The sequence below is a fragment of the Xanthocytophaga agilis genome (assembly GCF_030068605.1).
Lineage (GTDB): Bacteria > Bacteroidota > Bacteroidia > Cytophagales > 172606-1 > Xanthocytophaga > Xanthocytophaga agilis.
This window is the reverse complement of record NZ_JASJOU010000004.1, coordinates 1-230,686: the sequence shown is the minus strand read 5'-3', so window position 1 is coordinate 230,686 and position 230,686 is coordinate 1. Positions and strand designations below refer to the sequence as shown.

Genomic DNA, 230,686 nt, shown 5'->3' with positions numbered 1-230,686 from the left:
AGTTGATCACTTTGCATTGCCTGTCGCCTCCTGCCGGACCTGAGAAATAATAGTGGTGAGTTCGGTGGTGGTCACACCATACCGCTTAGAAAGCAGATTTAGACCATTGGTTGAGAACTCTAGGCCGAAGGGATTTGTACGTAGTGTTTTTCGGCAGAACTCTTTGAAAAGCTGTTGTTTTTGTGTAAGTTTGTTCATCTCTAGTCCCCGTTTTCGTTTAAAAGATCTTGACTCAACCGCTGTTTGTCCCAGCGGTTTTGTCGTTTATATTGCTTTGATTTTTGACTTAGTGAGGAAACAAGATTTATGCAACTAGCTTGGCACGCTTGTATTTAAAGGAAGGAGGTTGGTTTATGTCATCATTACGTCGTAATGTATCAATCACATCAGCCCATACATAAAAAACCCGTCTGCCTAAATATTTAGGCAGTAATAAACCCTTGCGGCAATATTCTCTTTCTGTCGCTTTGGAAATCTCTAATCGTTCTCTTAGCTCCTGTGCGGTGATTACTTGTTTGTCTGTTGCAGGATTGACAATAGGAGCAGAACTTTGACGTTCTAATTTCTCATTGATCTCACTGAGCATATTAAATATCAGTGAAAAAGGATCTTGGTAGGTCGTTTCCATTTGCTTATTAGTTTTCAGCAAAGGAAATGCACAAAAGATAGTGGTTTCAAGGGGGCAAGCATGAAACCACTATAAAACTACTATCTTTTTAATAAGTATTTTTTTGTTTTTAGCTGGTGTTGTCTGACCTTGTAGTACATCTAAAATAGTTTTCTTGGAAAAGGTATTATTATCAGCTAAAAAAGAATTAACAATCCAGTCAGCAGTAGCTTCTTTTGAGGAAGTTATATGCACAGCATCTTGAAATAACTGAAAGAAAATATAAGCAAGCTGATTAGCCTTTCCTTTAAAATTGATCTTCTGTCTAGTTTTTCCTCCTTTAAGAACTGCTATCAGATCCTCACACTGTGATTTGTCTATATATGAACTAAGCGTGTCATAAATCTTCTCAATTCCTGAATCTGTAAAGTAAACAGTTCTTTCTTGTTGACCCTCTAGTTTATTTTCTGTAGTTAGCGTCTGGAGTTCTTCATGATTCGTAAGTAGTTCATTATAGATTTCCCATTGAATAAATGGATGAAACTTTTGTTTCAGTATAATTGAAAGCTTTTTCTCTGCAGAGTTAAAATTATCATTGAATAAATCTGTATTGGCAGTATATATTAGAACAGGATTTTTAGTAGGAAGGCTATTCATAAAATGTAAAAACCCAAGTGCTTCCTCTGCTGATCTATACTCAGAACGAAGATCAATTTTGCTCTCAAGGTTGATTAGCCAATCTTTCAAAACTTCACGTCTTCTAAATTGAGGATAACGACTTAAGCGTGAGCGTATGTCATCTGAGAGATAATCATACTTTTGCTCATAAGAAGTATTTACAATTTCCGTTAACTCAGCTTTTGTAAATACTTTTAAGTTTACTGGCTTGTCCAGTATCGTTTCTATCCCACTACTATTAAAGTTAATTGACACTTTCGTTTCGCCTTTTTCTTCGCTCTTAATAATATATTCTTTTGAGTGATATAATAAAGCCCTCCACTGAAAGTCATTTAGTTCTTCTTCTAAGAAACATTCATAGAGGATTTGATCTACAGTTGCTTTATTGCCTTTCTTCTCAATAAATCGGAGCATTTTTTTCTTAAGAGCACTATAATTAAGAGCCATTTTCTAAGATACTTTTTTAAGGTTTATTTCTTTTCTATCAGATGCCATTTCCAACGCTTCACTTAATGCATCATCTCCAGTTCTCTCATACTTCATCAGGGTTTGTAAATTAGAATGTCCACTTAGCTTCATTACTGTAGTTGCAGGCACTCCTCTTTGTAACAATAAGGTAACCCCTGTTCTTCTTGCCATATGGCTTGAGATGAACTCATGCTTAGGCTTTTCAATTTCTACCAGTTTCTTTCCCGAATATCTTTTTAGAATCACCGGATCATTTATCTCTAATTGTTTACCTAACTCTTTCAGGTGTTCATTAAACCTCTGTTGTGAAATAATAGGTAATACATAATCATACTTTTTTAACACATCCAGTGCAGGTGCACAAAAGCCAGTAAACGGGACCCGAATGCGCTTTTTAGTTTTTACAGAGGTAAATTCCCAATAAACATTTCCTTTCATGTCCTTTTGGATATCCCGTTTATCAAAAGCTTCCAGGTCACTCCATCTCTGGAGGGTACAGATAGCAAACACAAACAGATCACGGGTTCTGTCTAAGGCCAGGCGACTTGATAAATCAGCCTTCTTTAACAGCTCTACCTCATATTCGGTTAAAACTACAATCTCATGTTTGGCAGCCTGACTGGATTTGAATTTTTCGTAATCAGTAGTATTGTGATAACCACGTTCATGAGCCCAACGCATAAAGGCTTTTATATTACGTATCCGCTTATGAATAGAATCATTAAGTAATCCTTTGGAAGCCTTGGCGTTTGCATTGTCATTCTCACGAGTCTGAAGATACTTTACATATTCATCCAAGAAAGTGAGATTGATCTTCTTAAAGGTTAATGTAATGGCTTTCTTTTCAGCATAAGCCGTTAGATCATTGAGTACTTGTCTGTATACCTTCACAGAAGCAGGAGCCGTGTAAAGAGATTTAGCCTCAATATATTCCTCATACCGTACTATGAATTCAGACTGGGTTTGTCCTACTGTCATATTTAGCGTTCGTTGCAGGTGCCGCTTTATTGTCTCAGGAGCTGGTATTACTCCCTCTCTGGACTGGTCCTGATAGAAATCCTCAATAATATTCTTTACCCGTTTTAAACGCTGGTAATTATCATTATGTACATAGCTTGGATTGAGTTGCTTTTTCTTCCATATCTTTTTAAATTCAGCAGGCACAACACTAATCCCGGAAGAACAACGTAGCCTGTAACTCTCATAGGAGTAATCAAGCATAACAATAGACTCAGAAGCAGAAGGGTACTTAAGACGAAAAATAACTGTAGGCATTCGTTGCTTTTTCTATAAATAAACACTTAAATTCGTCACCTAATGGGTGACAGTATAGGTGACGAATTTAACGATTTTATCCGAACTTACCTAAAACTTATTGAACCAAAAAAGCCATTTTCACATGTTTTGAGGCATTTTTAGTCAGATCTAATTTCAGTAAAGGAATGTCTGTCGAGAACCTTACATTCCACTACATTTTTCGTATTATTAACTTTTCAACCATCCAATCTTACATAGGGAGGAAGTAATATTGTCTTTTCTTTTTTACCTGTCTGAATTTTGTCAAGCCTTACAAACTATTTTGCTACTATTATCAATAAGTAAGTGGCATTAAGAGATCTTTCCACTCATATATTTCATAATATTCCATTCTCTTGTATTGATTCTTGGTCACCAGCAAAGCATCTGTTTCAGATCCAAGCTTGTGACGGCTATACCAGAATGGAAGAGTATCGCCAAACATAACAGTAAGAGAATCGCCAATGGCCAGCTTTTCTGCGTTTATAAGCATCTAGGGACGTTCGATAATATATAACATAAGTACCTTATACGAACATGATATCAACGAAAAACCATAGAAGAAACAGCAGGACAAATAAACGACGATTGACAGGCATAAATAAAAAATTAGTTATGCTAGAGAAATTTAGCAAAATTATACTTCCATAGCAGGTAATTCCATCCAGCGTATCACTATACTAGAGATCCATAGTTATCAAACGTTTTGTAACAACTAACCTGGATAAATTTGAAACACATAAAAATGAAGTATTCCTGTATGAACTATCAGTGTGCAGGTACAGTATTGCCCTCTTGCTGAGCAATAAACTGCTTAATTTCTACCAGTTCTTTTTTAGATACTACATATGTCTCAGCCCAGCGATCATGCCACCCATAACTATTTGTGCCTGAACAGGAAAGAGTCTCAAACGGAACTAGTCGAATAAAAGATCTTAACAAGATTTGTCTTATAGTAGGCCGATTGCCATATTCGTCAATCACAATGGCCTGTGTTAAAAACTTTCCGGGAGTCTGCTGCCAGTAGTACTCAAAAAAAGTATAATAAGTTGGATAGAGAAGTAGTGTTATAATAAGACTAATAAAGCCAACAGTTAAATTGATAGGAATCATATCATCTGTAAGAGCCATAATTAACTCAAAAACAAAAGCCAGAAAATAACAGAGTATGTTATAGGCAATTATATCAATAATAAAATGGGTAATCCGAAGTCCTGCTGTAATTGTAGTAACTGTTCTATATCCTATATACTCCTCTGTATCCCGATATCTGTTACCATATTCGTCTTTAAAATATACAGTACGCCAACGTACTTCTTCTAATTCTGTAATTTTCTTCATTTTCTCCGTTTTAAACGCCAATAGTAAGATGCCTATATGAAAGGAAAGGTCTTGGATTGTTTTGCCAGGTATCCTGTTACTTTTCTTCTGATAAAAGCCTGGTAAAACATTTGTGTGCAATCTTACAGTATATATTGCAAAGACGTCAAAGGTAACTATTTCATTATCTTTATGAATAATAAAGAGGATACTATCTCAAAGTGAGCGTTAGTATAGGTATTATAAAGTACTAATGAATTAACAAGCTTTTATAGAGAAACTAAAAATTTAGAGTTTATTCTGTAGTTGTTCATTAACTGCACAGATTATTGCGTATTTTCTGAAGAGACAAAAAATAAAGGCAGTCGTTAAACTGCCTTCGTTTCTTCTATTTACTTTTGTTCAACTTTAAAATAATAGTACTTCTCCAGCTTTCCTTCTACCATCTGGTAGTGTGGTAGCGGACTACCCTCAACTAGTTTCCAGCCTTCATTAATCCAGAATTTTAATCTCTCAATGTATTCAGCTAAGGTTGATACATATACACGGTGTTCTTTAACTTTGTTGCTCATATTTATTCTCCTTTCTCCACGAATATATTAACGCATTTGTAACGATTTTTTCTACAGATAAGTTCAAAAAACCACTCTATTCTATTGTAACATAAGTCCTTACCTAATATTTTGTAGAAATATGTATATCTATAAAACGCGGACTAGCCTATTTTCTGTGTATCGTGAAGTTAATATCCAGTTCTTTCAACAATTGCATAACGGATCCCATAACATCCCCATCTGAATGAAAATCGATTTTAGTCTTTCCAATCATCACAGATTTTTCTTTCTTATTTAGAATAATGTTCTCTTGTTTATTAATAGGACAAAGCTTTCTGAATTCTGAACTTTTGGAATTATAAAGTTCTCTATATTTCTGATCAATCAATTCCCATAATTCCACCGCTTCTTTATTCTCAGCAATCTTTAGTAAATCCAGAAGCAGCCAGTTCATAGAGGAATAATCCTCAATCTTGCCTGAATTGGCAATCTGAATACCAAAGTCAAGTATTCGCAGAGAATGAAATACGGATTTTATAGCCAGCCATTTATTGTAGTCTCCCTGCACAATCAGTTTCTTTTTCCCCTTGACAAAGGAGTTGGAGGCTATTGTCGAAATACTGCGTCTCAAAGCCTCTTTATTCAATTCGAAATCTAAAGTAGCACTTGCCTTCAGAATGTATTTTGGATTAAGATAAAAACATTCCAATGCCTGTATATCACAATTAGAAAGCAATAATTGGAAGTTAGTAAGGGTAATGAAATGTACACAGACCAAATCTTTGTCATATAATGTGCCATATTCAGGTAATTGGTGACATATAGCAATATAATCCATATCGCTAGTTGGCTGTCGGGTACCATAGACAAACGAACCAAAGTGGTACAGGTTTAAGATATTCGGGTCTTCAACAAGTTGTTCAATGATAGTTTTCATGTAAGTTGTTTTAGCTATGCTATCGTTAGTGGCATCTACTTGAATTTACATCTGCAAAATTGAAAAAAAATGCTACTATGTATTAATTAAAACTATGATGTCCTTTGTAATTTAGAGATATATAAACTACTATATAACCCAAAATAATAGCATTACCTTCATACCAGCAATCAGAGTTATATGTTCAAACTATTGATCAAATTGTTTTGTGTGTTCTTGTTTATAATCAGTGGAATTTTGTTCTTTTTTTATCTGAAAACGTATAATCTCCCCTATAATTCAGAAGGAAGATATTTTGATCCGGAACACGATGTGGTTCATCACGAACAGGTTGTTATTCCTTATCTGGTTATTTCCATATTCCTGTTTATAGTATCTGTGGTTTTATTCATTTTTCAGGCGAAGTTGGATAAGAAATAACTCCTTTAAGAAATACATGAGTCATTCCAGATTTTGAGTAAAAAATGCCGTTAAGGAAATAATAAAGAATGCTACAAAGAGAGAAAAGACAACTTAAATAGCGAATGGCAGTGTAGGTGCGCTGGCAATCTTTTCTGCGCGAGGTTGGCCTTTGGCCTGCGGGGGGAAGGATCGGAGAAAAGTGCCCTTTTTTGCTTCGTTTTTTGGGCAAGCAAAAAATGAAGAGGTTAGTGGAAGAGTCAAGAAAGTGACAATAGACAAATGATGAGAGATTAATTCTTAAAATAAACCCAAGCCAATACTTATAAAAGGAATAGACTTGGGTTTTACTCTCATCCAAAATTCGGCATGACTCATGTATTTAAAGCATGCACATCCTTCTATTAACTGAAATCAGTGGAAAGAGTAATTTCCTTGTTGGCTTCAATGCAGTCCAAATACGTTTACATCAAACTGTGCCTGAACTTCTTTATTGGACGACTCTTCGATACCAGCAATTAAACCATATCCGGCATTATTCACTAAAAAGTCGATGGATTTGAAATGTGAAATAGCCGCGTCAACTGCCTTGCCTACACTTTCCTCATTAACCAGATCCATCTGTAAGAGCAGAAACTGGTCAGAAGAATTACCAACGGCTTGTTTGAGGGTTTCCAGATTGCGTGCAGTAGCAGCTACATTATAGCCGTTAGCAAGTAGTTGTTTTACTAATACAAGGCCTATTCCCTGAGAGGCGCCTGTGATAAACCATGTTTTTGTTTGTTGTTCCATTGTTGTCAGATTTTATGACACAAAGGAACACACAATAGCCTGGTTAGCCCTTACGCAAATCACAGGGATATTTGTGAGTTTCAAATACTCACCGTAAAACCATCATATTCTCCCGAAATTTAGAGGGCGATGCACCTTCTTCCTTGCTAAAAAAGGTGGTAAAGGCAGCCTGTTCAGAAAAGCCCAGTACATAACTGATAGTCCGGATATCCCAGTCTGTCTGGGTCAGTAATACCTTCGCTTCGTAGAGTAACCGATCCTGAATATGTTCCCGTAGTGTTTTCCCTGTCTGGTTTTTCACCAACGCATTCAGGTAATTGGGATGAACATGTAGCTGATCCGCAAACTCTGCAACTGTTTTGATTTTCACCACCGTATCAGGTCTGGTTATCTGAAAGGTGGACTCAAGCAGGTACAGAAATCCATGTATGTAACGATAGCTTTCAGGTACTTTTACATCTGCCAGATTTTTACCTACTCGCTGTGCTTCCAGCAGGATTAGTTGCAAGTGAAGAAATATAGCCTGCTTCTTATCGTCGTTATGCCCTTCATCCTCCTCAAGTATTGCTTTAAAATACTGATTGATTTTTACAAACTGAGCCTCTGTTAACTGAACAACTGCCTGAGAAGGTTTAAAATAGGGATAGTGTCTGAACAGGTGAACCAAATGGGCAGCCTGATCAAAGTAGTGTGGGTGAATCAAACAGAAATGTCCTTCTGTTTCCAGCGAAGTTGTTTGTCAGGACATGATTTCATCCGGATGCAAAAAAGCTATGTCTCCCGGACTAAGAAAATACTGATGTAGTCCTACAGTTAGTATACCTATACCAGAAGTAATATGAAAGATCTTGTAAAACTGCCTGCGATTAGGAGAAATATAATCCTGCACCGGATATTTTACAATGAAATAGTTTGCATCATAGGGATACTACTCTACATTCAGAAAAGGCACCTTAAAGTTAACCTGTTCAAAGTCTTCTATTTCTAACCGTGGAATCGTTACTTTCTCCATATACCCAATTTAGAACTTATTCATAATGTATTGTTCAGTATGCAACAACTTTACCTGTTATAAATACCAGCATTTATAACAGGTAATACCTTATTCGCCTTTCATCTGTCGCTTAAAAAACTCCCAGGCTTCTGTATGTATATCAATATCATTGGGATAGTCATGCTTCCCTCCTATTACCTTCAGCAATACAACTTCCGGTTTTCCTTTTTCTTTATACGTATATCGCTCTATTGTTCTGCCATCATTCGGATCTGTATTGGGAACATCTTCTTTTACAGGATCACCTTTATACCCTGCCAACTCAGACCAGTAATGAAACGTGCGGTCTGTAGAACGGACAAAACCCATATTAAACCCAATCTTTACTTCTCCCCCATTGTATGGGTTAATATTGTCATTGGTGCCATTGACTATCATGACAGGAAGAGGCTTTCCAACAGGTGTACAGTCAATATTGTTGGTATCTGGTAAGTTGGCAATCAAAGCAGTAATGGCTCTGAACGATTCAGGCATGGTAAGTCCCAGCTTATAAGCCATGTGTCCACCTCCTGAAGTGCCTACAGCAAATACATACCGTTTGTTGACATGGTACTTTTTAACAAAGTAGTTGATCACTGACTGAAAAAACGCCTGTTCGTTGATATTTTCCTGATTGGCAGGAACAGGAGCAGCCTTACGGCATTCGTTCCAGAACTTTTTATAACCATCCGGATATACAGCTATTGCATTTTCTGCATTGGTCTTTTGCTCCATCTTTACAGCCCCCTTCATCATATCCTTGCCATTTCCACCAGAGCCATGCATCACAAAGATAAGAGAAGGGTTTTTGAGCTTTTGTGTAGGTTTATGGAAATGAAATACCCGGTAATGCCCTTCTATCTCTACTGAATCGGAAATAATCTGTTGTGCCTGAGAGATTGTATCTCCTAATAATAAAATTACCAGAATGACAAATGACCAGAATCTTCTGGTATATAAAGACTTTAAGAGGACACGTAATCTTCTGTCAGTAGTTGAAAAGGATTGTATTTTCATTCGATGATCTTTTAAAAACTGGTTTGACGATTTGAAAGATCAAGTTAGTAATTTTTATTGCGTGTTGGCAAATCAATCTTGTGTTTCCATAAGTCAGTACATATAATAAGGTTGATAATAATCAAAAAGGGAACATCAGTTAAAATTTTCCCGAAACTCTAGTGGAGACTGATTGGTCTTACTTTTAAACAACTTACTGAACGATTGTGGATGCTCAAAGCCTAAGGCATAGGCAATCTCACTGACAGACAAACGAGTAGTGGATAGCTTCTCTTTTGCTTTTTCAATCAGTTTTTCATGGATATGTTGCTGGGTACTCAATCCGGTAAGTGCTTTTAACAATCCTCCAAGATAGGTTGGAGATAAGTTTAATGCATCGGCTACCTCCTGCACCGTTGGCAAGCCTGTTTGTATCCGGCTGTCATCAGTAAAGTATTCATCAAGCAGTTGTTCCAGCTTATCCAGAATCTGGTGATGCGCCTTCTTACGGGTGATAAACTGCCGGTTATAGAATCGCTCTGAATAGTTAAGCAGCAATTCTATTTGCGAGATAATAATGTTCTGGCTAAACCTGTCAATGTTGGCGTCATATTCACGTTCCATATCCTGAAGAATAAGCTTAACCATTTGCTCTTCTCTTTCGGAAAGGAAAAGTGCTTCACTTACAGCATAGTCAAAGAACTCATACTTTTTGATCCCTTTAGCCAGATTCGTATTCCAGAGAAAATCGGGATGGATAAATAATGTCCATCCCGTATGTTTGATTGGTTCGTCACCAACTTCCATTCCTATTACCTGACCAGGTGCGGTAAAGAACATAACACCTTCATCAAAATCGTATTGCTGTTGACCATATTTGTACTTAATGTTTAGACCTCGTTTGATAGAGATAGAATAAAAATCAAGTACAACAGTCCCTTGTGTCTGTGCTTCTGTCTTTTCAATAGTTTCCAGATTTATCACACTGATCAGCGGATGCAGTGGCTTAGGCAGACCACGAAGGGCATGAAGTTCGGATATGGTTTTTATCCGGATAGGTGTTGTCTCCTGCATACTACAAGTTTACTGGTTTTTAGCGAATGCGACTGCAAAATCCTTGGCAAAGTCTGTCAGCTTTACCTTTCCCAGCTTAGGTCTGTGTTTAAAGTAATCTTCATATAATGAACCATCCCGTCGCCCTACATTCATTTCTACATATCCTTTTGCCGTTTCCAAACTCATACCTGCTGCCAGTAAACCCTGTAACATTTGTTCATCACTAATTTCTATCCACTGAAGATCAGGCTTTCCAATGGCATTCCCTAAAATCTTTGCCAACTCATTGGGTGAAACTTCGTCGCTGGCAATATAGCGAATAGATCTTCCCTCAAATGGACTTTCCATTTCTTCAGCTATCACAGCTGCAATGTCAGCAGGTTCCACCCAAGGTTCTTTTACGCCTCCACCCCAGTTCGCGAAAATAGCTCCATCTTTCTGAATCATTGAAATGAATGGATAGATAGTATAGTAAAAGCCTACAGGACGCATACACTTAATAGAAATATCATCGGGCAACTCCCTCAGGATGTTCTCTACATTGTAATGAAAGCGAAGCAGACCTGCTCCCTTGTCTGCACCGATACTGCTTAGATGCACAATCTTTTTAACACCAGCACGTTCAATAGCCTGCTTATAATTGTAGCCAATCTGTGTAATGGCGTCAATAATGTTAAGATTTTGGTCAAAGAAGGCAACAGAGCCTGTTCCCAATGTTTCCATAAGATATACAATATCTGCTCCAGTAAAAGTCCTTGTCAAGAAATCAGCATCTTCCATTGTACCTATGGCGGCTGTTGCACCTAATTCTTCAATGGCTTTTTGCCGTTCCGGGCTACTGCTGATTACAGTTACCTGATGTCCTTTTTTAACTAATTCGGTTGTGAGTGGTTTGCCAATGTGGCCAATTGAGCCTGTTAGTACAATTTTCATCTGTTTAAATTTTAGGGTAAATCATAGTATGAAATAGTAATAGCAAACTTATAGCGAAACAAAACCACGGACGTAGCCGAATTAACTGTTGTCGTAGCCAATAATCAGGTTAGAAGCAGAAAAAGACATTTTCCAGATACACATCCTGTAATTTCTTTTCCTTCCGAAAGAATCATCCCTCTTCCTGTCTTTCTGAAAGGATCTCTTGACAAATAGAGTTGCGTTTATATTATGAGAGAAAAATACAATCAAAAGTAAGGGCCATCGGTCTTGCCACATCTGTCCCTCCATGGCGGAGAGATTCTTTCAGCAGGATAGAAAAGAAATAAAATACTCTATCTGGTAAAGTGCAGGAAAGTCCAAGCAGTTTGGCTACTATAGGCGCAATATCCTCCATACCCATATCAGACACAACTGTTCCATTAGTAAACCAACACCATAGCCAATAAAGCTTGTACTAATCTGCTAAATACAGAAGTGTTTCATATTTGGTTTGACTGGTAAAGGTAAGTTGCAATACAAGTAAATACAACGTATTATGGAAGCGGTAAAAATCTATATTGCACCAGAATTCACACATTTTTTTGTGTAAACAAACTATTAACAGTAAATTTTAAGCATTTATCCTTCTATCTACTTGTAGCAATCTTTTCAATGAACTTTTTTAAAAAATTATTTAGCTCCTCAGAACCAAGCATTAACTCTTTAAAAATAGATACAACAGAGTGGGTTGAAGAAGAAAAAACGGATAAAGAGTATAAGTGGGAAAGGAAAGATTATCCGGCGATACTGAGTATAAATTTCTTTAGCATTCCACCAGACCTCCCTTGTCATCCAGATCATATAGATAATCTTAGAAACTTATATCGTACTATAGCTCAACCGGATGGAGGTATTATAGAAGTAACGAATATCCTGATTGCGGGAATACCTAGTGTTAAAACCATCTTTAAATTTCCAATGCAACCTACAGGTATGGCCTATATAGGATCTATTACAATTCCTTTTAAGAACTACAGTTATGTAGTGAAAATTCAGTCTTGGGAACAGGGAACCACAGGAGTACGGGATGCTACTATTGCCAATAAAATGTTAAGTGAAGGAACCATCGAATTAGGCGAAAATGGGATTACAGGATGGTTCAAAGATCCATATGACTCAGAGATAAGAGAAGGCATACAAATGAATCTATCAGAAAGTGAAGAATATGATTCTATGTTTCCTCAGCACCCCTTAACGTTTGTCAGAACAGGTTTAAAGAAGATAGAGCGAAGTATCTGTATTGAAAAAGAACTACTTCAAACTGAAAGATTTCAGTAGTTACATCATTACAAAAATATAGGAAGGGTCTGGGCATTTGTTCAGATCCGTTGTAACTAAAGTGCTTACTGTTTTTGAAATACTAATTTTGTCCAGAATACATTTTCTTTGTTTTTCATAAGACTTGGCTGATTTTCCAAAATCAATACTGGTTTTAACCCCAACTGGCTGGCATGTTGAATGGTTCGTTTTGGATTGATCGGAAAGACATGTGTTCCTGCACCTGAGGGTCCGTGTCGAAGTGTAAGAGCAAAAATTCCATTGTGAATTAGTAGCTGGGCGACTCGTTGCATGGAACGGGATTGCTCCTCCTCATTTAGGTGGTGCCATACTCCTGAAGCCAGAATAAAATCAAACAAACCCAATTGATCATCAAGCAAGCTAAGCGCAGGTAAGGAATCATCCACCCATTTTATATTTTTAGAATCGAATAACTTCTCTCCTACCAGACGAAGTTCATGAGTAGGTTCAACAGCAACAACCGAATGTCCCATTTGGGCTAATACAAACGCATCCCTCCCAATACCTGCTCCTATGTCCAGTATGCGACTTGCATTTGAGGGAATATAAGGTAAAAAATCCTGATGGAGCTCTGTAAAGTCTATAGCTAGGGTTGCGTCTATAAATTTGGGGATAACGGTAGCATAACCTGTTGTTCCAAGTGTACAATTTTCCTTCATATCGAGGTTTAGAGATTGCTGATGACTATTATTGTTACAGACTATAAAGGACTTGAGTATATTATAGTATAGAAGCTATTGATATAGCTTACTCTCTAACCCAAATTAATTCAATGAAAAATCTATTTTCAGCTTTTTTACTACTGTTAATTTCTTGCAGTACTAATACACCAAAAACACCAAGCCAAGAGTTAACAATAAGCGCGAATGAGTTTTCAGGTAGTTGGAGCCTATGTAAATCAGGAAATGATACAATAGAGACCTGTTACAATGTTTGTTCCAAATTTGTCTTTACTACTAATTATACAGGTAAATTTATCCCCCCATCCAACATTCCTATCAATTTTCAATACAAAATAAAAAATAACACAATAATCTTTAATGTGAAAGATTCAGAGAATGAGAGTTTCTTTTTTAAGGAGCATGTTTTTCATTACGGAAAAACTTTAAGACATGGCATAGAGTATATGGGACTTACTCCAGTAAAACGTAACTTTACCTATTATTTAGCTAAATCAGCCGAGAAATAGACAAATCAGAAAAGCTCTTTCATAGTCTATGATAGCCGAACAGGAGTTAAATGAAGTTATAAGGTGAGAACAACATTCATGGCTCACAACAAATCCTCTCAATAGTTTCTTCTACTTTCTCTCTTAATTCACATGGAACAGGAAAAGAGACAAAATAAACCTTGTTTCCATGCAGGTACCAGCTCCAATCAAAAAAGGCAGAATATCCATACGGGAGATTCACTTTATCTATCTGTTGCATATCTTTAAAAAGCGACTTAGCGGCTTTTTCATCCTTTAAAGTTACTGTCAATGTAGGTTCGAACCAGTAAGATCTACTTTGTATCTACCTTAAGTTGGAAAAGGTCATGAACAGAGGAAACAGGTCGTTGGTGAAAACACCAACGACGGGAAACTTTTATTCTTAAAATCCTCAAGATTGGAAACAAATCTAAATCTGGCAGCCTGTCATTTACTGGAGCAATCACTCTTTATACATATTTTACTTCTTAGCTTCTGCTGTGTTCTTGTAGTCTGCTACTGCGGCTCCAAGGTCATATACAGGTACTGTAGGTAGCAGCTTTTTAAGCATACTACTTGCGGTAGCAGAACGATAGCCAGAGGCACAGTTTACCAGAATAGGTTTGTCTGTAGGAATCTCTGACATGCGTTTGTCTAGTTCCTGCAGAGGAATGTTAATACTGTTTTTGAAAACCGGTTCCTGTTTTACCTCTTTTGTTGTTCGTACATCCAGATACGTATACTTATTTTCTTCTGGTTTGAATGAGTTTCTATCAAGGGCAGCAAACTGATTTCCGTTTTTGGCATCATAGACAAAGGCACCTTTTATCTTAGATTCATATCCGATAGAAGCAGCCTTTTGTATAACACCCTTTAAGCTCTCCTCATCCGCACCAATCAAATAAAATTGTGTATCAGGAGATACCAGACTTCCTAGCCAGGTAGCGAAGCTTCCACCATTTTGAATGTTAACGGCATCAGTAATATACGAAGCTTTAAAAGCGTCTGCCGGACGGGAATCTATGATCAGAGCCTGTGCCTCTGGCTGATAATTTTTGGGTAAGCGGTTGATTTTGGCCAGGCTTGCAGCTAGTTCAGGAACTCCCTGAATGTTTAACCCTACTGAATAAGGAAAATATTTAGGGATAAATGGTTGATCCTGCAAGAGCAAGCTTACAAATTCAGCTTTTGTTCTTTTCTCAAAAGCATAATTATGCTGTCGTTCATACCCTATGGTTGAGTCGGCCGCTTTACGAATAGACTTTCCACACAAAGAACCCGCACCATGAGCAGGATATAAAATCACCTCATCACTCAGTTTGGCAAACTTCTCATGAATGGTGTCATACATCATCTCTGCTAGCTTTTGGCGCTGGGAGTCTACATTCTTAGAGAAATCCCGAAGATCCGGACGCCCAACATCACCAATGAGCAGGGAGTCGCCTGAAAATACGGCAATGTCTTTGCCTTTTTCAGCCAGCACTACAGCTATATGATCAGGTGCATGGCCAGGTGTATACAACGATCGTAAATTTACCTTATCGGAAAGCTTAATGATTGCACCCTCATCAAACGCAGTTCCCGGATAACCAGGTTTGGTCAGACTACTTGCATAGATGGGTACATTTAATTTCTTGTGCATCTCCAGGTGTGCACTGGCAAAATCAGCATGAGGATGAGTCTCAATGATGCCTATGATTTTAGCATTATGCTGTTTGGCATAGTCGTAATAGATTTGCGGATCTCTTTTAGGATCTATGACAATTATTTTTTTGTCGGCCATCATAGCATATGAAAAATGCGCCAATCCTTTATCTTCAAATTGCTCAATCGTATAATTGGCTGAAAAAACGACAGTTTTACTGAATAACAAATCTGGTTTCATCAAAGATAGTGCTCCAAAGCCGGATAGATTAGAGATAAATTTTCTTCTTTCCATCTTTTCTACAAATTACAATTGTATAAGTTTATGTTTCATGAATGCCTGTTTGTACAATCAGAGCTAGGCAATGGCCCAGTTGATCGTTATTGTTCTCACTGATATGTCTATTATCTTACCTCTTTCCAATTTATCAGTTAAAGAGTAGGAATGCAAAGATAGATAATTCTTTTACCCATTTTGATGATATATAGTATAACTGGTCTATTCAAGATGTATCCGATAATATGGAAAAGTTCGGGTAGTTGATCAAATTTATAACATACGCATCAATATGCCTGCCAGTTCTTTGGGTGTAGCAACCATATCCGGATGGTCGTGAGAAATTATAGACTTGGGCATGCTCTGAAACTGGGCTGTTTCCGGATTCTGCACCAGTACAATACCACCTTGTTGCTCAATAGCTCTGGCACCAGTGAGTCCATCGTTGCCCATACCTGACAATACAATACCAATCACACGCCGCTGAAAAGCCTGTGCAAGAGCTGTAAACCCCAGGTCAATCATGTGATTGATTTTTTGTTCGGGTAAGCGTGGTCTAAGTAAAAAAGCTTCAGCCTGAAAGTCCAACTGTTTACCAGGAGGCAATAGATAAGCACATTCAGGCTGAGGGATAACATGGTCTGTAATCCAGCTTATTTGCAGTTTTGTGTAACGTTTGAGCACCTTGTCCAGCTGACTTTCATTTTGTGCAGACAGATGTGGAATAATAATAAAGGAAGCACCTGTAGGATTCGGCAAATTCGCCAAAAACGTTTGTAGAGCCTCAATCCCTCCTGCTGAAAAACCTATTCCAACAACTGGGTAGGATGTAGTCTTATTCATACGTTTCCTCATTTAATCTCACTAGATATCCACTATAAAATCGTGCCTGTTATAGAGGAAGTTAAAGAAGAAATAAATGATCTATGACTACACTATAATCCAAATGATAGTATATCCTCTATCTTATCTCTGGCTTATATCTTTTTGATCAGAAATCTTTACTTTATTACATAAACTCTACTATATACTACTATATATATGTGTTACATTCCATAATAAATCGCAGATTTAGGTTACATTTGGTTAAAACGATTGTAATAGGTTCTATACACTACTATTAACAAACAGACATATTAAAACTGCTATGAAAAAAAACACACTTGTCTATTGGATTTTTGCACTGACACTCATTGTAACCGTTCTGGTAGGTTGCAAAAAAGAGGAAGAGGTGAAACCTTCATCCGAACAAAACTTTGCTTCTGCCCAGTCAACAATAGATATACTAGCTGAACTGGAAGTAATTAGTAACATGGCCTCAGGCTTTGGAGATTCAGACCCATCAAGTGGTAAAATCAATAAAACTACTGCTTCTGCCAGACTAAATAGAATGATGGAAGAAGAATGTGGCACTTTCACTTACACAAAGAATGAAGCGGGACAAAGGATTTATACATTCGACTACGGAACAGGTGTAGTATGTGATAGTGTGAGTTTTAAGGGAAAGATAACATTTGTGGTAACTACTATTGAGAATGGTTTTGAGGTTGCAGTTCCGGATTTTAATGGCTATACAGAAAATGGCAGAACATACACTGGAAGTTATGTACTTACCATAACCCGTATCGATTCCAGCAGACAGCAAGTGGCAAAATACAACAATGCTTCGGTGACGTATGAAGATGGTTCGCAAATAAAATGGAGCAGCACCCATACATGGTCTTATAAGCTGGATGTGAAAGAAAATTTACCCAATGGCGGAACTAGCTACTCTCCTTCTGTTACATCCACAACAGGCGAGATTTCAGGAATAAATAAAAAGGGTACAGCCTTTACTGCTACAATCGAAGATCCCATACTCACTACCAAATCATGCAATTATCATAAGGTATCTGGTAACTACCTGATAGAGACAGAGGGATACTCAAACGCTGTTTTAGATTATGGCGATGGTACCTGTGATGATAAGGCAACACTAACTATTGATGGGGTGACTAAAACGATTACTATTAAGTAACAAAGAAAAGCTATCTGATCAAGCCACTGAAATCTAATCTCAGTGGCTTTTGTTTTGCTTCTAAAAGCCTCAGATCAGCTCTCTGATAAAGACTGCTGGACTTTATCAGCTCAAATCTTACATACCGGTTTCTTAGCTGAATTAAGCAAAGTAACATCTACTAGCTCTAACGACCTAACCATATCTTTTACAGTTTCTTTGTATTTCTTAAAATGGGCAGTTTCTATGTGGGCTTTGTAGGCAGCTGTATCAACATAGATTTCAAGGATGGTTATATTTGAGGGGTTGCTTTTATCAGCCACAGCATAATAGATCAGAACTCTCGGTTTAAAACGGATAGCTGTATTCATTTGCACATTTAAAGCAGTGGCATATTTTTTCAATTGCACAGGTTCGACTTTGATCTTAGCCAGTCTAACCATTTGCTTTTTTCCTGGGCAGTAGCCACTTTGCCAAAAGTAAATACTATCACAAACAGTATACTTGATACCTTCAGCACTTTATACGGACGGAATCAAGCTTTATAATTTAAAGTAAACCCTAGTCGTAAAGCACTCATTAACAACTAAATACGCAAATGCTTACCAAACTAAAAAAGGAATAGCCCTTGCATAATGAATCTCCCCAACAACAGTCAGTGGAGCAGAATTAGAAGAGCATTCCTGAAGCCATAACAATTATCATCAACAGTACATTTCCTTGAGTACCTGTACAGAAAAGACGTCAATAAGTTTAGCCAATTGTCGGGTTATCTGTTCCAGCTTTTCCGGATCACCCTCTGTAGTAAGTATCATTTCCCAATAGTCGGGATTAGAATCATAAGAATTGGTACTCATTGACTCAATAGTATACCCCCGGCGTTCCAGTACAAGAGCGACCCGGATAAGGATACCTGGTTTTCTAGTATAAATCAGAGAAAAAGTATGTTGCGTTTCCATGCGAATAGTTTGGGTTAAAAAATGATATAGAAAATCAGCATTTGACTATGTACTTCCCTCCGGCATTCGTAAGGGACCAGTAGGTGATTCTATAATCATTTCATGAATAGACTGACCTGCAGGAATCATAGGGAATACATTATCCTCTTTGACCACTTCGGTGTGAATCAGACAAGGACCAGACTGGTAGGCAAGGGCCTCAGCCAGGGTTTGTTCCAGCTCTCCTTCTTTTGTAATGCGAAAGGCTTTTACCCCATAAGCCTGAGCTAGCATACAAAAATCAGGATTTCCTTCCAGGTCAGTGCCACTGTAGCGTCCATCAAGGAAAAATTCCTGCCATTGTCGCACCATTCCCAGGTATTTATTGTCAATCACCAGGATCTTCAGCGGAAGCTTGTGAAGGGCAGCAGTAGAAAGTTCGCAAAGGGTCATTTGAAAACCACCATCTCCCACAATGGCAATCACTCGCTGATCTGGTCTGGCTAGCTGGGCACCAATCGCTGCCGGAAATCCAAACCCCATAGTACCTGCTCCTCCTGAAGAAAGCCAGGTATCGGGTTGGTCTGTTTTAAAATACTGAGCCGCCCACATCTGATGCTGGCCTACATCCGTAGTAACAATAGCGTTTCCATTCGTCAACTGGTAAAGTACATCAATCACATGCTGTGCTCGCAAGGAAGCTGAGCCTTCCGGAACCTTGCCATGGAAAGGCCTGTACTGTAAGGGGTATATCCTTTTCAGCTCCTGCACCCGCTCCACCCATTTCTTGGTATCCAGCGGATGTACCAGTGGAAGTAGCTCTTGTAATACCTGCTTAGCATCTCCTATAGCATAGGCATCCGGAACTACGATCTTGCCAATTTCAGCAGGATCGATATCGATATGCAGCTTTTTGGCTTGCGGACAAAACTTCTTCGGATTCCCATTGATCCGGTCATCCCAGCGGCAGCCAATGGACAGAATCAGGTCACATTCCAACAAAGCTTTATTGGCATATACAGTGCCATACATTCCTAACATACCCAAAGATAAGGGATGTGTTTCAGGAAATCCTCCTTTCCCCAATAAGGTGTTGGTAACAGGAGCCTGAATCAGTTCTGCCAAGGCACGTACTTCTGTGGCAGCACCTGAAAGTAAAGCTCCATGTCCCACTAACAGAATTGGCTTATGAGATTGATTAATCAAATCAGCTAAACTCTGTATACTCTCAGGATTGGGTCGGGCCGGAAGCTGGAAAGCAGGAAGACCTAACTCATCGGTAAGTGAGCCGTTGAATGGAGCTGAAGTAACATCCTTGGGTAGGTCTATTAAGACTGGACCAGGACGCCCGGAGGTAGCAATGTGAAAGGCCTCTCTGGTAATTCGGGAGATGTCAGCCGTATTTTTTATCAGGTAATTGTGCTTTACCACAGACATAGTCATGCCAAAAATATCAGCTTCCTGAAAAGCATCCAACCCCAACAAACTGGTAATAGTCTGCCCTGTAAGTACAATCATAGGCACCGAATCCATCTGGGCAGTCATCATTCCTGTAATGGTGTTGGTAGCGCCAGGACCACTGGTAACCAATACTACTCCTGGCTTTCCGGTAACTCGGGCATAGCCATCAGCCATGTGGGTAGCTCCCTGTTCGTGCCTTGTTAGAATTAACTTGATAGAAGAATGGTACAGCGCATCAAACAAAGGCAATGCTGCTCCTCCTGAGTAGCCAAAGATATATTCTACTCCCAGTTGTTCAAGGGTGTCAATTAAAATCTGGGCACCATTTTTTGCACTCTCCATGTTGTATTAAAATTAGATAATTCCTGAATGAGATATCGCAAATATATTTTTCATGGCCCGAAAGCAAGAGACAATAAATTGTATAATTCCGGTTTTTAACAAAGCAACAATACAGTATAACAGGTATATTCTCCCACTCTATCCATTTATAGCATTCGTATAAATTCCGGTTTCCAAGCAAAAAAGAAGCTTTTAGATAATTACAGTTTCCAAGCTGTAGTAGTTGAAATAAAAAATAGATTGCAGCCTGAAAAAAGAACTTTTAAAGTTTATATAGTTACGATGTCAAAGGGAAAATCAAAAACCTTATTTGATTTAATAAAATCACTCGATAAAAATGAAAAGCGATATTTTAAACGGTTTATGCTTAGTGAGGGACAACAGGAAGATCGCAAGGTTTTATTACTATTTGATTTAATAAATGCCCAATCAGAGTTTGATGAGGACAAGCTTTTGCAGGAAGCACCTTCACTGAAGCCTTCTCAGCTTTCGAATCTAAAGGCATACCTCTACGAAAAAATTCTGCAAAGTATCCGGCAGTTTCACTTGGCCAAAATGGGTGATGTACAGATTCGTGAGCAGATTGACTTTGCTCAGCTTTTATTCAATAAACGCTTGTACCAGCAGGGCTTATCCTGTTTACGAAAAGCTAAAAAGCTGGCCATTGCCAATGGAAACCTGGAATTACGACTTGAGATCATCAAACTTGAAAAAAGGATACTTCTGTTTACCAATAGCCATGGCACTACCAGTCAGGTAGATGAAATTATCCGTGAAACCAGCCAGATAACTGAGCAGATTAACAATATCAATATTTTTTCCAATCTCGCTATCCGGCTTAATTCTCTCTACACACGTATTGGCTATATTCGGAATGAGCAAGAGTATCTGAAGGTGAAGGACTATTTTCACACTACTATTCCTCCTATTGAAGAAGAAAAGTTGTCTTCTATTGAAAAAATATACCTGTACCGTCTGTATGTAGGCTATTATTTTTTCATTCAGGCATTTGAAAATGGGTACACAGCAGCCCAAAGACTGGTGGCTTTGTATGAGAGTATGCCTCTCCTACTTCAAGGCAACATAGAGAGTTATTTGCAGGCCTTAAACAGTCTGTTGATTGCCCAAAACAAATTGTATAAATATGCCGAGTTTGTTGAAACAAATCAGAAACTTCATTCCATTGATCTGATCCCTTCCGTGCATATCAACGAAAGCATTCGGATTCGACTACTTAAGTACTATTATGTCCATGAGATCAATCAGTACTTTATGACAGGTGACTTCTCTAAAGGCATTGAACTAATTATGAATGGGCATGAAAAACAGATTCTGCAACTCATGAATGTATTGGATAAACATTCGGTGCTGATCTTTTACTACAAGATTGCCTGCCTTTACTTTGGTGCGGGCCAGTTCAGGCACGCTGTTCGGTGGATGGGTGGTATTATCAATATTCCCAATGCTGATATGCGGGAAGATCTGCAGTGTTTTGCACGAATCATAACGCTGATCGCTCATTTTGAATTGGACAACCGGGATGTAATCAAGTATTACATCCGATCTACGTACCGCTTTTTGTTGATGAAGGAAGATTTGCATTTGTTCCAGAAATATATTCTTGGCTTTCTCAAGAAGCTTCACGATGATCCGGATGAAGAGGAACTCACCCGGCGATTTGTGGAATTACGCAATCAGTTGCTGCCGTTGCTCAACAGTGCGTATGAGAAACGGGCCTTCTTGTATTTTGATATGATCTCATGGTTGGAAAGCAAAATCGAAAAACGTTCTGTACAAGTAATTATTCAGGAAAAAGCAGCTCTGCGACTAAGCTAACTCAGGAGGTAAACTGGTTGGTAAGATAGATAGTAACAAAGGAATGAAGGAAAAACGGATGGTCGCAAAACACCCTTATATTGTCGCAACTACCCTGCAAATGAGAGATCTATCTGTTTTAACTTTGTTCATACCAAAACACAAACAGACCTTACTATGAAAAAACATGTGCTCTTTATACAAGGCGGAGGAGGTGAAGAAGATTATACAGCTGATGCTAAACTTGTTGCTTCTTTGCAAGAAGTCTTAGGTGAAACGTATCTGGTGCATTACCCCTTCCTACCCGAGGAACCAGAACCAGATTTTGGTCGAAAAAAGCAAATTGACAGAGAAATCTCTTTACTCAATGGCCCAATTATTCTGGTGGGACACTCATTGGGTGCATCAATGCTATTGAAATATCTATCAGAAAGTCAGATTCGTAAAAAAATAGCTGGACTCTTTGTTATTTCTACTCCGTTTTGGAGTGGTGACGAAGATTGGAAACAGGGTCTTAAACTAAACCAAGACTTTGCGGATAAGCTACCGAAGAATCTTCCGGTCTTTCTCTACCATAGTCAGGACGACGAAGTAGTACCATTCGACAATCTGGAGTTTTATACACAAAATCTACCACAGGCGATTGTCCGTAAACTGCTTAAAGGGGGTCATCAGCTGAACAATGATTTATCGATTGTAGCAAAAGATATTCTATCCCTATAAAAGTTTAATCTTTAAAAAAATAGCATATAACAGTATATAATCATACTCCCTATACATACTTGCGAGTGTATTGACTCTTTTACTCAAAAAATATGTTTAAAATAAAGATTATAAAAATCTGGTTCTAACGCTTTTACCAGTTCAAGGTATGTCTATTCCTCCTATTATTACACAAATCTCTGCCCAACTAGCCAGTGCTCGTTGTGAGCAGGATTTGGATAATGAATTATCTACTATATCGGAAGCTGATTGGCTGCTATTTATAGATCATTTGTCTTCTCAGATAAAGGAGTTAAAGGAAACAGAACCTGAACGGGCTCAGTCACTGCATTATCTTATGCATTCCTATCTGGAGGGCTGGCAACGCAAAAAATATAGAGAGCTTTCATGTAACTAAGTCATTACCATATTAAAGTTATAAAGACGGAAAATAGTATTCTGAGGCCGAACATGAAGAAAATCTCCTTCTTTAATCTAGAAACTCATTCGGATTATTACGAATATAATTGATTCTTAAGGTTGACAAATTCTCTTCTTTTATTAATAAATAGAATATATCATCTAACTTATTCAAAGGATTATCACTATAGAATTTGTGGTATCCTTCAATAGTTTCATCCTCTTTCTCTGTTATTTCCCTTTTATTCTCTTTATAGAGGATGATTGCTTGTTTCATTAGTGCGGAAAGTTTTACGGCTCCAATACGCTCGAACCCATAAAGAGCATCTTCAGCAAATACACTTATAGAATTGTAGAAAAATTGACTGAATCCACCATTACAGACTTCACATTCTAAGTAGAAAGTAGCATATACAGCTTGCCTTCCTGTACTTAGTTTGGTAACAACATCATACTCATCGCTGAAATCAGGGCTTATTTTCGCTTGGATATTATCAATTACAGCTTGCTCCAATGTAACATCCGGAATAGATGACAGGATATCCTCAGTTAACTTTTCATAGATAGTACGATTAAGGAAAGAATGTACAAGGTTTTCAATATCATGTTCCCAAGCCTTTTTTTCTCTTTTTTTCACTTTTTTATAGATGCTAATATTTGAATAAAAGTAATAAATCCTGTCTGATGGAGCTTATACTTACTACTTTTCAATCCATACCTGCTGAGTGAAGGCTCCGTTTACGGCAGCATCCCAAACCTCTACCCTTACCCATTTTCGGTCCTTCAGATGTGTAGTAAAGGTAAACTTATGCTTACCAAAAGGCCCTGTATGAGTCAAGTCGATCCGCTCCCGAAAAACCTGCTTGCCATCGCCGGAAATAATTTCAGCAAATGTTAATGGAAACGTCCAATCCACTTCCACCACTAGGGTGGCTTTGCCATCCTCTGGCAGCCTGACAGCTTCCCCTGCGCCTTTGCCACTCACTGTAAAGGAAGGTAGGAGTACTTCCCCTGTGGAAACGAAAAACTTGCCCTGCCGCATTACATCCAATACAGGTTGCCATCCCTGATTGTAGTCAGGTAATTGGTCCAGTTGCAGATAGTTCACATTCAGATGAGCATACATTTCATTCTCCGGTTCCACAGTAAACAGGTCGGCTTCGGCAATGATGTGTTTCTTATATCCCCAGTTAGCCATATCATCCATCAAATCCAGTACCCGGCGACTCAGTCGGGGCTCTGACAAGTCGGAAGGGATATTTTTCCAGGCCGCTCCAAAGAAATGATCCGATTTATAAAAATCTTCGTCTTTGTACTTATCTGGATAGCCAGTAGAGCCTTTTGTACGTGCGTGGGCTGTCCAGGCCAGACCATTTTCAGCTTCCAGCAATTTTAGCATATCGTATTTGTCGGCAATGCGGTATACCTTCCCGAACTTGGGATCGTCGGTTACAAATGGCATATCGGGTTTACGGGACATAATCCAGTTTACAGGTTTTGGAAAAAAGCTAAGCCAGTGCCCGCCAAAAAATTCATTTGGTTCTTCACCAGGCAGCAACAGAAAATCTTTTGTTGACCAGCGTTTACACATCTCGTGCAGGGTTTTCAGTTCCAGTAAACGAAGGCTATCCGGACCTTTTGGATGAGCCGTGTAATGAAACTCAGCTAGATGCACAATGTCAACACCACTACGCTTAAAGACATTGACAAAGTTGGGTGTTTCTGGTACAGGCTTTCCGGCCAACATGACACTCATCACAAACTCATTGTGAAAGTGACTCGACATAGTTTTATACCCTGGTAGTGACTGATAGGAATCTCCATGGGTAAACTGCTTTACCTCTTCCAGTAACTGAGCTGGTTCGTTGGCACTTAACAGACAGAAAAAATTCAACCTCTGCTGTGTCTTTGGAGGTGCATTGACCCAGGGTACCCAGCGATTATCGCCCATCAAATCCTGACGGATACCGATGCCAAACTCAGGCACCAATTCCCGGTAATTACGTCCATACCAGGTAAAATTCAGGTTAAAGGCTTCATCCAGTGGATAAAAGTACTGATGAGGCGCAGGAAATACGGCCAGACTGCCCGCATTACTTTGTCCAATAATCGTGCGATACTTAACAGCCTGGACTTTGGCAGGTTGTTTTAGGTCTGCTCCTATGTATTGCATCTTGTCTTCTGTATCCGACCAGGAAAGTCTATTCCAAGTGTTCTTCTTTGTAGTGAATCCTGCATCATACAGAATCGCTGTTGAATCTACTTCTGTACTTATTACAGCAGCAACATTGAATAAGGGACTTCCCTTGTAGACCGTAATTTCGATAGTCCCATTGAAGGTAGCAGCTCTGGCATCACTCACTCGTATAATCGTCCGGGAACCTATAGTTTGAACAGCAGCTTTTCGTTTATCAAACGCAATACTGTAGGATTGATGGGGTCTTTTATTTGTTTTATCGAAAAAGATGTTCCAGCCGTTTTGCGAGATCAGATCACGTTTGCCTATCGTGAGCACAAAAGCCGGATCAAGGTCTCTTGCAATCTCTTTCAAATTTCCCTGCTCCGATACCTGAAGGCTTGTAAAAAGGGGGTGATTTTTTTCCAGATTAAGGACCATCTTTGCCCTTTCTTTAGCTAGCGTTGGCCAGTTTATTTCCAGTTTGTTTCCTGTTTGGGTCACAGATATCCCATTCTTTTTCTGATAACCCGTCCAATCTATAAGGGTTTGTCCGCATATGACCGGACAGATCATGAGCATACAGAGTATCAGCAGAGCAACTTTCTTCATAGGAGATTGATTGGTATAAGTGGCAAACGTCTTGTCTTTTGGAGGTGATCTAAATTATTTTGTAAAGGCTGTAAAAACATTTTTTAGCCTACACCTTTGCCTATTCTTCAGCGAGTAGCCGCTAGTCATGTTGCAATTGCTTTATATACAAATAACTCGTCTTGCTAAAAAATCTGACCTTTTCGCTGCCTTATAAACAATTCAGACAATCTCTTAGATCTGAGAGAAGGCTGTAGGCACTAAAAACGTACGGGTAATACCTGAAAGAATTTTTTCATCACTATATTCAGGCATGGAACTGATTTTTTTCCATTCTGGGTCAGAGCCAAATTTCTTCCAGTTCTGGTCATGCTCTTCCATGTTATCAAACACAAGCATATAAGTAAGGTTAGGCAAATGAGAACCAATCACCGCCTCACCAAAAAATACGGGAGTCAAGCCAACACGTTTAAAAATGGTAATTTCACCCGCATCGTTAAACATTTCTATCTTCTTTTTTCCTGTAATTTCACTGGGACTTTCATACCGTCGTAATTCAAACAAACGAGGCTTTTTCTCCGGTACTTCCAATGCAGGCATCTGAGCAAATGACTTAAATAATGAACTTTCAATTCGTTCGTAAGCAGGCTCTATAGCAGTAGCATTCAAATACGGAGCTGCTGCCTGCAGGTATGCAGTATCTTTTACCAGCTTTTGAGGGGCTTCTATAAAGTCTGTGAGTGATGCATACGGAATCAATACAATAAGCTTGGTAAATCCCTGCGGCAAGTATTCTGTAAAAACGCCTATGCTTTTGCTGCCTATCTTGTTCAGAGCTGGAATGGCCGCTTGCTGAAAATAGTCTTCTACCAGCTTTCTTTGTCGCCCGTTTTTTACTATATAAGTACGTAGTTCATAATACTCAAAGGTAGTGTTGGGCTGCATAGGCTTACTTACAGAGGCAACACTTGCTTGTGGTATGAGAGTAGCTACCGTACCCGTTATCAGAGAAGCTTGTATAAAATCACGTCTTTTCATAGGATTGTATTAGAATTAGGATAAGGATATATATCTTTCTAAGTATAGAAATAGAGTAGAAGTTCAAGAAGCTAATTTTACAGTCGATTGGCTATCTCCTATTTTTCGTAGATAAACTAAAGATCTGTCTGCCAGCATACCTAATTGCCTCTAGTTTTGATTGTGTCATATTTGCTAGTAAAGAATAACAGCCTTTTGAAAGAGTGAGGCAAAAAAGTCTTTCAAAAGGCTGTTAGGATAAAATCCAAAAAGGTTCTTATAGACTACAATTTAGTTTTTTCAGCACTTTTTCGTCTGGTTTGTACTGTAACTCAATAGCCTTACGAATGTCATTGCATCCTTCATCCTGTTTTTTGCTATCCAGCTTCACCCGACCTCGATTATAGTAAGCTGCAGCATATTGAGGATCTAACTGTAACACCTTATCATAATCAGCAATAGCTCCATCATAGTTTTTTGCATTAGCACGGGCGGCGGCTCTGTCAAATAAGGCATTTTCATAATCTGGAACAAGTTTTATTGCCTCATCAAAAGAGGTTATAGCTTTATCATACTGAAACTGCTTAAAATAACAAACTCCTCTGAAGTAGAAGGCAGGTGCATCCTGAGGGTTCTTTTCGATGTATTTGGTCCAGTCACTAGCTGCTTGGTCATAACGGGACAAGGCCATACGTACTAATGCTCTTTCTTTGTATACATTTACATCTTTATAGTTAGATGTAATAGCACGCGAAAAATCATAATCAGCTCCCTTATAATCTTTCAAATGGCTACGTGCTATTCCTCTGTAATAAGTAGCTTCCACATCTCCGTAGTTGTATGACAAAGAACTGGAAAAGTATTGTTCTGCGGATCTGTAATCTTCCATATTCAGAGAGGCTGTAGCTGCATCATAATATACATTGGGATTAAAAGGATTTAATTCCATTACACGTCTGTAATCATTCACAGCCTCCTTATAATTTCCCAACAGATTCTGCATAGTTGCCCGTTCATAATATGCCAGTTCAAACTCTTTTTTTAGCTGTACCGCTTTTGTGAAGTCATTTAATGCTTCCTCGTACTTTTGTTGAGCCTTCAACAAAAGCCCACGCTGATAATAGGCATCGGCATCTGCAGAATCCAACTCTATTGCTTTTGTGAAGTCTGCCTCAGCCTCTGTCACTTTCTTCTGTTTTGCCAAAATCATGCCCCTAGTAGCATAATTTTCTTTCTTTTTAGGGTTTAACTCCATGGATTTTTGCAGATATGGCATGGCTTTATCCACCTCTCCCCGCTCCAGATATAGACCTATAATATCCTGGTAGGCCTGGTCAAATTCCGGTTTAGCAGCAATGGATCTCTCCAGATCTGCAATAGCTCCTTTTGTATCACCCAATCCCTGCTTGATAGAACCACGGTAATAAAATGCCTCTGCAAACTTTGGCTCCAGTGCAATAGCTCTATCCAGGTCCCGTAATCCACCATCTGTGTCTCCCATCTCACTTTTTATCAGCCCCCGGTATGCATATCCCCGATGGTTATTCTGTTCGATACGTAACCACCTGTTTACATCATCTATGGCAGCAGGCAAGTTTCCGGATTCAAGTTGAACAATGGCTCTGCCTTCCAGACCACGTGGATTCTGGGGTTCGCGGGCAAGCACTTCATTATACTCTGTCAATGCTCCCCGATAATCCTTCTTTTTGAGTTTGCCATTGGCAGAAATGAGTAAGTCATCAATATTTTGCGCATATACAGTTGTGGTCAATAACAATCCACACACTATATAGAAAAAACGTAAGGCTAACATAAAAATACAACGTTGTTGAAGTTAGGTCTGATATCAGATTAGTTATATTTCCGCAATCTTTGTTCCAATCTTTCAATACTACCAACAAAAACCTAAAAATAAAACAACCAGTGAAGAATCCTCTTCACTGGTTGCTTGTATTAAAAATATCTTGTTCGCTTTTACAAGAATAAGCTGATATCTCAAAACTTATCTATAGGTAAAATCGCACCGTTATATATTAGTTAGCAGGAGTTGTGTTGCTTTTTACTTCGCCTTTGATAGTCAGTGTTACTGGTGCAGTTCCTACGTTGGTAGTCAAAGTAACAGTTTTTGTGAAAGGACCAACTGCAGCAGCATTGAATGTAGCTTTCACTACACCAGTTTTGCCTGGAGCGATAGGTTCTTTTGAATACTCAGGAACGGTACAACCGCAAGATCCCTGAGCAGCTGAAATGATCAAAGGAGCGCTACCAGAGTTTGTGAATTTAAATTCAGCAGTTACTGGCTTTCCTTGTGGAATAGCAGCAAAGTCGTGTGTAGTTTTTTCCCATTTGAAAGCAGGAGCTTTAGCAGAAGCAGATTTAGTTTGAGCAAATACAGCTGCAGAAACAGCAAACAGGAATGCGATGGCCAATGCGATTTTTTTCATGACAATATACGTTTAATAGATAAGAATTACTTGTTATTGTTACTCAACAGGACAAAAGTATAGCGAAAAACCGAAACCATCTCTCAACAATTCTCTAAATATTGTTAATGAAATGTTAACGTACCTTTCTATACATGTGAGCTTTTCATTTCTAAAAACAAGATCTTATATCTTTGCATTCATACAATGCTCTGAGAAAACGCGTTTTACACTAAAATATAACAAATGAACCGTCGTACCTTTCGGCTTATAATAATTCTGGCAACTCTCTCTGTCTTTGGGATTGTGGTGGTGCAGGTTTTCTGGTTCAGGCAGGCTTTTAATGTGCGGGAGGTAGAATTTGACCGGACAGCCAGAGAAGCACTAGCCAAGGTAGCCCATTCCATTCTGCGTTACAATCAGCATACTGCCTCATCCAATGTATCTATAAAAAAAGTATCATCCAATTACTATGTTGTGATGGTCAATGATGTAATTGATGAAGAATTGTTGAAAACCCTGCTGCGTAATGAACTCGAAAAACGGGATATACGCATAGACTTCCAGTACATAATTTATGATTGTGCCAATAATGAGGCAGTTTTTGGTAATTATTTCGTTTTTGGAAAGGAGGACATCCATCCTACTGCCAGTCAGATATTTCCTAAGATTGCAGGTGACAACTATTACTTCGGCATCCGGTTTGTAAATAAAGATCTGGCACTGGTAGGAGAAATGCGGTTCTGGATATTTTCGTCAGCTGTATTATTGATCGTAATCTCTTTCTTTGCGTATACGTCCTTTGTGGTATTGCGCCAACGTCGTCTATCGGAAATCCAGCAGGATTTTATCAATAACATGACCCATGAGTTTAAAACGCCTCTCTCTACCATTTCCATATCATCTGAAGTATTAAAGAATCCGAAAATTACTCAGTCTCCGGAACGTTTACTTAGCTATGCGACCATCATTGGGCAGGAGGCCAACCGGCTGAAAGGTCAGGTGGAACGAGTACTTCAGATGGCATCACTGGAGAACGAAGAAATAAAACTGAAGAAAGAAACTATTGATCTGCACCAGCTAATTACTCAGGCATCAGAGCCTTTTCAACTTTCGCTAACAGAGAAAGGAGGCACCTTGCAATTACACCTTGAGGCTACTCGCAACCAAATTTCCGGGGACAAGCTCCATATTACCAATGTATTGTACAATCTTCTGGATAATGCGATTAAATACAATCACAAAGTGCCTGAATTAACAGTCACTACCCAAAATGAAAAAGATCAGATAGGTATTACGGTTAAAGACAATGGCATTGGTATCAGTCAGGAACATGTAAAACGTATTTTTGACCGTTTTTACCGCGTTCCAACAGGCAATGTACACGATGTAAAAGGGTTTGGGCTTGGCTTAAATTATGTTCGGCTGATTGTAAAGGCTCATACTGGTACGATCAAAGTGACCAGTGAACCTGATCAGGGAAGTAGTTTTACTATCTGGTTACCAGTAACAACAGAAAAGCTTGCATAACAACGGTGTTCTTATCTAAATTTAAAGCCCTGTAGCTGAAATTAGACCGTATACCTATTTTTTATACTAAATCCTACCTACATACTTGAGCAAAGCACATATTTTATTGATAGAAGATGATCTTAACCTGGGATTTGTAATCAAAGACAACCTGGAGATGGAGGGATTTTCGGTAACACTTTGTGATGATGGCGAAAAAGGCTGGCATGTATTTACTCAACTCAACTTTGATATCTGTGTACTGGATGTAATGCTTCCCAGGAAAGATGGATTTACCTTAGCCCAGGAAATTCGCCAGAAAAACACACAGATTCCGATTATCTTTCTTACGGCCAAGTCCATGAAGGAAGATAAAATAACAGGGTTTCGCATAGGTGCTGATGATTATCTAACCAAACCTTTCAGCATCGAAGAGCTCACTTTACGGATTGAAGCTTTGTTACGACGCAGTAAACCCTCTATCAATCAGCAAAATCAGTACACTCTTGGAAAATATGTATTTGACCATCCCAACCTAACCTTACGATATGAGTCACAGGTGCAGACGCTGACTCAAAAGGAAGCTGATGTATTGCTGTTGTTGTGCAAGAATGCAGGCAAGGCAATAAAAAGGGAGGAGATTTTATTACAAGTATGGGGCAGTGATGATTATTTTCTGGGAAGAAGCCTGGATGTATTCATTTCCCGTTTGCGAAAACATCTGAACAACGATCCGGCAGTAGAAATTACAAACCTGCATGGAGTAGGGTTCAAGCTAAAAACCCCTTCCTTATAAGATCTCAGAAAATGGAGAACAGGGCTTCTCCATTTTCTGACTAAAGGAAAATTTACGCCTTCCAAACCTCTTCCCGATGTTTGCCCACAGAAAGCACAAAACGTGTTGGGCTTGGAATCAAAACCAGACGAGCTTCTTTGCCTGGAAATTTCTCTGTTTCTACCCATACACCTTCTTTGTGATCTACTTCGTAGATAGGTCTTCCATCAGGGTGTTGGCCTACTTTCTCATATTTCTGTGCCAGATAAGCTGTAGGTAGTAATACTTCCGAATCCATATCGTGTGTATCATGAACCTCTTCCAATGCATCTTCCAGAAAATCCCCATATTTATCTATGAAGTCATCTTCCATATCATGAAGTTGCTCCTCAACTTCATCGTAACGTTCATCTGAATAATTCATATTACTTAGCTGAATTTTCTTTTCAACTAAAGCAATTAAGGCTGCATCTAGCTTTTTGGTATCCATACTCAAAATAGTATATTTAGTCATTTATTGTAAAACAACACAGCAGGAAAGCATTCTTACCAAGGATTTCAATTTACTTGCAACTTGTAGCAAACTAGTCAAACAGGTAGTATCCAAGCCTGTTTCGGGCTTTTACTTTCTATCAAAGTGTTTTCAAAGGTAGTAAAAAAATGATGAAAAAAGCAAAGCCGAAATCTCACCAAAATCTATCTTTGTGCTATATCAAACCTCTATTTCTATGATAAAAATACGGGAAGCTACTTCCAATGATTTTCAAACCATTCAACAAATAGCTCATCAAACCTGGCCAGATACGTTTGGCTCTATCCTATCGAAAGAGCAAATCGCCTATATGCTGGACTGGATGTACAGCATTCCTTCTTTGGAAGAACAGATTACCCAAAAAAGTCATACGTTTCTACTGGCAGAGGAAGAGGATACAACTTTTGGCTATATATCGTATCAACTCAATTACACGAATCAGCCTAAAGTCAAGATTCATAAAATCTACATTCTGCCATCTTCCCAAGGTAAAGGTGTTGGTAAAGCACTATTTACTCAGGTAGAGGCTATTGCCAGATCTCATTCCCAACAAACCCTGTCGTTGAATGTAAACAGACAAAACCCCGCAGTTCAGTTTTATGAAAGAATAGGCTTTCATGTGACAGGCCAGGAGAATATTGACATTGGCAATGGCTTTCTGATGGAAGATTACATTATGGAAAAATCACTAGAGCCTGCTTTAGCTTAGTGCTATCCGGCTGGCAAATCAACAAAACACGTACAACCGTTTCCGAACTCCATGTCTTATAAATTATTTGTACCGTTTCTCTATACGCTGATTGGTATAGCAACTCTTTCAGCGCTAGCCGCCCAGAATCAGAAGGCCAAAATCAAAACAGCTTATTTTCCTCCCGCCCAAAGCTGGCAGCACCAAACTCCACAATCAGTGGGTTTGAATGGTACAAAACTTTCAGAAGCGATTTCCTTTGCTATTGCGAATGAAACTCAGGCTCCTCGTAGCATGGAAGCCAATCACTATCGCACCTTCGGGAAAGAACCTTTTGGAGATGGTATCGGTCCTTTTGCAGATCGTGGTGCACCTACAGGAATTATTGTATACAAAGGATACATCGTCGCTGAATGGGGTGAACCTCTACGAGTAGATATGACACACAGTGTGACTAAAAGTTTCTTATCAACGGTAGTAGGACTGGCAGTGGATCAGGGACTGATCCGGAGTGTACAGGATACGGTAGCACCCTATGTACCACCTATTGAAGTATATAATCCGCAACAATCTATTTCCCGACCTGCCGAAGACATTGGACAACCCGAATTAATCCGGCCTTTTGCAACTCCTCATAACCAAACGATTACCTGGGATAACCTTTTGCGGCAAACCAGCGACTGGGAAGGCACCTTATGGGGTAAACCTGAATGGGCTGACAGGCCCAGTACAAATGCCAGTGAATGGCAAACTCGTCCACGCAATAAACCAGGCACCGTTTATGAATACAATGATGTACGGGTAAATGCCTTGTCACTGGCAGCATTAAGTGTATGGAGAAAACCCTTGCCTCAGGTACTGAAAACCTATATTATGGACCCAATTGGAGCATCCAATACATGGCGCTGGAATGGATACCGCAATGCCTGGATTGTGCTGGATGGTCAGGCAGTGCAATCCGTAAGTGGTGGTGGTCACTGGGGAGGGGGTATGTTTATCAACGCCTATGATATGGCCCGGTTTGGTTTACTGACTCTTCATAAAGGGAACTGGAATGGGAAACAACTGATTTCAACGCAATGGGTTTCACAGGCACTTACGCCAACCACTCCAGAGCCTACCTATGGGTATATGAACTGGTTTCTGAATACAGACAAAAAGTATCTGCCCAGTGCACCTGTTAGTGCATTTGCCCATATAGGCAATGGTACCAATATGATTTATGTAGATCCAGAGCATGAACTGGTCGTAGTTGCCCGATGGATTGACAACAAGGCACTGGATGGACTAGTAAAAAGAGTATTGGAGGCGTTTCCCGAAACAAAATGATTTTCCGGAACCATCCCACATCAATATAGATTATAGTTATATCCTTAAAAAAGATTCTATGGCAACTCCCAAGATCCCTACTAAAATATTTGTCAGACAACATGAGATCACAGCCACTTTTTTGCAGGAAATAGACAAACATCTGGCAGATATTATCTCCGGTAAGGTTACCGAGATGTTTGAGATTCGTGACATTGCTGATATCATGCACATACACCCTACTCATCTGAGTAATACCATAAAACTTACTACTGGTAAGCCGCCCTGCTACTTCTTTGAAGAAAAGATTCTGGATATTGCCAAAACCAGGTTACGGGAAACCTCTGATCCTATTGCAGAAATAGCCATTGCGTTAACCTACGATCCGTCCAATTTTGTCAAGTTCTTCAAACGATTCACAGGATTAACTCCGAAACAATATCGTGAAGAAGTACAGAGGGAAAAGTTCCTTTCAAAAACTGAACTAGTCACCATTTAATCTGAAGCTGTCACCATATTTCTGAGATGGAACTACTGCAATTTTGTACCATTATTTCACCAATACAATACGAATAATGGAAACTACTAAAATTGCACTGATTACAGGAGGAAGCCGGGGTCTCGGCAAAAACACTGCATTACACCTGGCCCAAAAAGGAACAGATGTAATCCTGACCTATCGTACCCAGAAAGAGGAAGCAGATAATGTCGTTAAGGAAATACAAAACCTTGGGCAAAAAGCAGTCGCCCTTCCACTGGATGTAGCTGACAATAAGTCTTTTAATACATTCACTCAGACAGTGTCTGACCAACTCAAAACTATCTGGAATAGAGACACGTTTGATTTTCTAATCAACAATGCAGGCATTGAGTCTTACTCACTGGTAGCAGATACAAAAGAAGAAGAATTTGACAGTCTGTTACAGGTACATTTCAAAGGAGTCTACTTTCTGACACAAAAGTCTCTCCCACTGCTTGCCCATAATGGCCGCATTGTCAACTTCTCCACAGGTCTGGCCCGATTCTCTACACCCGGATATGCAGCCTATGCCTCGATGAAAGGAGCTATTGAAACGTTTACCAAATATCTGGCAAAAGAAGTAGGTTCACGGGGAATTACTGTCAATGCTGTGGCGCCAGGTCCTATCGAAACAGATTTCACCAAAGGCGCTTTCGAAGCCAATCCTCAACTGAGAGACATTTTATCCTCTCAAACAGCTCTTGGCAGAATAGGACAACCTGATGATATAGGTGGAGTAGTTGCCTTCCTGTGTAGTGAAGAAGCCCGCTGGATTACAGCTCAGCGTATTGAGGTATCCGGAGGGTTGTTTTTGTAATGAGTAGTTAAAAGATAGACTTTGCCCCAATCAATCATGAAATATCTCAAATTTTGAGAAAAGATGTCATTTCCCTTAGAGAAAGCAAACTAAATGAATTACAAAGAGAGCTATGATGCCTTTAAACGCGAAAGGTTGTAGCTGGGCGTTGGCAATCTTTCTGCCGCGAGGAAAGCCCCCGGCTTTGTGGGCAGGAGGTTCGGCAGAAAGGGCCCTTTTTGGGTTACTTTTTTGGGCAAGCAAAAAAGTGACAGGGCGATAAGAAGGGAAATGTTCTGGATTATAAACAAGTCTAGGCACAAGAAAGCAAGATTTGTCAAAAATAAACCCAAGTCTACACTCTTTTCAAAAGTATAGGTTTGGGTTTTACTCATATCCAAATTTGAGATGAATCAGATCATATATTACTTAGCCCGTACCTGTCCATTCCCTCTGACAATCCATTTGTAACTAGTTAGCTCTTCCAGAGCCATAGGGCCTCGGGCATGCAGCTTCTGAGTACTGATGCCAATTTCAGCACCTAAACCAAACTGAGCGCCATCCGTAAAAGAAGTGGCAGCATTTATATAAACAGCTGCTGCATCTACTGCCTTAGTAAATTTCTCCGCAGCGGGCATATCTTCTGTGACAATAGCTTCACTGTGTTTAGAACTATAGGTAGCAATATGATCCAGTGCTTCTTCCAGTGTACGCACTGTTCGAATCGCCATTTTCATGGATAGAAACTCTGTTCCGAAATGTTCCGGAGAGGCTCTGTGTAGTAACCCATAAGGATAATATCCCTGTAACTGATCAAATGCCTGATCATCGGCAAACAGCTCTACTCCATCTTCACCCAGTGGAGTTACCAATGCTACCAAATCTGGCAAACGGCTTTGATGAATCAGCAAACAATCCAGAGCATTACATACACTTACTCTACGGGTTTTGGAGTTATGTACTATATTAATTGCCTTAGACAGGTCTCCGTTTTCATCAAAGTACACATGCACAATCCCTGCTCCTGTCTCAATTACAGGAACCCGGGAATTGGCACGTACAAAGTCAATCAGAGACTGGCTACCACGAGGAATGATCACATCCACATATCCTACCGCTTTCAGCAACGCATCTGTAGCACTCCGATCAGGCGGTAACAGATGTACAATATTCTCGTCAATACCATAACGAGTCAAAATACGTTTAATAATGGAGATAATAGCTTCATTTGAATAAGAGGCATCACTTCCACCTTTCAGAATACAGGCATTACCCGACTTAAGACATAACGCAAACACGTCAAACGTCACATTAGGTCTTGCCTCATATACAATACCGATAACTCCTAAAGGAACCGTTATTTTTGTTAACTCCAATCCATTAGGCAGCAGTTTTGAAGTAAGAATTTTTCCTACCGGATAATTCAGCCGGGCTACATTGCGAATATCATCTGCAATAGCTTTAATGCGTTGAGGGGTAAGCTTTAGCCGGTCAAACTTAGGGTCGCTCTCATCCATCCGATCCAGGTCTTTCTGATTTTCAGCCAGCAGAAAACCTGTCTCCTGCTCTGCTTCATTGGCAACATCCAGCAGTACCTGATTAATGGTAGTTACCTCCAGCAAAGGAATTATACGACTTGCTTTTCCAACAGCTTCAAAAGCTTCCTGAAGAGATTGTGTAGTGGTTGACATATGCAAAAGAAAATAACAGTCAAATTGGAAACAGAGGTATTAAAAAAACCATTCCTGCCAGCGAATAATTTTATCAGACCAGAAAGAGATAATCATAATGCACCAGAGGCTTTTTGTTTTTCTCACCAAGATATGTCTTTGCTACCTCAGCTCCATATTGTGCCATGCCTAATCCAACCAGTTCATCATTTTCTGTAACAATCTTTATAATATCTCCCTTTTTAAAATCTCCTTCCAGTCGGGTAATACCTATTGGCAAAAGACTCACGGCTTTATCAGGCTGCAATAAACTTGTCTTTGCCCCTGCATTTATATAGACAAGCCCTTTGGCATATCCTTCTGAATTAGCTACCCATCGTTTGAGTTTGGATTTATTTTCCTGTGTTGCAAATACGGTTCCTACAGGTTCTTTTCGCAAAATAGATGTTAGAATATCCGGTGTCTTTCCATTGGCAATATGCACCTTGATACCAACCATAGCCAGCTTATGAGCAATACTACACTTGGTAATCATCCCTCCCCTGCCAAAGTTTGATTTCTCCGCAGAGACAAAACGGGAAAAGTCTGTTCGGGTTGAATCAATTACCGGAATCAGAGAGGCACCCGGCTCTTTCGGCGAACGATCATAAATACCATCTACATTGGTCAGGATAATCAAAGCATCGGCTCCTAACATCGAAGCTACCAGACCCGCCAGTTCGTCATTGTCTGTAAACATGAGTTCCGTTACAGAAATTACATCATTTTCGTTGATGATAGGGATGATGTTGTTTTGTAGCAATGTACCAAAACAACGTTTCATATTCAGGTAGTGCATTCTGTCTCTGAAGTCTTCCTTGGTCACCAGAATTTGTGCACATATCAGGTTGTGGGGTTGCAGCAACTGCGTATAGATATTCAGCAATTTTACCTGTCCGATAGAGGCCAGTAACTGGCGTCGGGCAATGGGATCTGTTTTATCTGAAACAGGCATAAGACTCCTTCCCGATGCTACTGCTCCTGAAGAAACCAATATTACTTCAACACCTTGACTTTTAGCGTGTGCGATCTGACTAATCAAATGTCCCATAACAGCTTCATCCGGAAGACCATTAGCACCTGCAATGACATTAGACCCAACCTTTACCACGATTTTTTTATAAGCAGACTCTGACATACATACTATTATTACAGAACTATGCTGCAAAAATAGAATTTGTCAGTTGGAAAGCATCCTATCGTCCTCATTTTTACTAAGTAAAAATACGGATACCAGAATAACTATCTTCTGAAAATGAATGGAAGGAAGTTCTGACCTAAATTCCGGTCAAACAATAAAAGCTAAACACCATGATTAATTACTGGGATAAACACAAGATAATCAATACTCCAATCAATTTTACTTTTGACTGGAGTTCCGGTCGTTTTTAGAAAATATTCAAATAATGGTCAATTTACTGTTTGACTGGAATTTAGTTCAAACTTTTATTTGACCGGAATTCTGGTCAGACTAAAGGAGTATCCAAATTCCGGTTGCATTGTGTATTGACCAAAATTTGACTAATTCTCAATCCAAAAAAACTACAAATAGTAAAATACAGCACTTTCCAGAGGCGTCCAGTAAGACACCTTTATACCTGCAGCAGCCAGAGCTTCTCCTGTCCATACATTACAGGTATTAAAAAGATGATAGCGTCCATTAGCTTCAAAGAAATAATCAGTGTCATAATATCCAGCCTGAGGAAGTTTAGCAAATGCGTCTTGTTCGTTAAAGAAAGAGGTATTGATAAAATCTACCAATCGTTCATATTGTTCTGGAGTCAGCATCAGTTTCTTTACCTGTTTCCCTGTTCTTGGTAATCTCCCATAAAAATCAATATGCATCAAGGTTTTGCCAGGAATAAATAAAGTACTCAGGATAGTAGTTACTGCTGGAAAATGATTGTTATACGATTCTATATAGAAATTTCTATCCCCCCAGCCAAACGACACATAGGGATAGTTAGCATACTTGGCCGATAAGTCAGGCTGTTGCAATATCCGAAAACACTTATCTCTGCGGTTTTGTACAGGAAGAATAATATCTGTATGAAAACCATTGGTAGTAACAAAAACAGGAATACCTTCTGAGGCTGTTTGGTAATCACTATTTGTTGGTATAACCATTCCTATTCCAGCCAGAATCATATATAAAACAACCAGACTAATTATAATCCCCAGAGTGCGTACCAGATAGATCTTTCCTTTTCTAACTCCCTGCTTTGTTACGTTCATGAATACAAATCCATTATATTTTCTTGTGTTTTAATACACTCCTTACATATAATGTAACCTATTTCAGGAGAGGAATAATTTTTAAAGACTTGTTCAACTATCTACAAGGTAGAATCATCTATAAAAAACACTCTTATTTTCTTTTTTTGGTAATATTTTATCAAAGAAGCCATAATAAATAGTATTACCAATTATTACATTGCCTTAAAGATTTCGATTTTAATTACATTATCTCTTTGATTGGCAGTAGCTTTACCACAGATTAGAACATGTACGAAACCATCACATTATTTTATGAAGCATTTCTATTGCTATGTTATTTGTTTATTAACATCTACCTTACTCAGTGCACAAAACTTTGATAATTACCAATCTATTAAATCTGTAAACCCCATTCCATCTGATTTTCTGACATTATCTTCTACAAAATATCAGAACTCCCTTCAACAGACTGATACAGAAACCGGAAACACCCGGAAGGAAAAAAAATACAAAAAAGATTTCTACCTGACCAGTAGTTTTATTCTGGATGAATTGTTGCTTAGTGGACGAGTTCTATTCAATGATTCGGTTACTCTCTATGTGAATCAGGTAGCAGATAAATTGTTGCAGAAACAACCTGATCTCAGAAAGAAGCTGAGATTTTATACAGTGAAATCTAAAGTAGCCAATGCCTTTGCAACGGATGCCGGAATTGTTTTTGTTAATCTTGGCTTATTGGCTCAGTTGGATAATGAAGCTCAGTTAGCCTTCATTCTGTCCCATGAGATCAGTCACTATACCAAAAAGCACAGTATTACAGGCTATCTCGAAAGTCAGAAGATTTATAGTGGTAGAGGAGATTATCGTGGGCTATCAGTAGACGACAAATTTCTGGCAAAGATGAAGTATTCCAAAGATATGGAGACAGAAGCAGACATTGAAGGGCTATCTCTTTATCTGAAATCAGATTACGCTACTCAAAACCTGACTGATGTTTTTGAAGTGTTGAAGTACTCTGATCTTCCATTTGAAGATCTGGAATGTAAACTGGCCTTTCTTGAAACCAAAGATTATCGATTTCCTCAATCATATCGTCTGACTAGTGTAAAACCTATCAGTCTTAAAAAAGAAGAAGATGATACAGAGAGCAGCCATCCCAATACTGATAAACGAAAAGAAACTATTGTTGACAAGTTGAGAACCAACACCAGAGAAGGAGGAAAAGTCTATCTTGTCTCTGAAAAAGCATTTCAGAAAGTTCGTCAGATTGCCCGCTTTGAGGTATGTGACCTGTATCTGAGAAGTCTGGATTATGTCAACGCTATCTATAGCTGTTATATTCTGTTACAGGAATATCCTAACTCTACTTATCTCCATAAAGTTATTAGCTCTTCCCTGATTCAAATGGCCAAATATGCCAACTATGGAACTAACTCTTCTAAAAATACACGATACAGCTATCGAAAATCCAGTGATGACATCCCCACATCTTATAAATATGAAGATATAGAAGGGGCATCTCAAAGACTCTATTATCTTTTCTCAAAACTGTCAAATGAAGAAATGACTATTCTGGCCGTATCCTACACCTGGAAAATCCGGAATAAGTTTCCTCAGGATAGACAAATTAAAGAATTAGGAGAAATTGCCCTTCAGGAACTTGCGTTTAGTGGAACGTCTTCATTAGGCAAATTCACAACAGATAGCAATATATATGATCCTGAAGCAGATACAGCACAAGCACCGCAGAAATCCAAGATAGAGCTAATCAAAAAACTGGAGTCTGAACGTACCTACGAAAAATATGCCTTTGCAGAGTATCTGAAAGAAAAGGAATTTACAGATTTGTTTAGCAAATATGTAGACGAGAAAAAAGAAAAAGATAAAAATGCAGACCGTCGCAGAAGAGATCTGGCTTCTTACCGGAAATATCTGAAAAAGAGAGGAGCCTCTCTGGGTATTGACAAGGTGGTTATTGTAAATACAGAGTACTATCAGATTGACGATCGTAAAAAGAAACAAAAGCTTCGTCTGTTGGAGTCTGAACAAAAGAACCAGGATTTTAATGATCGGATAAAAAACATCACGACACAGCTGGGACTACAGACACAATGGATTGAACCCAGAACACTGAATTCGTCGGATGCAGATAAGTTTAACGATTATGCTCTTATCAAAGACTGGATCAGCAAAATGTCTATCCATGATAACATTGATGTACCACTCCTCACAAAGGAACAGAAAGAAACATTCATTGCCAAATATGGCACTCCTTATGTATGCTGGACTGGTGTATTTAGTTTAAGAGACAGTCCACCCTGGCCAAAAATGTTCTGGGCATTGGGAGCACCTTATTTGTTGCCTGGCATAGCCTGGGAAGCCTTCGCTCCTCATCCGGAAGTCTTATATTTTGCGACAGTCTTTAATGTTGAAGATGAAAAGGTCTATTTGGCCGAGTACCGGATTTTAAGCAGCAAAGATGCCGGGTATGTGCTCAATGCTAACATTTACAATACATTCAATCAGGTAAAACACAAAAGAAAGAAGTAAAAGACAGTCTGAACTAATTTCTATAAGCAATCTTTCAAATGAAATATATATTTATCCTTTTAAGTTTTCTTGCCATACTCAATACATCGGCACAAACCTCCGGATATATGGGTAAACGAATAGCCATAGATGCGAATTTTCAGTCAATGGCTCCACTAATTACAGATCTGGTACTGGAGGGAAGCTCAACTGTAAAATTTCGCTACAAATGGAATCTACATACTGAATATACCCTCAATAAAACGCAGACACTCGGAATAGACTTCGATATTGTTTCATACTCCAAGGGCAGGCTTGTGACAGAGTTTAATGAGAGTCTCTATGATTATAATTCAGGAGATAAAATACAATTTAATTTACAAACACAGAGCCTGGGTATAAGTTACCGACGATATCTCAAAAATGCACTGGCCCCTATCGGCAGTTATTTACAGTTTCATTGCAATTATCTGACAGGAAATATTCAGTCTTCCTATCATTCACAGGAAGAAGGACAAACCACATACACCGTTTCAGAAAAAAATGGTCCTATTTCTGGAGTGGTAGCAGGTTTTGGTATTGGCAAAAGAATAATTATTGCCAGCAGATTTACCTTTAATTTTGGCTTTAACCTCGCATTTCCTTATCTTCTTGATAATCAACCTATACTGGACGCACACGAGGAAGCTGCCTGGGATCAGGCCAAACAACACTTGCAAAAAACGTATAAATGGAATGCCAATATTGGGTTTGGAATACTTTTGTAAATAAAAAATGAATAATAAAAAGGAAAAGTCCGGTCATCTACACCGGACTTTTCCTTTTTATTATTCATCTCTGGCTACTGTCACCTCACCCAGATTCTGAGTAGATTCTACCATATTGATAAAATCACTCCGATAACTGGATAAGTCAACACCTTTCGCACCTTTGGCCCATATAATTACCTTATTATAGGTAGCGTCGGCTTTGTAGTCAGAATTTCGCAATAGCATACCATAAGCTGCTACAGCCGCAGAGAAACGGAAGTTATCGGATGTTTCTATACGAATCTGGTCCTTTGTAACCACCTGCACAATCTCTTTACTTATGTCCCCATCAGGCTTTTTGTAGCGAAGCTTTAGTGTAACCAACTCACCTGAAGTACGAGCTACTTCATTAGGTGTCCGATTCTGATACTTTAAGGCAGGAGCACCATTTTGTTTATTGCTTACCAGCTCTACCTCATATAAAGCTGTTACAGTATGGCCTGCTCCTATTTCTCCTGCATCTTTTGTATCGTCTGTAAAATCTTTGTCCTCCAGCAATCTGTTTTCATATCCCAGCAAACGATACGATTTCACAGCTACAGGATTAAACTCAACCTGAATTTTTACATCTTTGGCAATAGTAAACAAAGTACCGCCCATTTCACTTACCAATACCTTTCTAGCTTCCATCTCCGAATCAATGTAATAGTAATTGCCATTGCCATGATCAGCAATCCCTTCCATTTTGGAGTCTTTGATATTTCCAGTTCCAAACCCTATTACAGTTAAAAACACACCTGATTTACGTTTTTCCTCCACCAGTCTGATCATCTCAGAGTCAGAGGAAACCCCTACATTGAAATCGCCATCGGTAGCCAGTATAATCCGGTTATTGCCTCCTTTGATAAAGTTGTCCTCTGCTACCTGATAGGCTAACCGAATACCTTCTCCACCAGCTGTAGAACCACCTGCCTGAAGATTTTCAATAGCACTCAGAATTTGTTCTGTATCAGTTCCCGAAGTGGCTGGTAATACCAGACCTGCTGCACCAGCATACACTACAATAGCCACCTTATCTTTAGGTCTCAGATTATCAGTCAGAAGTCCAAACGCTTTTTGGAGAAGAGGTAGCTTATCTGGTTCATTCATAGATCCTGATACATCAATCAGGAACACCAAGTTACTAGCAGGCAGATCTTCTGTTGCCAGCTTTTTCCCCTGCAAGCCTATATGTACCAGATGATGTTCGGGGTTCCAGGGGCAGATACCTACCTCTGTTGTAACAGAAAATGGCTGATTAGCCGTAGGCTGAGGATATTCGTAATCAAAATAGTTGACCAGTTCTTCGATGCGAACAGCATCTACAGGTGGTTTTTGTCCACTGGTAATAAAGCGACGCACATTGGCATAACTGGCCGCATCTACATCAACAGAGAAAGTAGACAAAGGAGTGTGGGTAGCATCCTGAAAGCCATTTTCTTTGATATAGGCATATGATTCAGTATTCATCGCCTCAGGTGCTGCTACCTCCAGTGCATCCGTAGTCATATCATATGCTTCCGTTGACTCACGACGACCTGAGTGACAAGCGGACAATAAGGTAATACACAACATAGCGGTAGCCATGCGAACTTTGAAAAAAGAACGTTTCATAGGTTATAGTAACAAAGTAGTAAGATCAGGACAAAACAATTCCAATAACTGACAAGAGTCAGCTGTAAGCATCAAAAGAATAAAGATGTATAATAACTGTTTTACTCAGGAAAAGACTCTGGGTAGATTGGTTGCAACTGTGCACTGTTACGAACTGAATCACCGGAGGAACTTGCAAATTCATTGCTTTATACAACAAAGATCAAAGGGTAACCCAACCAGGAAAATATTTTTTTGTACAATTAATCGAATTGGTTATCTTTTCGGACTATGAAACAAAGAATACATTTGTCATAGTTAAAACTTGATTAGCTCAAGAGCCGTTAAAAGAATAACAATACCCATCAATCTTTACAGCTGTGTTTCAGAAACTGTTTTCTGCCTTACAAAACAAACCCCTTTATACGACAGATGGCTACACCATAGCAGGCAAAAAGCCTGTGAACGAGGATAGCTATCTGATTGAAGTAAAAAAAGACGCCTGCCTGCTATTAGTTGCAGACGGAGTAGGTGGACATGGACATGGAGACTGGGCGAGTCAGATCTGTGTGCAGCATTTTCAGGAGGCGTTTCATAAAATAGAAAACCTCAATGACCCCAAAACGTTTCTGCATGAACATGCATTGAAGGTGGCTCAGAAAGTGCTTCGGAAACATACGGAAGATCCGGCATATAAAAACTGCGGCACCACGCTAACCGGGTTTCTGATTCAGGAAAAACATTATTATGTTATTAATATTGGTGATAGCCGAACCTATGCCTGGCATCCTTCTAAAGGGTTGCGCAGACTGACCAAAGATCACTCGATTGTTCAGCAGATGATTGATGCAGGTACATTAACAGAGTCTGAAGCGGCAAATCATCCCTACCGCACCACTATGACGTCGGCCATTGGTCAGGCAATGGACACTATTAAAATTGACATTACCGGCCCCTATACGTTGGCAGAAGGTGAAATACTTCTATCCTTCTCTGATGGAGTCCACGATTTCCTGACAGATACACAAATTTCCCAAATCATCGCTTCCAATGCTAAGTCATTAGCACAAACACTGGTAGAACAAGCCTTGGCTGCCGGAAGTACAGATAATATTACAGCCTGCTGGTTAAAGCAATAGATAAAAATGCTAGTATTGAGGTATGAAAATAGAGTCAGTCCTACATATAGGCGCATCCCATACCAATCATTGTGAAGATTACCTGTTAGTAGATGAATCCCTGAAAGATATACTTGTCTGTGCTGTCATGGATGGGTGTACCATGGGAAACGAAAGCTATTTTGCTTCAGCCCTAACAGGCAAACTTCTTCACAAGCTCCTTCGGGAAAAAGCATACAAAGACTTCTATACTCTGAAAAAGTCCACAGTATCTTTGGAAGAAGATGCAAAGTACCTGCTTCAACACCTATTTATAGAGATAAAACAAATCAGAAACCTTCTGTTGTTGGAAACACATGATTTGCTAACTACCCTCATTCTGGCTCTGGTAGATCGCAACTCACAGGAAGCTCTGATTCTGGTACTGGGTGATGGTGTTGTCACTATTAATGGTGAAATCTATATTTTCGATCAGGAAAATACACCAGATTATTTTGCCTACCACCTGAGTGAAGACTTTGAGACATGGTATGGTAAACAAACCCAGAAGATTCATGCAACCCAGCTTCAAACTCTGGCTATTGCTACAGATGGGATTGAGACATTTGTATCCAATCATCCATCCACACCAGATCTGAAAATTAATCCAATTGAATGGTTGATGACAAATCCTGTCCAGGAAAAGGAGACCTTACTTTCCCGATTTAATATGCTGGCCAATATATGGCATCTGCAACCCTTGGATGATCTGGCTATTATTCGGATTATACATACAGAACCAGATTAAAAAAAACCTGTCACTGAAAGGCAACAAGGTTTTACTAGTTTATAATGTATAGAGATCAGTTTCCTCTTAATGAAATAGAATAACCTAAAAATACTCCAATCGTTCTGTTTTGCGATTTCAGATCTTTCCTGGAAGCACTATTATCAGGATCTTTCCTAAAATTAGTAAATCCATACCCATAGCGGGCTTCCAGCGAGAAAGCACCTGGACCTACCGGTAAACTTACGCCAGCACCAACATAAGCTCCAATATCAAGCCGATTTACTTCATTCTTTGAAATATAAATATCACCACCACTATAATTTTCTGGTTCATCTTTAAATTTAATTTTAGAAGTAGAAGACATACCATTTTCTTTATCCTTCAACTTACCACCTAAAGCATATCCCAAATAAGGGCCTACATAACCAAAAAATTGCAGATTATCTTCCTCTCCAAAAGTCTCTTTTAAAAGGATGGGTACTTCTAAATGATTAATATGATAATCTATATTTCCATCATCGTATTTTTCTTTAAATCCTTTTTGAGTATATAAGATCTCCGGCTGTATAGAAAAAATGTCTCCTATACCCAGTTCAAAAGCTGCCCCAGCCGAAAACCCGGATGTAAAAGCGATATCAGACTCGTCATCCTTTATAAGATCAGAAATACTCATTTTGGACACAGTATAGCCTATTTTAGGAGTAATTTTAAATTGAGCTTGTGCTGTAAAAACCATAGCTGCAACAGCAGCAATTGATAGGAAAACTTTTTTCATAATCTGATAGCTGAATAGTAGTAAAAAAAATAAAAATACCCTTAAATAACTCAACAATAATCAGACCATACTACTTGTGAAACAAGTAATATCAAGTTTGGTAAAACTTCAATTCTGAAAAATATAAAAATAATAACCGATTTATACACATTACTATCAAAAAATAAAATTCCCTATCACTTTCAGTAATAGGGAATTTTGAATAGGGCCAATTTATATAGAGTCTATTCTCTGATTTTTGTAGATTTACTTTCCTACAAAAGAAAAACCCTCTGCCTGATGACAAAGGGCTTTCTATTAAATCAAAAGATTTAAATTATTTTCCACCAAGAGGAATTGAATACCCAACAAATATACCAATTGTCCTTGTTTGAGATTTATAATCTTTTTTATCTCCACCATCAGGTGTTTTGTAAAAATTGGTAAGACCATATCCATAACGTGCTTCCAGAGAAATAGCACCTGGGCCTACTGGTAAGCTAGCTCCGGCTCCTACATACGCTCCGATATCTAAACGATTTGCGTCATCACTTGAATAGTATTCTTCATCATCGGCAGCATTCTCTGGTTCATCACCAAATTTTATTTTAGTAGTAAAATCTATGCTTGCACCACCACTGCTAAGCTTACTTTTAGATTTTCCATTTAGTGCATATCCAAAATATGGACCTACATAGCCAAAGAAACGAAGTGCATCTTCGTCACCAAAAGAAGCTTTAAATAATACAGGGATTTCCAAATAATTGAATTTGGTATCCATCTTTGCATCATAACTTCCACCTTCACCATCACTTTCCTTACCAGAAAGCTTATAACCTTTCTGAGTATACAGAATTTCTGGCTGTATAGAAAATTGGTCACTCACCCCTAATTCAAATGCAGCACCTGCAGAAAATCCTGAAGTTAAAGATATTTTTCCATCAGCATCTTTAATTTCATCTTTAACATCCTTTGAAAAACCCCATGTGGAAGCCGTATAGCCTACTTTGGGAGTAATTTTAAATTGAGCTTGTGCTGTAAAAACCATAGCTGCAACAGCAGCAATTGATAGGAAAACTTTTTTCATAGTTTCTTTAATCTGTTTAATTTGTAATGTTACCCTTTTGAACTATACATTTATATAATTCCTGATGCAAACGTAAACAAAAGTCCTAAACATCAAACAATTATCTTACTTAATTTATCTCACACCTTTTCAAAACAGGATAGATTTTCCTATAAAAAGGGATATACCCCTATAAATTCTCCAGAAATATTACTTCAACTTAGGAATAGAAAAACTCAAAACAGCAAATAAAAAAGAGAAATTAGCCATATAGGCATAAGATCCGATCAAAAATATTACAATGAACAAAAAAAAGTCAAAGATGACATTCACTATCCTATCGTATCTCCAAATAATTCAATATTGAAATGTATTATAAAACAGTTTGTTTAGTAAAAAGATACTATTTTTGCTCTTCAACTTTGTATAATTTCTGAGTCTAAGAATACACGAATGAATCGTCGACTGGTAATTTATGTAGATACTGATTTCTTAATGGCTGGTGTAAAGCCTTTTGATACTTTTATTCCTATTGTAGTCCGGGACATTTTTCGGATACCTCTTTTCTTCTTTGTTGATCCTTCAAGCAGTAAAATATTCTATGGGGAGCGTTATCGTCAGGAATACGAAGACAGTCAACCCAATACATATGGCAATTTTCTTCAAAGTATTTTAGATGATAAGCTACACTACCAGGCATTTCAATATATGGTGCCAGTAGTAGAGTTGTTAAAAGTGATAATGGATGATCTTCGTCGTCAGTACCTGAGTATTTTAGGGGAACTAACCAGTTCTCTTGATCCTACAGCAGCCATTCCTGTTTCCCTGCTTTTTTCAGACAATGTATCCGTAGCCTCTCAGAAGGTTTTTGCTGATTATCTACAACGGATAGGATATGAGGTTGATCAAACGACTTTCATCCCGGCAGAAATGCTTGCACTCAGTTTATTTGAGAATGGCAAGTTGAGTCATCCACTACAAAAGAAAATAGTGATAGCAGAAGCATTCAATGAAAATCTGAATTATTCGCTTGTACAATGTTACAATGCATCAGCTGTAGAACGTATAGCCACACACACATACTCATTGATGGGGGTAGACAGCCGGATCAATGTAGTAGCCGCCTATGCAGTAAATTATATCAATAACCAGAGAAGACTTTTATCCAGCAAAGAAGAAATCGAAAAAGAAACCAAGCGTCATTTTCGGATGGCCAAAGAATGGGTCCGACAAATGGATACAGATGTCCGCCCGTTTATTGATGTAAAGTCTAACTTTGCTATAGAAAAATCGGCCGAAAACAAGGTTGTTCTGAAAAAAGATGAGATTGAACAGCAGGTAACTTACCATGTACGCAGTCTTGGACAAACATTCGATCAGTTTTTAACTAACAGTAACCATCGAACAGAAGATATTGACAAAATCATTTTGATTGGAGAAAGTTTGTGTAATAGTCAGGAACTTAAACTGGAATTTAGTCGATTTGGTGCCCATAAACTTCTGCTATGTAATGAGACCGATGAAAAAGGGATCTTAAATGGTGTTTTTTTGCGAAAACAATACCAGGAAAAACCACAGACTGCTCCACAGCCAATAGAGCAAAATATACCTTCATCGCATATCCCTCCCCCTTCACTGCAGTTTGAAACTGTTGTAGTTACTACACAATTAAGCATAGGTCAACAGCTCGAAATAGGATGGAATGACCGAATGATCAGAGCTTTGCACCTTGGTAATAGTTTATTCGTAGTAGTAAAACATTACAATTCGCAAATCATCACTGGTGACCAGTTTAGCATTGATACGCTGTTATTTGGACAAAAACCAGTTTTCAAAAATATAATGCGTAGCGGAAAATCATTGGGAGACTATACACCTAGCGGAGCCCTGAATGTTTTAAAGAAAGTATAATCCTTTATCATATATACTATTATTGCCAGAATAGTAGATAAATTGCCAGATGCAAGTACATCCTGTCAATGAGTATATAAAAAATTAATTAGTTATAGAAAACTTACACAAATCATTAGTGACTCTGGTATCATAACAAAACCTTTTATCGTTGGGAAGGGTTATAAGGAAGTAGGTAAATAGCTATCCTAGTAGAGTATCAAAACTACAAGATAGTATAAGTACTTAGTATAAAACACAAAAATAGTTGTCTGATAACAACCAACAGCTTAGTATTTATATCCTTTTTTCACGAAAACCTAATTATTATTGGTTAAACCTTACCAAAAACTAGTATTTATTTTATACATTTGTTTTTGAAGTTGTTAATCACTTACACCATGAAGCGTATTATCAGACATCCTTTTGCTCAGTTCTTTCTTCGGTTTCGCCTAATACGATTCGGAATTGTAGGTGCAATTAATTCAGTTGTTGACTGGGGTATATTTTTCCTGCTTTTATCCCAATTTGGGCCAGTGCATAAATTCTTATTTATCGAAACTGATACCTGGGCCAGAGGAATAGCCATGTTTGTAGGTGTAACATCTGCCTTTTTCATGAATTCCCGATTGGTATTTAAAGAAAACGGATACCATAATCACTTTCATGATGAAATTACTTTCTCAGAAAAAATGGGTATTGTTGGTCAGAGTTATGTAAAGTTTCTGGCTACCTATGCTATGGGTATGGGAATGAATATTCTTACCTATACAACCATGAAAAGATTACATATTGATGTATTTCCACCTGAAATGGGCCTGGGAATTTTCTCTAAATTACCAGCCTTGGTTGTAAGTACGGGCGTATCTGCAGTGTTTAATTACTTTTTCTGTAAACACTTCGTTTTTAAAGCAAAAGCAGTCTAATATACATTGCTATACATACAAAGAGCCTTGTAGGTTATCTACAAGGCTCTTTGTATGTATAGCAATCAGATGAGAATATGTATTTCATCTTGGTTTTACAGAGATACTATTTTAACTTGTACCTCAATTCATTAGGGTAAAAACATACTATGGCCGGGATCAACGAACATACTAACGACGATTCACCAAAAGAACAATCTCAATTTGTTACCAGTAACAACTCAATCCCTCCATCTGAAACAAACTCAGATGATGGTTCAGGGTTTATTATATCCAAGGATGCAGTCAATGACCCAGATTCAGGTACTCTGTCAACATCATCCGGTAATGATAATGCTTCTTCTTTTATAACCAATGAACCATCTGGTATAACATCCCAGACAACAGGTACAAATACAATAAATACTAACTGGTCGGGTATACGATTTACCTCCACATTCACAGATAGCATGCCTCTTGCCCAACAGGGGGCAATGAGTCTGACACAGAAAGCACGTCTTGATGGCAGATGGGTTGTAGTGAAACGATTGCTTCCAGAACATCGGACTAATCCTACATACATCGAGTTATTCTTTAAGGAGTATTTCAATGGCCGTGATTTACAACATGAACATATTGTCAACATTTATGGGCGAGGAGAAGATCAGGAAGGGCCATTCTTCTATATGGAATATGTAGATGGACAACCTTTATCTCATCGTATTCCGGAAGGTGGTATTTCTGATGAACGGTTTGTACGTAAAGTTGCAACAGAAATGCTCCAGGCATTGAGTTATGCCCATAAAAAACAAGTCTATCATCGTGACCTGAAACCAGACAACATTCTCATTACCAATCGGGGCGACAATGTTAAGATTATCGATTTTGGGCTGGCAGCTGCCGATACCTTTGATGACATCAAAAATGCAACCTTCATAGGGACGAAAACCTATGCTTCACCAGAACAAACATTAAACACTACCAATGTTGATGGAAGAGCAGATCTCTATGCATTTGGCATTATACTACTGGAAATGTTTACAGGAAATCCATCCAAAGATAGAATAGGTACTGTAAAACATACTCTTTGGAGAGGAATTATCCAGAAATGTACCCAACTGGAACCAGACGATCGATACCATAATGCAGATGAAATTCTGGATCTGATAGAGATCAATACAAGTCAGCTATTTAAAGCAACAACTGAAGAGAAAGTCGTTCCAAGGGAAACTATTGAACCCAATGCTCTCCAGAAGAAAGAAGAAGAATTACGCCGTAAAGAACAAGAACTCCAGCAGCGTGAGCAAAAGATAAAACAACAAAGCAAACCACAACAAGTACCCACACCTGTATATATAAACTCTGTTCCCACCAAACAAACGAACTATGGCTGGGTATGGTGGATTGTAGGTCTGGCAGCCTTGGCTGGAGTAAGTTATGCTGCACAGGAACAGGAAGATCGTTTTCTAAAAGTTATCCTTTCACTGATTTCCTTTGGTATCATTATACTTCTCTTCGTAGGTGTAATCCGATGGTGGCAACGACTTAATATTGGATGGAAAGTTATCCTGCTGGGTGTTTTGGCTGGTGGTATTTATTTTTACTATAAGCAACAACAAAAAGAAAAAGATGCGATAGAAAGCCGACTTACCAATGAAAGCAACTTAAAGAGTGTTATTGAGGATTACTACCATGATCTGGAACAACATAACTTTACAGCTGTTGAAACCTACTTTGCTCCTACTATAGAGAAGTATTTTAACAGAAACGATGTCAAGGTAGAAGAGCTTCAACCTATACTAACCAACTTCTGGGAAAAAACACCTGAAGATATGAACGTAATAGACTGGAGCACATTCAAACATGAAGTAAATACAGATGATGAATACGTCAAAGTCAGCTTCTATATGAATTACCACTTTCGCCGACGCACCTCTTCTGCCATGAAAATGGTAAGAGCTAAAACAGTTATTAAATTCAATAAAGACTTAAAAATATTTTATATAGCAGGTAATTAATAACACACCTTCTTTCTGAATAATCATACTGCTGTCAATATTTTTTAGATACTGACGTTTATTTTAACGAATTTGAAACTTATTTTCAGATTCGTTTTTTATTATGAATCAGTTTAAACAAATTAGTAAAGGCTGCAAAGGCATATTTTGTGCTGTGCCTTCACTTATTTTTCGGCCCATAGCTTTTGCTATGCCCCTCAAAATAAGTTTAGCTCGCTACAAAAGTCACCTTTTCGCTTCTTTATAATTTATTTGCACTGATTCTTTGTGAGAAAGTAACTCAACTTAGCATGGCCATTTTAGTAAAAGCACCTGAATTACCTTTTACAGGAGGAATCGTTACCTGGTGGGAAAAAGAAACAGGACAAGAAGTGCTGTTTGGAGATCTTTTGGTAGAAATACGGTCAGGTAATACCGATTATCCAGTAAAAGCCTATTTACCTGGGACTTTACTACATATCTTTGCTAAAGCAGGATCGGAAGTACAACCAGAGGCTCCACTAGCACTTATAGGAGAGCCAAACGAAAATATTGCAGAGTGGCTATCACTGGCTCCTAAGACAGATCACCCCACTACTTCACCAAATTCGTTTCAATCTGGCTTTACTCAAGTAAATCCAGAGGAATCTGATACAACCACTCAACAATCCGGGTTTTCTACTTCTCCATCCGATTCTCCAATTGCTACAACTCCCTCCAAAGATCCTTTTTCAGGTTCAGGTAGTAGCGGATCATCATTTACTACCAATGAAACGCCATCCTCTCCTGTTGCTCATTCTTACTCTTCAACAGAACATCTGACCACTGAACAAGCACAGAATCAGAGCTTGTATGGCAGAGGGTTTGATAAATTTGTCAAAATGCGACCTGTGCCTCAGCAGGGTGCTATGGGAGAATTGTTTTTTGCTACACAAGCTATCAGTGGCCGGGATGTGGTGATAAAACGGCTCAAGCCTGAACGGCGTGCTGATGCCAAAACCCGCGAATATTTTATGCGGGAAATTAACTTGGGAACAGTACTGCCATACCATAAGAATATCATCACAATACTGTATTCAGATGAGAATGAATTTGGTCCATACTATGTTATGGAACGGATCAATGGGCATTCATTACAGCACCTGATTGATAGTAATCAACTGCTTCCCGAACGACTGAAAGATATATTTCTGGGCATTCTGGAAGGTATACGACATATTCATGCTCATTGGATGGTACATCGGGACCTGAAGCCCATGAATATCCTGATAGATACCCAGATCTGGCTACCTAAGATTATTGATTTTGGCTTTGCCAAACATCCCTCTTATCCGGACATTGATGTATTTGATATGGGTACAGTAGGTTATATGGCTCCAGAGCAACATGGAGATCAGAAGGATGTAACCATGCTGACAGATATCTATGCAATAGGTTGTGTATTGTATGCTATGCTTAGCCGGGAACAGCCTCATACTATAGACCTTTCCAAAATTGCCGATCCGGTCTATGCAGCCATTATCCAAAAATGTACCCAGGCAGATCCCAAACAACGATATGCTTCTGTACAGGAAATTATAGATGCAGTAAACAAACGTATTATTCCACAGGAACCTGTCGTAGTGAAGAACGCTTCTGTTGAAGAATCTGTCAGCAGTATACAAAATCCATCATTGGAAAGTTTTAAGATATTTCTTAATGAATGGGCAACAGAAGCATTGCCTACAGGTCAGCGGTTATCCAAACTGACACTTAAACTTATTCAAAAACAGGCAGAAGCAGCAGGAGTAGATATTGAAAAGCTGGAATCTGAACTTAACGATTTTATTGAACTGTATGAGGAAATTAAATCCAGTGGCGAGCTAACTGCATTTAAAAAACGAAGTTTGCTGGTACAGGGCTCACTGGTATATATCTCAGCCTCTACTATTGACCGAATATTTGAGTTGTCAAATATTCCAGTATCTACCAAATATGCGATCAAAACCAGTGGTACATTTCCTGTGTATACAGCAACATCTCAACAAAAAACGTTGCCCAGTGAACCTTTAACACCGTCACAGCCAGTCAGTACATCCCCGCCTGTTGTTATACCTATACCACAACCGGAAGAAAAAAGTGTATCAACACCTTCTGCAGACTCTGGCTTTTCAACACTTATCAATACAACTTTATATGCCAGAGCAGTAGGACTATTTGAGGCCTTCGAAGCGGATAAGCTAACCACCACCTTACAATCAGACTCTTTATATGAAATTCACGTTATCAGTGCTACTACTGCAACTTTTCGGATTGCAGATAATGCAGTGGCTCAGGATGCAGCATTAAAGAATAAGCGTTTCTATCTGCATCCAGCCTGTGTACTGGCAGAGGTAGAACCTGTTTTAAATCAAAAAATATATACACTGCAAACAGGTAAACTGGAACGCAACGGAAATTTCTGGAAGATTACTGAGAAAGCGAAAATCCGGATAGGATAAGCTGATAGTGTCCTCAAATCTAACTATATCTCTCCATGTCAGATAGTATTTACTGGAACGAATCCTCTCCCTCTATAGAGCTTATTGCTCTGAATCGGATGGGTTATGGCCATACCCCGTCAGAACTGGAGAGAGTCCGACAGCTAGGCTTCAAAAACTATGTTGAGGAACAGCTCTATCCCAATGAAAATCAGGATACGGTAGTGCTTCAGAAGCTTTCTTTTACCCGTTTGCACATAGGATATACACATAAAGGAAACAAGGTAGCTGAGGACCGTCCATTACAATACCTGCAATCGTCCATACCACAACTCTGGAAACTCATACAGAGTGGAGACAAACTTTCCTACGAAGAAAAAATCCGTCCATTGCAAGAGGTTCGTGCTGCCACCTGGTTACGGGCGGTTTACAGCAAATGGCAGCTACGTGAAGTCCTCACAGATTTCTGGCATAACCATTTCAATGTAAACGCAGCCAAAGAAGAACGAATCGCAGCTACTTTTCCAGTATACGACAGAGAGGTTATCCGAAAAAATTGTCTGGGAAACTTTCGGATATTTCTGGAGGATGTAGCTAAAAGTACTGCTATGCAATATTATCTGGACAATGTCAGTAGTAAAGCAAGTCCTGCTAATGAAAACTATGCCCGTGAGCTTTTTGAACTACATACACTAGGAGCTTCTTATTATTACAATCACCTATATAATCGTTGGAAAGAAGTGCCAGGTGCTCTTACAGGTAGTCCCGTAGGATATATAGATGAAGATGTCTATGAAGCGGCCAGAGCCTTTACAGGTTGGACGGTTGCCAATGGTTCAGACAACGGCAAGGGAGAACACTTTCCGGATACAGGAACCTTTCTGTACTATGAGGGATGGCATGACCATTACCAGAAACGCATTCTAGGAACCGAACTTCCACCCAATCAGCCACCTCTGGCTGATGGTCAAAAAGTGCTGGATCTGGTAGCTTTTCATCCCGCCACAGCCTTACACATATGTACCAAGCTCTGTCAACGACTGATTGCGGATCAGCCCACCAAAGACACTATTCAGCAAGCTGTTAGGGTATGGAACGAGAACCAGCAACAACCGGATCAGATTCGAAGAGTAGTCCGAACGATTCTGCTTTCTGAAGAATTTGCTAAAAGCTGGGGAAGGAAAATCAAACGTCCTAACGAACTGGTTGCCTCTTTTTTACGTGCTACACAAACAGACTTTATACCGGATGCTTCTTTCTTATGGGCTAGCTCCCAGATAGGCTATCATCTGTTTGAATGGCCTACGCCCAATGGTCATCCGGATACAGGCACCTATTGGCTAAATAGTCAGATGATGCTGGCTCGGTGGCGTATCATGGAAGTGATGTTTCAGGACTGGTTTAAATCCTGTAAAATAAACTGGCAGCAACTGCCATCTGTAACGAACCTTACTGCCCGACAAATAGCTGACCAATATTTGAAACAAATCACTGGCCGAACTATATCTGATAAAACACAGGAAGTAGTTGCTAACTTTCTGGCTGTAGGAGGAAGCATAGACGAGCCTCCTATAGGTAACACAGAAGAGATTCAGTCCCGGCTAAAGAATACCATAAGCCTTATAGGAATGCTACCGGAATTTCAGATTCGCTAGTCCTACACCCCCTAATACATTTACCCATGAACAGACGTACATTCTTGTCAGGATGTAGTGCAGCAATAGCGGCAATGGCTGGTAGTCAATTGCATAGTATGACATTTTCTGCAGCGGACAACAATCCGGAAATATTTATCCTCGTTTTTCTCAGAGGTGGAATGGATGGACTACACCTTATTGCTCCGGTTAGTGATAAAAACTATATTGACTCCAGAGAAATAGCCTTACGAATTACAGAGAGTGGTTCACAGAAAGGCTTGCCTCTGATTAATACCCTTTCAGGGCAGGATTTCTATCTGCACCCCAAAGCGCAACCATTTAAAGAGCTTTATGACAGCAAACAGCTAGCCATTATCCATGCCTGTGGCCTTACCAATGGTACACGCAGTCACTTTGATGCTATGGATCTGATCGACAAAGGCGTAGCAGATACAAATGCAGCTCCTTCTACAGGCTGGCTTACGCGTTTGCTCGAAACCATTCCTCATACAGGAAAGCTACCTGCTATCAGTGCTACACCTCAATTGCCAGTTTCTCTATTAGGAAGTACTACAGCTAACTCTCTGTATGATCCCAAAGGCTTTACTTTAAACTCGGATCCCCGATTTACAGGCATTCTGAAGAACCTGTATCATGGAGATTCGGCTCTGGCCCGAACCGCGCAACAAACACTGCAAACCATTCAATACATACAAGGTAAACTTCCCCGTAAAAATGGAACTATCACTGATTATGTTCCGGATAATATAGCACATTACCCCAGTCAATGGCAGGTACAGGAACTAACCCAATCATTTAAAACATTGGCACAGCTCATCAAAATGGATGTAGGCCTACAGGTTGCAACGATTGATTTTGGTGGATGGGATATGCATGAAGGTCAAACATGGCTCTTTCCTGTACTTCTGGAAGGTTTTGCCCAGGCACTCACAGCTTTTTATAATGATATTCATCTGTATCACAAACGGGTTACCATTGCTGTTATGAGTGAATTTGGTCGCAGGCTCAGGTCCAATAAAAGCAATGGAACAGACCATGGCTATGGTAATGCTATGCTGGTACTGGGAGGAAATGTAAAAGGAGGAACTATGTATGGAAAATGGCCGGGTCTTGCTACTGAGCAGCTTGATAATCGCGTAGATCTCGCCGTGACAACCGATTACCGGACCATTCTTAGCGAGATATGTATCAAACGCTTACATACGCCAGCTATCCAGACAATATTTCCCGGATTTATCAAGCCTCAACTACTTAACTTTCTTAGCTGAAGATCTTTTTTCATAAAATGATAAAGAACAGCATTTATTCCTGTTGACAATCCTATAGAAAATACGACATCACTCATATAATGTACATTGAGTAATATTCGACTTAGGCCAACTAGAAGTATCAATGGAATAAATATATACATTAAGCGATTATATTTGAATACAAGAGGAATGCATAACGCAACAAAAATGCCTGTATGCAAAGATGGAAATGAGTCTGTATTTTCAGTTAAAGAACTATGCAGATCAAATCCATAGAATCCTTCCTGTAACAATGCAGGTCTATACCGTGGAAAGTTGGTCTTCAAAAACTGGATACTAGCCACTGTCGCCAGATAACTATATAGTATCATTAGAACAAGAGCAGGTGGTATTGTAAAAGTAAAAAAATAACGAAGAATAAAGAAGATAACCAAATAACAAGCTAGAATCAGGTAGGAAATTTCAAAACTGCCTAACAGAGATATTTTCTCCCATATTGAAAAGAGAGTTCTTTCTCCTATCTGATTGACAACCCATGGATCGATCCAGAAATAACTTATAAAACAAAGAAATACTATTCCCAGATAAAACTTTAGAGATAGCGAACGATTCACCTTTACAGATTTTTATACAACGAAAGGTGAAAAATATATCTCAATTCTCTATAATAAAAGTTTTTGTAGTCATACCTCTTAGTTCTTAGCTAGGTCCCAGGGCTTTTGCTGTACCTTATCTAACATCTTCACAATGGTCTTCTGAATAAACTCTTTCTCTGTAAACGTAATCAGGTGGCCCCGGTTTGCAATGAGAGTAATATCCAGTGAAGGCACATTGATCAACTTCTTACGGGCAAATTTTGCATTTGAAGTATAAATCAGATCATCGTCTGCTCCCTGAATATAAGCTACTGGTATTTTGATGTTTGACCATAAAGGCAACATTTTCTTTAGTTCCTGATAATGTGACAACTTTTCAGCATTGGCAGAAACCAGTGTGCGAGGCACCATCCATTTCAACGGAGGTATTTCCATAGGATAAGAAATGTCATAGATCTTCTCTTCTCCTGGTGCCAGTGAAGGCCCTACCAATACCAATCCATCTACCAGATTCGGGTAGTCCATTGTTAGCCGACTGGCAACAGATGTACCATAGGAAGTACCTACTACCACAACCGGATGATTGGGTCTACGCAGGCTATCGAGAATAGTAGCCATGATTTTGGCTTGCTTCTCTATGGAAGTCAAGGGATCGCCAAAACCTGAATACCCATAACCCGGACGATCCACAGCATACATATGTGCTCTGTGCAATAAGGTACTATCAGAAAGATAGTCTTTGTAATAACTTAATGAACTAGGTGCCCCATGTATAAACAGAATAGTGGCAGAGGTATCTTCCCCAATAGAAATATAGCGAATATCACGTCCTTCTGCTTTGAAATGCCCAATCTTCGGTTTCAGATTTTTGGTACTGAAATATTCATAGATGTCCTCGTTAGATTCTCTGAATTGTACAAGTTTATCCAATCCAAATGTGATGCCCAATGCTATAATTAATGTAATAGAAAGTCTTTTAATCCAGCGCTTCATAGTTTGTTTACGAATTTGTCCATAGCAGATAGCATAAACTTGCTGTCCTTTAGAAGACTAACACGAAAAAGTAGGTATTTTGTTTCTAAAAAAAATGCTCTTTTTCAGATTTTCTTACAAAACCTGAAACCAGATCTGCCTGTAGGAAATTCACTGTTTTATTGTTAGAACTTCTGTAAAGAAAAAATGCAGGATATATAAAACAGTTATGCTATTTTATGAAAAAAATTATTGCTCACTTCTGTACTACTCCCTTATGCAATACCGAAGAATGCCTATTGAAATAGAAGCCCCGGAAGGCTTTGGTTATGAAAATATTGACTGTAATTTATCGGAAAGTTCTTTCACAGATCAGAAGTTAAGCGACCTGGGTATCTCATTGGAAAATCTGATATTATTATATGGTGATCACAAAGGAAAACCAGAACTGAGAGAGTTACTTGCCAGTGATATCGGCTTTACAACCGAGGATGTGCTGATTACTTCAGGAGCAGCAACAGCCCTATTCATTGTTGCCACATCTCTGCTGGACAAGGGCGACCATCTGGTAGTAGCCAAATCAAACTATGCGACTAATATAGAAACACCACGAGCCATTGGAGCTAATATATCTTTTCTTAACCTAACGTTTGAAAACAACTTTGATCTGGATCTGGCTGAACTGGAAAGATTAATTACTCCACAAACCAAACTGGTGAGCCTGACCTATCCGCATAATCCAACCGGAGTGATGATTAATGAAGAAAAGTTAAAAGCCATTATACAAATTATTGAAGAAAGGCAAACCTATCTGCTACACGATGAAACCTATCGGGAAATGTGTTTTGTAGAGAAACTACCTGTAGCAGCTACCTTATCAGATCGGGTAATCAGCATATCATCAATGTCTAAGTCGTTTGGTCTGCCAGGTATCCGCATCGGTTGGATACTATCAAAAAACCAACAGCTGATGGAAACGTTTCTGGCTGCCAAAGAGCAAATTTGTATCACTAATTCGGTAATTGATGAAGAAATAGCATTTCAGTATCTGAAGCGTAAACAGGAGTTATTTGCCCCCAATATGGCCACCATACAAAAGAACTTTGGCCTATTAAAACGCTTCATGGAACATCAGCAAGTCTTGGAATGGGTAGAGCCGAAAGGAGGTTGTGTCTGTTTTCCCAGAATTAAAAAAGATATACCTGTAGATACAACCCGCTTTCATGATATTTTACTGAATACCTATGCTACTTATATAGGCAGAGGACACTGGTTCGAAGAGGATGCCCGCTATATGCGTATTGGCTATAGTTGGGACAAATCTGAAAAGCTGGAAAAGGGATTACAGAATATTCTAAAGGCCATTGATGCTGCCAGGATTTAAATAACCTATCCTGACGGATACCATAAGAAACAAGTCAGGATAGATCCTTATAACAGCTCTTGGCTTATGGAATAACTTTACGCTGGCGTAAATCGTCAAAAATGGACAGAAACATCTCTCTGGTTTCCACATACTCATGAAATCCGAAACGACGTGCCTTGGAGCCATCTGCAAACATATCGTAGTCCCAGGAAAACACGAAATCGCCAAAACCCCACGATGATACTTCCTGATAGGAATGAAGTGCGAGATTGTATTTTTCTATCATCCTGTTCCAGAGAAGTTCTTTATCGGCCATAATGACCGACAAAGACATCGGCAAAGGCGGGGCAGTCTCCAGTTCAAAGTAGCGGGCGATCTCAGGCCACATTTCATTCCATCGAAACAGATCTCCATTATTGATATTAAATGCTTGATTAGCACATCTGGTTTCAGTAGCAGCCCATACAGTGGCCTTTGCCAGCAATCCAGCATCAGTCATCTCGAGCAGTTTATCATAAGCTCCCTGCTTACCTGGAAAACGAAGAGGCAGATTCAATTCTTTGCTGATGGAAGCATATACTGCAATGACCATTGCCAGATTCATAGGATTGCCTAAGGCAAATCCACCTACCACAGAAGGACGAATGGCAGACCATGTCCAACTCTTTCCTTTTTGTCGTTCTTCAAGAAACTGTTGTTGATCCACGTTGAATTCAGGAGGCATATGTCCGGCATCTGTTTCCCTGGCAGGAGTTTTAAAAGGCCCCAAGTGAGCACCATATACCTTATAACCTTGCATAAGACTAACATGCTGTAATCGTGGTGCTATATCTTCAACAACAGTAACCACATTTATCAGCATTGCCAGGTTAGGAGTTACCAGTTCTGCCCAGGTAGGTTTGTCCTGATAGGCCGCATAGAAAATATGCGTTGTATGAGAAAGTGAGCTCAGTTTTTGCCTACACTCTTCTACATTCAGCAAATCCACAGCTATATACTGTATCCGATCTGTTGATACACCTCCACGTCGTGACAAACCTATAATTTCCCAGTCAGGTAGAGTAACCAGATAATCTATCAGATTGCGACCGATTACTCCCTGAGATCCTACTACCAACGCAACTTTCTTTTGTTTTGCAACAAGTACTTCTGACATATCCACAAGAAAATTAGTTTATAAATAATGATTGCGACGGCTATAAATGAACCCTTTGTATAGCTGCAAAGTTAAAAAGCAGGGAGAGGCTACTACTTGTATATTTCTATGAGTAATTGGTAAATACACTTGATGAAAAGATACATCCAGCACGAACTTTTAAAAATATCCAGCTTTACTACAAAGGAATGGATACATCCGGTGCATAACCACAATCACTTTGAGATTATATTTGTGCATAAGGGTAAGGGTATTCATTGTCTCTCCAACATGAAATATACCTATCAACCTGGAAGTCTTTTTTTACTGGCACCGTGCGACTTTCACCATTTTGAGGTACAGGAAGAAACAGAATTTACCTTTCTGAAATTTACCAATATATATTTATATGGTATGGGGAACACACTACTGCAAAGCCAATGGAATCAGCACATGGATCAGTTGCTGATTTATGTGCGTCATCAGCCGTTGCCAGTTATCAAAAATATTCAGGATGCCGAACAGCTGGAAAACCTGTTACGTTTGATTGTGAAAGAATGGCAGACAACTCAGGACGAACTGAATGAAACGATTTTCTTTCTAATCCAGGCATTTGTATCTATTATTAAACGAAACATACAGACACCTCCTGCTCCACCTGCATCCAAACACAGTGCCAAAATAACGGAGATTATCCATTACATACATCAGCATATTTACTCTATTGATCACACACAGATAAAACATCTGGCAGAACAATTCGGCTATTCCAGACACTACCTGGGTATTTTCTTTAAAGAACAGACTGGTCGTACACTTCGGGACTATGTAAATGAATACAAGCTGCATCTGATTGAAAATCGACTCCGCTATTCCTCCTTTTCTATCAAAGAGATTAGTGATGAGCTGGGATTTACAGACATGAGCCATATCCATAAATTCTTCAAAAGTTATCGGGGTATTAATATTTCCGAGTACCGGAATCAACTCACTAACAACGCAGTATAGATACTAATCGGCTACTGACAAACTTTACTGAATTCAAATTAGGACAAGATAGCATATACCAATCTAGTTGCATGAGGTACATAATCTGTTATGGTACAGATATCTGACAAAAAGAAACACTAGATACTCATTTTTTGCAAAAGTTTCAGGAAAAAGCAAGTATATACTCCCGTTTATAGTCTACTATGATTCCCGATCTGATACTAACACTTAAGAATGGTAAGGGTATAGATTTTTCTGGAATCTGTCTAAGCTCTATATTTCTCAGCAGTAATTAATAAAGAAAGCTATACAATGAATATTATCCAGATCAAAGAGACGTGTTTATATGTAACAGATTTAGACCGTACAAAGCATTTCTATCATGACCTGCTTGGGTTTCCCATTATTAGTAAAGTAGAAGGACGGCATGTATTTTTCAGAGCCGGAACGTCAGTGTTATTATGTTTTATTTCGGAGAAGACAAAAACAGACACACATTTACCTCCTCATTACGGATATGGGCAATTACACCTGGCTTTTGAAGCGGCTCCGGAGGAATATGAGGCTTGTAAGACCAAAGTTCTCAACGTGGGTATAGAAATAATTCATGAAGAAACCTGGAGTAATGGACAGACCTCTTTTTATTTTCGGGACTTTGATGGACATTTGCTGGAAATAGTTCCTGTTGGAATCTGGAAATAAAAAAATGGAAGCAATTAGCGTATTTGATATTTTAAAAATAGGAATTGGTCCGTCCAGTTCACATACATTAGGTCCCTGGAGAGCAGCACAGCGATGTATGCAGGAAGTTGGGCAAAAGATGTCTTTAAAAGAAATTGTAAAGGTTCAGGTCTTACTCTATGGTTCACTAGCGAAGACAGGCATCGGGCATGGGACCGATATAGCTGTTTTGATGGGGTTAAGTGGAGCGGATCCAGTTACGGTAAAGGAAGACGCCATTCCTCATATTGTACAAACCATTAAAGATACCTCACAGATTAATCTATTGGGACAGCATAGTATTCCTTTCAGCTATAGGGATGATATCTGCTTCTACCATAATGAATCCCTTCCTTTCCATCCGAATGGTATACAGTTTCATCTCTGGCTGGCGAATGGAGAGGAAATATGGGAGACATATTACTCAGTAGGTGGAGGATTTATTATAAAAGAGAACGAACAGTTTACAGGTAATAAAGTAGAATTGCCTTATCCGGTGCAGACAGGCAAAGACATTGAACGATATTGCCAGGAATTTCATAAAAGCATTTCTGCTGTAGTATGGGAAAATGAGAAAGTATGGCGGACACGTGAAGACATTCGTTCAGGCTTACTGAACATTTACCATGTAATGTTAAACTGTGCCTATACGGGATGCCATGCCGAAGGAATCTTACCAGGAGGGTTAAAAGTGGCACGAAGAGCTGGTGCTATTAATCGTAAACTAATGGGCGATCAGACCTATCAGGACGCCAGTGAATGGATTGAGGCGATTCGCAGAACGTCCAAGTCATTTGAATGTGTAACCAAGTGGATCAGTTGTTTTGCACTGGCTGTCAATGAGGTAAATGCTTCGCTGGGACGTGTTGTGACTGCTCCTACCAATGGGGCTGCAGGAGTAATTCCGGCAGTTTTGCTTTACTATGTCTGTTTTTGCAAAGATGTGAGTGAAGAGAAAATTATTCAGTTTCTTATGGTAGCAGGGCAGATCGGAAGCATTTTTAAGCAAGGTGCTACCTTATCAGCTGCAATGGGTGGCTGTCAGGCGGAGATTGGCGTTTCATCAGCTATGGCGGCAGCAGCTTTAACCGAATGTCTGGGAGGAAGTTCCGGACAAGCTTTGATGGCTGCTGAAATTGCCATGGAGCACCATCTGGGCCTTACCTGCGATCCTATTCGTGGACTAGTTCAGATCCCCTGTATTGAACGAAATACAATGGGAGCCATGAAGGCTATTACTGCTTGCAATATTGCACTGGAAAGCAATCCTTCTCTAGCCAAAGTTTCTCTGGACGATGTAGTAAAAACTATGTGGCAAACAGCCCTAGATATGAATGGTAAATACAAAGAAACCTCAGAAGGTGGCCTGGCTGTTTCAGTCAATGTTGCTGAGTGTTAGAGTGAGAGGTATGTAATTCATTTTTTGTCCTTTTGAAAGGATCTCTTTCTGAAAGGAGCACTCCTACTCCTCCCTGTCCTTCTGAAAGAAACTTCCCGACACGCCTGTCACGACTTGCCTGCCACGCATCGGCGTGAGCGGGACAGGTATGACAACTAAAGTGGCGTTAGTTTTTTGAGAAGAAATGCTCCAAACTCAAAAGCCGCTGGTCTTGCCAAGCCCACGACTTGGCCTGGCCAGGAAGATTCTTTCAGAAGGACAGAGAACTTATATCTCGGCAAGCCAGAAAGCTTATCTTTCTAAGAGAACAAACAGTATATTTTCCTCTTATAGTACAAACTCATCGTCATTGAATGATGTTTATGAATTTTCTATACTGAAAATTTTGCAGCCTTTCTGTTATTTTCATCTATTTTGATTGAATCCCAAACAATTAATTTGCACATTCGCATATAGACACTAGTCCAGCTGGAGAAAATATGAATTTTGAACGTGCATTACAGATAGCTACAGAAGTACATAAAGATCAGAAAGATCGGTATGGTGCCCCTTATATTTTACATGTGATGCGGGTCATGTTACGAGGTAAAAATGAGGATGAAAAGATTGTTGGCTTGTTGCATGATGTGGTAGAAGACTCTCCAATGACAATAGAAGATTTGCGTAAGGAAGGGTTTTCTGAATCCATTCTGGAGGCGGTGAATTGTCTTACACGGCCAGAATCTGAGTCGTATGACGACTTTATACAACGCATCAAAACCAGTCGTCTGGCGATTAATGTGAAGTTAAATGATCTGGAAGATAATCTGGATATGAGGCGATTGCCTTCTGTTACAGAAAAGGATATTCCCCGGATCAACAAATACCTGAAAGCCTATCATGAACTGGTAGTACTTAAATAACCTGGCCTCAGGAGAAAAATATAATCTACAATGAATTTAGCATTATAAAATAGAGTGAAAAAACTGGAGAAGTGGAAAACCTTGCGGTCAGAGATGGTTTTTGATCATCGCTGGTATAAAGTACGTAAAGACGAAGTACAATTGCCCAATGGGCGTATTCTGGACGATTATTATGTAAGTGTGCGTCCGGAAGTAGTGCTTGTATTCCCGATTACAACAGACAATGAAGTAATCATGGTAAGGCAATACAAGCATGGTGCAGGTCAGATACTGCTCGAATTGCCGGGAGGAATCGTAGATACTACCGATAGTTCTGTAGAGGTGGCTGCAAAGCGGGAGTTACTGGAAGAAACAGGCTATTTTAGTGAACAGTGGACTAAATTGGCTGTGATTTATGATGATCCAACCAAAAATACGAATCAGTTTCATTTCTTTCTGGCTGAGGGAGCCTATCATACCAAAGAACAGAAGCTGGATCATACAGAAGATATTATTGTAGAAAAAGTACCTTTGGAGGAAGTGATGCAGAAAGCAGTGCAGGGAGAGATCTGTGTAGCCAATTCACTGGCGATCATCCTGCTGGCACTGGAAAAAATTAAACAGAATAAACTGAAACAGTAGTACTGCTAGTTGAAAGTACGATCTTCTGATACTGTATCAGCATTTTACGCAGTTAACATATGACTTTTGCAGAGAAAGCCATTTCTTTTTATAACCAGCTATCTGCTGGAAGTGAGTTGCCGCATTCAGTGAAAACGCTGAATCCCTATGAGCAGACTGATGTAAAACAGATCGTAGTTCAGTTTTATGAGAAGTTTTATGCAGATGAGTTGCCACGTGTATGGATCATGGGTATAAACCCTGGACGCTTGGGTGGTGGTACTACAGGGATTTCCTTCACTGACCCTGTAAATCTGGAGCAATATTGTCACATTAACCATACATTCAAGAATACTACAGAGCTTTCCAGCCAGTTTATTTACAAATGTATCAACCAGTTTGGAGGTACGGATCGCTTCTTCAGCAGGTTTCATTTAGGAGCCGTTTATCCGCTGGCGTTGGTGAAAGAAGGTAAAAACTACAATTACTACGATTCGCCAGAAGTATATAAGGTACTGGAAACTTCTATACTGGAATATCTGAAGCAGCAAGTGGCACTGGGATCAGCAAAAGAGGTTATCTGTCTGGGCCAAAAGAACTATCAGTATCTGCAATTACTCAATAAGCAATTGGATTTGTTTGAGCAGATTCATGTATTGGAGCATCCAAGATTTATTATGCAATACAAGCGAAAAGAGATGACTGAGTATATAAAGAAATATGTGACTTTATGGGAAAATACATACACTCGTTAGGAAAGAAATCTCATAAGTAGGATATCGCCCTGTTTTTGATTTTTTTATACTGGCCTTTTTAATTGTTTTGAAAACTGTCTGTATCTGATTCACTTATAAATGATTTTGTCATAGCCATGCAAAGTAATCCTGAAAAAGAGAGAATTATCGCAACACCTAAAAATTCTGGCTGGAAGAAATGGGGGCCGTATTTGTCAGAACGCCAGTGGGGAACTGTACGTGAAGATTATAGTGCAGATGGGTCTGCCTGGACATATTTTCCTTATGAGCAAGCCATTAGTCGTGCCTATAGATGGGGGGAAGATGGAATAGCGGCTATTTCGGATACCAAACAACGCATGTGTTTTGGGTGGGCTTTCTGGAACGGAAAAGATCCTTATATAAAAGAGCGGCTGTTTGGAGTGGCAAACCCGGAGGGAAATCACGGAGAAGATGTCAAAGAACTCTACTATTATCTCGATAGTACTCCGACTCATTCGTACATGAAAATGTTGTACAAATATCCTCAGAATGCTTTCCCATACCGAAAAATACTGGAGCAGAATGCAAGGCGAGGTAGGGATGAACCTGAATATGAACTGATAGATACGGGAGTATTCCAAAAGGATGAGTATTTTGACATTTTTATTGAATATGCCAAAGCTTCCGAAGAAGATATTTTAATCAAAGTTACTGCCTGTAACCGTTCTGTAAAAAAGGCCCGTCTGGATATTCTGCCTACTTTATGGTTTCGGAATACCTGGTATTGGGGATACGAAGATCAGACCTATGTACCCAATGTCGCTGCTTCAGGTCGTAACTATATAGTGGCCGAACATGAGGATGTAGGAAAATACTATCTGTATTTTGAGGGAGAACCTGAAGAATTGTTTTGTGAGAATGAGACCAATCGGTTAAAGATTTTCGGACAACCCAATCTGCGTCCTTATCCAAAAGACAGCATTAATGATTATATCATTTCCGGAGGCGAAATCAAATACCTGAACCCTCAGAAAACAGGTACCAAAGGGGCTATCCGGAATACAGTGCAGGTAAAGCCTCTGGGAGAGGTGACCCTGCGATTCAGATTAAGCCACCGATACCTAGAAACTCCATTTATTAATTTTGATGAGAAGTTTACAGAGAGAAAAATGGAAGCAGATGCATACTATGCCGATCTGCAGAAAAATATAAAAGATCCGGATCTCCGAAAAATTCAGCGACAAGCTTATGCCGGAATGTTATGGAACAAGCAGTTTTATAACTTTAACGTAGATCAGTGGCTTACTGGAGATCCTGCGTCTGCAGCTCCTCCTGAATCCCGTTTGAATATCCGGAATCAAAGCTGGCGGCATTTGCACAATGGCAACATCATTTCTATGCCCGACAAGTGGGAGTATCCCTGGTATGCTGCATGGGATTTGGCGTTTCACTGTGTGCCATTAGCTAAGTTAGACCCGTCCTTTGCCAAACGTCAGTTGGTGATATTCCTAAGGGAATACTATATGCATCCTAATGGACAGATTCCTGCCTATGAATGGAATTTTTCGGATGTGAACCCACCTGTACACGCCTGGGGAGCCTGGAAGGTCTACTCTATTGATAAGGAGATGAATGGTGGTAAAGGTGATAAACAGTTTCTGGCTTCTGTATTTCATAAGCTGTTGATGAACTTTACCTGGTGGGTAAACCAGAAAGACAGAGAAGGAAATAACCTGTTTGAAGGTGGCTTCCTTGGATTAGATAACATAGGAGTATTCGACCGAAGTCATCCACTACCAAATGGGGCCTATATCGAACAAGCCGATGGGAGTAGCTGGATGGCGATGTATAGCCTTAACATGTTGCGGATTGCTATTGAGCTTGCAACGTATGAGGAAAGCTATCAGGAAATGGCTTCTAAGTTTTTTGAGCATTTTCTGTTTATATCCAAAGCTATGCGTAATATCACCGAAGATGAAATTGATCTTTGGGATTCGGAAGATGAGTTTTACTATGATATTCTTCATTTACCTGCTGATAATCAGAGCATATTACTAAAAGTAAGGTCACTGGTAGGCTTGATTCCTATGTTTGCAGTGGAGATTCTGACACCTGAAATGATCGGACAGTTGCCAGACTTTACACGTCGGCTGGAATGGGTATTGAAAAACAGACCCGATCTGGCTCGTATGGTGTCACGTTGGCACGAACCGGGACGTGGAGAGAGCCGGATGCTGGCATTGATGCGTATTCACCGATTAAAACGTACCTTACGTCGTATGCTGGACGAAACAGAGTTCTTGTCAGACTATGGTGTAAGATCTTTGTCTAAATACCACAAAGATCACCCATATGTGATGCAAATGGATGGCATTACATATTCGGTTCAATATCTGCCTGGTGAATCCGAATCGGGAATGTTTGGTGGAAATTCAAACTGGCGTGGTCCGGTTTGGTTTCCGGTTAACTACCTGATTATAGAATCGTTAGTGAAATATTATGAATACTATGGAGATGAAATGACCGTAGAATACCCAACCGGTTCTGGTACATTCCTGAATCTGAAACAGGTAGCCGAAGAACTGATGGCTCGCTTATTACGAATCTTTCAGTTGAATGAAAAAGGCGAACGACCATTCTATGGTGGAGATGCCAAATTTAACCATGATCCGTATTTCAAGAACCATATGATGTTCTATGAATATTTCCATGCAGATACAGGCCGAGGCTTAGGTGCTTCCCATCAGACAGGATGGACAGGTTTAATTACCGACCTCATCGACCGTCTGGAAACTGCCCGCATAGCCAGAGAAGGTAAAGCTGCTGAGAGTAAAACAGAGAAAAAAGAAGTGGTAGGACAATAGCAACAGTCTTTCTGATTCATCGATATAAACCCAAAATGTCAGTAGACTATGTATGCTGACATTTTGTTTTATAATGGAGGCAAGCAGATCTTCCTCAATTTGAAATATATTCTCTCATAAACTAGACTAAAAGCAACTTTATTTGTCACCAGACTTTACAGAGGGATAGAAAAGAAATCAGAAGGTATGTAGTTATATAGGATTTCTGTGTGTTAACAGCAGTGAACGTCTGTCTAGTAAGACTATACTACAAGTATCCGCTTAATGCTGCTAACATGAGTATATGATACCTTACCATGCCATCCTGAAAGAATTTTATAACAAAGCTGATATGTTTAGCTAAACGATTGTCGGAATTCCAGCGGAGAAAGGTTGGTCTTTGTTTTGAATAACTTGCTAAACGATTGCATATGCTCAAAGCCCAGTTCGTAGGCTATTTCACTTACGGTCAATTCGGTTGTAGATAGTTTTTCTTTGGCTTTTTCAATCAGTTTGTTGTGTATATGCTGCTGGGTATTTTGCCCTGTGAGCACTTTGAGTAAACTACGGAGATAGGTGGGTGAAACATTCAGTTGATCTGAAATGTACTGCACTGTAGGCACTCCTTTTGTGAGTAACTCTTCACTGTTGAAATAGTCAGTCAATACCTTCTCCAGTCGGTCAAGAATTTGATGGCTGCTTATTTTTCGGGTAAGAAACTGACGACTGTAAAAGCGTTCGCTGTAGTTGAGCAACGTTTCAAGTTGTGAGATAATAATATCCTGGCTGAATTTATCAATGTTTGAGCGGTACTCATTCTGAATATTCTGCACAATGCCATTAATAATTATTTCTTCTTTTTCAGAAAGAAATAAGGCTTCGTTTACTGCATAGTGAAAGAATTCGTACTTCTTCATATTTTTCCCCAAAGATGTATTCCAAAGAAAATCCGGATGAATGAGCATAATCCAACCTGTCGCTTTTTGTAATTCCTCCTGATCTATCTCTACGCCAAATACCTGATTAGGCCCGATAAAGAACATAATGCCTTCATCAAAATCGTATTGTTGCTGACCATATTTCAGTTTTCCAGTTACTCCTGACTTGATAGAAATGGAGTAAAAGTCAAATATGGCAACAACCTCCTTCCCTTCTTCCGGGAAAAAATGAATGTCTGAATAATCCACGATGCTGATAAGCGGGTGTGCAGGCTTAAGCAAAGCTCTCAGTTTATGAAATTCACTTATCGTTTTTATCCGAATAGGTTTTGTATTTTCCATATCTCAAAGTTACTTATTTCGTCTTGCCTTTTCGATAGATGAATGCATGAAATTAAGTGCAAAGTCCGGAGCAAAGCGACCTAATGTCTTCATCATCTTTGACATACCAGGCTTAATTTCCAGGTTGTCTTTCAAAAGCCCCTGAATAGACTGGCTTACCATCTTATCCACTTTCATATTCATACTGGGATCTACTAATCCTGTAAATGCATCTCCCAGTGACGTATCAGTAGCTGGAGGAGCTATTTCGAATACCTTTACAGGAGTATTCCTAAGCTGCAATCGCAGTACACGGGTGTAAGCATGTAAACCTGCTTTGGCTGCACTATAAATGGGAGATACCGGAAACGGAATAAAAGCCAGCCCCGACGAGATATTTACAATAGCAGCCGATTCTTTTGTTTTCAAGTGAGGCAGAAACTGATGATTCATCTGAATCACGCCTGACAGATCTATATCCAGTTCTGCTGTAATGTTCTCCAGACTCATACTGGTATCGTGTAAGCTCAGATTACGCATAATACCCGCATTATTGATAATAATGTTCAGATCGGGAAACTGCCGGGTAACCTTTTGGAAAAGCTCTTCAATGTCTTTGGGATTACTGACATCGCTTTGAAAGATGGCAACTTGTGGAAATTGTTTTTTGGTTTCGTTCAGTTTATCCAGGTTACGTCCTGTGATGATTATGTTTGCTCCTTGCTGTGTCAGTTGTTTTACGAATTCCAAACCGATACCACTGGTTCCGCCTGTAATCAGGATTGTGCTGTTTTTTAGTTCCATTGTCTTGTCGTTTTAACAATACAAATGTCAGCAGTTTCTCTAAGTCAGATTTAGTCAAAACGCCTTTCGTTGTAGGCAAAACGAAAGGCGTGGAATGAATTATAGAAATAGGTTTGACTATTCGCTTAATGCTGTAATGTAACGAATCTACTTACACTACAACAGGCAGCGATCCGCCATCGATAGCATAGTTTGTTCCGGTGAGATACGCAGCTGCTGGTGATACCAGAAAATGAACCAGCGATGCTACCTCTTCCGGTTCAGCCATCCGTCCCATCGGGATACCCCCTACCTGATTCATCAATTGAGTTTGTCCCTCTTCAAATGATAGGCCCGAAGCAGTAGCAAAATCTTCAATAACTTTTACCATAGGCGGTGTTTTAGTAGCCCCCGGAGAGACAGTCAGAACACGTACACCTTTGGAGGCAAGTTCGGTCGCTAATGTTTTGCTATAACTATTCAATGCTGCTTTGGAAACTGCATACGCCATATTGAGATTCCACAGAGGCTGTTTGCCTGCTACAGAGGAGATATGAATAATCACACCACTTTGCTGATCAACCATTTTAGGCAATAAGGTTCTGTCTAGTCGGATAGCAGCCAGTAGATTCAGTTGCAGCTCATTTTCCCAGTGTTCATCCGTTAGGGTGCTATACCCTCCTCCAGGAGTGGTTAAGCCACCTATGTTATCAATTAGAATATCTACTGTTCCAAACTTTTCATCTATCTCCTCTGCCATTTTTGTGACATCTTCCGGTTGAGTTAAATCAGCTGCAATAAAATAATGATCTAAGTTCGCATCGCCAGGATGATTTCGGGCTGTTACGATAACCTGAGCACCTGCTTCTGCCAAACGATCTGCGATAGCTTTTCCGATTCCTTTAGTTCCTCCGGTTACAAGTGCTGTTTTTCCGTTAAGTTCTGTACTGTGATTTTGTTGGTTTTTCATGGTAATTGATGTTGTGATTAATTATGAAATGAATGTTTCAAAATAAGGCGTACAAGAGTTGATAGATTAGTTCTAAATTCTGAAATGCTTGTTTCAGAAATGGGTAAAAAAATTTATTTGGAAAGTTGTTTAATGAAATAGTTGGCCATTCGCTGGATTTTGACAGGATCTTTGTACAGAATATACGATTCATTCCATCCAGTCCAGGTACTGATAAAGTAATCTGCCAGAAGCTGAGGATCTTCTTCGCTGGAGATTTCACCCTTTTCCATTGCTTTTGAGATATGAGAGCATATAAACTGATAGGAGTATTCGCTATCTTCCTTTAGGATATCCTTTATTCGCTGATCATTGGTTGCCACTTCAAAAGCTGCCTTGACAGTCATACAACTCTCAGTGCCACTGACAATCTCTGCCACAGCATCATGAATGTAGTTTACCAATATGGTAAAGGGTGATTCTGCACTTGTAGCCCGCCTTTGAAGATCTCTTTTCCGGATCTCTGTATAGTGCTTCACACATCGGACAAACAACTCTTGTTTATCACCGATAGTATTATAGAGGCTGCTGCTGTTTATCTTCATGGCATCGGTCAGGTCACGAAGAGAAGTGCCGTTATAGCCCTTCTCCGAAAAGACTTCCATAGCCTTTTGGATTGCTACCTCTTCATCAAATTCAACATTCCGTGCCATTTGCTTACTCTATATTACTCTACAAATGTATAGATATTTTTGAAACATATGTTTCAAAATGGAAAATATTTTTTCCTGTGCTCTGATTCAAGGCAAATACTTATCTACAACATCCTGACAAGCAATAAGATAATTACCAACTGAATTTCCACTAAATAATATCTTCTTACAAAAAATACTCTATCCATCAGGAAGGAACCTGTGACAAGGTTAGTGGTATTTGGGCTTGGAGAATATTTTTTTCTCACAGAAACCGAACGCAACTCTATTTGTCACAAGTTTCTTTCAGAAGGACAAACAGGGAGAGTTCTTTCCAGAAAGACAGAGAGAATATTTTTTAGAAAAAAGGAGATTTCATGCATTAAAAAGGTATGGACTTATCTAAATCACCTTAAAATGTACCAATGCCTTGAATATACCGTCATTGTCCACATCCTCTGTGATGTAATCTGCGATTTCTTTTACATTCTCGTTGGCATTGCCCATTGCTACCCCTATTCCGGTATATTTCAACATGGTAATATCATTCCCCCCATCGCCAAATGACATGGTCTCAGAGACATCAATTCCGAAATACTGGCAGAAAACATCAATACCTACCTGTTTGCTTTGTCCTATGGGATTCACATCAGCAAACAGCGGAGTCCATCGGGAGGCTACACAGTTGGGCATCACCTTTGGCATAAACGCCACTTCATCTTCAGGACTTAGAAAGATGTTGGCTTGTAGAACGCCTGTGATATCCGTATGCTCTCTATGTACCAAAGGAGGAACGGGCAGGTTCAGGTGTGCATACATACCGGCAACTTCAGGTGTGACATCGTTGATAGATACACTGTTCTCATACATTAATGAAAAGCTCAGGGGATTGTGCTCTGTGTAGTCAAGCAATGTTTGTATGTCATTTGGGTCAATGGCTTTACGAAATAATACACTTCCGTCTGGTCCAACACAGCATCCCCCATTAAATGTGATGAATCCATCAAAATTCAGGTACCGGATATGATCGATAGCTGTAATTGAACGTCCTGTGGCAATGATTACCTTGATTCCTTTTTCCTGAAGTGCTTTGATAGCCTTTTGTGTTGAATCGGGTACTGCATGGGTAGTGAAACTGACAAGAGTGCCATCAATGTCAAAAAAAACAGCCTTAACCGAAGGTGATTTCTCCGGCATAGAATTGGATTGAAAAGTTTGCATATATATGTGATTAGTTCGCTACCAAAGCTGGGCTTTTTGTATCTTCTAGCCTGAGGTAAGCAAATATTCCTTTTAGGAATAGTAGATAAAAACGTTTAGTTTATAATTTCCTTTCTGAAATGTATTCCCCAACCAATTAATGGATCCAGCACTTTTTCCAGAGAAAGTCCAAGCGGTGTGAGTGAATATTCCACTGTTACAGGAATCGTGTCATAGGTGGTACGGATAACGAGTTTACTTTCCTCCAGCGACTTTAATTCCTTGGATAGCACTTTGGGCGAAATATCACCAAGATCTCTTAGTATCTCCCCAAATCGTTTGTTGCCATATGTCAGTGCCACAATGATAGGGATGCGCCATTTGCCCTGAATCACATCCATAACATCTTTGGCAGCCCTTAAATTAGACACGCAGGCGACACTTGTCTTGTACTGACATACGTCTTTTGTCTCTTCTTGTTCCATATATTTTTCACATGTCCAACAATACTTGCTTACCTACAGGTAACTACTTACCCCAAGGTAACAACCGTAAACTGAACAGTAAATGTAGCTACTTTTACCTCATCCGGAACAATTTAAAAGCGAAAATCGGAAAGTATCCTTACAGGCAATGACTCCCTCTATGTGAATCACCCTGCCTCCAAACAGAACGAATCATGGATCTAAAAACCTCACTGTTAACTGAATTTACCTACGAAGCATTTCTCACACGCAGAATGCTGGAGCTTATCCCTTTTGATAAAGCAAACTGGAAGCCCCACGAAAAAAGCATGAAATTGCAGGAACTGGCACTACACATAGCCACTATACCTACTTGGGTAAGTCGTATCATCACTACTCAGGAGCTGAACCTGGCTACTACCACAGAAACGAACTTTCTGACTAGTGACGAGCAGGAGTCTGCCTCTGGACAAACCGTACAGACGGTAAACTTGCAAAACACGTCACAGCTTCTGGCTCTGTTTGATGCCAACACCCAACAAGCCCTTGCAGATGTAGAGGCTACTACCAATGAAGACCTTATGCAGACATGGACTATGCGGGATGGGAAGAAGGTATTTTTCTCACTCCCGCGTATAGCAGCGATACGCAACATGGCACAAAATCATACTGTGCATCACCGCGGACAATTAGGAGTGTATTTACGTTTGCAAAATATACCCTTGCCCAGTGTATATGGTTCTACTGCTGATGTAATGGTGTAGATACCAGGTTTAGAAACTATAATTGGTTTTGTCAGTGAGTTGCTTATAAGTAAAGTACTGGCGAAATTCCAGAGCAGACATGCGGGTTTGGCTTTTGAAAAGTTTATGGAAGGATTGAGGCTGTTCAAATCCTACTACTCATTCATAGTCAGACCGTAGCACCCAATGACTATATAAGCATACTACCATGTCAGCAATATTAATAACCTGAGCCTAAAATCCTGGCTTATACGTCAAAATAACCTGTTCACATTTTTTAGACTTTTTCAAAATCCATTGTTCTGAATCGTTCTTATAAATGAATATTTTTTTTCTTTTGAACAAGGCATACCCTATTGACGTATCCGGTTTTGCAATTACATGCAGCGTATGAGGGCTATATTCTAATTTTAAGCCAACAAAACGGATCTTTTCCCCATCCAGAAAACACTTTCCTGTTTCAACAACGGTAGAACGATTAAAGTAGGATACCACACCCTGCATGACATATTCCCCATTATCCTTCAATATTAAATTTGTATAGAGAGTTTCTTTGGAATTATCGCTACAATAACTTCCCTGAAGCTTTACCGGCTTACAGGCTAAGAAGGAAAGCACAACGAATCCACACACAATCAATTGATTTCCAGGGTATTTTGTAAGCATCAGAGAAATAGGTTATTTTTATAGTTAATTACTCCTATTGGATTAGGAGTAAGATATAAAATTTGACAACCTAAAGTTAGTAGCCTGTTAAACTTCTCTCAAGAATTTAAAAAAAACAGGCAATCATATTTTTGTATGTCTCCGCCAAGTGATGGTATTGTCAGCTCCACGCCATATGAGCTTCTCATAACACTATATATCTCTGTATTCTAAAGGGTTGAAGTCTTCACTTATGAACTACACACTATTCATAGGTAAACAGTATGGCAAGTTTTGCCAACAGTTGAAAGTATCCTTGCTGATACAAACTATTTTTCACTCATCCTCTCAAACATGAGCCATTTTTAGAAAAAGAGGGAAAGGCACTTAGAAAAATAATAAATGCAACATCAACTTCTATAAAAATTAACATTGCATTTATAGGTAGTGAAAGAGCTTCTTTATTTGAGAATTACTTTTTGACTTGCATTCCCCTTGTCCGTTTTAAAAACAATCAAATAGATACCTGCACCATTATCAGACAAGTTTATTTCCTTTCTGATGGTTGATCTTGATATGATTTGTGAGTTGATTCTTTGTCCTAAATGGTTATAAATCTCTATTTCCTGGATCTGAACAGATGCTTTTGAGATATCAACAGTCACCTTTCCATCTGTTGGATTGGGAGAGACTACAATTGATCGGCTCCAGACAGGTTGCTCTGTAGCAGTAGGTGAAGGAGTAAATTCAACTTCACTAATGGCAGTCCCACCAAGAGTAGTGACACTTACTTTACCAATCGTTACTCCTGTAGGAACTGTTACAACTAATTGAGTTTCCGTAGCCGTAACTACAGTAGCAATCATACCATTAATTTTAACAAGATTATCTGATGATACTTCTTGGTAGTTAGTCCCAATTATAGTGATTTGTTCACCAACCTTAGCTGTCTCAGGAGTAAAGCTGCTGATAGTAGGTGGTAGAAATATTACTCCTTTTTTAGATAGCTGATTTTCTGGAGCAATAACCGGAGGTACATCATAGAGTACATTGGTTGTAGTATTGGTCCGTACAGGATCATTATAATCGAAAATAATATCGGCAAAGTTTTCTATTTGTGTCTTCTCTGGTAACTCTGCTTTTGGCTTGATCGAGAACTGAATAAAGCCATTACTACCTTTCTGGTCATGTGTGCTGTCAGGAAGATTAATATCACTAAAAGTCCAGGTTAATACAGGTTTTCCTTTGCCACTCATTTTTAATGAATAACTATGTGATGCTGCTCCAATCTGTAATGTAGCAATATCCAGGTTTTCTGATAATGTATCTATAACCACAACTTTATAAGCATAGTCAGTCCCTGTATTTTGAAAGCGAATAGTATACTTTAACTCAGAACTTGTTGGAGTATAATGATTTGTCGTAGTTCCGCGAGGACTTACTAGCTTGTCATTGGGATCAAACGAATCAACGATTGGTAAACACTGAATAGCTACTTCAGGTTCTGCATCATCTTGAGGTAACATATCCACATAGCCTTTACTAATTATATCATTAACAGAAGACACACAACCCTCAATCGTAAGGTTAGTTTGCATTTTATGGGGATGACCTGGTCTCTGATCAGCTTCTAAACGAATAGTTTTTCCATTGGCAGGGATTTTTAACACTAAACTGTCCCCTGATTCCAGCTTATATTTGCTGTTCAAAGCGAGTTGGGCATCGAACAATATTCTGAACTCGGCGCTATCAGCCATAAACTGTCCAATATTTTTGATTACCATATGCACTTTACCATTTTCCACACATTTACCATTAAGTATAATATTAGAGTTATCCCATTGAGACTCTTCTGGTAAGGCATAGTCATTGGCAGGCATAATCCAGACTTTTGTACAAGCTGTAAGGCCTCTTACACTGGCAACACAGGCTACGGAATCTGAAATCCAGATACTACCTGCCTGATTAGGCATCAATACCCCAATAGAAAATACATAATTAGAATCTTTGTCAATAATATATGGCTTATCTGCAGATTTGAAGATGATATGTGGTGGACATTTAACATATACTTTTACGTTTTCAGCTGTTGTATAACCTGTGTTGTGATAAGAAATAGCCGTTGTTCCATTCATACATCTGCGTCGACGATCAGAGGTCACGCTGCTTACTAGAAAAGGATAAGTAGTGACTTTGTTAGCAAAGTCTACATTTTCAATATCACCACTTTTTAGCGTAATTTCTGGAGAAACATTGTTTGCAGGACAGACAGGCTGTAATTGCTTTCCATTTGTCTGCACAAGGACTTGACTAACTGTATAAGTTCCTGGATTTACCGCGATCTGGTAACCTCCAGCAGGACTAGTAAATCCATAATAATTACCAGGTTGTGCTACTACTATTATGCCTGGTAATGACTGTTCCGTATCATCAAACCGACAATTCTGATTTTCATCTGAAAAAATGCGCCCAGTAAGTAAGGTTTGTTTACTATCTGTCGAAAAAATTAATACTCCCAGTTCACAAAGACAACAAAGCTCTCCATTCTTATTCAGCTGAATATTTCTGGGACTGGGAATGCTATTTATTTTTGTAATTAATTCGCCATTGGAATCAAACTTTTGAATACCATATTGATCAAGCACCCAAATATTGCCCTGCTGGTCTTCAAGAATATCCAAAGGAGTGCTATATGTATCTTTCTCCAGATATCTCAATGCTATCTTTAACAAAAACCTTCCATTGGAATCAAACTTCTGGATATTCCTATTTTTGTAATCTCCGACCCAAAGGTTTCCAAGATGATCAATAGTTAAACATTCGGGAGAGCCAAATTGACCATTTCCATCTCCTTTACTACCAAACTTCTGCAAGAACTTCCCTGTCCGATCAAATTTTTGTAAACATTGTGTATAGGAATTAACAACCCAGATATTCCCTTCTTTATCAAAAGCAAGATCGGTTGGGTTGGCAACCTGCCCGTCTGTAATACCTTTGTCAATAAATACATTTAAGAACATACCTGTTGTATCAAATTTTAAAATACGACTATATCCATAATCAACAACCCATAGAACATCTTGTTTATCCCGCACAACATTCTTAACATAAAGGTCAGATCCAAACTTAGTTATATAATTACCATCAGAATCGTATTTTGTCATTCCACTTATTCCATAGTTCCATATATTTCCTTTATCGTCTAAACTCATGTGTACAAGTGTTCTAAGTTTGTTAACAGAGGTCCATCCAATCATACCTAATAACTTGCCCCCTGAATCAAACTTTTGGATACGACTATTGTCCCAGTCTGCAATCCAGATTACACCCTGGGCATCAACAGCAATACCAGTTGGAGTGCGAAATTGTCCATCTTCATTCCCGTATGAACCAATGCGAAGCAAGAATTTCCCTGTAGGATCAAATTTTTGAATACTATTTCCTTGTTGAGTTATCCAAATATTATTCTGTTTATCAATCATAATGTAGTCAGGGGCAGAAAGCGTTCCATCAACAGTTCCTTCCCTACCAAACTTGAACAAAAACCTCCCATTAGAGTCAAACTTCTGAATACGATAGTTTCTTCTATCTGCTATCCAGATATTATTTTCTGCATCAACCGCGATTCCTTTAGGATAATTAAACTGCCCATCTCCTGAACCAAATGATCCAAATTTAAGTAATAGTTTTCCACTTGGATCAAATTTTCGTACGCAGTGGTTACTTATATCTGTTACCCATATATTGCCTTGTTGATCAACTTTTACACCTTGAAGGGAGGGTTTATTACCATCTGTGCTATCTCTATCTCCAAATTTGAGTAAAAAGTTACCCTTAGAATCAAATTTTTGTACATAAGAAAATCCATTATCTGTTACAAAAATGTTTCCCTGTTTATTGATCGCAATATCGGCTGGAATACTAAATTGTCCGTTACCTAGTCCCTCCTTACCACTTAGAAAAAGTATTTTTCCTGTAGGATCAGTTTTTATGAGTATTCTTGATCCGCTAATAGCATATAAATAACCATTTTCATCAAAAGCAATTCCTAATGGACGTGGAATTGAATTAGTACCCATTCCTCCCTTAATATAATAATCCTGTCCAATTACAGATGATCCAGACAATAGTAATAATCCAACAAATAAGTATAGAATTTTTCTCATAAAAGATAGTAAGCAAATTACCCATTACAAAATTATATAAATTTCTTTTTAACAAATATTCAGATTTGGCTAAATTCTTACGCGAAACCTTATTCTTTTAGACAATGTTCAAGCACTAACTTTAGCAAAAGAAATTGTCTCAGAATACATTTGGTTTAAGAGATCTGTATATCTCGTATAACTATCCTCAATATGTTACTTTTAAATAGTTGGGTTATAGACGAAAAGATTTGATTCCCAATAAGATATGGCTAATACAATTAGCCATATCAATGTAAAAAACTATCGTTCCGTCTACTCTTGGATTACTAATTAATGGCCAGCACATTGAAAAGACAAATCAATTTGAGGATGAGAGGTCAAGGCAGGTAGGAGAATAATAAAACAGAAAAAAACGAAAAAAAGCGACCTGCCTGTGTATAAGAATAGTAGACCTGATAGTTATTCTGTCAGTCTGGCTACCATTGTTGAATGACAATACCGAGTTGTTTGTCCGTCAGTGCGAATTCTCTGGCACCCCAGGGTCTAAGGGTTACCGTGTTAAGATTAGGGTGCAAGAATTCGGGATGTGAAGAAGATACTTTGCTGTACACTCCTTCAATGTCATTGGTTACTAACCTGAATTCCGGATTGTGTTCTTTGGCCAGGTTGGCATCCTCAAACAGGTTGATTCGTAAATCACCTTTTGCCAGCACACAGAATCGTTGTGGGGCATGTAGCTCGTTGTATGAAACTTCAAATTCCAGGCAATCTACGAAGAGCTTTAGCCCATCCGTAATATCCTGGTAAAATACATTGGGTACTAATTTGCTAAAATCCATGATGTAAACGGGTTTGGTGTCAGAATAAATGTACACAATAGTAGTCTATATTTCTAACTGTCAATCTTTGGGGTTTGATTACTTCATCCGATGGGATGTATTCGTAGCGTTCCACTCCCAGCTTACGCCATTATCCGGAGAAAAAGCCTGACTCCATACAGGATTGTTCTTATCGGTTTTATCCCAGTGAAACATCACGATAATAGGTTTTCCTTTAAACACATCTTTGCAATAAAACATACCGATATCTCCTTCAAAGGAACCTACCATAGGCGGGTCCATTACCCCTCTGTTGCTATCGGCCCAATAGATGAGCACCATATATAGCACCATCATAGTTGCTTTGCGTCATAATAGTATCATTAATTATTACTTTTGCATTACTTATGGGTATAGAGTCTTTCTCAGTTGTCTTTAAAATGATCTGCTTTTTAGTAAACGAATTGCTGTTTTCTTGTTTAATAATTAGTTTCTCCTTTTTAGGAAAGTTTATATTCATAATCAATGTATCTTCAATAGTCTTCCAGGTGCCATTGACAATTCCTTTACCTGCCACATATTCATTTATGTAATATTTAAATGTATGATCTTTGTTAAGGGTAAGTTGGTAGCAGTGAAAGATATCCTTACATTTTCCATATGTACCATATATCCTCTTTGATGAGTGTACAGAGAATGAGTATAGCTAGAAGATTACGTAAAGAAAAGGAACAAAAACAATCTTTGTATTTATCATAAAGCTTGTATCAAGTTTTGTTTTCTTTGACCCTGGATAGCCTTTAATGCTTAAAGGCTAATCCCACATATGTGATGCTATATAGACTTATTCGTACATAATTCTCCTTATAGAAGAAATTGCATTTACAAACGAGATTCCTTCCAGTCCATTGGATATAAATATATTCAAAGGTGATTGATTATACAGATCTACAATTATTGGATGAGATGCATCCAGATCTGATTTAAACTCAGGATTGAATTTTATTCCTTTACATATTCTATTGCTATAAAACGAATATTTTGTTTGTTATCAAAAAAGATAATATGCTTGGAAGATAAAAGGATAAATTCATTATTGATTGTTGTGAAGTAGTATATCAGGAACTCATCTGGTGATAAGTTAATTCGATCCAATAGATGTTCAATATCTACCTTATTATGAGTTTTCTCATCTATCTATAATTGTACTCTTCTGGCAGACATTCTTTTTGATGCTCTTTCTCTTCCAATGTAATGCATACAGTTGATTTAACCTTTTATAGCATTTATACTTGTTGCCTTATCAACTTCACATCTACTATTCTTTATGCTCAGCCTATACTACAGCAATGATCAGTAGACTCAGGCAGGATTCGAACCTGCAGTATTACCCCGAATTTATATCCCGTTTGTATGGCAGTACAGTTTACAGCAACGTTCTTATGGATACCATTCCACTTCTGAGCTATGTAAATATAAGTATTTAGTAGGGTTGATTTGTACAATCGTAAAATTAACTTTACAGCAGTAACAGGTGAGAATGCAATATGTTGCTTTTGAATTTTATCTTTGATGCATAATTTATCCACTATCTATTTTGAAATAAAATGAAAACATATACCACATGACAGAAAACGTTTATAATTCATTTTAATTATGCCAGTTATCCGTACGTTGGACTCGCTCCTGGAAATGATCAAATCGCCAGATATTGAACTGGTAAAAAAGGCCTTTATTCTGGCAAGAAATTCTGAGTTTGCCTCTGCATTTAACAAGTACATCAATCAACTGTTGCCTGTTTATCAGCAACAGTTTAAAAGTAAACGAGTTGCCATCAATGCGGCTAGTTGCCATCAACTTTTTCAGTCCCCACATTTATACCATTACCAACCGGCAGGCAACACTCTGCCTGAAATCATTTTTGATCTGGTCAATCTTCAGAAACTTGTAATTGAACAATCATCGCTTTCCTTTCTTTCCGACAAAATAGAATCTTTACAAAATCTGGAGCAACTATGTCTTAGAAAAAATCAGTTAAGCAAATTACCCCAAAGTATAGGGAAGCTTTCCAAACTGGTTTTATTAGATCTTCCCAATAATCAGATACAAAAATTGCCTGAGCAGCTTGGAGATTTACATAATCTGGAGAGGTTAGAAGTGGTTGGTAACCGGCTTACCAACTTGCCAGATACGATTCAAAATCTGAAAAATCTGAAAAAACTTGACTTTGGAGGCAATTTTTTCACACATCTTCCTAGGTGGATTTCGGCATTGCCTAGATTGAGATCTCTTTATTGCTATGAGAATCAGTTATCCATTCTGCCAGATGAGGTATCTTATCTACCAAGTCTGGAATCTATTATTTGCAGTTATAATCAACTCGCATCCTTACCTGAGAGTATAACGGGAGCCAAAACGCTAACTGCACTAAACTGTTCACACAACAAATTAACACATTTGCCAAGGCACCTGGAAAATATGGAGCAGTTGGAAGTATTAAGAATAAACCACAACAATCTTTCTCAACTACCAACAGGTTTAGAAAATCTGAAGAATCTGACTCATTTGTCTATACACTTTAATCCCTTCCCAATCATTCCCGAAGTGATTTGCCAAATGAAGAGCCTGCAATACATTGATTGTGATAAGACGCAGCTACGTTCTCTGTCTGCTTGTTTTCCATCACTATCAAATTTGAAGAACTGTAGTATATACAAAAAGTAAATTCTTGTTATAGTCTCAGGCAGTATTGGTAAGTATCTACCAATTTAATTGAAAAAATGTATGCGTCCAATTACCTACCTGTACTCAATTGGACGCATACGATAAAATCACTACATAGGGGGTCAAGGTTAGAGAATCCATTCTCTCCTATCCTTCAGAAAGGAAAAACCCTCCTTTTTTCCTTCTGAAAGAATCCCCCTTTATCTGTCCTTCTGAAAGAATCCTGTGACAAATAGAGCTATGTTTGTATTGTGAGAGAAAAAATACATTCAAGAATACAAAGGCCGCCGGTCTTGTCACGCTTGTCCCGCCGTGGCGGGAAGGTCGTTTCAGGAGGACAAAAAAGGGTGAAAGGTAAAACCTTCAAAATTGAAAAAATTATGGGAGACGATAAGGTGTCTGTCCCGTTCCAGCTTGTTGGTTGAAATCTGGTTTAACCGTTCGCAGATACGTTCAGCAGACTGGATAAGAATTTTAGTAGAACGTATATCTTCAGACAGGTCAGATACCAATTTCAGACACCCAGGTAGGTCTGTTGCAAGTATTCCTTTAAACCAGCAGGCTTACGACCCAGCAGGTTTTTCAGGTCCGTGCCAGGTACATCAAAATCCCCATTGCGCATAGCAGTAGAGAACCCGATTGCAATCTGTACAATATGATTCGGCAGTCCTGCAGCTTTCAGCGATTCGGTAAAGCGGGTGTTATCAGGATTGGTGTATGTAATTCTCTTTCCTGACAACTCAGAAAGAATGTCGGCGATATCCTGAAAAGAATAATCAACCTCACTGGCAATAGAATAGATACGGTCTTCATGGCCTTCGGTGGTAAGCACATTGGCGTTGGCCTCTCCCATTTCGTCCCGAAGAGCAAACGGAATACGTCCTTCGCCAGCCGGAAATACAACACCCTTTTCCAGTACCTGATGCCCTATGTAAAAGGGAATCATTTCAGCATACAGATTATGACGCATAAACGTATACTTCATACCGCTGTCTTTCACATACTCTTCGGTTTGAAAATGATCAATCATAAAATCCCGTAATACTGAGGTATGTATATCCTTTATACTTACACCTGTATACACAAAATGCCTGACACCTGCCAGCTTAGCTGCATTGATCACGTTTTTATGCTGCCCCAGACGGTCGTTAAAGTCATTTGAACTTACTAGTACTGTCTTCTCTATATTGACAAATGCATCCGTAAGCGAAGCCGAATCGTGATAATCACCGATCCGAATATGAACCCCAGCTGCTTTCAGGTCAGCGGCCTTGTTTTCATCACGGACCAATACAACAATCTGGTCTGCCGATATTTTCGTTAGCAGGTGTTTTACGATTGAGCCGCCTAAGTGACCGGTAGCCCCTGTTACTAGAATCATGCGTTTCATTTTTAGTAAGTGAAAACAATTAAATTACATTGAGCGGCTTGGCCACAACGACGATCTGAAAAAAGATAGTATCGCCGTACGCCAATGCCTTCATTGTAGGGATGAGGCAAAATAAGAGGGGCAATCGCTAACATTCACTATTGGTTTCCTGGAGGAAACCGGTTTCGTTGATGAAACCTCATTGACATTCTTTATCTTTATATTCGTTATGGAAATACACGAAGAATATATCAGCGAACAACGCATTGAATCTATTAAATGCGGGAAAGAGGGTCTGTTAGCCATTAAGGATACAATGATCCTGCTTTCAGGAAAATGGAAGATCCAAATCATCGGATGCCTGATGATATATGGCTCCATGCGCTTTCTGGACTTACGAAGACGGGTAGACGGTATCGCAGCCAAAATGCTTTCTAAGGAATTAAAAGAACTGGAGCTAAACGAACTGATCCAGCGCAAAGTGATGCAGACAAAGCCGATAACGGTAGAATATGAACTTACCCCACATGGTGAAAGTTTAGTGAATGTAATTAGAGAGCTGCGGAGCTGGGGCACTTTACACCGCCAATACGTATTCCGTAAATAATAGGAAGCTTAGTCTCTTATCATGCCATCTCAAGCTTTTTACCACACGTTAAACTCTTTCTGCCAGACAGAATAGAAGCAATCAGACCGATGGCTCAGTCCAGATATAATAACAGAGTATCGGTTCCCCTGTTTGAAATAGAGGAACCGACATGGATAGATGTTAGTCATTGTTCTCAATAGATAGAGCCAGTTCTTTCTGTGCATCCAATGCTTCCAGCCTTGCTACTAGTGCTGCACGCATATCACGATAGGCATCACCTCCAAGAGCCACTCGCAGTGGAGCTGGCGAAATGTCTATACTGTTTATAATAGCCTGTACTGATCTATCTACATCATTACAGATCGGAAATGTGCCAGCTGCGATAGCACGCCTTACATCGCCTGCAGGTGTATTTTCATAGGCTTCCATCACAGGTGCTGTTGCCAGACCTGCTCCAAACGAGGTCGCATGTGCCCCAGGCTCTACAATCGTAACTCCAATATTCAGAGGTGCCAGTTCTTTGGAGATAGTATCACAAAACCCTTCAATGCCCCATTTGGAGGTATGGTAGTAGCCAAAATTAGGGTAGGTAGTTTGCCCTCCTGCAGAAGACACCTGAAGAATCCGCCCATGGCCTTGTTTTCTCAAATGTGGCAAGGCAGCCCGAATGACCTGTATTGAACCGATGATATTCGTCTCAATTTGTTGACTAATTTGTTCGTCGCTCGCTTCCTCAACAGCACAAAACAGGGCATAACCTGCATTATTAACCACTACGTCAATTTGACCCACATCTGCAAAGGCCTGATCCACCGCTCTTTTTATTGCCTTATTGTCGGTTACATCCAACACAGAAATCCATAAATTGTCCGGATACTGTGCTTTGAGTTTGTCCAACGCATCTGCTTTGCGTACAGTAGCCACTACCCGGTCGCCTTTCTCCAATAATTTTTCGGTCAGTACTCTGCCAAACCCAGTGGAGGTACCGGTTATAAACCATGTTTTCATTTTGTATCGTCTTTTAATGAATGTATTACCATACAAAATTAGGGTGCACCTCGTGGTAGATGCTAACCTGATTCAAACCAATACGGACCCAAATCAAACTATCAGCGAAAGGAAGACGGAGATTGACCTGTATGTGTGCGAAAGGCTCTGGCAAAATGTGTAGGTTCCTCAAAACCCAGACTAGTACTAATCTGGCTGATACTCCAGTTGGAATGAATAAGTAAGGCACGCGCTTCCTGCATCAGTCGTTCATTAATCAGTTGGGTGGTGGTTTTACCTGTCACCTCCTTCAGTGCTCTATTCAGATAATTGGTATGTACAGATAGCTTGTCTGCATAGTGTTGTGCCGTCCGTAGGGTGAGTTGCTGATGTGGGTATAGTAGCGGAAACTGACCTGACAGCAGGTTTTTGAAGGCTTCTGTGAGCCGGCTTGCAGCCGTCTGACTGCGTGGCATGGAGTCAGGTTGTAGTTTTAATGCACCATGGATGCATTCTAGTACATATATAAACAACAGGTCATATTTATAGGCATAGGCTGAAGCTTGCTCGGTAATCATTTTCTGAAAAAGATCCGCAAAAAATGCTCTTTCTTTGTCAGTCAGTTTAAACACCGATTGGGCACTCCCATTGAAAACAGCCCAGTCTGTGGGACGAATATAGGTATGTAACGGAAGGAAATCTTCGGTGAACATACAGCTGTACCCACTACAACTACCTTCATGTATTTCCCACCGGTAAGGGGTTTCACAATTGGTAAAAACCAGAACCCATTCGCCAGTATGTATCTTGTATTCATTATCCTGATAATAATAGGAGCTATTTCCAGTCACTAGTGATATCTTATAAAAGTCCTTGCGACTGTAAACAGTTGTTGCTGCTACACTTTCAGCCGAAAAATCATCCAGACGAACGGCAGCAAAATAACCCGCAGCTGGATCTTTGACCTCCAGTGCCTGAGGTGCGAAAACATGTATCGGTTGTGATTCGATCATTTACAAAAATAGCGATTGTCTAAAAGGATATCTAAACTATTCGTAAAGGAGCTCAACGAGCAGATTTTTTACAAGCCTCAATTAGGCTACTCACCAAAAAGGCTGCAATTATCATTCCCGTAGCTATTTTTAGCTGTTATACATTATTGGTCATTCGTGAACATTGTACAATGACCACTAACGATTGCTATAATACACTGCATACCTGTATCAGGCTTTGTATTTTTATATACAGCTTTTTGTATTTCCTTCTGATGTATGGTAGTAACCTCCGGGTATTTAGTGCGAAGTCGTCTTACCAGAGCTTGCAAGCAAGATATCTCTCACCTTATTCCGGGTATCATACATATGGATTTCTTCAGAATTGCAGAGTATGATAATTCCGATTTTCTTTTCCGGAATCAATGTTAGCATGCTTCTATACCCCAGATCACCGCCTCCATGTTCATAATTCATCAGTCCCTGATATGAATACATAAACCAGCTTAAGCCTATGGATACTTTACGTTCTTTGTTGGACACAAAAGTGGGGGTCAGCATCATAGCATGTGTGGCAGGAGAAAGAATCTGAGTAGACTTATATCTTCCATTATTCATATTGGCAATAGCCCAATGTGACATTTCCAGCACGTTTGTGTTTAATGTCGAGCTGGGTGCATGCATTCGGTTGTAGGGGTATACAGAACTCACTTTCGGAGGATGGCCTATATGTGGGCTTGTACGCAAGTCCTTCTGTATTTCAGGCGCATAGAAGCTACTCTCGTTCATTTCAAGGGGTAAAAGGATATTCTCCTTTACATATTTTTCAAATGACATACCAGACACCTTCGCAATCAGATCAGCCATGATATCAAAGGCCATGTTGCTATAATGGAACTCCGCTCCCGGAGCACTGATCAATTTACTGTCAGTCAAGCTTCGGGTGTAGCGCTCTGCAGCACCTTCATCAGAGGTAGCTTTTTCCCACTCATAATCTTCCACATCCGGCAGCCCAGAAGTATGATTGAGCATTTGCCGGATGGTAATGTTTTTATAGCGTTCATCGTTTAGCTTGAAATAAGGCAGATAAGTAATCAGCGGTTGGTTGACATCAAGCTTCCCCTTCTCATAGAGCTGCATGACAGCAGTAGCTACAAATGTTTTGGAGACAGACGCAATATGAAAAATGTGTTTGGGCTCTAACTTTTCTTTAGTCTCTATATTGGTCACCCCAAAAGCCTTACTATACACAATATCCGATCCGTTTGTGATGGCTATGGTGATACCCGGAATGCCTCCTGTGTCAATCAATGACTGAAGAAATGTTTCAATTTCACCAAAGGCACTGCTCTCGTTTTTTGCTGGCCTTTTAGCTGTGGAACAGCTGAGGCTGATCAACACACAAATAATTCCGAATAGGGTAAGTCGTTTTAGCATAGTTGTCTGTTTGAAACGGTTTCTATTATCTATGGTATTACCAATACTAGAAATCTTCTTTAAACTCTTCAATAGAATAACCCATAGAGAATTACCTCGCTGGGTTCATTTCTATTGCATCTACCTGTGCATTCGACAAAAACTCATAAGCGATGTTTTTGTATATCAATCTTATATTCTTTCTTATATCCCCTTCTTTCCTCCGGTTCGCAGGTAAGCACATATTTCCGTCCCATTCTTTCAAACCGGTATTGCTTTTTTGGCATCGGATATGCATTTTTACTATTCTCTGCTATCACCTTTTGCAACGAATCACTCTTAACTTCTGAAAGCACTTTCCCGGACTTAATAGCATACGTGACAACATCTTTCCAGTAAACAGTCTTTACAAGCAACGTTGAATGAGTTGTATCAACCCAATGACCTCCATATGAGGAGTTGAACTTAGCTTGCCAGATCACTTTCCCCTGTTTGTTAAATGCAGAGATATTTCCCATAAAGGAACAATAGATTATAACATCATCACAAAGAAATACGGGTTGAGTAGCATACTCTGTAACAGGCGCTCGCCAGACTACCAGTCCATTAACTGGGTTCAGACAATACAGAAAGTTTTTATTACCCCTAACATCGATTGTATTGCAGTATATCTTGTCATCATATATAATGGCATTTTGTAACTCTCTCATCAAAGTTGTCCAGCCAGAAATCGCCTGGATTAAAAACTGGAATGGGCGAAAAATGGTCAAAGCCGGATTGGCATCCCGAACATGAGGTCAGGAAAATCAGACTGGAAATCAGTAGGTAGAAAGTTTGTTTCATGAATTGTCGGTAACTCGTAAAAATGCCTGTTTTATATCTATAGGGACTAAAGTTACAAAAAGGCAAATCTTTATCAAGAGGCAAGACTTATTCCTTTTAATCGACTAACAGCCAGATACTTATAAAAACCACTCTTCCTATATACAAAACACTCATTCCTTAGCTAGGGTAAAGGGATACAAACGCAAAAGTCAGACCCTTCCATCCACGGCCAATCCTACACAAACAATTCAAGATAAATGGAATTCTTACCTTCTTTATAGCGGAGTAATGTAACTCTTTTCGACTAGTGAAGAGTGAGGCAAGGAGATAAAAATACTATTGTCTAATACCATTATCTTTTGCAGACAGTGTATTTGGATCTGCGTTTAAACCTGTATTCCTCGAAATACGAGTTTCCAGTTCATGGTTAAGATAATATAAGCTTACATAAAAGTCAGGGTTAAAATACTCAAAACGGGCATAGATCCAGTTAATTGTCCGGTATCTTCGTTCATAAAGCCATCGGGGGATATCTATCTGCCAGATCAGTTCTTTTTTCTCATAAAAAATCTTATCTCCTTGTAGAGGGGAGCGAAAAATACTTATCCGTATATAAGATTCGGATTCCATTGTATTATTAGTATATCTTCAGGATTGTATATACAAAATGCTTTTCGCTGATAAATCAGACATAGATCTGAATAGTATGGATCTATCGAATCAAACACTAATTTGCTACCAGATTTACTAACCTAACTTCATAGAGACAAAGAAGGTCAATATATTCCTTGAAGAAGGTTGTTTGGTGGAATAGTAGTATGGAAAAATGGCTATTTCTATGGTTCTGAATCAAAGAAAGACAGTGTTACCATGAATACTGCTATTTCTCAAATAAGTAACCAGAAATATACGGTTGAAGATAATTTTTTTATGCCTATTATAATTTTTGTGTAAACATCAAAACAAATCCAAATTATCAATAGTTAGCCAATACAGCAGCTAGCAGAGTAGTCACCTATTCAGTCCTATTACTTATAATACGACTCATCTTATAACCGTAATCAGATAGAGCCACCTTATGATGCAGTTGATGAAAGAATGACAATGGAAGGGTTATCACATATACTAAAGTCCCAGTCCTCCAGTTTTAGTATTTGAATTATTTCTGTTTGCAGGCTAGGTCCCATTTCATCTAAAGTACCAATACAATAGTATCGTACGCCTTCTACTTGCGGTAACATCTCATCTGCAAAGCCATATTTCATAATATTATCTCCAATCGCCATGCACATCAGTCTTTTTTTCAAAAAGAAATGACAATAAGTTACTTCTACAGAACTGTTTTTAGCAAAAACGGGAATAGATAAATACCTCATAACCAATACTTTTTATGTATATCAAATATAGAAGCCCTACAAAGGCAGAAAGTTGATAAATGTCATATTTTTTACTGATTATTTACATTGTCACTATTCTTATCACTCTACCATAAAGCCTCCATATCTCTCCTCAATCTTTCGCTAAATTTTTTACTATACAAATCGGAGTGCTGAAAGTATAAAAGCAAATATGCTGTTCTTTCATGGTAACATCAATCAGAAAAAACAGATAACTTATCAATGATTTTTATCATTAATTCTAATAGGATTTCTCACTTTTTCAGCTTTTAGCTTCACCTAAATTTGTACAAATGCCCACCTATTCATCTGTTTGGTTCAATGCTTTGTTCACTTTACATTCAAGTCAATGGCGTTTTCATTATTAATTGTAGAAGATGATCCTGATGAGATGGCTCTTCTATCCATTATATTCAGAAAGTACTTCCCTTCCTGGAAATTTCTATTTCTCAGTGAGTATGATGAATTGATGGACTTTCTCACAAATGGATCAATTGTCTCATTCATTTTACTGGATATGCATTTGGTTGTAAACAATGGGACAATGATCGTTTCAGAAATACGTCAGTTACATTGGTACACTCAGATACCTATAGCGGGATACTCATCAGCCTGTAGTCCGTCTGCTGTTGCTAACTTTCTGGAAAATGGAGGCGATTATTTCTTTGAAAAGCCCTATTCTCTCGATGAAATTGTAGCACAATTAAAAGAACTTCCTTATTTACAACCAAATACGAATAGGACAATCAAAACACATACATATTTACAGTCTTTCAGGAGTTAAATACGAGTATTTCACTGTCAACACATATTCTTTATCCTAATTGGTTTTTATCAACAGGAAACTCCCAATTATACCAGTAGGAGATTTTGCAGAAATATTAATCGCTTACCCAATGAAATCAGTTCCTTTTTATTTGTTAATAGCAGAAGATACTAAAGAGGAGGTACTTCTCCTGAAACGAATGTTAAGCACCTATTTTGCAGATTGGAAGTATAGGATTGTAAATGATGGAAAGGAACTGATGGCTTTTCTATCTGAACATCCTGCCATATCCGTAATCCTACTGGATATGCACTTACCTGGAAAAGATGGGCTGATGCTCCTTTCAGAGATACGGGAAACGAAAGAATACAGGCATATTCCCGTAGCAGGCTACTCCTCTTCAGCCAGTGCAACTACTGTAGAGGCTTTTCTAACAAGTGGTGGCAATTATTTTTTTGAAAAATCTCTTAACTACGAACAATTTATTTTTGCATTCCGAACCCTACCATCATTGATAATAAATAAGGAAGTACCTATACCTACATTTTCTTCTGTTAAGACAGATAGGATATAGCTTGTGTAGGATAAGATGACTAGTACCAAAATGGCTTTCACAGACTACCATACCTGCTGATCGTCAGACAAATTATATTAAACACAGGTATCTGTGGTAACTTCTTTCCGGAATACCACATGTATATCTGATATAGATACGTTACTACCAAATCTGCATACTAAACCACACCAACAAAGACAACCTATAAATAAAATTTAAAAAATACATCTGTTTTTATTTATACACAAATTGTTATGGGTTTGCCTTTAGTTTCTTTCAAAGATTACTCAATCCGATTAAAACTTGGTATTGTCCTTATCTTCTTTGTAATAATAGCCTTGTTTAATCTTTTCAGCGTTTCCTACTACCTCAAAAAGCAAAAAAGTGATGCTACCGCCATTGATGTGGTAGGTCGGCAGCGCATGCTTACTGTACGTATTGCATTTTTATCTGAGATTTTACAAAAGCAATACAAAGAAAACATCGCCACTGAGCTTCAGAAAACCATAGAACAGGCTAATACTTCTTTTTATGCGATTAAACATGGAGGACTAGCTCCTGAGGTAAACTCAGAGATCCCATTGCCGCCTGCACCCGCAATCATTACACCTCTGCTTCTGGAGGTAGAGGACTTGTGGAAAAAATACAAGGAACATGCGTCTCATATACTGGAAACTCACAACGAAACATCTGAAACGTCACTTACTTTTATCGAAGCCAATGCGGGTGAACTAGTTCGCAAATACATAGCATTGGTCAAGATCTATGTAACTCAGAGCCAGGAAAAACAGGAGTCATTTGAGCACTTTCTGGTCTTGCTTTTTACAGCAAATCTTATTCTGGTAGGATGTGCCTTTCTGGTCACAGAAAAGTATATACGAAAACCCATTCTAACCCTGCAAAGCGATGTAGAGCGCCTCTCTTCCGGTGACCTCTCCCACCTGGTAAGTTTGCCTGGTAAAGACGAGGTTGGACTCACCGCACAAAATCTGCACAGATTGTCTGACTTTATGAAGACCGCCTCACTTTTCGCAGTAAAGATTGGACACGGAGAGTTTGATTCGTCCTTTACGATGGCGAGCGATAAAGATCAACTGGGTCAATCTTTGCTTACCATGAGGGATCAGTTGCACACAGTAGCAGAAGAAGAAAAAAAACGGAAATGGGCGAATGAAGGTATAACACAGGCGACAGAAATCATACAGACATACAGAGAGAATTTTCAGCAACTGGGAGACAAACTACTGGTATTTCTTACACATTATCTGGAGGCAAACCAAAGTGCGTTGTTTGTAACACAGAATGAATCCAATGAGGAAGAGATGTATCTGACCTTGGCATCATGTTTTGCCTGGGGACGGAAAAAACATCACCAGAAGCACATTCAGATAGATGAAGGCCTGACCGGACAGGTACTCAGAGAAAAATGCACATACTATCTCACAGAAGTACCGGATGACTATATAGAGATTGGTTCCGGACTTGGACATGCTACGCCCAACTGTATTCTCATTGTGCCGCTAAAGCTGGACGAGATGGTACTGGGAGTATTGGAGATTGCTGCGTTTAAAGAAATAGAGCCATACAAGGTTCAATTTATTGAAAAGCTGGCAGAGTCTCTGGCACTATCGATCTCAACTTTTCGTACCACAGCCAGAACACTGGAACTCTTGCAGCAATCTCAGCAACAGGCAGAAGAACTGAAAGCCCAGGAAGAAGAAATCCGACAGAATATGGAAGAGTTGCAGGCTACTCAGGAACAGGCACTACTACTTATGAAAGAAGAGAAAGAACAAAGGAAATACCTGGATTGGGAAATCAAAACATACAAAGACGTATTGGGGACTACAGGTATCTGGGCCGAACTTGATCCGCAGGGTGTGATCACTGACTGCAATCAAATGTTAGTGGAAACAACTAAATTTACAAAAGAGGAACTGGTTGGCAAACCCTATGTGTACTTGTGGAGCAAGGAAACGATTGACCAGTTGGGTACCAGTTATCAGGAGAATCTGCAGGCTGGCGAACCATTCCAGGCTATTATTAGAAACCGGACCAGTGATGGCAAAGGCTATTGGGCCGAAAGCAGCCTCTCTCCTATCCGGAACAATCAGGGAGATATTCTGAAATACATCCTGATAGAAGTTCCTTCTATACATAATTCCATACAGCGAATTTCGCTTTCGTCTATTCAAACTACCAATCCATATTCCTTTTAAAAAGAAACAAGAAACACCTGTTAACCACCGCTGATACTGCCAGAACAGAAGAAAGCCCAAGGCTTCTTCTGCTGGCAGTTTTCAAAATGTATCAGTTTGAGAAGATAGAGATAGGCGTTATCTGTCTATACTATGCCTTATGTGCAAACTGATTTTGGGTAACAGCAGACAATGAAAACGTAAAGACACTTCCTTTTCCCTGCTCACTTTCGATTTCCAGACCACCTCCATGCATTTCAATGAAGGCTTTGATAAGGCTCAACCCTAAACCAGAACCTTTTTCGCCCTGAGTGCCAAAGGTGGTCATATGCTCCTTATTTCCCTTTCGTAATAGCTCCAGCAGCTCTCCGCTAATTCCTGTACCCTGATCTGTAACCGAGATAAGAATTTTCCCTTCCTTTTCCCGCGCCTGAAGCACAATTGTATCTCCTTCTTTGGAAAACTTGAGTGCATTGGATAAAAGGTTTCTTAAAATAGTCCGCAACATAGCTATATCTGCTACTACCTGCAGATCAGAAGGGGCTTTACTGATGAGGCAAACTCCCTTCGTCTGACACAACAGGTCTGTCTGTTGTGACAAATTCTGAAATTCATCTCTTATATACACAATGACAGGCGTATAGGTCATAGACTTAAACTGCGTTTTAGACCAGGCAATAAGGTCCGAGAGTAGCTTCTGGGTTGCGTCTGTATTTTTCTGAACCTTGACTAACCGTTTTGTTATTTCGTCTTTTGACAAATTATCGATTTTCCGGAGTAACAGTTGTAAGGTCATGTCCGTATTGAATACGTAGGTGATCAAATCATGAGCTACCAACGAAAGAAGCTTGTCTTTGTATTGGCTATGAGCTAATATTTGATCATTCAGTTCCTGTATTTCTTCCTCTCTTTTTTTCTGCTCTGTCACATCAATGGCAATTTCAAGCATAGCTGGAAGATGCGATCCTGAAAACGTAAACGCCACCTTACTGGTCTGAAAATACCACATTTGACAGTCTGGCATAGTCAGCCGTTCTTCATAGGTATGTACCGTGCCGGGAATCTGATGCATGGGGTCTTTCAGATTGCGGGTTACCTGATACTTCCACCCCTTCGGCAATGGCGGTTCTATCTGATTTAGTAGTTCTTCAACCTTTTTGCCATAGAAATCAGCAGTAGCCTGATTTGCCAGAATAAATTTACCTTCCCGGTCTTTAGCAAAAAGACGGTAAGGTACCAGGTCAATGGCTTCCCGTAGCCGTTTTTCTGCGGTGTGTAGATCCAGCTGTGTTTTGACCCTGGCCAGTAACTCTTTTGCCTTAAAGGGTTTGGTAATATAATCTACTCCTCCTGCCTGAAATGCTCTGTCAATAGCTTCCTCATCGGTATGTACTGTTAAAAAGATAATAGGAATATGACGGGTTTGTGGTTCTGCTTTTATTTGTTCAGCCAGTTCGTATCCAGATATACCAGGTAAAACAATATCAAGCAGAATCAAATCCGGTTGTTTTTCTATACAAACCTCCATAACCTTTTCCCCATTGCCGGCAAGTAATAGGCGGTAGAAAGGACTTAAAATCGAAGCCACCAACTGGAGATTGTGAGGACCATCATCTACAGCCAATACAGTATATTTGTGCATAATATCCTTTTGATCAGGTAAATAATCTCTTAGTTGTTTGTCTCAGCATCGGATGGAAGATCAACTGGAAAATCGTGTAGTAAGAATTTTAGCTTTTCGATCTCAAATCCATTGTACGCAATGCGTAGTTGATTCACATAATCAGCCAATAGAAACTGAAGTTGTCCTTTCTCCATAGTGAGTTCAATCTCATTAATCAGATCGGCTATAGCATCAAAATCCACTATATCGGCTATCTTCATCGCTTCCCTATTGAGATATTCCAGAACAGCGGCAGATTGGGTTAGCAGCTCTTTTTGCTCTGTCCAGGAAAGGGATGTATACTCTAAGGAATCACCTATACTGATATCAGTAACCAATTCAGCAGGGCTTTCACCTATATGTTCAGCTTGATAAGGCAGATAATCCATCAGTACCTTGAGAAGTTGTTGTTTAGCAACAGGTTTTCTGAGTATTCCATCAAACATCTCACGAACCATGCTCTCATCAGTGCTCATCAATGAAGCTGTAAACGCAATTACCGGCGTTTGAAGAGCCAGTATCTGTTTGATCTCCCGGTTAGCCTGGTAGCCATCCATTCCGGGCATACGCAAATCCAGTAAAATCAGATCCGGAGAACTTTCCTGTATTACGTGTAATGCTTCCTGTCCACTACCTGCTGTCAGAAGTTTCAGATCATATCCGGAAAGATATACTTTCACCAGTTCCAGATTGGTTTCTGAGTCATCCACTACCAATACAACGGCATTATGGAAAACAATATTAGTTGTTTTCCAATCTATACTCATTCCTTCCTCTACCTCTTTCTCAACATAGCTGACATCAGGAAGAACAAATGTAAAACTGCTTCCCTCTCCTAAAACACTCTCTACGGAGATAGTTCCACCCATAAGCTCTACCAACCGTTTGGTAATGGTAAGTCCCAAACCACTTCCTCCATACTGTTTTGAATCCAGTGAACGTGCCTGAGTAAATTTTTCAAAAATAATTTTTACATCTTCTTCGTGCATCCCAATGCCTGTATCTGTTACCGTAACACTCAGATCCATGTGATGTGTGTCTGCATTCTTATCAGGCATCTGAATATATACATCAATACTTCCGGAAGCAGTAAACTTTACCGCATTTCCAATCAGATTAATGAGAATCTGCTTCAGTCGTAAGGCGTCCAATACAATGGTGTCGGGTAAATCTTTTTGCAGGTTGATATGCAGATGAACAGACTTTTCAGACAAAGCCGGAACAAATAAAGATCTAATCTCTTCCAGCACATATCTGATGTTTGTTGGCTCCTTGACCATTTGCAGGTGACCTGCTTCAATTTTAGAAAGATCCAGCAAGTCATTGATCAGTGATAACAGATTTTTTCCACTACTATGAATGGTACGCAGATAACTGATAGCCGTTTCTTCCTGGCTTGTTTCCAGCAGTGTTTCCGAAAATCCCAGAATCGCATTCATAGGTGTACGAAGTTCATGACTCATATTGGCCAGAAACTCACTTTTAGCCAGATTAGCCTGTTCTGCCAACTCTCTTGCCTCCGCCAGCTCCTTATTAGCTCTTTCCAGCCTAGCCTGATACTCCTTGATTTGCGTGATGTCAATCGAAACACCAATCACACCAAATGTATTTCCTGTCTTATCCTTCAAAGGCACTTTGTCCGTTTTAAACCAGATGGTTTTACCAGGAGGAATAATTACCTCTTCTTCAATATCCAGCATAGGTTCGCCTGAGTCAATTACCTTCTTGTCGTCTACCCAGTATTTTTCAGCTTCAGGAAACAACTCAAAGCCTGTTTTGGATAGAAGTTCTTCCCTTGAAATATTAACAGCCTGCTGATAGGCTTTGTTAAATCCCAGCATATTGTTGTTGCTGTCTTTCCAGAAAATAAAGGAAGGCACAGTATCCAATACCTCCTGAAAAATATTTTCTCTGGATTTAAGATCCTGCTGGTAAGCAACCAGATTGGTTAACTTAGCAGTAAGGAGGTTTACTTTTTCTTCCAGTTCCTGATACGATGGTTTTTGCGTGTCGGTGTTCATACGTGAGTGAGTATACTCTGATGATTGCTTGATTTTTTTGATCTGCTCAATACTGAAATATGGATCATTTCAGTCATCCATTCTTTATACTTTTAGTAAATCCGAATACTATACCTGAGGCTATGCCCGGTTTTTAGCGTTACACTTCGTTTAATCCTGTGCAGATGCAAGTGATAGGTTTGTAATGAACGTATATCAAAAAATCATCCAAAGAAGGTCTTTTTCTCGTTTATCAACAGATGCGAAATGAGCAATACAGAAACTCCCATTTGTATAGAATTTTATTAAAATCAGGTACATCAAAAGAAAACACTTTTCTACTATTTAGATAAAATCCTATATAAATATTTTTAACCACACTGATTATCAACAATACCATTTCTGAAAATAAAATATATTTCCAATCAATATAAAACAATTCAAGAACATTAAAATAAGAAATATCATAAAAATTAATGACAATAATCAATATTTTAAACAGTAACCCTGAATAGTTTTACTACTGCATTAAAACAAAATGAATTCATGAATCTATTACCTGTTTCTACTTATATTGGCAATACGGTTATTCATGTCCCCTACTGTCAGTTTCTCTTTAAAAGGGATACTCAACTTATGGTTATTGGAACTGATCTCTCCAACTATGGCCATGTTGAAGATGTATTGCCTCCACTGGAGGGATTTCGGTATGTATTTATTGGCAAATTAAATGAACAATGTATTACCCTCGCCTGTGAGATTGCTCAAACATTAGGCGATTACCACTGGAACTTCGAGAATCATAGCAATCCGGATCTGGTTGTTGTGTCACGAATAAAATAACATTTTTTAAACTGTTTTCTCAAGTATGGCTGTCGCGGCAAACCACTTCACCTAGATCACTACCACTTGTAATACTATACTAATTCTTTCACTTTGTTGCAAAAATATTTTGTACAAACAATGATATTCATCAGTAAAAAAGATGTTATAAATCAATGTATCAGGGAAGGCTATTCTTTTATTTTCGTTTTGAAACTAACAGCCACCTACAATATAACAGATCAAATGTAAGCAATTGACTTCCAGATATCTGTTATCTGAATTAATCAACCTGCTTATGCTTCCAATACTTATTGTCGATGATGATAAAGACGATCAGCTTTTGCTTGCCACTGCCTTTAAAGAGAATAGAATTCCCAATCAGTTGAAATTTTTTAATGATGGCATGGAGTTAATAAATTATATAGATCCACTAAAACTTGAACACAATAAATTACCTGCATTCATCCTGCTGGATTTAAATATGCCCCGATTAAATGGATTACAAGTATTGAAACATATGAAGGAAGATATACTATTGCGAAGTATCCCAATCGTAATCTTGTCTACATCTCAATCAATCAGCCAAATCAGGGAATGTTACAAACTTGGAGCAAACTGCTATATTGTAAAGCCGGATTCCTTTGATTCCCTAATGGATATAAGTGCTCAACTGTATAGGTTCTGGACTACTGTGGTAACCTTACCAAATAAAAGTAGAAACTAAGTATATAGTTGGACAAATACACTATGTAAAAATACTTCTATTCTACATAGGCAAGTCCGGTGCTATTTATACTATTGCATTACCAGGATGGGATTAAGAAACCTTATTATCTATTTTCAATAGCTAGTAAGTGCCAGACAAGCAACAGATGAAGAATGGATTCACTCTTTTTATGGTCATAAGCTTACTATTAAGTATATGATAATAGAAGAGCAATTAGCAACTAAAACTTACATTACCTAGATAATAAATAAGCATATATGCCTATTTTATACTTAAACACCCAACCACAACTTACACAGATGCTAGAAAGCAATAAAAATCATAAAAACTATCGCTTTTTAGCCCTAGGACTCAGCATTTAAGATATAATAATATATACAAATATCTTAAACGTCTTCTTATTATATAATTATTACCACATAAAACTTCTATTTTCTTTGCTGAACACAGATTAAAAGATAAAATACTATAACCCAACAACTAATTAAAATAATACAATATATCAATTTAAGGAAGACTGGAAATATAAGTTTATTTCAATTTTCTAAGTAATAATTTTCTGTAAGGTCTGCTTTCTGTTTTTATAGAGTATAAAATAATAATTACATATACCACTCACAAGGAATTACCTGTAGCCTCTTACCTATATTTAATAGACAGGATAAAGTAATGTAAATGCACACTTGAGATAGATCAAAGCCGCTGATCATCAGTTTAAAGTTTCTTTAGCCAGCCAGGATTAAGAATAGTTGTATTCTCTCGTATTCAATCACCCCATTAAAAAAGCTGAGTTATGAAAAATCACCGTGTAATTACCTGGATCTTATCATTGTTGTTAGTAATGGACGTATGTCTACTCAATGCACAGTGTCCATCTACTATGCCATCCGCTGGTCCAAAGGAAGCTACTACTGTACCTTTCCAGGAAAAAGAGGTTATTACTGTACCTTTTCAGGAATTAGAAATTCCCTTTATCCCATCAGATTCTTGTCTGACAGGCAATATCATGATACATGTTCTCGATCAGGATCTTAAATACTATAGTGGATATGAATTTATACTGGAACAGAAGGATTTTTTGACCAAACAATGGACTCTTTTTAAATCCTATCAAGTCTGTGTAAACTACAATGAGGGAAAAGAAGATATACTTATTATTATTCCTGACTTACCCAATGGGTATTATCGTGCAAGAGCTCAGTGTTCACGCACAGGAATAATCGGATGGGTACCTATCATCATGAATCAAACAGTACAGGATAACTCTGAATTACTGAAACAGTATACTCTTCAAATCCCACAGGTTCAGCATTGGTTAGAAGATGTAAGTCAGGATGCAACGAATCAGGTTATAGCCAATACAGTTATAAAGAAGAAATAAGAATTTCAACTGGATACATTATACACACAACGAACTAACTGAAAACGATCATGTGTAGAACCTGTACTATCTTATTTGGAAGTATTCTGGTTGTATTCATTTTACTTCTGTTTGCGACTCTGGTTAATATATACATGTTATATAAAAATAATCAACGATTTTTAAACAATGAGGCATATTTCAATCAATCCGGGCTAAATTTTAGTCATCCTGAAGCTTTTTCCAATTACAGGAAGAAGACTCTATTGCCCCCCACAGAAAATGCAGATTCTGTTGATTTTGACTTCCTGCATCAAACAGATGTCATTATTGAAGAAGCTCTTAAAAAATAATGTTCAGAAAGTTGATCCTTCTACACCAATAATCCATATACTATACGCAGCGCTTAAGCAAAGTTTGCTTAAGCGCTTTTTTTGCTTAGATCATACTATAACGATCTGCTATATAATTCACTCCCGATAGTCTCTCCTTCAAAACAACGAGTTAAATAAGCCCGTCCTAAACCAGACAAACGCAAAAGTCAGACTCCATGGCCTGACTTTGCACTAATGGACAGGCTACACCTGCCATTTGTATAAACCAACTGACTAACGACAGCACCTATTCTTCTCTCTCTGATTCTGTAAAGAACAGAACCCCGATAGATCCTGTGCTGGGTTGTTCTTCACGAGTAGACGTAAGTGTTTGTTCTACCTCAACAGCCAGAAATTCATTATTCCGCAACTCTGGCATGTCTATAGTAATCCGGAATAACTGCTTTTCATTAGGTCGTAAAGAAGCATGGAGCTTTTGTCCGTTTTTCTCAGAACCTGCCTTTACCGGATACAACGAAATAGTATCCTCCTTAACAGGTATAGCCTTAGCCCGGTACTGCTTTTCCAGAAAACGCAATGCCTCCCTGCTCACAGGACGAATCTGAAATTCATACAAGGCTGTTTCTTTTAGCGGATTAGAGGCAGAAAAGAAAAACGAAGTTGTTTCAAAAGGCATTGCATGCACAATGTTTACATTGTGTTGTGCGTAATGTCTGTCTGTCACTGGATTGAAACTCCACGTCTCCAAATCACCCGGACAGCCCACCTCTGCAAACAGACAGATATGTGGAGGGATATCATCCGGAATTTCCCATGCAATAGCCGGACTCTCCACAACAGACATCACACCACCCGAACTTCCCGGAATGGATGCCGGAAAAACACCCTGTCCAATAAATCCATCAGCCAGATCAGCCTGAGTAAACACAGTAGTAGGGTCCAGCCAGTAAAAACGGATGTAGGCAGCAGCCGGTTTAACGCCTGCATTTTTAACTATTGCTGAAATCAGGACAGTAGATCCTGCTATCAGCGGAGCTCCCGTATGGGGTACTCCATCAATAAAAATACTTTCACAAAACCAGGCAACCACTGTAGAAGGCAGAGGACGCACACCTATATCAGCAGCATAATAAGGAATGACCAGATAAGGGTCAATATTCGGATCTCTGTCATCTCCTCTTCTATCGTGATTGGCATCTTTCTCAGAATGCGGATCAGAGGCTTTTATATTTTCTGTAGCCATAGCATGTAGTGGATTAGATTTTAGTATAACCTAAGATATTAAAATTCAACGAATTGTCTAAGGTAGACCCACCTGTTGCAAGCTCCCAGCACAATTGAAGAAACTCACGGTCTGAATCCAGGTTAAGATTAGAGCCTGATAAGTTAAAAGGTTTGTCGGCATCTGTTCCCTGCAACTGAGCCATCCATAGTTTGCTACCGAATGTAGATACATCCGACTGGTTGGGATTGGTAAAAATCCGATCCGGAAAATCGCCAGGAAAGAAAGGACGATGGTCTATACGAGGCATTTCTTCTGCCGAAGCCGGAAAACCCAGAAACATATCCTTGTCTATGATAGGCTTTTTGAAGTCTGGTACTTCTTTAAACGGAATTTGTGTAAACTGCTTAAATTCAACAGCCGGCAGGTCGCCATCTTCCGGATAAACCAACCCCAGAAACTTCATCACCCGAAGGGATGTGTTGGCCATATCATAGAGCTGCATATGGAGGTTAAACATAAACTTTACGCTCTGTAGGGATTCATCTGAAGTCAGGTAGCTTCTTACAGCGGATGTGCCATCCTCATCATGTTGAAATGGCCCCGGATAGGGATCTTTCTGAGCTGGAGCACAAATGCCAATCAGATAGCATATAGCTACTAGTGCAATACATACTGCAAATAATACCCACGCCCACCAGGGGATATCATCCGTCCAGCTTCCACCTCCACTGCTAGGCGCAGGATCTTGTGGCGGGGGTGTTCCCGGAGGAGCATCCAGAAAGGTAGTTCCTGAAGAAAGTATTTTTATATAGACAGTGTTATCGATCATCTGGGGCACCAGTAATGGCTTAAACGAATCCAGTAACTCCAGGTGTTTTAGCATATTCCGATATCCTTTGTCCAGATCCGGCAGGTTGGTCAGACCATGTACACCATACACCTCTGTCAATGATTTCTCCAGGATAGTTTTTATATCTGGAGGTAACAGCGGATTGACAGGTGATCCTATAGTCAGAAGACTTTTTAGCTGGGTAGTAGAAAGTTGCATTCCTGCCATATTTTTTCGTATCCAGGCTCCTATGCTATAACCAGCTACCCGGTCTCTGTGCGGATGTGAACGTCGTGCTCCTCCGGTGGCCCGGTTCTGGAAATTACTCCCTACGGCATTGGACACATAATTGGCAGACACCCCATAGGCAAAGGCCATTGCTTCTTCTGATCCGTTGTCCATCGCTTTTTTGTAGAGTGTTTCTGCAAACAATCCACTAGCCCGTGACAGATACAGATCCCTCCAGTTCCACTGGTTGACAGAAAGGTCTGCCCCTTGTCCGTGAGGTACTATATGTGTAAGATCCCTCAGTTGGGTAAACAAGGACTGCAATCTTCCTACAAGAGACGTAAACTTTGGCTGAAGATAGTTTTTGAGCGTATCGTGGATTGCATTGTAACGGACCACGATATCTGGCTGTGAAGAATCTTGTACCATAGACTCCAGTTCACTCCGTACCTGAGCAACCGCATCAATATACTCCCGTATATCACGCCAAAGTTGCGAAGCACGCGTCAAACGTCTTAGTTCGATCCGGGAAGTTCCCGAATGATACAACAGATGATCTATCAACGTTCCCAGAGCTGCATAGGAAGGGTTATCCTGAATAGTAATAAACGTCTGTTTGGACTTTGGATCGGCTACCTGCGCACCAAATGCGTCCGTTATAGATTTTAATGCCGCCATATGGGCATAATAATCAACCATAGCTGTAAATGGGTTAAGTAAGTGGTGAATAGATGAAAACAAAAAGAGGCCAGGCCTGATCAGAAATGACAGGCAGTACAAGTGAATGAAATCAGGGATTGTGTAAGTGATTGTGTATGAGTAACGCAAACAGGAACCAGTTTAATCAGCCTGTAAATCCTGTTTCACCAATCCAGAGGATTGTGCAGAGCATCGGTAAGCAGATCGTTAGCAGAAGATTCTGACTATTGGTAAGCACAGAGGCAAAAAATGTAATCTATTGCGTAAAAATAGTATCACCACACCCTATCTAGCATTACATAATTTCTCTAGAAATACAGAAATTCTCTGATGCAAACGTCCGCTCCATGCTATTAACTTAAGGGAGTCTGTCTCTTCTTTCTTTATTGTCCTTCTGAAAGAATCTTCCCGCCCTGCCTGCCACGCATCAGCGTGGGCGTGAGCGGGACATGTGTGACAAATAGTGCCATGTTTGGTTTCTGATAAAACTACTACACTCCAGTCGGAAAGGCCGCCGGTCTTGCCACGCCTGTCCCGACAACGGCGGGAAGATTCTTTCAGAAAGACAGGTGAGGTAGTTTGAGTGGTTTTATTTCCATCGTTGGTGTTATCACCAACGACCACTTTCCCTCAGTTCATGTTGGTGTACCAAGGATTTTTCTTCCCCAGATTTTGTGTAATCTTTAACCGAAATGATAGGAAACAGCTCGTTGATGATAACACTAACGAGGGGAGGGATGAATACCAATGACGGGAAGAAAAGAAGCTTAATTTCTGAAAACAACGTATTACACAAAAATAAAAGCGTTACTGTTTAGCAAACCAAAATATAATTTATATATTTTTAAAAATCTCTCCCATTAACCATAGTTCTTATTAGTGTATATGAAACTTGTAAACCTGTTACTATTCTCAGCCTTTATACTGTTTGTTACGGCTTGTTCCAAAAAAGAAGTAATCCCCGAACCCGAGCCACCGAAAGAAACAGCTATCGAACTGTGGCTGGGCGAAGATTCTTTGTTTACGCCTGAGAACAATCTTGTAGTAACACAGGTAAACGTTGCCCATCCTGACGCTGTAAGTGCCGTAATAGAAAATGGAAAAGTGCGGTTAAAAGCACTGCAGGGAGTAGGTGCTACCTATGTTACGTTAACAGATGCAACCAACCGAAGTATACAGATAGTCGTATGGACACTAGTACCCTACCAGTTAAAGAACCTGGTAAATCATGCTGTTTATAAACCCTCTGTAAAAGTACAGGCAGTAGATGCTGCTACCCGTGCTACGATTACAGCCGAACTGGAAGCCAAAATAGCTAAGCCTTTTCGCATGCAGTTCCGAAGTTCAGGGATGGCGATCTACTGGGAAGAGGGTGTTACCACTCCACTACAAGCCTCTTACCAATTTGGAGACTTGCGCCTGGAGTTTACTGTAAATGAAGTAAAGCACCTGTATAAGGTCCATACCCATAAAGACAGGACAATACTCGCATTGGAACAGGATTTAACTGCTTATTATCAGGCATTGTATCCGGACAAAGGTATTGAGTCAGTGGTAACAACTGAATATGTCCAGCACCAGTTGCCTCCAGGGTAAGGGCTTGATTACTGCGTATCCTGTTCCATATCATTTTCAGAAATGAGGGATTTCAAGAGAGAGTACTGGTTCGAACGTCCGTTCGGACCTAATTTGAAAGCAACGTCCGTTGCGTTGGGACAAATTGAGGCTTGTTCAGATTTGTGATAGTACCCAAACAGGGCTTTACATGCCAACGCAGCGTCCGCTCCATGCGGTCAACATAAGGATAATTAAGCCTGCTTTGCAGGATTGCTAAAAGTCCGGGCGTTTTAAGTATGCCTAAAATAGGGTTTTAGCCTAAGATAAGATCTTATTTTGTGGCATCTTACAAACTCCAACCGTTTGAACCACCCCGCCCTACGGGGTGGTTCATATGCTTGGGTTATGAGAGAGGTTACAAATAAGGCTGGTCTTTATGGGTGGTTCAAACATTTGGGTCTGAGTAATGTGACAAATAATAGACCTTACCTTGATAGCAGTGAGCGGACGCTTGGGCCAGAAACGTTCTTTATTTTTAGAAAAGTTATAGGACACGCTAAGGGTATTCCCTTATCTGGCATGGTTATCTTACTAAATACTTCCAACTTTTTATTTATCATGCAACCATTCTGGCAAAAGCTGGGTCAGTGCTTCATATCAACAATTATATCAATGAAAATAAGTTTTTTGCATTACGCCTTGATTTTATCTTTAACTTTTGGTTTTAGCAGTTGCACCAAAAGTACCTTTTCAGGAGAGCAAACAGAACAAACCAAAGATACAGTAGCCGTTCTGGATACGGTAGCTACTCAGGACACCGTAGCCACCAAGGACGATTGTTCAGGGGATGTTATGTGTACCCGAATTTTCGTGACTGTTTCAGCTACGGTTAAAAACAAAGACAATAGTCCTGTCCAGTTAGACAGCTACAAGATTATCCAGACAGCTACAGGCACAGAGAGAAAACCAACAGTAGATGCAGCGGATGCCGAGATGCAACGCAAATCGGGTGCCTATCCTATCGTTACGGATGCGAACGTGAAAGAACTAGCTAACAAAGAAATCGAGGTAGAGTTTATTGGCTATAAAGCTGGCAAAGAACTCGTGAAAAGAAAGCTTACCGTAGGTGCAGACTGTTGCCATGTCAAACACATTGCTGGAGAGTTGGATATCGTACTTGATAAATAATCCGTATCACATAGAGCCTATACATAGTAGAAGTATAGGCTCTGTTTACTATCGGACGCTCAATGCAGTCAAGGTAAGAAAGCCACTCAAACTACCTCATCTGTCCTTCTGGAAGAATCCTGTGGCAAGACCGGCAGCCTTTGGATTTGGAATATATTTTTTCTTTCAGAAACCGAACGTAGCTCTATTTGTCACAAGTTTCTTTCAGAAGGACAGGAAGGGGGTGATTTTTCAGAAAAAATGAAAGAGGGCTGAGGTCTCTTATAGTAGCCTGAAACTGGATTTTCCCACCGTTGGTGTTATCACCAACGGCTCGTTTCCCACCATCCAGATTGAGGAAAACACACAGCTTATGGAAGAAAACATTGAGTACTATCCAAACCAACAGCTAGTATAACATTCCTGAAACTGAATTACGATAGTTTCGGAAGCGAAAAGCAGATTACTTTCGTGGAGCAATTACTTTGGTGATAGCTGCCAGTTCCTCTTCTCCAAACCCCTTTTGTTCTGCTTCGGCCAGCAGATTCCGAATGATGGTGGGAAAGTCCTGTTTTACATTGATATCTTTAAAACTATCTGCCAGCCGCTGAACTACAGCAAGATGAAGCGACACAGAACTGGAAGTAAGCCGAAAGTCATTGCGGTCAACGACCATCACCTCCTGTTTGAAATAGTCAATAAACTCTGGTGATATATCTCCAATGATGTCTGCATAATCCTTGAGGGATAAGTTATACTGCCGGCATAACTCTGCCCCATAGAGTAGACCCACGAAAGCACCATACACCCAGGTAGATGTAGCGGTATCCATCGCCAGAGAGGCTGCGGCTTTGTCACTCAAATAGCGGATCTTCCCTCCAATGATCGTTAGGTCATTCTCATAACGTTCAAATGCCCCTTTGTTGCCTGAAATAACCACGGTAGCACTTTTTAATCCGAGTTGTTCCGGGGATGCCTGGATAGCACCATGTATATAGGCTCCTCCGGCATCGGAGATACTCTTTTCGATGCTGTCTGCTTCTGCGGTGCTGCCCGAAGTGAAGTTGACCAGCGCTTTATCTGCAAAAATCCGGGTATCTGTCAGCCCATCCAATAACTCAAATACTCCTTTGTTATTGAGGATAATGGTGATTACCAATGGACTGGCAAGAATAGCCTGTTCTGCTGTTTCGGCAAGCTGGACTCGTTCAAGCCCCTCTCCTTTGCCAGGAGTTCGATTCCATGCAGTGACTTCATACCCTGCCTCACTATAGAGCTGAGCAATTCTATACCCCATCTGCCCTAAACCCAGTACAGATACTTTTTTGCTTGTTTGATTTGTTGTTTCCATTTATATAGGCTGTTTTTTGTGGTTTTTTGTCAAAAACAATATGCCATAGGGATTGAAAGCACTGATAAGTTGGTAGACAAAATTGCCTAAAAGATGGTTTCTTTCTTTTACTCAACTGCGCAAATGAGTCATTCTGAATTTTGGTGTGAGTCTATAGTTTCGTTTTTGCCTCTCTTGTCCTGCCTTTGTTTATTGTCACTTTCATCACTCTTCCACTGACCTCTTCATTTTTTGCTTGCCCAAAAAACAGGGCACCAAACGAGAGTTTGGTGAGCCAGATTTGTGCGTGAGCAAAAAAGGGCACCTTTTCCCGATCCTTCTGCCCGCAGGCCAAAGGCCAACCTCGCGGGAAAAGGATTGCCAACGCACCTACACCACCTTTCACGATTGGAATCATTGCAACTCTCTTTGTAGCTCCTTTGTTATTTTCTACTATATTATTTCCCGCCAAATAAAGATTTCTCAGGTAAATGTGACTCATTCCTCAATAGTCATTCTATCAGTTACAACAGCTCAAAATGTATTTTACAATCAGGTAGCAAGGCTTTGATTCATTCCTGTTCAGAGTCCTGGATAGGATTGTAAGTATAAGTATTTGATTTCTGGTCTGGTGTTTCAATAATTATAACAGTTGAAGACAACAAAGCTATCTGACAATAGTAGTAAACCTATAAAACCTCCACCTATGTTTTCTTACAAAATCCACACTTTTATTTATGGAAAAATCTATAAATGACATCTAAGCAAATAGAGACATACTATTCACTACTATTACAATCAATTATTTCATGTATTCTTACCATAAACGTATACAAATAAGCCTCTCCTTTATTGTTCTGGTACTGTTTGTTGGGTGTTTTACCAGCTACAGTCAGACCAAGAAGTCTACCACACCAGCCTTTGTATTTAAGTATGAAGGCAATAATCTCACAGAATTTCTCCAAAGAAATACCCGCTATCCAGCCCGACTACAAAATCTTACTGATTCCTGTAAGGCATTTGTCTTCGGCTTTTGTGTGCGTTTTGTAGTGAATGCCAGTGGCAAAGTAAGTAATATCTCTTTCTCCAATCAGGTACATATTTCTATCCAGGAAGAGATGCAAAGAGTGTTAAAGCTGACAAATACTCACTGGAAAGCAAGAGGAGGTATTACTCAACAGGCCATGATTCTGCCCGTTATCTATGCCAGAGGTGATTGTCTGAATAGAAATATGGATGGAGTAAGTGGTACAGAATACCAAGCTGTACTGAATAACATTTTTGATTTTTTATACAAGAATCAGAATACATCAGGAAATAAAACGGCTATTCTACCTACAATCGAGGTCATTGGCTATCAAACCATGAGGTAAAGAGAAAATAAGAGATGTAACCCGCAAAAAGTAGTAATTAAAAAAAGTGTTTGTACAGATCAGTAGCCTTCTGATACGCTTAGTTAATAATCAAAGTAACAAAGCCAGTCGTCAATGCTGTCCCCTTAAGAAAACCACTCAAACTACCTCATCTGTCCTTCTGGAAGAATCTCGTGGCAAGACCAGCGGCCTTTCCTTTTGGAGACTATTTGTCTCTCAGAAAGTAAACGCAACTCTATTTGTCACAAGATTCTTTCAGAAGGACAAAAAGAAATATGAAAAAAAAGAAATAAACTTCCTTATGTTGATAGCATTGAGCCAGTCGTCGGCTGATCGTCAGCATAGGTACTATGCTAACTCTGGGGTAAAAATGCCTGCGATCAGCTTGTTTGAGATGGGATAGCTTGTTCATTTGTTGTTTTTAGTAAACTTTTTATCTTCTACATCTTTGAAAAAGCGAATCAAAGCCTCAAAGTAATGCTGGCTATCATCCCACATAGCAAAATGCGATCCTTCAGGACAGATATAGACTCTGCTTTGGCGCATTCTCTTGCTCATCTGGTAGTAATCACCTGTGGGAATAAAGTCATACTTTGCCCCTAACAACAGGGTAGGCATCTGCACCAAAGCCAAACGATTAGAAAAGTCCCACTGATCCATTTCATTCAGCAAAGCAAACCGAAACCGATCTTTTCGGTTTATGTGTTGGTAATTACGATCATAAGGTTCAGGTGGCTGGGACAAGCGTAAAACGTGTTGTTCTTCGAAGTGTTTGCTAATCACCTGCTTGATAACTGAATCAGGCACGTTGCCTCCCTGCTGCTTTTGCTCAAGCAGGCGTTTGACTTCATGGCTGTTAGCAATAGAGGAATACAAACCCCTACGATAAGCATTATGACTACTAGCCCGATAGCCCATATTGGAAACAATTAACCCTTTCAGGTGCTGGCCATACTTTGCCGCATATTCGAGGGCTAACATACCTCCCCAGGAATGACCCAAAAGATAAAAATCCTTTAACCCTAATCCTTGTCGCACCTGTTCTACCTCTTCTACAAACCGATCTATATGCCAAAGTGTACTATCGCCAGGCTGATCCGAGTAGTAAGAACCTAACTGATCGTAGAAGTAGACCTCTACCTCTGCAGGGTTCAAGTGCTCTGGAAAGTTTTCCATATATTCATGTGTATTGACAGGTCCACCATGCAGCAACAAGAGTTTGATCTTACCTTGCCCGACTTTTTGGGTCCAAACCTGGTATTTACCTGCCACCTGAATCATCTTTACCCCTTGGGCATTGCGCTTGGCCTGATAACTACTGTCTTTCTGTTGGGCGCTTATCAGAAAGGGCACCAGTAGTAAACAAGGCAGTAGTGACAGGAATATCATTAGTGGTCTACTCATTTTCTTTTTTCAATGGGTATGAGTGTAGTAGTTTGACTAGATTGTTGGCTTCAGTTTGAGTAAAATGCAACATAGAGAGAGGAATGACTTAACTATTAAAAATAGTCATTTCTCTCGTTTTTAGATGATAAATTGCTATATAAATATCACTTTAAAAAAACAGATTTCTTCAAAGCAAAAAGCAAAAACTACTACCCACTGAAAATCAGCACATAAAAAAAATCACTCAAAAACACCACTTCTCCTACCCTTGCTTTTTAAAAGGCATTACATACCATTAGAAGCCTTTAGAGCGATTTAACCAAGTTTTGAAACTATTAATCAATTCACAGCGGAAAATGGCTTATAAGCGATCTTTCATGCCTCAAACTGCATTTCTAAGCCGAATCGCGCAGATCCCAAAAAACATAGCCAACCCAAAACGCACCTGAATCACGTATTTGTAACAATTTTAGACCTCCAGGGCGTATACGCCATTCTCAGGCGGTTTAGAATATATCTATTGCAATCACTATTCACTATCGTTTGTATAGTGAATATTTACCAGGTACGCTCAATGATCGAACTGGAAACCGCTGAGCAACGACGTAACGGAATCCGGCTTCTACTGACAGAATCACTTAAACAGGGAGCACCCTTTGACTACCTGATACTGGATGGTTGCCTGGATCTGACCACCGACATGAATGACTCAAAGGATGCGGTTCTGGTAGTTCGATGGATCAGAAAACTGGCCTCAGAATTTAATCTGGCAATCATCTGTACACTTCACCCCAACAAAAACACCTCCACAGCAGCCGGACATTTTGGTTCGTTTCTGCATCGGTATAGCCGGGCGTTCTTACTGCTTCAGACGATGGAGCAGGCCGATGGCATGCGTCAACTAACCTCTGACTTTGACCTGGGAAAACTATCCCATAGTCATCATCCGGTAGAAAAATATTTTAACTGGGATACAGAAAAAGACTTCTTTATGCCTGCAGACTACCATACACCGATCCAGACAGAACAACCCAAAGCGGGACAAGTTCAACTAAGCGATATTATCAAAAAAGCATTTACCAAACTTATGTCTACTCAGGCTTCTTCTATGGCGCTGAAAAAAGTAGTATTGGAGATTAGCCATGAAAATGAAAGTAAGGTCAAACGCATGCTCTCGGATGCGGTTGAGTTTGGCTATATCCGTTTGGAAGGAGATCGGCGCAATGCCACTTATCATCTTAGTTCCTAGAAGATCCTCATAGAAGCGAGTTATCTGACAGAGACAACACTTCTCTCGCTCTCAACTTCTCTCGCTCTCACATGAACCAATAACTAACCCAATATGCCACTCAAACCAACAACAAAATTTCACTTACACTACATACCCAACATGCTATCTCATACACCCATACAACCGTCCGAAACCCGTATCCAAGCTTTATGCTTTCAATGGCACTGGAATACGTTTCCTGCCTACAGAGGTTTGTTACATACCCATAACAACAACAGTCACAATGCGATCAAAGGCGCTCTAAACAAAGCTTTAGGCATAGTGAAAGGCGTGTCTGACCTGGAATACTTCTTTGCAGGCAAAAGCTACTTTATGGAACTCAAGAACTTAGCAGGCTATCAAACCCTTGAACAGAAACAGTTTCAGAAACTGGTAGAATCACAGGGAGGTGCTTACCAGATTGTGCGCAGTCTGGAAGAGTTTCAATGCCTGATTGAGGGTATTCATACCCAATGCAATCATCCAGTAAGCAGGCATCAGGCAACCTGTATCCAGGTTATTTCTGAAACCAACCGTAACTCCGGTTGCAATATTAACTCTTGCTTACCCCTAACCTGTATACACGTTAAGCAGGAAAGCGACCGTAATTCCGGTTAGGATTTTATATAACCGGAGTTGCAGTTGTTTCTCTGAGTAACTGGAACTCCGGTTGCTCTTTTCGATAACTGGCATACAGGTTAAAAACCTTTCAAACCCTACGAATCCTACAAACGCTACTAACCCTTTGATCACAATGAGTTTACAACATATCGGCCAACGTATTTATCATTTACGGGTAGAAATCCTGCAAATACCCCAATGGGAGTTTGCTCAACGTACCGGAACGGCACAAGGCAATCTGTCCTCGCTGGAAAAGGGACGTTCGCTGCCCTCCTGCTTTTTCCTGTGGTCGCTACAAACCACTTTTCACACAGATCTGAACTGGTTGATCACCGGAGAAGGCGAACCCATTCGCCCTTCTGGCAACAAACGCAAAAACACACTACAAACCACTGAAAACCAACCATAAACGTAGTTGCGATTATCGCAAGTACGGTTGGACTGGTATTTGTAAAATCCCGACCTTTGTATCAGAAAATCGGTTAGAAAAGGGGCTTACCTCTCTGCCTGCAAGCAATCCGGAACCTTGACAGCAGCGCACCTAAAAGCCCCCACTCTACCGACCCTTTGTTCGCTAACCTATTACGCTAATTTTCCACTCAAACCAAACAAAACAATGGCATTAACGCTAACCTTGCTCACTTCAAAAGCCGACTGTGACAAAGTCCTCGATGAGCTGACAGACCTGAAAAGTGATCTGGAATACAAACAAATCTCGCTGACCCGCAGCCGTGAAAACGCTGCTGACAGAGCGTCAGACATCGAAGCTACCTTAGCCTCCTCTGAAGCCGAAGTAGACTCACTAGCCTCCATCATCGCCGTATTACCGGAGGGTACGACCAAAACCGAGATGGAGAACCGCAAAGTGAAAGCGGAATACAAACGGTGAAGAAGAAGTAATCAGCTATGTGTGGGCACCAGCGGTAATTGAAGGGTGTAACGTCCAATGACTACCACCACCACAGCAGCGTGTCTTACTCTTTAAACAAGCACCTGATCCAATCTATCAGTAGTATCAATGGAGTCATCCCTCATTTCTTACTATCAGTTTGGTATTTGTACTCCTGAAAGATTGAACGTACTTTTTGGGCTTCATGCCTATATGCTTTTCAAATACTTTCGTAAAGTGACCCAGGTTCTCAAAACCCATTTGAAAGCCTGCTTCCGAAACAGATACATTTTCCTCACGCAAAAGTCGGGCCGCTTCTTTCATACGCAAATGCTGATAATAATCATAAATGCCCATCCCAAATACCTGTGTGAAAATCCTGCGGAGCTTCAATTCGTTCATACCCGCAATTTGCTTTAATTCCTCTATACTGCTGGATTGGCTCAATGACGACACAATCTTGTCCCGCACCCGGTACACAGCGTCAATTTCCTTATGACTCAGTTTTACACTACCAGCATTCTGACGCTTTCGCAAGCTCTCAAACAGATAGAAAAGTAACTCCATTGCCTTGATCTTGTAATAAAAACTTTTCATACTACCTGGCTCTTCTTTCTTCACAATCTCATTTACTGTGCGCAAAATGTCATCGGTCATCAGTTCCTCTATCCAAAAACTATGTGTATTATCAAACAGGAACTGGAAATGGTCAGATTCCTCTTTCAGGAAATTTTTCAAATACCCGGCACTGATGCTGATGGAAACATGTGTTACCCAGGTATCTTTTGCAAAAGATATTTTTTGACTAATGCTATACGGAAATATACGCACATAGGGTGAGGTTGCAATTCGATTGCTTTTATCTGGATCACAAATCCCATCAACCTCAAAAATATTATGAAATATAAAGCCAATCCCATCACTTATGGCAGATGTGGCAGTTAAGCGTGTGAAATCATTGGTTGCATAAAAAGACCCAAAGTGAATGGCCATTTCAGGGAGGAAAACAAAACCTTTGAAAAAGTTGACCTGTAGATGTTCAAATTCCTTATCTAACGTTAATCCTACTTTGTCAGTGAATTGAAGAATTTCACTGTCAGCAAGCAGACTATCTTTAGTATTCATTTTTTCGACTAAAATTAGTAGTAAATCGAATATTTTACTCACAAAGCTATCATTAGTTTTGCATTGTAAATACTATCGGACTATAAAAAATAACCTTGAAAGCGATGAAAAAACGAGTGTTAATAGTTGGTGCAAGTTTTGCCGGGTTAACGTTGGCCTATTGGTTACATAAATTTGGCTATCAGGTGACAGTCGTAGAACTGGGCACCGAGCTGAGAACAGGCGGCTCCCCTATCGATGTGCGAGGTGAAGCCCTGGATATAGTCAGAGAAATGGGTATATATGATCAAATCAAAGCCCATGAGTTTGTTCACACAGATGAGGTCGTCAATGCCAACGATCAAACACTAGCTACGTTTGCCATAAATACATTAGAGGAGTATTTGGGGGATATTGAAATTCATCGGGGTGATCTGGTAAAAATTATATACGAAGCCATTCCAAAAGAGGAAGTGGAGATCCTTTTTGGAAATAGCATCGCTACATTGATTCAGCATGAAAATGAAGTGGAAGTGTCTTTCCAAAAAGGAGGACGAAAAAGGTATGATTTTGTGTTTGGAGCAGATGGAACCCATTCTACTGTCAGAAAACTTGCTTTCGGTCCTGAAGACACGTTCAAAAAGTTTCTTGGGGTCTATTTTGCCTTTGCTGTAGCTGACCACATACAAACAGGCAGACCCAAATCTACGGGTATTGTGTATCGTGAGCTGGGCAAACAGGCTGTCATTTATCAATTTAAAAACGGAGCCAATGCTATCCTTTTATTCCGGGCACCTAAACTGGATTGGAACTACCGGAATCCCGAACAACCAAAGGAAATTCTGAGAGAATATTTTGCTGGCAACACCCATTGGAAACTTCCGGAAATTCTGGATGCAATGCTTCATGCTGATGACCTGTATTTTGATGAAGCCTGTCAGATTCATATGCCAGCCTGGACAACTGGACGTGTAGGCCTGATAGGTGATGCGGCATACGCGCCAAGCTTTTTCACAGGTATGGGTACCAGCTTAGCAATACAAGGCGCTACCCTGTTGGCGAAAGAACTCCACGCCAATGAAGATTACCAAACGGCTTTTGCAAACTACAATGAACAGTTTAAACCTTTTGTAGAGAGCATTCAAGCCCGCGTAACCTATGGATTAAAAGTTCAATTGCCGGAAACGGAAGAAGAACTGCAGGCATCTTATAAAGCCTTGAGTAACCCGAATCAATAGCCATAGATCGTTTAACTCCATATCATCGTCTGCCTTATAGCCATTTCTATGATACAGTATTTCTAGAAAATGTTGAGACCCATAGCAACTGGTTATGAGAGTGATTAGCATATAGTCACTCTCATAACCAGTTGTTGCTTGTTGAGTTTCTTTAAAAGTATTAAATAATATACCCAGTATTTGAGAAAAAAAATAGCATTAAAAGCACATTATCTGAATCATATTTTTACTGTTGTATTGGTGCTTCATTAATCTCCTCAATGTACAAAAAAGAATCACCCTCCTTTTTTAATTTGTCAGTTATAACTTCCTGTTGCAAAAGACAGAATTAACCGTGTAGGCCTTTCAGTGGAGCTAATGCGATTACCCGCTTGCACTACGAGAAAGCGGGTAACCGTATGGATGGATTCACGGCATATTGGCCACCCCGTAGTGACTGACAAAACAAGCTGTCATGTTCCAGGAAAATATGTCGCTTTCAGGAAATCACGCAGCGAAGTGGGCTTGCGACCCAACAAACGTTCGACTGTATGGTACGTCCCGGCTAGCATGCCGTGTTTGGCAGCCTCACCCCACTGGGCAAGGAAACTGGCGACTACTTCAGGTAGACCGGCGGCTACTTGCTGAGCAATATAAGATGCGGCTTCAGTGTTTTCGTAAGTGATGTCCCGGCCTGCTAATGTAGAGAATTCCCGGGCAATGTCATGAAACGAATAGGCCTGGCTACCGGATAAGGTATACTCCTGGTTTTCATGTCCTTCGCCGGTCAACAGGGCAGCTGTGGCAGCGGCCAGTTCGGTCCGCGTGACGAATGCTATCTTTCCTTCTCCTGCTGGGAAAAGTATCTGCCCATCTGGCACCTGGTTCCCGATCAGATACCCAAGACCTTCAAAGTAGTATCCGTTTTTGAGAATGGTGTATACCAATCCGGAGGCTTTGAGGTAAGCCTCGGTTGCCAGATCACTTTCGGTGACCTGCGGCATCACAAAATCGCTGCTGCGCTGTATGCTGGTGTAGAAAAGGTGCTTCACCCCTGCTTCCTTAGCAGCGTCTATCACGTTCTGGTGTTGACGTACCCGGTCGGTAAACGCTACAGCGGAAACGAGCAGTACCTTGTCAATACCCCGAAAGGCTTCTACCAGCGCAGGATAGTCAAAGTAGTCAGCTTGCCGGACGTCCACACCTCGCTTGATAAGATCGGTGGCTTTGCTGATATCGCGTACCATGGCAACAATTTCTGAGGCCGGGGTTGTGGTAAGCAGAAAGTCAATAGTTTGGTGGCCTAATCCACCAGTTGCTCCAGTTACTAAAATCATAATAAAAAGAAATAAAAAACTGTGTATATTTACTTGCAAATTGCAAGTGCAAAGATAAAACAAAACACTTGCAAAAAGCAAGTAAAATAAAATCGTTTTTTTATGAAAGAGCCAAAACAACGTTCTACTTGCCCAGTCAGCACATCACTTGACGTGCTGGGGGACAAATGGACTCTACTCATTTTACGGGACATGGTGTTTGCAGACAAGTCCACTTATGGTCAATTCCTGCAGTCAGCGGAAAAAATCGCGACCAACGTACTGGCCGATCGCCTGGCCGTCCTCGAGTCACACGGTATCTTAACTAAGGCTGTAGCCTCCGATAAGAAATCGAAGTTCACCTATAGCCTGACGGAAAGAGGTGTTGACACCATCCCAATCATTGTAGAACTCATTCTGTGGGGAACTAAGCATTGGCCTACCGTTCTAAACCCTGCATTGCTGGCAGAACTTCAAGCCGGGAAAGATGCTACTGTTGAGAAGTACAAACGGTTGGCCCGCCAGAAGGCATCAATTTAAGCAATGGGCTGTGAACAGAGGAAAAAAGCATCAGAAATTGCCAGATGGAAGCCAACCCTAGACTTTAGGACAATTCGCAAATTACTCACATACTAACTTATACCATTCCAGAGTACACTAGCAAGAGTTGTTGATAAGTTTGGATATAAACATCCTACTATCCTAACAAACGTCAAAGCCAGCATTTGACCTGTTACCGCGATATTTTGGAGATTGGTTACTTTATAACCTTATTTTTTGTATAAACGAATTAAAATGAATAGAAATAGGAATAATAAATAAAAGTATTCTTTTATACATATAAAGTATTGTAATAATATTATGAAATGGAATTATTGCAATTAAGATTATAACACGAATAAAATCCACTTTAATATCAAACGATGTTAGAAGATTTATTGTCAGATGATCATTCTTGCTTGTACTATCTATGAACTTCTTTTTTAAGATTGCATCTTTATATATTTCCGGGTATATAGTATAAGCTTGCCTGTAAATCATTCGATTTATTTCTATAGAATCAACTACTATAAACTTCTCAGTTCGCTTATTATTGTTAATGTTATTCTTAGAAATAAAAATCTTCTCATAATGATAAGCAGATCCACTACAAGAAAACAATACGTTTAATGTAATAAATATTGACAGTAAATAAAGATACTACGTTGACTTCCATTTTTTACTTCGGTAATTTTTTGTCTCAAGAATAAATTTATTTTTATCATAAATTACCACATTATCATGTATAATACTTGTAATAATAAAGAGGAATGATCGGGCTGGCACAAACTAGTAAAACAACTAAAAATAAAATTGTAAATAAATTCATTTAATTCATCATCCGGTAAGCATTTGGCGTAACGCCTGTTTTTTGTTTGAATAGGCGGATGAAATGCTGCGGGTATTTGAATCCCAACTCGTAGGCAATTTCGCTTACAGATTTATTTAAGTCAAACACTCTCTCTTTGGCCATCTCTATCACTTTTGATTGAATGTATTCCTGAGCAGATCTGCCGGTTTCTTTCTTCACCAGATCACCAAAATAGTTGGGTGATAAATGTAGGGCTTCGGCGCAATATGCTACAGAAGGCAAGCCTTGGCTCTGTGGTTTATCGGATGAAAAATAGCCTTTCAATACGTATTCAAACCGTTCCAGGATTCCTTTGTTTGCCGTGTCACGTGTAATGAACTGGCGGTCGTAAAAACGGATGCAGTACTTGAGCAGCAACTCGATGTTGGAGGCAATTAGCTCTTTGCTGTGCTTGTCTATATTCTGATTGAGTTCATACTCGATTTTTGAGAAGCAGTCAATCACCATAATCTTCTCTTTATCTGACAGGTGAAGTGCTTCATTTACATCATACGAAAAGAAAGAATACTCCTGAATGTGTTTGCCCAGCGAAGTGCCGTTGATCAGGTCAGGATGAAAGAGCAATACCCAGCCTTTCGGGGCAAATAGGTCAACGCTGGGTTCCACACCTACCACCTGTCCGGGTGCTATAAATATCAGACTTCCTTCCTGGTAGTCATAGTGCCTTCTTCCATAACGTAACTGGCCATGGTTCAATTCTTTTAACCCCACCGCATACAAACCAAAGTTGAATGACCTGGCGGGCAGCGGTTTCACTTTCGACTGGTCAATCACTGTAACCAGCGGATGTTTGGTAGGTACACCCCGCATGGCATTGTATTGGGCAATGCTGTCAATTTTTACAATCTCTTCCATACTGTATTCTTTATCGCTACAAAAGTACATATTCGGGTAAATCCTCTTTATTCCCCTCGTTGGTGTTATCACCAACGAGCTGTTTCCCGCCGTTCAGGTTGGTGATAACACACAACCTGGGAAGAAAATATCCTTCCTGTCCTCCAGAAAGAACCTACTTTTAGGAGGACAGGAAGAGAGTGATCCCAATAGTAAAAGTACACATTCCGGTAATCCCTTTTATTAGCAGCCTTCCCAATCCGTAATAGTGGTAGCAAAACCCGTAATCTGTATACCAACCGGATTGTCCTTCTTCCACAATTTTGTAGCAGTAAACACACAAAAAACAGACAAAATGAAAACACGACACTTAGGAAGTTCAGGATTAACAGTGTCCGAACTTGGTTTCGGATGCATGGGATTAAGCCACGGGTATGGTCCGGCAACCAATGAAAGTGAGGCCATTGCACTCATTCAAAAAGCATACGACTTGGGCATTACGTTTTTTGATACCGCAGAAGCGTATGGACAAGGCGCCAATGAACAGCTGGTAGGAAAAGCATTGCACTCTGTACGTGATAAAGTAGTCATCGCTACCAAGTTTGGCTTTGTAAATGGCAGGAATACAGATGGGTTGGATAGTCGCCCGAAACGCATCAGACAGGTGGCCGAAAACTCGCTCCGTTATCTGCAAACCGATTATATCGACCTGTTTTATCAACACCGTGTAGACACGAATGTGCCTGTTGAAGACGTTGCCGGAACCATAAAAGATCTGATTGCTGAAGGCAAAGTAAAATACTTTGGTATGAGTGAAGCTGGCGGGCAAAGTATCCGCAGAGCACATGCCGTGCAACCTGTGGCAGCCCTGCAAAGCGAGTATTCCATGTTCTGGCGTGAACCTGAAAAAGAGATCATTCCACTTCTGGAAGAACTGGGCATTGGCTTCGTTCCGTTTAGTCCGTTAGGCAAAGGATTTTTAACGGGCAATATGAATGCAAACACCGAATTTGACAAGACCGACTGGAGAAATGTCATGCCCCGCTTTAGCAAAGAAAACCGCGAGGCGAATCAAACCATTGTTGACCTAGTGACAAAGATTGCGGCAGAGCATAACGCAACACCAGCACAGATTGCCCTGGCATGGCTGCTGGCGCAAAAGCCCTGGATTGTACCAATTCCAGGAACCACAAAAATGACTCGTTTAGAAGAGAATATAGGTGGTGTAAATATCACCTTACCTGCTGATGCCTTAGCTACTATCGCTAAGGCTTTAGACAGTATTACCCTTCAGGGAGAACGCTATCCGGCAATCCTGGCAGGCCTGCAAGGCAAGTAAGCAAGGCATACTCCAGGTGATATGTCTTTCTATGTACTAATTCAGGAAAAACCAGCATACAGATATACCCTAATGAACATAACATTAAATAGCGGCGTAAAAATGCCCCTGCTTGGCTTTGGGACAAACTTGCTTCGGGAGGGTTCACAGTGTGAGCAGTCTGTGCTACATGCATTACATAGTGGCTACAGACTGATCGACACCGCTGCGGCATACGGTAATGAGGAATCGGTGGGCAAAGCGATTAAAAAAAGTAGTGTTAAACGAGAAGAAATCTTTGTGACTACAAAATTTTTACCAACGGATACAGGATATGAGAAAGCAAAGCGCGCCTTTGAAACCTCGCTAAAAAATTTGGGTCTTGACTATATTGATCTGTACTTGATTCACCTCCCACAGGGAGACATACATTCCTCCTGGACAGCCATGGAGGAATTGTACAAAGAAGGGAAAGTAAGGGCTATAGGGGTAAGTAATTTCACTATGAATCAGATTCAGCATTTATGTGAGCAGCATAGTGTAATACCCGCAGTCAATCAAGTGGAAACACATCCATTTTCTCAAAAAGCAGAGATGCAGAAAGCGTTGAACTCCCAAGGCGTCCAGTTGGAGTCATGGGCTCCCTTTGCTCAGGGCAAAAACAACCTTTTTAGAAATGAACGTTTAAAAGCGCTTTCAGGCAAGTATAACAAGAGCATTGCACAAGTGGTGCTACGATGGCTAATTCAAAGAGAAGTAGTGGCTATTCCCAAATCAGCAACCAGAGAAAGGATAGTTGAAAATTTCAATGTATTTGACTTTGAGTTGTCTCCTGATGATATGACAGCTATCCAATCGCTGGATAAAGGAAGTGGACTCATTTATTCTGTTTAAAAGAGGCTAGAAAATCGCAAGCAAGTACTAACACTTTTCAAACTTGATTGTTATTTCCCTAGCGTGAAAGAGTATTTGTGTACCCGAATTAGTGAAGCTGTCTAACATAGTTTATTAAAGCTGCGAAGGCATAGTTTGGGCTGCGACTTTGTCTATTTTCCGGTGAGAAGCCGCTGGCTATGTTCTCATTGTCTTATAGACATACTAACTTGTCTCACTCCAAAAGCTATTTTCGCTGTTTAAAAACTATAGTAGACAGCTTCATTGAATTCGTTACAAAAAAGTTTAGTTCGAACCAACAGCATCTTTTGTGTACCACATAATCATAAGGTAAGCTAATTCAATAAGAAGTTATTTACCTCATTTGCGAAATCCGCACCATACTGAAATAATGCCCCATGCCCTGAGTCGCTCCACAATACAAGTTTGGCATTTGGTATATTCTGAAGCATTATATAAGAATTAATCGAGTCAACCATAACGTCTTCACTGCCATTAACAATAAGTGCCGGCTGATTTATAGAGCGTAACTGTTTGCTATCTTTGTCTGTTTCTAAGCCGTATTGTATAATTGCCCTAGCCTGGTTACCAATTGTTTCCTGGCTACTAGGCAAATCCCTGTCGTGTTGTCTTTCGGCAAGCCTGCCTAAAAAAGCCTCTCCAGCTTTGATACTGCTTGGTGTTTTGCTGAAAAAAAGGTTGATCAATACCCTGTCCGGACCATCCACAAAAGCTTTTTCCAGGTGCGACTCCAATTGTGCAATCGCTTTTCCTCCTATGGATCCTGTACCTGCCAATATTAATTTATGTACGAGTTCAGGTTGATGCGCGGCTATATGTTGCGCTATAAAGCCACCAAGCGAAAATCCAAGGAGGTTCACCTTATCGTAACCTAAGGCATGGATGAAATCTACAGCATCCTGAGCCATAGCAGGTACATTGTCAGGGGTAATCCCTTTAGAGCTGCCAACGCCTTTGTTGTTAAACAACACAACAGGATGTTGAGCAGCTATTGCATTGGTAACTTCAGGGTCCCAGTTATCCATGTTTCCAGTGAAATGTTGCAGGAATATAACAGGTATGCCCTCTTTTTTACCAAATGAGCGGTAGGTAAAATCTATACCGTTTACACTTACAGACTTCGTTGGTATTGTCTGATGGTTAAATTCCTGTAATGCGGAGATATTCTCTTTTGTTTCCATTTTGCATATGTTTTATAGATTTAAAGTAAGAACCACCGCAGATAAAATATTTTTTTCAGTTAGTAATAACTACAGTTGTTCTAACCTTTTGCGACGTTGATTTTAACTTTTTATTTTGCCTCTAAAGCTATTACTTGAGCCAGAACATGCGGGAATACTATAAAAGGAGTATGGCTTGAAGGAAGAGAATATACTCTTTCTATACCTGCATCCTTCGCCATTTTTTGCTGTAGTGTATATCCGATAGTATGATCATTGAGGCTTGAAACAAATACCTTACTGACCTTTCCGAATCTGCCCTCACTGAGGGTTACCGGAGTAGCTAACGGAGCTAATGGTTCAGGTTTTAGATTATTGCTTACATAGTCAGCTACCTGCTTTGGCGCATCTGCTAAAAAAACATCCGTAATACCATCTTTTTTTATGCTGGCAATTCCAGCTTTCTCATCTACGATAAGATTTTTTCCGACATGGCTCTCTGCATCAGTTTGTGCAATGGACAGCAAACTTTCACCGTTTTTAGGTACATAAGCCGCTATATAAATTATCTTCTTAATTTGTGGGGCGAGCTGTTCCGCTACTTCGCTTGCCACAATACCTCCAAAACTATGACCTACTAAAATGACATTTTGTTTATTTCCAATGGCTTTTTTAACTTCATCAACATAGAGCTTGAGGCTAATCGCTGAAATCGCCGTATTATCGCGTCCATGACCAGGAAGGTTAACCGGTATAACAGAATTGCCTTCTGCTATCAAATCGTCGGTTACATGTTGCCAATCACCTGATGATGACCAGGCTCCGTGGATAATTACGATAGTATTGGAGTTCTTAGCTTTGCTAGTCTGCGCGAAAGCGGTGAAGGTTGTGATAAAAAGTGCGGTTATTACTAAAATTAAATTTTTCATGATAGACGATAGATTATAAGTATTACTATTTAGTTATTAGCTATTTTGGTAAGAAGTGATGATAAGTTATCAGGTTGCGAAAGAAAGGGGCTATGTCCGGTATTTATCTCAAGTACAGATTTGACATTCCCGGTTGAAATCATTTTATTTTGCAAGTACGGCGATACAACATGATCCTGTAAAGTTTTGATATATGCTTTTTTAACGGATCCGAAATTTTGTCCGGTAAGCGTTACAGGATTAATAAATGGAATTAATGGTTCCGTACGGTAGTTATTTAGCACCAGGTTTTGTACTTCCGGGGTTCCATCCTGAATAAACAAATCAACAATTTGGTCTTGTTTGACATCTACTGTATAGGTATCGGTATGGAAGATCAATACATCCTTACCTCCAAGGTGTGAATCCGGATCCATATGTGCCAAACTGTCAAGTGTCAGGCCTGAAACAGGCAGATAAGCCGCTACATAGATCAGTGTTTCTACTTTTTCAGGTATTGACTCTGCTACCGAAGAAATTATCATTCCACCCAGGCTATGCCCTACAAGTAAAACCTTTCCGTCTACCGTGGAAATTGCATTCATTACTTTTTCCTTATATTTATCCAGTGTTATTTCAGTGGGAGGGGTTTGGTCAGCACCGTGGCCCGGCAACTCAACAACAATTACATGGTTACCCTGCTTTTCAAGATTAGCTTTCACGGCTTGCCAGGCATACGGCGCCTGCCAGGCTCCATGAACCAGGACATAATTTTTGGGGTTTGCAGGTTGCACATCATCGCTTGAGCAGGATGATAAAATGAACATAGCTACAAGAACAAGTAGTTGTATTACTCTTAATTTTTTCATGATTAGTAATGGGTATTAGATTAGTATAGGGAGAATTTATTTTTACTTACTTTCTAAGAAGCTGTTTAAGCAGCTTCCAAAGCTATAATGGCTGATAGCACTTGAGGAAATACAATAAATGGAGTGTGACTTGACGGGAGTGAGTAGGTTCTTACAATACCAGCGTCTTTAACCATTTTTTGTTGAAGTAAATAACCAATAGTAAGGTCATTTTTGCTATGTACATACACCTTAGCAATTTTTCCAAAACTGCCCTCGCTAAGGGTCACCGGAGCAGCTAATGGAGCAAGAGGCTCTGGCCTCATAGTATTGGCAACATATTCGGCCACTGCTATTGGGGCATCCGCTAAGAAAACTTCAGCAATTGCATCTTTAGCGATACTGGCAACTCCAGCTTTTTCGTCTACAATCAGGTTTTTACTTATCAGGCTCTGCGTATCAGTCTGCGCAAGTGATAATAAACTGTCTCTGTTTTTAGGTACGAAAGCTGAAATATAAATCAGTTTCTTAATCTGAGGAGCAATCAACTCTCCTACTTCGCTAATTACTATTCCACCGAAACTATGACCTATCAATGTTACATCCGTTTCATTACCAATAGCTTTTAAAACTTCGTATACATAAAGTTGCAGGCTAACATCTGAGATTGGTGTCTCATCACTACCATGGCCGGGAAGATTTACGATGATCAGATTGTTTCCTTCAGAAGTCAGGTAGTCAGCAACATAATGCCAATCTTTTGCTGAAGACCAGGCTCCATGAACAATTACAATGGTGTTGGTCTTTTTAGTTACCGGAGAACTTATAGTTGCTTTGGTGTTATTTTTCTCGTTTTGCATATTATTACTTGTTTAATTCTATGCAAAGAAAGAGTGAATAAAACCTTTATCTCTTGCCACAAGACAAGTAATGAAATTGAAGCTCTATTTTTATTAAATTTGAATGATGACAGGTATTGAAGCGCTGACATATCAATACAATGTATAATACAGAGAACAGTAGCCTCTTATTAATCATATACAGTAAAGACAGGCTGGTTATATATATTCACGCTATGGAACGATGTAAATACCTATAGTATTTAAACTGTCAATAAGTATTTTCAGAGGTTTAAGTAATAAAAAAGCCCTCTTAGTATACATTTTTTCCGCTCAGACAGAGCATGCCTAAATGTTAGTTTTATTACCATTGAAAAACTAAAGATGAAAATTTGATTACTTGTCATAGGACAAGTGCAAGAGTTTCTATTATATTTTTCTTTGCAATGCCAACCCGAAATGGATGAAATTGAAAAATAAGAATCAATGGAAATTTAAGTATTAGCCTAAGGGACAAATAACTCTTTTCTGTTTAACTTTAATACAATAGCAATGGATAAACAAGGATTAAAAAATTATATAATCAAGAATTTGTCATTTCCAGACCGTACACTGGATGAGGTAGTCGAGTATTTTGAAGAAATAACCATTTTGAAAAATGATTTTTTTCTTAAAGAGGGAAAAGTAAATGAGCATTATTTCTTTTTGCAGAGTGGTTTTATGAGAGCATTTACGTATGATAGTGAGGGAAATGAGATCACGACTAATTTTTATCAGAAAGATAGTGTGGTATTTGAAGTGTCATCATTCTATTTAAGAACCCCTTCTACTGAAAATATTCAAGCAGTGACGGATTGTTATGGCTATGCCATTAGCTATAACCAATTGAATTTATTACTGCATGCGATTCCTGAGTTCAGAGCCTATGGCGTTAAAATGTTAGCGAGAGAATATGTGCTCTATAAAAAAAGAACACTTGAGTTAATAAATTTAAGCGGTGAAGCACGTTATGAAAATTTAATGAATAGCAATAAAGAGGTATTTCAGCATGCCCAATTAAAACAAATTGCTTCGTACCTGAATGTTACAGATACTTCGCTAAGTAGAATAAGACGCGAATTCTCAAAAAAATAGACCATTTGTATTAATAACACCTTACACCGACTTTTATATTTGGGGGTACTCTACGTGTTGATCCTTTTCAATCCTATTTGATGACAGCATATCAGAACAAGAATCAACCTAAATTTTGGATATGAGTAAAACCTAAGCCTATACTTTTGAAAAGTGCGGGCTTGGGTTTATTTTTGAGTAAGACCTCTTTCTTCATCTCTTTATTGTCTCAATCATCACTCTACTTGCAGCATCCTACTTTTTTGCTTGTCCAAAAAAGTAGGCCAAAAAAGACACTTTTCTCCAATTCTCCCGCCCACAGGCCAAAGGCCAACCTCGCGGAGAAAAGACTCTCTACTCACCTACACCACCTTTCGCGATTGGAGTTTCCTTTGCTCTCTTTGTAGCTTCTTTAGTTTACTATGTATTCCACGTCAAAGTCAAATCCTTTTACTTAAAATTCGGGATGGCTCTTGTTTTTATACAAACACAAATATGATGGATGACAGCTATCCAATCGCTAAATAAAGGGTGGTGGACTCATTTATCATCTGTAAAAAACAGCAGTCTTTTTGATACGGCTTGACTCGTTAATGGGTTATTTGACGAGATCCCTATAAAAATGAACTCTGTCTGATCCCTCCTCTTTATCAGACTATCGCAGAATAAAATAAGATGCTATTTTTTCATTGCATGCAACCTGACAACTCAATTAAGCATCTTACTCTCAAAGGTTTACCTCTATACTTTGTCCCTATGCTCCAGAACTATCTGACTATCGCCCTGCGCAACTTATGGCGCAACAAAGCTTTTTCGGCTATCAATATTTTTGGTTTGGCCATCGGCATTGCCACATGCCTGCTGATTACCTTGTACGTACTTGATGAACTGAGCTTTGACCGCCATTTTAGTAAAGCTGACCGCATTTACCGGATGGGTTTCAGCGGTAAATTCAACGGACAAGTACTGGATGCAACTGCGCTAGGGGCTCCATTAGCGCGGCAAATGCGGGTCGATTATCCTGAAGTGGAAGAATCGACCCGGCTGCGGGTTTCAGGCAATCCCTTTGTGACCTATGGAAACCGGACATTTAAGGAAGATAAATTTGTGTATGTTGACTCTAATTTTTTTCAGGTATTCGACATTCCTTTCCTAAAAGGTGATCCCAAAACGGCCTTGTCGCAACCCAATACGATGGTGATTACCCAGGCCATTGCCCGGAAGTACTTTGGCAACCAGGACCCAATGGGCAAAATGCTCCAGTTGAAAAGCTGGAATAATACGTATAAAGTAACGGGTTTGATTGAGAAGGTTCCGGCCAATACCCATTTCCACTTTGACCTGTTTGCGACTATGCTCAACCACGAAGATGCCAAGCAACAGATATTTGCCAATTTTAACTTCCCTACCTATATAGTACTGAAGAAAGGCTATGATTATAAGCAGTTGGAAGCCAAGCTACCCACAATTGTCAACCGGTTCATTGAGCCGGAATTCAAACAATACCTGGGCGCTACTACAGCTGACTTACGGAAGGCAGGCAATCAAATGGTTTTTTTCCTGCAACCACTCACTGACATCCACCTGCACTCGCACCAGTATGATCAATTGGAAGCCAATGGCGATATTCGCTACGTGTACATTTTTTCGACCATCGCCGGCTTTATGCTGCTCATTGCCTGCATCAACTTTATGAACCTGTCTACCGCTGGTGCCGCCCGACGAGCCAAAGAAGTAGGTATCCGCAAAGTACTGGGATCGGCGAAAGGGCAACTAGTTGGTCAGTTCTTGTCCGAATCGATGCTGTTGGCCGGTTTCGCACTGCTACTGGCTGTACTCATCGTGGTTTTCTGCCTGCCAGCTTTCAATGGACTTACAGGTAAAACGTTTTCTTTTTTTTCCATTGCTCAAGGGTGGTCGGTAGCGTGTCTGGTTGTTTTATGCCTATTAGTAGGCTTACTCGCAGGGAGTTATCCGGCATTTTTCCTATCCTCCTTCAAACCGATTGCAGTGCTCAAAGGAGGCAATCCGACAATACAGTTGGTGTCAGGTAGCCGTCAATCAGGCCTTCGGTTACGAAGTGCACTGGTGGTATTCCAGTTTTTCATTTCCATCACCCTAGTAGTGGGCACCACGGTAGTTTACCAGCAATTAACCTACATGCAGAACAAGAAGATTGGCTTTGACAAGGAGCAGGTGATAGTGATTCACGATACCTATGCTCTACAGAAAAATGAGCAGGCTTTCCGCAATCAGCTTTTGCAAGATTCACGCGTAGTACGAGCGAGTATTTCCGACTACATTCCAGTAGGACCGACCAATTATGATTATAGTCCCGTTTTTCCAGAAGATCATCCGACCCAAAATGTGGTGATGGGGCACTACCGGGTCGATGAGGAGTATTTACCCACGCTGGGAATGGAACTGGCTCAAGGACGAAACTTCTCTAGGAACTTTGGCACAGACTCTCTGGCGGTGATTATGAATGAGTCTGCTGTCAAGTCATTGGGATGGCAGAAAGACCCGCTGGGTAAAAAAGTACTTCGCATTGTGGATGGAAACGGTACAAAACGAGCCTATACGGTCATTGGTGTGGTGAAGGATTTTCATTTTAAGTCCCTACACGAAAAGATTGGCCCACTCATTATGTTTATGGGTGATAATTCGGGCAGTATTCTGGTGAAGGTAAAAACCAAAGAAATCGCGGGCTTGCTGGCTTCATTCAAAAAACAGTGGAGTGCCTTCCCCTCTGATGCACCTTTCGGGTATTCCTTCATTGATCAACGGTTTGAATCGGTTTATCGGGTCGAACAGAAAATCGGGAAAATCATGAGTATCTTCTCCAGTCTGACCATTTTCATTGCGTGCCTGGGACTGTTTGGCCTAGCTACCTTTACCGCTCAGCAGCGCAACAGGGAATTCGGCATCCGCAAAGTACTCGGAGCAAGTGTAACAAACATTATTGGGCTGCTTTCCAAGGACTTCCTGCTGCTAGTGTTGATTGCTAATCTGACTGCCTGGCCTATCGCTTATTATGCCATGAACCGTTGGCTGGAAGATTTCGCCTACCGCATTTCCATCAGCTGGTGGGTGTTTGCCTTGGCGGCGGTGGTAGCCTTACTTATCACGCTGGTAACGGTGAGCTATCAGGCAGTGAAAGCAGCCCTGGCCAATCCGGTAACCTCACTCAAAACAGAATGACCTGAACAGAATAATTTGTCTTACGGTTGAGTTGTCCCATTATTACTCGTTCTGTTTACCATCCCAAGGTAAGCTGTTGATAGTATAGACAACAAAACAGTTCACACTATCAACAGCTTACCTGGAAAGACACTAATTTTCCTTCTCTTTTTGAGTTTCCCTCCTTGCGACAGGCAACCTGTGGAAGTAACAAATCACGAAAACAAAACAAGCTTATGGAATAATTTGTATCTTACCATTCCACAAAAAAGCTACTACTTAACCTGTTTCCTTATGCATAAGAAAGTCATTTATCTGATCATTGGATTAGTGAGTGCAGGCATACTCTGGCAATGCACTTCTCCAAAAAGTAAAGGTGAAAACACTGATTCTGCATCACCACCCAAACAATATACCATATCACAATTTATGAATACGGTGAGGCTTTCCGGAAGTTCATTTTCTCCGGATGAGTCCAAATTATTATTTACAAGTAACCAATCCGGAATATTTAATGCCTATGAAATAGCTTTGACCGGTGGGACACCCAAAGCACAGACGGAATCTAAAACGAATTCCATATTTGCTATTTCCTATTTTCCAACAGACGAACGCATCTTGTTTTCAAGTGATAAAGGAGGAAATGAAATAACCAACATCTATAAAAAGGATATGGATGGAAAAATCACTAACCTGACTCCTGATACAACGGCAAAATCCGAATTTGTCGGTTGGAGTGCGGATAAGAAAAGTTTCTTTTATGTGACTAACAAAAGAAACCCTCAATTTTTTGATCTGTATGAAATGGATGTAACACAGTTTCAGTCAAAGCTTATCTACAAGAATGAACAAGGGTTAGATGTAGGAGCTATATCCGATGATAAAAGATATCTGGCCTTATACAAGTCAATAACTACAAGCAATACCGATATTTACATCTATGATGCACAAACGAAAAAGACATCTTTGATTACAAAACATACAGGAGATGTTGCCAATAGCCCTCAAACCTTTAGCCCCGACAATAAAAAACTATATTACACTACAGATGAGAGAAGTGAATTTGCGTACTTGAAAAGCTATGATCTGATAAGTGGAAAGGCACAGAAAGAGGCAGAAGAGCCGTGGGATATTTCGTATATGTACTTTTCAAAGAAAGGAAAATACAAGGTAATTGGTATTAACAATGATGCAAAAACACAAATTAAGATCTATACAGCAGTCGACAATCAATTGGTGAAATTACCCTCTCTGCCAGCGGGCGAAATCACAGGAGTGACTATTTCGGATTCAGAAAAGCAAATGGCATTTTATGTAAGTAGTTCCAAATCACCCAATAGCTTGTATGTTTACAACTTTGAAACGACCGAATATAAAGAATTAATCAATGCAATGAATAAAGAGATTGCAGCAACTGACTTGATAGAGGGAGAGGTAGTTCGGTTTAAATCGTATGATGGGCTGGAGATTCCCAATATTTTATATAAGCCCAAAACAGCAACGCAAGATCAGAAAGTTCCTGTAATGCTGATGATTCACGGAGGACCAGGAGGTCAGACGCGACTCAATTATTCTCCTATGATTCAATATCTAGTCAATCATGGGTATGCAATCCTGGCAGTAAATAACAGAGGAAGTTCAGGATATGGAAAAACCTTCTTCACAGCTGATGACCAAAAACATGGAGATGCTGATTTGAAAGACTGTATTGCTTCAAAGAAATATTTAGCCTCATTACCTTGGGTAGACACAACGCGAATAGGTATAATGGGAGGAAGCTATGGCGGATATATGACCCTGGCAGCTTTGACATTTGCTCCAGAAGAGTTTAAAGTCGGTGTTGATATCTTTGGCGTTGCCAATTGGTTGCGGACATTAAAAAGTATTCCACCCTGGTGGGGTTCTTTCAAAGATGCACTGTATAAGGAGATGGGGAATCCGGCTACAGATTCTGTTGCTCTTTATAACAAATCACCTCTGTTCCATACCCAAAGAATCAAAAAGCCTTTGCTTGTCATTCAAGGAAAGAACGATCCAAGAGTATTAAAAGTAGAATCAGATGAGATTGTGGCGGCTGTAAAGAAGAATAATGTTCCCGTGGAATACATCGTGTTTGATGACGAAGGCCACGGATTTGTAAAGAAAGACAACGAAATAAAAGCATATGAAGGAGTACTTACATTTCTGGATAAACATCTGAAAAAATAGTAGCTCTGAAAAATAAAAAACCTGCCTGGATTGACTTACATCTTTTAGGCAGGTTTTTGTTTTAGAGGATGTTTAAATTAGACACATTAAAGAGGCGAAAAGAGCAAATTTTAGAGCGAGTCAAGTTATTTACCTATAACTCAATTGCAACATAGCCAGCGACTATGGGTTGATAAATAGGCGAAGGCGCAGCCTAAAAGATGCTTTTGCAGCCTTTACAAAATAATTTTAGACATGCTCTGTTATGTACTTGCTTATGTTAAGCTTTTTGAAGTATTAGTGACATAATAGTGCTAATCTATAGGTATCTGGCAACACAAGAAGTACGGCTACCAAAATAAAAACAGCCATCATGGCTAGTATGATAAATACCCACTGCCATCCGGGTCCTGCCGTTACATAGCCACCAATAGTAGGGGCCACCATGGGCGATGCACCTACTACCAACATGAGCAGCGCAAAAACTTTGGCATTCTCATTGACTGGAAACAGGTCGCGTACCATGGCCATAGATGCTACCGCCGCCGCGCAACTTCCTATAGCCTGAATCACACGCAAAACAATCAGTTCATCTAGTGTAGTAACCATCGCACAGCCAATAGAGACAATGATGTAAATACTTAACCCAACAAACAACGGCTTTTTACGTCCAAATTTGTCTAATAGCGGTCCGTACAATAGTTGCCCCGCTGCCAGACCAATAAAAAAGCTGGAGAATGATAGTGCTACACCAGCCACGTCGGTGTGCAAACAGGTTGCAATAGCCGGAAATCCCGGCAAATACATATCTATCGAAAAGGGCCTAACGCTGTTAAAGTTCCTACTATTAAAATAAGTGAGATATAACGTTTTCTGTCTATAATTTAACAAAGTAGTACCAGGCAGGCATGTTCTATAATACTGCTCTCATGTGATAGTGGAAGTTTGTCTGTGCTTGCAATGATGTTAAAAAGTCTATATATATAAAGCCTGATATCTCAGGCTTTATATACTTTAAAACGAACTGTCTTCTGGATATTTTTTTTCAATCGGCCCGAGTCAGATTTTATTCATTCTGATTCTATCCTCTTTTCTATGACCTTCATACAGGCTTTTTGTGTGATTTTTATGCATCATCGAAGGCATCTGCCAGGCTTGAGCTGTTCCGTTGGATGCCAGAAACACTATCCCTGCTCCCCAGCATGCATTAATCTTGTCAATAACCGCCATCAGAGCCGGATTAGAAGGCTGTATAAAAACAACAGGTTCGAATGTATGTTCGAACCTGTTTGGTTAGCAGTTGTCTCTTGCAGAAAGATTAATTAAAGGATTGTCTGAATTCTATAGGCGAAAGATTAGTTTTGATTTTAAAGAGTTTTGAAAAAGATTGCGGATGTTCAAATCCTAATTCGTAAGCAATTTCGCTTATAGAAAGGTTCGTTGTCGACAATCTTTCCTTAGCCTTTTCAATCAGTTTTTCATGAATATGCTGCTGAGTACTCTGCCCTGTCAATGCTTTGAGTAAACCACTTAAATAGCTGGGTGACACGTTTAAATTATTGGCAATATATTCAACAGAGGGTAATCCTTTTGATAGCAGATCCTCATTATTGAAGTAATTGGTAAGCAATTCTTCCAAACGATTCAGAAGTTGATGACTGGCCTTTTTTCTAGTAATAAATTGTCGGTTATAAAACCGCTCAGCATAACTAAACAAGGTTTCCAGATGCGCAATAATGATACTCTGACTAAAGTTATCAATATTAGCATTAGACTCGTGCTTAATATTTTTGATAATCTCATTAATGATCGCTTCTTCTTTTTCAGATAAAAACAACGCCTCGTTTATTGCATAGCTAAAGTATTCATATTCCTTAATTTTTTTGGCAAGTGGTGTATTCCACAAAAAATCGGGATGCACAAACAACATCCAGCCTGTCATGGCAGGGTTGGGTCCGCCAGGTCTTCCTTGCATCACCTGGTTTGGACCCATAAATGCCATAAGTCCTCCATCAAAGTCATAGGGCTGATGCCCATAGATAAATCCGTCACAATTTCGTTTCATGGAAATTGTATAAAAATCCAATACTATACTGACACCCGGAGCACCTTTCAAATCCGAAGTATCGATGATGCTGATTAATGGATGGGCAGGCATCGGAAGTTGCTGCATTCGATGTCCTTCATGTATCGTTTTTATTCGAATGATCTTTTTAGTCTCCATTATTTTGTGAATTGAAAAGGATATTTCAACCAGATTAACCCTAGTGGTAGTGCCAGAAATGGTATTTCAATCAATGCCATCCTGACATTATTGGCATTTAATGCCAACGCCATTATGATCAGAATAGAAAAAGCATTTAGCAAGTTACCAATAAAAAATGTTTGTGGTAGCAAAATTAATACAGCCAGGATGAGCAAGATTACACCTATCACTGGAACATATGTTTTGTTAACACCCAATTCTGTCATCATTTTTACCTGATCAGGATCATTGCCAAAATGCAACGCTGTCCAGCCATGTCTCACATGTAAAAAAATGGAAACTGCCATAAGTAAGATACTTTAAGACTTTCATTGTGCTTTTGATATTTTAAAAATGGTAGACGTTTCAACGGTTGTCTCCTGTCTCAGGGTTGCTTCACACCGGCCCAACAAAGTGAAGGGCACATAATTTATGAATTCCTGCAAATTGGTGAAATATGCATTGCCGTATTTTTGGGAACCTTTGTAGAAAACCTGATTTACAATAAGATACTTGTCAGCAAAGTGCTTTTGGAGTGTTTTTAATACGTTGTCCAGATCGGGAAGTATATACCAGACAATTTCAGAAAACAGCACACAATCGTAATTTTTGTAATTCGTGAGGTCAGAAACAATGTTGGAAATTTCAAAATCCAGGTTTGGAAATGTCTTTCTCGCTCTTTCTATCGCCATAGGAGAAATGTCGATACTTTTGGGAGTGATATTAGTTTCCTGCCGTATCCAGTTGGCATAATATCCCAATCCACAGCCACATTCGAGTACACTGCGAATGTTATGTGCTTTCAAATGCAGAATACCAGCTATTCGAGAATATTTATTGGGTTGCAAGGATTGTGTCCAGGGATCATCAAATTTTGCATACATTTCATCAAACTTTCCAATAAACTTCCCGTCTTTGATTACGTAGTCGTGATATGTTTCCATGATGTTTATTAAAGATTGTTTTACAGTATCTGAGGGTTGCCGTCATGCCTATGGAGTAGCCCCCTCAAGGGTTTGGCTTCATGAGGAATATAGTTGCCGATACAGTACACTCTCATATAATACCACTCATTGGCAGAATCTGGTTATGTCCTCAGTATTTAGTGTTTTTCCACCGAGGCCTGTGTGTCCCTATATTAGGGGCAGCTTGGTTCAAACCACTTGAAAACAAGTAGGTGTACAGAAATAAACCTAAGACAACCAATCATAAAGCATTGACTATCAAAACGTTATTCTTTCTCCTCCGTCTTTTTCCTCTCATCTCTTTATGTAAGGACTTATGTATTCAAAGAAGTATCTATCTTCCGGCTTACAATGAAACAGACAATGCCCGACAGCAGACTGAATACCGGCACCACGAGCATACCTATCTGCAAGCCATTTTCATGATTTGCAGCCGTGGCAATATCACTGATCATTCCCACCAAAAGCGGTGACAATGCGGCTGGCAACAGGCCCGAACCCAACATAAGTAATCCGGAAGCTAATGCCTGCTGACCCGGGCCAGCTACCAAATGGCCTGCACCAAACGCGTGCGGCAGCAGGAAGGCAAATGAAAACATGGCAGGTACAAGCAAGGCTATAGATAGCCAGCTTACTGGGATAAACAGCGCTACCAGAGTGGTCATTGAGGCTATGCTAAAGGCAATGGCTGGCGGATTCAGTAACCTGCCTGATCCACGATTAACGGCGTTGTCAAAAATTCGGCCGCCCAGAAGCGTACCCGCAATCCCCATCAGCCCTTGCAGGAGTCCGAATGAAATACCTACCTGACTTGCTGTTAACCCATGCGTCCGAATCAGGAACGGAGCACCAAACGCATAAAAAGGAGCAGATGCAAATCCCAACAGGTTAGCAGCTATAAACATCCAGGCGAATGCAGGCTTTGATAATAGGACTCTGCTTGCTGCGAAAAAGTTATCGTTCTTACTTTGTTCTATCGTGCTGGATTTACCTATAAATAACAATACCAAAATCACTATTACCAGACCGAACATGCCTGCACTAAAAAGCGCGTAGCGCCAGCCTATCGTGTCACTGGCCCAGCCACCTATAGCAAACCCCAGCATGGTACCCAACGGAATACCCATAGCAAACAGACCGATAGCCCGTCCACGGATCTGAGATGGAATTTTCTGTACAATCAGCGCATGGCTGGCGGGTGTTCCTCCTGCTTCGCCAAGCGCAACGCCTACCCGTGAAAGTGCCAGTGTAACAAATCCGGTTGCCCAGCCACCAAGGCTTGTCATCACACTCCAGAGCAAAATACACCCCAGCAAAATCCGGTTGGCCCATCCCTTGTCCGCCATACGGGCCAGTGGCAAAGATGCCAGTGAATAACAAAGTGAAAACGCTAAGCCGGTTATCAATCCAAGCTGTGTATCGCTAAGCCGCAGATCGACTTTGATAGATTCGGCCAGAATAAAAGGCAGTATCCGGTCTATCTGACTAAAAATACTTACCAGCAGAAGGGTAGTTAATAAGGCCATTCTCCGCCAGCCAGACACCCAGACACGGTCATCGGATAGTACTATGGGTTCGTTCTGGTTTTTCATTGTTGCCGTGTCCATTTAAATGTTTTACCCATCATGGGAACACCTTTATAGCCTCGTGTTTCAAGAGTGTCCGTACTTTTCAGTACAGCTTTCAGGTTATAGGTATTCCCTGATTTGAAAGTCTCTATTTTCAAATCTTTGTCTTCTGTTAGCCATATGCCAATGATTTTGTCTGCTGACAAAGACTGAGCAGACGAGCTGACCACTAAAGTCCATAGGACACCAGCCAGCCAGGTGATTCTTTTCATACGCATTACCTACTTATTTACAAGGTGAATAATCTATTGATTGGCATACATGAATGAAGCTCCCATCTTTCCAGCCTGTGCCATTATGAATTTGGGGGCAATTCGGCTCACTATTTGTATCACTTTTGCCAGTCCGGGATATATTTCGTCTTTATCACTTTTCATTCCTTTGATTGCCTGCTCCACAATTTTTTCAGGTGCCATCAACCTGTTGGAATCAAATCCTTCTTCATTCCTGAACTTTTCGTTTAATGGTGTCGAACTGCCAGGGGCTACTAGCTCAATCACTTTAATCCGGGTATTTTTTAACTGTACCCGCAATGCTTGAGTGTACCAGCGAAGGCCTGACTTACTGGCACTGTAGATGGGCGCTATGGGAAGAGGCATAAGGGCGATGCCCGAAGTTACATTGAGAATGACAGCATTTTTCTGTATTCGCAAATGTGGCAAAAACTCCTGTACCATGCGTATAGGTCCCATTAAGTTAATTTCTATTTCCCGGGTAAGGTCAGTCAGGTCGTGGTTATGATGCAAACTCAGCTTGCGCATTTCTCCGGCATTGTTGATCAGTATATTAAGCTGTGGGAATTCACTGATAACTCTGTTATACAAATGGCTGATCTCTCCAGGTTTGCTCACATCACTTTGTATGGTATGTACTACAGGCAGTTTCTGTTTTGTTTCCTGAAGTTTTTGGACGTTTCTGCCAGTAATGATCACGGTATTCCCCAATTCAATGAGTCTGGCGGCAAACTCATATCCAAAACCACTTGTTCCGCCTGTAATCAGGACGGTATTATTGGTTAGTTCCATTTTTTCTTAAATTTATTGTGAATAAGTGCTGTATGAGCTATGGGCCAAGGGTGATTAAATTATAGATCTACCCTTACTCCAAACGTTGGGAATACGCCCAGTCCAATATTGAAAGTTCGGCCTGTTTCCGGTAAAAAAATCTCTGAGTTTACATTGAACCGGTTGGTGACATTGACCAGGTCAAGGAAGGCGGAGAACGTACCACGTTTCATGGGAACGTAGTAATCTACCCGTATATCCAGGCTGAAGTAGTCGGCAAGCCTTCTGCCATTAACAGCAGTAATTTGTTGGCCATACCGAATTTTGTTGGGATCGTTGAGCACATCCGAATAAACTATGTATTCATCTGTCGGGCGACCTGTGCTGTAACGAAATTTCCCGGAGAATATCCACTTGTCAGTAGGCTTGTAACTGGCAAGAATGTTGAGTGTGTGTGGAATGCTGAAGATGTAGTTGTATTCTCCTAACGTAGTATGGTCATCCCTTTTGCTTACCATATATGAGTAGCCGATCTGGCCATAGTATTTGCGGGATAATCTTTTAACCAGGCTAATATCGGCACCATACGCATAGCCATCTCCAGTATTTGTCAGAAAACTTTGCATGCGGTTGGGTTGCACCACAAGGTTGTTAAATTGTTTGTGCCAACCCTCCACAACCAGTTTGAGATCTGGTGAGAATTGAAGTTTATACCCTAAAATGGATTGTATAACTCTTTCATTATTAATCTTATTCTTTTCTGATTGGCCGGCAACATCAGCATAAGCCGCATCCTGATAATACAGGCCAGTTGCAAAATTAATGCTGTGCTTGTCATTCAACGCAAACGATCCACTGAGACGAGGCGAAACGGTATGCTCATCAGAGAAGCCTGTAAAATCATAACGTATACCAGGATTAAGGGTGAAGCGTGGGGAAATTGTCCAAGACAAAGCAATGTAACCTGAGCCATTGAAGGTACTTTTGTTATAGACCGAATTGAATTGGGAGGGATCTACTATCTGATAGTATTGTGACGGGCTCGGCCTGACATCCGTACTTCGGAAGGTATAGACGGTGTCAATACGACTGAGCGTTCTCCGGTAGTCAAGGTTCAGTACCATGGCATCTATTCCAGCCGTTACCGTCAGATTATCGTAATGTTTTGTATAAATAGAGCGGTAACCTATTTCCTGCTGATTGTTTTTAATGCTTCTGAGCTTATCCTCGTATCTTCCGGATCTGGGATTAATGATATCGCCTCCGGAACTGAGTGAGGGGGAAAATCTTCCAAAATTATTATCCACGGTAGAGGATCGGTAATACAATATATTTTTCCAGTAGCTGCTCGTACTGGTTAATGTTTGCAGGTTAAAACCTGCAATCGCTTTGCTTCCCCGATGATTCCACAGTACAGTGCCCGCACTGTTATCCTCATTAAGGTTAGTCTCTCCGCCAATAGCATCTATATTCCGGTGGGTGCTTTCAGGATTATACATAACTACGAGTGAGAGCTTATTCTTTACATTAATCTGGGTTGTCGTCTTTAGAAGATAATCACCAAAACTTATAAAACTGGGGTTTTGTATGTTGAGTACATTTTGCAGGGCTGCAAAATTATGATAGCGTCCGGAAGTAAATAGGCTTGTTTTTGGTGAGATCGGCCCGTCAGCAATCAATGTGGCACCAAGCAAATCAAACTGCCCGCCGAAAGACCAGGATGCTTTGTTGCCCTCTTTGATACCAAGACTTAGATAGGATGATGATTTCCTCCCATAAACAGCATCAAAGCCACCGTTTTGAAATTGCACGTTGTCGATAATTCTTGGCGCAAAAATGCTAAACCTGCCGCCATTCGGATCATTGAAACCCGAGTTAAATCCCTCGGCTTCTAAATGAGACAGATTAAACATGGGCATATCATCTACCATATAAATATTATCCTGAGTACCTTGTCCTCTGGCAGCAATGGCTGAAAACTGAGCACCGCTACTCACTACACCTGGTAGCACAGATAAGGCCCTCATAATGTCACCTTGAGCCCCTGGGCTTCGAAAAATTTCTTCTCTTGAAAAAGAATAAGAGGAAACGGGTGTCAACGGATTATTCTCACCTTTGAATGAAACTACCGTAACTTCACTGAGTTGCCCGATGTCTTCTAAAAGTTCAAATTCTGAATAATACGTTTTATTGGAGGTAATCGTAATTTCGTTAATTTTTTTTGTTTGAAAGCCAACCATCGAGATAGTAAGCGAGTAAGATCCGGCTGGGATCGTTTTGATTGAAAATATCCCGGCGGTATCGGTAACTGCACCAAATGTGGTATTGTCCAGTAATACACTTACCCCTGCAAGTGGTTGTTTGGTAGATTGTTCAATGATTCTACCCTTTAGATTACCCGTTGATTGGGCGGTTACCAGTTGGATAATTGATAAGATGCCAAACAGGCTAAGCGTGAGGCTAAGCAATAGACTATTCTTGTTTCCTTGCATGTTCTTTATGTTTTTACCCTACAAAATTGAGCAAGAATAAAAGAGCAGTCTTAGCCAAATCTACTTTTCTTGTAATCAAATCTGTGAAAGGAAGACTTCTGGCAGAAATGTGGTTGTTCTCATGACCTGGTTTTAGGTTAATATTCACTCCTATTGACACTATATAGCTTAATAGAGAGAAAGCTTAGTAGAGGGATTTTCAGTGCTATAGGCATCCACATCTAACTACACGAATCATTCTATGCCATGATAGTCAGTTTTATTGAAAGGCATAAGGCAACAAGCAACAGAATATCCTTCTTCATAATCATATAACAGATTTCTGACGATTAAGTAACCTATCAGTATTTCCCTACCTAACAAGTATCGATTAAATGTATACGCCTAATCCACAGTAACCAATAAATACTGTTAATTAGGCGCATGGAGTAAATAGCAAAAACTACTCAGCCTTTTGCGGTACAATCTGGCGGAGTTCGCTTAGGGCTTCTGAATATACGATAGGTGGCACCTCTCCCAGAGGCAGATTAGGAGACTGATAAATGTTGCCGGCCATCTTCCGGAAATAACATTTTCCAAATTCTGCCAGCCAGCCATCTTCGGTGTATCCCATAAACAAACCACCTCCGGTTTCGATAAACGCCTGTACACCCAGTTCGTCAAACGATTTTGAGAACGAATAAATGTCTCCATGATCACCCAGTTCCCAGGCTGTCCAGCCAAACCGTTTAAAGGCACCTTTTATCTGTACCGCATTGCCTTTTTTGTCCGCAAATTCTTCGACTTCCATTAGCTCTTTATCCGTATCAGACAGGAGTACAGATGGACGCTGCAACTGTGGGAATAAGGGTTCTATTCCTGCCTCATAAAACTTCTGTATCCAGGCCGCCCGTTCTTCTTCTGACAAATCCAGCGGATGCACCATACCTACCATACTATCTTCCGCAATGGTAATCTCTTCGTCCTGGAAGTTGAGCAATGACGTATCTTCGGCACAATAGAATGTATGTGACAGTTTGCCCGATGCATCAAATGTACCCCAAAGCAGATGAGTGGCATAAACAAACATAATCGGGTTGTTCACAAAGAAACTTTGCCACTTTTCAGGCTTCCATTTGCGTTGAATTACCAGATACAACTCCATCCGGCTCGACTGTGATCGTACCACATCCCGCACTTCCTTGCCAATCTCTTTAAACTCATCCAGCAGGGGCTTGGGCGTATTTTTTGGAGCAGACTTAAGCAGCTTATTGTCTTCGTTCAGAAAGGCCAGTTTAAAATCCTTGTTGATAAATACTCTGAATTCGTCCTCACCCGCTTTGAAGGTTTTATACATATTCTCAAACCCAAAATCCGGAATAATGCTGTCGGCCAGTTCGTTCATATCCATACCCAGTTCTTCGGCTGCAACCTGTAAGGCATTCAGTGCTGCAGTACCAATATTGGAGTATTTGGTTTTATACTTACGACTAAAAAACTCTACTGCCCGTAAGGCTTTGTTAGTACCTATCAGTGCTAAAGCCACTACACCATATTCAGCCATCTTGCCCCGGTTAGACTCTACCCACTTATTAATCTGTGGCCGGATCACATCTACCAGACTATCATCACCCAGAAAACCTGCCAGTGTCAGACAATATTTCTGCTTGGCATCTCCCCCATTGTCGATAAACTGTGAAAAAAGCTTTTTGGCAAAGGCTCCACTACTGGCTTTATCTATCAATGCAAGCAACGGACGAGCCTCTACATCCGACCGTATCTCTTTGGCCCGGCTCATACGATACATCAGAAAGCGTGTTGCCAGCAGGTTGTCGACGCTCAGCGAAGCCGTAAATGTTAACGCAGGCAGGGTTTTCTCATCCAGCCAGTCAGCCAGTGGTGCATCGAGCTTGCCTCGTTTCTGTGCTGCCAGAATCATATCTGTGATCTGCTGCTCATTCATATGCTGATATCGTCTCTCTCCCAATGCCTCTATCATTACATCCCGAGTATCATCATTTTTCTCCGCGTTTACCGTATCAAGGAGGATCTTTTCAGCTTCAGGGGTTTTGATACGGGAAAGAATAACCGCTACCGTTTGTCGCACATCCGCTGATTTGGCACTCAGCAGTTCCTGGCACTTCGGCAATGCAGCTTCACCCAGCTTAGCCAGTTCCGTAGCAGCAATCAACCGGATGCTTTTGCTCTTGTCTTTGGTGATGTTCCATACTTTATCTATATGGCGGGAATAGTCGTATTTGCCCAGTAGTTCAAGCAATGCTTTCAGTGTAGTACCATTACCCTTTTCTGTTTCCAGACCCAATGCCAGCACAGCTACTGCCTTCTCGCCCATATGTTTGTCTATCACCTGCAGTACTTCCGGACTTATAAAAGCTATATTCAGTTGTCTCAGATAGTCACTGGCTATCTGTGCAGCATTTTCCGGTTCGTACTGAAACAGATCTTCCATTGCGGTAGGACTCACAATCTTCTGTATGTTGCGTCCACTCTGATCTCTCATCCAGAAGGAAGCCTCCTGGTATCCCCAATGCCCTTTTCCTTCCGTTATATGAGTTTGCAGATAGGTACGTGCAGCATCCAGTTGTTTTGTGCGATAGACCTCAGGTAGTTTGTCGGCCATAGCCCGCAGAATAAAATATTTTACAGCTGGTTTTGTAACATACGTATTCCCGTTCTCATACGCCTCCAATAAAGCCTTTTCGTGCAGTTCCGGATTGTAGGTAGCGATATAGATAGCATTGTCCAGACATAGGTAGGTAGTGCTATAACTGGTATAATAAAGAAAATCCGACAAATCATAGGAGGTATATTGTGCCAGGTATTCTATCAGTCTTCCACTCCAGTCGGCACTGGCATGTTTGGTAATAAACGCATCTACAACTTTATCTTTGTATTCCGGAAATATCGAAGCAATGTATTTTCCGGCGGCATGCACCAACAGCTTAGGTCGGTCATAGAAGAAGATATAATAGGCTGTGCTGGTGGCTCCACTTCCTACTCCTGCCAGTGAGAATAAGACAGCTTCATCTGTCAAACCAAATTTGCGAAGGGTAACCATAGCCTTCACCAAACCATCTTCATCCTTTTCTGCCAGAATTTGATCAGCTATCTGTTGCAGAATCGGAGACATAAACATAGGGGCATTTTTAGACCCTGCAAAAACTTTAATCAGCTTCTGATCCTGCTCATCCAGATTTCCAATATCTACCAGTTTCAGCAAAGGCATGTAATAGTATCCATCTCTGGGATGTGTTGGGGTTATAGTGGGTGCTACTGTACTTTTTCCTGAAATGTAGTCAACCAGTTCTTCCAGACTTTTGTAAAAATTAGCTTTAATGGGTTCCTGTAGCCAGGTGTCATTTTGCATAGAGGTATATGCCTGGCTGGCAGCATAATTCAGCTGGTCAAGGGTAAATGCCATAAATTCAAAAAGTGAATAGTAAAAAATAGAACGATGAACAAAGGTAGTTGTAAACTGTAGCTACTCTACGAAAAAATAGGGAGAGGGTTTATTATAATATTAAAATTCTTAACCATTTGCATGTAAACAGATTCTTCTCAAAATTGCACGCAGAATTTCACTAAAGCACTTATATTGAAATTCTTTTACAGGCAAACACATGCCGATACATACAAACCTATTTTTTACCAACAGTTAAATCATATCCCATGGCTTTTCCTAAAGTAAATCCTACACAAACCAATGCCTGGAAGCAACTGACCGTTCATGCCGAACAAACCAGAGATCGTCAGATCAAAGATCTTTTTGCTCAGGATGCGGATCGGTTCAAAAAATTCTCGCTGACTTTCGAGGATATTTTACTGGACTATTCAAAAAACAATATATCAGATCAAACCAAAAGTCTGTTGCTTCAACTGGCTGAGGAATCCCAATTGAAGCAGGCTATTGAAGCCATGTTTGGTGGAGAAGCCATCAATGCCACAGAAGGTCGTTCGGTACTGCATACTGCCCTGCGTAACCGTTCGGGTAAGCCTGTTTATTCAGAAGGCAAAGATGTGATGCTAGATGTAAATGGAGTGCTGGCACAAATGGAAAAATTCTCTAACCAGATTATTTCCGGTGAATGGAAAGGCTACACAGGCAAAGCCATTACCGATATCGTCAACATTGGGATTGGTGGCTCTGACCTGGGTCCAGTGATGGTGACAGAAGCACTGAAGCCTTACTGGAAATCTAATATGAGTGTGCACTTTGTATCTAACGTAGATGGTACGCACATTGTGGAAACGCTGAAAAAGGTAAATCCGGAGACGACGCTGTTTATGATAGCCTCCAAAACGTTTACCACACAGGAGACTATGGCCAATGCGCATTCGGCCCGTAACTGGTTTCTGACCTCAGCCAAAGACGAAAGCCTGGTAGCCAAACACTTTGTGGCTCTGTCTACCAATGCAAAGGAGGTACAGAAGTTTGGTATTGATACAGCCAACATGTTCGGCTTCTGGGACTGGGTAGGTGGACGGTATTCTCTCTGGTCTGCTATTGGATTATCGATAGCCTGTACCATCGGATTTGACAACTTCAAAGCATTGCTGGAAGGAGCCTATGCTATGGATCAGCACTTCCAGACTACTCCTTTCGCAGAAAACATTCCTGTCACACTGGGTCTGCTGGGTGTATGGTACAACAATTTCTTTGATGCCCAAAGCCATGCCATTCTTCCGTATGATCAATATATGCACCGCTTTGCAGCCTATTTCCAGCAGGGAGATATGGAAAGCAATGGCAAATATGTAGACCGCAATGGTACACCTGTCACCTACTCTACAGGTCCTGTTATCTGGGGAGAACCGGGTACAAATGGTCAGCATGCATTTTATCAGCTGATTCACCAGGGCACCAAGTTGATTCCTTGTGACTTTATTGCGCCAGCTATTACGCACAATGCGATTGGCAATCACCATACCTTACTGATGTCTAACTTCTTTGCTCAGACAGAAGCGCTGATGAAAGGAAAGACGGAGGCTGAAGTACGCGATGAGTTCATCAAAGCAGGTAAGTCCGAAACGGAATTTGCGCCACTGGTTCCATTTAAAGTGTTCCAGGGCAATCGTCCTACTAACTCTATTCTGGTAAAACGTATCACGCCGTATACACTGGGTAGCCTGATTGCTATGTACGAACACAAGATTTTTGTACAGGGAGTAATCTGGAATATCTATAGCTTTGATCAGTGGGGGGTAGAACTGGGTAAACAGCTTGCCAGCAAGATTTTGCCTGAGCTGGAAACAGAAGAGGAAGTTACTTCACATGACAGTTCTACAAACGGATTGATTAATGCATTTAAGAGTATGCGTAATATTTCTAAGTAATTTTATCTATAGTTAAAAATAATCGTCTTACTTATAACAAATTACAAAAAGCGGATCTTCCTTTATTCCAAAAGGGAAATTCGCTTTTTCTATTTTGTATTTTCCTTTTCTGAAAGATATTTGCACCAGCTTTTATTAACCAAAAAACCAGTAAAACAATGAAAAAAATCTTTATTGCGGCTATCGCAATGATCTCAGCTATGACTGCCACTGCACAGGTAGAACAAGGAAAATTATTTATCAATGGTCAGTTTGGTGTTTCTTCCAAAAGTTATGAAGCGAATTCCAACTACAAGTATTCTTCATTTGCTTTGACTCCTAGCGTAGGTTATTTTGTTAGTGATCAGTTTGCTGTAGGATTAGGTCTGGGTTTCACTACTACAAAAAACAAATACATTAACAATACCAACGTTGTTACTGAGACTACTCCTACTGTAAATGTATCGCCATTTGTCAGATACTATATTCCTACATCTGGAGATAAATTCCATTTCTTCGCACAAAGTCGTTTAGGATTTGGATTCGGTAAGGAGAAGACTAAAACAGAATTCGCTAACTCAACAAATACCACTGAGTCAAAAGTGAATACAATCGATTTTAGCATTTCTCCAGGATTTGCCTTCTTCCCATCTTCACATTGGGCTACAGAATTAACATTAAGAGGTTTTTATATAAACTCTGTTAATCCTCAGGGAGGTAATAACAATAACACGACTATTGGTCTGGATGTAAACTCACTAAGTCCATCTCTGGGTATCAGCTATTTCTTCTAATCAATAAGAAATATATTTTAACAGAGAAGCCACCTTCGGGTGGCTTTTTTTATGGGATTCCCTTACCTTGGTATGTCCACTTACCATACTACCTATGTTACTTCCACATTCCATTTCTGGCATCTTTCAGACACTCCCTATACTGGAAAACTATCCTACCCCCTGGGAAATTACAACTGATATTCAAAATATTATCTCTCAGATCCTTGCCACTCTCGATCCGGACTTTATCATCCGTGATCATATTGCCATTCATAAAGATAGTGTGGTTGAGCAAGGGGTTGTTCTGAAAGCACCTGTTATCATCTCTAAAGGTTGTTTCATTGGGGCTCATGCTTATCTTCGGGGAGGGGTATTTCTGGCAGAAAATGTATCTATAGGCCCAGGGTGTGAAGTAAAGTCCAGTTTTATCTTTTCCGGAAGTGCGCTGGCACACTTTAACTTTGTCGGGGATTCTATCATTGGCAATCAGGTAAATATGGAAGCCGGAGCAATCATTGCCAATCACTTCAATGAACGGGAAGATAAACGTATCTGGGCAAAGGTCAACCACGAAATCATTGACACAAAAGTCACTAAGTTTGGCGCCCTGATAGGAGATAACTCCCGTCTTGGAGCTAATGCCGTAACCACTCCAGGTACCATTTTACCTCCCAATAGTGTAGTTGGCAGACTGGAACTGGTAAATCAAATGGCTAAGCCGTAAGACTTATGTTAACAGTAGTAGCGACAAGATTCTTCCATAAGGCAGAGAGGAAATTATCTTGTCCACAAAAATAGTAAACAAAATTCCAGCTTGATAGTTACTACCATAACAGACAAAACGATACATCTTTACTTACATATTACCATGGTAGTCATTATAGGAGCAGGAATTGCGGGATTAACCTGCGCCAAGTACTTACAGGATAAAGGCATACAGTCAACGATTCTGGAAGCATCGGATGCTGTGGGAGGCAGAGTTCGCACAGATAAAGCAGGCGGTTTTCTCCTGGACAGAGGCTTTCAGATTTTTCTTCCCTCCTATCCGGAGGCTCAGCAACTACTCCAATATGAATCCCTGCAATTTCGGGAATTTCAGTCTGGTGCTATTATCCGCAAGCAAGGTAGGTTTCATACTATGCCGAATCCACTACAGCGCCTTCTGTCAGCTCCGGAAGCCTTGATAGCACCTGTGGGATCGTTGTGGGATAAGGTAAAGATTCTGCAACTAAGTCAAAAGTTAAAGTCTGTTGCCAACTCTAGCTTCTTTCACGAAAAGGCAAACGACTCTACATTGAACTTTTTGCATAAGTATGGTTATAGTGATGAAATCATTGATACATTTTTCCGTCCATTCTTTAGTGGTGTCTTTCTGGAAAAAGAACTGCATACCTCTTACCTGTTCTTTCAGTTTCTGTTTAAACAGTTTGCCACTGGACAGGCTGTAATTCCTGCACAGGGAATGCAGGCAATACCCAGACAGATAGCCTCTTACCTCCCATCCCAAAGTATCCGACTGCAAACTAAAGTCAGATACATAGATGGAAAAATTGTACACCTCGAAAATGGAGAAAGTCTGGAAGCCGATACAATTGTTATTGCTACTGACGCCCGGCAGTTTCACCGCTGGTATCCTGACACCCAATCAGTCGAGTTTAACGGAACTACCTGTCTCTATTTCACAGCTCCTAAATCCCCATTAAGTAGACCTATGCTGGCCATTAATGCGGATGCAGACGGAATTGTCAACCATATCGCTGTCTTATCGGATGTAGCGCCCTCCTATACGCCTACAGATGAAGCGCTGATCTCTGTGAATCTGGTAGGTCAGTATCCTTATTCCAATGGAGAACTGGCTCAGAAAGTACATCTGGAGATGATTGAATGGTTTGGTGCTGAGGCAAAAAACTGGCAACACATCCGTACCTATTCCATACCTCACGCCTTGCCACAATATCTGCCTGATACTAAGCAGCCCATACCCCTAAAGCTTACTAACTACACCTACACCTGTGGGGATTATACACGCTATCCTTCACTGAACGGAGCTATGCAATCTGGACGTGAAGTAGCAGAAATGATAGTACAGATGCGTCAATAGATCTCGTTTACCATCTTACTCTTTTTGTCCTCACAAAGGAAAAAACCTCTTCTTCTTTTGGATGAATTACAATCTCGCACTGTCCTTCTGAAAGAAACTTGTGACAAATAGAGCTGTATTTGGTTTCTGTGAGATATAAATACGCTCTGAACCCAAAGGCCGCTAATTTTGCCAAAAGATTCTTTCAGAAGGACAGTGAAGGGAGAGTCTTTCAGAAGGACAGGAAGGATTACTTCTTCCAAAAAAACAAGGATATGAGAGTGAAAAGCAGAAAACAAAAACCTCATTTTTCTTACCTTATGCACCTTTTATTAGTGTTATCTGGTTTACATAAAGCTTTGTAGAAGAATAAAGAATAGTTACTTTAAAGTGCTAAAACTTTATATACACAGCTATGAATCCGCAACAAGATTTTCTTTTAGAAGAAACCGAAGAGCAAACACAACTGCTTGCCAACATTCGCCGGTTACTCATCAGTGATGACGAAGCCAACTGCAAAATGGCGATAGAGATTATGAAAGGGGGTGGTGTACCTCCTCAACTGATTGAAGATCTAATTGTCTATTCCAAAACGCTGTCCAATTCAGCTATACGAGCAGCAATACGTAAACTACTCGAAAAACAAGCCTTATTTCAATGGCATACTATTATTCTGGACACAACGGCTTTTGTAAACATTGAAACTACCAAAGAGAAGGATATACGGGATAAGATGGCCAGAATGGTACAGAAAGTAGGTTGGCAGGAGCTTGCCACACTGGGTTATTTACTCTTTCAGCGCTTTGGGAAAGGATTGTCCTTTATTCTAAGTTACCCACAAAATAATCCCTACCGGATCAAAGCTATGGAAATGATAACACACGATGGCTATCTTGATTTTCATAAAGGTGTGGGATACACAAACCGGAAAGATGGATCTTTTGGCTGGTCTACTATTGTAAAAACAGGTATCGCTTTTCCGGATGACCATCCTCAGGCGGCTACCTTAAGAAGCATTAACTTTCATAATTGCAAACTAACATCGGTATCTCCTAAAGTTAAGGTTTTTGAAAATCTGGAAGAGTTAGATTTATCCAACAATCAGTTAAAATCACTTCCGCCAGCGATGGCTCATCTGCCCAAACTTCGAAAGCTGGATTTGTCTAATAACCAAATTACAACATTTCCTACTGTGTTATTGAAAATGACTTCTCTGGAAGAGTTGGACTTGAGGGGAAATATATCAAATCAGGGAAACAATATAGAAAACTTTATTCCGGAAGAATTTTTTAAGGCACTGCCTAACTGCAAAGTAAAAATTTATTAATTCGCTCAAATAATCAAGTATTGCAGACCACACTATGTCAAACACAAGATTTCTGGAAGAAGTCAGTGAAGAACAAAAATTGTTTATTGAGAACCTTCGACGCTTATTAAGTACAGAAGAGGAAGCCAATTGCAAAATGGCTGTTGAAATTATGAAAAGTGGGGGTGTGCCCATATCGATGTATGAAGACCTTTTGATTTATTCCAAAACATTGCCAGAGGCCGGTCAGCGGGCCTTAGTACGAAAGCTGCTGGCAAAACAAACTATATCAGACTGGAAAAATCTGATAGAAGATACAACAGCTTTTGTAAACATTGAAACTACCAAAGAGAAGGATATACGGGATAAGATGGCCAAGATGTGCAAGATAGTAGGCTGGGAAGAAACCGCATTGTTAGGCTATTTGTTTTTTCAACGATATAGGAAAGGACTCTCTTTTATTTTGACTTATCCTCACCGCAATCCTTTTCGAATCAAAGCACTGGAAATGTTAACTCATGGAGATGTCTTTGACTTCCATACCGGAATTGGTTACTACACATGGAAAGGAGCTCAGCCTGAAGAAGTGATTCTGTCAAATGTAGATACCAAAATCAAATTTCCAGATGACCATCCCAGTGCCACCACTCTTCGGGTACTGAACTTTCACAATTGCAAACTGGATTCTATTCCAAATGAAATAACTGCTTTTGAAAATGTAGAAGAACTGGATCTGTCGGTTAATAATCTTAAAAAGTTGCCTGTATCGTTTACTAAATTGACTCATTTACGTAAGCTCGATCTGTCTTTCAACCGATTTACTGAGTTTCCTAAAGTTCTGATCAAAATGACAGCTTTACAAGAACTTGACTTCCGTTACAATAATAAGTCTGCCTACTCTTTCAAAGACAATACATTGGTAATTCCCGATGAGTTTTATACTCAGGTGCCCAACTGCAAGGTGTTGGTATAATAAATCTCCTATTGTATATCGAAAAACACCAGGTAAAAGTGCTTTTGCAGTTAATTATATTTATAAAACATTGATTATAAAGATATTTTAATTTAATATGTATCGTTAAAAGCCAAGGACCAGACAATGTCCTATACCAAAGCGGACAGATCTCTTTGATTTGTAAGGAATAAACCAGATTTGAGCAGTAAAGTGTCCTTTTTGCTTACACTAATGATATAAGGCGCAAAACATTCTTTTTTGTAGTGGAAAATTAAAATAAGGACAGCTATAAAAAACGACATTTTTTTACAACGGACAGACTTGATTTGCAAGTTGTGTTAATCAGAGAAATTATTCACTATTTTTTTAGTAAAGACAATCTGATACGAGTACCTCTTCTCAGAAGTAAGTACCATGCTATGGTAGTTCGACTTGTTCAAAGTCATTTCCAGTTCTGAATTTTAAAAGTCAGTAGATTACAGAGTATACTCTCAGTTAAACCAGAGCATTAAGCTTGCCTCCCGATTGGTGGTTTGGTATCCTTTTGCTCATGTGCATCTATTGATCTGTCCAAACCGAATTCGTAAACTCTTTCATCTTAAAAATCACATTCTTACCAGAAAGAAATACTATTCCCATTTTATCATACATAAACAAACCCAAATCAACATGGAACCACAAACCGCCACATTCCCAAACAAAGCAGGACTCAAAATTTTTACCCGTACCTGGTTACCTCAAGCAGATGCCAGAGGAGTAGTAGTCATTGTCCATGGCTTAAATTCTCATAGTGGCTATTACCAATGGGTAGCAGATCAGTTTACTGCCCAAAATTATGCTGTTTATGCGCTTGATCTGCAAGGTCGCGGACAATCCGAAGGAGAGCGTTTTTATGTGGAAAGTATTTATGACTACATAAACGACATTGATACACTGGTAGACAGTGCGAAAGCAGACTATCCAGGTCTACCCGTTTTTATGTTAGGACACAGCGCAGGCGGAGTATTATCATGTATATATACACTGGAACATCAGGAGAAGCTTACAGGGCTGATTTGTGAAAGCTTTGCCTATCAAGTACCTGCACCTGACTTTGCTTTAACCATACTCAAAGGCTTAAGTCATATAGCTCCACACCTGCATACGATAAAACTCAAAAATGAGGATTTTTCCCGTGATACGGCCGTAGTAGACTTTATGAATAACGATCCTCTCATTGCCAATGAGTCGCAACCAACAAAAACTATGGAACAACTGGTACTGGCGGATGAACGATTGAAAAAAGAATTTCCCAAAATTACCATACCTGTTTTCATAATACATGGCACCAAAGACAATGCTACCAAATACAGTGGAAGCCAGTTCTTTTATGATACGGCAGGTTCTTCTGACAAAACCCTTAAGTTATACGAAGGTCACTACCATGATTTATTGAATGATGTAGACAAAGAAATAGTCATTACCGATATTAAAGACTGGGTAATCAAACACTCTTAACTGAGGAAAAAATACAGACTATTGGTCTGGTAATAAGGTACTTTGTATAAACGACCTGTTGCCAGACCAGTAAGATAATTTTCTTAAAGCTGGCAGATACTATATTCAGTAGTATACTTTTTTCTTTTTGTGTATTACTCTGTTCCAGACCCAATGAAAAAGTTCAGGATAGGCAACAGCTCCTACAGAGTAATATATTCCAGTAAAGTGCTGCTTCACATCTGTATGAAAGACAGCATACCGATACCCGACCTGAGCACTTAATCCAATCCATCGGGTGGCTTTCCATTGTCCATATACTCCCGCTTGTGCGGGAACGAAAAAATCTCTGTGACTGCGACCAATAGTCTGGTCTGTTTTCACATCATGGGGCATCACATTTACCATCCCTCCTCCTACTTCCAATGGAATACTCACAATCCAACGTTCACTAAAGAGGATATTTCGCCAGTAAATCAGACTAACAAACCAGAAATCATTTTTGTTATAATAGGAGGCATCTGCCTGTATAGCTTCATTTTTTCGCAGGTTACTCAAACGCTTTTCCGCAAAGTATCCTAGCCAGTAGTACCCCAGGGTAACATGATGTTCTTTAGGTCCATAGGCAATACCCGCATTAAATCCCCATATGCTGACAGGCTGGTAGTCAAAGGTTGAATTGCGAAAATCCAGACTGAAAACAGGTTTAATTTTATGTACAACCAATGAATCATGAGGCTCCTTCATCAGACTATCCAACGGAAAAACTTGAGACCGCAAAATCGTTGCATTGGCTAAAGCAGAAGTCCACAAACTCAGACATACACAAACAGAGACAAGCACTGTCTTTAAGAAATACGCTCCGGATAATTTGCAGAATACCTGTTTCACAAAACAACTGTTTATTTTACAGGTAGTTCACTAAAAAAGTATTCCTTATCTTTTTACTCTACAGCAGGACTCCACTTCCTTCTTACAAAATAATCTCCCAGCAATAAGCTACAGATTACTATCAGAAAAAGAATCCACTGCTGGCTATACATCCCGATCAATCGTACAGATGAATCAATCACAGCATTGGTATCCGGCGAGGTTATCTGACCTTTACGTGATGACATTATCGCAACCAAAAGAATTAGTGATACCACACCTGCTATCCACAGCCATGCTTTGCGGGAAATGACAGGTTCTATCACTACCCGTCGTTTAGGTGTAAGCTGAGCCATTATCTGGGATGTAAAGTCTTCTGATGGGTCAGTGGCAACATTCTTTTTCACTATTTCCGCAATAGCAGGCTCCAGGCTCAAATTTTCGATTGTGGCAATCTGAGACATGATACGGTCTGTAAATGCATCCGAAGGTTCGTCCAGATTCATTTTCTGTAATGTCTTTTTCAACTTTCTCTCTTTCATCTCTCTTCGATTAAATAACTCAGTTTTCTTTCCAGCACTTTTCTTGCCCTATGTAGCTTTATTTTTATATTAGAAGCCATCAGTCCCGTTATCTGTTCAATTTCCCGAATAGACTTTTCCTCATAATAATAGAGCAGCACTAACAAACCTTCCTGCTGAGGCAATGCCTGAATGGACTCTTTGATGATACGCTCCTGATCCTGTTCGTTGAAACTACCTGGTAAGACCATCTCCTCATCCTCCCATTTGGGTAATTGCTCTGTGAGAAAGGTAAACTCCCGCTTCATCTCCTTCAGTTTGTTCAGACAGAGGCGATAGGTAATAGTATATAGCCAGGTTGAAAATTTAGATTTTCTCTCGAAGGTATGCAAACGTTCGTAAGCCTTTACGAAACTATCCTGTGCAGCGTCTTCTGCATGTTGTGCATCATTTAGAATCTTCAATGCAATGGAATACACCATCTTCTTGTATCGCTCCACCAAAAAGCGATACGCAGAGACATCTCCCTTTAGCACACGTTCGATATAGTATTCGTCTTCGAAGATTTTCATAACGATGATTAGACAACCATCTGTCGGTTTGGTTACAACTAATTTTACTAAATAACTTTTTTAGAAAAAAGTTGTAACCAATGAAAAACCGGGTTGTCATATGGCAAAACGAATCAAAAACATATGGATGAAATACTCAGAGATTTTCTGGTCTCATTTGCTGCCATCGGAGCTATAGCAGGTATTCTCTATGTCATTCTAATGACCCGGCACCGCGAACGAATGACACTGATGGAAAAAGGGCTAACCCCCAAAGAGTTCAACAACAACCTGGCAGTTATCTCAGCGACACTGCGTTTTGGACTCTTAATGATTGGTATAGCTATTGGCATACTACTGGGCAATACGGTTGCCAATAAGATGGATGTTCCCAGACAAGGCGCATTCTTTGCCATGATGTTATTATTTGGAGGCATCAGCCTTATCATCAGTTACATTATTGAGAAATCACACTATAAAAACAATCAAAAATGAGACCCACCCCCAACCTTCTGTCAATAGTTATTGTAACCATCTTTTCCGGATTCTCTTTGAATCTTCGTGCACAAGCTGGTAACGAACAGGAAGAAAATAAGAAGTTGACGGCAACTATCCTGCATCTGGATAGTCTCTTCTGGAAAACCTATAATGAATGCAATCTGACTGAGAATACCCGCTATATCGCACCTAACATTCAGTTTTATCATGACAAGGGAGGAATAACCAGTGGAGCGGCAGCTTTGACAAACTCACTTGCCAAAAACATTTGTGGCAATCCAAATCAGAAAATCAGACGAGAAGAAGTACCTGGCACGATCCAGGTGTTTCCAATGCGTGATGGAAACCGCATTTATGGAGCTATCATTTCGGGCGAGCATTACTTCTATGTAAGTCAGAATGGAAAACCAGAACGTAGAGAAGGATTGGCTAACTTTATGAACTTATGGACGCTTGAAAACAATGAGTGGAAAATGTCGTATATACTGAGTTACAACCACCACGAAGCTCCACCTATAAATACGCGAAAAGAGATTTCTCTTCCAGCCAAAACGCTGAAACACTATGAAGGAATCTATAAAAATCCAACGTTTGGCTCTTTTACTATCAAGTCAAATGGTACTTATCTGACAATGAAAAGCAGCAATTCCAGAATGGATATTTTTGCTGAAAAACCAAACCTCTTTTTTAGCAAAGAACGGGACCTTCAGTTTGAGTTTGCCACCGACACTAAACAAAAAGTCTCAAAAATCATTGTTCATGAAAATGGAAAAGTGGTAGATGAGTTGGTGAAAGAGGAGTAGCCAAAGCTCCTCTTGTATACTTATGTACGCTTTCTGCGTTCTAAAGACAAATGGGAGCGTTTATACCGGCTTTGTATTTTTCATATGCATAGATTTTTTCATTCTTTCCATCTCCTCCAGAATGAAATACTCAGGATCCTCCACTTCATGTCCAATCTCAATAAAGAATTTTTTCAACAGGTAATATGTCCTACGATCACCTCTAATTTGATGAAACCTGTCGGTTGCCATATATTCACAACTAAGACAAACATTTAAAACAGAGATAACTTTACCACTCTTGTCATAAAATACCATTGCATCACGATATTCAGGTTTACATAACCATCTTGGCGTTTCTACAACTTCAGTTTGTAAAATCAGTCTTATTTTGTCAATGACGGGATCACCGTTTATAAAAAAATTAATCCTTTTGCTGGAAGGATGAAATTGTCCAGCATCATTTAGTAAATAATCTTTATAGTATAAAAGCTCATGCAGTTTTTTAAATCGATTTTCATCATGCGTCGTTAAAATCTCACCTTGTCCTTTCCTGCTTTTTACTAGGTCATACTCAGTTTGAAATAGTTTTTGGTTCTTCTCATATTCTTCACCTCTCTGAAAAGAATAGGTCTCTATATAATCGAAATCTAAGCTTTCAATGTAGTCAGGAGCATCTTTATATAGTATGGATGAAGGCATTAATGGAAAATTATATGTGTTGCAATTAAATATTTTTACTAATCAGCATTCGCTTTATTCTCAAAAATACTAAAACGGAAAAAAAACACTACATGTATTAATTACAAACGAAAACAAAGTTCTATAATAGAAATGAAAATGATTAGAGCAGGATATACCAATCAAAAGACATAATACCATAGAAGTAAGAACTAATAACCACTTCCCCAATAAAAAATTCAAAACACGATTATCGATAATATGGGTAAGGAAAAAATCACTGATTACAGGACAAACAAAAAGAAAGGGAAATAGTAAATCGCTGTCCATAAGACATATATTCCTTTACTTTCCTGTGGCCTATGGATTAACATAACCCAAGATAAGCCCAGACAGGTACTTACAAAGGCAGACAGCATATTTATTTTAAATATTTTCATTATCTCTTTTTGAGTTAAAATTCTCATAAAACTATATTTTTCTATGTAGAAACTATAATTAAAATATAGTATAGGGTATAAACAAAAAGTCCGAACAAATGCTCGGACTAGTGTTTGAGATGAATTTGTGATAGAGTTTTAAGATGACTTTATTTTTACTTACTGTTTCGTACCTGCTTTTACCTTGCCAGTACGTTTCAGTTCAGCCAGTACTGCTTCCAGTTTCTTTGGATCTTTCATATACTTGCTCAGGTCTACCAGCTCTACCTTACGAAACTCAACGGGGTGGCTTTCACTTTGTAACGCAATGTATCCTTCTGTTAAAGGTTGTCCATCTTTTTTGATAGCCGGGTCATAATTGCTTACTGTGCCATCCCCTATCTGAGGTTTCTCATAACGCAATACTGTATCTCCTTCTACAATATGGGTAAGCACAGAATCTCCCAGTACCAGTACTTCTGCCCGTACCCACTGATCGCCATGATAGGTCTTTGATTTGGAATCAATACAATGAGGTGTAAACAATTTTCCATCCATCATTACATTTGTTCCTGGTGTACAAAGGTTAGCTGTATGGCGTTCGTCTTTGCCATTACCTCCCAGCAACTGGTATTCAATAGAGATCGGGAAGTCCTGCTTCACACCCATTGTTTTCGGGTCCTGGCAGTGTAACATCATACCACTATTGCGCCAGGCCCATCCTTCTCCGCCGGGAGCCTGCTCACCAACAAAGCGATATTCTACTGCCAGCAGATAAGCCGAAAATTTCTGCTTATAGAAGATATGGCCATACTGCTGATCAAATTTCTTGTACTGATCATATCGGACAATCATTTTACCATCCTGTACCCTGAAGGTATTTCCATAATTATCATCATACGGATGACCTGCTACTTTGACATGCCAGTCTTTCATGTCTTTTCCATTGAACAACTGAATCCAGGTAGGCTTGGGAGCTTTTTTCTGTGCTTCACTTACCAGACAGGTCAACAGGAACAAACAAGTTATAAGAAGTCTCATATTCATACGAAGTGGTTAAAAATGAACAGTCTGGCCTAAAGCCAGACTCTATACTTATTGTTTTATATTACTGTTAAAATCTATCCATTCCAGGGAGAACAAATGCTGGTTAGGCAACGTATTCTTTACAAAGACAAAGTACAGATCGTGTTTTCCGCCTGGGTCCTGTATAGGAGTGCTTACTTCTTTTAATACACCCCATGCACCTGTTGAAACATAATTCAAGGTACTGATTACCTGTCCTTTTGGAGAGTCAATATGTACTTCTATTGTGGCATCCTGATCTTTGGAGGCATAGTTATAGGTAAGCTGATTGATTCCTTTCAGATCAATATTCTTTAAAACAAAATATGACTTATTGTGAATATTGCCCAGGCGTTTTCCCTGACGGTTCATCTTAAACAATATATCTGCATCAGCTGCAGTTACACGATTTGGACGCAGTACCAATACATCCTGGCTTGTCAAAGGGGTAATAGCTCCTCCTTTATCTGTATAAGAAGCTGAAAGTATATAACGTCCCTGCTCTTCTTTGCCCACATGGTCTTTCAGTGACAAAGCTCCCTGAGCAGGTAATTTCTTATCGGGTTGTTTAACAGACAGCGACAATACATATTTTACAATCTCTGTAGCTTCTTCACGAGACAATTGAGGGTGGGCATTCATCGCATGGTCACCCCATACACCACCACCTCCGGTAATCACTTTATTCGCCAGACGAGCTGTAGCTGTTTTGTCTCCAACGTACTTTTTAGAAACCTCCATAAAAGCCGGACCGACAGATTTCTTGTCAATCTGGTGACAAGCTTTACAATCACTATTCGCCATCAAAGTCTTGCCAATATTCAGATTGGTTATTTGTTGGTGTCCAATCAGAGGTTCATTAGTGAGGACTTTGGGGATATAATTCAGTTTTACCTGTACCTTCTTGTTATCAATCACTTTGTCTTCATTGTCTTTTACATCGATTGAGTAAGTCAGTGGAGTAGCACCAGCAAAGAAGAATGAGCTATTTTGTGTTGTATTGATAGCCACCTTAGGTAAGGTATTACCCACCTTAATTTCCAATGTGTCCAGACTGCTCTGTCCTGCTGGGTCAGTAACTTTCAGAATAGCTTTGTATACACCATTTTTTTCAAATGTATACGTTGGATTCGCTTCTTTGGAAGCAACCTGATTTCCTTCAAAACGCCACTCATAAATTAATTTATCTTCTTCATCCGGATCAGAACTACGCTGGCCACTGAAAGCTACTTTCAAAGGGGCTAGTCCTATTGTATCTTTTGCCATTATTCTGGCTACAGGAGTACGATTTCCTCCATTAAACTCCACCTTTACCAAACGAGCATCTTCGTTGTCAATACCATACACAGATCCATACTCCAGAATATAAAATGCACCATCAGGACCAATCTCCATATCTACAGGTCTGCGGAAGTCGCCAAGAGTTGGCATGAAAGGTTCCATCCGTTTGAAGTTTTGGTTTTCATCCAATCTTACAGCAAAGATCCAGTTACGCATCCAGTCCAGCACAAACAATGCTTTGTCATAGTAGCCAGGTATTTTAGTAGAAGAAGCCAGTTGAGCATTGTAATGATAAACAGGACCACCAATGGCACAACGTCCGCCTACACCCAATTCAGGAAACTCGTCTGATTTATTGTATGGATACCAGATCATAGCCTTTTGTGCAGGAGGAAGGGTTTTAGCTCCGGAATTGTTAGGCGAATTATTGACAGGAGCATTGGGATCAAACAGATCTCCTACTGCCTTGGTAGCAAAGTCATACTGATGATAAGGTTTATTATCTCCTACAAAGTAGGGCCAGCCAAAGTTACCTGCTTTGCGTGCCTGGTTAAACTCATCGTATCCACGTGGGCCTTGCACTCCATCTGTTCCGGAATCAGGGCCAATCTCACCCCAATATAAAATGCCCGTTGCCTGATCTACAGAAATACGATAGGGATTGCGGCATCCCATAATATAAATCTCCGGACGAGTACCAGGTGTACCTGCTGGAAACAGGTTGCCTTGAGGGATAGTATAAGTCCCATCCGCATTGGGATGAATACGGAGGATTTTTCCTCTCAGGTCGTTTGGATTTCCAGCAGAACGTTCTGCATCAAAGGTCAGTCTACCTGGTCGGGTATCAATAGGTGCAAATCCATTGGATTCAAAAGGAACTGTATTATCACCTGTTGAGATATACAGATTCTTGTCTTTGTCCCAGGTCAGAGAACCACCTGTATGGGCACTTACTTCTGCTTCGATAGGCACTTCTATCAATACTTTTTCAGTAGCCAGGTCCAGATTACCATCTTCACCTACCACAAAGCGTGAAATCAATTGTTTCAATTGCCCTTTGTCGGATGTAGTATAGAAAAAGTATAGGAAATGATTCTGGTTAAAGTCAGGATCTATGGTCATCCCCAACAAACCATTCAGGTATTTATCAACTGCTGCCACAGGAAAGTCACGAAGCAACTTTGTTTTTTTGGTAGCAGGTTCATATACATAAAACTTACCACCCCGTTCAACAAAAAACACACGACCATCTGGCGCTACAGCCAGTTCCATTGGCTCGTTCAGGTCATTGGTCAATACTGTTTTTACAAAGCGGTTTTCTTCCGGTGTCTTTACCGCATAGGATTTGGAATAATCCAGTGCTCTGTCTTCTCCTATTGCATATCTTATGCCACCTAACAGGTGTTTTACAAATAAAGGTTCACTGAAGCTTTCATCGGTATGACCACCTCCTGTATAGAAGGCACGACCTCCATCATAGTCATGATACCAGGCAATGGGATGATAATCACCATTGGTACCTCCTTCATAGGAAGTTTCATCCAGTGTAGCCAGTACTTTTATTTCAGGGCTGATATTTTTATAGTTATACCATTCATCTTTACGCTCCCAGCGAGCGGGTAATCCTTTCATGGCCTGATGTGTAGTATCTACTACATCTACAGTAGCTGCACGTACATTGGGATTATTAGGGTGACTGGCAAAATATGCTCCTACCAGACGATTATACCACGGCCAGTTGTATTCTGTATCTGCTGCTGCATGAATCCCTACAAAACCACCTCCAGCCTGGATATACCGTTCAAAAGCGACCTGCTGGTCAGGATCAAGTACATTCATGGTCGTACTCAGAAACACAACAGCACTGTATTTCTTCAGACTATCCTCTACAAAGTAGGCAGCATTTTTAGTTGTATCTACATCGAAACCGTTTTCTTTACCCATTTTCTGCAAGGCCGCAATACCACTAGGGATAGAGGTATGAAACCACCCTTTGGTCTTTGTAAAGACGAGAACGCGTGGCTTTTTGGTTTGAGTAACAGGAGCAGACTGATTAACAGATGTGGCAACAGGTTTGGTTTTACAGGCATAGAAAATACCCGTCAGGCCGGACAGCAATACCACTGTCAAGCCAATGTGTTTGGAAAATCTACGTATAAACATGAAAGGAGTAAATAGAAGTTACAAAGCCAGAAGCACAGAATACGTGCCAAAATTACACTTTAATGCGAATCCTAAAATAAAATATCAAAATACAATTTCTAACTTCCAATAGGTACACCCTACTGTATAAAGCCTATGGTACTATATTCTGAGCCGTTTTAGGTTTATTAGTAAGTTGATATACCTGAATAGCTTGTTGGTTTATTCCGAAAAAAAGTTTATTATCTATACTCAAGATACTTCTCACATCACCATTCAGATGAAAGCCAGATCTTGTTTTGGAAACATAAGAAAATCTTCCTTTACCATCTCCTTTTAATAATGTTCCACAATTAGCATCATATTTACCAAACCGAAGACGGGTATATTGGCTATTTCCACAGAAAAGCAAATCTTTATTTCCATCTCCATCATAATCGAAAGACTCCATCGCAAATACAGGTGAGAATTGTACTTCCAGTGGAAGTTCTTTTTTTACAAACTTCCCATTGCTCCCTTGTATAAAACAAACTGTTTCCATACAGTTGGCTGTCAGATGCATAGCGCCCTCCAGTTCGGCAGGTTTAAAAATTTCAGTTAGGGTAGCAGAGGCATAACTGGCATAATTCTTAAAACGTGCTCTCATCATAGTCAACTGTTCCAGCAATTCATCCCGACTAATATATGGATAGCTTTTCCCCTGAATATAAAAACAGAGAATGGGATCAACAGAACCGTTGGCATCAAAATCTTTGGCGTACAGTTCAGCAGGCTCTTTATCTGTAGCTTTGCATTGAGTGTTTAATCCCAGATTACCTACTACCAGATCAGCTTTCCCATCCCCATTTAAATCATTAACCATTAACTTATTCCAGAATCCCTGATAGGCTTTATCAAAATACTGAGTTGTCTGGTTTACCAGCCTGCCATTGCTATTGGTAAAAATCCGGATAGACATCCACTCTCCTACCACAATCAAATCCTGTTTCTGGTCTCCGTTTATATCTATCCAGGCAGCATCTGTAATCATGCCTGCTTTCTGTAAATCCGGACACAGAGTAGCAATCTGGTTGGTAAATTTCCCCTTGCCGTCATTTACCAGCAGGTAGCTATACGGGCTTTCAGGATAGCGGCCAGGAATCACTCTTCCTCCTACAAATATATCCGGATGCTGATCCCCGTTCACATCTGCTATCTTTACACAGGAATTGCTCGTAAGCATTTCTGGTAGTGCATCCAGTGCTTTAGTAAAGTTGCCTTTTCCATCATTCAGGTACAATCTGTCCTGTAATAATGGATCATTAGGTGCATAGTTATCATACCCACCACTGGCTACATATAAATCCAGGTCATTATCTCCATCGCAATCAAAAAAAGCGGCATCTACATCTTCGCTGGCTTTATCCTGTACAAAAACGGGAACAGCTTTCGGTATAAACTTTCCATTCTTTTGGTGTATATACAGAGACCCTCCTTGTCCATTCCCCCCTCCTGCATAGATATCTTCCAGCTTATCTCCATTCACATCTCCTTTTGCCAGACAAGGCCCAAAGTAAGACATTGCATGTACCAACAGGGACTGGCGTTTAAAATCCTTAACTGAAACATCCTGATGCGTAAAATGGATAGGAGTATTTACTTCTTTAAAAACAGGTTGTTCAATAGGATGTTTTTTGAAAAGTTCGGTTGCCTCTTTTTCGTGCACTGTAATCCGTTGGTTAGTTTTTATTTCACGCAAAACCTGTTGCTTCCCGCTTAGCCATATAACCTGCAATGAATCTATCTGTGTAGTATTTCCCACCCCAAAATGTAATACAGGACTTACACTCGACTGGAATCCTTGTGTGGGCATCTGTTCCAGAAACTGTTGTTTTCCGTTAGCATATAAATATACTTTAGCTCCTAAACCTAACATATTTTTCCCACTGCCCTCCAACTGTACTTGTAAGTAATGATGAGTTAGCTGGTTGTTTGTTTCATTCTGATAGACAAAAGCAGGCTGATTAATTGTATTAATGACTAGGTCCAGATCACCGTCATTATCCAAATCAGCGTAGGCGGCTCCATTGCTGTTGGAAGATTGTTGTACACCCCATTTGCGATTCTGATTTGAGAAGGATAGATTTCCATTATTCTGAAACACATAATCACTCACCTGAGAAGAAGGAATCTGACTTACCAGTTGCATAACATCAGTCCGTTGCAGCCGACCTTTCTGCTGAACAAAATCATCCATATACTTCACAAAGTCCATATTGGTATAATCCCGCAAATAGCCATTGGTCACATATAAGTCTTTCCAGCCATCGTTGTCGAGATCTGCAAACAATGGTGCCCAGCTCCAATCGGTATTGGATATACCTGCCAGCTGACCTATCTCACTGAAAGTGCCATCTCCATTATTGAGTTGCAGCATATTGCGCATGTACTGATAGTGAAATCCAGATCGTAGAACCAGATCAAACTTATCGTAGTTATCGGGCGCAAAAAGCAGTTTCTGCCGTCTGTTGTCCTCAGGCAGCATATCGAGGGTAAAAATATCAGGTTTGCTGTCATTGTTTACATCTGTTACAGCATTGCCCATCGAGAATTGAGAAGTATGTCCGAGGCTCTTTTGAAGTTTATCTGTAAAGGTTCCATCCCCATTGTTGATATACAGGTAATCAGGGACAGTGTAATCGTTAGAGATATACAGATCAGGCCAACCATCTGCATTAATATCTGATACTCCTATTCCCAATCCATAGGTTAAAGCCGAACTACTGATACCTGCTTTTTCTGTCACCTCTGTAAAATGATCATCTGTATTCTGAAATAACTGAACTCCCGAAAAAGGATCTTTTTCTCGTAGCAAAGCTGCTGTTTTCTTTTCTTCCAGTACAGGCAAAAGTTTCAGATTATGATTTAATAAAAACATGTCCAGATCACCATCTTTATCATAGTCAAAGAAAGCAGCCTGTGTACTGGCAGCAGGACTGTCTAACCCATATTTTTCAGCCTGTTCTTCAAAATGTGGTACACCCTTCGCATCTGCTCCTTTATTAATAAATAACTGATTCTTCCGTTTTTCCGGTCTCAGATTACCAGAATAACATTGATAAATATCCAGCAAGCCATCCCCATTCACATCAACTATTGTAACCCCTGTACGCCATGGCCCTTCACGCCCTGCCACACCTGCCAAAGAGGTTACATCCTCAAACTGCATATTTCCTTTATTCAGATACAGGCGATTTGGCACCATATTTCCTGAGAAATACACATCCTGTAATCCATCCTTATTGACATCACCAATGGCAACACCTCCGCCATTGTAGAAGTATTCGTAGACCATAACATTGGTATTCAAACCTTCTGTCAGCGTATTGGCAAAATCAATATGTGTCTTTTCAGGTGGAAGTAGAGTTAATAATGGAGCATCTGTCGACGCTTCTTTGGTAGCAGGTGACTTACAGGAGTAGAAAAGCCAGGCACTCATCAGCATAGATACTGTGAGAATCCTATGTAGGTGACGGTTCACGTTTCAGGAGGTAGAGTGGTAGATAAGGCAGAAAAAATGTCAGCACATTGCTGTACTGACATTTTTTATTCTGTTATGATTTAAAAACCTGGATTTTGTACCAGTTTAGCATTTCGGTTTATTTCATCGCGACTAATAGGCAAGAAATACATTTTGTCTTTCCATTCTCTGTTTTCAATACCTGGATCTATATTGAGTGGCTTGTAAATATAATTATAAATCTGAGGGTCATACTTGTAGAGTGTCAGAGACTTACCTGGTTTGAATGTAGCTGTAATGTTGATGATACCTGCTTTTTGTCCCAATGTTTCAGGGGCAATCATCCAGCGACGTGCATCATGATAGCGTTGTTCTTCATAAGCCATTTCAATTCTACGTTCATTCCGGTAGCGTTGTTTCAGTGCATCTCCACTCTCCGTAATAGCAGGCATACCGGCACGGAAACGAATCTTATTGAGCCACGTTCTAGCCTCTTCATCTTCTCCTAACTCTATACAAGCTTCCGCATAGTTAAACATGGCTTCTGTATAGCGGAAAAACGGCCAGGGAATTTCCTGCCAGGTATTCTGATCTACAATAGAAGGATTAGGATCAATAAACTTTCGCATATAGTATCCTGTACGGGTTCCATTCCAATCCTCAATAGAACTCTGACGGGTATCCAGACCAAAATATGACACTACTTTATTTTCACTATTCACAATCTGATACTGACCTGTCTGAATCTGATTGTAAGGATCTTTTCCTGCACCATCAGCAGTACGAGGCTTCCAGGGAGAGCCATCATGTAAAATAGTAGCATCCATGCGAGGATCTCTGTTCTGATATGGAGCACTGGCATGAGCAGTGTTGTTCCAGTCAAAAGATGTTCCATCCATCATTTCGTAATCATCAACCAGATTTTGGATAGGTGTATTACCAGCCCAGTTGTGATAGCCATTAGGGCCATTGAACAAACCTACTCGTCCACCGTCTTCTGTCTTAAGATTGATGAAATAACGGGCAAAAATCAACTCGCTTTCCCCTCCACCTTTAGATAAAGACATATTCATATAATTGGTAGTTCCCTGTGCAGGTGTTACAGGTGCACTCAGATTGGTCTGATATCCATAACCTGGTAAATCCAATACAGCTTTTGCTGCATTTTTGGCAGCTAACCAACGAGCATCCCGACTTCCATCTATGTAGCCCAATATGTTTTTATCTGAAAAGCCTCCAATGGTAGCAGATTTAGCACTAGCTGTTGGAATATCATGCAAATCACTGGCTGCATATAAAAGGATACGGGATTTTAGTGCCAGTGCTGCTGCTTTGGAAGCCCGTCCGTTTGCCATGGTTTTACCATCTAACAGTTGAGCTGCTTCATCACAATCTTTTACAATAAAGTTGACACACTCTTCAAATGTATTACGAACAACAGTATAATCTGCTTCTCCCAGTTCATATGGACGTTCTATCAAAGGTACACCTCCATAATAACGCACCAATTGGTGATAATAATAGGCCCGCATAAAAAGAGCCTCACCTCTTAACCGTTCTACGATTCCATTGGTATTCTCAAACTGAGGTGATGCAAGATTCTTCAGAGCCAGATTACAAGCTCTGATTCGTTGATACATAGCTGGCCAGTCTTGTGTAATGTTAACCTTTCCACGATCGGCAGGGTTTGAACGAGATTCCATAAAGGTATTTATTCCACGTCCAGGATGTGTAAAAAGGGCTTCATCTGTCAAGGAAGCCAACATTTCCTCATAAAAGCCACCAAAACCAAGTCCATTATAGATTTGTGTTACAAAGGCTTCTGTAAGTGCGGGATCTGTCCAAACGTCAGCTTCAGATACTTCCCCCAATGGTTTCGTATTCAAAAAATCATCATTACAACTGGTAATCAAAAATAAAGTAGTAATGATACTCAGGTATATATATTTTATCTTGTTCATTAGATTCATAGATAAAGTATTTAAAACGATACAGTTAAACCAGTGTTGATAATCCTTGCCTGCGGATAATATTGCCCGAGCGTGTTAGTAGCTTCAGGATCATACACTTTCAATTTATCAATGGTGAACAGATTCAACCCATTTACATATAAACGTAAGCTTCCAATACCAGCTTTTTGTCCCAAAGAAGCAGGGAGTGTATATCCAATCTCAAAGTTTTTCAGACGAATATAATTGTTACTTCTGAGCCAGTAGGTGTTGCCATTGGAGTAATACTGGTTGCTCCGATCTGTAATACGTGGGTGTACGCTGCTTGGGTTTTCTACTGTCCAGCGATTATCATATACATCTTTCAGATAGTTTCCGATACTTCCTGACTCACCAGTACTTACATAAACCTGTCCACCCAAGCCTGCCTGGAATAGTATAGAACAATCAAAATTTTTGTATTGTAACCCAATTGTGGCTCCTCCGGTAAATAAAGGAATGTTTGTTCTATCATTCCGAATCTGATCATCTGGCGTGATTTTACCGTCTGGTTTACTAGGATCTGGACTATCCTTTGTACCTCTCACATCTTTGTATTTCATATCCCCAGGACGCAGGGTATTGGTAATAGAAGAATAGTCTATTGTGTTGGCATCTATATCAGACTGGTCCTTAAATACTCCATCATACTGATACGCCAAATAGGTATACATCGGCTTGCCTGTCGTTCTCTGCCAAGCAGGGACGCCCGGAGCTTCATCCCAGAATAAGATTTTATTTTTGGCATATCCACCATTAACACCGACATTATATTTGAAATCGCCTATACTTCCGTTATAGCCCAGTTTAAATTCCCATCCTCTGTTTTCAACTTTACCAATATTTTCTGCGGGTAAAGTCATACCTGTCGTTTGAGGGATTGATCCAAAACGTGGCCAGATGATATTCGTACGACGATTTAGGAAAACGTCAAATTCAAACACGACTTTTCCTTGAAACAATTGTCCTTCTAACCCTAAGTTGGCATTATTTGCAACTTCCCAAGTAATAGAATTATTAGGTACACGAGTTTCAAATAATGTCTTTACCTGTTGATTAGCAATAATATAGCTATCGAAGGCGTATGTAGATAAGTATTGATATTCCAACAAAGGTCCATCAGGCCCCAATGTAATGTTGTCATTACCCATTTGTCCCCATGAACCACGTAGTTTTAAATAATTAACAAAAGACACATTATTTCTGAAAAAGTCTTCTTCAGAAATCTGCCAACCAGCCATTACACCAGGAAAGAATCCATAGCGAGTGTTCTGAGGAAACATATATGATCCATCATAACGCCATAGAAATTCTGCCAGGTACTTTTCTTTAAAGTTGTAGGCAACACGACCAAAGTAATTTAAACGGGCACGCTCCCAGGCACCACCACCATTATTTTTTTGTAAATCACCACCGGCAAACATTTGATCAATAGCAGGTGAGATAAAGTAACGGCGATAGGCATTAAAGTTGTCATTCTGAATAGTTTCGCGGTTTGTCCCCGCTAAGAAAGTCAATGAATGTGACCCAAACTTACGTGTATAATTAAGCATCGCCCCCAGCAATATGTTCAATTGATTTTCGTCTCCCTGAGTAAGATTGGGTTCTGCAGGACCACGGGCTCCCTTGGCAAGTTTGGGCGTTACACCATCGGCTTCATAAGCCCCCTGCCAGGAATATAGATACCAGGGTTTGTCCCATCTTTTAGTTCGTTTGATAAACTTATCAACTGAAGCTGTACCAGTTATCTTTAAACCTTCAATCCATGGAATAGTAAAATCAATAGATCCATTGGTTTGGAAATAATCTCTTTTATCCTGATCATATCCAGTCTGATTTGTAGTAATTACCACTGGATTCTCTCCGTTTTCAATATCTGGTCCTGGTAATCCGTTTGGCCAGTAGGCAGGCATGGTAGGCAAACCCCGCATCAACATTCTGAAAATGGCACCAGCACCACGTGTCGGGAAAAAGCGAAACTCTTCACGACCCAATAAACCCAAACTTACATGTATGTACTTGTTAATATTTCCGTCCATATTAACTCGCACGTCGTATTGTTTGTAGCCCGTCGCTGCATTTTTATAGTAAGCATCCTGGTTTTGATACCCAATAGAGGCCAGATATTGAAAGTTTTCACTTCCACCTGTTAACTGAACATTGTGTCTTGATTGAGGAGACCATGGTTTTAGAGCATCTTTATACCAGTCTGTATTAGGATGAAACCAGGGATCAGAACCATCTGCAAACTTTTGGAAGTCAACTGGCTTAAAGGGTGCATTTACATCCGACCCATCGGCTTTGGTATAGGTACCAGTTTCTTTGAATGCAGCTGTTGCAGCAGCCCACTCATTAGTAGGAAGATTATAGACCTCCAATTCGTTTCGCATTTCAGCAAATTGTGTAGAATTGGCTAGCTTCGGAATAACAGTAGGCTGAGCCCAGCCCTGATTAAAGGAGTAAGACAACTGAGGTTTACCTGTTTTGCCTCTTTTTGTTTTAATCAAGATAACACCATTGGCAGCTCTGGCACCATAAATAGCAGCTGAGGCATCTTTTAATACAGAGATACTCTCAATGTCTGCCGGATTGATACGGTCAAATCCACCTGCTCTGGCAGGCACACCATCAATCACTATTAATGCATCATTGTTTCCTAAGGTATTAGATCCCCTGATACGAATAGATGATCCATCATATCCAGGCTCACCACTTGCTTGTACAGCAGTAACACCAGGCATACGACCTGCTAGTGAGTTAGATAGGTTTACAGCGGGTGATTTAACAAGGTCTGTACCTTTTACTGTTGCAACTGCACCTGTCACAGTTTCTTTTTTCTGTTCACCATATCCTACTACTACTACCTCCTGTAAGGCTTTTAAGTCAGGTGCCATTGAAATATCTATGGTTGTTCGGCCACCAATCGCAACCTCTTCTGTAACATATCCAATAAATGAAAATACTAATGTGCCATTTTCATCAGGAACAGCTAATGTATAATTGCCATTTGCGTCAGTAGTTGTACCTACTGTTGATCCTTTTACCACCACACTTACTCCAGGCAAGCCTTCGTTTTGATCTCCAGTTACTCTTCCTTTTACAGTCTGAGCCAATTGATCTTGTACATTTGTTTCAGGAGCCGACTCAGTGAGGTTGTCACGTCTCACAATGACAGTCTTGCCAGACACCTCATACGTCAATTGCAGTGGTGTTAATAAATATTCCAATACTCTGTCCAATGACTGATTTTCCAGGTTCACAGACACGACTCTACTTGCCTGTATCAGTGTAGAACTAAAGACAAACTTAATATCTGCCTGAGTCTCTATCTGTTTTAATACTTTACTGATTCGCTGGTTTTTTGCCTGCAGATTAACCTTCACATCCAGCAGGTTCTGTGACCTGCCTTCATATGCCTGTGCTGTCCCCGCGAAGATTATAGCCAGAAAAAACTGAAAAAGTGATATTCGCATGGCCGTTAGTAACCAATGTTGTAGTGGTCGATTCTTTTTCATACCTTTAAGTGCTTTTGTTAGATGATTTTTATTTGACAAATGCTTCCCTGCATCCTGAAAAGTCAGGATGAACCGAACGACAATCCGAAAAGGGAAATCTGTTTATAATCGGCAATGTTGCAGCATTGCCGATTGTGTTTGTATGTAAATTTCCTTAACTACATAGGCTCAAAAGTTTATGGTGAATAGGTTAAGATAAAAAATAGCGTTTCTATTTTCTGTCACTTGCAGCCTTTGCTATGGATCAGTATCTGCCCATCCACAACTTCATATTTAGCCTCAATAGCTTTACATAAAACTGTCAACTGTTCAAACAAAGGTTCATTCCCCAGTGTAGCAGTTAGCGGGCAGTGTGACATGAGTTCTTCATCATAGACCAGATCAATACTATAGGTTTTTTCCAATGCACTGAATACCTGTGAGGCTGGCGCATCTTCAAAAACAAAACGAGCCAGTTCTTTTGGTGGGATAGTTACTATCGGTTTCTCTACCAAAGTTTTTTCAATCCGGGCTTCTTCCCTAGAGAAAACTACCTTTTGATTTGGAGTTAAGATTACACCTTTTACCTCTTCCTGAGAGCTTTGACTACGAGATAGAGTATCCTGACTGGCATACACAGATACTTTTCCACTACGCACTTCTACTGTAATATGCTTCTCAGCTTCATAAGCACTGACTCTGAATTTAGTACCTAACACTTTGGTGACTAACTCATTGGCATATACCAGAAAAGGTTTCGAAGGATTTTTGACAACATCAAAAAAAGCCTCACCTGTCAGAAATATTTCCCGTGTAGAACCTGTAAATGCCTCTGCATAAGCAATGCGACTATTTTTTTTCAGGGTTACACGACTTCCGTCTGGAAGCTCTATGGTTAGAGGAGATTCTCTTTGGTTAACCTTCTCAATCAACTTCTTTTTCTGATTTACAGCCACTACCTTATTTTCATCAGATAAAGTTTCTGGCTTAGTAAGTGTGTAAACCAAATATCCTATTCCGAGTAATAAAACAAAAGAAGCAGCTAGTGTAAACCATTGTTTGAAGTTCCAGAAAGGAGGAGTACTTTCAGAGAAGTCAGTGTAAGACTTAGTTTCATCTCTATTGTTTTCTGGGGTCTGTCTGATTGTGGATATTGTATCAGACACAATTGAATCTATTTCTGTATCAGATATGAAATCATTTTTTACACGCAAAGCCAACACAATCTCTCTGGCTTGTGCAACAACAGCTTCCTGGTTGGGATTTTGCAAAAGATATTGCTGCCATAGCATATCAAGCTCAGGTGTTGATGTGAGCACCCATTGCCTGAAGGAATCATTCTGAACTAATGCTATAATGTCAGCTCGCTGATAGGTATTCATGAAATCTGATATGTGCTTTTATTGTAGAGAGACAAAAACCACATTCAGATACTGCTTTTATTCTATTTTTTTTCAAAAAAATTATATACACCCTATAAAGCAATTCATACCAAACTGTATATCAATGCATTATAGATAAAAGCACAAATAAAAAAAGTTCTGTCTTCCAATTTTCCTTAAGATGTTTAAAAGCAGATTGCAATAGGTTGGATACAGACTGTGAATTAATTCCCATAATTTCAGCGATTTCCTCACGGGTTAGTCCTTCAAAAAAACGAAGATAAATCACCTCTTTCTGACGCTTGGGGAGTTGCTCCAGATAATTCTTTATCTCGTGAGCAAGCAATTGGGTTGTTTCTTCCTGAATCAATGAATCCTCAACAGAGAACTCTACTTCAAAAAATACTTCGGAGGTGATTTCTTCTGTCACAAAGTATCCTTTCTTGGTCATGCCCCGATGCAGACGTCTGCGTAGTGCAGCCATTAGATAAGCCTTCACGGTTTGGACCTCGCTTAGAAATTGTCTACGGTTCCAAAGATCTAAAAAGAGGTCCTGGATGCAATCCTTTACAAAAGCACCATCTTTACTAAATTTAGTACCATAATGAAAAAGCTTACGAAAATGCATCCGCATCAATTGTTCCAATGCACCTTCATCACCTCTGCGAAAGCGTTCCCAGAGTTCAGTATCATTTATCTTTTCCAATATATCTTTCGGCATTTTCATGGGTAAAACAAATATATGCAATTATTCCAATAAAATATAGTAAAAAAAATATTTGATATACAACACACTATCGGAAATCACACAATAGTCTATGTATACTATCCAACTTCTTTTTTACCAACGTAGATTTATCTAGAATCAACACTGCAAACAAAAACAACTTATTTACAGATAATTATCTGGCACAAAAAGAAGAACCCCAAGGCAAAATTTGCCTTGGGGTTCTTCTTTCATATCAGGTTTAGACTTTACCTATAAGTTCTTTTATGCGAATTTCTTCTTTCTAAAAAATTTCTTTCCAGTAGTATTCTTTCCAGTGGTACTCTTTCCAACATAAGCAACGTTTCCGTTTCTAGAATTTCCAGAAGAACGCTGTGAGATTGGCATCTTTTCTTTAGAAGCAGGGAGAAAACCTGTCATAGGAAATGGATGATCTTTAACTTCCGGAACAATTTTGCCAATAAGCTTATTAATATCCTTCATATAAGCAATCTCCTCTGCATCACAGAAGGATAATGCCATTCCGCTGGCGCCTGCTCTTCCTGTACGGCCAATACGATGCACATACGTTTCAGGCACATTAGGTATCTCAAAATTGATCACATAAGCCAATTCATCTACATCTATACCACGTGCGGCAATATCGGTAGCAACCAAAACACGAATCTCTTTACTTTTAAAGTTTGTCAAAGCTCGCTGACGTGCATTTTGAGATTTGTTTCCATGAATGGCCTCAGCTTTAATTCCTTTTTTAGTAAGCACTCGAACTACCTTATCGGCTCCATGTTTGGTTCGTGTAAATACCAGTACTGTCTCAATCTTTGGATCTTCCAGAACATGTACCAACAAATCGTTTTTCTTTTCTCTATCTACTTTATAAACTACCTGCTGGATAGTCTCGGCAGTAGAAGAGACAGGAGTTACTTCTACTCTCGCAGGATTTTTGAGAATAGATCCAGCCAGACTTATAATGGCAGCCGGCATGGTAGCAGAGAAAAATAAGGACTGTCTCTTTGCAGGTATAATACCCAATACTTTTTTCACATCATGCACAAATCCCATGTCTAACATGCGATCGGCTTCATCTAACACGAATATGCTGATATGTTGCAGATTTATTAAACGTTGATTGACAAGATCAAGTAATCTGCCAGGTGTTGCAACTAAAATATCAACTCCTCTTTGTAAAGCGTCTGTCTGCGACTTTTGTGAAACACCCCCGAAGATTACAGTGTGCTTTAAACTGGTATTTGCTCCGTAAGCAGCAAAACTGTCTCCTATTTGAATGGCTAGTTCACGGGTAGGTGTAAGAATCAATGCTTTAATGCGTCGGGAGCCTTTCTCCTCCTCCTGCTGATTAGCTAGTAATTGTAAAATAGGAATAGCAAAGGCAGCTGTTTTCCCTGTGCCTGTCTGTGCACAACCCAGTAAATCTTTTCCTTGCAGAATAAAGGGTATTGCTTGTGCCTGAATAGGCGTTGGCTTTGTATACCCTTCGGTCTGCAAAGCTTTTCTGATAGGTTCTATCAGATTGAGATTTTCAAATGACATAAAATGAGTTTAAGAAAAAAGTATGTCAATGTATTGTTCAGATTGACATCTTATCTATGATTTAGAATAATAAGGCGAAGTACGCCGTGATCTTCGGATTACTTGGGGAGTCTGAGTAAAATTCCCGGAAGGACAAAAGAGGGTACTGCTTTCCTTGTAACTATATTGATTGTAAAATAATTCATTTTCAATACAAAAAGCAACAATTATTCATAGACAGGCTTCTATGAATTGTAAAGTCTGCTGCTTTTCCTATTATTTACTAAACGTATACTCTTTCAAAACAGGAGGCTATCAACTTTAGTTGGCAAAGATGGCATATACAGCAAACGAAGCCAGCCAGTGATCACCACCATAATTACCAGAGGTCACATTAGGGAGTGCTGTACTGAGAAACGTCTCAGCTGTATGTTCAAAAAGCTGTTTGTATTTGTGTTTGGCAGGCAGATTCTTTGCGATTCCCTTCATACACCAGGCCCTGCTTAGACTCAACCCATCCAGGTGTACAATCTGCATATCAGTACGATCACTTACTACAGGCATTTTCACTATGTTTTCAATACTACGTTTGTCATAAAACGCATTGAGCCACTTTACAAATTCATCCTGTGGTAAAACACGTCGCATCAAATCTGCAATTTCCAGGCTTGGAGATAAAAAATCAGCTCCATCCGGCTCCAGATAAGCAGGTGTCTTTTCGTTAGTCAGATAGAAATTTTTGGCTTTAGCAATAACAGCCTGTTCAAAAGAAGTATTTTTTGTAGTTCTTGCCCAATCTAAGGCAAATACCAACCCGAAAGCAGTATTGGGATGGACTCCAGTACGGTTTGGATAAGTCTGCTTAGGTAAAAAGTCAGTCCAGAGTTTTAGAATTGTTTGTGTTAATGGCTGTAGATTTTGATGCCATTGTTTAGCCTGAGGAGTACCCCATGTATAGAGTTCTTCATCCAGTTTCAGTAACCAGGCCCAACCATAAGTACGTTCAAATGATCTGGTGGTTTTATATTTAGTAAAATAGTCTGCTTCTATTTTGATTTTCGCTGGATCAAATGATGTATTCAGGATCTGTATGATCTGATCTTTCTCTGGCAATTGAGGATATAGTTTGAGCAATTTGACCAACATCCAGTGGCCATGTACACTGGAGTGCCAGTCCAGACAGCCATAAAATGAGGGATGAAGTTCACTTGGTAGTAAACGATGATCTTCCGGTGCATCAGAGGAATGTCCTGTTTTATTCGGAAATTCCTGATGGATACAATGGATCGGCAATGCAGCTAATCGACTGGTAATTTCAGGAGTGAACAATGATGATTGTGCATAAGAATACGTTACCTGTAAAAGAAACAATAATCCGAAGAACCCGGCTTTCACTAGTGAATAGTTCATTGAACGTAATATGTAGTAAAGTACAAACGCAATATACGAATCAGGCAAATCTGAACTGCAGGTAGTTTACAGTAAATCCCTTTTCTGTAAAGATACCTTCATAATGTGTTTTTATACCATGATGCAATGCCAACAAATCGGAATGATATAAGTCAGTTGTATACTGCAGATCTTTTACTGGTACCTGTTGCAGTATTTCCATTGTGTATTCAAATAACAAGGGACTGTCTGTTTTTAAGTGAATCAATCCATCTGGAGGAAGCAGGCGTTTATACATTTCCAGATAGCGTGGATGCGTGAGACGACGTTTATCATCACTTTTACGGGGACGAGGGTCCGGATGGACAATCCAGATTTCACTTACTTCCTGAGGAGCAAAGAATTTTTCCAGCCAGTCAATAGGTGTACGTAAAAAGGCGGCATTACCCAATCCCTGAGCAAGTGCGGCACTACTACCTCTCCACAACCGATCTCCTTTGACATCTATACCAATAAAATTACGATCAGGATATACAGCTGCCAGTCCGGTAGTGTATTCACCACGACCACAGGCTAATTCTAATGTGATGGGATTGGAATTATGAAAATGAGATGTATTCCAATTACCTTTTGAGTTATCATACAATGGTTTACCTTCTTCAATGATGTTCTCCCGAAGTTTGTTTTCTTCAAACCGGGCAAGCTTTCTACGGGCCATACTTTACTTTTGAATTTAACTACGTCACTCTGATGTTTTCGGCTGCGAATTTCGGATTAAATTCTGAATAAAAATAGCCAACTTTTAAACTAGCTATAATTCAATAGCTTAGAGTGAAGCTACTTTTCTTACAACTCATTTAACTCTGCTACCACAAATGTACTTCCTCCTACAAAGATCACGTCATTAGTGGATGCTCTGTGTCTGGCTTCTGCCAATGCATCATTTACATCAGGGATCACTATACCTTTTAACTCATGCATGCCCCCTTTTTGAGCCAGAAGTTCTGCATCCATAGCTCTTGGCAAATGAGCCTGACAGAAATAATAGAAGGCATCCTGTGGCAATAGCTTCAATACTTTTTCAGGATCTTTGTCATTGACAACTCCTATTACGATATGTAGCTTTTCAAATGAAAGTCGTTTCAACTGTTCAACAATAAACCGGATACCTCCTTCATTATGCCCGGTATCACAAATTATTAATGGTTTTTCTCCTAATACCTGCCAGCGGCCTTTCAAACCTGTTAGCTGTACAGTATCAGCTATTCCCTGTTGAATATGGGAATCGTCTATTTTCCATTCTCTTTGTTGCAGAACTCGAACTGTCTGAATAACTCCGGTTACATTCCTCAACTGATAATCACCCAATAATGCCAGTTGCAGGGTCAAGGTATGTACACCATCTTCCCATATAGCAACAGAACGTCTATCTGGCAGAAAAGTCTTGTGTTGAGTATCTATGTAACGGGAAGCAAAATACAAAGGTGCATGCTCCTGTTTTGCTTTATTTACAAATACATGCTCTATATCTGGCTGATACTCACTGATTACAGCAGGAGTATTCTCTTTAATGATTCCAGCTTTTTCACCTGCAATCTTTTCTAAAGTATCCCCGAGAATATCTGTATGATCCCAGCTAATATTGGTAATCAGGGAAACTTCAGGCTGGATTACATTGGTTGAATCTAACCTTCCTCCTAACCCCACTTCAATCACAGCAATATCTACTTCTTCCTGAGCAAAATAGTCAAATGCCATCCCGACAGTCAATTCAAAAAAGGATGGCTGAACTTCTTCTATAAAAGGTTTATTTGCTTCCACAAACTCCACAACCTTCTGTTCTGGCATCTCTTTGCCGTTGACTCGTATTCGTTCTGTGAATGACTTCAGATGTGGAGAGGTATATAATCCGGTTTTGTATCCTGCGGATTGAAGGATAGCTGCCAGCATATGTGAGGTACTCCCTTTCCCATTTGTTCCGGCGATATGGATAGACTTAAATTTACGTTCCGGATTGCCCAAATGCTTGCATAAAGCCAGGGTATTGTTCAAATCTGCTTTATATGCTGCTTTACCAATTCGATGAAAAACAGGTAATCGGCTATAGAGATACTCAATTGTTTGCTGGTAAGTCATTGAAAATACAACTTGTGAATCTTGTTTCTTTTTACACTCTGGAGACTAGCTACCTCAACTCTATTATGGCATTAATGTAAAATCTTAAATACAAGTTCACGCAGAATATCTCCATCTGATATTTGGCCAGCTTCAACTCCTTTGCATTGAAGATCTGCTTCGCGAAGGTAATGAATGATATGCATGGCTTTTCGTAAAGGATAATTGCGAATAGCAGTCAGATAATCTTTCGCAAAATAAGGATTTACACCTACAGCCGCTGCAATACCCGCCTCACTACGATCAGCAGAGGCATGGGCTAACAATACTTTGCTAAAAAAGCCAAACAAGGTAGCAACCACCATGATTGCCGGATTACTTTTGGGATTAGACTCAAAATAATGAATGATCTGATTGGCTCTGAGAACATTCCGTTGGATCAATGCAGTCTGCAGCTCAAATACATTGTATTCTTTGCTAATCCCTACATATTTCTGTATATGATCAGGAGTAATTTCTGACTTAGCCGGAATATTCAGAATAAGTTTGTCAATCTCATTACTCAGACGACTCAGATCATTGCCTATATAATCAGCCAATAGTTGTGCAGCAGGTGGTTGTATGCGATACTCTTTATCTTTTACATAAAAAATAACCCAGTCGGGTAATTTATTGTCATACATTTTCTTGGCATCGACCAAGACAGCATTTTTGTCCAGCGTTTTGGCAAGTCCCTTACGTCCATCCAACGTCTTATGCTTATGTGCCAATACAAGAATGGTTGATGGTACAGGATTCTGCACATAACTTTCCAGCAGCTTCTGGCCCTCTTCACGTTGCAAATCGCTTACCTCCTGAGCTTCCTTCACAATAACCACCTGACGTTCAGCCATCATTGGAAACCGACGAGCCTGAGTGACAATTGTACCGACATTTACGTCCTTTCCATAACACACAATCTGGTTAAACCCTTTTTCATGCTCAGGCAGGGCATGCTGTTCAATAAAGTCGCTGATCAGATCTATGTAATAGGGTTCGTCTCCTTGGAGAAAATAAACAGGAGCAAATTCACGTTTTTTTAACTTTTCCAGAACGGCTTCAGGGCGATGGGGCATGTCTTTATCTACAGATGTCTAACAATTGGGTGCAAAGGTGCGAACGAAAAACAGGATCTCAAAATGATGTTCATCGGATTAAGCAGATATATTTGTGACTGTCTTATCCTCAATACAATGAACACTCAAGAGTTTTCTGATCAAATCTATTCTTTCCCAAACCGATATATCAATCGGAATTTGGAAGAATATCTGAGAGCATTATATGCTTTAGTCATGGGTCACTCACATATGCAGCCTAATGCTTTTCTTTTTCTCAAGCTATTGGAAGAAGCATTTACAGCAACCGCAAGTGATATGAATATGCAATGGCTGGAATATGAAAATGCTCCAGATGCCAACATTTTAAGCCATAAATTTACCAACCCACTAATTCGTACAAACATTGATAAATCTGTACAAACAGAACTCACTAACTTTGAATACCTGATAGCTGTTTTGACATTTCAGATAGCAGAGTTATATAGAATGAGAGATAAAGAGTTAAAGAATGAACTTCGCTACTTTGGTATAACCTCTGAATCAGGAAATGTATGGTACAACTTTGATCCATTTACAAATCTGCAATGTGGTATTGATTGTTACATCGATAATCTGGAAGAAGAACCATCCACAACTGAAATTCCAACTGACTGGGCATTTGTAGGGCGATTGTTGGAATTTGGAAGAATTTATGAATGAATCCTTATAAAGTTTTATGAAAATACATCTGTTCGGAGCTTCTGGCTCAGGAGTCACCACATTAGGTAAACGCCTGGCAGAAACTCTTCATTCCACCTATTTTGATAGTGATTATTATTACTGGGAGCCATCAGAACCCCCTTTTACTATTCGAAGAAACCCTGAAATCCGCAATCATATGTTGAAAGAAAGCCTTGCCGGTCATACACATTGGATACTTGGGGGCTCAGTCATAAGTTGGGGAGAGGAATGGTTATCAGCCTTTGATCTGGCAGTTTTCCTGTGGATTCCTCATGACTTGCGAATACAACGCTTAAAAGATAGAGAGTATATGCGGTATGGAGAAATCATCTATTCAGATCCTGTCCGGAATAAACAATACAATGACTTTATTGACTGGGCGGCAGGCTACGATGATATAACAGCCAGAGGACGTACCCTACTAGCCCATGAAGCCTGGATACAGAAACTAACCTGCCCGGTACTGGAAATACGAGGGGACCTGACTGTGGCAGAAAGAGAACAAAGAGTGCTGGAACAACTGAATCAATTGTCTCAGAAAAGTAACAACTAAGTAATTAGGCCATTTTATCAGAACTCAATATACAAATTGAGTTCTGATAAAATAGTTATACTCATGACACAGAACGTTGCAAGACTTCATCAATAAATCCGTAAGTTCTGGCTTCATCTGCCCGCATCCAGTAATCGCGATCGGCATTCAGTTCTATTTCCTCTTCTGTACGACCACTATGCTGAGCCATAATGCCATATAGCTCTTTTCGCAGAATCACAATCTGACGAGCTGATATCTCAATATCAACAGATTGTCCCTGTGCTCCACCGGATGGCTGGTGAATCATTACTCTGGCATGAGGCAAAGCAGATCGCTTGCCTGCTGCACCACCACATAGAAGAACAGCTCCAAAGGAAGCAGCCATGCTGGTACAGATAGTCGCTACATCTGGTCGGACGTACTGCATGGTGTCATAGATTCCCAAGCCTGCATATACAGAACCACCTGGGCTATTGATATATAATGTAATATCCTTCTTAGGATCAACAGATTCCAGAAATAACAGCTGAGCTATAATTATATTAGCTATGTTGTCATCTACCCCTGTTCCCAGAAATACAATCCGGTCAGCCATAAGACGCGAAAAGACATCCACTTCCCGAAAGTTCATCGGTCGTTCCTCAATAACAGAACGGGTCATATTCTCAACCGAATGAAGGTTTTCTGCATGATTCAGATAACGATCTACAGTTAGACCATTCATGTTTTGTCCGTATACAGCAAACCTACGGAACTCACTTTTGCTAAGTTCAGAGAAATACATAAAAACAATGTTTAGAATAAATAAAAGGTATAGAGTATAGGACATGATCTCACCAGCATCCGGTTTACTGGCGATTTCACAAGGGACAATATAATTTCACTCCATGTCTGTGCACTAACATGGAAGCAAGTACTAAGCTATTTTCAGGGTAGTTTATCCGAACAATCGGGAATGAATGGACTCAAGTTCACTGCGAAGTTGCTGACGTCCAGCTAATCGTAAGGCCTTATAGGCAGTTTTCTGAGCAATCAGTTTGTGTTGCCAGACTTTATCCCACAATAAGCGGATAGAAGTATTCTGCTGCTGATCTTCTGTCAGCCTTTCCTGCACATATTCTTCCAATAGCTTTACTTCTTCCAGTTCTGGCCGCATAGCATTAGTAATTATAAATGAAAACGTTCAATAGATAGATGGCTAACAGCTTTGCGAAGTCTTTCCAGACACTTGAACTTCTGTACTGTAGCTGTATGAATATTCCGATAGCCATGTTTGGCAGCAATGTGCTCCAGCTTCTGACCAAAGTAATAGAAACTAACCAGTATATCCCTGCATTTGTCGCCCAGGCCGTTTACAAACTCTTTTAATTGTATTGTATCTGATCCTGTTTCTTCATCTGAATCTAAGACACCAATATCTGGAGGCAAGCTCTCCAACGATGTTTTTCGGGCACGTTTATCCAATTCCTGCAACCAGAGATTCTTACATATTCCCATCAGATACGTACTTATTGACGCTGTAAGCACCAGTTGATCATGAACCACTTTTTCATAAAATACAATCAACGCCTCCTGAAAGATGTCTTTGGCATCATCTGCACTACCGCCCCTCTCTTTTACATAATGTAAAGCCATTGGATATACTTTGGCATAGAGTCGTTCCAGCGTTTGTTTCCGATGGGTGAGCAATGCGTGTCGCCAATCGGTATTTGTCAAAAGAATAGTAGCCTCATGCATATGTTTTTTATTTGTTTATCGGAAAGTCTTCGAACTATCACCTCATAAAGAGAAAAAAATATTTTCGGCAAATTACTGCTTTTTCTTCTATCAGTCATTTTGTCTCAATACTTAAAACGCATGCGCACGACCAACTACATATTGTTATTGAGGATAGTTTCCTTAAAGTTTTGCGGAATAGAGCTCAAGCAAAATAAGACATTGAGAATACAGAGAGGCATACTTGTAAGAAACGAGAAAAGAATATCCGTATGTAGCTTCCCGCTGAGCTTCCTCATCAGGAAGTAGTCATTGATCCGGACCACGATCTGACCGATTATGTTCGAATCGGAGAAGAAGTACCCAAGTACTTGAGATCACGCCTACTACTTTATCTTAAAGTGAGATATTGGATCGGAATAGCTTTAAGCATTGATTACTCAAAAAGATGTTATGCTGATGAATTTCGCTTAAATAAGACATTTTTAACAAATATTTTCTTTCTGTTTACCAGCAGATAAATATCTAACCCCAAAAGACATATCCCTACTATAGCTCCCATCCAGATTGAAATAATTAAATCTGTTCTATGCTCTTTATTATACTCATCCAGCAATAGGTAAATGTAATTCTGGTCATTAAGACCATACACACTAATGTATCTGGGAGAATTCTTTTTGCCTTCAAGATCTGTTAATTTTTCTTTTTTTATAATGTTTTGATAGTCTTCCGTCAATATTTTCAGAAATAACGTATCCCCGGTTTTTACAGTGGATGCATAGTCATGAATAGCCATTGCAGAGAAGGCACTTCCTCCAATCTCAAATAGAAAATCAGGATATTCTTCCAGTTCAATTTCTATCGTAGAAGGACTCCTTCCATGTGTTTTTATTTCTGCTTTATTCAGTAAAGTACTGGAAATGGTAGTTAACTCCCTATCTGATAGTTTTGTAGTTGAATCCTTATATGAACGCCATGACCAATACATACAAAGTATTGTCGTAGTAAACATAAAGAATAGACAAAAAAACTCTACATATTTGAGTCTACCATGAAGATATTTTACTTCTGCTTTCTGATCTCTTACCTTCTGTTCAATCAGAACCTCTTTAATAATTGCATAATGCTTTGGATATAGCATAGAAGATATGCAGTACTCAGTTTCATTTGAATAGATGGTAAGTTCTTGCCATTTAAAATATTTATCTTCCTTATCTATCGCTATATAGCTGGTTATCTCTCGTAGGTAAACTACTTTTTTAGTATAGCCTAGCAGTGACTTGGTTTGTAACTTATCCTCTTCTAAGATAAGTATATCAAATTTGAGGACATAGTTAATAAGTAAAATGCTTACAAGGCCAAAGAAACATCCAGCTATAAGATCCGGATAGCTGAGTGAGTCATAAGACATTGCACTTTTTATCAAAATCACAGCAAATGATAAAAATAGAGCGAGAGGAAGAAGACAAATTAGAATTGTACCAAGGTCTGGTTTTGACTTTATCACTTCTTTATTGTCCATAGTTTTGTAACCTAATCACATTGTTGCTTATCTTCTTTTTTCCTGATTACATGTTGTAATATAGAATGTAGTTAACAAAGCGTATTCAAGTATAAATATTTATGGATTTGGGTAGAGCAAGGTGACCCAATTGTTGAAGAAATTAAGAATAAATCTTTTAAACGACCTTATTTGGATGGATATCTCAAAACAAAGTATTGATTTACGTTAAGGAAAACTATACATTCAGGAGATTCTAACTGTGACAATACTATTTTTCACTATCTATTTTTTACGAATCTCACACTCTGAATTTTATGGCCGACTCTACCCAAAAACCCACTCCGGACCAGACACTGGATGTACGTCCGGATACACTGGACTTTCGTGACAAAATGTACGAAGCCAATTTATACGAAGTTCCTACGAAAATTAGTCTCGATGAATATAAACAATGGAATATACCGATACTGGATCAGGGGAAAGAAGGAGCTTGCACAGGTTTCGGGCTGGCTACGGTAGCCAACTATCTTCTTCGTCGAAGAAAAATTGTTCCAGATCCTAAGTCAGTAAGCCCACGCATGCTCTACGAAATGGCCAAACGATATGATGAATGGCCAGGAGAACAGTATGCAGGTTCCAGTGCAAGAGGAGCCATGAAAGGCTGGTACAAACATGGTGTATGCAGTGATGAATGCTGGCCTTACAAAAAAGAAGAAACCGAGTTCCGGCTTACAGACGAACGCACATCTGATGCATTACGCAGACCACTGGGAGCCTATTATCGCGTAAATCACAAAGATCTGGTAGCTATGCATGCAGCCATGGCAGAGGTAGGGATTCTGTATGCAACTGCGAAGGTACATTCCGGCTGGCGTGAAGTTGATACAACCACTGGAATTATTCCCTATGAAGATGTATTTCCGGTTGGAGGCCATGCCTTTGCTATTGTAGCTTATGATGAAAAAGGATTCTGGATTCAGAACTCATGGGGAGAAGACTGGGGACAGAAAGGTTTTGGACTTATCACCTATGATGACTGGATGGAAAATGGTACAGATGTCTGGGTAGCACGATTAGGTGCACCTGTTATTCTGAAAAAAGCTTTATCTACAGCCATCAGTCATTCAGCTGCTGCTGGTAAGTCAGAAGCTTACTCCTATGCCGATCTCCGTCCACACATTATCAGTCTGGGAAACAATGGTCTGTTAAATCCAGGAGGAAACTTTGGTACGTCTGAAGCTGAGGTAAAGGCAATTTTCGAAGATGATTTTCCACGGGTGACTGCAAAGTGGGCAAAAAAACGATTGTTACTCTATGCACATGGCGGACTGGTAAGTGAAAGTGGAGCTGTTCAGCGCCTTGCCGATTATAGACCCAGCTTACTGGAAAAAGAAATTTATCCGGTTTCTTTTATCTGGCACACAGATATATGGAGTACCATTACCAATATTCTCAAAGATGCATTGCAACAACGCAAACCAGAAGGCTGGCTGGATAGTGCCAAAGATTTTATGCTGGATCGTCTGGATGACGCTCTTGAACCTCTCGCACGAACGTTAACAGGAAAAGCCCAATGGAAAGAAATGAAAGAGAATGCCCTGTTAGCTACTACACAAACCAAAGGAGGAGCATATCTTGCATTAGAGCATATCAAGCACCTGGCTGATAAATACGAAGAGGACTTTGAAATTCATCTTGTGGGTCATAGTGCAGGTAGTATCTTTCATGCCCCAATTATACGCCTTCTCACAAGCAAAGGAAAGATTAATTCCGGCCCTATGAGAGGGCAAACTGGCTACGGGTTAAAAATAGCCTCCTGTACACTCTGGGCTCCCGCCTGTACCATAGATGTTTTCAAAGAGAACTATCTACCTGCTATAAAAAACAAAACAGTAAACAGGTTTGCACTCTTTACCCTAACAGACCAGGTAGAACAGGATGATCATTGTGCAAATATTTACCATAAGTCTTTGCTTTACCTTGTCTCCAATGCACTGGAAGATAAAATGCATATACCGTGGTTCCTAAAAGATAAGGAAAGTGGTACGCCCTTGCTGGGTATGGAAAAATGGATTCAGCAAGATCCTGAATTGCTTAAACTTTTTTCTCAAAAAGGAGCAGACTGGATACTATCTCCTAATACTGCACCAGACGGTTCGCCTGATCACTCTACAGCCAGAGCACATGGAGCCTTTGACGATGATCTGCCAACAGTGAATGCGACACTGGCTCGGATATTGGGGCAAAGGGAGTTACACGGCGAGAAATTGATTATTAACCGATCAGCCTCTTCCTTACAGGAAAAACGTATCAAGCTGTTTCAGCAATCCTGATCAGAATTCTGATTACATTTTCTTATGAATCAATGCTGACAATAAAGTTGTAAGATAAAATACGAACCAAGATTCTGATTGTGTTAGATAAATATCAGAATCCTGATTAGATTTTATTTATATCAGAGCTCTGATATTTTTTTACTACATCAGAACTCTGATAGATTATCAAAACCCTTCTCGTTCCTATTAGATTTTATTTTCGTTAACTCATTATTGATTAGCCAAGCATATAGTTATAGGCAAAGAGTATAGAGCAGCTACATTTGTACCATTGCATTGAGCAGGTATCCAGTTGGGCATTTTTGCCATTTCCTGCAACACATCTTTATCCATGATCGAATACTCTTGAGTCGTTTTATTGACAATCCTCAAACATTCTATTTTACCTGTCTCTGTAACAATAAATGATAGATAGACTTTAGACTGTGAGCCATCATTTTCTTTACTAGTTCGTACATTTTTCTGCATAAAGCTTAACATTTCACCGACACCACCCGGAAATTCAGGAAACTTATCAGGTAATGTACACACATAGATTTGACAAGTCTCATCCAAAGTCATTATACATTTTCTATCCTGCTGGACTTTGAAAGTTTGTGCATATCCTACAGTTCCTATAATTACAGTCACCGATAGAACTACTAAACAAGTAAAAAACATCTTCATAGTCCTATATATACATAAATTAAATGAGAGGTAAGAAGGATTCTTATCTCTCATTTAATTTATCACTTAATAATTTTCATCTCAACCCGGCGATTGCGCTGACGTCCTTCAGGCGTGGCATTACTGACTAAAGGCTTACGGGAACCAAAACCCTCTGTAATGATCTGATCAGCTTTTACACCTTTACGAGTCAGGTATTTTTTCACAGCGTCAGCACGAGCCTTGCTCAGTTTGAGGTTAGTGGCTGCATTTCCTACATTGTCTGTATGACCAGATACCAGCATCCGGTAAGTAGACTTACTGATCAGCAGATCGGCCAGTTCATCCAGACTTTGGTAAGAAGCTACCTTGATAACAGATTTGCCTGTTTCAAATTCCAGATTATCGAATGCTTCATTCAATACAGCCTGCTCTTCCTGTGTTAACTTAATTTCTACCCGTGTTGGATCAGCAGGCTTTGCTTCTACCGGACAACCTGCATTCTGAGGAGACCCATAGGTATCCGGACAACGATCATCTTTGTCCGGTACAGTATCTCCATCCCGATCCGGACAGCCATTGAAACGAGGCGTTCCAGCCTGATCCGGACAAGCGTCATCCGGATTGGCAATATTGTCTCCATCAGTGTCGGCACATCCGTTAAACTTACTTTGCCCTTTTTCATTTGGACAACGGTCATCTTTGTCAGGAATACCATCCTCATCCGTATCCGGACACCCTTTCAAAGCTGCAGGCCCTTTCAATAACGGGCATTCATCCTCTCTATCTATTACACCATCAGAATCAGAATCCGGACAACCTCCATTTTTTTCCAAACCAGCCTCATCCGGGCAACGATCCTGAGAATCCATGATCCTGTCGCCATCCCGATCCGGACAACCACCCATTTCCTTACTACCGGGCTCTGTAGGACATTTATCCACTTTATCTTCAATGCCATCCCCATCTGTATCAGGACATCCTTTAAATTCCCATACACCCGGAAAATTCGGACAGATATCCAGCTTATCAGAAACACCATCATTGTCCTTGTCTTTCTTCTTATGATGCAAACCTGCAATGATAATCCCTGCATACACATCCATTCCGTACGGGCGTCCCAGATTGACCAATCCAGGTAAATTGTCTGATCCAATAAAAAAGAATGAACCTACCCGCATCATGGCTCCTAGTGTAACCTGTTGGTAGTCATTTATCAACGCCAGTGGCAATGCAAACTCAAAATGTTTTGTTTCAAAACGTGGGGTAACGGCAAACTGAGAATTGTATCGCATTCCTATCGCCTTTCGGGTACGCAGTGACTGAATCCAGGCAGCATTTACATATAACTTGTCTTTTATCTTATAATCAAAGTTCAGATGCAAAGCTGTAGGTAACTTGGTCCGGAATCCGTTTTTCTGGTCACCATTGCCCACGGCAAGTCCTCGGTTCAATACGGGGTAAAAATTATCCAGTGTAGAATTTTCCAGCTCCTGTTGTGATAAATCTACATCTGTCCGTCTAATAGTATAGGATGCAGATGCAGTAGAATCATTGTAATTGGTATTGTATCGAAGCCCTCCAATATCGAGAAGAGAAATACCTATACGATATTTGTATTTATTTTGTAATCCATCCAGTTCATCCTTCCCATCCATCTTATAGCGATACTTCTCTACATCTGGTCTATACTCATAGGTAAATCCAATATCTGCACCTAAGCCTTTTCCATTTTTTGTCTTCCATAAGGCTGCATCTACAAATTCATCTACAGGAGGGTAACCTTCCGCCTGGCTATAGTGATAACCAATATCTGCATTGATGACATGTAGCACCGGTTCATTATTTACAGTAGAGAACTGCGACTGAAGTGTATTGGAATACAGACTGGATGAATAAATTCCCTGAAGATATTTAAGTGTAATACCACCTTTCAGGTAATGTTTTCCTTCCGACCATATTTCACGGGCATATGTCAGACCCGTTTCCCGAAACATATTGGTATTAATCCGTAACAAGCTCCCATTGCTTAGTAAGCTTAACAGAGTCAGATTGTTATTTTTAAAATCTTCTGCTACAAAGGAGGTTAGATTGGTAGCCTCAAAACTTCCCCGCATTCTGTTAGTCACTGCAATGCTATGCCTGGGGCTTAGCTTAATCATCAAAGAAGGCAGGTATACATTAGCTCGGATGTTAAACATCTTTGTATGATTATTATTGGCATCTGTATAATACTCTGGCTGTAGATTATAGGGTTCTTTAAACCGTTCAATACCTAGCTTCAGCAATGAATAGGGCGAATCGTATCTGTAATAGTTATTGGTTATACTTCCCTGCACTGTAACCAGATTGAGATGAAAACCGTAACGGGAATCTGCAATAGATGAAGGATTCAGATAGAGGCCATTTACACCTGCATAATTACTATTGGAGATTCCAAGTAGCTGTTGTGCCCACGAACAGTTGACTGTGATACAAAAAATAAAAATGAGGAACGGTACTTTTTTTAACATATTGGTATGCAACAAGTAATCTGTAGGTTGAAAAATATTTTATTCCGAAGACTCTATGAATGAACTAGTAAGGTAATGATTAGTTCTATTTTATATTGTAACGTAAGCACAAAGAAATTGTCAGGTATACTATTTTGTATACTTTTGATCATTATCCGGTATATCTGCAGTCAAAGGCTGTTTTATTTCCAGCATACTTTCTGAATGAAGGTATACAAGAAACCATTTACATAACCAGGTATGAAGTATTTATTCTATATACTCCTTATTCCCTTTTATTTATTTTCGGTCTGTTCTACAGCTCAGACTAAGCTGAGTGTCAAAGAAACCGGCGAAATCAGTTATCAGGCCAAGAATGCAATCAGCGAACTAGAGCAATTGCTCAACTTTGTAACTTTTTCTGACAATGCCCCTAACGAATTGGCAGATGTAATTGAGAAAAGTTATACTCCCAACGCCCGCAACCAGATCTTCTATGATAAAACAGTTGTCATAGAAGATGATACCGATCCCGACTTCCATCTGAATAAGACTAAAGATCTACCTGTAGATAAATACATTCATACCCTCGATATCTACTATAGCAAGAGTATTGATCCTTCCATTATTTTTTCTAATATCCGGGTTTCTGATGTAAAAAAGAAAGATTATTATTATGTGAAACTCGTATTTGACTGTGAATTCAAAGGCCAGAACACAAAAAAAAGTTCTCCCTACAAACTTCAGACACGCCAGGCAACCATCCGGGCTGAGAAAAATGGCAACCGGTGGAAAGCCTTTATTTATGGCATTACGTTTTACGATCCCAAGAAACCATTTGATACAAAAGAGAATAATGTCATTGTGACCAGTGGTGAAGATCAACCCATTGTGTTGGGCAATAAAGAAGCTTCTGATAACCAGATTGCAGTCAAAGAAGCTGTAGACAAAGTAGCACTGGCACGTGCAGAAGAAGAAAAAAAGGCAAAAGAAGCAGCCTATAATGACGCTATACGTATTGCCAATACAGCAATGGAGAACAATGATTATCAGACTGCCTTAGATGCCTATCACAAAGCCATTGAATACAATAGTTTTGCACCTCTGCCTCGTCTTCAGATTCAGAAAATTGAACGGGATTTCAAGAATCGATTAGAGACTCTTATCCAAACAGCAGAACTCTATCAAAAAAGTCGCAGTTACGACGATGCGTTAACTTATTATAGAAAAGCACTTGAAGCTCAGCCTGAAGCATCAGCCCGTATTCAACCACAAATCAGTTTGCTTACCAACCGTATCAGTGAAATTGTACCGATACGTACCAAAATAGAGACGGGCCATATTGCAGAAGCCATCAACGATTGTGATGAACTTATCCGTCAGAAAAACAAACAGAAAATAATTAAAGACTATCCGGATTTGTATCTGTTGCGCGCACAATGTTATGTTCGGTCTTCCCAACGTAATGCATACACCAAAGCACTGGATGACTTTTCAGAAGCCATCCAGCTAGACCCTCTGTATCTGGATGCATACCTGACTCGTGCAACTTACTATGAAAACCGCAAAGAGTTAGACAAGGCTGTTATAGATTATGATTATATTACCACCCGAATCTTTCCTAATGAAGCCAAGTATTATCTAAAGAAAGCACGTCTCAAAGAACAACTAGGCTTAACCAAACAAGCAGTAGCAGATTACGACAAGGCTATTCAGCTTGCACCAAACAATCCGTTGTATCATTTGCAAAAAGGTTTGCTTGAATATCGGAATCATGATCTTGAGGCGGCCCGACGCAGCTATACACAAGCCTTGAATCTCAATGTAACCTATACAGAAGCCTACTATCAACGAGGTATTGCATTTGCAGATCAGCAAAAAATTGACGAAGCAGCAGCAGATTTCCGGAAAGCACAAAAACTGGGAGGTGCAGATAGTCTCACAGTACGTTTTCTACGAGCAAAAAGTAATGAATACCATAATATAGGTGCGACAGCCCTTCGTAACCGCGATACCAAAAAATCAGATAATATGTTTACACTGGCATTAGCATTAGATCCTAACAATAACAGTGTCTGGATTTCCCGTGGTGATTCCTATTATGAAAAAAAGGACTATAAAAAGGCACTGGAATATTACAATACAGCCACTCTCGCCAATAGCCGTAACAGTGAAGGGTACTATAAAAAAGGACTTGCTCTGATGCAATTAAAACAAAATAAAGAAGCTCTTGCAAACTTTAATACTGCCCTGCAATATAACAACACCTATCTGGATGTTTACAAAAGCATAGGAGATGTCCTTTTAGCCATGAATCAGATTACTCAGGCTACTGCTAATTATCAGCGGTTGATAGAGGTGCTTTTACCTGTTTATCAGAATCAGCAGAAAAAAATGCAGGTAGATGCTTCTCTCAAACAAAATCTGGCAGAATTGTATGCAGAGGTGGCTAAATGCCAGAATCAGTTACAGGCCTATGCAAATGCTGTACAAAGTGCAGATCAGTCCCTTACCTACGATCCATTATATGCAGAAGCCTATTATCAGCGAGGTATTGCCTATCAGGCCTTAAAACAATATACGAATGCCGCAGAAGCATTAAGTAGAGCAGTGCGACAAAAACCCAATTATTTGCCGTACCAATATACCTATGGTATGTCGGCATTAAAGGCAGAGAAATACAATGATGCCATTGTAGCATTTACCCAGGTTCTGGCACTGGATAATGAACAAACCATTAAAGACACACGCTACCTGCGGGGCGTTAGCTTTTATCATCAGAACAAAATAGAAGAGGCATTACAGGATTTTATTCTTTACGCTGTAAAAAATCCCAATGAGGTTAATCCTAAGTTTTACACCTACTATGGTTTAGCACATTTACATAAAAAACAAACCAATGCAGCTGCCAAACATCTACAGAAAGCCTATAGTCTGAATAAAATTGATGGATTTGTATTATTGGGAATGGCTTGTCTGGCATCTGAACAAAATAAACCACAGGAAGCAATCCAGTGGTTGAAAAAGGCATTCCAGAGCCGTAAATTAGAGTATTCTGCGTTGCGAAAAGAAGAAGATCTGCTCCGGTCAGTTCGTTCAGGATCGACCTATTCTGAATATGTCAAACTAAAAAAAATGTATTTTCCGAATAGTTAGTAAGACAAAAGCATTCCACTCCGATAACTAATTATGGAGTAGAATGCTTTTCCAATTTATAGTTTATACCCATTGGCACCACAACTGGTAGTTCCACCAAAGTCATACTCAAAGTTAATCTCAATGATACTTCCATCTGTAAGTGTACCTGATCCGGAAACTGTGGCAGAAGAAGTTTGCCCCTTTAAACGAACACTTTGAGAGGATATAGTCAAAATGTTACCAGATACAGTAGCAATAATTTCATCTCCGAATGGCTCAACATTTGATAACAATATTTCACTATTGGATGACCCTTCTGTAATTCTCAGAGTATAGGAATCCTGAGAACTCCCACATTTCTGCTGGATAGTGTAACTACCAATAAATGCTTTTCTGGAATTCAGAACTTCCTCATCCAGTAGATTACAGCTATACATAAATAGCAATCCTACCATCAGAAGACGATAGCGGTGGTTTCGAATAAAAGATCTTACAAGGGTTAAATTTTTGTTTTCCATGTATAGTGTATACTATTAAATTGAGTGTTGTTTTGGCCTCACAAATTTAGTCAGACCAAAAACAATGCCATTTTACCAATCTATCTCCTTCTTACCATGCTCTTTTAAATAGGCATTGGCCTGACTGAAGTGTTTACAGCCAAAAAAGCCCTTATCAGCAGCAAACGGCGATGGGTGAGCAGCCTTTAACACCAAGTGTTTGGATGCATCTATAATAGCTCCTTTCTTCTGTGCATAAGCCCCCCATAAAAGAAATACAAGATTTTCTTTCTGGTCTGACAGAGCTTTTATAGCAGCATCTGTAAATTCTTCCCACCCTTTTTTCTGATGTGATCCCGCTGTATTAGCTCGTACAGTCAATGTGGCGTTTAGCAATAATACACCTTGCTCTGCCCAACGTGTTAGATTACCCGATTTAGGAATGGGTTTTCCCAGATCGTCTCTTATTTCTTTGTATATATTATGTAAAGATGGAGGCGTTGTAACACCATCATTTACAGAAAAGGAAAGTCCATGAGCCTGTCCAGCTCCATGATAAGGATCTTGTCCTAATAACACTACCTCTACTTTGTCAAATGGAGTGGCTTCAAATGCATAAAATATTTTATTTCCAGCAGGATAAATAGTGTGGTTGGCATATTCATCCTTTACAAAGTTAGTCAGCTTTGTAAAATAAGGTTTTGTAAATTCTGCTTCTAAATGGCTTTTCCAGGAAGGTTCAAGCTTAACGTCCATAGGTCAAAATAGTTAAAAATAAAAGTTAAAGTAACGTATCTTAATAAACACCCGAAAATAGTATCTTTTTTGTTGTGAGAAACTATAGCGAAGAGTTTTTAGGATGGAGATTTACGAAAATAAAAAACAAATGTGTATATTTAACCGTTTTTGAAGTAAATACGAAACAATAGAAATATGGTTACTGAAATTACGGAAGGTGTAAAAGTTACGGTAGCAACCGAATACCAACCTGAATATTCAAGCCCGGCTCAGGAGCATTATGTGTTTACCTACAAAATCAGTATTGAAAATTGTAGCGAATACACAGTACAATTGCTTCGCCGTCACTGGCATATTCATGATTCCAACGGATCTATCCGCGAGGTAGAAGGAGAAGGAGTAATTGGTCTGCAACCAGTATTAGAGCCAGGAGAGACTCATGAATATGTATCTGGTTGTAATCTAAAAACCAATATTGGTAAAATGAAAGGAACGTATCTGATGGAACGAATTGTAGATGGCAAACAATTCCGGGTTCGTATTCCAGAATTTACGATGGTAGTTCCCTATCGTCTTAACTAGGTATAAATGCTAAAATTTAATTTCTTTGCACCTTATATTCTTTAGCATTTAATATATTCTCTGTTTTGATTTTTTTACGATATCTGCAATTCTGGTTACGTTCCGGGAATGCGCATGCCATTCATTCTCCATTCGTCTTTCAGCTTTACAATCAGGTTATACGCAATACCAAACCCTATTACTGTTTTGAAACGCTGGAAGACTCCAGAATGGATCTTTTAACTTCTCAGGAAAGTATCACAATCAGGGATTTTGGAGCAGGATCAAGAGTAAATGCCTCTAAGCAGCGTAAAATCAGAGATTTAGCCCGTCATTCAGAGAAATCTCCCAGTCTGGCACAACTTCTATTCAGACTAGTAAACTACTTTCAACCTTCTACCATTTTTGATCTGGGTACTTGTTTAGGTACTACCACACTTTATCTGGCTCACGGATGTAAACATGCGCAACTATATACATTTGAAGGAGATCCGGGACTGGCAGCTTTATCCCGGCAACGGTTCGAAAAACTCAATTGCTCTCACATTCAATCTGTGGTTGGAAACATTGATGAGACATTAGAAGAAACATTGAAAAAAATTGAAAGGCTGGATTTTGTTTTCTTTGATGCGAATCATCGGTTAGAGCCTACCTTACGCTATTTTGAGCAATGTCTGCGGAAATCGCATGAAAATTCAGTATTTGTCTTCGATGATATCTATTGGTCAGACGAAATGCAGCAGGCCTGGCAACAAATCAAAAAACATCCATCAGTCATACTTACAGTTGATTTATTTTACATCGGGATTGTTTTCTTTAGAAAGAAGCAACCTGTGCAACATTTTACACTTCGAAGCTAATCAGGCTTTTTTACGCATAATGGTTATTTCGCCTTCATAATTGAAATAATAATTGCCATCTAACTGTAGCAAGGTCTTTACATAGGTTTGCAAAGAGATTGCTTTTTCAGTCCAGTCTATATTATTATCTAATAGCAGATAACTCAAGGCCTGTATCATATCTTCAGCACGTTGCGTATAGATTTCTACAGGAAATAAGTAGTGTTCTGTAGTATATTGCTTATTAATCTGCTCAAAAAGCATCTGTGACTCCTGAGACGGTGTACAGGATAAGAATTCAAGCAATTGCTTATAATTATTCTGAGGACGATTCTGTAAAAAGAGTAAGGCACCTTCCGTTTCCAGAGAGCCATAATAATGATTTAAAAAAGCCATGCGTTGGTGGTTCCGTTCTTCAGGAGTTTCCAGCCATGCCCCCAGGGATTGCAATAAATGCGAAATCACAATCAGATCCGTACGACCAATTAGCTTAAAATCATCTGGCTCTATCTGACAAGCAACTATCTTAGGCTCCTGAGCCGTAATCTCCGCCAACAAGTTGGCATCTTCTTCAACAGCTACCAATGCTGAAAAGAATTTTGCCAGATGCAATACCAGAAATGACTCACGACATCCAATTATCACGCTACTACGTTGTTGGGGTAAACCCCTCAACACATAATTCTCAAGAGCAGCTACAGTGTTCCGTTCAACATTGCTAAAAGCATAAAAGCTATCCCGTAGTGCAGTCAGATTTACTCCTGCATCTGTGGCAGCCGGTTCAGAATTAGGGGACAATTGCATGTAAGTCCAATTTAGTAAGCGGTTTAAATTCAAATATCTCTTAAATCTGCTTAAAAATCAAGTATCTAGCTTATCTAAGCTTTTATTTACACTTTAAAATATCTTTTTCTTTGATTAAGCCCTTCTCACAGGTTAAGTTTGCAGTCTAAGGAAATAAAACTTTATGAACATACCATTACATATTTCTCAGATACATGAATCCCGCTTCAACCAGAAGCCACTCATTGTACGTTCGCCAGGCCGTATAAATCTTATTGGAGAACATACCGATTATAACAATGGCTTTGTTTTACCAGCAGCAACAGACAAAGCTATTTATATCACACTCAGTGCCAGTACTGATGCTACCTGCCACTGGTTTGCAGCAGATTTTTCAGATGAATTTACAACCACACTGGATGTATTACAGCCATCTCCCAAAAACTGGCCAAATTATTTGTTGGGTATCGTAGAACAGTTTCAAAAAATGGGACACTCAATTCCTGCCTTTAACTGTGTGGTTAGCGGAGATGTTCCGGCAGGTGGCGGTATGTCATCTTCTGCAGCATTGGAATGCGCTACAGGCTGGGGACTTGCCCATCTATTCAATATTCCGTTAGATAAGCTAACCCTGACCCGAATGGCACAAAGGTCTGAAAATGAGTTTGTGGGACTACAGTGTGGTATTATGGATATGTTTGCCAGTGCCTTCGGAAAACACAATGAGGTGATCCGTCTGGATTGTCGCTCCCTTGACTACGAATACTTTCCATTGGATTTAGCAGATTATCAAATAGTATTGTTTGATACAGGAGTAAAACATTCGTTGGCGTCCAGTGAGTACAATACCCGACGCCAGGAATGTGAAGCAGGCGTTGCCCTTCTCCAAACACTGGAATCTGATATCCATAGCCTGCGTGATGTATCAGAAGAAATGTTGCTTACACATCAGAGAAAGTTTGATCCACTTATTTTTGTTCGTTGTCTGTATGTAGTTCAGGAAAATGAACGTTTACTAGCAGCTTGTGAAGACTTGAAGCGTGGTGATCTGGAGACATTCGGACAACGTATGTACGGCTCACACAATGGCTTGCGGGATATGTATGAAGTAAGTTGTAAGGAACTGGATTATCTGGTTTCCTTTACTACTACCGAAAAAAGTGTATTAGGGGCCCGCATGATGGGTGGCGGCTTTGGAGGCTGCACGATTAATATTATAAAGGCAGATGCTGTAGATGATCTATTTGAACGCATTCAGAAAGCGTACAAAATTGCGATGGGTCTTGATCTGAAAATGTACAAGGTAAGTATTGAGGATGGAACAAGCATCCTTTCTGTATAAGCGATTTTCTAAAGTGTACTACAGGTCACATATCTACTGTGGCCTGTAGTATATTATACTCAGAAATGTCCTACAGTAGCTGAGTTTTTAAGAATATTATACTGATTAATCAACACAAACTGACCGTATTGTGTATTCAAATTGATATTACGGCTTTTGATAAAGATATCCAAAGGCTTTTTAAACTCAACCATAATACGCTCGTATATCTCTTTATAAAACTGTCTCGTAGAAATAAACCTGTTATCAGTATAAATATAATAATCGTATATATTGTGTTTATCAAACCAGGAATCAGTAGTCTCCTCTACAATTCGTCTGGCAGCACCAGCAGATCGCACCCGACGAATCAGCTTTAACTCTCCACTTATCACATTTTCAAAAAACATGCGGGATTTCCGAAATCGTGTAGTCTGCATCAGACTAACAAACTGCCGTTTGGAATTACTGTAGATATCAAAAAAAGCAAAAGAACTCACTTGTCTTGCAGAATATACCTTAATCGTTCCATTCTCTTTTACCTGTAGCAAGTCTGTATAAGCATCATATCGCAACTCTCTTTCGAGCACCTCATTATTTAACAAAGTTATTTCTCCTACATACCAGGTCTGCATAACTGGTCTTTTCGCTTGAGCAACAACAGCTATCAAAAGCGCAACAATCAAAAAATAGTTTTTCATTTCGTATTACATGATCATACTAAACCCAATAAAACTTTAAAGACATGTTGGTTTGCTTGTGAATCCGTAGTTATTCCGCGGACACCTAACTACTTCAGATTCTTCTAACAAAGATACTCCCAAGCTTCAGGATATATCGGTGATAATGAACCCTTTGATACAGGATGTATGATTTTGGATCATAGTGTACATTTGATCCTTAAACCACTTAATCTGTTGCCTTTAAGCAGAAAAAAAACAGTACTAACCCTTATTGCCTACAATTTTTCTGACAAAGAAGGAAACGAGAGGAAGAATTATTACATCGGTTCCTGTTTTTGAGGAATTACTTTCTCATGCCTAACAGTATGTCAGTCAACCCATTGTCTGATATCTTATTAAAAAAATCATATTCCGGAGTATAGTTACAGATAAGGGGCAGATATAGCATATGGAGAAACAGTAACTTACTTTCAGATTACTGAGTTAATACCTAGATTTAAGCTTCATCTTTACCATACATAACCACCTCTACTTCCTTTATGTACAAACTATTCCTTCTAAAACAAGCTATTGCTTTACTCTGTATTATGATTGTAACTGGCTTTGATAACCTCTTTGCACAGCCTCTTACTGAACTCTCACAGTTTGAGATTTATCTAAAGCCCAGGTATGATGCAAAAGGTATTGCAACAGGAATAGAAGTTTCCTACACGCTACCTTCAACATATACTCAATCCAAACCTAAGCTAGATCTTTTATACTATAAGATGGAGCCTTTTCTGCAACGTAGCACAGATCAAGTGACCAGCTTAAAAGTATACGATGCTCTTGGACAAATATCTTTTAATAAACCAACAGTAACCAAACATGATCTGGTAATGCAGCAATGGTCAGCATTCAGACAGGCTTCCGGAGCGGTTAAAGTTAGTTACTATGTACCTGTTGCAATCCCTTTTCCAGCCAAAAGAGGTCCTCATGTAGATTTACAAGCTGCTGGGGGAGGACTTTCAGGCACATTGGGTAGTTTCTTGTTATTACCCGATCCGGGAGATTCAGTACAAGTACAATTACATTGGCAACTACCCACAGGACATACGGCTATCAGTACAGCAGGTATGGGTAATTGTACCGTTAAAGACTCTTTTCAAACTGTTCTTTTCTGTCAGTTCCTGGCAGGCAAGAAGTCTGTATATCCAGCCAATACAGAAAATACAGATTTTAGCATGTATGCACTGGGGCGTACATCCAATGAGATTCAGGCCTTAGGCGACTGGTCACAAAAAACATACGAGCAGTTAAGGAAAAGATTAAATGGATCAGTTGACGAGCCCTTCCGTTTTCTGATACGAACCTATGAAGGCAGACCGTTACAAAGTGGAGTTGCCGCTCATGGCTCTTTCCTGATTTATCTCCCTCCTACTCAATCAATAACTGATCCGGAATTGCCTTCATTGGTTGCACATGAGATGGTGCATGCCTTTTTACTTGGTTTATCATCTCCAAAAAAAGGAATTGATGACTGGTACAATGAAGGAATTGCAGACTATCTGGCAATCAAGATTCCTTTTGAAGCCGGGTTGTATACTGCAAAACAATATCGTGAACTTGTCAATGAAGAATCTGCCTTGTATTATACGAATGCATACCACGAAATACCCGAGAAAGACATTCCTGCCATAAAATGGTCAGGCAGCAATGCCTGGAGCCTGGGCTATTCACGGGGTGCTCACTATTTTGCCAATCTTGATGCAAAGCTTCGCAAGCTTAAAGGGAAATTAGTGAAACTATAAAAGCCGGCCTATTTGATTTAGGATTTGAAAGTCCTAAAAATGTTCGGGCAGGTGAAAAGATCAAAGGATTGGTAAAAGGTTCGGCAGCAGAAAAAGCAGGTTTGCTGGAAGAAGACGAAATAGCAACTACTATCGCTATCAACCCAACGTATAGTAGTTATACACTGCCAGTTACAATAACAGTTCGTCGTGCCGGTCATGTGATTTCCATTACGTTTCAACCACGCCGAGGACAGGTAGATGCAATTGAGTGGAAACCCACCACTAAGTAAAGTCTATAGAATTTTGGATGGAGGATATTCCCCTATCTTTCAGCAATTGCAGGAATAGTAACCAGAGTTAGAAGTATGCTCCCTAGTGACTGGAACTTTGGTCAAAATTGTAATTGAAGACTATATCATCGGGCAACTATTCAGCGAGACAAGCGATCATATTTCGAATCAGTTTACAAAATGACTGGAACTATGTTCACTTTTAAGAATGACTGGAGTTCCGGTCACTTTTATTTTTGACTGGAATACTGGTTGTGTTTCAAGAATATTCGAACTCTGTTCATTTTTAACTTTGACTGGAAGTATGGTCACTTTCATCAATGACCATACTTCCAGTTACTTTCAATTGTGATTGGTATACCAGTTAAACTATCCGTCAATCCTAATTCGAATCAAATACTTGTATCACTAGACTTACTTCTGGCTCTGAAAGGATAGCTTTTGTAATCCTGCTTTTACTTCCGGGCAACTCATAAACAGATTCCACAACAATTGTGAACGATGGTTTTCTATCATTACAATAATAGGTCCCTGGTCTATGGCTAGAAAAGAATCTGCGTACCAGATATTGGACAAGTTAAAAGCATCCACAAAGCCATACTGTTTCCAGATCTTATCTCCTAGTTTATAATAGAAGAAATGCAGAGCCTTCATAGATTCCTCCGGAGTATAAGGCATAGAAGAAAGCGCTGCCGTTGGACTAATGATACCCAGGTCATTATTGGGTTCATGAGCAGCATATCCGGAAATATTATCATCGCTGGCGGTTAAGCCCCAGCAAGAATCGCTATACCCATTGTATTTTTTGGGATTTTCTTTGCAATAGTTATAATTGATAAGTGAATGGGCTACATTTTGTTCCCAGTAATTAGCGTATGTGTCACTCAATCCTCTGGGGTCTATCCCTAGAAATGAATAATGGGCAAAAAACAATGGTCCACCTCTATCAGGACCTAAAGGCAGCTTTATAGAATAAAACGTTTTGTTATTCACCATACTACCATTTCTGGCCCAGCCATTGGTATATGCTTCTTTAGGAATCGAATAGGTAGGTGATGATGCAGCCAGTACATAGGTAATCAAGGCTTCATTCCACCCACTGATCTGCATATTCATATCCCAGGTATAGTTAGGCGACCAATGCCAGTACAAAACATTTTCATTGTTCTTCCGAAACCAGCTCCACTCCACATTCTGCCAAAGTTCATTGATAGTGCTTCTAAGTTCAGCTTCATTTGCATTGCTAAAATACTGGCGGGCAGTTAGTAGTCCTTGCATTAGATAGGAAGTCTCTACCAGATCAGCGCCATTGTCTTTTGTACTAAAAGCTACCGTCGCACCTGTTGCGCCATTGATCCAGTGTGCAAAAGCACCATGATATGGAGTTGCCTTCGTTTTCAGAAAGTTGGCTATAAGTTTGATTCTGTCATATCCCTCCTGACGTGTTATAAAGTTTCGTTCGACGGCTACCAGAACAGCCATTATCCCAAAACCAGTACCTCCCGTTGTTACTATGTCGCCGGAAGTATTCCGTTCTCTGGCCATACCAGAAGTAGGATGTCCAAAATTCCAGAAATAGGCAAAAGTTTGCTTTTGAACCAAATCCAGCAAAGCTTCATCTGAGATACGCGGGAACTTATCTGTAGTATCCATCACTGTGATGAACTCAGTGGTAACAGTAGCATTGAAAGCCGTATTCTTTTGAGATTGCAGTTGTGGCAATATCTGAACAGTATACTTTGTCAGGTTTTCAAGAGGATTTTTAGGACTAATACGAATGGTGCTATCGCTATTTTCCAGTATAAAATCAAAAGGCACATTGGCAGAGGTAGACGTCTGCTTAAACACCACATTTGCACTCACTGTAGTACTGTTCACTTTCCCTGAGAATGAAACTTTTACTACAGGAGAGGCAGGAACGTTATAATAACTGGCAGAAACCGGCTTGCCATCTATACTAACATCTGTATAATAGAAAGACTCTGGTTGTCCAGGATTGTCATCCTTTTTACAGGCAACAACCAACAGAACAAGAATGAATAAAAATGCATAGTATTTCATAAGATCTTAATTGATCAAATCCTATTCGTTAGTAGGATCTGTTTTAACTCATAAAGAATATGTTGGAAACAAAACTTCCGGAGATAACATATCCCCGGAAGTTATCATTTTCATCAAAGCAAGCATGAAATATTATCTTCCAGCAAGTTCCAGTTGGTATAAAGAACCGATGTCAGTCGCTGATAAGGCTTTACTATATACTCTCACCTCATCTATTTGACCCGTATACAACCCTTGCCAGCTTTGAGCACTTGAGTTTGTATATCCGGTAACAGTATTAGGCCATCCACCAATCAATACCTGTGTAGGTGTAGACAAGGTAAGATTTCCAATCGGTGCACCGCCATTGTCTCTTACTCTAAAGTTCTTATTTGATACCACTACCCCATTAGCATACAAATCAATAGTAGAGGCTGCACCATCATATACCATCACATAGTGTACCCATTTGTTAGCGCCAATTACTGTCTGAAAATCAGTTCCACGTGTACCATAGTCATTTATATTATCTCCTCCTACATTGTAATTTCCTCCTGAATATGTATGAAAAGCACTATGTAAAGCCAAAGTATCTTTTGTGGAGGTAGGTCTGCCTGTCTCCAAATACATATTAATAGGCCCTTGGTTCCAGTCGGTCTGAGCGGATGTTGCCTGAGTTAATGCAAAAACAGAGCTAGCAGTTGAACCATTGACATCTGTATTTATCCATGCACTGACTGTTACACTTGGAATGGCATTTGCACTACTCAATGCAGTAAGTGTAGGATATAGTAAATAACCATTTGCTAAGCTCACTGCCTGTCCCTTTACTCCTGTAGAGAAGGTTGCATTCTCTGTCTTGGCTGGAGCAGTACCAGACTTTTGTTCCGTGCTATTGCCATCAAAGCTCCAATGTGCAAGTAGGTTACTGGCACCTACTTCATCAGCACTACCATATCCACCAATATCAGGTAACTTCTTCTCATCATCCTTACAGGAGGTAACTAAGAGGGCAGAAGCCAATGCAAATGCAGCTATTGCGTATGTGATTCGTTGTTTTTTCATACTCGTTAAGATGTTAAAAGTGATTAAAGGATTGAAAAATAATTTCATAATAGAAAATACTAGTACCCATTGTTTTGATCGAGTTGACCTCCACTAAGGGCAATCTGCAGACTTGGCACGGGCAAGAGTTCATTCTTGCCTGCTACAAAGTTTTTACCAGCAGCTTGCATCACCTGTGCCGCTCTTCCCTGGCGCACCAGATCGAAAAAGCGATCGTGCTCCATTGCCAGCTCAAGCCGACGCTCTTTCCAGATAGCCTCCCGAACATCTGTCTGTGAAGAGGCATTTGTAACCTGAAGCCCGGCTCTTTTTCGTATGCGGTTCAGCAGAGTAGTTGCTGTATTGGATTGTCCTAATTCATTAGCAGCTTCAGCGTTCATTAATAGTACCTCAGCATAACGTAATAAATGCACGTTTTTCTGCTTTCTGTCACGATTACCATTAAAGGTTTCTACAGAGCTATTCTCACTATGGTAAGCTTTATAGTTATAGTAAAGATTCTGTACAGAGTCTGCACTTGGAATCCGGAAGCCATCAAACAATACAGTTCCTTTATGCTGTCCGCTATTATCAATGAAGATAATTGTAGAAGCCTTCCGTACATCATTCGGTTCATAGGCATTTACCAGATTTACAGAAGGTGTACCGAATCCAAAACCTAAATCCGTCCATCCACCTTTGCCTCCTACCCTGGGGCCCTGCCATACGGAATATCCCTGTATGCCATAATCTGAATTATTAAACTGGCCAGTCTGAATCTCAAAAACAGACTCGATATTATTATCACCTATCTGGCGCCAGATAGTAGAATAGTCAGCAACCAGATCATATTGTCCTGAACTGATAACTTCCTGAGTCAGGTCAAAAACTTTCTGCCATTCTTTGCGGTACATATACACCTTTGCCAGCAAAGTTTGAGCAGCACCTTTGTCAGCATGACCTACACTGGCATTGCTTCGGAGTGGAAGGTTGTTAGCCGCAAACTGAAGATCCTGAATGATCACATTATAAATAGTGTCTACAGAGGCTCTGGTTTGAAATTCAGGATCAGTATTTGCATCCTGAGCATCTTTGGGAACACGAAGCACTTTAGGCACTTTACCAAATAAACGAACCAGGTTAAAGTAATAGTATCCCCGGATAAATCTTACTTCACCCATCAACTGATTTCTTGTAGCATCTGTCAGTGAGGCAGTTGACAAAGCAACCAATGCTTGATTCGCTTTGGAGATACCGGTATAGTAGCCATTCCAGAGAGCTGCAACAAAGGTATTGGTTGGTGAAATTGTAAAGTTATCGATGTCATTAAGCGCAGATTGATCTGAAGGTGTACTCCCTTTGTCGGCATCATCAGACATAATATTGGTTGCAGCAATGAAACTGATACCATGTGTATCTCCACCATCCCCACCAAATGCTTCTCCAGCTAGTAAACTATTGTATACTCCCGTAACCAGATTCTGAGCTAAAGCAGGATCTGTTTTTGTAGTACCTTGCCCCTGAACGGGAACATCCAGAAATTCTTTGGAACAGGATGTAATCATTCCAAAAAGAATGAGACTTATGCCTATTACTATTAATATATGTTTCATATAATAAAGACTAAGGGAATTGTAATCAATAAAATCACATCAGAAGTTTACACTCAAACCACCAGCAATTGTTCTTGTGGTAGGATATGCATTTAACTCAATACCTGCTTTTGTTGGATCACCAGGCAATTCAGGTGTAAATCCGCTAAACTTCTTGTATGTGTATAAGTTTTGAGCAGTGATAAAAACTCTCACACTTGCTACTTTCACCTTTTGTATCAAAGCTGTAGGTAAGGTATAACCAAGAGTCACATTGTTCAGACGAACGAAAGAGCCTGATTCCAGGAAATAAGTAGAAGCTGGTAGATTACCTCCATTCGCAGCAGGTTCAGTTTGGGAGCCATTGGCAGGAGTCCATCTGGAGTAGGCCATGTCAGCTTCTACATTATCAAATACACCCAGACGAAACGCTTTCTTTCCATTGTATACCTTATTCCCTACATTTCCATAGATATCCGCACTCAAATCAAAGCCTTTATAAGAGAGACTTCCATTAATCCCAAAATATGCTTTAGGCTGATACGAACCGGCAAACACTCTGTCATTGTCATCTATCTTACCATCATCATTAGTATCCTGATATTTAAAGTCTCCAGGTGATGCACTTGGCTGAATAACAGTACCTTTACTATTTTTATAATTATCAATCTCACCCTGATTCTGAAAAACCCCTGTTACGTTCAGTAGATAGAAACTTCCGACCGGTTGTCCATTGTCCGTTCTGGTCGTATAAATCTGGTTTCCACCAATGCCCCCATCCAGAATTGGCTGTCCACCATTTAATCCAATAACCTTATTATTGTTCAGTGTCAAATTTCCACCAACACGATAAGTAATTTCCTCAGTTATGTTTCCACGCCAGTTTAGAGCCACTTCCAAACCAACATTTTGAATAGATGCAGCATTTGTGAGTACCATTCCATCTGCATCACCTGTTACAGAAGGTACTTTCACATTGATCAGTAAGTCTTTGGATCTTTTATTGTAGTAACCAATTTCACCTGTTAACCGACCTTTCAGCAAGGCAAAATCTAAACCTAAATCAAACTCTTCTGTTACTTCCCACTTTAGATTAGGATCTTTAATTTGTGTGATGGCACTACCAGGTGTAGCTATTCCACCACCATAGGGATAAGCCAGGTTTGGAGTCACTGTAACAGTGAATGCGTCAGACGGAATCCGGTCATTGCCCACACGTCCCCAGCTAGCTCGTAGTTTCAAGGTCTCAAATATCTGTTGCGTTTGCATGAAATTTTCACCGCTGATAACCCAACCGGCACCTACAGAAGGAAATAAGGCCCAACGATTACTGGAAGGAAAACGAGAACTTCCGTCAGCACGTACTGTGGCAGTCAACAGATAGCGATCATTGTAGTTATAATTCACTCTACCCAAATAAGAGTTTCTAGCCCATTTATCTCCGCCTCCATCATTGGTTGAGGTATTAGCATTCCCCGTATTGATATACCATAAACTTGGATCAGCAGGCACATCTTTCCGGAAAGCAGACAACCAATCCATAGTATACTGCTCAGCAGTAGTACCTACTAATACAGTTAGATTATGTTTATCAAAACTTTGAGCAAAAGTCAGTGTATTATCCCATACCCAACGGAAACTCCTGGTCGAAATAATATTTAGATTACTATTAGGATTACGCTGATTCCCCCCTGGATTAATAAACGTACTGGTATCATTGTTAAATTGATAATTATATACTCTCTCATTTTTGGAAAGCAAGTCCCCACCAATACTACTTCTGAAAGTCAAAGATCTGACAGGTTTAAACTCCAGATAGGCAGATCCCTGTAACCGATTATCAATATCTCGTTGATTATTATTTTTGATATCCAGAATGGGATTACCTACGTTCTGGTATACAGATGTATTGCCATACTTACCATTTTCCATAGCCGCAATAGTAGGTGCAGCCCGATAAGCGTTATTGTATGCTGATCCCAGATTTACATCCCGAGTATTCGCATTAGTATAGGAAGAAACAACCCCTACTTTTACTTTATCTGAAAGTGTAAAGTCTGTATTAGACCGAATGTTAAACCGTTTGTATTTATTATCAATGACAATGCCTTCATCTGTAAAATACCCCATACTTAGAAAGTAAGTTGACTTGTCAGATCCGCCTGACAAAGACAAATTATGATTCTGGTACCAGCCATTTCGTAGTATCTGATCATACCAATCTGTGGAGACAGAACCTGCCACTACACTAGTTCCACTGGCAGCACTTACATAGTTGGCATATTCCTGGGCATTTGCCATCTGCACCAGATTGGTGGCACTACGCATACCTATATTGGTAGTGTAGTTTACTTTTATTCCTCCTGCACTTCCTTTCTTGGTTGTGATAATCACAACGCCATTGGCACCTCTTGAACCATAGATTGCAGTAGCAGAAGCATCTTTCAGTACATCCATTGATACAATGTCAGCCGTGTTGATATTGCTGATATCATCTGTCAATACCCCATCAACTACAAATAAAGCCGCAGTCCCAGCCAAGGCTGTTCCTGTACCTCTTACTCGTATAACAGGTGATGAACCTGGTTGGCCGCTACTGATAATTTGTACCCCAGCTGCCTTACCCTGAATTGCCTGTGTTGCAGTTAAAACAGGTTGTTTGGCCAACTCCTCTCCTTTCACACTTGCTGTAGCCCCTGTTACATCTACTTTGCGCTGAGTTCCATAGCCAACTACAACCACCTGCGCCAGCTCTGTAGTTGAACTTTGTAAGGTTACATTGATCTCAGACTGATTGTTTACAGGTACTTCTACCTTTTCATAGCCAACAAAAGCAACAACCAGTACAGCATTATCAGGAGCTGACAAGGTAAACTTTCCATTCGAATCTGTTGTAGTTCCAGTTGTGGTTCCTTTTATCAGGACAGAGGCACCTGGAATTCCTTCACCACCTGAATCTTTTACAGTACCAGATACAGCACGATTCTGAGACATAGCTTGTATAGCTGTTATCAGAAAAAGAGCAACTCCAAACACATATATACGCACTGCTGATAAAAATACGTATCGACACCTGGTATAAAATAATAGTAGTTCGTTCATATAACTTGGAAAAAAGTAATTAGTATAAAAGTCTGATTACTAGTCAGATAAACAGTTTACTCAATCACACTATCTCAAATTAAGAAGCACCTTCTCCTGTTTTGTCCCCTGAGATAATATAGCTTGATATTTTCCTCCCTTTGCTACAAACGGAATTTCATGTATCCCTTCAGTCAAGGCTTTGTTTAGCAATACCGTCTCTACTTTGCCATTTCGGTCAGTTAGTTCCAACTTTACAGATTCCTTACCTTTCACGGCAATATCCAGTATGTATGTAGCCCGGTCAGTATGTCTCATTAGATCTACTTCATTTGTTTTAGGATCTGGCAGATACATATAAAATCCTGTTGGGTAAGAAGGAGTGGTAATTCCCATCTTTTTCAGGCCAGTAGTAAGTTCTGCAATCCCAGCTCCAAGCTTCCAGATTAATCCGGAGCGATAATTTTCCATCATAACCACGATAGGCCCCTGATCTATAGCCAGGTACTGATTAGAGTACCAGTTTTTTACCTGGCTGAATGCATCATAGAATCCATACGGTCCAAAAAGTGGATTGCCTTTCTTCAGATAGAAATATCGCATAGCCTGGTAAGAAGCATATGGAGTATAGGGAAATGAGGAAAGGGCTGCAGTAGGACTTATTGTTCCATTGTCATTGGTAGGAGAATGAGCATCATAGAAGTTATAATCGTCACTGGCAGTAAGGCCCCAATTATCTGTTGAGTAACCAAATTTCTCGCCCTGACTCACACAATGCGTATAATTAATGAGTGTCTGTGCCAGATTTAGTTTCCAGTAATTGGTCTTTCCATCATCCATTTTTCGTGGATCAAGACTCAGATAGGAATAATGAGCAAAGAAAAGAGGCCCTCCATATGGAAATCCCAACGGTAATGTATAGCCCAGATATTGATTTCCATTTGTATAAAAATCACTTTTCTTCCATGTATTTTGATATACTTCTGGTTTAATGGCATGTGTAGGAGAACCCAATGCCAGAACATAGGTAATCAAACATTCATTGTACCCTCGAATAGGCATATTCATAGCCCATTCATAATTAGGCGACCAGTGCCAATATAAATGTCCATCTCCATGGGAAGCGTACCAATCCCACTCTACTGTTTCCCAAAGTTTAGTGATCTGATCCCGTAATTGTGTTTCCTGGGGGTTTTGCTGATCAAAATACGCTCGTGCCACCAGCAAACCATTCACCAGATAAGCAGTTTCTACCAAATCACCGCCATTATCCTTTTCCCCAAAAGGTACTACCTTCCCTGTACGTCCATCTAACCAATGCGACCATGCTCCATGAAACCGATCAGCAGCAGACAGAAACTTTGTCATCTTTGTTAAATGTGACACTGCTTGTTCACGAGTAATCCAACCACGTTGCACACCAACCACCAGACACATTACACCAAATCCCGTCCCTCCGGAAGTTACGATAGTAGGAGTTGCAGTCCGCTCAGGTGTCATACCAGACACAGGATGAGCAAAGTCCCAGAAATACTTGAACGTTGCCTTTTGTACAGTTTCCATATACTCACTTTGTTCTGTAGCCGGAGTTAGTGAAGTCTGGCCCTGTATAGTAAAAACAAAGAGCAAAGTGCAGACAAAAAGGAATCCTATCTTATAACTATACCAACTCATTTTGCACACTATATTATAACTTTTTTTATGAAAAATAGTAAGTTTATGCGACAAATGTACGGCAATCAAAGTGCTAATAACAAATAAAGGGGTACATCATTACCACATCAAAACCCAATTATTTCTTAGATTTTACGTATTTTGCCTACGTCATTACAAAAAATTACAGCAACCACTTGAGAAATCTATTTTTATTTAAAACTTTATTGTCCCACATACCTTTTTTAGTGAGGAGAAAACTTTGGCTACTCTTTATCATTATACCAAGTGTATCCTATGGACAAAAGATTGAAACTATTTGTAAACCTGAGATACTCAACTTTACCAAACAAACTTATAATGCCTATCATCAGAATTGGGGAATTACACAAGAGTCACAGACTCGATTTATGTACTTTGCTAATTCAAAAGGCTTAATCGAATATGATGGTAATCATTGGGAAGTATATGAACTGCCGAATAAACAAAAAGTCAGATCGGCCGTTGCAGGTATAGATGGCCGAATTTATACCGGGGGCTTAGGAGAGTTTGGTTATTGGCAATCTGACAAAACGGGTAAACTGACTTACCATTCCCTCAAAGCTCTGATTAATGATCCTTCTTTTGCAGGAGAAGAGATATGGAATATTCTACCTACATCTGAAGGTATTTTATTTCAATCTTTCGCCTTTATTTATCTTTATCAGAATAATAAGATCACCAATTTATCACCTCCGGGCAATATCATGTTTGCCTATCAGGTAAATGGCAGGGTCTTACTAGGTGTAATCGATAAGGGTCTGTATGAATTCAAACACAAATCATTCTCTTTCATTGACAATAGTTCTTTTTTAGGCAAAGAATCTGTCAACACCATTCTACCAGGGCGTGATCAAACTATCGTAATCGGCACGAATCGGGGAATATATCTTTATGATGGTAACGATTTTCAACCATTTAATACAACTACCAATGCCTTTTTACTACAGAATCAGTTAAATCGGGGAGTGATGTTAAATGATACTACCTATGCATTTGGAACTATTCTCAATGGTATTGTTATCACAAATACACAAGGCGAAATCATTCAGCATCTGAATCAGAAAAATGGATTACAAAACAATACAATACTGTCTCTATATAAGGATGCAGATGGTAATCTCTGGACTGGAATGGACAAAGGCATTAGTCTTATTCTGATTAATTCTCCATTGCGTTATTATCAGGATTATGATGGCCATTTAGGTACAGTCTATGATATTGCTTTATTTGAAAAGAAGCTTTATCTGGGTACTAACCATGGCCTTTTTGTTTCATATCTACAATCAAGAGAAGCAGATTTTCAACTTGTTCCCAAAACTCAGGGACAGGTATGGGATCTGGAAGTCATAGATAATCAACTCCTCTGCGGACATAACAATGGCACTTTTCTGATTGAAGGCACCCAGGCAAAACAAATTTCCTCAGTAACGGGCGGGTGGATAATACGAAAGCTCAAAAAACATCCTGATCTATTACTTCAGGGAACATATACACAACTGTGTATTTACAAAAAGAATGCGTCCTTTCAATGGGAACTAGCTCATACAGTTTCTGGATTTTCAGCCCCTGTAAATCAACTGGAAGAAGATGATTTCGGTTATATCTGGGTAAACAAAGTCTCTAAAGGCCTGAACAGGATAAAACTATCAGCAGATACGCAAAAAATGGATTCCATCTGGAGCTATGAAACTCCAGAACTTAAAAGTGCGGCAGTCAATCTATGCCAGATAAATAAAAGAGTTATAGTGACTACCAATCAGCAGGTCCTCCAATTTGACCCAGACCATAATGTATTTGAACCTGCAACCAACCTCCAGAAACAACTTGGGCCAGATAAAGCCCGTAAGTTTTTTCCAATAAACCCATCTGCGTCATTTGTGTTGAAAACAGATGGGACATTAGGCTTCATAGAAAAAGACAACTCTATAAAAGAGATACCTATGAAGAAATTTCAATGGTTTGATGATTACGAAAATCTGGTATCTATTGATAATCGTACTCATTTGATTTGTCTGGAGAATGGCTTTGGTGTACTACCGGAAAACCTTATTACATCATTACTTTCGTCAACCATACAACCACCTGTTATTCGCAGTATTGTCCCTCTGGACTTTCCTACATTAGGCCAGACATTCCGTACTGATGACAACTATCCTGCGTTTGCATTCAACTACAATCAGAATAGTCTTATCATTAGCTTCTCTACACCTCATTATGGCAATGAAGCCAAGTATAGCTTCTGGCTAGAGAACTCGTCCAAAGGATGGTCAAATTTCCAGACTATGGATCAGAAAGAATTTAATAACCTGGCACCAGGAAAATATATATTTCATCTACGATCCAACTTAAGTAAAAAAGAGACACAACTGGAGTTTGAAATTCTCTCTCCCTGGTACTGGAATCAATGGAGCATCAGTATTTATGTACTAATGCTGATAGGTGCCTGTATTTTTTCATATTGGTTACATTTACAAAGAGTAAAAGCACATCAGGAACGTGTCAGACGGAAACTGGAGAAGAAGCTACGTAAACAGGAAGAGGAAAGTCAAAAGGAGATTATACAATTACGCAATCAGCAGCTCGAACAGGATGTTATCCGTAAGTCAGAAGAATTGGCTAACTCAACAATGACGTTGATTAAAAAGAACGAATTGCTACTACAAATCAAACAGGAAGTACTGGATATAAAAACAGAACTGGGATCAAAATCTAATTCATCTTCCTTCAAAGAAATTATACATTTATTGGAAAGTAATATCTCCACAGATCACGACTGGCAGATATTTGAATCCAATTTTAATCGGGTTCATGAAGAATTCCTCCAAAAACTTATTCATGAATATCCCACCCTTACTCCCAGTGACCTACGACTGGCAGCTTATCTTAGAATGAACCTGTCAACAAAAGAGATAGCACAGCTATTTAACATCACCTATCGTAGCGTTGAATTGAAAAGATATCGTCTACGTAAAAAGATGAATCTGGATACGGATGTTAACTTGGGCGAGTTTATGATGAAGTATACCAATGGAAACTAAAAGAGAGAATCTTTCAATTCCCTCTTTTAGGCATATACTTTAGAACAAAGAAATCTTATCAGGGCTCTTCAATACGTTATATTGATTGATCAGCATAAACTTTCCCCGTTGCGTATAGATATTCAATTTCTTGTCTTTAATAAAAACTTCAAGCTGTTCTTTATATTCTTTCATCAGGATAGGATAGATACGTCTGCGAAACTGACTAATCGGAATAAAATGATCGTTTGCATAGACAAAATATTCATAGGCATTTTTCTTATCATACCATGGCGAATCTGATTCCATTGCATTTAATTGAGTGGGATTAGAACTGCGCATGTTATGCAATCGACGTAACAGATACATTTCACCTGTAAGCACTATCTCAAAAAAAGCCTTTTGATTTCTATTTCTTCGTACTGGATATGACAAACTGAGGAAACGGCGCATTTGATTACTCTTCTCATCAAAATAACCGAAAGCACGAACCTGTCTCGCAGAATATACTTTTACTACTCTTTCATCTTTTACCTGGATAAGATCTGTAAAAGCGTCATAGCTAAATTCTCCGTTAACTGTCTGTTCATTAAGTAGAACTAACTCACCTTGGTGCCAATTTTGAGAACTGGGATTACCTGCAACTACACTGAAAGTCACTAAAAGTCCGCATACTAAACCAAATATTTTCATGGCAAAAACCTGCTGGCATAAAAGATAATTTTAAGAAATCGATAAAATTTAAATAGGATGTATGGCAAAAATGGAGAAAAACAAAATTCTACTAAAAATATATTACAATAATTTATCAAAAAAGTACCACAAATTTACAGATAGAAGTATATCTGCAAAGGTTTTTCTACATTTTTTATCACAGATGTATGATTTTCTGTGAGTAATATCACTTTACAAGTAAGTGCAGGAAATACTTACAAAAGAACGTGGCTCTTTGTAATGAAGGGAGGAAGAGTAAAAGTTAAAAGAAGAATATCGCAAGAACTACTTTGATAAAAGATCTATTGCTCTTGAGAAGGCTCTGATGCTGCAGAACGAAACCACCCGAAAAAACCTCGTTTAACATTTCGGGTTGCTTTTCCAGCTAGCTCCATTCCTGAACGAACAGTATTTGAGCCTGCATTCCGAGCTGTTTTCAAAATAGCATTAACTACCTGCCCGGATACCTGTAGTACCAAAACCTTTAGCATGACAGAAGCTTCTGCAATAGCAGCTTTTCGGGCCTTTTTGGGATTAAAAGGTTCTAAAGTACCACAATATCGCTTAGTAATAACACCAACACGCAATGTTAGAAAGGCATTAACAGAACCTTCCAGTAAAGAATCCATAATCACACTACTCAATGGCCCTATAAAAGGTATAGACCTTACAGCAGAACCTTGCAAAACTGTTCCTAAAACAGGTTCTAACTGCTCCGAAATATCCAGATCTTCTATTTGCGTTGCCAATAAAGTAGTGGTGCCAACATTCGAATACAGTGAAATCATATCTTTCAGAGTGGGTCTCTGGTAATAAATATGCGCAATATCCCAAATCATTTTGGTATGGGTAGAAAAGACCATTAAGGCATCTAATTTCCCATTCTGAGAGATAGAGGTAGATAAAAATACATTTCTTGCTGTTTTTTGAATAATTTCATTTGCTTGAGTATCCAGTACATACAAAGCTCTTTGCAACTCTTCCTTTTGCGACCAGTCAAACGTATGTCCTAACAGCATCTTGTTCTTTGCCAATCGTGCTGATAATTGAGGAATATAGGCAGGCATATCATCTTCAGAGTCCGGAGCCAGCAAAGGTTTAGGCAATCGAAAAAATAATGCGACCGGAACAACCAAAAGAACAACAAAGACAGTTGTCAATACAGTTAGCACAACAATTCCTAATGTATGATTCACAGTAGAAGCATACAGGTATACCTGCATCAACTGGTTAAAAATGATAATAATAAACAATACCAGAAATAATATTCCGATTGCAGTTGCCAAGCGTTTTATTTGTGTCATCATCTTGAAAAAATTAATGCATTCTCAGTATATTACTCCCTAAATCTTTATACCAGAGCTGAAATATTACATAGACAGTAACCCTTTCATCACCAATAAAATAACTACCCATCTAACTATAACTAACTGATAACCAAAGATACGACTCTTTTGTATGGTATACTTACCTTTTTCTTTAAAGTAGTATAGAGCAATTTTATTTTTACTAAAAAAATCCATACTGAAACTACTACTTTTGCTATTTGATTCAGTCATGACTAGATATGTTACAGGCATCCTATCAGAAACACACCTTACAATTTACATTTGAAGCAGGAACATCCCGTGGTATTCTTACTGAACGAGATACCTATTACATTAAGCTTTGGGATTCAAGCAATCCGTCTGTTTTTGGGTTGGGAGAATGTGCCCCTCTCCGAGGTCTTAGCATAGATGATGTTCCCGATTATGAATTACAGATAAAAAAGATCTGTAACATCATCAATAAAAAGCTTTTGTCAATAGATAGTACCAACACACTACCACAGCTTGTTGATGAAAGCTATCCTTCCATTGTATTCGGAGTCGAAACAGCATGTCTGGATCTAATCAACAATGGCAAGCGATTTTTATTTGATACTCCTTTTAGTCGTGGAGAAGCCGGTATTGAAATCAATGGACTTATCTGGATGGGAAAGGAAGAGTTTATGAGGGAGCAGATTGAGACAAAACTCAGAGCAGGATATCACTGTATTAAAATGAAGATTGGAGCTATTAACTTTGAGAAGGAATGTGCGTTATTGGAGTCCATCCGCAAATACTATACACCCGAACAAATCATATTACGGGTAGATGCGAATGGAGCCTTCACACCTAAAGAAGCCCTTAAAAAATTAACAATCCTCTCTCAGTATGACTTACATTCTATTGAGCAGCCTATTAAGCAAAGACAAACAGACATACTAGCTCAACTTTGCGCAACGACTCCCCTACCGATTGCATTGGATGAAGAACTGATTGGCATTACTACCTATCAGGAGAAAGAAAGATTGCTTCAGAAGATTAAGCCTCAATACATTATTTTGAAACCTTCGTTACTGGGAGGATTTCGGCATTGTCAGGAATGGATTGAACTGGCAGAACAGCAACATATAGGCTGGTGGATTACATCCGCACTGGAATCTAATATTGGTCTTAATGCCATTGCGCAGTTTACGGCCTATTTAAACAATCTTATTCCACAAGGGCTGGGAACAGGTCAGTTATATCATAATAATATTAGCTCTCCATTGGAAATACGAAACGGATTTCTTTATTATAATAACCAGCAAAGCTGGCATATTGAAGATATTTTATCATTTGGGGATCTATGAATGATCTCAAGTCTTAGGAAGAGAAGGTGAATCCAGGGAGGATTTCTGATTTGCGCATAGTTCACGGCAAACTATTTTTTAGCAAGGACAAGACGTCCTACTTATCGGCTGATAAATTGCGTTTTATTCATGGCAGTTTTGCTTTTGAACATAACTCACGGCAGATTTTATTTTGACTGGAACTCCAATCACTTTTTCGTTTGTGTATAGTTCACCGCAAGTAGTTGCCTGCCGTGAATAAACCGCAACGAAACTTTTATTGCGAACTTAATGTATGGGTTTCTTTGTCATGAATCCAGTAGATGTCGCTCAGCAAGCGAGTCGCTAGCTATCATTCGGGATAACTCATATTGCGGTCTCAGGAATCATTGAACTCTGAGACCGCAAAGCCTTATTTTAAAGGTTGAGCAGCAACACCTTCATTCGTGATCTTGACTGGTTTTATATGTCCATTTTCATCAAATTCAAGCATATCAATGCAAGTAACCCGGTGGTTACCATCTGTCTCTCCTAATGGACGACGATGATATACAATATACCACTTGTCTTTCTTGTCCACATGAATTACTGAATGATGCCCAGCACCTGTTGCAACCTGAGCGTCCTGTTGTAAAATTTTTCCAATCCGCTGGAATGGCCCCATAGGAGAATCCGCAATGGCATAGGCAACAGAATAATTAGGTCCTGTCCAACCACCTTCAGACCACATGAAGTAATATTTACCATTCCGTATAAACATAAAAGGTCCTTCTACATACCCTTTAGGTGTAATTTCTTTAAAAGTAGTTCCATCTTCAAATGGCACAAATCCTTTAAAATCTTTGCTCAGCTTGGCAATATTACAATGTGACCATCCACCATAAATCATATAATATTGTCCATCCTTATCTTTAAAAACAAACTGATCAATAGGTTGAGCCCCATTATGAAACTTATCGATCAATGGCTTACCCAGATGATCCTTAAACGGTCCTTCCGGCTTATCTGCTACAGCTACTCCTATTCCACCATATTCCTGATCGTTTTGAATATCATTTGCACCAAAGAATAAATAGTACTTTCCTTCTTTTTCAACAATAGCAGGTGCCCATATAGCTCTTTTGGCCCACTTTACCTGCGTTGTATCCAGTATACGTTCGTGTTTAGTCCAGATCACCAGATCAGGAGAAGAAAAGGCGTCAAAAAACACCTGTTGATTGTAAGGTGCTGAATAGGTAGGGTAAATCCAGTATTTCCCTTTAAATAAAACACCCTCCGGATCTGCATACCATCCTGGAAAAACAGGATTCCCACTAGTCTTTGTAGCAGACTTTTTTGAATCTTTTGGCATTTTTTGGGATGCTTTCTGCGAAAAAACAGGGAAACAAAGAGCAATTAAAATACTGGCTAAAAAGAGTTTTTTCATTTGCAAGTAGTAAAGATGATCAGAAAATTGCGACATGGCGAAACTACACACAAACGATAAGAAAGCAAACAAGGCTACTTCCGAATTTTAACTTTTCTGAAATAGAAATGACTCAATAGAGCATGTGCTTTTGAAACAACATAGGCTCTATTTTATTTTTTATTGATTTTGACTCTGTTGCTTGAGATCTTCCTTTCTATTCTCAGATTACTTTGCATTTTTCTACTTACAGACAAAAAGACACTTTAGAATCTTCTACCCACTTGACCAAAGACCTAATCTACAGGAAAAAGCCTTACATACCTACACTACCTACCACGCTTAATGAGAGCAAAGCTATCTTTGTTCTTTGGTTCTATTTCTACAGCCCCGCTGGCTTTATTTATAGAAATTCGAGATAATTTAAGCACTGTTTATCTGATGCTAATTTAGTTTATGAAAAACCTTTGGGTCTTGTGATAAAGTATATCCTGTGATGCGATTACGTCTATCCCTTATGAAGGTGATAGTTTCTTTTCCATTTGCATCTGTAAACGTATTTTCTTTTGTGAAAAACAGAGGATAATTACGATCCCGCACAATAGCATAAAGCCCTTTCTCTCTTTCACTCACCTTTATCTGAATCTTCGAACCATTATTAAATTCATAGGTACCTGTATACAATTTCAAATTATCTACATTCGCCAAAGCTTTGTATGGATTATATTCGGCAAGAATCAATCCTTCACCAGGCGTCCATTTGTCGTATTCCATATAGTAAGCTGTTTTTCGGGCAGCATCAAATCCGTTTAGTTTGGCTACCAGATGCAGTGCCCCGTCTATACCTGCAGAAATACCAGCTGTTGTAATCAAATTGCCATTATCAACAAACCGCACATTTTTCAATACTTTTGTTTCCGGATAGCTCTTCTCCAGATTATCCAGCGAACTATGAAATGTAGTGGCTGTTTTTCCTTTCAATAATCCCGCTTCACCCAAGACAAAAGCACCCGTGCAAACAGAGAAATAATGTTCTATGTTTTGTTGTGACTGCACCCATTTGATTACATCAGGATCAGAAGCAGGCGCATTTGATGACCCACCAAAAAAAGCAAGTATATCAGCTTTAGGAGCATCTTGTATACTATAATCCGGAGTCACCGTCAGCAATCCCTGAGCCTTTATAGGAGCCTTTGTTTTAGAGACGGTAAATACATCGAAGCCAGCATAGGTAAAGACTTCCAGTGGACCTGCAAAATCCAATATCTCAATTCCATCCTGAAGATAAAATGCAATCTTTTTTCGTGTAGGAGACAGCTTGTCTTTGCTTTCATTTTTTAAGACCAATGGCATTCCACAATGGGTGCAAACGCCCGGTTTATCAAAAGATAATGTATCACATTGGTTATTACAGGGAGGACACACATATGCAACAAGCATTTGTGAAAAGGATTGAAAAGATATGGACATCAACAACAGTCCCATAAACAGAGTGAGTAGTTTGTTCATAGTGTATTACTTTTATGATGGCCAAAGCTACAGACACTACTTTCCTCTGCAAAGGACAACATAACGCAGTATCAGGACATTTCCAATGAAGCAACATCTCCCGGCAATACTCCCCGATGCTTTTTAAGCAATGCTCTGAGCTGGTTAGGGCTTAAGCCACACTCCTTACTTACTACTTCTACTTTATTACCAGTCGATAAGAGCTGCACGGCTCGTTCAACCCTGAGTTTCTCAAGATAATCTCCGATTGTGATTCCCGTTGTTTTCTTAAAACACCGGGTCAGGTTACGGATACTCATGTTAACGTGCTCAGCTACAGACTCCAAAGAAGAGGTCCCAGATAAATGACTTATCAGATAATTTTGCGCCTCATGAATCTGACTGTCCATATGATTTCTGTATTGCAGAAAAATGCTTAGTTGTGGATCCCCTTCACTTCGCCGAAAATAGACTACAACTTCTTTGGCTACTTCGATGGCCCATTTTGTTCCAAACTCTTTCTCAATAATATACAAAGCCAAATCAATACCTGATGCAACTCCTGCACTGGTATATAACTTCCCATCTACCACAAACAATCTGTCTTTTCTGAGGTAAACCGCAGGGTATTTTTGCGAGAATCTGGATAAATACTTCCAGTGCGTTGTACAACTTTTTCCACTGAGCAAACCTGCCTCTGCCAATAAGAAAGCCCCCGTACACACAGAACAGACATGTGCTCCATGTGAAGCCTGTCTTCTAAGCCACTTAAAGAAGGGATCACAATTCTGTATGAAGCTACTATCTGAAATCAGCGTATATTCCAAGCCTGGCACAAATACATAGTCTTCTTCGCTCAATTCAAACTCAACATAAGGTTTCAGATTTGAAAAAGATAATCCAGCACTGCTTTCTGCATGTATAGTAGTACTTACAGAAACAAAATGTAGTTCGACAAGCATACCAAACTCTTTTGCCTCATAAAAAATATGGGCAGGACCATTCAGGTCTAACAAATGAACCTTAGGCGGAACTATAAATAGTATATTCTTAATAGTTTTCAGAAAGGTTGAGATAACAAATTGTAGGAAGTACCTGCTTTGTAGAAAGCAAAATTATTATATCCTGGCTTTTCTTAAAGAAAAAATAAATCAGCAGGAAAAAATGTGTACAATAAAAAAGCCTGTAAGGTTCTCTTACAGGCTTTTTTGGTAGCGGGAGCAGGACTCGAACCTGCGACCTTTGGGTTATGAGCCCAACGAGCTGCCAACTGCTCCATCCCGCGATCTAAATTGGAGTGCAAAGGTGAAGGTTTATTCTCAATAAACCTAACTTTATCTGCTTTTTGTTTTATTTATTTTCTCCTCTCTAACCAACTCGCTAATAATCAATTTATTACCTCTAACCCTCAGAAAAGAAAAAGCCTGTAAGGTTCTCTACAGGCTTTTTTGGTAGCGGGAGCAGGACTCGAACCTGCGACCTTTGGGTTATGAGCCCAAAGTTTTTCGTTATCAAATGCTTCTAACTGCTTAATACTTATAATTAATTAAATGAAGCACGAAACTCTAAGGGTGCAATCCTTGTTTTGCTTTTAAACAATTTGTTAAACGATGACGGGTATTCAAAGCCTAATTGGTAAGCAATTTCGCTTACAGAAAGCGAAGTAGTCGAAAGCAGTTCTTTACCTTTTTCTATAACTTTATTGTGAATATGCTGCTGTGTTGTTTGGCCTGTAATACTTTTCAACATATCGCTCAGATAATCGGGCGATATATTTAATTCTTTTGCCACAAATTGAACTGTAGGAATTCCTTTTGTAATAGTTTCTTCATCGTTAAAATACTCGTCTAAGAGATTCTCCAGACGAATCACAATTTCATCGTTCGCAATTTTCCGGGTGATGAACTGACGGTTGTAAAAACGGTTGCTGTAATGTAAAAGCAATTCAATTTGTGCAATAATTACGTCCCGGCTAAATTGGTCGATATTGTTGTATAGTTCGCGTTTTATATTGCTTAGAATCTGTTCAAAAATTTTGTCTTCCTCTTCAGACAAATGGAGGGCTTCACTCATTTCGTAAGAGAAAAATCCATATTTTTTAATACTTGCTATTAGGGAATGACCTGCCAGAAAATGGGGATGGATGAGCAAACAAACACCCTCTATCGGTACATCGGAGTCCTGTATATGGGAAAGCAACTGATTAGGAGAAATAAATGCCATAACACCTTCATCATAATCATAGTAACGTTGCCCATACCGGAGCTTTCCTGCATAATTCCTTTTTATGGCGATACAATAAAATCCCATTACAAACTGATTTAATGAGGTTAATTGATAGTTTGTTATATCCTCATACCAAAATACGCTAATCATTGGATGTTTAGGTTTAGGCAATCCAAGATGCTGGTGCATTTCGGATATAGACTGAATAATGTATGGCTTTTCTCCTTTTTTGTTCATACTAATTAACGTATTTATTAGAAGTCGAAGGTTTATCGAAAAGAATCCTACTCATTTTCCTTTTGCTAACAAATAAGCGACAGACTCCTCTGCTCTCTGTTTCAATTGTTCAAGATTGACACCAATAAGTTTACCTTTGGATTTTACCATTTTCCCTGCAATCATTACAGTATGCACGTTACTTCTGTCTGCCGCATGCACTACTGTTCCTATTGCATCATTGGACGGAAAAATGTTTACTGCATTCGTGTCAATTAAAATCAAGTCGGCAGATTTGCCCGGCGTGATACTTCCTGAAACATTTCCAAATCCTGCAATTTCTGAACCATGGATAGTTGCCGCTTCCAGTAATGCATAAGATGTCACTGGTTGTGGTATATTTTCTTCACCATTATACCTTTTGTTTTGGGCAAAAGCTCGTTGCAATGAAAATGCAACCCGCATTTCAGTGAATATATCCCCGCCATAAGCCGTTTCTAAATCTGTTCCTATTCCGGGTTTTATTCCGTGATCAAAAGCGTGTTGATAAGCAAACACACCCTCTTCCAAGCCATATTGAGCATCTGAACGAGGATCAACGGTTACTTTTACACCACAATCGCTCATGATTTGCCAAGCTTCCTCGGTTAATCCGGTACAATGGTTAAAAATATTGTCCGGGCCTAATCGGCTTTTACTTTGTAACTCTTTTAATGTGGAGGAAAGTTCTTTACCTAAAAACTCTGTAACCATCGGAATCCCCAGACGTCTTGCTATATCCCAGTTTTCAGTATTCATATGAGTAAATATCCCTAAACGGATGAGCCCTTCTGAAGAAAAGCGCTGAGTTTGCAATTTCTCCAATCCTTCTGTCCAAAACGATTGTTCCCACTCGCCCGCAAGCGGAAACCCAGCAGCATATAATGCCCTGATACCTGATTCTTCGAATGCATCTACCGCTGCGTTGGCATGAGCATAACTTCGTGTATTATGTGAGGCATCAATAATGGTAGTAATGCCACTATCAATCGCACTCCAAGCCGTCAACAGATTACCTAGGTAAATATCTTCCGGACGGTAATACTTTGCCAAACCGAAATGAATATCATTGACATAACTCATCAAATCGCTAACATCGGGCATCAATCTTCTCAAAGTTCCCTGCCAGGAATGGCGATGTGCATCGGTAAATCCAGGCATCAAAATCATTCCCGTTGCGTCAATAATTTCAGCGTCTTCCACATCAATGTGGGGAGCAACAGCGGCAATTTTTTTTTCTTCAATAAACACATCGCCTACGGGGAGATTACCTATATTTTTATCCATAGAAAGTATATAAGCCCCTTTGAATACTACTTTTCGATTTTCTAAAGACATATTTGTTTTTTTTCAAAGGTCTTGATCCTTTAAAATAATTAATTGTCTAAATCAGGAATTATCTTTTCCAAAAAAGGTAATTATTAAAATTATTAGATGAATAGCTTATAGTAACTCCTGTAATTCTTTTTTTTACAAGCACATTGCCATAAATACTGTGCAATAAATCTGCCCTTAACTGATTCTTTGCTCCTGTGGCAAGAATCAGTTAAGGGCAGGAACTCCTTTTAATCTCACAACGGTTGGCTTGCTTTTAGCGACGATGGTATATTTTTCGAAAATGAACTGAATGTATGGGACTCAAACCAGGTAGTATCTCCGAAAGCAAAGATTTAAAGGTAATTGCTACATCAGTTTTCGGATTGAAAGCTAATTCCATCCAGGCCTTGTATCTTAGAGCATGATGATGGCTTACTTGAGTTGAGCATCCTTGGTATTTTCGTTATCATATTCCACCAATAACTGATATCTGATTCTAAGCACTTCATAGCCTGGTTCTATACAAAGATTTTAAGGAAATGCTTATACAATTTAAAGACAAGTTATATAGCCATAGACCAATTAGTTAAGACGAAACCCCTCCTTAAATTCCACAGGTGTAACACCAGTTTTTCTTTTAAACAATTTGCTGAATGATTGTGGATATTCAAACCCTAAATGGTAAGCGATTTCCGAAATGCTCATAGATGTTGCAGACAGGTATTCTTTAGCTTTTTCTATTAGTTTTTCATGAATTAATTGCTGTGCGTTCTGTCCAGTAACTGAACGGAGCATATCGCTTAAATAGCGTGGTGATACACTTACTTTTGATGCCAGCATTTCCACTGTAGGCAAACCATCAACAATAGCATTTTCGGTATCTAAATACTCATTCAGTACTTTTTCAACCCGGGTTAACATATCGTGGTTGACAGTTTTTCTCGTGATAAATTGCCGCTTATAAAAACGATTGCTGTAATTGAGCAATGCTTCTATGTGCGAGAGGATAATATCCTGACTGAAGTCATCAATGTTATGATGCAGTTCATCTTCAATATTTTTAAACACAGATAATACAGTTTGTTTCTCACTATCTGAAAGATGTAACGCCTCATTACTTTCGTAAGAAAAGAAACCATATTGCCGGATGTTTAGACCCAACGGATGATGCCGAATAAAATCGGGATGAAAAAGCAATGTGATGCCGAAATATTCCCTTTCATCCAATGTAGTAATTAATTGCTTCGGCGATGTAAAAATCATCGTCCCGTCATCAAAATCATAGTAGTTTTGGCCATAGCCGCTTCTTCCTTTCAATTGCTTCTTGTAGGAGATATTGTAGAAATCGAAAATGAATGCCTTAGGTAATTTCTTTTTGTTAGTGACAACTTTTGTATTATCAAATACGCTTACCAAAGGATGTAACGGTTTTGGCAGTTCCAGCAAACTATGAAGTTCGAATATGGAATTAATTATAACAGGTGATTTATCCGATTTCATATTGTCAATTTACGAATTCTTGTCGGCAAGAAAAATATCTTTCATAAAGGCTCTGAAACCCTCATTGCCAATTTCAAGTCGTTTTGCATACATGGCTTTCGCATCTTCTCCGGCAACATACCGTACCTTATTCTCACCATCAGTAGCCGCTTCATATACAATTGCTGCAATGTCTTCCGGCATGGCTCCTGCTGCCAACATCGTTTCCGAATTGGACATCATTGGTTCTGAGATAATAGCATATTCTGGAATGGTAGAGAACTCCATAGAGCGGCTCATGAAATCTGTTTTTATACCTCCGGGAGCTACTGTTTTTATATAAACTCCGTGGGCATTAAGCTCAAAAGACATACTTTCACTCCAGCCTTCCAGTGCCCATTTGGCAGCGTGATAGATAGACCCCAAAGGAAAAGTAACCAAACCACCTAAAGAAGTAGTGCTGATAAACGTTCCTGCTTTTTTATTTCTGAAATATGGTATAAATGCTTTTGTTACACGAATAACACCCAATAAATTGGTATTTAATTGTTTGGTGATTTGTTCATCGCTTAAAGCTTCCAAAGGACCAATTAATCCGTAACCTGCGTTGTTAAATACTACATCAATCTCACCTAAGGAAAGAGCGTGCTGCACCGTACTTTCGATCTGTTCGAGATTGGTTACATCCAGTGGAAGCACCGTTATATTTTCCAATCGATTCAGTTCCGTCTCTTTCTCCGGATTACGCATGGTCGCGATGATATTCCACCCTTTGTTGTGAAATAATTTAGCGGTTGCTTTTCCTAAGCCGGTTGATGCACCGGTAATAAAAATAGTTTTGCTCATTTTTGTCTTATTTAGTTTTATAAGGCAAAATTGGCATGATTTCAATTTTGGGATGTGTTCATATTGAGTTTGGTTGTATTCAAAATGACGGTATCTGCTGAAAAAGAGAAAAACCAGTTTGTATTTAAGTACGGAACCTGCGGAAGCCATCTCGAAAACTTCCACCGTCTCGGCTCTGATCAATAACTCAATAAAAGTGTTGTCCGTTGGTTTGCCTGAATGGGAAAATCAAGTATTACACCATTATCAAAGGATCATCTCTGACATAGCCGTCAGGCTAAGAAGTAAAAAGGATCTCAAAAGGGAGTCGGGAGTCAAATTGCTTCTCATCCTTCCTTTTCTCTTTTAAACCATCCTTTGTTTGTAAACTTTTTGAGCAAATCCGAGATCACTCTTGGTTTTCTCGTACGTTTCATCTTTTGTTGATAAACGGCAGTAGGCACTTTTTCTAAAATCAATCGTACAGGTCCTAAATCAGATCTTTCCTTTTTATTGTCACCAATACGTATACTATACAGGAAGAGCATTAAATGACTTTAAGCGAGGTGGCCGCAGGTTTTAGGTTTACCAAGGACAGCAATGACCGGAATGGAAATTGGCCTTGGAGTTAGTAAAAACAAATTTTTATACAATGCTCCAATAGGCAGAAACAAAAAACGGCAGTAGCCCAAGGCACTGCCATTCCCACTAAATATGGTCCGCTTATAATAACTCACCCATCCCGAACACCGTCAATCCTTTGGTAAATTGTTCGGCCACAGCCTGGTTTGCCACTTCAATGTATTGCCCGGTTATAGGATCAACCACAGTGCGTAATGGCCGTGTGCCTTTTTGGGCGCCAATCAGTTTTATAATGGCGTCGGCAACCTCCTGCGGGTTGGGGTTTTTAGCCTGCATTTCTCCGCCCAATGCAGCTATCATTTTATTGGGTATATCGGCAATAGCGCCGTACCCCTCAAATACCCACTGATCAGATGCGGGGTTGTTCTTTTGCTGCATTTCGGTAGGGAAAGCACCCGGCTCCACAATGGTCACATCAATGCCTAAACGCTTTACCTCGTAATGCAGATCCTCGCTTATTCCTTCCAGCGCAAATTTCGAGGCTGCATAAATGGTAGCGAACGGAAACGATACCCACCCAAAGCCACTGGTCACGTTAATGATCAGTCCATCGGCCTGTTTGCGCATAGCGGGCAGCGCCTGTTTAATCAGTCGCCAAGGAGCATAAACGTTGATATCAAAAGTGGTGTGTACATCGGCCGTAGTAAAGCTCTCGGCCACACCGGTCATGGCATAACCGGCGTTGTTCACCAGTACATCAATAGCACCTTCTTTGGACAAAATGGTGTCAACGGCCTGCTTCACGCTCTCATCGTCTGTCAGGGTAACGTCCAAAACAATCACGTTCGCTACAGCTGCAAGGGCCCGGGCTTTATCGGCGTTACGGCCATGGGTATCGCGCATTGTGGCATATACCTTATGCCCTAAGGCAGCCACGCTGTGGGCGGTAAGCCAGCCAAAACCACTGTTTGTCCCTGTTATCAGTACAATCTTTTGCTCATCTTTTTTATTTTTTAAATGAATAAGCAAATGTTGAAAATGGCAACAAAAAAACATTTACCATTTGGTAAAAAGCGCCGTTAACGGATATTACGGCGTATACGGCTTAGCGATTGCTGAGTGATACCCAGGTACGAGGCCACGTACGAAAGCGGGATGCGGTTGATGAGGTTGGGAAACGCCTCAATGAATGACAGGTAACGCGTGGTGGCATCTTCTGAAACCAGCGGACTGCGACGCTCCATAGCCAGAGTAAGGCATTTTTTTACCATGTTGGCCTTCATCATTTCCCATCCCACGATGGTATTGGATATATCGTCCCAGTCTTTCTTAGTAAAAACAAGTGCCTTACAGTCGGTAACCGCTTGTACATATTCTGAGGCCGCGATCTGTGATTCAAATTTTTCGTTATCGACTACAAAATTGCCTTCATCTACAAAATAATTGGTGACCTCTTCCCCCTTATTGTTATAATAACAAAAGCGGAACACGCCTTCCAGCACGAACGCCACATAGCGGGGCACCTTCCCGGCTTCCGACAGATAATCATCTTTTTTGAATTCGAGCAGTTCAACCTTACTCAGCAAAAACTCGATCTGCTGTTTGTTTAGGTCACCAAATTGCAGGATAAGATTTATTAGCACTTCCATAACGTAAAGATAGTACATAGCGCAAAGCACTCACTTACCATATGGTAAAAAATAGGGTGAGCCGGACACAAGCATAAAAGCCTGTGGACTCTTCAGTAGCTGTCAGTAAGTGATTTACCAATTAGTCTCTATTATCCATTTTAAGTGAGGTTGGAACTATCCTCAAACTCTTTTTTTAAGGCAACAGAAAAATGGGACAAGGATTAAAAACCGAGTTCAAGATAAATATCCGAATGCTTCCTGCCTTGATCTTGCACAAGAAAATTGTTTCAATGATTTCATTTAATGCCATTGCTACTGTGCAGCGCCTCCATTCCCTATTATAACCATCAGAAAGTTTACCTAGCTCAATAAGCTGTTGCCTAAGCTGCTGATCGGTGTTTTTTAGTTCAATAATCTGAGTGGCAAAATCAGTATTCTTCTTCTTCATTACTAGTTAGTTGCTCAACTAACTCTATTTCTAACTTGGAATCTGCTTTATACAGTCTGTTTACCTGAATCCATGTTGCAGCAGGATAATTTCTTTGTAAAATTCTTTTCTTGCCACATTGTATTTTTTCATCGTTTCTATGTCTGTTGTATAAAGCGTTTCCTTTACCACATCTTCAGAAGATGCACCAAATGAATTCAAGCATTTTTCCAATTGGCTGTAAACTTTTCTAATCCCTTCAGGACTTAAATCACTGGTAGGAATGCCTGAAACATAAATGGTATTCCCGGTTTTAACAACCTGTGCATACCCTGCGGCTTCATACTGTTTGTGCTTATTTCCCCAGTGCCACTTCTGTTTTAATCTGGAGCTTGGAGTATGGTTTTGTTTACCTGTTTTAGTATCATAGCTCTCATTGCAGCCAAAATTTATAAGTATCAGTAAAATCCACCAGCATGGTAATGTTCTTTTGGTTATAAATATTCCTTTGGTCATAGATATAGGTTTTACGAGAGTAATCTTGAAAATCTTCACTAGGGCAGGAACCATAAGGAAAAAGAGTATTTGATGGCTAATTTAAAAAGAGTGATTTATCTTATTAAGATAAGACAAAATGAAATTTGGTTTTACTTTCTAATCCACTAAATTAATGCGCTAAAGGTTTACTTTTCAGAGAAATAGTTATAATTCCAGAACAACCAAACTTATAAATAAAAAAGAAATTGCTTTGGTGTAACTATTTACTTATGTCCCTAAACATATATCCGTTTTTAGGGCTGGTTATATTTTGCAAACTTTTTTATTAATAAAATTAGCCACTATAAGATTGGGAACCCAGCACAGCCAGGCTACAACCATATAAGAGAAAGAAGGGTCTTCTGTAATTTTTACTAACAACGGATACCACAACCGGAGTGTAACAGCTGCAAACGCACAGGCAAAACTATAGGTCATTAACTGCTGATGGTTTTGTATGTGGCCTCTTCTGATCTGTACAACCGCTGTAAGAGTAGTAATAAGCCAGATTATTCCTAAAAAAATAAATCCGGTAGCTGATACAGCACTGCCATTAGCATAAAAGCCTATATAAATACCCGCTATCGAACTGATGATTACAGACATCACATACACTTTTCCGATGATTCTGTGCAAGTTCAAGTGCTTATGTCTGAACTTAGGGCCAAATTGTCGCCATCCTATAAAAAGAGAAATACCTCCGAAAATAATATGCGCAAAAAAAGTAGATTTCCAGGCTATATTATCTAATACTTCTGAAGATTTAGAATTCAGAAAAGTATTTTTATGATCCACAAAGACATAAATGATAGGATAAGTTCCGATGAGTAGCGCAAGAACACAGATAAGTACGAACAGTAACTTTTTCATAAAAGTTGATTAAATTTTCTGTAAACATGGGAATTACAGAAGACTTAACTGTTCCAAAATGAAAGGTGGAACCAATTCTGAGGCTATAAATTCGAGATTTAACCTATATATTTATTTGACATCCTAGAAGAAATTATTCGGCAGTTAGATTTTTATCTTTTAAAAATTCTCTGGGTGAGCAGTGCATATATTTTTTAAAATTTCTATTAAATGAAGTCTTGGAATTAAATCCACTTTCCAAGGCTAACGCGAAAATGGTGAATTTCTGATTTTCTGGAAGGACAGCTATTCTTTTGAACTCTTCAATGCGATGCCGGTTAATGTAATCGTAGAAATTTTTATTCTCCAAAGAGTTAATTGTCTGAGACAATATATTTGGATGAACATCAAGCAACTCTGCAACCTGATTTAGATTCAGTTCAGGATCGGTATATATCTTTTCATTTTCCATTTGGTAAATCAGCTGTTTATAAATGTTTTGAATGGTGTCTTTGTTAACAAAAGTTTTCTGATATTTTGCTGTCACAGGATTATTTTCCGCTTCAGGCTCGCCTTCACTAACACCTTCAATACCATCTGTTTTTGGGAGAGTTACGTTTAAAATACCAACGCGGCTGATCCCAAAATAAGTGGTTAGTAAAATAAATAGTACCACCAGTGAGAAAATCAAAATATCATACTTGAAAATAACGGCGATCCATATTAGGGCAATGCTCGTGATTAGATAATATCCCCAATCCAGGTTAATTTTTTCGGTGTTGGAATATAACTCAGAGATCAGTCTTTTATATTTTCTTATGGCAAGAATACTCAGGGTGACATACAGAATTCCAGACAAAACAATTAGAATATTGATACTGCCCCGTAGCATTTTGTAAGTACCTCCATCATGCTGATAAACATAGATTTTTTCTTGTGGAGACAGCAAAAAAAAATTCAGCAAAATAACATAAATAATAAGGGGGGGAGCCAGATGTAATAACCAGATCTTTTTATGGATATACTGATTGATTAGACACCGAATATATAGATATAGCATTGGTCCATGAATTAAAGGCAAGGGTATTTCGAGTCCAAGAAAATGAGGAAATCTAACATACCCACCAGAAAAAAATAATAAGAAAAAAATAAGATGTATTCCTATAACTAAAAACCATACCG

The 230,686-nt window shown here is 39.7% G+C and carries 201 protein-coding genes and 1 tRNA gene (1 of these 202 cut by a window edge); 76 read left to right on the top strand and 126 right to left on the bottom strand.

Annotated features, from left to right (window positions below; genetic code table 11):
* The 9 genes from QNI22_RS14175 to QNI22_RS14135 all read right to left on the bottom strand — a co-directional run.
* On the bottom strand, positions 1-17 hold the start of the coding sequence (locus QNI22_RS14175) for a hypothetical protein (RefSeq protein ID WP_314511478.1). Its footprint begins 178 nt before the window's first position; 17 of the gene's 195 nt are visible here — the first part of the coding sequence; its start codon is at positions 15-17; its stop codon lies beyond the left edge, outside the window.
* Positions 7-198 carry a hypothetical protein gene (locus QNI22_RS14170; RefSeq protein ID WP_314511477.1) on the bottom strand — a complete coding sequence of 64 codons (192 nt, stop codon included), beginning with the start codon at positions 196-198 and terminating at the stop codon, positions 7-9. Before QNI22_RS14170 ends, QNI22_RS14175 begins: the two co-directional genes overlap by 11 nt.
* Positions 199-304: 106 nt before the next feature.
* Positions 305-628 carry a hypothetical protein gene (locus QNI22_RS14165; RefSeq protein ID WP_314511476.1) on the bottom strand — a complete coding sequence of 108 codons (324 nt, stop codon included), beginning with the start codon at positions 626-628 and terminating at the stop codon, positions 305-307.
* A gap of 69 nt (positions 629-697) precedes the next feature.
* A complete protein-coding gene (locus QNI22_RS14160) occupies positions 698-1,732 on the bottom strand; it encodes a hypothetical protein (RefSeq protein WP_314511475.1) in 1,035 nt (344 codons plus the stop codon).
* A 3-nt stretch (positions 1,733-1,735) separates the two neighbouring features.
* A complete protein-coding gene (locus tag QNI22_RS14155; protein WP_314511473.1) occupies positions 1,736-3,028 on the bottom strand; it encodes a tyrosine-type recombinase/integrase in 1,293 nt (430 codons plus the stop codon).
* A gap of 316 nt (positions 3,029-3,344) precedes the next feature.
* Entirely contained in the window at positions 3,345-3,542 is a 198-nt protein-coding gene (locus QNI22_RS14150; protein WP_314511471.1) for a hypothetical protein, read from the bottom strand.
* A gap of 275 nt (positions 3,543-3,817) precedes the next feature.
* A complete protein-coding gene (locus QNI22_RS14145; RefSeq protein WP_314511469.1) occupies positions 3,818-4,390 on the bottom strand; it encodes an RDD family protein in 573 nt (190 codons plus the stop codon).
* A gap of 371 nt (positions 4,391-4,761) precedes the next feature.
* Positions 4,762-4,941, bottom strand: coding sequence for a hypothetical protein (locus tag QNI22_RS14140; protein ID WP_314511467.1), 180 nt, complete (start codon positions 4,939-4,941; stop codon positions 4,762-4,764).
* A gap of 148 nt (positions 4,942-5,089) precedes the next feature.
* A complete protein-coding gene (locus QNI22_RS14135; RefSeq protein WP_314511465.1) occupies positions 5,090-5,860 on the bottom strand; it encodes a hypothetical protein in 771 nt (256 codons plus the stop codon).
* Between the two features lie 180 nt (positions 5,861-6,040).
* Between QNI22_RS14135 and QNI22_RS14130 the strand changes: the two genes are divergently transcribed.
* On the top strand, positions 6,041-6,280 hold the full coding sequence (locus QNI22_RS14130) for a hypothetical protein (RefSeq protein ID WP_314511463.1): 240 nt from the start codon (positions 6,041-6,043) through the stop codon (positions 6,278-6,280).
* A 423-nt stretch (positions 6,281-6,703) separates the two neighbouring features.
* On the opposite strand, the gene QNI22_RS14125 is transcribed toward QNI22_RS14130, so the two are convergent.
* The 6 genes from QNI22_RS14125 to QNI22_RS14105 form a co-directional block, all read right to left on the bottom strand.
* Positions 6,704-7,051 carry an SDR family NAD(P)-dependent oxidoreductase gene (locus QNI22_RS14125; protein WP_314511462.1) on the bottom strand — a complete coding sequence of 116 codons (348 nt, stop codon included), beginning with the start codon at positions 7,049-7,051 and terminating at the stop codon, positions 6,704-6,706.
* 88 nt (positions 7,052-7,139) lie between these two features.
* Positions 7,140-7,754 (bottom strand): helix-turn-helix domain-containing protein, encoded by a 615-nt coding sequence (locus QNI22_RS14120; RefSeq protein WP_314511461.1) that lies wholly within the window; start codon positions 7,752-7,754, stop codon positions 7,140-7,142.
* 36 nt (positions 7,755-7,790) lie between these two features.
* Positions 7,791-7,940 carry an AraC family ligand binding domain-containing protein gene (locus QNI22_RS40285; RefSeq protein ID WP_419836231.1) on the bottom strand — a complete coding sequence of 50 codons (150 nt, stop codon included), beginning with the start codon at positions 7,938-7,940 and terminating at the stop codon, positions 7,791-7,793.
* 213 nt (positions 7,941-8,153) lie between these two features.
* Positions 8,154-9,101, bottom strand: a complete 948-nt coding sequence (locus QNI22_RS14115; protein WP_314511459.1) for a CE1 family esterase — start codon at positions 9,099-9,101, stop codon at positions 8,154-8,156.
* 135 nt (positions 9,102-9,236) lie between these two features.
* Positions 9,237-10,154, bottom strand: coding sequence for a helix-turn-helix domain-containing protein (locus QNI22_RS14110; RefSeq protein ID WP_314511457.1), 918 nt, complete (start codon positions 10,152-10,154; stop codon positions 9,237-9,239).
* A gap of 9 nt (positions 10,155-10,163) precedes the next feature.
* Positions 10,164-11,069: an NAD(P)H-binding protein gene (locus QNI22_RS14105; protein ID WP_314511455.1), complete on the bottom strand. Its 906-nt coding sequence runs from the start codon at positions 11,067-11,069 to the stop codon at positions 10,164-10,166.
* Between the two features lie 654 nt (positions 11,070-11,723).
* Between QNI22_RS14105 and QNI22_RS14100 the strand changes: the two genes are divergently transcribed.
* Positions 11,724-12,389: a hypothetical protein gene (locus QNI22_RS14100; RefSeq protein ID WP_314511454.1), complete on the top strand. Its 666-nt coding sequence runs from the start codon at positions 11,724-11,726 to the stop codon at positions 12,387-12,389.
* Positions 12,390-12,454: 65 nt separating this feature from the next.
* Here QNI22_RS14100 and QNI22_RS14095 read toward each other — a convergent pair whose 3' ends face one another.
* On the bottom strand, positions 12,455-13,069 hold the full coding sequence (locus tag QNI22_RS14095) for a class I SAM-dependent methyltransferase (protein WP_314511452.1): 615 nt from the start codon (positions 13,067-13,069) through the stop codon (positions 12,455-12,457).
* A 113-nt stretch (positions 13,070-13,182) separates the two neighbouring features.
* Here QNI22_RS14095 and QNI22_RS14090 point away from each other — a divergent pair, with 113 nt between their 5' ends.
* Positions 13,183-13,599: a hypothetical protein gene (locus QNI22_RS14090; RefSeq protein WP_314511451.1), complete on the top strand. Its 417-nt coding sequence runs from the start codon at positions 13,183-13,185 to the stop codon at positions 13,597-13,599.
* Positions 13,600-14,080: 481 nt separating this feature from the next.
* Here QNI22_RS14090 and QNI22_RS14085 read toward each other — a convergent pair whose 3' ends face one another.
* Both QNI22_RS14085 and QNI22_RS14080 read right to left on the bottom strand, forming a co-directional pair.
* Complete coding sequence (locus QNI22_RS14085; protein ID WP_314511450.1) at positions 14,081-15,538, bottom strand: MBL fold metallo-hydrolase; 1,458 nt, start codon at positions 15,536-15,538, stop codon at positions 14,081-14,083.
* Between the two features lie 255 nt (positions 15,539-15,793).
* Positions 15,794-16,363, bottom strand: a complete 570-nt coding sequence (locus tag QNI22_RS14080; protein ID WP_314511449.1) for a chemotaxis protein CheB — start codon at positions 16,361-16,363, stop codon at positions 15,794-15,796.
* A gap of 304 nt (positions 16,364-16,667) precedes the next feature.
* Here QNI22_RS14080 and QNI22_RS14075 point away from each other — a divergent pair, with 304 nt between their 5' ends.
* A complete protein-coding gene (locus QNI22_RS14075; protein ID WP_314511448.1) occupies positions 16,668-17,537 on the top strand; it encodes a hypothetical protein in 870 nt (289 codons plus the stop codon).
* A 110-nt stretch (positions 17,538-17,647) separates the two neighbouring features.
* Here the strand turns inward: QNI22_RS14075 and QNI22_RS14070 are convergent, their stop codons facing one another.
* The 3 genes from QNI22_RS14070 to ilvB all read right to left on the bottom strand — a co-directional run bounded on the left by QNI22_RS14070 (position 17,648) and on the right by ilvB (position 20,257).
* The gene (locus QNI22_RS14070) at positions 17,648-17,926 is read right to left on the bottom strand and encodes a putative quinol monooxygenase (RefSeq protein WP_314511446.1); all 279 of its coding nucleotides are present in this window, start codon (positions 17,924-17,926) and stop codon (positions 17,648-17,650) included.
* 294 nt (positions 17,927-18,220) lie between these two features.
* Positions 18,221-18,475 (bottom strand): ACT domain-containing protein, encoded by a 255-nt coding sequence (locus tag QNI22_RS14065; RefSeq protein WP_314511444.1) that lies wholly within the window; start codon positions 18,473-18,475, stop codon positions 18,221-18,223.
* 45 nt (positions 18,476-18,520) lie between these two features.
* Positions 18,521-20,257 (bottom strand): biosynthetic-type acetolactate synthase large subunit, encoded by a 1,737-nt coding sequence (gene ilvB, locus QNI22_RS14060; protein ID WP_314511442.1) that lies wholly within the window; start codon positions 20,255-20,257, stop codon positions 18,521-18,523.
* Between the two features lie 282 nt (positions 20,258-20,539).
* Here ilvB and QNI22_RS14055 point away from each other — a divergent pair, with 282 nt between their 5' ends.
* The 3 genes from QNI22_RS14055 to QNI22_RS14045 all read left to right on the top strand — a co-directional run bounded on the left by QNI22_RS14055 (position 20,540) and on the right by QNI22_RS14045 (position 23,192).
* Positions 20,540-22,093, top strand: a complete 1,554-nt coding sequence (locus tag QNI22_RS14055) for a hypothetical protein (protein WP_314511441.1) — start codon at positions 20,540-20,542, stop codon at positions 22,091-22,093.
* Between the two features lie 156 nt (positions 22,094-22,249).
* Positions 22,250-22,795 (top strand): alpha/beta fold hydrolase, encoded by a 546-nt coding sequence (locus QNI22_RS14050; protein WP_314511440.1) that lies wholly within the window; start codon positions 22,250-22,252, stop codon positions 22,793-22,795.
* A gap of 148 nt (positions 22,796-22,943) precedes the next feature.
* Positions 22,944-23,192: a hypothetical protein gene (locus QNI22_RS14045; RefSeq protein WP_314511439.1), complete on the top strand. Its 249-nt coding sequence runs from the start codon at positions 22,944-22,946 to the stop codon at positions 23,190-23,192.
* Between the two features lie 72 nt (positions 23,193-23,264).
* Here QNI22_RS14045 and QNI22_RS14040 read toward each other — a convergent pair whose 3' ends face one another.
* From QNI22_RS14040 to QNI22_RS14020, 5 genes are all read right to left on the bottom strand, one after another.
* A complete protein-coding gene (locus tag QNI22_RS14040; RefSeq protein WP_314511438.1) occupies positions 23,265-23,831 on the bottom strand; it encodes a DMP19 family protein in 567 nt (188 codons plus the stop codon).
* A gap of 63 nt (positions 23,832-23,894) precedes the next feature.
* On the bottom strand, positions 23,895-25,982 hold the full coding sequence (locus tag QNI22_RS14035) for a CehA/McbA family metallohydrolase domain-containing protein (protein ID WP_314511437.1): 2,088 nt from the start codon (positions 25,980-25,982) through the stop codon (positions 23,895-23,897).
* 213 nt (positions 25,983-26,195) lie between these two features.
* Entirely contained in the window at positions 26,196-26,999 is an 804-nt protein-coding gene (locus QNI22_RS14030; protein WP_314511436.1) for an NIPSNAP family protein, read from the bottom strand.
* 256 nt (positions 27,000-27,255) lie between these two features.
* Complete coding sequence (locus tag QNI22_RS14025; RefSeq protein WP_314511435.1) at positions 27,256-28,791, bottom strand: tetratricopeptide repeat protein; 1,536 nt, start codon at positions 28,789-28,791, stop codon at positions 27,256-27,258.
* Between the two features lie 220 nt (positions 28,792-29,011).
* Positions 29,012-29,422: a DUF1573 domain-containing protein gene (locus QNI22_RS14020; protein ID WP_314511434.1), complete on the bottom strand. Its 411-nt coding sequence runs from the start codon at positions 29,420-29,422 to the stop codon at positions 29,012-29,014.
* 225 nt (positions 29,423-29,647) lie between these two features.
* On the opposite strand from QNI22_RS14020, the gene QNI22_RS14015 reads away from it, so the two are divergent.
* Both QNI22_RS14015 and QNI22_RS14010 read left to right on the top strand, forming a co-directional pair.
* Complete coding sequence (locus tag QNI22_RS14015; RefSeq protein WP_314511433.1) at positions 29,648-30,931, top strand: sensor histidine kinase; 1,284 nt, start codon at positions 29,648-29,650, stop codon at positions 30,929-30,931.
* Between the two features lie 85 nt (positions 30,932-31,016).
* Positions 31,017-31,706 carry a response regulator transcription factor gene (locus tag QNI22_RS14010; protein ID WP_314511432.1) on the top strand — a complete coding sequence of 230 codons (690 nt, stop codon included), beginning with the start codon at positions 31,017-31,019 and terminating at the stop codon, positions 31,704-31,706.
* A gap of 52 nt (positions 31,707-31,758) precedes the next feature.
* On the opposite strand, the gene QNI22_RS14005 is transcribed toward QNI22_RS14010, so the two are convergent.
* Complete coding sequence (locus tag QNI22_RS14005) at positions 31,759-32,175, bottom strand: hypothetical protein (protein WP_313976455.1); 417 nt, start codon at positions 32,173-32,175, stop codon at positions 31,759-31,761.
* 238 nt (positions 32,176-32,413) lie between these two features.
* Between QNI22_RS14005 and QNI22_RS14000 the strand changes: the two genes are divergently transcribed.
* From QNI22_RS14000 to QNI22_RS13985, 4 genes are all read left to right on the top strand, one after another.
* Entirely contained in the window at positions 32,414-32,926 is a 513-nt protein-coding gene (locus QNI22_RS14000; protein WP_314511430.1) for a GNAT family N-acetyltransferase, read from the top strand.
* Between the two features lie 51 nt (positions 32,927-32,977).
* Positions 32,978-34,234, top strand: coding sequence for a serine hydrolase domain-containing protein (locus QNI22_RS13995; RefSeq protein ID WP_314511429.1), 1,257 nt, complete (start codon positions 32,978-32,980; stop codon positions 34,232-34,234).
* 58 nt (positions 34,235-34,292) lie between these two features.
* Positions 34,293-34,712, top strand: a complete 420-nt coding sequence (locus QNI22_RS13990) for a helix-turn-helix domain-containing protein (RefSeq protein ID WP_314511427.1) — start codon at positions 34,293-34,295, stop codon at positions 34,710-34,712.
* A gap of 76 nt (positions 34,713-34,788) precedes the next feature.
* Positions 34,789-35,550 (top strand): SDR family NAD(P)-dependent oxidoreductase, encoded by a 762-nt coding sequence (locus tag QNI22_RS13985; RefSeq protein ID WP_314511425.1) that lies wholly within the window; start codon positions 34,789-34,791, stop codon positions 35,548-35,550.
* A gap of 404 nt (positions 35,551-35,954) precedes the next feature.
* Here the strand turns inward: QNI22_RS13985 and QNI22_RS13980 are convergent, their stop codons facing one another.
* From QNI22_RS13980 to QNI22_RS13970, 3 genes are all read right to left on the bottom strand, one after another.
* Positions 35,955-37,220 (bottom strand): glutamate-5-semialdehyde dehydrogenase, encoded by a 1,266-nt coding sequence (locus tag QNI22_RS13980; RefSeq protein ID WP_314511424.1) that lies wholly within the window; start codon positions 37,218-37,220, stop codon positions 35,955-35,957.
* A gap of 73 nt (positions 37,221-37,293) precedes the next feature.
* Positions 37,294-38,376: a glutamate 5-kinase gene (proB, locus tag QNI22_RS13975; RefSeq protein WP_314511422.1), complete on the bottom strand. Its 1,083-nt coding sequence runs from the start codon at positions 38,374-38,376 to the stop codon at positions 37,294-37,296.
* Between the two features lie 404 nt (positions 38,377-38,780).
* Positions 38,781-39,473, bottom strand: coding sequence for a TIGR02117 family protein (locus QNI22_RS13970; RefSeq protein ID WP_314511420.1), 693 nt, complete (start codon positions 39,471-39,473; stop codon positions 38,781-38,783).
* A gap of 294 nt (positions 39,474-39,767) precedes the next feature.
* On the opposite strand from QNI22_RS13970, the gene QNI22_RS13965 reads away from it, so the two are divergent.
* Together QNI22_RS13965 and QNI22_RS13960 are read left to right on the top strand one after the other, a co-directional pair.
* Positions 39,768-42,005: a M48 family metallopeptidase gene (locus QNI22_RS13965; protein WP_314511418.1), complete on the top strand. Its 2,238-nt coding sequence runs from the start codon at positions 39,768-39,770 to the stop codon at positions 42,003-42,005.
* A gap of 38 nt (positions 42,006-42,043) precedes the next feature.
* On the top strand, positions 42,044-42,751 hold the full coding sequence (locus QNI22_RS13960; RefSeq protein WP_314511416.1) for a hypothetical protein: 708 nt from the start codon (positions 42,044-42,046) through the stop codon (positions 42,749-42,751).
* A 60-nt stretch (positions 42,752-42,811) separates the two neighbouring features.
* Here the strand turns inward: QNI22_RS13960 and QNI22_RS13955 are convergent, their stop codons facing one another.
* Entirely contained in the window at positions 42,812-44,386 is a 1,575-nt protein-coding gene (locus tag QNI22_RS13955) for a vWA domain-containing protein (protein ID WP_314511415.1), read from the bottom strand.
* A gap of 359 nt (positions 44,387-44,745) precedes the next feature.
* Between QNI22_RS13955 and QNI22_RS13950 the strand changes: the two genes are divergently transcribed.
* Positions 44,746-45,504: a PP2C family protein-serine/threonine phosphatase gene (locus QNI22_RS13950; protein ID WP_314511413.1), complete on the top strand. Its 759-nt coding sequence runs from the start codon at positions 44,746-44,748 to the stop codon at positions 45,502-45,504.
* Between the two features lie 22 nt (positions 45,505-45,526).
* Positions 45,527-46,270 (top strand): protein phosphatase 2C domain-containing protein, encoded by a 744-nt coding sequence (locus tag QNI22_RS13945; protein WP_314511411.1) that lies wholly within the window; start codon positions 45,527-45,529, stop codon positions 46,268-46,270.
* A gap of 55 nt (positions 46,271-46,325) precedes the next feature.
* Here the strand turns inward: QNI22_RS13945 and QNI22_RS13940 are convergent, their stop codons facing one another.
* Both QNI22_RS13940 and QNI22_RS13935 read right to left on the bottom strand, forming a co-directional pair.
* A complete protein-coding gene (locus QNI22_RS13940) occupies positions 46,326-47,027 on the bottom strand; it encodes a porin family protein (protein WP_314511410.1) in 702 nt (233 codons plus the stop codon).
* 316 nt (positions 47,028-47,343) lie between these two features.
* The gene (locus QNI22_RS13935) at positions 47,344-48,093 is read right to left on the bottom strand and encodes a porin family protein (RefSeq protein WP_314511408.1); all 750 of its coding nucleotides are present in this window, start codon (positions 48,091-48,093) and stop codon (positions 47,344-47,346) included.
* Between the two features lie 432 nt (positions 48,094-48,525).
* Here QNI22_RS13935 and QNI22_RS13930 point away from each other — a divergent pair, with 432 nt between their 5' ends.
* The 6 genes from QNI22_RS13930 to QNI22_RS13905 all read left to right on the top strand — a co-directional run bounded on the left by QNI22_RS13930 (position 48,526) and on the right by QNI22_RS13905 (position 58,249).
* Positions 48,526-49,983, top strand: a complete 1,458-nt coding sequence (locus QNI22_RS13930; protein WP_314511406.1) for a hypothetical protein — start codon at positions 48,526-48,528, stop codon at positions 49,981-49,983.
* A 380-nt stretch (positions 49,984-50,363) separates the two neighbouring features.
* Entirely contained in the window at positions 50,364-50,888 is a 525-nt protein-coding gene (locus QNI22_RS13925; protein WP_314511403.1) for a GtrA family protein, read from the top strand.
* Between the two features lie 149 nt (positions 50,889-51,037).
* A complete protein-coding gene (locus tag QNI22_RS13920; RefSeq protein WP_314511402.1) occupies positions 51,038-52,885 on the top strand; it encodes a serine/threonine protein kinase in 1,848 nt (615 codons plus the stop codon).
* 290 nt (positions 52,886-53,175) lie between these two features.
* A complete protein-coding gene (locus QNI22_RS13915) occupies positions 53,176-55,344 on the top strand; it encodes a protein kinase domain-containing protein (RefSeq protein ID WP_314511400.1) in 2,169 nt (722 codons plus the stop codon).
* Between the two features lie 35 nt (positions 55,345-55,379).
* Positions 55,380-56,978, top strand: coding sequence for a DUF1800 domain-containing protein (locus QNI22_RS13910; protein ID WP_314511398.1), 1,599 nt, complete (start codon positions 55,380-55,382; stop codon positions 56,976-56,978).
* 26 nt (positions 56,979-57,004) lie between these two features.
* Complete coding sequence (locus tag QNI22_RS13905; RefSeq protein WP_314511396.1) at positions 57,005-58,249, top strand: DUF1501 domain-containing protein; 1,245 nt, start codon at positions 57,005-57,007, stop codon at positions 58,247-58,249.
* Here QNI22_RS13905 and QNI22_RS40495 read toward each other — a convergent pair.
* Together QNI22_RS40495 and QNI22_RS13900 are read right to left on the bottom strand one after the other, a co-directional pair.
* A complete protein-coding gene (locus QNI22_RS40495) occupies positions 58,225-58,602 on the bottom strand; it encodes a phosphatase PAP2 family protein (protein ID WP_474004532.1) in 378 nt (125 codons plus the stop codon). The genes QNI22_RS13905 and QNI22_RS40495 overlap by 25 nt on opposite strands.
* Positions 58,603-58,923: 321 nt before the next feature.
* Positions 58,924-59,820 carry an alpha/beta fold hydrolase gene (locus tag QNI22_RS13900; RefSeq protein WP_314511394.1) on the bottom strand — a complete coding sequence of 299 codons (897 nt, stop codon included), beginning with the start codon at positions 59,818-59,820 and terminating at the stop codon, positions 58,924-58,926.
* A 256-nt stretch (positions 59,821-60,076) separates the two neighbouring features.
* Here QNI22_RS13900 and QNI22_RS13895 point away from each other — a divergent pair, with 256 nt between their 5' ends.
* Complete coding sequence (locus QNI22_RS13895; protein ID WP_314511393.1) at positions 60,077-61,183, top strand: pyridoxal phosphate-dependent aminotransferase; 1,107 nt, start codon at positions 60,077-60,079, stop codon at positions 61,181-61,183.
* Between the two features lie 64 nt (positions 61,184-61,247).
* Here the strand turns inward: QNI22_RS13895 and QNI22_RS13890 are convergent, their stop codons facing one another.
* A complete protein-coding gene (locus tag QNI22_RS13890; protein WP_314511391.1) occupies positions 61,248-62,321 on the bottom strand; it encodes an SDR family oxidoreductase in 1,074 nt (357 codons plus the stop codon).
* Between the two features lie 132 nt (positions 62,322-62,453).
* Here QNI22_RS13890 and QNI22_RS13885 point away from each other — a divergent pair, with 132 nt between their 5' ends.
* The 7 genes from QNI22_RS13885 (at position 62,454) to QNI22_RS13855 (ending at position 70,491) form a co-directional block, all read left to right on the top strand.
* Positions 62,454-63,308, top strand: a complete 855-nt coding sequence (locus QNI22_RS13885; protein WP_314511390.1) for a helix-turn-helix transcriptional regulator — start codon at positions 62,454-62,456, stop codon at positions 63,306-63,308.
* Between the two features lie 294 nt (positions 63,309-63,602).
* A complete protein-coding gene (locus tag QNI22_RS13880; protein WP_314511389.1) occupies positions 63,603-63,992 on the top strand; it encodes a VOC family protein in 390 nt (129 codons plus the stop codon).
* A gap of 4 nt (positions 63,993-63,996) precedes the next feature.
* Complete coding sequence (locus QNI22_RS13875; protein ID WP_314511388.1) at positions 63,997-65,409, top strand: L-serine ammonia-lyase; 1,413 nt, start codon at positions 63,997-63,999, stop codon at positions 65,407-65,409.
* Between the two features lie 479 nt (positions 65,410-65,888).
* Positions 65,889-66,311: a hypothetical protein gene (locus QNI22_RS13870; RefSeq protein ID WP_314511387.1), complete on the top strand. Its 423-nt coding sequence runs from the start codon at positions 65,889-65,891 to the stop codon at positions 66,309-66,311.
* Positions 66,312-66,365: 54 nt separating this feature from the next.
* A complete protein-coding gene (locus QNI22_RS13865) occupies positions 66,366-66,932 on the top strand; it encodes an NUDIX hydrolase (RefSeq protein WP_314511386.1) in 567 nt (188 codons plus the stop codon).
* 59 nt (positions 66,933-66,991) lie between these two features.
* Positions 66,992-67,666, top strand: a complete 675-nt coding sequence (locus QNI22_RS13860; protein WP_314511385.1) for a uracil-DNA glycosylase family protein — start codon at positions 66,992-66,994, stop codon at positions 67,664-67,666.
* A 116-nt stretch (positions 67,667-67,782) separates the two neighbouring features.
* Positions 67,783-70,491, top strand: coding sequence for an MGH1-like glycoside hydrolase domain-containing protein (locus tag QNI22_RS13855; RefSeq protein WP_314511384.1), 2,709 nt, complete (start codon positions 67,783-67,785; stop codon positions 70,489-70,491).
* Positions 70,492-70,826: 335 nt separating this feature from the next.
* On the opposite strand, the gene QNI22_RS13850 is transcribed toward QNI22_RS13855, so the two are convergent.
* The 6 genes from QNI22_RS13850 to QNI22_RS13825 all read right to left on the bottom strand — a co-directional run bounded on the left by QNI22_RS13850 (position 70,827) and on the right by QNI22_RS13825 (position 75,838).
* Positions 70,827-71,750 (bottom strand): helix-turn-helix domain-containing protein, encoded by a 924-nt coding sequence (locus QNI22_RS13850; protein ID WP_314511383.1) that lies wholly within the window; start codon positions 71,748-71,750, stop codon positions 70,827-70,829.
* Between the two features lie 9 nt (positions 71,751-71,759).
* Positions 71,760-72,533, bottom strand: coding sequence for an SDR family oxidoreductase (locus tag QNI22_RS13845; protein ID WP_314511381.1), 774 nt, complete (start codon positions 72,531-72,533; stop codon positions 71,760-71,762).
* 151 nt (positions 72,534-72,684) lie between these two features.
* Complete coding sequence (locus tag QNI22_RS13840) at positions 72,685-73,482, bottom strand: SDR family oxidoreductase (RefSeq protein ID WP_314511378.1); 798 nt, start codon at positions 73,480-73,482, stop codon at positions 72,685-72,687.
* 113 nt (positions 73,483-73,595) lie between these two features.
* Positions 73,596-74,174, bottom strand: coding sequence for a TetR/AcrR family transcriptional regulator (locus tag QNI22_RS13835; RefSeq protein ID WP_314511377.1), 579 nt, complete (start codon positions 74,172-74,174; stop codon positions 73,596-73,598).
* A 381-nt stretch (positions 74,175-74,555) separates the two neighbouring features.
* On the bottom strand, positions 74,556-75,374 hold the full coding sequence (locus QNI22_RS13830; RefSeq protein ID WP_314511375.1) for a Cof-type HAD-IIB family hydrolase: 819 nt from the start codon (positions 75,372-75,374) through the stop codon (positions 74,556-74,558).
* Positions 75,375-75,469: 95 nt separating this feature from the next.
* A complete protein-coding gene (locus QNI22_RS13825; RefSeq protein ID WP_314511373.1) occupies positions 75,470-75,838 on the bottom strand; it encodes a winged helix-turn-helix transcriptional regulator in 369 nt (122 codons plus the stop codon).
* A 194-nt stretch (positions 75,839-76,032) separates the two neighbouring features.
* On the opposite strand from QNI22_RS13825, the gene QNI22_RS13820 reads away from it, so the two are divergent.
* Entirely contained in the window at positions 76,033-76,581 is a 549-nt protein-coding gene (locus QNI22_RS13820; protein ID WP_314511371.1) for a DinB family protein, read from the top strand.
* Between the two features lie 213 nt (positions 76,582-76,794).
* Here the strand turns inward: QNI22_RS13820 and QNI22_RS13815 are convergent, their stop codons facing one another.
* From QNI22_RS13815 to QNI22_RS13795, 5 genes are all read right to left on the bottom strand, one after another.
* Positions 76,795-77,226 carry a hypothetical protein gene (locus tag QNI22_RS13815; protein WP_314511370.1) on the bottom strand — a complete coding sequence of 144 codons (432 nt, stop codon included), beginning with the start codon at positions 77,224-77,226 and terminating at the stop codon, positions 76,795-76,797.
* A 440-nt stretch (positions 77,227-77,666) separates the two neighbouring features.
* Entirely contained in the window at positions 77,667-81,371 is a 3,705-nt protein-coding gene (locus tag QNI22_RS13810) for a DUF7619 domain-containing protein (protein WP_314511368.1), read from the bottom strand.
* 458 nt (positions 81,372-81,829) lie between these two features.
* Positions 81,830-82,192, bottom strand: coding sequence for a VOC family protein (locus QNI22_RS13805; RefSeq protein ID WP_314511366.1), 363 nt, complete (start codon positions 82,190-82,192; stop codon positions 81,830-81,832).
* A 78-nt stretch (positions 82,193-82,270) separates the two neighbouring features.
* Positions 82,271-82,513: a hypothetical protein gene (locus QNI22_RS13800; RefSeq protein WP_314511364.1), complete on the bottom strand. Its 243-nt coding sequence runs from the start codon at positions 82,511-82,513 to the stop codon at positions 82,271-82,273.
* Positions 82,488-82,748 carry a hypothetical protein gene (locus tag QNI22_RS13795; protein WP_314511362.1) on the bottom strand — a complete coding sequence of 87 codons (261 nt, stop codon included), beginning with the start codon at positions 82,746-82,748 and terminating at the stop codon, positions 82,488-82,490. Before QNI22_RS13795 ends, QNI22_RS13800 begins: the two co-directional genes overlap by 26 nt.
* A 1,079-nt stretch (positions 82,749-83,827) precedes the next feature.
* On the opposite strand from QNI22_RS13795, the gene QNI22_RS13790 reads away from it, so the two are divergent.
* Complete coding sequence (locus QNI22_RS13790) at positions 83,828-84,895, top strand: leucine-rich repeat domain-containing protein (protein ID WP_314511361.1); 1,068 nt, start codon at positions 83,828-83,830, stop codon at positions 84,893-84,895.
* Between the two features lie 514 nt (positions 84,896-85,409).
* Here QNI22_RS13790 and QNI22_RS13785 read toward each other — a convergent pair.
* The gene (locus QNI22_RS13785) at positions 85,410-86,285 is read right to left on the bottom strand and encodes an SDR family oxidoreductase (protein ID WP_314511359.1); all 876 of its coding nucleotides are present in this window, start codon (positions 86,283-86,285) and stop codon (positions 85,410-85,412) included.
* A gap of 208 nt (positions 86,286-86,493) precedes the next feature.
* Here QNI22_RS13785 and QNI22_RS13780 point away from each other — a divergent pair, with 208 nt between their 5' ends.
* Positions 86,494-86,871: a winged helix-turn-helix transcriptional regulator gene (locus tag QNI22_RS13780; protein WP_314511357.1), complete on the top strand. Its 378-nt coding sequence runs from the start codon at positions 86,494-86,496 to the stop codon at positions 86,869-86,871.
* A gap of 162 nt (positions 86,872-87,033) precedes the next feature.
* Here QNI22_RS13780 and QNI22_RS13775 read toward each other — a convergent pair whose 3' ends face one another.
* The 6 genes from QNI22_RS13775 to QNI22_RS13750 form a co-directional block, all read right to left on the bottom strand.
* Positions 87,034-87,861, bottom strand: a complete 828-nt coding sequence (locus tag QNI22_RS13775) for an SDR family oxidoreductase (protein ID WP_314511355.1) — start codon at positions 87,859-87,861, stop codon at positions 87,034-87,036.
* A gap of 101 nt (positions 87,862-87,962) precedes the next feature.
* Positions 87,963-88,853: a helix-turn-helix domain-containing protein gene (locus QNI22_RS13770; RefSeq protein WP_314511353.1), complete on the bottom strand. Its 891-nt coding sequence runs from the start codon at positions 88,851-88,853 to the stop codon at positions 87,963-87,965.
* Positions 88,854-89,132: 279 nt separating this feature from the next.
* Complete coding sequence (locus tag QNI22_RS13765) at positions 89,133-90,269, bottom strand: serine hydrolase domain-containing protein (RefSeq protein WP_314511350.1); 1,137 nt, start codon at positions 90,267-90,269, stop codon at positions 89,133-89,135.
* A 143-nt stretch (positions 90,270-90,412) separates the two neighbouring features.
* The gene (locus QNI22_RS13760; RefSeq protein WP_314511348.1) at positions 90,413-90,958 is read right to left on the bottom strand and encodes a PQQ-binding-like beta-propeller repeat protein; all 546 of its coding nucleotides are present in this window, start codon (positions 90,956-90,958) and stop codon (positions 90,413-90,415) included.
* A 451-nt stretch (positions 90,959-91,409) separates the two neighbouring features.
* Positions 91,410-91,703, bottom strand: coding sequence for a hypothetical protein (locus QNI22_RS13755; protein WP_314511346.1), 294 nt, complete (start codon positions 91,701-91,703; stop codon positions 91,410-91,412).
* 446 nt (positions 91,704-92,149) lie between these two features.
* Positions 92,150-92,449 (bottom strand): hypothetical protein, encoded by a 300-nt coding sequence (locus tag QNI22_RS13750; RefSeq protein ID WP_314511344.1) that lies wholly within the window; start codon positions 92,447-92,449, stop codon positions 92,150-92,152.
* 370 nt (positions 92,450-92,819) lie between these two features.
* On the opposite strand from QNI22_RS13750, the gene QNI22_RS13745 reads away from it, so the two are divergent.
* The 3 genes from QNI22_RS13745 (at position 92,820) to QNI22_RS13735 (ending at position 96,011) form a co-directional block, all read left to right on the top strand.
* Positions 92,820-93,254 carry a response regulator gene (locus QNI22_RS13745; RefSeq protein ID WP_314511342.1) on the top strand — a complete coding sequence of 145 codons (435 nt, stop codon included), beginning with the start codon at positions 92,820-92,822 and terminating at the stop codon, positions 93,252-93,254.
* A 112-nt stretch (positions 93,255-93,366) separates the two neighbouring features.
* Entirely contained in the window at positions 93,367-93,810 is a 444-nt protein-coding gene (locus QNI22_RS13740) for a response regulator (protein ID WP_314511340.1), read from the top strand.
* A gap of 236 nt (positions 93,811-94,046) precedes the next feature.
* Entirely contained in the window at positions 94,047-96,011 is a 1,965-nt protein-coding gene (locus QNI22_RS13735) for a type IV pili methyl-accepting chemotaxis transducer N-terminal domain-containing protein (protein WP_314511338.1), read from the top strand.
* 130 nt (positions 96,012-96,141) lie between these two features.
* On the opposite strand, the gene QNI22_RS13730 is transcribed toward QNI22_RS13735, so the two are convergent.
* Together QNI22_RS13730 and QNI22_RS13725 are read right to left on the bottom strand one after the other, a co-directional pair.
* On the bottom strand, positions 96,142-97,632 hold the full coding sequence (locus tag QNI22_RS13730) for a hybrid sensor histidine kinase/response regulator (protein ID WP_314511337.1): 1,491 nt from the start codon (positions 97,630-97,632) through the stop codon (positions 96,142-96,144).
* A gap of 29 nt (positions 97,633-97,661) precedes the next feature.
* On the bottom strand, positions 97,662-99,674 hold the full coding sequence (locus tag QNI22_RS13725; protein WP_314511335.1) for a PAS domain-containing hybrid sensor histidine kinase/response regulator: 2,013 nt from the start codon (positions 99,672-99,674) through the stop codon (positions 97,662-97,664).
* 525 nt (positions 99,675-100,199) lie between these two features.
* Here QNI22_RS13725 and QNI22_RS13720 point away from each other — a divergent pair.
* The 4 genes from QNI22_RS13720 (at position 100,200) to QNI22_RS13705 (ending at position 102,918) form a co-directional block, all read left to right on the top strand.
* The gene (locus tag QNI22_RS13720) at positions 100,200-100,496 is read left to right on the top strand and encodes a hypothetical protein (protein WP_314511334.1); all 297 of its coding nucleotides are present in this window, start codon (positions 100,200-100,202) and stop codon (positions 100,494-100,496) included.
* A 277-nt stretch (positions 100,497-100,773) separates the two neighbouring features.
* Positions 100,774-101,202 carry a response regulator gene (locus QNI22_RS13715; RefSeq protein WP_314511332.1) on the top strand — a complete coding sequence of 143 codons (429 nt, stop codon included), beginning with the start codon at positions 100,774-100,776 and terminating at the stop codon, positions 101,200-101,202.
* A gap of 796 nt (positions 101,203-101,998) precedes the next feature.
* Positions 101,999-102,586, top strand: coding sequence for a hypothetical protein (locus QNI22_RS13710; RefSeq protein ID WP_314511330.1), 588 nt, complete (start codon positions 101,999-102,001; stop codon positions 102,584-102,586).
* A 50-nt stretch (positions 102,587-102,636) separates the two neighbouring features.
* The gene (locus QNI22_RS13705; protein ID WP_314511328.1) at positions 102,637-102,918 is read left to right on the top strand and encodes a hypothetical protein; all 282 of its coding nucleotides are present in this window, start codon (positions 102,637-102,639) and stop codon (positions 102,916-102,918) included.
* Between the two features lie 268 nt (positions 102,919-103,186).
* Here the strand turns inward: QNI22_RS13705 and QNI22_RS13700 are convergent, their stop codons facing one another.
* The 3 genes from QNI22_RS13700 to QNI22_RS13690 all read right to left on the bottom strand — a co-directional run bounded on the left by QNI22_RS13700 (position 103,187) and on the right by QNI22_RS13690 (position 106,505).
* Complete coding sequence (locus QNI22_RS13700) at positions 103,187-104,143, bottom strand: hypothetical protein (RefSeq protein ID WP_314511326.1); 957 nt, start codon at positions 104,141-104,143, stop codon at positions 103,187-103,189.
* 13 nt (positions 104,144-104,156) lie between these two features.
* Positions 104,157-105,881, bottom strand: coding sequence for a hypothetical protein (locus QNI22_RS13695; protein ID WP_314511324.1), 1,725 nt, complete (start codon positions 105,879-105,881; stop codon positions 104,157-104,159).
* Between the two features lie 285 nt (positions 105,882-106,166).
* Complete coding sequence (locus QNI22_RS13690) at positions 106,167-106,505, bottom strand: hypothetical protein (protein WP_314511323.1); 339 nt, start codon at positions 106,503-106,505, stop codon at positions 106,167-106,169.
* Positions 106,506-106,766: 261 nt separating this feature from the next.
* On the opposite strand from QNI22_RS13690, the gene QNI22_RS13685 reads away from it, so the two are divergent.
* Positions 106,767-107,477, top strand: coding sequence for a hypothetical protein (locus QNI22_RS13685; protein ID WP_314511321.1), 711 nt, complete (start codon positions 106,767-106,769; stop codon positions 107,475-107,477).
* 633 nt (positions 107,478-108,110) lie between these two features.
* Positions 108,111-108,626: a hypothetical protein gene (locus tag QNI22_RS13680; RefSeq protein ID WP_314511320.1), complete on the top strand. Its 516-nt coding sequence runs from the start codon at positions 108,111-108,113 to the stop codon at positions 108,624-108,626.
* A 442-nt stretch (positions 108,627-109,068) separates the two neighbouring features.
* On the opposite strand, the gene QNI22_RS13675 is transcribed toward QNI22_RS13680, so the two are convergent.
* Both QNI22_RS13675 and QNI22_RS13670 read right to left on the bottom strand, forming a co-directional pair.
* A complete protein-coding gene (locus QNI22_RS13675) occupies positions 109,069-109,956 on the bottom strand; it encodes an NAD(P)-dependent oxidoreductase (protein ID WP_314511319.1) in 888 nt (295 codons plus the stop codon).
* 151 nt (positions 109,957-110,107) lie between these two features.
* Positions 110,108-110,437, bottom strand: a complete 330-nt coding sequence (locus QNI22_RS13670) for a hypothetical protein (protein ID WP_314511318.1) — start codon at positions 110,435-110,437, stop codon at positions 110,108-110,110.
* Positions 110,438-110,744: 307 nt separating this feature from the next.
* Here QNI22_RS13670 and QNI22_RS13665 point away from each other — a divergent pair, with 307 nt between their 5' ends.
* Positions 110,745-111,308, top strand: a complete 564-nt coding sequence (locus tag QNI22_RS13665) for a hypothetical protein (protein ID WP_314511316.1) — start codon at positions 110,745-110,747, stop codon at positions 111,306-111,308.
* 46 nt (positions 111,309-111,354) lie between these two features.
* Positions 111,355-111,711, top strand: a complete 357-nt coding sequence (locus QNI22_RS13660) for a hypothetical protein (RefSeq protein ID WP_314511314.1) — start codon at positions 111,355-111,357, stop codon at positions 111,709-111,711.
* Positions 111,712-111,716: 5 nt separating this feature from the next.
* Here QNI22_RS13660 and QNI22_RS13655 read toward each other — a convergent pair whose 3' ends face one another.
* The gene (locus QNI22_RS13655) at positions 111,717-112,712 is read right to left on the bottom strand and encodes a proline iminopeptidase-family hydrolase (protein WP_314511313.1); all 996 of its coding nucleotides are present in this window, start codon (positions 112,710-112,712) and stop codon (positions 111,717-111,719) included.
* Positions 112,713-113,268: 556 nt separating this feature from the next.
* Between QNI22_RS13655 and QNI22_RS13650 the strand changes: the two genes are divergently transcribed.
* The 4 genes from QNI22_RS13650 to QNI22_RS13635 all read left to right on the top strand — a co-directional run bounded on the left by QNI22_RS13650 (position 113,269) and on the right by QNI22_RS13635 (position 115,474).
* Positions 113,269-113,943, top strand: coding sequence for an AAA family ATPase (locus QNI22_RS13650; RefSeq protein WP_314511312.1), 675 nt, complete (start codon positions 113,269-113,271; stop codon positions 113,941-113,943).
* Between the two features lie 141 nt (positions 113,944-114,084).
* On the top strand, positions 114,085-114,582 hold the full coding sequence (locus tag QNI22_RS13645) for a hypothetical protein (RefSeq protein ID WP_314511310.1): 498 nt from the start codon (positions 114,085-114,087) through the stop codon (positions 114,580-114,582).
* A gap of 136 nt (positions 114,583-114,718) precedes the next feature.
* Positions 114,719-114,994, top strand: a complete 276-nt coding sequence (locus QNI22_RS13640) for a helix-turn-helix domain-containing protein (protein ID WP_313979493.1) — start codon at positions 114,719-114,721, stop codon at positions 114,992-114,994.
* Positions 114,995-115,201: 207 nt separating this feature from the next.
* Positions 115,202-115,474 (top strand): hypothetical protein, encoded by a 273-nt coding sequence (locus QNI22_RS13635; protein WP_314511308.1) that lies wholly within the window; start codon positions 115,202-115,204, stop codon positions 115,472-115,474.
* Positions 115,475-115,609: 135 nt separating this feature from the next.
* Here the strand turns inward: QNI22_RS13635 and QNI22_RS13630 are convergent, their stop codons facing one another.
* Complete coding sequence (locus QNI22_RS13630) at positions 115,610-116,599, bottom strand: helix-turn-helix transcriptional regulator (protein ID WP_314511306.1); 990 nt, start codon at positions 116,597-116,599, stop codon at positions 115,610-115,612.
* Between the two features lie 95 nt (positions 116,600-116,694).
* On the opposite strand from QNI22_RS13630, the gene QNI22_RS13625 reads away from it, so the two are divergent.
* Positions 116,695-117,816, top strand: a complete 1,122-nt coding sequence (locus QNI22_RS13625; RefSeq protein WP_336620944.1) for an FAD-dependent monooxygenase — start codon at positions 116,695-116,697, stop codon at positions 117,814-117,816.
* Between the two features lie 452 nt (positions 117,817-118,268).
* Here QNI22_RS13625 and QNI22_RS13620 read toward each other — a convergent pair whose 3' ends face one another.
* Entirely contained in the window at positions 118,269-119,252 is a 984-nt protein-coding gene (locus tag QNI22_RS13620) for an SDR family oxidoreductase (protein ID WP_314511302.1), read from the bottom strand.
* Here QNI22_RS13620 and QNI22_RS13615 point away from each other — a divergent pair.
* Positions 119,235-119,651: a winged helix-turn-helix transcriptional regulator gene (locus tag QNI22_RS13615; RefSeq protein ID WP_314511301.1), complete on the top strand. Its 417-nt coding sequence runs from the start codon at positions 119,235-119,237 to the stop codon at positions 119,649-119,651. The two genes, QNI22_RS13620 and QNI22_RS13615, sit on opposite strands and share 18 nt — an antisense overlap.
* Before the next feature lie 829 nt (positions 119,652-120,480).
* Here QNI22_RS13615 and QNI22_RS13610 read toward each other — a convergent pair.
* On the bottom strand, positions 120,481-121,377 hold the full coding sequence (locus QNI22_RS13610) for a helix-turn-helix domain-containing protein (RefSeq protein WP_314511300.1): 897 nt from the start codon (positions 121,375-121,377) through the stop codon (positions 120,481-120,483).
* Positions 121,378-121,711: 334 nt separating this feature from the next.
* Here QNI22_RS13610 and QNI22_RS13605 point away from each other — a divergent pair, with 334 nt between their 5' ends.
* Positions 121,712-122,695: an aldo/keto reductase gene (locus QNI22_RS13605; RefSeq protein ID WP_314511298.1), complete on the top strand. Its 984-nt coding sequence runs from the start codon at positions 121,712-121,714 to the stop codon at positions 122,693-122,695.
* A 72-nt stretch (positions 122,696-122,767) separates the two neighbouring features.
* Complete coding sequence (locus QNI22_RS13600) at positions 122,768-123,568, top strand: aldo/keto reductase (protein WP_314511296.1); 801 nt, start codon at positions 122,768-122,770, stop codon at positions 123,566-123,568.
* Between the two features lie 335 nt (positions 123,569-123,903).
* On the opposite strand, the gene QNI22_RS13595 is transcribed toward QNI22_RS13600, so the two are convergent.
* From QNI22_RS13595 to QNI22_RS13580, 4 genes are all read right to left on the bottom strand, one after another.
* Positions 123,904-124,770: an alpha/beta fold hydrolase gene (locus tag QNI22_RS13595; protein ID WP_314511294.1), complete on the bottom strand. Its 867-nt coding sequence runs from the start codon at positions 124,768-124,770 to the stop codon at positions 123,904-123,906.
* 110 nt (positions 124,771-124,880) lie between these two features.
* A complete protein-coding gene (locus QNI22_RS13590) occupies positions 124,881-125,678 on the bottom strand; it encodes an alpha/beta fold hydrolase (protein WP_314511292.1) in 798 nt (265 codons plus the stop codon).
* A gap of 29 nt (positions 125,679-125,707) precedes the next feature.
* Complete coding sequence (locus tag QNI22_RS13585; RefSeq protein WP_314511290.1) at positions 125,708-126,526, bottom strand: alpha/beta fold hydrolase; 819 nt, start codon at positions 126,524-126,526, stop codon at positions 125,708-125,710.
* Between the two features lie 65 nt (positions 126,527-126,591).
* A complete protein-coding gene (locus QNI22_RS13580; protein ID WP_314511288.1) occupies positions 126,592-127,365 on the bottom strand; it encodes an alpha/beta fold hydrolase in 774 nt (257 codons plus the stop codon).
* A gap of 531 nt (positions 127,366-127,896) precedes the next feature.
* Between QNI22_RS13580 and QNI22_RS13575 the strand changes: the two genes are divergently transcribed.
* The 3 genes from QNI22_RS13575 to QNI22_RS13565 all read left to right on the top strand — a co-directional run bounded on the left by QNI22_RS13575 (position 127,897) and on the right by QNI22_RS13565 (position 133,845).
* Positions 127,897-128,478: a Crp/Fnr family transcriptional regulator gene (locus QNI22_RS13575; RefSeq protein WP_314511286.1), complete on the top strand. Its 582-nt coding sequence runs from the start codon at positions 127,897-127,899 to the stop codon at positions 128,476-128,478.
* 735 nt (positions 128,479-129,213) lie between these two features.
* Positions 129,214-131,658 carry an ABC transporter permease gene (locus QNI22_RS13570; RefSeq protein WP_314511284.1) on the top strand — a complete coding sequence of 815 codons (2,445 nt, stop codon included), beginning with the start codon at positions 129,214-129,216 and terminating at the stop codon, positions 131,656-131,658.
* 273 nt (positions 131,659-131,931) lie between these two features.
* On the top strand, positions 131,932-133,845 hold the full coding sequence (locus QNI22_RS13565) for a prolyl oligopeptidase family serine peptidase (protein WP_314511283.1): 1,914 nt from the start codon (positions 131,932-131,934) through the stop codon (positions 133,843-133,845).
* Between the two features lie 276 nt (positions 133,846-134,121).
* Here the strand turns inward: QNI22_RS13565 and QNI22_RS13560 are convergent, their stop codons facing one another.
* The 10 genes from QNI22_RS13560 to QNI22_RS13515 all read right to left on the bottom strand — a co-directional run bounded on the left by QNI22_RS13560 (position 134,122) and on the right by QNI22_RS13515 (position 145,579).
* Positions 134,122-134,631: an MFS transporter gene (locus QNI22_RS13560; RefSeq protein ID WP_314511281.1), complete on the bottom strand. Its 510-nt coding sequence runs from the start codon at positions 134,629-134,631 to the stop codon at positions 134,122-134,124.
* 252 nt (positions 134,632-134,883) lie between these two features.
* Complete coding sequence (locus QNI22_RS13555) at positions 134,884-135,054, bottom strand: DUF4113 domain-containing protein (RefSeq protein WP_314511279.1); 171 nt, start codon at positions 135,052-135,054, stop codon at positions 134,884-134,886.
* Positions 135,055-135,142: 88 nt separating this feature from the next.
* On the bottom strand, positions 135,143-136,048 hold the full coding sequence (locus tag QNI22_RS13550) for a helix-turn-helix domain-containing protein (RefSeq protein ID WP_314511277.1): 906 nt from the start codon (positions 136,046-136,048) through the stop codon (positions 135,143-135,145).
* On the bottom strand, positions 136,048-136,377 hold the full coding sequence (locus tag QNI22_RS13545; protein WP_314511276.1) for a DoxX family protein: 330 nt from the start codon (positions 136,375-136,377) through the stop codon (positions 136,048-136,050). Before QNI22_RS13545 ends, QNI22_RS13550 begins: the two co-directional genes overlap by 1 nt.
* Before the next feature lie 21 nt (positions 136,378-136,398).
* Positions 136,399-137,013: a class I SAM-dependent methyltransferase gene (locus QNI22_RS13540; protein WP_314511274.1), complete on the bottom strand. Its 615-nt coding sequence runs from the start codon at positions 137,011-137,013 to the stop codon at positions 136,399-136,401.
* A 335-nt stretch (positions 137,014-137,348) separates the two neighbouring features.
* On the bottom strand, positions 137,349-138,578 hold the full coding sequence (locus tag QNI22_RS13535; RefSeq protein WP_314511272.1) for an MFS transporter: 1,230 nt from the start codon (positions 138,576-138,578) through the stop codon (positions 137,349-137,351).
* A gap of 44 nt (positions 138,579-138,622) precedes the next feature.
* On the bottom strand, positions 138,623-138,874 hold the full coding sequence (locus tag QNI22_RS13530) for a DUF2147 domain-containing protein (protein ID WP_314511270.1): 252 nt from the start codon (positions 138,872-138,874) through the stop codon (positions 138,623-138,625).
* Positions 138,875-138,907: 33 nt separating this feature from the next.
* Positions 138,908-139,687, bottom strand: coding sequence for an SDR family oxidoreductase (locus QNI22_RS13525; protein WP_314511267.1), 780 nt, complete (start codon positions 139,685-139,687; stop codon positions 138,908-138,910).
* A 59-nt stretch (positions 139,688-139,746) separates the two neighbouring features.
* On the bottom strand, positions 139,747-142,158 hold the full coding sequence (locus QNI22_RS13520) for a TonB-dependent receptor (RefSeq protein WP_314511266.1): 2,412 nt from the start codon (positions 142,156-142,158) through the stop codon (positions 139,747-139,749).
* Between the two features lie 442 nt (positions 142,159-142,600).
* On the bottom strand, positions 142,601-145,579 hold the full coding sequence (locus QNI22_RS13515) for a DUF4132 domain-containing protein (protein WP_314511265.1): 2,979 nt from the start codon (positions 145,577-145,579) through the stop codon (positions 142,601-142,603).
* A gap of 248 nt (positions 145,580-145,827) precedes the next feature.
* Between QNI22_RS13515 and pgi the strand changes: the two genes are divergently transcribed.
* The 7 genes from pgi to QNI22_RS13480 all read left to right on the top strand — a co-directional run bounded on the left by pgi (position 145,828) and on the right by QNI22_RS13480 (position 154,085).
* Positions 145,828-147,492 carry a glucose-6-phosphate isomerase gene (gene pgi / locus QNI22_RS13510; RefSeq protein ID WP_314511264.1) on the top strand — a complete coding sequence of 555 codons (1,665 nt, stop codon included), beginning with the start codon at positions 145,828-145,830 and terminating at the stop codon, positions 147,490-147,492.
* A gap of 158 nt (positions 147,493-147,650) precedes the next feature.
* On the top strand, positions 147,651-148,265 hold the full coding sequence (locus QNI22_RS13505; RefSeq protein ID WP_314511262.1) for an outer membrane beta-barrel protein: 615 nt from the start codon (positions 147,651-147,653) through the stop codon (positions 148,263-148,265).
* A 94-nt stretch (positions 148,266-148,359) separates the two neighbouring features.
* A complete protein-coding gene (locus QNI22_RS13500) occupies positions 148,360-148,971 on the top strand; it encodes a DapH/DapD/GlmU-related protein (protein WP_314511261.1) in 612 nt (203 codons plus the stop codon).
* A gap of 144 nt (positions 148,972-149,115) precedes the next feature.
* Positions 149,116-150,348 carry an NAD(P)/FAD-dependent oxidoreductase gene (locus QNI22_RS13495; protein ID WP_314511259.1) on the top strand — a complete coding sequence of 411 codons (1,233 nt, stop codon included), beginning with the start codon at positions 149,116-149,118 and terminating at the stop codon, positions 150,346-150,348.
* Positions 150,349-150,742: 394 nt separating this feature from the next.
* Positions 150,743-151,654: a leucine-rich repeat domain-containing protein gene (locus QNI22_RS13490; RefSeq protein WP_314511256.1), complete on the top strand. Its 912-nt coding sequence runs from the start codon at positions 150,743-150,745 to the stop codon at positions 151,652-151,654.
* 34 nt (positions 151,655-151,688) lie between these two features.
* Complete coding sequence (locus tag QNI22_RS13485; RefSeq protein ID WP_314511255.1) at positions 151,689-152,606, top strand: leucine-rich repeat domain-containing protein; 918 nt, start codon at positions 151,689-151,691, stop codon at positions 152,604-152,606.
* A gap of 651 nt (positions 152,607-153,257) precedes the next feature.
* Positions 153,258-154,085, top strand: a complete 828-nt coding sequence (locus QNI22_RS13480) for an alpha/beta hydrolase (RefSeq protein WP_314511253.1) — start codon at positions 153,258-153,260, stop codon at positions 154,083-154,085.
* A 105-nt stretch (positions 154,086-154,190) separates the two neighbouring features.
* Here the strand turns inward: QNI22_RS13480 and QNI22_RS13475 are convergent, their stop codons facing one another.
* The 3 genes from QNI22_RS13475 to QNI22_RS13465 are packed head-to-tail and all read right to left on the bottom strand — an operon-like array spanning position 154,191 to position 156,027.
* Entirely contained in the window at positions 154,191-154,955 is a 765-nt protein-coding gene (locus tag QNI22_RS13475) for a hypothetical protein (protein ID WP_314511252.1), read from the bottom strand.
* Positions 154,956-155,008: 53 nt separating this feature from the next.
* A complete protein-coding gene (locus tag QNI22_RS13470; protein ID WP_314511249.1) occupies positions 155,009-155,476 on the bottom strand; it encodes a hypothetical protein in 468 nt (155 codons plus the stop codon).
* Positions 155,473-156,027, bottom strand: coding sequence for an RNA polymerase sigma factor (locus QNI22_RS13465; RefSeq protein ID WP_314511248.1), 555 nt, complete (start codon positions 156,025-156,027; stop codon positions 155,473-155,475). The genes QNI22_RS13470 and QNI22_RS13465 overlap by 4 nt, the downstream gene beginning before the upstream one ends.
* 123 nt (positions 156,028-156,150) lie before the next feature.
* Between QNI22_RS13465 and QNI22_RS13460 the strand changes: the two genes are divergently transcribed.
* Both QNI22_RS13460 and QNI22_RS13455 read left to right on the top strand, forming a co-directional pair.
* On the top strand, positions 156,151-156,501 hold the full coding sequence (locus QNI22_RS13460; protein ID WP_314511247.1) for a DUF6249 domain-containing protein: 351 nt from the start codon (positions 156,151-156,153) through the stop codon (positions 156,499-156,501).
* Positions 156,498-157,307 carry a nuclear transport factor 2 family protein gene (locus tag QNI22_RS13455; RefSeq protein WP_314511246.1) on the top strand — a complete coding sequence of 270 codons (810 nt, stop codon included), beginning with the start codon at positions 156,498-156,500 and terminating at the stop codon, positions 157,305-157,307. The genes QNI22_RS13460 and QNI22_RS13455 overlap by 4 nt, the downstream gene beginning before the upstream one ends.
* 60 nt (positions 157,308-157,367) lie before the next feature.
* On the opposite strand, the gene QNI22_RS13450 is transcribed toward QNI22_RS13455, so the two are convergent.
* The 13 genes from QNI22_RS13450 to holA all read right to left on the bottom strand — a co-directional run bounded on the left by QNI22_RS13450 (position 157,368) and on the right by holA (position 180,113).
* Positions 157,368-157,988, bottom strand: a complete 621-nt coding sequence (locus tag QNI22_RS13450) for a hypothetical protein (RefSeq protein WP_314511245.1) — start codon at positions 157,986-157,988, stop codon at positions 157,368-157,370.
* Positions 157,989-158,566: 578 nt separating this feature from the next.
* Complete coding sequence (locus QNI22_RS13445; protein ID WP_314511244.1) at positions 158,567-159,427, bottom strand: 3-keto-disaccharide hydrolase; 861 nt, start codon at positions 159,425-159,427, stop codon at positions 158,567-158,569.
* A gap of 54 nt (positions 159,428-159,481) precedes the next feature.
* Positions 159,482-162,895: a ThuA domain-containing protein gene (locus QNI22_RS13440; protein ID WP_314511243.1), complete on the bottom strand. Its 3,414-nt coding sequence runs from the start codon at positions 162,893-162,895 to the stop codon at positions 159,482-159,484.
* Positions 162,896-163,028: 133 nt separating this feature from the next.
* The gene (locus tag QNI22_RS13435; RefSeq protein WP_314511999.1) at positions 163,029-166,358 is read right to left on the bottom strand and encodes a VCBS repeat-containing protein; all 3,330 of its coding nucleotides are present in this window, start codon (positions 166,356-166,358) and stop codon (positions 163,029-163,031) included.
* A gap of 116 nt (positions 166,359-166,474) precedes the next feature.
* Entirely contained in the window at positions 166,475-168,334 is a 1,860-nt protein-coding gene (locus QNI22_RS13430; protein ID WP_314511241.1) for a RagB/SusD family nutrient uptake outer membrane protein, read from the bottom strand.
* A gap of 20 nt (positions 168,335-168,354) precedes the next feature.
* Positions 168,355-171,876, bottom strand: a complete 3,522-nt coding sequence (locus QNI22_RS13425; protein ID WP_314511239.1) for a TonB-dependent receptor — start codon at positions 171,874-171,876, stop codon at positions 168,355-168,357.
* A gap of 221 nt (positions 171,877-172,097) precedes the next feature.
* Entirely contained in the window at positions 172,098-173,237 is a 1,140-nt protein-coding gene (locus QNI22_RS13420; RefSeq protein WP_314511237.1) for a FecR family protein, read from the bottom strand.
* Positions 173,238-173,358: 121 nt separating this feature from the next.
* A complete protein-coding gene (locus QNI22_RS13415; protein ID WP_314511235.1) occupies positions 173,359-173,964 on the bottom strand; it encodes an RNA polymerase sigma factor in 606 nt (201 codons plus the stop codon).
* Between the two features lie 264 nt (positions 173,965-174,228).
* On the bottom strand, positions 174,229-175,515 hold the full coding sequence (locus QNI22_RS13410; RefSeq protein ID WP_314511233.1) for a DEAD/DEAH box helicase: 1,287 nt from the start codon (positions 175,513-175,515) through the stop codon (positions 174,229-174,231).
* A 300-nt stretch (positions 175,516-175,815) separates the two neighbouring features.
* On the bottom strand, positions 175,816-176,904 hold the full coding sequence (locus tag QNI22_RS13405; RefSeq protein ID WP_314511231.1) for a DUF2891 domain-containing protein: 1,089 nt from the start codon (positions 176,902-176,904) through the stop codon (positions 175,816-175,818).
* A gap of 40 nt (positions 176,905-176,944) precedes the next feature.
* Positions 176,945-177,601, bottom strand: a complete 657-nt coding sequence (trmB, locus tag QNI22_RS13400; protein WP_314511229.1) for a tRNA (guanosine(46)-N7)-methyltransferase TrmB — start codon at positions 177,599-177,601, stop codon at positions 176,945-176,947.
* 128 nt (positions 177,602-177,729) lie between these two features.
* Entirely contained in the window at positions 177,730-179,019 is a 1,290-nt protein-coding gene (locus QNI22_RS13395) for a bifunctional folylpolyglutamate synthase/dihydrofolate synthase (protein ID WP_314511228.1), read from the bottom strand.
* Positions 179,020-179,090: 71 nt separating this feature from the next.
* Positions 179,091-180,113: a DNA polymerase III subunit delta gene (gene holA / locus QNI22_RS13390; RefSeq protein ID WP_314511227.1), complete on the bottom strand. Its 1,023-nt coding sequence runs from the start codon at positions 180,111-180,113 to the stop codon at positions 179,091-179,093.
* A 117-nt stretch (positions 180,114-180,230) separates the two neighbouring features.
* On the opposite strand from holA, the gene QNI22_RS13385 reads away from it, so the two are divergent.
* Both QNI22_RS13385 and QNI22_RS13380 read left to right on the top strand, forming a co-directional pair.
* Positions 180,231-180,794: a hypothetical protein gene (locus tag QNI22_RS13385; RefSeq protein ID WP_314511224.1), complete on the top strand. Its 564-nt coding sequence runs from the start codon at positions 180,231-180,233 to the stop codon at positions 180,792-180,794.
* 16 nt (positions 180,795-180,810) lie between these two features.
* The gene (locus QNI22_RS13380; RefSeq protein ID WP_314511222.1) at positions 180,811-181,368 is read left to right on the top strand and encodes a P-loop NTPase family protein; all 558 of its coding nucleotides are present in this window, start codon (positions 180,811-180,813) and stop codon (positions 181,366-181,368) included.
* A 61-nt stretch (positions 181,369-181,429) separates the two neighbouring features.
* Here the strand turns inward: QNI22_RS13380 and QNI22_RS13375 are convergent, their stop codons facing one another.
* From QNI22_RS13375 to QNI22_RS13360, 4 genes are all read right to left on the bottom strand, one after another.
* Entirely contained in the window at positions 181,430-182,134 is a 705-nt protein-coding gene (locus QNI22_RS13375; RefSeq protein ID WP_314511221.1) for a ClpP family protease, read from the bottom strand.
* A gap of 153 nt (positions 182,135-182,287) precedes the next feature.
* Positions 182,288-182,506, bottom strand: a complete 219-nt coding sequence (locus QNI22_RS13370; protein WP_314511219.1) for a hypothetical protein — start codon at positions 182,504-182,506, stop codon at positions 182,288-182,290.
* An 11-nt stretch (positions 182,507-182,517) separates the two neighbouring features.
* Entirely contained in the window at positions 182,518-183,087 is a 570-nt protein-coding gene (locus QNI22_RS13365) for an RNA polymerase sigma factor (RefSeq protein WP_314511217.1), read from the bottom strand.
* Positions 183,088-183,517: 430 nt separating this feature from the next.
* Positions 183,518-184,588, bottom strand: coding sequence for a hypothetical protein (locus QNI22_RS13360; RefSeq protein ID WP_314511216.1), 1,071 nt, complete (start codon positions 184,586-184,588; stop codon positions 183,518-183,520).
* A gap of 296 nt (positions 184,589-184,884) precedes the next feature.
* On the opposite strand from QNI22_RS13360, the gene QNI22_RS13355 reads away from it, so the two are divergent.
* Complete coding sequence (locus QNI22_RS13355; RefSeq protein WP_314511214.1) at positions 184,885-186,903, top strand: C1 family peptidase; 2,019 nt, start codon at positions 184,885-184,887, stop codon at positions 186,901-186,903.
* Between the two features lie 213 nt (positions 186,904-187,116).
* Here the strand turns inward: QNI22_RS13355 and QNI22_RS13350 are convergent, their stop codons facing one another.
* Together QNI22_RS13350 and QNI22_RS13345 are read right to left on the bottom strand one after the other, a co-directional pair.
* Complete coding sequence (locus tag QNI22_RS13350) at positions 187,117-187,437, bottom strand: energy transducer TonB (protein WP_314511212.1); 321 nt, start codon at positions 187,435-187,437, stop codon at positions 187,117-187,119.
* A 197-nt stretch (positions 187,438-187,634) separates the two neighbouring features.
* Positions 187,635-190,064 carry a DUF5723 family protein gene (locus QNI22_RS13345; protein WP_314511211.1) on the bottom strand — a complete coding sequence of 810 codons (2,430 nt, stop codon included), beginning with the start codon at positions 190,062-190,064 and terminating at the stop codon, positions 187,635-187,637.
* A 240-nt stretch (positions 190,065-190,304) separates the two neighbouring features.
* Here QNI22_RS13345 and QNI22_RS13340 point away from each other — a divergent pair, with 240 nt between their 5' ends.
* Positions 190,305-193,199 carry a tetratricopeptide repeat protein gene (locus QNI22_RS13340; protein WP_314511209.1) on the top strand — a complete coding sequence of 965 codons (2,895 nt, stop codon included), beginning with the start codon at positions 190,305-190,307 and terminating at the stop codon, positions 193,197-193,199.
* Positions 193,200-193,255: 56 nt separating this feature from the next.
* Here the strand turns inward: QNI22_RS13340 and QNI22_RS13335 are convergent, their stop codons facing one another.
* A complete protein-coding gene (locus tag QNI22_RS13335; RefSeq protein WP_314511208.1) occupies positions 193,256-193,699 on the bottom strand; it encodes a hypothetical protein in 444 nt (147 codons plus the stop codon).
* A 72-nt stretch (positions 193,700-193,771) separates the two neighbouring features.
* The gene (ung, locus tag QNI22_RS13330; RefSeq protein ID WP_314511207.1) at positions 193,772-194,434 is read right to left on the bottom strand and encodes a uracil-DNA glycosylase; all 663 of its coding nucleotides are present in this window, start codon (positions 194,432-194,434) and stop codon (positions 193,772-193,774) included.
* A 177-nt stretch (positions 194,435-194,611) separates the two neighbouring features.
* Here ung and apaG point away from each other — a divergent pair, with 177 nt between their 5' ends.
* Positions 194,612-194,998, top strand: a complete 387-nt coding sequence (apaG, locus tag QNI22_RS13325; RefSeq protein WP_313984341.1) for a Co2+/Mg2+ efflux protein ApaG — start codon at positions 194,612-194,614, stop codon at positions 194,996-194,998.
* A gap of 65 nt (positions 194,999-195,063) precedes the next feature.
* On the top strand, positions 195,064-195,837 hold the full coding sequence (locus QNI22_RS13320) for an O-methyltransferase (protein WP_314511206.1): 774 nt from the start codon (positions 195,064-195,066) through the stop codon (positions 195,835-195,837).
* Here the strand turns inward: QNI22_RS13320 and QNI22_RS13315 are convergent, their stop codons facing one another.
* Entirely contained in the window at positions 195,838-196,620 is a 783-nt protein-coding gene (locus QNI22_RS13315) for a hypothetical protein (RefSeq protein WP_314511204.1), read from the bottom strand. It abuts the gene before it with no gap.
* A 163-nt stretch (positions 196,621-196,783) separates the two neighbouring features.
* Here QNI22_RS13315 and galK point away from each other — a divergent pair, with 163 nt between their 5' ends.
* Positions 196,784-197,941 carry a galactokinase gene (galK, locus tag QNI22_RS13310; RefSeq protein WP_314511202.1) on the top strand — a complete coding sequence of 386 codons (1,158 nt, stop codon included), beginning with the start codon at positions 196,784-196,786 and terminating at the stop codon, positions 197,939-197,941.
* A 59-nt stretch (positions 197,942-198,000) separates the two neighbouring features.
* On the opposite strand, the gene QNI22_RS13305 is transcribed toward galK, so the two are convergent.
* Positions 198,001-198,621, bottom strand: a complete 621-nt coding sequence (locus tag QNI22_RS13305; protein ID WP_314511200.1) for a hypothetical protein — start codon at positions 198,619-198,621, stop codon at positions 198,001-198,003.
* Positions 198,622-199,142: 521 nt separating this feature from the next.
* Here QNI22_RS13305 and QNI22_RS13300 point away from each other — a divergent pair.
* A complete protein-coding gene (locus QNI22_RS13300; protein WP_314511198.1) occupies positions 199,143-200,393 on the top strand; it encodes a hypothetical protein in 1,251 nt (416 codons plus the stop codon).
* A gap of 68 nt (positions 200,394-200,461) precedes the next feature.
* Positions 200,462-200,665: a hypothetical protein gene (locus QNI22_RS13295; RefSeq protein WP_314511196.1), complete on the top strand. Its 204-nt coding sequence runs from the start codon at positions 200,462-200,464 to the stop codon at positions 200,663-200,665.
* Positions 200,666-201,079: 414 nt separating this feature from the next.
* Here the strand turns inward: QNI22_RS13295 and QNI22_RS13290 are convergent, their stop codons facing one another.
* The 5 genes from QNI22_RS13290 to QNI22_RS13270 all read right to left on the bottom strand — a co-directional run bounded on the left by QNI22_RS13290 (position 201,080) and on the right by QNI22_RS13270 (position 209,985).
* The gene (locus QNI22_RS13290; RefSeq protein WP_314511195.1) at positions 201,080-202,726 is read right to left on the bottom strand and encodes a glucoamylase family protein; all 1,647 of its coding nucleotides are present in this window, start codon (positions 202,724-202,726) and stop codon (positions 201,080-201,082) included.
* 132 nt (positions 202,727-202,858) lie between these two features.
* Positions 202,859-203,770 (bottom strand): LamG-like jellyroll fold domain-containing protein, encoded by a 912-nt coding sequence (locus QNI22_RS13285; RefSeq protein WP_314511193.1) that lies wholly within the window; start codon positions 203,768-203,770, stop codon positions 202,859-202,861.
* 59 nt (positions 203,771-203,829) lie between these two features.
* A complete protein-coding gene (locus QNI22_RS13280) occupies positions 203,830-205,362 on the bottom strand; it encodes a RagB/SusD family nutrient uptake outer membrane protein (protein WP_314511191.1) in 1,533 nt (510 codons plus the stop codon).
* A gap of 39 nt (positions 205,363-205,401) precedes the next feature.
* Positions 205,402-208,443, bottom strand: a complete 3,042-nt coding sequence (locus QNI22_RS13275; RefSeq protein ID WP_314511189.1) for a SusC/RagA family TonB-linked outer membrane protein — start codon at positions 208,441-208,443, stop codon at positions 205,402-205,404.
* Between the two features lie 69 nt (positions 208,444-208,512).
* Positions 208,513-209,985, bottom strand: coding sequence for a glucoamylase family protein (locus QNI22_RS13270; RefSeq protein WP_314511187.1), 1,473 nt, complete (start codon positions 209,983-209,985; stop codon positions 208,513-208,515).
* 338 nt (positions 209,986-210,323) lie between these two features.
* On the opposite strand from QNI22_RS13270, the gene QNI22_RS13265 reads away from it, so the two are divergent.
* Entirely contained in the window at positions 210,324-213,155 is a 2,832-nt protein-coding gene (locus QNI22_RS13265) for a helix-turn-helix and ligand-binding sensor domain-containing protein (RefSeq protein WP_314511185.1), read from the top strand.
* Positions 213,156-213,194: 39 nt separating this feature from the next.
* On the opposite strand, the gene QNI22_RS13260 is transcribed toward QNI22_RS13265, so the two are convergent.
* On the bottom strand, positions 213,195-213,827 hold the full coding sequence (locus tag QNI22_RS13260) for a hypothetical protein (protein WP_314511183.1): 633 nt from the start codon (positions 213,825-213,827) through the stop codon (positions 213,195-213,197).
* 323 nt (positions 213,828-214,150) lie between these two features.
* Positions 214,151-215,155: a DUF697 domain-containing protein gene (locus QNI22_RS13255; RefSeq protein WP_314511180.1), complete on the bottom strand. Its 1,005-nt coding sequence runs from the start codon at positions 215,153-215,155 to the stop codon at positions 214,151-214,153.
* Positions 215,156-215,415: 260 nt separating this feature from the next.
* Between QNI22_RS13255 and QNI22_RS13250 the strand changes: the two genes are divergently transcribed.
* Positions 215,416-216,504 carry an o-succinylbenzoate synthase gene (locus tag QNI22_RS13250; RefSeq protein WP_314511178.1) on the top strand — a complete coding sequence of 363 codons (1,089 nt, stop codon included), beginning with the start codon at positions 215,416-215,418 and terminating at the stop codon, positions 216,502-216,504.
* 391 nt (positions 216,505-216,895) lie between these two features.
* Here the strand turns inward: QNI22_RS13250 and QNI22_RS13245 are convergent, their stop codons facing one another.
* The 14 genes from QNI22_RS13245 to QNI22_RS13180 form a co-directional block, all read right to left on the bottom strand.
* Positions 216,896-217,834 (bottom strand): glycoside hydrolase family 43 protein, encoded by a 939-nt coding sequence (locus QNI22_RS13245; protein ID WP_314511176.1) that lies wholly within the window; start codon positions 217,832-217,834, stop codon positions 216,896-216,898.
* Between the two features lie 498 nt (positions 217,835-218,332).
* Positions 218,333-219,397 (bottom strand): DJ-1/PfpI family protein, encoded by a 1,065-nt coding sequence (locus QNI22_RS13240; RefSeq protein WP_314511174.1) that lies wholly within the window; start codon positions 219,395-219,397, stop codon positions 218,333-218,335.
* 71 nt (positions 219,398-219,468) lie between these two features.
* Positions 219,469-220,422, bottom strand: coding sequence for a GlxA family transcriptional regulator (locus QNI22_RS13235; protein WP_314511997.1), 954 nt, complete (start codon positions 220,420-220,422; stop codon positions 219,469-219,471).
* Positions 220,423-220,585: 163 nt separating this feature from the next.
* Positions 220,586-220,661: transfer RNA gene (locus QNI22_RS13230), tRNA-Met, on the bottom strand.
* 257 nt (positions 220,662-220,918) lie between these two features.
* Positions 220,919-221,839, bottom strand: coding sequence for a helix-turn-helix domain-containing protein (locus QNI22_RS13225; protein WP_314511173.1), 921 nt, complete (start codon positions 221,837-221,839; stop codon positions 220,919-220,921).
* A 51-nt stretch (positions 221,840-221,890) separates the two neighbouring features.
* Positions 221,891-223,195 carry an amidohydrolase family protein gene (locus tag QNI22_RS13220; RefSeq protein ID WP_314511171.1) on the bottom strand — a complete coding sequence of 435 codons (1,305 nt, stop codon included), beginning with the start codon at positions 223,193-223,195 and terminating at the stop codon, positions 221,891-221,893.
* Between the two features lie 561 nt (positions 223,196-223,756).
* Positions 223,757-224,674, bottom strand: coding sequence for a helix-turn-helix domain-containing protein (locus QNI22_RS13215; RefSeq protein ID WP_314511169.1), 918 nt, complete (start codon positions 224,672-224,674; stop codon positions 223,757-223,759).
* 9 nt (positions 224,675-224,683) lie between these two features.
* Complete coding sequence (locus QNI22_RS13210; RefSeq protein ID WP_314511168.1) at positions 224,684-225,499, bottom strand: SDR family oxidoreductase; 816 nt, start codon at positions 225,497-225,499, stop codon at positions 224,684-224,686.
* A gap of 702 nt (positions 225,500-226,201) precedes the next feature.
* Positions 226,202-227,089, bottom strand: a complete 888-nt coding sequence (locus tag QNI22_RS13205; protein ID WP_314511166.1) for an SDR family oxidoreductase — start codon at positions 227,087-227,089, stop codon at positions 226,202-226,204.
* 50 nt (positions 227,090-227,139) lie between these two features.
* Positions 227,140-227,709, bottom strand: coding sequence for a Crp/Fnr family transcriptional regulator (locus QNI22_RS13200; protein WP_314511164.1), 570 nt, complete (start codon positions 227,707-227,709; stop codon positions 227,140-227,142).
* Between the two features lie 175 nt (positions 227,710-227,884).
* On the bottom strand, positions 227,885-228,139 hold the full coding sequence (locus QNI22_RS13195; RefSeq protein WP_314511162.1) for a hypothetical protein: 255 nt from the start codon (positions 228,137-228,139) through the stop codon (positions 227,885-227,887).
* A gap of 60 nt (positions 228,140-228,199) precedes the next feature.
* A complete protein-coding gene (locus QNI22_RS13190) occupies positions 228,200-228,634 on the bottom strand; it encodes a RidA family protein (protein ID WP_314511161.1) in 435 nt (144 codons plus the stop codon).
* A gap of 285 nt (positions 228,635-228,919) precedes the next feature.
* Positions 228,920-229,525: a DUF2306 domain-containing protein gene (locus QNI22_RS13185; protein ID WP_314511160.1), complete on the bottom strand. Its 606-nt coding sequence runs from the start codon at positions 229,523-229,525 to the stop codon at positions 228,920-228,922.
* A 133-nt stretch (positions 229,526-229,658) separates the two neighbouring features.
* Positions 229,659-230,686, bottom strand: a 1,028-nt coding sequence (locus QNI22_RS13180; RefSeq protein WP_314511159.1) for a helix-turn-helix domain-containing protein, incomplete at its 5' end; no start/stop codon positions are given.

Coding starts and splice junctions, on each gene's coding strand:
- QNI22_RS14170 (WP_314511477.1), bottom strand. CDS start 198: ATGAACAAACTTACACAAAAACAACAGCTTTTCAAAGAGTTCTGCCGA.
- QNI22_RS14165 (WP_314511476.1), bottom strand. CDS start 628: ATGGAAACGACCTACCAAGATCCTTTTTCACTGATATTTAATATGCTC.
- QNI22_RS14160 (WP_314511475.1), bottom strand. CDS start 1,732: ATGGCTCTTAATTATAGTGCTCTTAAGAAAAAAATGCTCCGATTTATT.
- QNI22_RS14155 (WP_314511473.1), bottom strand. CDS start 3,028: ATGCCTACAGTTATTTTTCGTCTTAAGTACCCTTCTGCTTCTGAGTCT.
- QNI22_RS14150 (WP_314511471.1), bottom strand. CDS start 3,542: ATGCTTATAAACGCAGAAAAGCTGGCCATTGGCGATTCTCTTACTGTT.
- QNI22_RS14145 (WP_314511469.1), bottom strand. CDS start 4,390: ATGAAGAAAATTACAGAATTAGAAGAAGTACGTTGGCGTACTGTATAT.
- QNI22_RS14140 (WP_314511467.1), bottom strand. CDS start 4,941: ATGAGCAACAAAGTTAAAGAACACCGTGTATATGTATCAACCTTAGCT.
- QNI22_RS14135 (WP_314511465.1), bottom strand. CDS start 5,860: ATGAAAACTATCATTGAACAACTTGTTGAAGACCCGAATATCTTAAAC.
- QNI22_RS14130 (WP_314511463.1), top strand. CDS start 6,041: ATGTTCAAACTATTGATCAAATTGTTTTGTGTGTTCTTGTTTATAATC.
- QNI22_RS14125 (WP_314511462.1), bottom strand. CDS start 7,051: ATGGAACAACAAACAAAAACATGGTTTATCACAGGCGCCTCTCAGGGA.
- QNI22_RS14115 (WP_314511459.1), bottom strand. CDS start 9,101: ATGAAAATACAATCCTTTTCAACTACTGACAGAAGATTACGTGTCCTC.
- QNI22_RS14110 (WP_314511457.1), bottom strand. CDS start 10,154: ATGCAGGAGACAACACCTATCCGGATAAAAACCATATCCGAACTTCAT.
- QNI22_RS14105 (WP_314511455.1), bottom strand. CDS start 11,069: ATGAAAATTGTACTAACAGGCTCAATTGGCCACATTGGCAAACCACTC.
- QNI22_RS14100 (WP_314511454.1), top strand. CDS start 11,724: ATGAACTTTTTTAAAAAATTATTTAGCTCCTCAGAACCAAGCATTAAC.
- QNI22_RS14095 (WP_314511452.1), bottom strand. CDS start 13,069: ATGAAGGAAAATTGTACACTTGGAACAACAGGTTATGCTACCGTTATC.
- QNI22_RS14090 (WP_314511451.1), top strand. CDS start 13,183: ATGAAAAATCTATTTTCAGCTTTTTTACTACTGTTAATTTCTTGCAGT.
- QNI22_RS14085 (WP_314511450.1), bottom strand. CDS start 15,538: ATGGAAAGAAGAAAATTTATCTCTAATCTATCCGGCTTTGGAGCACTA.
- QNI22_RS14080 (WP_314511449.1), bottom strand. CDS start 16,363: ATGAATAAGACTACATCCTACCCAGTTGTTGGAATAGGTTTTTCAGCA.
- QNI22_RS14075 (WP_314511448.1), top strand. CDS start 16,668: ATGAAAAAAAACACACTTGTCTATTGGATTTTTGCACTGACACTCATT.
- QNI22_RS14065 (WP_314511444.1), bottom strand. CDS start 18,475: ATGGAAACGCAACATACTTTTTCTCTGATTTATACTAGAAAACCAGGT.
- ilvB (WP_314511442.1), bottom strand. CDS start 20,257: ATGGAGAGTGCAAAAAATGGTGCCCAGATTTTAATTGACACCCTTGAA.
- QNI22_RS14055 (WP_314511441.1), top strand. CDS start 20,540: ATGTCAAAGGGAAAATCAAAAACCTTATTTGATTTAATAAAATCACTC.
- QNI22_RS14050 (WP_314511440.1), top strand. CDS start 22,250: ATGAAAAAACATGTGCTCTTTATACAAGGCGGAGGAGGTGAAGAAGAT.
- QNI22_RS14045 (WP_314511439.1), top strand. CDS start 22,944: ATGTCTATTCCTCCTATTATTACACAAATCTCTGCCCAACTAGCCAGT.
- QNI22_RS14035 (WP_314511437.1), bottom strand. CDS start 25,982: ATGAAGAAAGTTGCTCTGCTGATACTCTGTATGCTCATGATCTGTCCG.
- QNI22_RS14030 (WP_314511436.1), bottom strand. CDS start 26,999: ATGAAAAGACGTGATTTTATACAAGCTTCTCTGATAACGGGTACGGTA.
- QNI22_RS14025 (WP_314511435.1), bottom strand. CDS start 28,791: ATGTTAGCCTTACGTTTTTTCTATATAGTGTGTGGATTGTTATTGACC.
- QNI22_RS14020 (WP_314511434.1), bottom strand. CDS start 29,422: ATGAAAAAAATCGCATTGGCCATCGCATTCCTGTTTGCTGTTTCTGCA.
- QNI22_RS14015 (WP_314511433.1), top strand. CDS start 29,648: ATGAACCGTCGTACCTTTCGGCTTATAATAATTCTGGCAACTCTCTCT.
- QNI22_RS14005 (WP_313976455.1), bottom strand. CDS start 32,175: ATGGATACCAAAAAGCTAGATGCAGCCTTAATTGCTTTAGTTGAAAAG.
- QNI22_RS14000 (WP_314511430.1), top strand. CDS start 32,414: ATGATAAAAATACGGGAAGCTACTTCCAATGATTTTCAAACCATTCAA.
- QNI22_RS13995 (WP_314511429.1), top strand. CDS start 32,978: ATGTCTTATAAATTATTTGTACCGTTTCTCTATACGCTGATTGGTATA.
- QNI22_RS13990 (WP_314511427.1), top strand. CDS start 34,293: ATGGCAACTCCCAAGATCCCTACTAAAATATTTGTCAGACAACATGAG.
- QNI22_RS13985 (WP_314511425.1), top strand. CDS start 34,789: ATGGAAACTACTAAAATTGCACTGATTACAGGAGGAAGCCGGGGTCTC.
- QNI22_RS13980 (WP_314511424.1), bottom strand. CDS start 37,220: ATGTCAACCACTACACAATCTCTTCAGGAAGCTTTTGAAGCTGTTGGA.
- proB (WP_314511422.1), bottom strand. CDS start 38,376: ATGTCAGAGTCTGCTTATAAAAAAATCGTGGTAAAGGTTGGGTCTAAT.
- QNI22_RS13970 (WP_314511420.1), bottom strand. CDS start 39,473: ATGAACGTAACAAAGCAGGGAGTTAGAAAAGGAAAGATCTATCTGGTA.
- QNI22_RS13965 (WP_314511418.1), top strand. CDS start 39,768: ATGAAGCATTTCTATTGCTATGTTATTTGTTTATTAACATCTACCTTA.
- QNI22_RS13960 (WP_314511416.1), top strand. CDS start 42,044: ATGAAATATATATTTATCCTTTTAAGTTTTCTTGCCATACTCAATACA.
- QNI22_RS13955 (WP_314511415.1), bottom strand. CDS start 44,386: ATGAAACGTTCTTTTTTCAAAGTTCGCATGGCTACCGCTATGTTGTGT.
- QNI22_RS13945 (WP_314511411.1), top strand. CDS start 45,527: ATGAAAATAGAGTCAGTCCTACATATAGGCGCATCCCATACCAATCAT.
- QNI22_RS13940 (WP_314511410.1), bottom strand. CDS start 47,027: ATGAAAAAAGTTTTCCTATCAATTGCTGCTGTTGCAGCTATGGTTTTT.
- QNI22_RS13935 (WP_314511408.1), bottom strand. CDS start 48,093: ATGAAAAAAGTTTTCCTATCAATTGCTGCTGTTGCAGCTATGGTTTTT.
- QNI22_RS13930 (WP_314511406.1), top strand. CDS start 48,526: ATGAATCGTCGACTGGTAATTTATGTAGATACTGATTTCTTAATGGCT.
- QNI22_RS13925 (WP_314511403.1), top strand. CDS start 50,364: ATGAAGCGTATTATCAGACATCCTTTTGCTCAGTTCTTTCTTCGGTTT.
- QNI22_RS13920 (WP_314511402.1), top strand. CDS start 51,038: ATGGCCGGGATCAACGAACATACTAACGACGATTCACCAAAAGAACAA.
- QNI22_RS13915 (WP_314511400.1), top strand. CDS start 53,176: ATGGCCATTTTAGTAAAAGCACCTGAATTACCTTTTACAGGAGGAATC.
- QNI22_RS13910 (WP_314511398.1), top strand. CDS start 55,380: ATGTCAGATAGTATTTACTGGAACGAATCCTCTCCCTCTATAGAGCTT.
- QNI22_RS13905 (WP_314511396.1), top strand. CDS start 57,005: ATGAACAGACGTACATTCTTGTCAGGATGTAGTGCAGCAATAGCGGCA.
- QNI22_RS40495 (WP_474004532.1), bottom strand. CDS start 58,602: ATGATACTATATAGTTATCTGGCGACAGTGGCTAGTATCCAGTTTTTG.
- QNI22_RS13900 (WP_314511394.1), bottom strand. CDS start 59,820: ATGAAGCGCTGGATTAAAAGACTTTCTATTACATTAATTATAGCATTG.
- QNI22_RS13895 (WP_314511393.1), top strand. CDS start 60,077: ATGCAATACCGAAGAATGCCTATTGAAATAGAAGCCCCGGAAGGCTTT.
- QNI22_RS13890 (WP_314511391.1), bottom strand. CDS start 62,321: ATGTCAGAAGTACTTGTTGCAAAACAAAAGAAAGTTGCGTTGGTAGTA.
- QNI22_RS13885 (WP_314511390.1), top strand. CDS start 62,454: ATGAAAAGATACATCCAGCACGAACTTTTAAAAATATCCAGCTTTACT.
- QNI22_RS13880 (WP_314511389.1), top strand. CDS start 63,603: ATGAATATTATCCAGATCAAAGAGACGTGTTTATATGTAACAGATTTA.
- QNI22_RS13875 (WP_314511388.1), top strand. CDS start 63,997: ATGGAAGCAATTAGCGTATTTGATATTTTAAAAATAGGAATTGGTCCG.
- QNI22_RS13870 (WP_314511387.1), top strand. CDS start 65,889: ATGAATTTTGAACGTGCATTACAGATAGCTACAGAAGTACATAAAGAT.
- QNI22_RS13860 (WP_314511385.1), top strand. CDS start 66,992: ATGACTTTTGCAGAGAAAGCCATTTCTTTTTATAACCAGCTATCTGCT.
- QNI22_RS13855 (WP_314511384.1), top strand. CDS start 67,783: ATGCAAAGTAATCCTGAAAAAGAGAGAATTATCGCAACACCTAAAAAT.
- QNI22_RS13850 (WP_314511383.1), bottom strand. CDS start 71,750: ATGGAAAATACAAAACCTATTCGGATAAAAACGATAAGTGAATTTCAT.
- QNI22_RS13845 (WP_314511381.1), bottom strand. CDS start 72,533: ATGGAACTAAAAAACAGCACAATCCTGATTACAGGCGGAACCAGTGGT.
- QNI22_RS13840 (WP_314511378.1), bottom strand. CDS start 73,482: ATGAAAAACCAACAAAATCACAGTACAGAACTTAACGGAAAAACAGCA.
- QNI22_RS13835 (WP_314511377.1), bottom strand. CDS start 74,174: ATGGCACGGAATGTTGAATTTGATGAAGAGGTAGCAATCCAAAAGGCT.
- QNI22_RS13830 (WP_314511375.1), bottom strand. CDS start 75,374: ATGCAAACTTTTCAATCCAATTCTATGCCGGAGAAATCACCTTCGGTT.
- QNI22_RS13825 (WP_314511373.1), bottom strand. CDS start 75,838: ATGGAACAAGAAGAGACAAAAGACGTATGTCAGTACAAGACAAGTGTC.
- QNI22_RS13820 (WP_314511371.1), top strand. CDS start 76,033: ATGGATCTAAAAACCTCACTGTTAACTGAATTTACCTACGAAGCATTT.
- QNI22_RS13815 (WP_314511370.1), bottom strand. CDS start 77,226: ATGCTTACAAAATACCCTGGAAATCAATTGATTGTGTGTGGATTCGTT.
- QNI22_RS13810 (WP_314511368.1), bottom strand. CDS start 81,371: ATGAGAAAAATTCTATACTTATTTGTTGGATTATTACTATTGTCTGGA.
- QNI22_RS13805 (WP_314511366.1), bottom strand. CDS start 82,192: ATGGATTTTAGCAAATTAGTACCCAATGTATTTTACCAGGATATTACG.
- QNI22_RS13800 (WP_314511364.1), bottom strand. CDS start 82,513: ATGGTGCTCATCTATTGGGCCGATAGCAACAGAGGGGTAATGGACCCG.
- QNI22_RS13790 (WP_314511361.1), top strand. CDS start 83,828: ATGCCAGTTATCCGTACGTTGGACTCGCTCCTGGAAATGATCAAATCG.
- QNI22_RS13785 (WP_314511359.1), bottom strand. CDS start 86,285: ATGAAACGCATGATTCTAGTAACAGGGGCTACCGGTCACTTAGGCGGC.
- QNI22_RS13780 (WP_314511357.1), top strand. CDS start 86,494: ATGGAAATACACGAAGAATATATCAGCGAACAACGCATTGAATCTATT.
- QNI22_RS13775 (WP_314511355.1), bottom strand. CDS start 87,861: ATGAAAACATGGTTTATAACCGGTACCTCCACTGGGTTTGGCAGAGTA.
- QNI22_RS13770 (WP_314511353.1), bottom strand. CDS start 88,853: ATGATCGAATCACAACCGATACATGTTTTCGCACCTCAGGCACTGGAG.
- QNI22_RS13765 (WP_314511350.1), bottom strand. CDS start 90,269: ATGCTAAAACGACTTACCCTATTCGGAATTATTTGTGTGTTGATCAGC.
- QNI22_RS13760 (WP_314511348.1), bottom strand. CDS start 90,958: ATGAGAGAGTTACAAAATGCCATTATATATGATGACAAGATATACTGC.
- QNI22_RS13755 (WP_314511346.1), bottom strand. CDS start 91,703: ATGGAATCCGAATCTTATATACGGATAAGTATTTTTCGCTCCCCTCTA.
- QNI22_RS13750 (WP_314511344.1), bottom strand. CDS start 92,449: ATGAGGTATTTATCTATTCCCGTTTTTGCTAAAAACAGTTCTGTAGAA.
- QNI22_RS13745 (WP_314511342.1), top strand. CDS start 92,820: ATGGCGTTTTCATTATTAATTGTAGAAGATGATCCTGATGAGATGGCT.
- QNI22_RS13740 (WP_314511340.1), top strand. CDS start 93,367: ATGAAATCAGTTCCTTTTTATTTGTTAATAGCAGAAGATACTAAAGAG.
- QNI22_RS13735 (WP_314511338.1), top strand. CDS start 94,047: ATGGGTTTGCCTTTAGTTTCTTTCAAAGATTACTCAATCCGATTAAAA.
- QNI22_RS13730 (WP_314511337.1), bottom strand. CDS start 97,632: ATGCACAAATATACTGTATTGGCTGTAGATGATGGTCCTCACAATCTC.
- QNI22_RS13725 (WP_314511335.1), bottom strand. CDS start 99,674: ATGAACACCGACACGCAAAAACCATCGTATCAGGAACTGGAAGAAAAA.
- QNI22_RS13720 (WP_314511334.1), top strand. CDS start 100,200: ATGAATCTATTACCTGTTTCTACTTATATTGGCAATACGGTTATTCAT.
- QNI22_RS13715 (WP_314511332.1), top strand. CDS start 100,774: ATGCTTCCAATACTTATTGTCGATGATGATAAAGACGATCAGCTTTTG.
- QNI22_RS13710 (WP_314511330.1), top strand. CDS start 101,999: ATGAAAAATCACCGTGTAATTACCTGGATCTTATCATTGTTGTTAGTA.
- QNI22_RS13705 (WP_314511328.1), top strand. CDS start 102,637: ATGTGTAGAACCTGTACTATCTTATTTGGAAGTATTCTGGTTGTATTC.
- QNI22_RS13700 (WP_314511326.1), bottom strand. CDS start 104,143: ATGGCTACAGAAAATATAAAAGCCTCTGATCCGCATTCTGAGAAAGAT.
- QNI22_RS13695 (WP_314511324.1), bottom strand. CDS start 105,881: ATGGTTGATTATTATGCCCATATGGCGGCATTAAAATCTATAACGGAC.
- QNI22_RS13685 (WP_314511321.1), top strand. CDS start 106,767: ATGAAACTTGTAAACCTGTTACTATTCTCAGCCTTTATACTGTTTGTT.
- QNI22_RS13680 (WP_314511320.1), top strand. CDS start 108,111: ATGAAAATAAGTTTTTTGCATTACGCCTTGATTTTATCTTTAACTTTT.
- QNI22_RS13675 (WP_314511319.1), bottom strand. CDS start 109,956: ATGGAAACAACAAATCAAACAAGCAAAAAAGTATCTGTACTGGGTTTA.
- QNI22_RS13670 (WP_314511318.1), bottom strand. CDS start 110,437: ATGAGTCACATTTACCTGAGAAATCTTTATTTGGCGGGAAATAATATA.
- QNI22_RS13665 (WP_314511316.1), top strand. CDS start 110,745: ATGTATTCTTACCATAAACGTATACAAATAAGCCTCTCCTTTATTGTT.
- QNI22_RS13655 (WP_314511313.1), bottom strand. CDS start 112,712: ATGAGTAGACCACTAATGATATTCCTGTCACTACTGCCTTGTTTACTA.
- QNI22_RS13650 (WP_314511312.1), top strand. CDS start 113,269: ATGATCGAACTGGAAACCGCTGAGCAACGACGTAACGGAATCCGGCTT.
- QNI22_RS13645 (WP_314511310.1), top strand. CDS start 114,085: ATGCTATCTCATACACCCATACAACCGTCCGAAACCCGTATCCAAGCT.
- QNI22_RS13640 (WP_313979493.1), top strand. CDS start 114,719: ATGAGTTTACAACATATCGGCCAACGTATTTATCATTTACGGGTAGAA.
- QNI22_RS13635 (WP_314511308.1), top strand. CDS start 115,202: ATGGCATTAACGCTAACCTTGCTCACTTCAAAAGCCGACTGTGACAAA.
- QNI22_RS13630 (WP_314511306.1), bottom strand. CDS start 116,599: ATGAATACTAAAGATAGTCTGCTTGCTGACAGTGAAATTCTTCAATTC.
- QNI22_RS13615 (WP_314511301.1), top strand. CDS start 119,235: ATGAAAGAGCCAAAACAACGTTCTACTTGCCCAGTCAGCACATCACTT.
- QNI22_RS13610 (WP_314511300.1), bottom strand. CDS start 121,377: ATGGAAGAGATTGTAAAAATTGACAGCATTGCCCAATACAATGCCATG.
- QNI22_RS13605 (WP_314511298.1), top strand. CDS start 121,712: ATGAAAACACGACACTTAGGAAGTTCAGGATTAACAGTGTCCGAACTT.
- QNI22_RS13600 (WP_314511296.1), top strand. CDS start 122,768: ATGAACATAACATTAAATAGCGGCGTAAAAATGCCCCTGCTTGGCTTT.
- QNI22_RS13595 (WP_314511294.1), bottom strand. CDS start 124,770: ATGGAAACAAAAGAGAATATCTCCGCATTACAGGAATTTAACCATCAG.
- QNI22_RS13590 (WP_314511292.1), bottom strand. CDS start 125,678: ATGAAAAATTTAATTTTAGTAATAACCGCACTTTTTATCACAACCTTC.
- QNI22_RS13585 (WP_314511290.1), bottom strand. CDS start 126,526: ATGAAAAAATTAAGAGTAATACAACTACTTGTTCTTGTAGCTATGTTC.
- QNI22_RS13580 (WP_314511288.1), bottom strand. CDS start 127,365: ATGCAAAACGAGAAAAATAACACCAAAGCAACTATAAGTTCTCCGGTA.
- QNI22_RS13575 (WP_314511286.1), top strand. CDS start 127,897: ATGGATAAACAAGGATTAAAAAATTATATAATCAAGAATTTGTCATTT.
- QNI22_RS13570 (WP_314511284.1), top strand. CDS start 129,214: ATGCTCCAGAACTATCTGACTATCGCCCTGCGCAACTTATGGCGCAAC.
- QNI22_RS13565 (WP_314511283.1), top strand. CDS start 131,932: ATGCATAAGAAAGTCATTTATCTGATCATTGGATTAGTGAGTGCAGGC.
- QNI22_RS13560 (WP_314511281.1), bottom strand. CDS start 134,631: ATGTATTTGCCGGGATTTCCGGCTATTGCAACCTGTTTGCACACCGAC.
- QNI22_RS13555 (WP_314511279.1), bottom strand. CDS start 135,054: ATGGCGGTTATTGACAAGATTAATGCATGCTGGGGAGCAGGGATAGTG.
- QNI22_RS13550 (WP_314511277.1), bottom strand. CDS start 136,048: ATGGAGACTAAAAAGATCATTCGAATAAAAACGATACATGAAGGACAT.
- QNI22_RS13545 (WP_314511276.1), bottom strand. CDS start 136,377: ATGGCAGTTTCCATTTTTTTACATGTGAGACATGGCTGGACAGCGTTG.
- QNI22_RS13540 (WP_314511274.1), bottom strand. CDS start 137,013: ATGGAAACATATCACGACTACGTAATCAAAGACGGGAAGTTTATTGGA.
- QNI22_RS13530 (WP_314511270.1), bottom strand. CDS start 138,874: ATGAAAAGAATCACCTGGCTGGCTGGTGTCCTATGGACTTTAGTGGTC.
- QNI22_RS13525 (WP_314511267.1), bottom strand. CDS start 139,687: ATGGAACTAACCAATAATACCGTCCTGATTACAGGCGGAACAAGTGGT.
- QNI22_RS13520 (WP_314511266.1), bottom strand. CDS start 142,158: ATGCAAGGAAACAAGAATAGTCTATTGCTTAGCCTCACGCTTAGCCTG.
- QNI22_RS13515 (WP_314511265.1), bottom strand. CDS start 145,579: ATGGCATTTACCCTTGACCAGCTGAATTATGCTGCCAGCCAGGCATAT.
- pgi (WP_314511264.1), top strand. CDS start 145,828: ATGGCTTTTCCTAAAGTAAATCCTACACAAACCAATGCCTGGAAGCAA.
- QNI22_RS13505 (WP_314511262.1), top strand. CDS start 147,651: ATGAAAAAAATCTTTATTGCGGCTATCGCAATGATCTCAGCTATGACT.
- QNI22_RS13500 (WP_314511261.1), top strand. CDS start 148,360: ATGTTACTTCCACATTCCATTTCTGGCATCTTTCAGACACTCCCTATA.
- QNI22_RS13495 (WP_314511259.1), top strand. CDS start 149,116: ATGGTAGTCATTATAGGAGCAGGAATTGCGGGATTAACCTGCGCCAAG.
- QNI22_RS13490 (WP_314511256.1), top strand. CDS start 150,743: ATGAATCCGCAACAAGATTTTCTTTTAGAAGAAACCGAAGAGCAAACA.
- QNI22_RS13485 (WP_314511255.1), top strand. CDS start 151,689: ATGTCAAACACAAGATTTCTGGAAGAAGTCAGTGAAGAACAAAAATTG.
- QNI22_RS13480 (WP_314511253.1), top strand. CDS start 153,258: ATGGAACCACAAACCGCCACATTCCCAAACAAAGCAGGACTCAAAATT.
- QNI22_RS13470 (WP_314511249.1), bottom strand. CDS start 155,476: ATGAAAGAGAGAAAGTTGAAAAAGACATTACAGAAAATGAATCTGGAC.
- QNI22_RS13465 (WP_314511248.1), bottom strand. CDS start 156,027: ATGAAAATCTTCGAAGACGAATACTATATCGAACGTGTGCTAAAGGGA.
- QNI22_RS13460 (WP_314511247.1), top strand. CDS start 156,151: ATGGATGAAATACTCAGAGATTTTCTGGTCTCATTTGCTGCCATCGGA.
- QNI22_RS13455 (WP_314511246.1), top strand. CDS start 156,498: ATGAGACCCACCCCCAACCTTCTGTCAATAGTTATTGTAACCATCTTT.
- QNI22_RS13450 (WP_314511245.1), bottom strand. CDS start 157,988: ATGCCTTCATCCATACTATATAAAGATGCTCCTGACTACATTGAAAGC.
- QNI22_RS13445 (WP_314511244.1), bottom strand. CDS start 159,427: ATGAGACTTCTTATAACTTGTTTGTTCCTGTTGACCTGTCTGGTAAGT.
- QNI22_RS13440 (WP_314511243.1), bottom strand. CDS start 162,895: ATGTTTATACGTAGATTTTCCAAACACATTGGCTTGACAGTGGTATTG.
- QNI22_RS13435 (WP_314511999.1), bottom strand. CDS start 166,358: ATGCTGATGAGTGCCTGGCTTTTCTACTCCTGTAAGTCACCTGCTACC.
- QNI22_RS13430 (WP_314511241.1), bottom strand. CDS start 168,334: ATGAACAAGATAAAATATATATACCTGAGTATCATTACTACTTTATTT.
- QNI22_RS13425 (WP_314511239.1), bottom strand. CDS start 171,876: ATGAAAAAGAATCGACCACTACAACATTGGTTACTAACGGCCATGCGA.
- QNI22_RS13420 (WP_314511237.1), bottom strand. CDS start 173,237: ATGAATACCTATCAGCGAGCTGACATTATAGCATTAGTTCAGAATGAT.
- QNI22_RS13415 (WP_314511235.1), bottom strand. CDS start 173,964: ATGAAAATGCCGAAAGATATATTGGAAAAGATAAATGATACTGAACTC.
- QNI22_RS13410 (WP_314511233.1), bottom strand. CDS start 175,515: ATGTCATTTGAAAATCTCAATCTGATAGAACCTATCAGAAAAGCTTTG.
- QNI22_RS13405 (WP_314511231.1), bottom strand. CDS start 176,904: ATGAACTATTCACTAGTGAAAGCCGGGTTCTTCGGATTATTGTTTCTT.
- trmB (WP_314511229.1), bottom strand. CDS start 177,601: ATGGCCCGTAGAAAGCTTGCCCGGTTTGAAGAAAACAAACTTCGGGAG.
- QNI22_RS13395 (WP_314511228.1), bottom strand. CDS start 179,019: ATGACTTACCAGCAAACAATTGAGTATCTCTATAGCCGATTACCTGTT.
- holA (WP_314511227.1), bottom strand. CDS start 180,113: ATGCCCCATCGCCCTGAAGCCGTTCTGGAAAAGTTAAAAAAACGTGAA.
- QNI22_RS13385 (WP_314511224.1), top strand. CDS start 180,231: ATGAACACTCAAGAGTTTTCTGATCAAATCTATTCTTTCCCAAACCGA.
- QNI22_RS13380 (WP_314511222.1), top strand. CDS start 180,811: ATGAAAATACATCTGTTCGGAGCTTCTGGCTCAGGAGTCACCACATTA.
- QNI22_RS13375 (WP_314511221.1), bottom strand. CDS start 182,134: ATGTATTTCTCTGAACTTAGCAAAAGTGAGTTCCGTAGGTTTGCTGTA.
- QNI22_RS13370 (WP_314511219.1), bottom strand. CDS start 182,506: ATGCGGCCAGAACTGGAAGAAGTAAAGCTATTGGAAGAATATGTGCAG.
- QNI22_RS13365 (WP_314511217.1), bottom strand. CDS start 183,087: ATGCATGAGGCTACTATTCTTTTGACAAATACCGATTGGCGACACGCA.
- QNI22_RS13360 (WP_314511216.1), bottom strand. CDS start 184,588: ATGGACAATAAAGAAGTGATAAAGTCAAAACCAGACCTTGGTACAATT.
- QNI22_RS13355 (WP_314511214.1), top strand. CDS start 184,885: ATGGCCGACTCTACCCAAAAACCCACTCCGGACCAGACACTGGATGTA.
- QNI22_RS13345 (WP_314511211.1), bottom strand. CDS start 190,064: ATGTTAAAAAAAGTACCGTTCCTCATTTTTATTTTTTGTATCACAGTC.
- QNI22_RS13340 (WP_314511209.1), top strand. CDS start 190,305: ATGAAGTATTTATTCTATATACTCCTTATTCCCTTTTATTTATTTTCG.
- QNI22_RS13335 (WP_314511208.1), bottom strand. CDS start 193,699: ATGGAAAACAAAAATTTAACCCTTGTAAGATCTTTTATTCGAAACCAC.
- ung (WP_314511207.1), bottom strand. CDS start 194,434: ATGGACGTTAAGCTTGAACCTTCCTGGAAAAGCCATTTAGAAGCAGAA.
- apaG (WP_313984341.1), top strand. CDS start 194,612: ATGGTTACTGAAATTACGGAAGGTGTAAAAGTTACGGTAGCAACCGAA.
- QNI22_RS13315 (WP_314511204.1), bottom strand. CDS start 196,620: ATGCAATTGTCCCCTAATTCTGAACCGGCTGCCACAGATGCAGGAGTA.
- galK (WP_314511202.1), top strand. CDS start 196,784: ATGAACATACCATTACATATTTCTCAGATACATGAATCCCGCTTCAAC.
- QNI22_RS13305 (WP_314511200.1), bottom strand. CDS start 198,621: ATGAAAAACTATTTTTTGATTGTTGCGCTTTTGATAGCTGTTGTTGCT.
- QNI22_RS13300 (WP_314511198.1), top strand. CDS start 199,143: ATGTACAAACTATTCCTTCTAAAACAAGCTATTGCTTTACTCTGTATT.
- QNI22_RS13290 (WP_314511195.1), bottom strand. CDS start 202,726: ATGAAATACTATGCATTTTTATTCATTCTTGTTCTGTTGGTTGTTGCC.
- QNI22_RS13285 (WP_314511193.1), bottom strand. CDS start 203,770: ATGAAAAAACAACGAATCACATACGCAATAGCTGCATTTGCATTGGCT.
- QNI22_RS13280 (WP_314511191.1), bottom strand. CDS start 205,362: ATGAAACATATATTAATAGTAATAGGCATAAGTCTCATTCTTTTTGGA.
- QNI22_RS13275 (WP_314511189.1), bottom strand. CDS start 208,443: ATGAACGAACTACTATTATTTTATACCAGGTGTCGATACGTATTTTTA.
- QNI22_RS13270 (WP_314511187.1), bottom strand. CDS start 209,985: ATGGAAACTGTACAAAAGGCAACGTTCAAGTATTTCTGGGACTTTGCT.
- QNI22_RS13260 (WP_314511183.1), bottom strand. CDS start 213,827: ATGAAAATATTTGGTTTAGTATGCGGACTTTTAGTGACTTTCAGTGTA.
- QNI22_RS13255 (WP_314511180.1), bottom strand. CDS start 215,155: ATGATGACACAAATAAAACGCTTGGCAACTGCAATCGGAATATTATTT.
- QNI22_RS13250 (WP_314511178.1), top strand. CDS start 215,416: ATGTTACAGGCATCCTATCAGAAACACACCTTACAATTTACATTTGAA.
- QNI22_RS13245 (WP_314511176.1), bottom strand. CDS start 217,834: ATGCCAAAAGATTCAAAAAAGTCTGCTACAAAGACTAGTGGGAATCCT.
- QNI22_RS13240 (WP_314511174.1), bottom strand. CDS start 219,397: ATGAACAAACTACTCACTCTGTTTATGGGACTGTTGTTGATGTCCATA.
- QNI22_RS13225 (WP_314511173.1), bottom strand. CDS start 221,839: ATGAACAAAAAAGGAGAAAAGCCATACATTATTCAGTCTATATCCGAA.
- QNI22_RS13220 (WP_314511171.1), bottom strand. CDS start 223,195: ATGTCTTTAGAAAATCGAAAAGTAGTATTCAAAGGGGCTTATATACTT.
- QNI22_RS13215 (WP_314511169.1), bottom strand. CDS start 224,674: ATGAAATCGGATAAATCACCTGTTATAATTAATTCCATATTCGAACTT.
- QNI22_RS13210 (WP_314511168.1), bottom strand. CDS start 225,499: ATGAGCAAAACTATTTTTATTACCGGTGCATCAACCGGCTTAGGAAAA.
- QNI22_RS13200 (WP_314511164.1), bottom strand. CDS start 227,709: ATGGAAGTGCTAATAAATCTTATCCTGCAATTTGGTGACCTAAACAAA.
- QNI22_RS13195 (WP_314511162.1), bottom strand. CDS start 228,139: ATGAAGAAGAAGAATACTGATTTTGCCACTCAGATTATTGAACTAAAA.
- QNI22_RS13190 (WP_314511161.1), bottom strand. CDS start 228,634: ATGACCAAAGGAATATTTATAACCAAAAGAACATTACCATGCTGGTGG.
- QNI22_RS13185 (WP_314511160.1), bottom strand. CDS start 229,525: ATGAAAAAGTTACTGTTCGTACTTATCTGTGTTCTTGCGCTACTCATC.